This window comes from Amycolatopsis orientalis, from assembly GCF_000943515.2.
GTDB lineage: Bacteria > Actinomycetota > Actinomycetes > Mycobacteriales > Pseudonocardiaceae > Amycolatopsis > Amycolatopsis orientalis.
Genome location: NZ_CP016174.1, coordinates 2,451,639 through 2,681,825, shown reverse-complemented (window position 1 = coordinate 2,681,825; position 230,187 = coordinate 2,451,639). Strand labels below are relative to the sequence as shown.

The 230,187-nt window shown below is 68.6% G+C and carries 206 protein-coding genes, 1 tRNA gene and 3 pseudogenes (1 of these 210 cut by a window edge); 69 read left to right on the top strand and 141 right to left on the bottom strand.

The window, feature by feature from the left end; genetic code table 11:
- The first annotated feature begins 138 nt into the window (after positions 1 to 138).
- Complete coding sequence (locus tag SD37_RS11815) at positions 139 to 318, top strand: hypothetical protein (protein WP_044851545.1); 180 nt, start codon at positions 139 to 141, stop codon at positions 316 to 318.
- 72 nt (positions 319 to 390) lie between these two features.
- On the opposite strand, the gene SD37_RS11810 is transcribed toward SD37_RS11815, so the two are convergent.
- The 28 genes from SD37_RS11810 to SD37_RS11680 form a co-directional block, all read right to left on the bottom strand.
- Complete coding sequence (locus SD37_RS11810) at positions 391 to 621, bottom strand: hypothetical protein (RefSeq protein WP_044851546.1); 231 nt, start codon at positions 619 to 621, stop codon at positions 391 to 393.
- Positions 618 to 1,583 carry a glycoside hydrolase family 25 protein gene (locus SD37_RS11805; RefSeq protein WP_052674945.1) on the bottom strand — a complete coding sequence of 322 codons (966 nt, stop codon included), beginning with the start codon at positions 1,581 to 1,583 and terminating at the stop codon, positions 618 to 620. The genes SD37_RS11810 and SD37_RS11805 overlap by 4 nt, the downstream gene beginning before the upstream one ends.
- A complete protein-coding gene (locus SD37_RS11800) occupies positions 1,583 to 1,807 on the bottom strand; it encodes a hypothetical protein (protein ID WP_044851547.1) in 225 nt (74 codons plus the stop codon). Before SD37_RS11800 ends, SD37_RS11805 begins: the two co-directional genes overlap by 1 nt.
- Complete coding sequence (locus SD37_RS11795) at positions 1,804 to 2,445, bottom strand: hypothetical protein (protein WP_044851548.1); 642 nt, start codon at positions 2,443 to 2,445, stop codon at positions 1,804 to 1,806. The genes SD37_RS11800 and SD37_RS11795 overlap by 4 nt, the downstream gene beginning before the upstream one ends.
- On the bottom strand, positions 2,432 to 2,683 hold the full coding sequence (locus SD37_RS11790) for a hypothetical protein (protein ID WP_145926614.1): 252 nt from the start codon (positions 2,681 to 2,683) through the stop codon (positions 2,432 to 2,434). Before SD37_RS11790 ends, SD37_RS11795 begins: the two co-directional genes overlap by 14 nt.
- A 45-nt stretch (positions 2,684 to 2,728) precedes the next feature.
- Complete coding sequence (locus SD37_RS11785; protein ID WP_044851550.1) at positions 2,729 to 3,202, bottom strand: hypothetical protein; 474 nt, start codon at positions 3,200 to 3,202, stop codon at positions 2,729 to 2,731.
- Positions 3,203 to 3,210: 8 nt separating this feature from the next.
- Positions 3,211 to 6,003 (bottom strand): hypothetical protein, encoded by a 2,793-nt coding sequence (locus tag SD37_RS11780; RefSeq protein ID WP_044851551.1) that lies wholly within the window; start codon positions 6,001 to 6,003, stop codon positions 3,211 to 3,213.
- Positions 6,004 to 6,006: 3 nt separating this feature from the next.
- Complete coding sequence (locus SD37_RS11775) at positions 6,007 to 8,718, bottom strand: phage tail tape measure protein (protein WP_065912808.1); 2,712 nt, start codon at positions 8,716 to 8,718, stop codon at positions 6,007 to 6,009.
- 110 nt (positions 8,719 to 8,828) lie between these two features.
- The gene (locus tag SD37_RS11770; protein ID WP_044851552.1) at positions 8,829 to 9,140 is read right to left on the bottom strand and encodes a hypothetical protein; all 312 of its coding nucleotides are present in this window, start codon (positions 9,138 to 9,140) and stop codon (positions 8,829 to 8,831) included.
- Entirely contained in the window at positions 9,141 to 9,587 is a 447-nt protein-coding gene (locus SD37_RS11765; RefSeq protein ID WP_052674947.1) for a hypothetical protein, read from the bottom strand.
- A complete protein-coding gene (locus SD37_RS11760) occupies positions 9,584 to 9,985 on the bottom strand; it encodes a hypothetical protein (RefSeq protein WP_044851553.1) in 402 nt (133 codons plus the stop codon). The genes SD37_RS11765 and SD37_RS11760 overlap by 4 nt, the downstream gene beginning before the upstream one ends.
- An 11-nt stretch (positions 9,986 to 9,996) precedes the next feature.
- Positions 9,997 to 11,019 (bottom strand): glycosyltransferase family protein, encoded by a 1,023-nt coding sequence (locus SD37_RS11755; protein ID WP_044851554.1) that lies wholly within the window; start codon positions 11,017 to 11,019, stop codon positions 9,997 to 9,999.
- Positions 11,016 to 11,426 carry a hypothetical protein gene (locus SD37_RS11750; protein WP_052674948.1) on the bottom strand — a complete coding sequence of 137 codons (411 nt, stop codon included), beginning with the start codon at positions 11,424 to 11,426 and terminating at the stop codon, positions 11,016 to 11,018. The genes SD37_RS11755 and SD37_RS11750 overlap by 4 nt, the downstream gene beginning before the upstream one ends.
- Positions 11,426 to 12,028, bottom strand: coding sequence for a phage head-tail connector protein (locus SD37_RS11745; protein ID WP_044851555.1), 603 nt, complete (start codon positions 12,026 to 12,028; stop codon positions 11,426 to 11,428). Before SD37_RS11745 ends, SD37_RS11750 begins: the two co-directional genes overlap by 1 nt.
- A complete protein-coding gene (locus SD37_RS11740) occupies positions 12,015 to 12,533 on the bottom strand; it encodes a class I SAM-dependent methyltransferase (protein ID WP_052674949.1) in 519 nt (172 codons plus the stop codon). Before SD37_RS11740 ends, SD37_RS11745 begins: the two co-directional genes overlap by 14 nt.
- The gene (locus tag SD37_RS11735; protein WP_145926613.1) at positions 12,534 to 12,821 is read right to left on the bottom strand and encodes a hypothetical protein; all 288 of its coding nucleotides are present in this window, start codon (positions 12,819 to 12,821) and stop codon (positions 12,534 to 12,536) included.
- Positions 12,822 to 12,830: 9 nt separating this feature from the next.
- The gene (locus tag SD37_RS11730; protein WP_044851557.1) at positions 12,831 to 13,241 is read right to left on the bottom strand and encodes a hypothetical protein; all 411 of its coding nucleotides are present in this window, start codon (positions 13,239 to 13,241) and stop codon (positions 12,831 to 12,833) included.
- Positions 13,242 to 13,311: 70 nt separating this feature from the next.
- On the bottom strand, positions 13,312 to 14,538 hold the full coding sequence (locus SD37_RS11725) for a phage major capsid protein (RefSeq protein WP_044851558.1): 1,227 nt from the start codon (positions 14,536 to 14,538) through the stop codon (positions 13,312 to 13,314).
- A 1-nt stretch (position 14,539) separates the two neighbouring features.
- Positions 14,540 to 15,631 carry an HK97 family phage prohead protease gene (locus SD37_RS11720; RefSeq protein ID WP_052674950.1) on the bottom strand — a complete coding sequence of 364 codons (1,092 nt, stop codon included), beginning with the start codon at positions 15,629 to 15,631 and terminating at the stop codon, positions 14,540 to 14,542.
- Positions 15,624 to 17,009: a phage portal protein gene (locus SD37_RS11715; protein WP_044851559.1), complete on the bottom strand. Its 1,386-nt coding sequence runs from the start codon at positions 17,007 to 17,009 to the stop codon at positions 15,624 to 15,626. The genes SD37_RS11720 and SD37_RS11715 overlap by 8 nt, the downstream gene beginning before the upstream one ends.
- The gene (locus tag SD37_RS11710) at positions 17,009 to 17,239 is read right to left on the bottom strand and encodes a hypothetical protein (RefSeq protein WP_044851560.1); all 231 of its coding nucleotides are present in this window, start codon (positions 17,237 to 17,239) and stop codon (positions 17,009 to 17,011) included. Before SD37_RS11710 ends, SD37_RS11715 begins: the two co-directional genes overlap by 1 nt.
- Positions 17,240 to 17,247: 8 nt before the next feature.
- Positions 17,248 to 18,750 carry a hypothetical protein gene (locus tag SD37_RS11705; protein ID WP_044851561.1) on the bottom strand — a complete coding sequence of 501 codons (1,503 nt, stop codon included), beginning with the start codon at positions 18,748 to 18,750 and terminating at the stop codon, positions 17,248 to 17,250.
- Positions 18,747 to 19,160 (bottom strand): hypothetical protein, encoded by a 414-nt coding sequence (locus SD37_RS11700; RefSeq protein WP_052674951.1) that lies wholly within the window; start codon positions 19,158 to 19,160, stop codon positions 18,747 to 18,749. The genes SD37_RS11705 and SD37_RS11700 overlap by 4 nt, the downstream gene beginning before the upstream one ends.
- A 672-nt stretch (positions 19,161 to 19,832) precedes the next feature.
- On the bottom strand, positions 19,833 to 20,399 hold the full coding sequence (locus tag SD37_RS11695) for a hypothetical protein (RefSeq protein ID WP_145926611.1): 567 nt from the start codon (positions 20,397 to 20,399) through the stop codon (positions 19,833 to 19,835).
- Positions 20,400 to 20,665: 266 nt separating this feature from the next.
- A complete protein-coding gene (locus SD37_RS11690) occupies positions 20,666 to 20,899 on the bottom strand; it encodes a hypothetical protein (protein ID WP_044851564.1) in 234 nt (77 codons plus the stop codon).
- On the bottom strand, positions 20,896 to 21,102 hold the full coding sequence (locus tag SD37_RS11685) for a hypothetical protein (RefSeq protein ID WP_145926610.1): 207 nt from the start codon (positions 21,100 to 21,102) through the stop codon (positions 20,896 to 20,898). Before SD37_RS11685 ends, SD37_RS11690 begins: the two co-directional genes overlap by 4 nt.
- Positions 21,103 to 21,122: 20 nt before the next feature.
- A complete protein-coding gene (locus tag SD37_RS42635; RefSeq protein WP_145926609.1) occupies positions 21,123 to 21,725 on the bottom strand; it encodes a hypothetical protein in 603 nt (200 codons plus the stop codon).
- Between the two features lie 138 nt (positions 21,726 to 21,863).
- Positions 21,864 to 22,061 (bottom strand): hypothetical protein, encoded by a 198-nt coding sequence (locus tag SD37_RS11680; RefSeq protein ID WP_044851566.1) that lies wholly within the window; start codon positions 22,059 to 22,061, stop codon positions 21,864 to 21,866.
- Between the two features lie 126 nt (positions 22,062 to 22,187).
- On the opposite strand from SD37_RS11680, the gene SD37_RS11675 reads away from it, so the two are divergent.
- The 5 genes from SD37_RS11675 to SD37_RS42630 all read left to right on the top strand — a co-directional run bounded on the left by SD37_RS11675 (position 22,188) and on the right by SD37_RS42630 (position 24,831).
- Positions 22,188 to 22,367 (top strand): hypothetical protein, encoded by a 180-nt coding sequence (locus tag SD37_RS11675; protein WP_044851567.1) that lies wholly within the window; start codon positions 22,188 to 22,190, stop codon positions 22,365 to 22,367.
- Between the two features lie 128 nt (positions 22,368 to 22,495).
- Positions 22,496 to 22,837, top strand: coding sequence for a DUF6011 domain-containing protein (locus SD37_RS11670; protein WP_044851568.1), 342 nt, complete (start codon positions 22,496 to 22,498; stop codon positions 22,835 to 22,837).
- 89 nt (positions 22,838 to 22,926) lie between these two features.
- Complete coding sequence (locus SD37_RS11665) at positions 22,927 to 23,340, top strand: hypothetical protein (protein WP_044851569.1); 414 nt, start codon at positions 22,927 to 22,929, stop codon at positions 23,338 to 23,340.
- 47 nt (positions 23,341 to 23,387) lie between these two features.
- The gene (locus SD37_RS11660) at positions 23,388 to 24,182 is read left to right on the top strand and encodes a hypothetical protein (protein ID WP_044851570.1); all 795 of its coding nucleotides are present in this window, start codon (positions 23,388 to 23,390) and stop codon (positions 24,180 to 24,182) included.
- 121 nt (positions 24,183 to 24,303) lie between these two features.
- Positions 24,304 to 24,831: a hypothetical protein gene (locus SD37_RS42630; protein ID WP_145926608.1), complete on the top strand. Its 528-nt coding sequence runs from the start codon at positions 24,304 to 24,306 to the stop codon at positions 24,829 to 24,831.
- A 257-nt stretch (positions 24,832 to 25,088) separates the two neighbouring features.
- Here SD37_RS42630 and SD37_RS11645 read toward each other — a convergent pair whose 3' ends face one another.
- The 41 genes from SD37_RS11645 to SD37_RS11470 all read right to left on the bottom strand — a co-directional run bounded on the left by SD37_RS11645 (position 25,089) and on the right by SD37_RS11470 (position 43,888).
- Positions 25,089 to 25,283 (bottom strand): hypothetical protein, encoded by a 195-nt coding sequence (locus SD37_RS11645; protein WP_044851573.1) that lies wholly within the window; start codon positions 25,281 to 25,283, stop codon positions 25,089 to 25,091.
- A gap of 75 nt (positions 25,284 to 25,358) precedes the next feature.
- On the bottom strand, positions 25,359 to 26,033 hold the full coding sequence (locus SD37_RS11640; protein ID WP_145926607.1) for a hypothetical protein: 675 nt from the start codon (positions 26,031 to 26,033) through the stop codon (positions 25,359 to 25,361).
- On the bottom strand, positions 25,987 to 26,250 hold the full coding sequence (locus SD37_RS11635) for a hypothetical protein (protein WP_044851575.1): 264 nt from the start codon (positions 26,248 to 26,250) through the stop codon (positions 25,987 to 25,989). Before SD37_RS11635 ends, SD37_RS11640 begins: the two co-directional genes overlap by 47 nt.
- Positions 26,247 to 26,804 carry a hypothetical protein gene (locus tag SD37_RS11630; RefSeq protein ID WP_052674952.1) on the bottom strand — a complete coding sequence of 186 codons (558 nt, stop codon included), beginning with the start codon at positions 26,802 to 26,804 and terminating at the stop codon, positions 26,247 to 26,249. Before SD37_RS11630 ends, SD37_RS11635 begins: the two co-directional genes overlap by 4 nt.
- Positions 26,804 to 27,469, bottom strand: coding sequence for a hypothetical protein (locus SD37_RS11625; protein WP_044851576.1), 666 nt, complete (start codon positions 27,467 to 27,469; stop codon positions 26,804 to 26,806). Before SD37_RS11625 ends, SD37_RS11630 begins: the two co-directional genes overlap by 1 nt.
- A gap of 100 nt (positions 27,470 to 27,569) precedes the next feature.
- Complete coding sequence (locus tag SD37_RS11620) at positions 27,570 to 28,424, bottom strand: hypothetical protein (protein ID WP_044851577.1); 855 nt, start codon at positions 28,422 to 28,424, stop codon at positions 27,570 to 27,572.
- Entirely contained in the window at positions 28,421 to 28,666 is a 246-nt protein-coding gene (locus SD37_RS11615) for a hypothetical protein (protein WP_044851578.1), read from the bottom strand. The genes SD37_RS11620 and SD37_RS11615 overlap by 4 nt, the downstream gene beginning before the upstream one ends.
- An 85-nt stretch (positions 28,667 to 28,751) precedes the next feature.
- Positions 28,752 to 29,183 (bottom strand): hypothetical protein, encoded by a 432-nt coding sequence (locus tag SD37_RS11610; RefSeq protein ID WP_044851579.1) that lies wholly within the window; start codon positions 29,181 to 29,183, stop codon positions 28,752 to 28,754.
- Positions 29,180 to 29,743, bottom strand: a complete 564-nt coding sequence (locus SD37_RS11605; protein ID WP_052674953.1) for a RuvC family protein — start codon at positions 29,741 to 29,743, stop codon at positions 29,180 to 29,182. The genes SD37_RS11610 and SD37_RS11605 overlap by 4 nt, the downstream gene beginning before the upstream one ends.
- Complete coding sequence (locus SD37_RS11600; RefSeq protein ID WP_044851580.1) at positions 29,743 to 30,177, bottom strand: hypothetical protein; 435 nt, start codon at positions 30,175 to 30,177, stop codon at positions 29,743 to 29,745. The genes SD37_RS11605 and SD37_RS11600 overlap by 1 nt, the downstream gene beginning before the upstream one ends.
- On the bottom strand, positions 30,174 to 30,362 hold the full coding sequence (locus SD37_RS11595) for a hypothetical protein (RefSeq protein ID WP_044851581.1): 189 nt from the start codon (positions 30,360 to 30,362) through the stop codon (positions 30,174 to 30,176). Before SD37_RS11595 ends, SD37_RS11600 begins: the two co-directional genes overlap by 4 nt.
- Positions 30,359 to 30,607: a hypothetical protein gene (locus tag SD37_RS11590; protein ID WP_044851582.1), complete on the bottom strand. Its 249-nt coding sequence runs from the start codon at positions 30,605 to 30,607 to the stop codon at positions 30,359 to 30,361. The genes SD37_RS11595 and SD37_RS11590 overlap by 4 nt, the downstream gene beginning before the upstream one ends.
- Positions 30,600 to 31,754 (bottom strand): hypothetical protein, encoded by a 1,155-nt coding sequence (locus SD37_RS11585; RefSeq protein ID WP_044851583.1) that lies wholly within the window; start codon positions 31,752 to 31,754, stop codon positions 30,600 to 30,602. The genes SD37_RS11590 and SD37_RS11585 overlap by 8 nt, the downstream gene beginning before the upstream one ends.
- On the bottom strand, positions 31,751 to 32,041 hold the full coding sequence (locus SD37_RS42625; RefSeq protein ID WP_145926606.1) for a hypothetical protein: 291 nt from the start codon (positions 32,039 to 32,041) through the stop codon (positions 31,751 to 31,753). The genes SD37_RS11585 and SD37_RS42625 overlap by 4 nt, the downstream gene beginning before the upstream one ends.
- Before the next feature lie 4 nt (positions 32,042 to 32,045).
- Positions 32,046 to 32,228 carry a hypothetical protein gene (locus tag SD37_RS11580; RefSeq protein WP_044851584.1) on the bottom strand — a complete coding sequence of 61 codons (183 nt, stop codon included), beginning with the start codon at positions 32,226 to 32,228 and terminating at the stop codon, positions 32,046 to 32,048.
- Positions 32,221 to 33,309 (bottom strand): hypothetical protein, encoded by a 1,089-nt coding sequence (locus tag SD37_RS11575; protein ID WP_044851585.1) that lies wholly within the window; start codon positions 33,307 to 33,309, stop codon positions 32,221 to 32,223. The genes SD37_RS11580 and SD37_RS11575 overlap by 8 nt, the downstream gene beginning before the upstream one ends.
- Entirely contained in the window at positions 33,306 to 33,596 is a 291-nt protein-coding gene (locus tag SD37_RS42620) for a zinc finger domain-containing protein (protein ID WP_145926605.1), read from the bottom strand. Before SD37_RS42620 ends, SD37_RS11575 begins: the two co-directional genes overlap by 4 nt.
- On the bottom strand, positions 33,593 to 34,540 hold the full coding sequence (locus SD37_RS11570) for a hypothetical protein (protein WP_052674954.1): 948 nt from the start codon (positions 34,538 to 34,540) through the stop codon (positions 33,593 to 33,595). The genes SD37_RS42620 and SD37_RS11570 overlap by 4 nt, the downstream gene beginning before the upstream one ends.
- Complete coding sequence (locus tag SD37_RS11565; protein ID WP_052674955.1) at positions 34,540 to 35,124, bottom strand: HNH endonuclease; 585 nt, start codon at positions 35,122 to 35,124, stop codon at positions 34,540 to 34,542. The genes SD37_RS11570 and SD37_RS11565 overlap by 1 nt, the downstream gene beginning before the upstream one ends.
- Entirely contained in the window at positions 35,124 to 35,381 is a 258-nt protein-coding gene (locus SD37_RS11560; protein ID WP_145926604.1) for a hypothetical protein, read from the bottom strand. The genes SD37_RS11565 and SD37_RS11560 overlap by 1 nt, the downstream gene beginning before the upstream one ends.
- 82 nt (positions 35,382 to 35,463) lie before the next feature.
- On the bottom strand, positions 35,464 to 35,661 hold the full coding sequence (locus SD37_RS11555; RefSeq protein WP_044851587.1) for a hypothetical protein: 198 nt from the start codon (positions 35,659 to 35,661) through the stop codon (positions 35,464 to 35,466).
- Positions 35,658 to 36,758, bottom strand: a complete 1,101-nt coding sequence (locus SD37_RS11550; protein WP_044851588.1) for a hypothetical protein — start codon at positions 36,756 to 36,758, stop codon at positions 35,658 to 35,660. The genes SD37_RS11555 and SD37_RS11550 overlap by 4 nt, the downstream gene beginning before the upstream one ends.
- Positions 36,755 to 36,964 carry a DUF6011 domain-containing protein gene (locus SD37_RS44285; protein ID WP_418189808.1) on the bottom strand — a complete coding sequence of 70 codons (210 nt, stop codon included), beginning with the start codon at positions 36,962 to 36,964 and terminating at the stop codon, positions 36,755 to 36,757. The genes SD37_RS11550 and SD37_RS44285 overlap by 4 nt, the downstream gene beginning before the upstream one ends.
- Positions 36,961 to 37,365: a hypothetical protein gene (locus SD37_RS11545; RefSeq protein ID WP_044851589.1), complete on the bottom strand. Its 405-nt coding sequence runs from the start codon at positions 37,363 to 37,365 to the stop codon at positions 36,961 to 36,963. The genes SD37_RS44285 and SD37_RS11545 overlap by 4 nt, the downstream gene beginning before the upstream one ends.
- Positions 37,362 to 37,583, bottom strand: coding sequence for a hypothetical protein (locus tag SD37_RS11540; RefSeq protein WP_044851590.1), 222 nt, complete (start codon positions 37,581 to 37,583; stop codon positions 37,362 to 37,364). Before SD37_RS11540 ends, SD37_RS11545 begins: the two co-directional genes overlap by 4 nt.
- Positions 37,580 to 37,783, bottom strand: coding sequence for a hypothetical protein (locus tag SD37_RS11535; RefSeq protein WP_145926603.1), 204 nt, complete (start codon positions 37,781 to 37,783; stop codon positions 37,580 to 37,582). Before SD37_RS11535 ends, SD37_RS11540 begins: the two co-directional genes overlap by 4 nt.
- Positions 37,780 to 38,487, bottom strand: a complete 708-nt coding sequence (locus SD37_RS11530) for a hypothetical protein (protein ID WP_044851592.1) — start codon at positions 38,485 to 38,487, stop codon at positions 37,780 to 37,782. The genes SD37_RS11535 and SD37_RS11530 overlap by 4 nt, the downstream gene beginning before the upstream one ends.
- A complete protein-coding gene (locus tag SD37_RS11525) occupies positions 38,484 to 38,744 on the bottom strand; it encodes a hypothetical protein (RefSeq protein ID WP_044851593.1) in 261 nt (86 codons plus the stop codon). Before SD37_RS11525 ends, SD37_RS11530 begins: the two co-directional genes overlap by 4 nt.
- Complete coding sequence (locus SD37_RS11520) at positions 38,744 to 39,139, bottom strand: helix-turn-helix transcriptional regulator (RefSeq protein ID WP_052674956.1); 396 nt, start codon at positions 39,137 to 39,139, stop codon at positions 38,744 to 38,746. Before SD37_RS11520 ends, SD37_RS11525 begins: the two co-directional genes overlap by 1 nt.
- Before the next feature lie 151 nt (positions 39,140 to 39,290).
- Positions 39,291 to 39,659 carry a hypothetical protein gene (locus SD37_RS11515; protein WP_044851594.1) on the bottom strand — a complete coding sequence of 123 codons (369 nt, stop codon included), beginning with the start codon at positions 39,657 to 39,659 and terminating at the stop codon, positions 39,291 to 39,293.
- On the bottom strand, positions 39,656 to 40,006 hold the full coding sequence (locus SD37_RS11510) for a hypothetical protein (RefSeq protein ID WP_044851595.1): 351 nt from the start codon (positions 40,004 to 40,006) through the stop codon (positions 39,656 to 39,658). The genes SD37_RS11515 and SD37_RS11510 overlap by 4 nt, the downstream gene beginning before the upstream one ends.
- Complete coding sequence (locus SD37_RS43080; RefSeq protein ID WP_167369635.1) at positions 40,003 to 40,155, bottom strand: hypothetical protein; 153 nt, start codon at positions 40,153 to 40,155, stop codon at positions 40,003 to 40,005. Before SD37_RS43080 ends, SD37_RS11510 begins: the two co-directional genes overlap by 4 nt.
- A complete protein-coding gene (locus SD37_RS11505) occupies positions 40,152 to 40,409 on the bottom strand; it encodes a hypothetical protein (protein ID WP_044851596.1) in 258 nt (85 codons plus the stop codon). Before SD37_RS11505 ends, SD37_RS43080 begins: the two co-directional genes overlap by 4 nt.
- Complete coding sequence (locus SD37_RS11500; RefSeq protein ID WP_044851597.1) at positions 40,406 to 41,023, bottom strand: hypothetical protein; 618 nt, start codon at positions 41,021 to 41,023, stop codon at positions 40,406 to 40,408. The genes SD37_RS11505 and SD37_RS11500 overlap by 4 nt, the downstream gene beginning before the upstream one ends.
- Positions 41,023 to 41,700: a lambda exonuclease family protein gene (locus SD37_RS11495; RefSeq protein WP_044851598.1), complete on the bottom strand. Its 678-nt coding sequence runs from the start codon at positions 41,698 to 41,700 to the stop codon at positions 41,023 to 41,025. Before SD37_RS11495 ends, SD37_RS11500 begins: the two co-directional genes overlap by 1 nt.
- On the bottom strand, positions 41,697 to 42,347 hold the full coding sequence (locus SD37_RS11490) for a hypothetical protein (protein ID WP_065912805.1): 651 nt from the start codon (positions 42,345 to 42,347) through the stop codon (positions 41,697 to 41,699). The genes SD37_RS11495 and SD37_RS11490 overlap by 4 nt, the downstream gene beginning before the upstream one ends.
- Entirely contained in the window at positions 42,344 to 42,517 is a 174-nt protein-coding gene (locus SD37_RS43075; protein ID WP_167369634.1) for a hypothetical protein, read from the bottom strand. Before SD37_RS43075 ends, SD37_RS11490 begins: the two co-directional genes overlap by 4 nt.
- Entirely contained in the window at positions 42,517 to 42,873 is a 357-nt protein-coding gene (locus tag SD37_RS11485) for a hypothetical protein (RefSeq protein ID WP_044851600.1), read from the bottom strand. The genes SD37_RS43075 and SD37_RS11485 overlap by 1 nt, the downstream gene beginning before the upstream one ends.
- Positions 42,870 to 43,292 carry a hypothetical protein gene (locus SD37_RS11480; RefSeq protein WP_044851601.1) on the bottom strand — a complete coding sequence of 141 codons (423 nt, stop codon included), beginning with the start codon at positions 43,290 to 43,292 and terminating at the stop codon, positions 42,870 to 42,872. The genes SD37_RS11485 and SD37_RS11480 overlap by 4 nt, the downstream gene beginning before the upstream one ends.
- Positions 43,293 to 43,367: 75 nt before the next feature.
- The gene (locus SD37_RS11475) at positions 43,368 to 43,631 is read right to left on the bottom strand and encodes a hypothetical protein (protein ID WP_044851602.1); all 264 of its coding nucleotides are present in this window, start codon (positions 43,629 to 43,631) and stop codon (positions 43,368 to 43,370) included.
- Complete coding sequence (locus SD37_RS11470) at positions 43,631 to 43,888, bottom strand: helix-turn-helix domain-containing protein (RefSeq protein WP_044851603.1); 258 nt, start codon at positions 43,886 to 43,888, stop codon at positions 43,631 to 43,633. The genes SD37_RS11475 and SD37_RS11470 overlap by 1 nt, the downstream gene beginning before the upstream one ends.
- Positions 43,889 to 44,052: 164 nt before the next feature.
- Between SD37_RS11470 and SD37_RS11465 the strand changes: the two genes are divergently transcribed.
- Positions 44,053 to 44,505, top strand: a complete 453-nt coding sequence (locus SD37_RS11465) for a hypothetical protein (RefSeq protein ID WP_065912803.1) — start codon at positions 44,053 to 44,055, stop codon at positions 44,503 to 44,505.
- A 242-nt stretch (positions 44,506 to 44,747) separates the two neighbouring features.
- A complete protein-coding gene (locus tag SD37_RS11460) occupies positions 44,748 to 45,026 on the top strand; it encodes a hypothetical protein (protein WP_044851604.1) in 279 nt (92 codons plus the stop codon).
- Between the two features lie 161 nt (positions 45,027 to 45,187).
- Here the strand turns inward: SD37_RS11460 and SD37_RS11455 are convergent, their stop codons facing one another.
- Together SD37_RS11455 and SD37_RS11450 are read right to left on the bottom strand one after the other, a co-directional pair.
- The gene (locus tag SD37_RS11455) at positions 45,188 to 46,198 is read right to left on the bottom strand and encodes a tyrosine-type recombinase/integrase (protein WP_083254948.1); all 1,011 of its coding nucleotides are present in this window, start codon (positions 46,196 to 46,198) and stop codon (positions 45,188 to 45,190) included.
- 77 nt (positions 46,199 to 46,275) lie between these two features.
- Positions 46,276 to 46,349: transfer RNA gene (locus tag SD37_RS11450), tRNA-Ile, on the bottom strand.
- A gap of 208 nt (positions 46,350 to 46,557) precedes the next feature.
- On the opposite strand from SD37_RS11450, the gene SD37_RS11445 reads away from it, so the two are divergent.
- Positions 46,558 to 46,833 (top strand): hypothetical protein, encoded by a 276-nt coding sequence (locus SD37_RS11445; RefSeq protein WP_044851642.1) that lies wholly within the window; start codon positions 46,558 to 46,560, stop codon positions 46,831 to 46,833.
- A gap of 24 nt (positions 46,834 to 46,857) precedes the next feature.
- Here SD37_RS11445 and SD37_RS11440 read toward each other — a convergent pair whose 3' ends face one another.
- The 8 genes from SD37_RS11440 to SD37_RS11405 all read right to left on the bottom strand — a co-directional run bounded on the left by SD37_RS11440 (position 46,858) and on the right by SD37_RS11405 (position 53,319).
- Positions 46,858 to 47,373, bottom strand: coding sequence for a hypothetical protein (locus tag SD37_RS11440; protein WP_044851605.1), 516 nt, complete (start codon positions 47,371 to 47,373; stop codon positions 46,858 to 46,860).
- A 65-nt stretch (positions 47,374 to 47,438) separates the two neighbouring features.
- Positions 47,439 to 48,215, bottom strand: a complete 777-nt coding sequence (locus tag SD37_RS11435; RefSeq protein ID WP_044851606.1) for a polyphosphate polymerase domain-containing protein — start codon at positions 48,213 to 48,215, stop codon at positions 47,439 to 47,441.
- Positions 48,212 to 48,796, bottom strand: a complete 585-nt coding sequence (locus tag SD37_RS11430) for a DUF4956 domain-containing protein (RefSeq protein ID WP_044851607.1) — start codon at positions 48,794 to 48,796, stop codon at positions 48,212 to 48,214. Before SD37_RS11430 ends, SD37_RS11435 begins: the two co-directional genes overlap by 4 nt.
- A gap of 57 nt (positions 48,797 to 48,853) precedes the next feature.
- Positions 48,854 to 49,519, bottom strand: a complete 666-nt coding sequence (locus SD37_RS11425; protein WP_044851608.1) for a response regulator transcription factor — start codon at positions 49,517 to 49,519, stop codon at positions 48,854 to 48,856.
- Positions 49,516 to 50,907 carry a sensor histidine kinase gene (locus tag SD37_RS11420; protein ID WP_044851609.1) on the bottom strand — a complete coding sequence of 464 codons (1,392 nt, stop codon included), beginning with the start codon at positions 50,905 to 50,907 and terminating at the stop codon, positions 49,516 to 49,518. The genes SD37_RS11425 and SD37_RS11420 overlap by 4 nt, the downstream gene beginning before the upstream one ends.
- 15 nt (positions 50,908 to 50,922) lie before the next feature.
- A complete protein-coding gene (locus tag SD37_RS11415) occupies positions 50,923 to 51,189 on the bottom strand; it encodes a hypothetical protein (RefSeq protein ID WP_044851610.1) in 267 nt (88 codons plus the stop codon).
- 69 nt (positions 51,190 to 51,258) lie between these two features.
- A complete protein-coding gene (locus SD37_RS11410) occupies positions 51,259 to 52,407 on the bottom strand; it encodes a N(5)-(carboxyethyl)ornithine synthase (protein WP_044851611.1) in 1,149 nt (382 codons plus the stop codon).
- 84 nt (positions 52,408 to 52,491) lie between these two features.
- A complete protein-coding gene (locus tag SD37_RS11405; protein ID WP_044851612.1) occupies positions 52,492 to 53,319 on the bottom strand; it encodes an NAD(P)H-binding protein in 828 nt (275 codons plus the stop codon).
- A 148-nt stretch (positions 53,320 to 53,467) separates the two neighbouring features.
- Here SD37_RS11405 and SD37_RS11400 point away from each other — a divergent pair, with 148 nt between their 5' ends.
- From SD37_RS11400 to SD37_RS11375, 6 genes are all read left to right on the top strand, one after another.
- Positions 53,468 to 54,613 carry a CaiB/BaiF CoA transferase family protein gene (locus SD37_RS11400; RefSeq protein WP_044851643.1) on the top strand — a complete coding sequence of 382 codons (1,146 nt, stop codon included), beginning with the start codon at positions 53,468 to 53,470 and terminating at the stop codon, positions 54,611 to 54,613.
- Positions 54,614 to 54,672: 59 nt separating this feature from the next.
- On the top strand, positions 54,673 to 55,872 hold the full coding sequence (locus SD37_RS11395) for an FAD-dependent monooxygenase (protein WP_044851644.1): 1,200 nt from the start codon (positions 54,673 to 54,675) through the stop codon (positions 55,870 to 55,872).
- Positions 55,873 to 55,989: 117 nt separating this feature from the next.
- On the top strand, positions 55,990 to 56,577 hold the full coding sequence (locus tag SD37_RS11390; protein WP_044851645.1) for an RNA polymerase sigma factor: 588 nt from the start codon (positions 55,990 to 55,992) through the stop codon (positions 56,575 to 56,577).
- Positions 56,568 to 57,137 (top strand): hypothetical protein, encoded by a 570-nt coding sequence (locus SD37_RS11385; protein WP_044851613.1) that lies wholly within the window; start codon positions 56,568 to 56,570, stop codon positions 57,135 to 57,137. The genes SD37_RS11390 and SD37_RS11385 overlap by 10 nt, the downstream gene beginning before the upstream one ends.
- Positions 57,127 to 57,534, top strand: a complete 408-nt coding sequence (locus SD37_RS11380; RefSeq protein ID WP_044851614.1) for an Asp23/Gls24 family envelope stress response protein — start codon at positions 57,127 to 57,129, stop codon at positions 57,532 to 57,534. Before SD37_RS11385 ends, SD37_RS11380 begins: the two co-directional genes overlap by 11 nt.
- Positions 57,531 to 57,836 carry a hypothetical protein gene (locus tag SD37_RS11375; RefSeq protein WP_044851615.1) on the top strand — a complete coding sequence of 102 codons (306 nt, stop codon included), beginning with the start codon at positions 57,531 to 57,533 and terminating at the stop codon, positions 57,834 to 57,836. Before SD37_RS11380 ends, SD37_RS11375 begins: the two co-directional genes overlap by 4 nt.
- Before the next feature lie 77 nt (positions 57,837 to 57,913).
- Here the strand turns inward: SD37_RS11375 and SD37_RS11370 are convergent, their stop codons facing one another.
- The gene (locus SD37_RS11370; protein WP_044851616.1) at positions 57,914 to 58,591 is read right to left on the bottom strand and encodes a fasciclin domain-containing protein; all 678 of its coding nucleotides are present in this window, start codon (positions 58,589 to 58,591) and stop codon (positions 57,914 to 57,916) included.
- Between the two features lie 89 nt (positions 58,592 to 58,680).
- Positions 58,681 to 60,246, bottom strand: a complete 1,566-nt coding sequence (locus SD37_RS11365) for a molybdopterin-dependent oxidoreductase (protein ID WP_044851617.1) — start codon at positions 60,244 to 60,246, stop codon at positions 58,681 to 58,683.
- A 345-nt stretch (positions 60,247 to 60,591) separates the two neighbouring features.
- Here SD37_RS11365 and argG point away from each other — a divergent pair, with 345 nt between their 5' ends.
- Positions 60,592 to 62,040, top strand: a complete 1,449-nt coding sequence (gene argG, locus SD37_RS11360) for an argininosuccinate synthase (RefSeq protein ID WP_037320186.1) — start codon at positions 60,592 to 60,594, stop codon at positions 62,038 to 62,040.
- A 93-nt stretch (positions 62,041 to 62,133) separates the two neighbouring features.
- Here argG and SD37_RS11355 read toward each other — a convergent pair whose 3' ends face one another.
- The gene (locus SD37_RS11355; RefSeq protein WP_236725347.1) at positions 62,134 to 63,426 is read right to left on the bottom strand and encodes an SON protein; all 1,293 of its coding nucleotides are present in this window, start codon (positions 63,424 to 63,426) and stop codon (positions 62,134 to 62,136) included.
- A 117-nt stretch (positions 63,427 to 63,543) separates the two neighbouring features.
- Complete coding sequence (locus SD37_RS11350; protein WP_044851619.1) at positions 63,544 to 64,728, bottom strand: PQQ-dependent sugar dehydrogenase; 1,185 nt, start codon at positions 64,726 to 64,728, stop codon at positions 63,544 to 63,546.
- 349 nt (positions 64,729 to 65,077) lie between these two features.
- On the opposite strand from SD37_RS11350, the gene SD37_RS11345 reads away from it, so the two are divergent.
- The gene (locus SD37_RS11345; RefSeq protein WP_044851620.1) at positions 65,078 to 65,392 is read left to right on the top strand and encodes a helix-turn-helix domain-containing protein; all 315 of its coding nucleotides are present in this window, start codon (positions 65,078 to 65,080) and stop codon (positions 65,390 to 65,392) included.
- Between the two features lie 626 nt (positions 65,393 to 66,018).
- Here SD37_RS11345 and SD37_RS11340 read toward each other — a convergent pair.
- Positions 66,019 to 69,036, bottom strand: a complete 3,018-nt coding sequence (locus SD37_RS11340; RefSeq protein WP_044851621.1) for an AfsR/SARP family transcriptional regulator — start codon at positions 69,034 to 69,036, stop codon at positions 66,019 to 66,021.
- A 222-nt stretch (positions 69,037 to 69,258) separates the two neighbouring features.
- On the opposite strand from SD37_RS11340, the gene SD37_RS11335 reads away from it, so the two are divergent.
- Positions 69,259 to 70,470 (top strand): hypothetical protein, encoded by a 1,212-nt coding sequence (locus SD37_RS11335; RefSeq protein ID WP_044851622.1) that lies wholly within the window; start codon positions 69,259 to 69,261, stop codon positions 70,468 to 70,470.
- Between the two features lie 272 nt (positions 70,471 to 70,742).
- Here the strand turns inward: SD37_RS11335 and SD37_RS11330 are convergent, their stop codons facing one another.
- Complete coding sequence (locus SD37_RS11330) at positions 70,743 to 72,842, bottom strand: tetratricopeptide repeat protein (RefSeq protein ID WP_167369633.1); 2,100 nt, start codon at positions 72,840 to 72,842, stop codon at positions 70,743 to 70,745.
- An 836-nt stretch (positions 72,843 to 73,678) separates the two neighbouring features.
- Here SD37_RS11330 and SD37_RS11325 point away from each other — a divergent pair.
- Positions 73,679 to 74,830 carry a thioester domain-containing protein gene (locus tag SD37_RS11325; protein ID WP_044851623.1) on the top strand — a complete coding sequence of 384 codons (1,152 nt, stop codon included), beginning with the start codon at positions 73,679 to 73,681 and terminating at the stop codon, positions 74,828 to 74,830.
- 53 nt (positions 74,831 to 74,883) lie between these two features.
- Here the strand turns inward: SD37_RS11325 and SD37_RS11320 are convergent, their stop codons facing one another.
- On the bottom strand, positions 74,884 to 75,627 hold the full coding sequence (locus SD37_RS11320; protein ID WP_044851624.1) for an AraC family transcriptional regulator: 744 nt from the start codon (positions 75,625 to 75,627) through the stop codon (positions 74,884 to 74,886).
- Between the two features lie 54 nt (positions 75,628 to 75,681).
- Here SD37_RS11320 and SD37_RS11315 point away from each other — a divergent pair, with 54 nt between their 5' ends.
- From SD37_RS11315 to SD37_RS11300, 5 genes are all read left to right on the top strand, one after another.
- On the top strand, positions 75,682 to 76,866 hold the full coding sequence (locus SD37_RS11315; RefSeq protein ID WP_044851625.1) for an MFS transporter: 1,185 nt from the start codon (positions 75,682 to 75,684) through the stop codon (positions 76,864 to 76,866).
- An 89-nt stretch (positions 76,867 to 76,955) separates the two neighbouring features.
- Positions 76,956 to 78,266 carry a lipase family protein gene (locus SD37_RS11310; protein WP_044851626.1) on the top strand — a complete coding sequence of 437 codons (1,311 nt, stop codon included), beginning with the start codon at positions 76,956 to 76,958 and terminating at the stop codon, positions 78,264 to 78,266.
- A gap of 356 nt (positions 78,267 to 78,622) precedes the next feature.
- Positions 78,623 to 79,522, top strand: coding sequence for a transposase (locus SD37_RS43720; RefSeq protein WP_236725346.1), 900 nt, complete (start codon positions 78,623 to 78,625; stop codon positions 79,520 to 79,522).
- 2 nt (positions 79,523 to 79,524) lie between these two features.
- Positions 79,525 to 79,959, top strand: a complete 435-nt coding sequence (locus SD37_RS43715; protein WP_236725345.1) for a transposase — start codon at positions 79,525 to 79,527, stop codon at positions 79,957 to 79,959.
- Positions 79,960 to 80,206: 247 nt separating this feature from the next.
- A complete protein-coding gene (locus tag SD37_RS11300; RefSeq protein ID WP_236725344.1) occupies positions 80,207 to 80,851 on the top strand; it encodes a TetR/AcrR family transcriptional regulator in 645 nt (214 codons plus the stop codon).
- Here SD37_RS11300 and SD37_RS11295 read toward each other — a convergent pair.
- Genes SD37_RS11295 through SD37_RS11285 form a run of 3 tightly spaced genes read right to left on the bottom strand, consistent with a single transcriptional unit; the run spans position 80,848 to position 84,082 of the window.
- On the bottom strand, positions 80,848 to 81,696 hold the full coding sequence (locus SD37_RS11295) for an SDR family NAD(P)-dependent oxidoreductase (RefSeq protein WP_044851648.1): 849 nt from the start codon (positions 81,694 to 81,696) through the stop codon (positions 80,848 to 80,850). The two genes, SD37_RS11300 and SD37_RS11295, sit on opposite strands and share 4 nt — an antisense overlap.
- Positions 81,693 to 82,592, bottom strand: a complete 900-nt coding sequence (locus tag SD37_RS11290) for an alpha/beta fold hydrolase (protein WP_044851649.1) — start codon at positions 82,590 to 82,592, stop codon at positions 81,693 to 81,695. Before SD37_RS11290 ends, SD37_RS11295 begins: the two co-directional genes overlap by 4 nt.
- Positions 82,589 to 84,082 carry a flavin-containing monooxygenase gene (locus SD37_RS11285; RefSeq protein ID WP_044851650.1) on the bottom strand — a complete coding sequence of 498 codons (1,494 nt, stop codon included), beginning with the start codon at positions 84,080 to 84,082 and terminating at the stop codon, positions 82,589 to 82,591. The genes SD37_RS11290 and SD37_RS11285 overlap by 4 nt, the downstream gene beginning before the upstream one ends.
- Before the next feature lie 88 nt (positions 84,083 to 84,170).
- On the opposite strand from SD37_RS11285, the gene SD37_RS11280 reads away from it, so the two are divergent.
- The gene (locus SD37_RS11280) at positions 84,171 to 85,415 is read left to right on the top strand and encodes a PucR family transcriptional regulator (protein WP_044851651.1); all 1,245 of its coding nucleotides are present in this window, start codon (positions 84,171 to 84,173) and stop codon (positions 85,413 to 85,415) included.
- Between the two features lie 5 nt (positions 85,416 to 85,420).
- Here the strand turns inward: SD37_RS11280 and SD37_RS11275 are convergent, their stop codons facing one another.
- Complete coding sequence (locus SD37_RS11275) at positions 85,421 to 86,188, bottom strand: GH12 family glycosyl hydrolase domain-containing protein (RefSeq protein WP_145926601.1); 768 nt, start codon at positions 86,186 to 86,188, stop codon at positions 85,421 to 85,423.
- A 193-nt stretch (positions 86,189 to 86,381) separates the two neighbouring features.
- Positions 86,382 to 86,714, bottom strand: coding sequence for an effector-associated constant component EACC1 (locus SD37_RS11270; RefSeq protein WP_044851652.1), 333 nt, complete (start codon positions 86,712 to 86,714; stop codon positions 86,382 to 86,384).
- 126 nt (positions 86,715 to 86,840) lie between these two features.
- Between SD37_RS11270 and SD37_RS11265 the strand changes: the two genes are divergently transcribed.
- Positions 86,841 to 87,620: an isocitrate lyase/PEP mutase family protein gene (locus tag SD37_RS11265; RefSeq protein ID WP_037320156.1), complete on the top strand. Its 780-nt coding sequence runs from the start codon at positions 86,841 to 86,843 to the stop codon at positions 87,618 to 87,620.
- A gap of 44 nt (positions 87,621 to 87,664) precedes the next feature.
- On the opposite strand, the gene SD37_RS11260 is transcribed toward SD37_RS11265, so the two are convergent.
- A complete protein-coding gene (locus SD37_RS11260; protein WP_044851653.1) occupies positions 87,665 to 89,446 on the bottom strand; it encodes an AMP-dependent synthetase/ligase in 1,782 nt (593 codons plus the stop codon).
- A gap of 76 nt (positions 89,447 to 89,522) precedes the next feature.
- Here SD37_RS11260 and SD37_RS11255 point away from each other — a divergent pair, with 76 nt between their 5' ends.
- From SD37_RS11255 to SD37_RS11235, 5 genes are all read left to right on the top strand, one after another.
- Entirely contained in the window at positions 89,523 to 90,164 is a 642-nt protein-coding gene (locus SD37_RS11255; protein WP_044851654.1) for a TetR/AcrR family transcriptional regulator, read from the top strand.
- Between the two features lie 75 nt (positions 90,165 to 90,239).
- Entirely contained in the window at positions 90,240 to 91,169 is a 930-nt protein-coding gene (locus SD37_RS11250) for an SMP-30/gluconolactonase/LRE family protein (protein WP_044851655.1), read from the top strand.
- 79 nt (positions 91,170 to 91,248) lie between these two features.
- On the top strand, positions 91,249 to 91,416 hold the full coding sequence (locus SD37_RS11245; protein ID WP_037320149.1) for a hypothetical protein: 168 nt from the start codon (positions 91,249 to 91,251) through the stop codon (positions 91,414 to 91,416).
- Entirely contained in the window at positions 91,413 to 91,763 is a 351-nt protein-coding gene (locus tag SD37_RS11240) for a VOC family protein (RefSeq protein WP_044851656.1), read from the top strand. Before SD37_RS11245 ends, SD37_RS11240 begins: the two co-directional genes overlap by 4 nt.
- Positions 91,760 to 93,040 carry an MFS transporter gene (locus tag SD37_RS11235; protein ID WP_044851657.1) on the top strand — a complete coding sequence of 427 codons (1,281 nt, stop codon included), beginning with the start codon at positions 91,760 to 91,762 and terminating at the stop codon, positions 93,038 to 93,040. Before SD37_RS11240 ends, SD37_RS11235 begins: the two co-directional genes overlap by 4 nt.
- Before the next feature lie 69 nt (positions 93,041 to 93,109).
- Here SD37_RS11235 and SD37_RS11230 read toward each other — a convergent pair whose 3' ends face one another.
- Positions 93,110 to 93,529 carry a histone-like nucleoid-structuring protein Lsr2 gene (locus tag SD37_RS11230; RefSeq protein ID WP_044851658.1) on the bottom strand — a complete coding sequence of 140 codons (420 nt, stop codon included), beginning with the start codon at positions 93,527 to 93,529 and terminating at the stop codon, positions 93,110 to 93,112.
- A gap of 613 nt (positions 93,530 to 94,142) precedes the next feature.
- Here SD37_RS11230 and SD37_RS11225 point away from each other — a divergent pair.
- Positions 94,143 to 96,581, top strand: a complete 2,439-nt coding sequence (locus SD37_RS11225) for a helix-turn-helix domain-containing protein (RefSeq protein ID WP_044851659.1) — start codon at positions 94,143 to 94,145, stop codon at positions 96,579 to 96,581.
- 9 nt (positions 96,582 to 96,590) lie between these two features.
- Here SD37_RS11225 and SD37_RS11220 read toward each other — a convergent pair whose 3' ends face one another.
- The 13 genes from SD37_RS11220 to eccD form a co-directional block, all read right to left on the bottom strand.
- Complete coding sequence (locus SD37_RS11220) at positions 96,591 to 96,848, bottom strand: hypothetical protein (protein ID WP_236725343.1); 258 nt, start codon at positions 96,846 to 96,848, stop codon at positions 96,591 to 96,593.
- Positions 96,849 to 96,969: 121 nt separating this feature from the next.
- Positions 96,970 to 97,395, bottom strand: coding sequence for a hypothetical protein (locus tag SD37_RS11215; protein WP_044851661.1), 426 nt, complete (start codon positions 97,393 to 97,395; stop codon positions 96,970 to 96,972).
- A 139-nt stretch (positions 97,396 to 97,534) separates the two neighbouring features.
- Positions 97,535 to 119,620, bottom strand: a complete 22,086-nt coding sequence (locus SD37_RS11210; protein ID WP_236725342.1) for a WXG100-like domain-containing protein — start codon at positions 119,618 to 119,620, stop codon at positions 97,535 to 97,537.
- 281 nt (positions 119,621 to 119,901) lie between these two features.
- The gene (locus tag SD37_RS11205) at positions 119,902 to 121,002 is read right to left on the bottom strand and encodes a hypothetical protein (protein ID WP_052674962.1); all 1,101 of its coding nucleotides are present in this window, start codon (positions 121,000 to 121,002) and stop codon (positions 119,902 to 119,904) included.
- A gap of 65 nt (positions 121,003 to 121,067) precedes the next feature.
- A complete protein-coding gene (locus tag SD37_RS11200; RefSeq protein WP_037310376.1) occupies positions 121,068 to 121,385 on the bottom strand; it encodes a hypothetical protein in 318 nt (105 codons plus the stop codon).
- 10 nt (positions 121,386 to 121,395) lie between these two features.
- Complete coding sequence (locus SD37_RS11195; RefSeq protein ID WP_052674963.1) at positions 121,396 to 123,387, bottom strand: hypothetical protein; 1,992 nt, start codon at positions 123,385 to 123,387, stop codon at positions 121,396 to 121,398.
- Positions 123,388 to 123,393: 6 nt separating this feature from the next.
- Complete coding sequence (locus SD37_RS11190; RefSeq protein WP_235783583.1) at positions 123,394 to 123,804, bottom strand: YbaB/EbfC family nucleoid-associated protein; 411 nt, start codon at positions 123,802 to 123,804, stop codon at positions 123,394 to 123,396.
- Positions 123,743 to 125,866: a hypothetical protein gene (locus tag SD37_RS11185; RefSeq protein ID WP_044851662.1), complete on the bottom strand. Its 2,124-nt coding sequence runs from the start codon at positions 125,864 to 125,866 to the stop codon at positions 123,743 to 123,745. The genes SD37_RS11190 and SD37_RS11185 overlap by 62 nt, the downstream gene beginning before the upstream one ends.
- Before the next feature lie 6 nt (positions 125,867 to 125,872).
- A complete protein-coding gene (locus SD37_RS11180; RefSeq protein ID WP_044851663.1) occupies positions 125,873 to 126,301 on the bottom strand; it encodes a hypothetical protein in 429 nt (142 codons plus the stop codon).
- Between the two features lie 33 nt (positions 126,302 to 126,334).
- Positions 126,335 to 126,634 carry a WXG100 family type VII secretion target gene (locus SD37_RS11175; RefSeq protein ID WP_037310386.1) on the bottom strand — a complete coding sequence of 100 codons (300 nt, stop codon included), beginning with the start codon at positions 126,632 to 126,634 and terminating at the stop codon, positions 126,335 to 126,337.
- A 34-nt stretch (positions 126,635 to 126,668) separates the two neighbouring features.
- On the bottom strand, positions 126,669 to 127,007 hold the full coding sequence (locus SD37_RS11170; protein WP_044851686.1) for a WXG100 family type VII secretion target: 339 nt from the start codon (positions 127,005 to 127,007) through the stop codon (positions 126,669 to 126,671).
- Positions 127,008 to 127,140: 133 nt separating this feature from the next.
- The gene (gene eccB, locus SD37_RS11165) at positions 127,141 to 128,544 is read right to left on the bottom strand and encodes a type VII secretion protein EccB (protein WP_044851664.1); all 1,404 of its coding nucleotides are present in this window, start codon (positions 128,542 to 128,544) and stop codon (positions 127,141 to 127,143) included.
- Between the two features lie 3 nt (positions 128,545 to 128,547).
- The gene (eccD, locus tag SD37_RS11160; protein ID WP_044851665.1) at positions 128,548 to 129,921 is read right to left on the bottom strand and encodes a type VII secretion integral membrane protein EccD; all 1,374 of its coding nucleotides are present in this window, start codon (positions 129,919 to 129,921) and stop codon (positions 128,548 to 128,550) included.
- Positions 129,922 to 130,057: 136 nt separating this feature from the next.
- Between eccD and eccCa the strand changes: the two genes are divergently transcribed.
- On the top strand, positions 130,058 to 134,035 hold the full coding sequence (gene eccCa / locus SD37_RS11155) for a type VII secretion protein EccCa (protein ID WP_236725341.1): 3,978 nt from the start codon (positions 130,058 to 130,060) through the stop codon (positions 134,033 to 134,035).
- A gap of 144 nt (positions 134,036 to 134,179) precedes the next feature.
- Here eccCa and SD37_RS11150 read toward each other — a convergent pair whose 3' ends face one another.
- Positions 134,180 to 135,295, bottom strand: a complete 1,116-nt coding sequence (locus tag SD37_RS11150) for a S8 family serine peptidase (protein ID WP_044851667.1) — start codon at positions 135,293 to 135,295, stop codon at positions 134,180 to 134,182.
- A 145-nt stretch (positions 135,296 to 135,440) separates the two neighbouring features.
- Between SD37_RS11150 and SD37_RS11145 the strand changes: the two genes are divergently transcribed.
- Both SD37_RS11145 and SD37_RS11140 read left to right on the top strand, forming a co-directional pair.
- Entirely contained in the window at positions 135,441 to 138,737 is a 3,297-nt protein-coding gene (locus SD37_RS11145; protein WP_044851668.1) for a right-handed parallel beta-helix repeat-containing protein, read from the top strand.
- Positions 138,738 to 138,840: 103 nt separating this feature from the next.
- Positions 138,841 to 141,270 carry an ATP-binding protein gene (locus tag SD37_RS11140; RefSeq protein WP_044851669.1) on the top strand — a complete coding sequence of 810 codons (2,430 nt, stop codon included), beginning with the start codon at positions 138,841 to 138,843 and terminating at the stop codon, positions 141,268 to 141,270.
- 9 nt (positions 141,271 to 141,279) lie between these two features.
- Here SD37_RS11140 and SD37_RS11135 read toward each other — a convergent pair whose 3' ends face one another.
- Positions 141,280 to 141,852 (bottom strand): sigma-70 family RNA polymerase sigma factor, encoded by a 573-nt coding sequence (locus SD37_RS11135; protein WP_236725340.1) that lies wholly within the window; start codon positions 141,850 to 141,852, stop codon positions 141,280 to 141,282.
- Between the two features lie 233 nt (positions 141,853 to 142,085).
- Here SD37_RS11135 and SD37_RS11130 point away from each other — a divergent pair, with 233 nt between their 5' ends.
- Positions 142,086 to 142,499, top strand: a complete 414-nt coding sequence (locus SD37_RS11130; RefSeq protein WP_044851671.1) for a hypothetical protein — start codon at positions 142,086 to 142,088, stop codon at positions 142,497 to 142,499.
- 106 nt (positions 142,500 to 142,605) lie between these two features.
- Here the strand turns inward: SD37_RS11130 and SD37_RS11125 are convergent, their stop codons facing one another.
- The 4 genes from SD37_RS11125 to SD37_RS11110 all read right to left on the bottom strand — a co-directional run bounded on the left by SD37_RS11125 (position 142,606) and on the right by SD37_RS11110 (position 146,311).
- Positions 142,606 to 143,814: a C40 family peptidase gene (locus SD37_RS11125; RefSeq protein WP_044851672.1), complete on the bottom strand. Its 1,209-nt coding sequence runs from the start codon at positions 143,812 to 143,814 to the stop codon at positions 142,606 to 142,608.
- Positions 143,815 to 143,845: 31 nt separating this feature from the next.
- Positions 143,846 to 144,160 (bottom strand): hypothetical protein, encoded by a 315-nt coding sequence (locus SD37_RS11120; RefSeq protein WP_037310411.1) that lies wholly within the window; start codon positions 144,158 to 144,160, stop codon positions 143,846 to 143,848.
- Between the two features lie 326 nt (positions 144,161 to 144,486).
- Positions 144,487 to 145,014 (bottom strand): hypothetical protein, encoded by a 528-nt coding sequence (locus SD37_RS11115; protein WP_065912801.1) that lies wholly within the window; start codon positions 145,012 to 145,014, stop codon positions 144,487 to 144,489.
- A gap of 889 nt (positions 145,015 to 145,903) precedes the next feature.
- Entirely contained in the window at positions 145,904 to 146,311 is a 408-nt protein-coding gene (locus SD37_RS11110) for a hypothetical protein (RefSeq protein ID WP_044851674.1), read from the bottom strand.
- A gap of 457 nt (positions 146,312 to 146,768) precedes the next feature.
- On the opposite strand from SD37_RS11110, the gene SD37_RS11105 reads away from it, so the two are divergent.
- Positions 146,769 to 147,389, top strand: coding sequence for a hypothetical protein (locus tag SD37_RS11105; RefSeq protein WP_044851675.1), 621 nt, complete (start codon positions 146,769 to 146,771; stop codon positions 147,387 to 147,389).
- A 73-nt stretch (positions 147,390 to 147,462) separates the two neighbouring features.
- On the opposite strand, the gene SD37_RS11100 is transcribed toward SD37_RS11105, so the two are convergent.
- Positions 147,463 to 147,924 (bottom strand): hypothetical protein, encoded by a 462-nt coding sequence (locus SD37_RS11100; RefSeq protein ID WP_145926600.1) that lies wholly within the window; start codon positions 147,922 to 147,924, stop codon positions 147,463 to 147,465.
- A gap of 455 nt (positions 147,925 to 148,379) precedes the next feature.
- On the opposite strand from SD37_RS11100, the gene SD37_RS11095 reads away from it, so the two are divergent.
- Positions 148,380 to 149,624: an MFS transporter gene (locus tag SD37_RS11095; protein WP_052674964.1), complete on the top strand. Its 1,245-nt coding sequence runs from the start codon at positions 148,380 to 148,382 to the stop codon at positions 149,622 to 149,624.
- A gap of 60 nt (positions 149,625 to 149,684) precedes the next feature.
- On the opposite strand, the gene SD37_RS11090 is transcribed toward SD37_RS11095, so the two are convergent.
- Complete coding sequence (locus tag SD37_RS11090) at positions 149,685 to 151,184, bottom strand: acetylserotonin O-methyltransferase (RefSeq protein WP_236725339.1); 1,500 nt, start codon at positions 151,182 to 151,184, stop codon at positions 149,685 to 149,687.
- Between the two features lie 27 nt (positions 151,185 to 151,211).
- On the opposite strand from SD37_RS11090, the gene SD37_RS43710 reads away from it, so the two are divergent.
- A complete protein-coding gene (locus SD37_RS43710; RefSeq protein WP_236725338.1) occupies positions 151,212 to 151,373 on the top strand; it encodes a hypothetical protein in 162 nt (53 codons plus the stop codon).
- A gap of 7 nt (positions 151,374 to 151,380) precedes the next feature.
- Here SD37_RS43710 and SD37_RS11085 read toward each other — a convergent pair whose 3' ends face one another.
- Together SD37_RS11085 and SD37_RS11080 are read right to left on the bottom strand one after the other, a co-directional pair.
- Positions 151,381 to 152,754, bottom strand: a complete 1,374-nt coding sequence (locus SD37_RS11085) for an aldehyde dehydrogenase family protein (protein WP_044851677.1) — start codon at positions 152,752 to 152,754, stop codon at positions 151,381 to 151,383.
- Positions 152,754 to 153,854, bottom strand: coding sequence for an acyl-CoA synthetase family protein (locus tag SD37_RS11080; protein ID WP_044851678.1), 1,101 nt, complete (start codon positions 153,852 to 153,854; stop codon positions 152,754 to 152,756). Before SD37_RS11080 ends, SD37_RS11085 begins: the two co-directional genes overlap by 1 nt.
- Positions 153,855 to 154,335: 481 nt before the next feature.
- Between SD37_RS11080 and SD37_RS43070 the strand changes: the two genes are divergently transcribed.
- The 6 genes from SD37_RS43070 (at position 154,336) to SD37_RS11055 (ending at position 158,952) form a co-directional block, all read left to right on the top strand.
- On the top strand, positions 154,336 to 154,491 hold the full coding sequence (locus SD37_RS43070) for a hypothetical protein (RefSeq protein ID WP_167369632.1): 156 nt from the start codon (positions 154,336 to 154,338) through the stop codon (positions 154,489 to 154,491).
- A gap of 78 nt (positions 154,492 to 154,569) precedes the next feature.
- A complete protein-coding gene (locus SD37_RS11075; protein ID WP_083254945.1) occupies positions 154,570 to 155,205 on the top strand; it encodes an LOG family protein in 636 nt (211 codons plus the stop codon).
- Positions 155,206 to 155,258: 53 nt separating this feature from the next.
- Positions 155,259 to 155,579, top strand: coding sequence for a DMT family transporter (locus tag SD37_RS11070; protein WP_044851679.1), 321 nt, complete (start codon positions 155,259 to 155,261; stop codon positions 155,577 to 155,579).
- Positions 155,576 to 155,986 carry a DMT family transporter gene (locus SD37_RS11065; protein ID WP_044851680.1) on the top strand — a complete coding sequence of 137 codons (411 nt, stop codon included), beginning with the start codon at positions 155,576 to 155,578 and terminating at the stop codon, positions 155,984 to 155,986. Before SD37_RS11070 ends, SD37_RS11065 begins: the two co-directional genes overlap by 4 nt.
- Before the next feature lie 96 nt (positions 155,987 to 156,082).
- Positions 156,083 to 157,273, top strand: coding sequence for a phthiocerol/phthiodiolone dimycocerosyl transferase family protein (locus SD37_RS11060; RefSeq protein ID WP_044851681.1), 1,191 nt, complete (start codon positions 156,083 to 156,085; stop codon positions 157,271 to 157,273).
- A gap of 611 nt (positions 157,274 to 157,884) precedes the next feature.
- Positions 157,885 to 158,952, top strand: coding sequence for a 2-oxoacid:ferredoxin oxidoreductase subunit beta (locus SD37_RS11055; protein WP_065912799.1), 1,068 nt, complete (start codon positions 157,885 to 157,887; stop codon positions 158,950 to 158,952).
- 147 nt (positions 158,953 to 159,099) lie between these two features.
- On the opposite strand, the pseudogene SD37_RS44280 reads toward SD37_RS11055, so the two are convergent.
- A pseudogene (locus tag SD37_RS44280) lies at positions 159,100 to 159,192 on the bottom strand (LuxR C-terminal-related transcriptional regulator); the annotation flags it as partial.
- 437 nt (positions 159,193 to 159,629) lie between these two features.
- Here SD37_RS44280 and SD37_RS11050 point away from each other — a divergent pair.
- The 6 genes from SD37_RS11050 to SD37_RS11025 are packed head-to-tail and all read left to right on the top strand — an operon-like array spanning position 159,630 to position 165,623.
- Entirely contained in the window at positions 159,630 to 161,237 is a 1,608-nt protein-coding gene (locus SD37_RS11050; protein ID WP_044852065.1) for a fatty acyl-AMP ligase, read from the top strand.
- On the top strand, positions 161,234 to 162,112 hold the full coding sequence (locus SD37_RS11045; protein WP_044852064.1) for an acyl-CoA desaturase: 879 nt from the start codon (positions 161,234 to 161,236) through the stop codon (positions 162,110 to 162,112). The genes SD37_RS11050 and SD37_RS11045 overlap by 4 nt, the downstream gene beginning before the upstream one ends.
- Positions 162,109 to 163,050, top strand: a complete 942-nt coding sequence (locus SD37_RS11040; RefSeq protein WP_044852063.1) for an acyl-CoA desaturase — start codon at positions 162,109 to 162,111, stop codon at positions 163,048 to 163,050. Before SD37_RS11045 ends, SD37_RS11040 begins: the two co-directional genes overlap by 4 nt.
- Before the next feature lie 2 nt (positions 163,051 to 163,052).
- The gene (locus SD37_RS11035) at positions 163,053 to 163,337 is read left to right on the top strand and encodes an acyl carrier protein (RefSeq protein ID WP_044852062.1); all 285 of its coding nucleotides are present in this window, start codon (positions 163,053 to 163,055) and stop codon (positions 163,335 to 163,337) included.
- Positions 163,330 to 164,403 (top strand): fatty acid desaturase, encoded by a 1,074-nt coding sequence (locus SD37_RS11030; protein ID WP_044852061.1) that lies wholly within the window; start codon positions 163,330 to 163,332, stop codon positions 164,401 to 164,403. Before SD37_RS11035 ends, SD37_RS11030 begins: the two co-directional genes overlap by 8 nt.
- Positions 164,400 to 165,623, top strand: coding sequence for a cytochrome P450 (locus tag SD37_RS11025; protein ID WP_065912798.1), 1,224 nt, complete (start codon positions 164,400 to 164,402; stop codon positions 165,621 to 165,623). Before SD37_RS11030 ends, SD37_RS11025 begins: the two co-directional genes overlap by 4 nt.
- Positions 165,624 to 165,631: 8 nt before the next feature.
- Here the strand turns inward: SD37_RS11025 and asnB are convergent, their stop codons facing one another.
- On the bottom strand, positions 165,632 to 167,461 hold the full coding sequence (asnB, locus tag SD37_RS11020) for an asparagine synthase (glutamine-hydrolyzing) (protein WP_065913087.1): 1,830 nt from the start codon (positions 167,459 to 167,461) through the stop codon (positions 165,632 to 165,634).
- Positions 167,462 to 168,347: 886 nt separating this feature from the next.
- On the opposite strand from asnB, the gene SD37_RS11010 reads away from it, so the two are divergent.
- On the top strand, positions 168,348 to 169,022 hold the full coding sequence (locus SD37_RS11010; protein ID WP_052675174.1) for an FkbM family methyltransferase: 675 nt from the start codon (positions 168,348 to 168,350) through the stop codon (positions 169,020 to 169,022).
- Here the strand turns inward: SD37_RS11010 and SD37_RS11005 are convergent.
- From SD37_RS11005 to SD37_RS10980, 6 genes and pseudogenes are all read right to left on the bottom strand, one after another.
- Positions 168,960 to 169,805 (bottom strand): ROK family protein, encoded by an 846-nt coding sequence (locus SD37_RS11005; protein WP_044856708.1) that lies wholly within the window; start codon positions 169,803 to 169,805, stop codon positions 168,960 to 168,962. The genes SD37_RS11010 and SD37_RS11005 overlap by 63 nt on opposite strands.
- Positions 169,802 to 170,131 (bottom strand): hypothetical protein, encoded by a 330-nt coding sequence (locus SD37_RS11000; RefSeq protein WP_044856709.1) that lies wholly within the window; start codon positions 170,129 to 170,131, stop codon positions 169,802 to 169,804. Before SD37_RS11000 ends, SD37_RS11005 begins: the two co-directional genes overlap by 4 nt.
- Positions 170,132 to 170,142: 11 nt before the next feature.
- Positions 170,143 to 170,406 carry a DUF5132 domain-containing protein gene (locus SD37_RS10995; RefSeq protein WP_044856710.1) on the bottom strand — a complete coding sequence of 88 codons (264 nt, stop codon included), beginning with the start codon at positions 170,404 to 170,406 and terminating at the stop codon, positions 170,143 to 170,145.
- Positions 170,407 to 170,434: 28 nt separating this feature from the next.
- Complete coding sequence (locus SD37_RS10990; RefSeq protein ID WP_052675176.1) at positions 170,435 to 171,829, bottom strand: cation:proton antiporter domain-containing protein; 1,395 nt, start codon at positions 171,827 to 171,829, stop codon at positions 170,435 to 170,437.
- A gap of 6 nt (positions 171,830 to 171,835) precedes the next feature.
- A pseudogene (locus tag SD37_RS43470) lies at positions 171,836 to 179,992 on the bottom strand (SDR family NAD(P)-dependent oxidoreductase); the annotation flags it as partial.
- Positions 179,993 to 179,999: 7 nt separating this feature from the next.
- Positions 180,000 to 193,166: a type I polyketide synthase gene (locus tag SD37_RS10980; protein ID WP_145926599.1), complete on the bottom strand. Its 13,167-nt coding sequence runs from the start codon at positions 193,164 to 193,166 to the stop codon at positions 180,000 to 180,002.
- 124 nt (positions 193,167 to 193,290) lie between these two features.
- On the opposite strand from SD37_RS10980, the gene SD37_RS10975 reads away from it, so the two are divergent.
- A complete protein-coding gene (locus SD37_RS10975) occupies positions 193,291 to 194,289 on the top strand; it encodes a 3-dehydroquinate synthase family protein (RefSeq protein WP_044856711.1) in 999 nt (332 codons plus the stop codon).
- A 40-nt stretch (positions 194,290 to 194,329) separates the two neighbouring features.
- Here SD37_RS10975 and SD37_RS10970 read toward each other — a convergent pair whose 3' ends face one another.
- Genes SD37_RS10970 through SD37_RS42585 form a run of 4 tightly spaced genes read right to left on the bottom strand, consistent with a single transcriptional unit; the run spans position 194,330 to position 197,494 of the window.
- Entirely contained in the window at positions 194,330 to 195,109 is a 780-nt protein-coding gene (locus SD37_RS10970; protein ID WP_052675178.1) for an ESX secretion-associated protein EspG, read from the bottom strand.
- 33 nt (positions 195,110 to 195,142) lie between these two features.
- Positions 195,143 to 196,360: a WXG100 family type VII secretion target gene (locus tag SD37_RS42590; RefSeq protein WP_236725337.1), complete on the bottom strand. Its 1,218-nt coding sequence runs from the start codon at positions 196,358 to 196,360 to the stop codon at positions 195,143 to 195,145.
- Positions 196,361 to 196,403: 43 nt separating this feature from the next.
- Positions 196,404 to 196,997 carry a DUF3558 domain-containing protein gene (locus SD37_RS10965; RefSeq protein WP_167369631.1) on the bottom strand — a complete coding sequence of 198 codons (594 nt, stop codon included), beginning with the start codon at positions 196,995 to 196,997 and terminating at the stop codon, positions 196,404 to 196,406.
- A 32-nt stretch (positions 196,998 to 197,029) separates the two neighbouring features.
- Entirely contained in the window at positions 197,030 to 197,494 is a 465-nt protein-coding gene (locus SD37_RS42585) for a hypothetical protein (RefSeq protein WP_145926597.1), read from the bottom strand.
- A 342-nt stretch (positions 197,495 to 197,836) separates the two neighbouring features.
- On the opposite strand from SD37_RS42585, the gene SD37_RS41915 reads away from it, so the two are divergent.
- Both SD37_RS41915 and SD37_RS10960 read left to right on the top strand, forming a co-directional pair.
- Positions 197,837 to 198,124 (top strand): helix-turn-helix domain-containing protein, encoded by a 288-nt coding sequence (locus SD37_RS41915; RefSeq protein WP_083254941.1) that lies wholly within the window; start codon positions 197,837 to 197,839, stop codon positions 198,122 to 198,124.
- Between the two features lie 35 nt (positions 198,125 to 198,159).
- On the top strand, positions 198,160 to 199,650 hold the full coding sequence (locus SD37_RS10960; RefSeq protein WP_145926596.1) for a helix-turn-helix domain-containing protein: 1,491 nt from the start codon (positions 198,160 to 198,162) through the stop codon (positions 199,648 to 199,650).
- A 1-nt stretch (position 199,651) separates the two neighbouring features.
- On the opposite strand, the gene SD37_RS10955 is transcribed toward SD37_RS10960, so the two are convergent.
- The 4 genes from SD37_RS10955 to SD37_RS10940 are packed head-to-tail and all read right to left on the bottom strand — an operon-like array spanning position 199,652 to position 203,652.
- On the bottom strand, positions 199,652 to 200,770 hold the full coding sequence (locus SD37_RS10955; RefSeq protein ID WP_236725336.1) for a phthiocerol/phthiodiolone dimycocerosyl transferase family protein: 1,119 nt from the start codon (positions 200,768 to 200,770) through the stop codon (positions 199,652 to 199,654).
- A gap of 14 nt (positions 200,771 to 200,784) precedes the next feature.
- Positions 200,785 to 201,441, bottom strand: coding sequence for an HAD-IA family hydrolase (locus SD37_RS10950; protein WP_083254940.1), 657 nt, complete (start codon positions 201,439 to 201,441; stop codon positions 200,785 to 200,787).
- A gap of 31 nt (positions 201,442 to 201,472) precedes the next feature.
- Positions 201,473 to 202,516, bottom strand: coding sequence for a Gfo/Idh/MocA family protein (locus SD37_RS10945; protein ID WP_044856714.1), 1,044 nt, complete (start codon positions 202,514 to 202,516; stop codon positions 201,473 to 201,475).
- Complete coding sequence (locus SD37_RS10940) at positions 202,513 to 203,652, bottom strand: DegT/DnrJ/EryC1/StrS family aminotransferase (protein WP_236725335.1); 1,140 nt, start codon at positions 203,650 to 203,652, stop codon at positions 202,513 to 202,515. The genes SD37_RS10945 and SD37_RS10940 overlap by 4 nt, the downstream gene beginning before the upstream one ends.
- 139 nt (positions 203,653 to 203,791) lie before the next feature.
- Between SD37_RS10940 and SD37_RS10935 the strand changes: the two genes are divergently transcribed.
- Positions 203,792 to 204,235, top strand: coding sequence for a type II 3-dehydroquinate dehydratase (locus tag SD37_RS10935; protein ID WP_044856716.1), 444 nt, complete (start codon positions 203,792 to 203,794; stop codon positions 204,233 to 204,235).
- A gap of 66 nt (positions 204,236 to 204,301) precedes the next feature.
- Here SD37_RS10935 and SD37_RS10930 read toward each other — a convergent pair whose 3' ends face one another.
- The 5 genes from SD37_RS10930 to SD37_RS10910 all read right to left on the bottom strand — a co-directional run bounded on the left by SD37_RS10930 (position 204,302) and on the right by SD37_RS10910 (position 209,571).
- On the bottom strand, positions 204,302 to 205,525 hold the full coding sequence (locus SD37_RS10930; RefSeq protein WP_044856717.1) for an HNH endonuclease signature motif containing protein: 1,224 nt from the start codon (positions 205,523 to 205,525) through the stop codon (positions 204,302 to 204,304).
- Positions 205,526 to 205,676: 151 nt separating this feature from the next.
- Positions 205,677 to 206,333 carry a methyltransferase gene (locus tag SD37_RS10925; protein ID WP_044856718.1) on the bottom strand — a complete coding sequence of 219 codons (657 nt, stop codon included), beginning with the start codon at positions 206,331 to 206,333 and terminating at the stop codon, positions 205,677 to 205,679.
- A 25-nt stretch (positions 206,334 to 206,358) separates the two neighbouring features.
- Entirely contained in the window at positions 206,359 to 206,721 is a 363-nt protein-coding gene (locus SD37_RS10920) for a YciI family protein (RefSeq protein ID WP_044856719.1), read from the bottom strand.
- A gap of 16 nt (positions 206,722 to 206,737) precedes the next feature.
- On the bottom strand, positions 206,738 to 208,249 hold the full coding sequence (locus tag SD37_RS10915; RefSeq protein WP_065912794.1) for an FAD-dependent monooxygenase: 1,512 nt from the start codon (positions 208,247 to 208,249) through the stop codon (positions 206,738 to 206,740).
- Positions 208,246 to 209,571: an NAD(P)/FAD-dependent oxidoreductase gene (locus SD37_RS10910; protein ID WP_044856721.1), complete on the bottom strand. Its 1,326-nt coding sequence runs from the start codon at positions 209,569 to 209,571 to the stop codon at positions 208,246 to 208,248. The genes SD37_RS10915 and SD37_RS10910 overlap by 4 nt, the downstream gene beginning before the upstream one ends.
- Positions 209,572 to 209,767: 196 nt before the next feature.
- Here SD37_RS10910 and SD37_RS10905 point away from each other — a divergent pair, with 196 nt between their 5' ends.
- From SD37_RS10905 to SD37_RS10850, 13 genes and pseudogenes are all read left to right on the top strand, one after another.
- Positions 209,768 to 210,613: a 3-hydroxyacyl-CoA dehydrogenase family protein gene (locus SD37_RS10905; RefSeq protein WP_044856722.1), complete on the top strand. Its 846-nt coding sequence runs from the start codon at positions 209,768 to 209,770 to the stop codon at positions 210,611 to 210,613.
- Positions 210,610 to 210,861 carry an acyl carrier protein gene (locus tag SD37_RS10900; protein WP_044856723.1) on the top strand — a complete coding sequence of 84 codons (252 nt, stop codon included), beginning with the start codon at positions 210,610 to 210,612 and terminating at the stop codon, positions 210,859 to 210,861. The genes SD37_RS10905 and SD37_RS10900 overlap by 4 nt, the downstream gene beginning before the upstream one ends.
- A complete protein-coding gene (locus tag SD37_RS10895) occupies positions 210,851 to 211,960 on the top strand; it encodes an acyl-CoA dehydrogenase family protein (protein ID WP_044856724.1) in 1,110 nt (369 codons plus the stop codon). Before SD37_RS10900 ends, SD37_RS10895 begins: the two co-directional genes overlap by 11 nt.
- Entirely contained in the window at positions 211,957 to 213,036 is a 1,080-nt protein-coding gene (locus tag SD37_RS10890; RefSeq protein WP_174567831.1) for an HAD-IIIC family phosphatase, read from the top strand. Before SD37_RS10895 ends, SD37_RS10890 begins: the two co-directional genes overlap by 4 nt.
- Positions 213,029 to 213,691, top strand: coding sequence for an O-methyltransferase (locus tag SD37_RS10885; protein ID WP_044856725.1), 663 nt, complete (start codon positions 213,029 to 213,031; stop codon positions 213,689 to 213,691). The genes SD37_RS10890 and SD37_RS10885 overlap by 8 nt, the downstream gene beginning before the upstream one ends.
- 328 nt (positions 213,692 to 214,019) lie before the next feature.
- Positions 214,020 to 214,283, top strand: coding sequence for a DUF5132 domain-containing protein (locus SD37_RS10880; protein ID WP_236725334.1), 264 nt, complete (start codon positions 214,020 to 214,022; stop codon positions 214,281 to 214,283).
- Positions 214,284 to 214,345: 62 nt separating this feature from the next.
- Positions 214,346 to 216,583 (top strand): ABC transporter ATP-binding protein/permease, encoded by a 2,238-nt coding sequence (locus SD37_RS10875; protein ID WP_044856727.1) that lies wholly within the window; start codon positions 214,346 to 214,348, stop codon positions 216,581 to 216,583.
- Between the two features lie 51 nt (positions 216,584 to 216,634).
- Positions 216,635 to 219,268 (top strand): BTAD domain-containing putative transcriptional regulator, encoded by a 2,634-nt coding sequence (locus SD37_RS10870; RefSeq protein ID WP_065912793.1) that lies wholly within the window; start codon positions 216,635 to 216,637, stop codon positions 219,266 to 219,268.
- Between the two features lie 23 nt (positions 219,269 to 219,291).
- Positions 219,292 to 220,425, top strand: coding sequence for a glycosyltransferase (locus SD37_RS10865; protein ID WP_145926595.1), 1,134 nt, complete (start codon positions 219,292 to 219,294; stop codon positions 220,423 to 220,425).
- Between the two features lie 629 nt (positions 220,426 to 221,054).
- Positions 221,055 to 222,700 (top strand): annotated as a pseudogene (locus SD37_RS43700) (carbamoyltransferase family protein); the annotation flags it as partial.
- A 132-nt stretch (positions 222,701 to 222,832) separates the two neighbouring features.
- Positions 222,833 to 223,054: a hypothetical protein gene (locus SD37_RS43690; protein ID WP_236725505.1), complete on the top strand. Its 222-nt coding sequence runs from the start codon at positions 222,833 to 222,835 to the stop codon at positions 223,052 to 223,054.
- Positions 223,055 to 223,059: 5 nt separating this feature from the next.
- A complete protein-coding gene (locus SD37_RS10855; protein WP_065913086.1) occupies positions 223,060 to 225,045 on the top strand; it encodes a carbamoyltransferase family protein in 1,986 nt (661 codons plus the stop codon).
- Between the two features lie 5 nt (positions 225,046 to 225,050).
- On the top strand, positions 225,051 to 225,296 hold the full coding sequence (locus SD37_RS10850; RefSeq protein ID WP_052674983.1) for a hypothetical protein: 246 nt from the start codon (positions 225,051 to 225,053) through the stop codon (positions 225,294 to 225,296).
- On the opposite strand, the gene SD37_RS10845 is transcribed toward SD37_RS10850, so the two are convergent.
- The 4 genes in view from SD37_RS10845 to SD37_RS10830 are tightly spaced (at most 5 nt apart) and all read right to left on the bottom strand, a layout consistent with a single transcriptional unit that may run on beyond the window.
- Complete coding sequence (locus SD37_RS10845; RefSeq protein WP_044851944.1) at positions 225,264 to 226,019, bottom strand: ABC transporter ATP-binding protein; 756 nt, start codon at positions 226,017 to 226,019, stop codon at positions 225,264 to 225,266. The two genes, SD37_RS10850 and SD37_RS10845, sit on opposite strands and share 33 nt — an antisense overlap.
- The gene (locus SD37_RS10840) at positions 226,016 to 227,755 is read right to left on the bottom strand and encodes a dipeptide/oligopeptide/nickel ABC transporter permease/ATP-binding protein (RefSeq protein ID WP_044851943.1); all 1,740 of its coding nucleotides are present in this window, start codon (positions 227,753 to 227,755) and stop codon (positions 226,016 to 226,018) included. The genes SD37_RS10845 and SD37_RS10840 overlap by 4 nt, the downstream gene beginning before the upstream one ends.
- A gap of 4 nt (positions 227,756 to 227,759) precedes the next feature.
- Positions 227,760 to 228,719: an ABC transporter permease gene (locus SD37_RS10835; protein ID WP_044851942.1), complete on the bottom strand. Its 960-nt coding sequence runs from the start codon at positions 228,717 to 228,719 to the stop codon at positions 227,760 to 227,762.
- A gap of 5 nt (positions 228,720 to 228,724) precedes the next feature.
- A protein-coding gene (locus SD37_RS10830; RefSeq protein ID WP_052674982.1) for an ABC transporter substrate-binding protein crosses the window boundary here: on the bottom strand, positions 228,725 to 230,187 show its 3' portion. It continues 115 nt past the right edge of the window; the window shows 1,463 of its 1,578 coding nt (coding positions 116-1,578); the start codon falls outside the window, past its right edge; the stop codon is at positions 228,725 to 228,727.

Below are 230,187 nucleotides of genomic sequence, written 5' to 3'. Positions count from 1 at the left end.
TCCGTGTTGGGGTTGTAGCTTGGCGGCTGGGTCATCGGTCACAGTCCGATCACGTGCGCAACGGATTCGGTGATCAAGACGACATGGGTGAAGGCCCCGCCATCACCGACGCCCGGGGCGAACGAGAGGTGGGGGCACATGTTGACGCCGAAGCAGCGCGCCGCGGTGAGCATCGTCGGCAACGGGCTGTTCATCCTCGTTGTTGGTGGCGGGCTGGCCTACCTCTTTCTCGGCGTCGCCGGCGCCGTCCCGGTCTTGGTCATCATCGCGCTCCTGGTCGTCATCGTCGTCCTCCTGATGCGACGCAAGCAGGCATGACGAAAGGGCCCTCGTGGCCATCCAGTTCCGGATGACCACGAGGGCCCAGTTACTCGAAACAGACCGCGCGGCCTACTGGTCCCGGCCGGTAGCGACCGGGCTGACGCGGCGGCGAGCGAAGATCGTGGACACGATCGATCCGAGCAGCCCGACACCGGACACGATCACGGCGATCGTCGAGTCCGGGATGATGAGCCATCCGGCGGCGACGACCGCGACGAGGACGCCGCGGACTGCCTCCGCCACGACGACCGGCTCGGCCTGAACGAAGGTCGGCCCGGCGCCGTCGTCCTGGCCGGTCATGCGACACCGATCCCGAAGCTGTGGCGGGCGGTGTAGCGGATGGTCGCCATCGCGGCGCCGACCGGCACCCGCACCGGGCCGGGCTTGTTCGGCTGGAACGTCCAGCGCTCCGGAGGGTTCCGCAGGCCGCCGTCGTAGCCGCCGCCGACACCGGTCTCCTTGGCGCCGGGACCGGTGTCGCCGTAGAACAGGATCGAGTGCACGTCGACCGTCTGCCCCCACGAGCAAGCGAGGTACAGGCTGCCCTTGCCCTTGACGATCACGTTGATGTGGTCGTCCGTTCCGGCTGGTGCGGTGATCATGTCGTCGTCCTCCGTCGGGTTGGGGTTCGGAGTGGGGCCGCCGCCGGGCCCGGAGGCGGTGAGGTGGGCGAGGGTGTAGGCCTGGTTCCAGTCGACCCGCCCAGCCGAGCCGGGCAGGTTGCCGTCCTCGCGGAACTGATGCACGTCGTAGTGACCGCGGTACACGCCGCTGGCCTCCGGCGCGCGGCCGTACCGGGCGACCCAGATCACCGGGTCCTCCGGCCACTCGCCCGGGCGGCAGGCCTGCATCTTCGAGGCGTTCATGTAGACCGCCGGACGTCGACCTCGCCGCCGCACCTCGGCGCAGAACGCGCGGCCGTGGTCGACGGCGTCCCGTGTGGACCAGGTGTAGATGTTCGGGTTGTCCTCGATGTCGACGGCCGGGGCGACGCCGGTCCCGCCGAGCCGGTCACACTCGGCCAGCAGCACGCGCGCCTCGGCGGCGCCGTTGCCGGGTTGGGCGTAGCAGTAGCCGCCGAACGGGATCCCGGCCTCACGCAGACGGCGCGCGTGCTCGTCGGCGGTCCACACGCGACCGTCCCGCTTCATCGCGTAGACCGCGGCGCCGTCGGTCATCTTGATCCAGGCGTACTCGACGCCGGAGAACGTGGCGCCGCGCTGGTAATACGGGTGGACGTCCACCCCGAGTCCTGTGGGCATCAGACACGCTCCGGCCAGTGCCAGGTGCCGGGCTTTTGCTCGTCCTGGTCAGACATCGCGCCGCCCTCGGCGAGCGGCAGGAGGTGGATCGCCGACGGCCCGGTGACGAACAGCCCGACGAGGCTGCCCTGCTCCTCCACCTCGGTCACCGTCGCCGCGGTGCACGCGCCGCCTGCGCCGACGTAGTGGACGATCCGCCCGACGGACAGTTTCTGTTCGCTCATCTGCTTCCTCCAATCGACGGGGCGGCGTCGGCGACGCAGACCCACCAGGTTTCGGTTGCCTGCCGCCGCGACTGCGCGGTGTAGCCGTCCGGGCAGGTCGGTCCCGGCGGGCCCTCAGCGCCTGGCTTCCCGTCCTGGCCGTCCTTCCCGTCGACGCCCTTCTCCCCGTCCCGGCCGCGGCACGGTTCGGTGACCTGTCCGCAGTACGCGGCGACCTGCGCCGCCCAATCCGGGGTGGGCGCGTCCTTGCCGTCGCGGCCGTTCTTCGGCGACGGGATCCGCTCGAGCACGGTCGTGACGATCGCGTCGAAGTTCGGGGACGCGCCATCGACGCCGCGGCACGGACGCGACGGTGCCGCGCAGTACTCGGCCACCGCCGTACGAGCGGCTTGCCGGAGCACGGCCGGGTCGGGCTCGGCCGGTTGCGCGACCGACGTTTGGTCCTTCACCTCGGCGGCTTTCGCGCACGCGGCGCCGAGCTGGACGGCGCCGGGCCCGCCTTTCGCGCATGCCTCGGTGACCTGGTCGGCGAGCGACTTGGCTTCCTGCCGAAAGGTGTAGGGCTCCCAGACCGCGTAGGCGGCGGCGAGCAGCGCGACGAGCGCGATGCCGAGAGCCAGCCAGTTAACCCGCTTCATCTACATCACCGACCTTCCGACGAGCGCGGGCCGCGGTGTCCTCGGCCTTCCAGCGCCGTTTGCGTTCGGCGTCGACCAGCCCGGCGTACTCGGCGCGTTCCTCGTCGAGCTGGTCCTGAAGCCGCGTCGCGCGGCGTTCGGCGCGGAGCCAGAACCAGCCAACCACGATGATGACGACGAGCAGCGCCGCCGACGGCCCGGCGGACTGGAGAAGCTGGCCGATGTCAAGAGCACCCACCGTCACCCCTTTCGTGCTTCCAGTTCGTACACAGTGGACGGTCCCTCATAGCCTGGTGACGTCGAAGAGTTCCGTGGAGGTCTCGTTGTCCGCTGCGGCGATCGATTGCACGGTGCCCGAGCCGAGCAGGCGGATTACGGAGACACCGACGGAGTACGTGTCCGTTGTGGGAGCGGTGAAACGGCCCGTCACGAACTGTGGCTCGTGTCCGCCGGCCGCTTTGATCTCCCATGTCTTCCGCCGGACGATGGTGCTTCCGGCGACGGTGAGCGACGCGGCCGCGATGTAGCGGACGCGGAATGAGTACGTCGCGACGGCACCAGCACCGACCATGTCGCCCGACCACTCCAGGCGGTACGTGCGGCCCGCCGTCAGAACTGCGGTCACGAAGTCCAGCACGGTGTCGGTTGCTGCGATGCCGGATGCGCTGTTCGCCGTGCGGTACAGGTCTTCGACGAGACCGTCGTTGAGGGCGTTCAGGTCGCTGGCCCGGACTTTCTGGCCTGCCGCGAATGCCATGCATCCTCCTATTGGGCGAGCACCGGCAGGTGCCAGACGGAAACGGGTGTCCCGGCGGCGCGGGCTGCGGGCAGCGCGTCGACGGTGAACGTTTGCGGCGAACTGGTTCCAGTGCACCCAGTTGCTCGGACCTTGATGCCGCCGACGTCAAGATAGAGCGGGAAATCGTCGGCGATCGTGGTCCACAGTGGACCCGATGGTGTGGCCACCGACAGGCTGGTCGCCCCGGCGGCAGCGGTGGTGTTCACGGTCGACCCGTCGGTCTCGGCTCGGAAAACCCACGGGTTCGTGTCGCCGGTGGCCACGGCCGCTTCGGCGATCTCGTAGGGAACGCCGGGGATGCACACGAACTCGATGTTGTGCTGTTTGCTCGCCAGGTCCTCGATGTAGCCGGGAACGATCTGCGAGATCGTGCCGTTGATCACCAGCTCCTTGGGGTTGATGATCTCGATGCGGTCCTGGAGGTTCACCGAGAGCGAGTCGACGTAGAGCTGCTTCGAGATCAACGCCAGCTTCGCCAGGTTCACACGAACGCGCGGGTAGCGCGGCTCGTCTACCGTGCCAAGGTGGACTTTCCAGGTGGCGATGTCGGGCAGTTGGCTGTCGCTCTCGACGTTGTACTCCTGCTCGTCGACGTACCGTCCCGCGCCAGTCCCGCTCGTCGGTGAGGTGAGGGCGAGCGGGCCGGTTTCCTGGGTGGCGCGGTAGGTCGATCCGTTCGCGCGTTTCGCGGTGAAGTCGTTCACGAGAAGCAGATCATCGTCGACCTGACCGAATGGCGGCTGCACCTGACCGCCCGCGTAGTCGAGGGTGAGTACGGCGTCCTGGTTGTATAGCGAGCGGCCAAAGCGGTGCACGAGGCCCAGCACGTCCCGCGACTCGTTGAGGTAGCCGAGGTCGGCTTTCGACGCCTCGTCGAGCAGGTCCAGCAGCGCCTTTCGTTCCTGCACCCCAACCGGCGTACCGTCCAAAATAGACGAACGAATGAAGGTGTTGCTGATGCCGTCGTTTTCGAGACACAGTCGCGCAATGCGTTCTTGGGCGCCTTCGCCCGCGTAGCCGTTGAGCTGCGTGTTGACGGCGAAGATCGAGATGATGTCGTTGCGGAGGACTGCGTGGCCGATTGCCGAGTTGGCAACCTGTGTGTAGGGCGAGATCAGCAGTTGCCGGGGTGCGCCGATGGTTCGGCCCGCGACGGAGCCGCCGAGTCCTGGCCCTGACGCTGCGCCCTTCGGGAAGTAGAACAGGGCCCAGTCGACGTTGCCGCCGTTCTGAACCATTTGAAGGGAAACGATCATAGGACGACCGTCGACATTGGTGTCCATCGCACCCGAGCCGACAATGAGCGCGCGTCCCCGGTCGTAGAAATTGATCTCCAGGTCGCCGCCCGCATGGTAGAAGAGATCGACGAAACCGATCGTCCCGCTGCACCCGATTTGAGCGAAGGTCGCGAGATCATTTTCGCCAGTAGTTGGCACAGACAGCAGCATCAAGAGCTGAACCTCGCCGGTCGCCGCGGCGCTGATGACCGGAGACGTCCAGCGGGACCGGTTTGGCTTCCCGAACGGTGCGCTGCCCGGATAGCTGGAGTCGGTCGCCAACTGCGGCGTTCCTGCACCCGTGATGCTCATCGGTCCGCGGTTCGGCAGACCCGAGGCGATCACGGTGGATCCGTTCTCGTCCTCGATCGGGTAGTAGAGCAAGTGCGGCGGCGCGGAGGGATCGGAGTAGAAGGACGCCGTCGAATGTGCACGTCGTACCGGCGACATCAACGGCGCCTGTCCCTGGGAGAGCCGTCGACGGATCCCGGAGGCCTGGATGGGGACGTACACGTCGTTGCCGCTGGTGTCCCACTGCGACGGCCATGCCGACACTTCGCCATGGAATCGGTTCACCCGCACTTCGACGTCGTCGTAGGAAAAGACGACTGGGGTGTTGGTGTTGCCGCCGGACACTCCGGAGCGGATTCCGACCCAGCCCGCCGCGCGGTCGATGAACTCGTCGTAGTTGAAGCCGCCCTCGATGTCCCACGCGTACGGCTCCGGGCCCCCCGCGCGCCACACCTTCGCGCGGAGGGTCTGCCCCTCGCTCTGGAACGCGACACGCAGCGGCACGCCAGTATGGGGGAAGGCGAGCGTCCGCAATGGGGCGATTTCGAAGCCACTGACGTGAACCAGCCGCACGGTGATCGCCTCGGCTGTGGTGATCCGGAGTTCCAGCATGAAGTAGTCGGTCGCCCCGGCCCCGGCGCTGTTCTGCCCGCCGACGATCAGGTTCGCGGGTTCGACGCTGCCGCCGGTCACGTCGGTGAACGGCAGGCTCACCGTTGCGCGGATCTCGACGTCGCGGAACCTCGTGTCCTGCAACGTCGAGATCCGGTACTGAACGGTGCCGCCGATAGTGTGTGTGCCTTTTCCGCCGGTGACGTCGAAGTCGGCGACGCTGCCGGACAACCAGTAGAGGTAGTAGTCATCGCCCGTGTCGGCCTGCCCCCATTCGTTCACGACCGTGCGGTTGAAGGAGTCTCTCGTGACCACAGTGGACACACGCAACGGAGTGTTCTGGCCGAACTTCCCGTAGTAGGCGCCGAGCGGGTTCCGCGGGGAGTACCGGCCGGTGTGGTTCTTCAGCGTCAGCTGGCAACTCTGGGGTGAGGCTGCGCCGTCGGTGCGCTCCGAGGTGTACCCGCGGCTGATCTGGACACCGTCGCGGTTGTAGACGTCCCTGGTGACGTCGACCCAGCCGAGCGTCGCGAGGTACAGCTCGTACCGGGTGTCCTCCGGATCTTTCGGGAACGGCATCGGTCAGCTCCTCCCCAGAGCGGCCTGGACGCTGCCGCCGCCTTCAACCCGGATCCGATCGCGCAGCCAGTCCAGCAGCCTTCGGTCGCCGCCGGACAGGTCGATGCGGACGACCGGGGTACCGGCCGCGACCGACGCCGCGGAGGCACTCGCCGTCCTGGCCGCAGGGTCCAGCTGCCGCATCGGCGTGATCCCGTTGCCGTTGTTGATCGCGTGCAGCAGGTCGAGATTCTGCGCCGTGGAGCGGGCGTTGACGATGAACTCGCCGTTGGAGATCCGCGCGAGGATCGAGTCCGTACGCGGTCCACCCGGACCACGAATCCGGCCGCCTTGCGGAAATCCCGGCAGGCCACCGTCCGCGAACGCGTATGGCCGGCCGATCGGCCGGGGCGGGGCCGACACGTCCACGAAGGACGTCGTGATCGTGACGGTCTTGCCCTTGAGCAGGTTGATGGAGCGCTGGAGGTTGGCGACCTTGTCCGCTTCCTGGGCCGCGTTCGTGCGGATCGTGGCGTCGTAGGTCCCGGGGATCAGGCGCAGCGAGTCGGCCAGCCGGTTGGCGTCGCCCTTCGTCAAACCCATCTGCATCGCCACGCGGATGAACGCGTTCCGCGCTTCCTCGACCTTGGCCGCTACCTGACTCTGCGATGCGCCGTTCTGCACCATCGCCTGTGCCTGGTCCAATGCCGCCTTCGCCACCCCGTCCAGGGCGGCCTGGTTGTCGCGGCCCTTCTGGGTGTGGATGTCGAGGTTGCGGCCGTTCTCCTTCACCGCGGCGTCCGCTTCGGCGACGGCCTGCTGGAACCCGCGCTGCGCGTCGCGGTCACCGAGGAGCGCGCTCGCCGCCTTGTCCGCGGCCTCGACGAGCTTGTTCAGGCTGGCTACCTGCTCGGTGATCGCGGTCGTGTTGTCGCGCGCGGCGTCGGCCGATTTCCCTTGCGCGCCAGCGGCGCTGTTCGTGGACGACGCGGCGACTTCCTGCGCGGCGACGAATCCGGGGAGGGCCTTCTTCAGGTCTTCGATCGAGGCGACGCCGCGGTCGGCCAGAGCCTTGAAGATTTGCGCGGCCTGCTCGCCGCTGCCGGAGCGGACCATGTCAGCGAGCGCCTGGTCGAGGGCCTGGACCCGCTGAGTGCCCTTCGCGAAGGAGCTGTCGAGCGCCGTCGTGCCCGGGACAAGCTCGGCGATGCCGGCGAGGAACTTCGTGATGCCGTCGCTGTTCACCTGCGCGATGGCGGTCTTGAGCAGGTCCATGTCGCCACCGAGGACACGGGCGGCTTCGCCCGACGCCGCAGCACCATCGGCGTACTTCTTCAGCCCGACCTGGAGGGCGTCCACTTGCGGGTTGAGTTCCGACATCTTGGCGATCACGGCGCTCGCAGCGACGAGCAGGCCCGTGAAGCCCAGGGCGGCGACCGAGATCTTCCCGACCTTCGACATGTTCTGATAGGAGGTGACGACCGACGTGACGCCCTCCTTCAGCTTCCCGAACGCCGCGATCGCGAGCGGCACCCCCAGCGCGACCGCGGCGATCGCGGCGGCGGCGTTCTGCGTCGGCCCCGGCAGCAGAGAGAACCCGTCAGCGAGGAATCCGGCCGCGTCACCGACAGCGCTCAGCACGGGGATGACGACGTTGCCCAGAAAGCCGACGACGTTCTGTTCGAGTCCGCGAGCGAACGCGGTCAGCTTCGTCTGGGCGTTGTCGTTCAGCGTCTCGCCGAACTTGTCCGCCGCGCCGGCCACGTTGCCCAGCTCCCCCGCCGCTCCGGACAACTGTGCGATGAACTTCGGGATCTCGGTGACCGACAGGTCTTCCAGCGGGGTGCCGAACAACGCCAGCGCTGCTTGGGATTGCTGCGCCGGGTCCTTGATGTTCTTCAGCCCCGCGATGATCTCGGTGAAAGCCTGGTTCGCGGTGTCGCCTCCGGCCAGGAGACGGCGGGTCATGTCCTCGGTGGACATGCCGAGGATCTTGAACGCGTCGTCCGTGGTTTTCGACATGTCGGTGGCGCGGATCGTGAATTCCTTGATCGCGTCGCCGGTCTTGTCGATCCCGTACATGCCCTTTTCGGCGCCCTTGACGAGCAGCTCCATGGCCTGCTGGCCGGACAGCCCGAGGGCCTGCATGAAGGGCCCGTACTCGTCGGCGGCGTCGAGCAGGTCCTCCCGCACGGCGGCGGGCACCTTCTGCATCGACGCGGTGAGCAGGTCCATGGCCTGCGTACCGTCCTTGGCCAGCCCGGTGGTGATCATCTGTCCGGCGACCTGCGCAGCCCTGGCGGTGTCCACACCGAACGCCGTCGCGAGGTTGAGGACCTTCGCCGTCATCGACTCCACCGCGGACTCGCTGGCGCCCCGCATCCCGTCGATGGACGACACCACCGCGTCGACGGCGGTGGTGACGTCCTCGATGTTCGCGCCGTAGGCGTCGGCGTACAGCTTCCCGGCCGCGCCACCGATGCGCTGCGACTCGGCCTCGGTCAGGCCGAGCGACGCCGACAGCTTCGCCTTCGCCGCGTCCACCGAGAGCGCCTGGACGAACGCGGCGGCGAACGCGGCCCCGGCGGCGAGCCCCGCCCCGGCGGCCAGGGCCTTGGCGTTGTCGCCGAACGCCGACACCTTGTTGCCAGCCTTGTCCGCAGCGTCTCCGACCTGATCGAACGTCTTGGAGGCGTTGCGGTCGCGGGCGAAGATGTCAAAGGAAAGGCTGGCCATCGTCACTCCTCACCTTTTCCGTGCGCGTGCTTCGAGCACGTCCTGATAGGTCAAGATGGTCCGTTCGTCCATTTCGAGGAAATCGGAGAACGGGATCCCGGTGACGATGCTCAGCTCGACGAGGTTCCGGGTCGTCGAGCCGCTTTCGTAGGGCCCGGCTCCTCGCCGGACTCCTCCTCCGCGTCGGCATCCACGACCTCGTCGATCTGGCCGAGGAACGTGTCGAAGTCGGCCGCTTCCCGGCCAGCGTGGTGGAGCCCAGCCCACGCAAGGTAGTAGTAATACTGCTGGTGCATGTCCCGCCCGGCCTTGATGACCGACGTGCCGAAATGCCGCTCGAAGTCCACTTCGGCCTTCGGGCTCACGATCGACTCGACGACCCTGCCGTCGGAATACGTGACCTTCAGTTTCACTCGTGCCATTCAGTTCTCCTCAATTTTCCGGGCGATTCTGTCCATCGCCTGGATCAGTTCCTGTTGCACCGCCGGTGCGCCTTCGCGCATGGGCTCGGTGAACCAGCCCTTGCGCACGTCTTGCAACACCCACGGCCGGTGTCCGAATGTCGGGTGCCGGACCCGGCCACGGTCGATCCGCAGCGGGTCCTTGACGGCGTTGGTCTGCGCCTCGATCCGGATGCCGGCGCCGCGGCCGCTCATCTTGCGTTTGTGCCGAAGCGTCGTTTTCGCGACTCGCTTGCCGAGTCCGCCGGAGCGGGGAAGCTTTTCGATAGCGGACTTCTTCGCCGCCGCCTTCAGCGGCCGCAGGGCCTGGGTGATGGCCTTGGTGAGTTCGCCGCGGAGTTCCTTCGGCGCGCCCTTGAGGCGTTTGGCGAGGGCGACGAGCTTCTCGCCGCCCTCCGCCTCGATCATCCGACCTTGGCGATGGTCGAGTTCGCCGCCCAGGACGCCGACACCTCGACAGCGCCGCTCACCTCGGCGTTGACCTGGAAGTCCGGCAGGATCGTGCCGAACCAGTACTGCCCGGCGTTCGTCGTGTTCGGGTAGAGGTAGAACTTGCGCGGCAGGCCGTCGACGGCCGCGGTGTAGGTCTGGTTCGTGGCGTCGTCGTAGAAGCCGCTGAACTCGCCCGACGCGTCCGGCAACCCCGCCAGATAGGTCTTGTTGGGGTCGCCCATCGCAGTGACGTCGATCTTCTCCGTCTCGAAGTTGATCGACCAGGACGCGAAGAACGGCAACGGTTCTGCGGCGGCGGTGTCGCTCGCGATGCCCATGTAGATGCGGCCGCGGCGCCCGGCAATGCGTGCCATGGTGGTGTCTCCTATTCGGTGAGCAGCCGCATGAGGTCGGCTGCGCGATGGGTGAAGGTGCGGTCGGCGATGGCCGCGCGGGCTTGCGCCGCCAGCTCCCGCCGCTCGGCCGCCCGGCCGAGCCAGTACCGGAGCTGCTCCGACGCTTCCCCCGCTGTGGCGAAGATGGGAAGCATCGAGAGAACGTCGTCCCCCTCGGGTCGGGGATCGCGGAGGAAGAACATGCCGCAGGCAGCCATCTCGACCTCGCGGGGGCCCATCGCCCAGCCGTCCGCGAGGTGCTCAGCCTCGGCTTCCCGCCGGTAGAGGTTCAGCCCGATGCTCCCGGACCGGTACACATCGGCGGTCTGCTCGTTGTCGAGGCATTCCTCGGGGTCGTGAGCGACGAAGGGACGCAGCGGCGAGCCGTCGTCGAGCTGCTGCCAGTTACCGGCGAGCAGGACGTCCAACCCGGACAGGTCCATCTGTTCCAGGAACTCGATACGGCTGGCGTACCCCGTGCCGACGAACGCCAGATCCGCGGCGAGGTCTGGGTTTCCCGGGCCGGGGCGGTGGATCGCCGGCCGGTAGCTGTGCGGCATGTACACCGTCGGCGCGACGGCCTCGAACTGCGCGAGGTTCGTCGGGTCGTTGATCAGGTTCAGGTCGGCGTGCGCGGCGATCGCGAGCTGCCTGCCGTCCTCGTATGGCGATTCGGTGTGCAGCAGCACCACCTTGGTCCCGTACGACCGTGCCAGGTCGAGCAGCTCGGGCGTGTAGAAGAACGCGGACACCGCGAACAGCACGTCCGGCCGCGTCTTGTACAGGGCGGCGTAGAGGCCGTTCACGGCGAGCTTCTGCGCCTGCTCGGCGCTGACCGCCTTGCGGACCTCCCGGTCCGGGGTCTCCAGCAGCGCGGCGTCGTAGAAGGTGAGCCGCTCGGCGAGGTTGAAGTCGAGGACCTGCTGCCCGAGTCCGCGCAACGCTTCGACCCAGCCGACGTAGACATCGTGCACCGAGAACTGCGGTCCCGGGTGGGCGGCGAGGAACCTCATCCGGCCACGCTCACGAAAATCCGGAACTGCACGTTGTAGTACTCGATCTCGCCGAAGCTGGCGATCCGCGGCGCCCCGGCGTCGGTGACCTCGGCGAACATCGCCACGCCGCCGAGGAGCGGATCGGCCTCGACGGCGGCTTTCACCGAGTTCGGGCCCTCGCCGTCGATAAACGAGAAGAGCAGCTCTTGGCCGGAGCGATCGGACGCCATCGACGTGAACACGTCCGCGCTGAAGACGAGGTCGTCCGAGCCGCGCGACATCGACGAGTCGTAGGTGACGGTCTCCAGCGACAGCACTGCGGCGGGCGGGTCGATCGCGCCGGGGATGGTCTCGTGGACGCGGAGCCCGTCGATCGTCTCCAGGCGCGTCTTCAGGCCGCGGAGGACGGGGAGGAGCGCGGCCATCAGGACATCAGCACCGGGTAGCGGAGGTACGGGCTCAGCATCCGCATGGCGAACGGGTTGTTACGCACTTTGATCACTCCGAAGTCGCTGTATCCGCCGGATCCGAACGGGTTGTCCGGCAGCTTGAAGATTTCCTCGGCGACGATGAGGCACGACTCCTTGACGGCGGTGGGGATCGCCGCCCAGCCCCAGCGCGCGGTCACCTGCACGGTTGCCCGGCGGTTGCACGGGAACCGTTGCGTGATGGCGCGGATCGTCCACCAGGGCCAGCCGGGGACACCGCCGACGATCCCGTCGAGCGGCTCGAGTTCGTATTCGCCTGGCGACCACGTGCCGGTGAACGTCCCATCGGCCTGTGCCGTCTTGATGACGAGTCCGGTGGTGGTGTGGAAGTCGTCGACGCGCACCAGGTGCCTGTGCTCGGGGCGGTAGGTTCGCGCCGAGGCGGCGCCGGCGTCGTTGAACTGCCGCTCGCAGACGGTCTCGATCCCCTGGGACGCTGCCGTGATCGCCTCGGCGAGCCGCGTATCGTCCTTGGTGTCGTTGATGCGCAGCCGCGCCTTCAGCTGGGCCACCGTTGCGTAGGGGTCACCGATCGGCATGGCGGGCCTCCGGTTTCGTTGCCACGCAACGGACGTCGGCGGGCCGCTCCTGGCGGTCGATCACCATGTCGACGAACCCGCACTCGGCGAGCACGGCCCGGAGGTCGTCCGGTTCGACGTTGCCGTAGTGCTCGCCGGGGTACAGAGTCGGCCCGCCGTCCACAGCGGAGTGGGCCGGGCGGCCCGGTCCGGCCATCGTGGCGATGAACCGGCCGCCCGGCTTCGTCGCCGTGAACGCGGTGGCGCAGATCTCCGGCCACACCGCGGTGTGTTCGAAGGTCTCCGCGGTCACGACGACGTCGTACTGCCGATCCGGGGTCCACGTGGCGGCGTCAGCGACGATGTCGACGCCTTGGCCGTCGGCGATGTCCAGCACGATGTAGACGGTGGCGCCGGGGAACAGGTCCCGGACGCTGCCGTTGATGTTCCGGCCACCAATGTCGAGAACGGTCACCGGCTCCGTGGTGGCGTGGCGCGCTACCCATTCGTGGGCCTCGGCATGCATCTACTTGTCCGACGGCTTCGGGACGGCCTTGTTGGCGGGCGCTCGTGTCTTGGCCCGCTGTGTGTCCGGCTGCTCGTCCGCGGCCGCGTCGGACTTCTCCGGCTCGGCCTCCTTCTCCGGCTCCGGGTCCGGCTCGGACTTGCCGATGTCGGCGAGCCTGAGCCGCTTCGCGTCCGCGTCGGGAACGTCGGTTCCCGCCGGGTACTGGAGGAAAGCGGCGTCGGGGTGACCGTGCTCGACGAGTTTCCCGTCGGCGGTCCGCCAGATGTGCTTGTCCACTGTGTACACGTTGCGCTCCTACCGGTAGAAGACGACGACGCGGAACTTGCCCGCGGTGAGGGCGGCGACGGCGGGCGTGACGGTGATGCTGCGCGCCGCGGTGGTCTTCACGCTGCTGGCGCCGGTGAAGGCCGGGGTGAGCGACTTGCGGCCGGTGGTCGACCAGGGCGCGCCGCTCACCACCGTTCCGGCGACGAGGTCGCCCGCGCCCTCGGAGTTGACGGCGAGCGTCGCCGCGCCGCCGGAGGCGACGGCGGTGTCGACTTCGAGATAGCCGCCGACGATGACCGAACCGGCCGGGATGACGTTGCCCAGCGACGCACCGCCCGCCGAGCGCAGGGTGATGGTGGAGACCGCGCCGCCGTCGACCGCGAAGTCGTACTCGCCGGACGCTTCCTTGATCCGTGTGGTGCCCTCGATGACAGGCATGGACCGTTCCTTTCTGAACGTACGAAAAGCCGGGACCGGCCCGCCGAGGGGGCGGGCCGGTCCGGGTCGATCAGAGACCGGTGACGGTGCAGAACGCGGCCGGCCTGTACACCACCAGCGCCGCGCGGATGTCCGCGCGGATCGCCTGCTTGCCCTCGACGAAGTAGGTCGAGTGCGAGTTGCTGACCTGAACGTCGATGCCGCGGCGGACCGCCAGCTCGATGAAGTTCTGGTAGTCACCCACGACGGCGGCTCCGGCGGGGTTCGCCTGGGCCCGAACGACCTGGAGACCCCAGATCCGCTCAGGACCGGCGTCGGACGGGTTGCCCCAGATGTAGAGCCCGTCGGCGGTACGCAGCAGCCGCACGGACTGCCAGTCGGTCGGGTTGAAGACGACGGCGTTGGCCATGGCCTGGCCGATCGTCTCCACCTTCACGATGCCCTTGTAGACGGCGTCCGGAACCGGGTCGGCGCCCTTGGCCTGGGTCTGGATGCCGGCGATGTTCAGAAGGCCGCGCAGGTTGGGCGCGGTGCCGTTCCCTACGAGGATCTGCGAGTCGAGCCGCTGCCGGATCATGAACGGCAGGCGGTTCTCGACGTAACCGCGGGCCTGCGGCTCGTCCTCCAGCTGCTCGTCGGTGACCGGGAGGAACACCGCGATCTTCCGGACGAGGGAACTCTGCTCGGTCAGCGCGAGCGCCGCCTCCTGGTAGGTACCACCCTCCGCGGTCTCCTGCGCCGCGTTGTTGAAGGTGGTCTCTTCCATGTACTGCACGGCGGACTGCGAGGTCTCCGTCTGCGGGATCAGGTCCGCGACCTGGATCGGGCGGGTCGCGTACGGCACCACCGTGCCGGTGCGGGTCACCTCGGGCGTCCAGCCCGCCGAGGTCGACATCAGGGTCTTGAGGTGCACGTCGAGCGTGGCCTCCGGACCGATGCGGCCCTGCTTGAGCTTGTAGGCGTCGGAGGCGGTGAACAGCTCGCCGATGCTCTTCTCGCGCCGCGGCGAGGGGATGTCGCCGTTCTCGGCGCCCGGCTCCGCGCCGCCGGAGCCTGGAGCCTGCTTGGCGCGGTCCGCGGCCTTCTGCACGACAACGAGGTTGTCGCGCTCCTTGCCGAGATCCTCCATCTCGCTGTTCAGCTCGCGGATCGCGGCCGCGATGTCGTGCGTGGTGCCCTTGACGGCCTTCACCTTGGTGAGGTCGATCTCGGGACCGGCCTCGTCGAAGATGGTGGCCAGCTTCTTACGGCGGTCGGCGAGCTTGCCCTCGACCTCCGCCAGTGCGGGGAAACTCATGTCACTCTCCAGTGGTCAGGTTGGCCGCGATGAACCGCGCGAATTCGCGGTGCGCGTCCTCTTGTGGGGTGTCGAGCAGGGACCGCAGGGTCCGCGTGTCCTCGTAGATCCACTCCAGGAGGTCGATCGAGGGTGCGGCGAGGGCCTTGCCCTTGCTACGGCGGAGAGCCATGACTTCCGACGTGCGCTCGATGAGGCTGTCCAGACGCGCCATGACGTCCGCCGCCTCTTCGTGGTACTTCAGTGCTCCACCCAGCTCGGCCTTGAGTTCCGGGACATCACGGTCCGCGTCGATCAGGTGCTGTGCCAGGTGGTCGTAGACGGCCTTCCGCTCAGGATCGGAGAGGCCGTGGTCGCCCTTCGCGCCGTTCAGCACGGCGATGCCGATGAGGCACGCCCGGAGGTTCGCCTCACCACCGACGCCGTGGTGGTGCGGGAAGCGATAGGCGGTTTTCTGGGTCGGATCCTTGGACGGATCCACATAGGCGTGGACCGCCCGCAGATCGTCGATCGTCGCGTCGCCGGGGAGTTCAGCGACGACCTCCGCGCCGTTCCACCGCTTGGTGGTGACGCGAGTCTCGTGGGGACGGATCGCTGCGTTGTATGCGGTCGCAGGGTTCACGCGCGCCGCCTCCTTCTGGGATTTCACTGCCAGGGTTCGGGTGTTCACGCCGGCGCCGACCAGGACCGGCGAAACCTCGTGCGTCTTCAGCTTTTTCAGGAGCATCACGTCTTGGCCGTCGAACATGCCGGACTCGGCGTCGATGACGTCGAATCCGTACGACCACTCCTGACGGGCACCGATTTGCTTGACCACCTCGAAGGTGTCGCGCCCGGCGGTGGTGTCCATGAAGAACTGGCCTTCGAGGATGGCTTCCTTGTCCGTGGTGCGGATGACGCCCTTCCCGACCGGGAGCGCGCCCTGCCACGACGTGTGCTGGTACGAGGAGATCAGGACTTCGGCGCCGTCCTCGAACGCACCGGGCAGCGTGACGTCGCCGTCCTTGTCGACCACGTTGAACGTGGCGAACACGGCCGAGACCTGCCCTTTGTCCGCCGACTTGATCTGGACCCGGGACAGGTTCTTATGCATCGCTCACCCTTCCGTTCGATGCCGCAGGCAACGTCGGCATTCCTTGACCAGGCGCCTGAAGCTGGACGCTGAACAAACCGCTGTGCCGTCCGGTAAGGACGTTCAGATCGCCGGTGATCAGGTACTGGATCGCCGCGTCGGGCTCGTATCCCGCGTCCAGCAGCGTCCGCAGGGCGAGCGCGTCCTGCGCGCGGATCTCGGCGTCGTCTTTCGCGTCCTCGCGCAGGAACGGGATGTCCCGCGCGTCGTACCAGAGGCCCGCGCCCTGCGGCGGAGTCACCAGGGTCTGGAGGGACGGCGCCGCCTTCGACCACAGGTCCCGCATCGTCGAGTCGACGAACAGGCGCCGCGCCGCCCCGAAGTTGCCCGCGTTCAGGCTGGAACCCTGCAACCCCTCGGAGATCCCGAGGATGCTCGCCGGGATGCCCGCCGCAGTCGCCAACCGGGTTTCACCGGCGCCCTGCGTGACTTTGAAGTCCAACTGGCGCAGGTCGGAACCGAGGGCCTTCGCGTCCGCACCCGCCGTCAGGTACAGCGTCTTGTAGGCGTTCCCGGCACCGCGGTGCCGCGCCTCCATCATGTCGACGATCTCGTCGAACTGGGTCTTGCTCACCGCAGGGATGCCGGACACCACCATGCCCGGCGTGGCGCCGTTCTCGAAGTACTTCAGCTTGTGCTTGGTGGCCGCGTTGTCGGCCATGATCTCCCGGATCACCGGGGTCAGCCACGACATGCCACGGAACCGGGCGACCGGGTCCGGCGTCGGCGAGTAGTGGCACACCTCGCCCGGCAACAGCAGCAACGGGTCCGAGTACCCGCCGCCGGAAACCCGCGGCTCATAAAGAAACCCCACGACGCGAGCGTCCACGTTGTACGGGTTCCCGGACGGAGCGTCGATGACCAGCGTCACCCAATCCGGCCGCATCCGGGAAATCCGGCGCCCTGGACCGGTGGCGTTCCGGCCGATGTGCCCCGCATCGTCCACAGTGGTCGCGTAGAACTGCCCGGCGAGCGACGCGTCCTGCTCCATGTGCGCCAGCAGTTCCCCGGTCGTCCCGTTCGGCCACGGATTCTCCAGAAGGCCGAGTTCCGGCGACCCGAACAGATCACCCGGGCGGCCGTTCACCTTCCGGCGCCACGCGAACGACGCCTGCGAAAACACCTGCTGGCGGCGATCGATCGCGGCGAACACCACACCATTGCCCTTGTAGGCGCCCGAAACGTAAGACTCGTAGTCGTTCTCGATCCGCTCGCGGGTCGGCGACGTCGAGCCGTACAGCCCGTAGCGGGCGGCGTCCAGCTCCCAAAAGGGCGGCTCACCCGCCCAGTCCTTGCGCCGCGCGCCGCGCGCGTCGTCGATCTTGTCGAGCAGCCCCATCAGGCACTGCCGCCAGACCGGCGCGAGCCCTGCGCCTCACGCCAACCGACCTTCACCGCGGTCGCAGACCATGCGAACGCCCGCCACAGCACCACGAACGTCTTCCCGACGACCCAGCCCAGTCCGAACAGGACTGCGGCGACGCCGAGCAGCACCGTCTTGCCGAACTGGATCTGCCGCGCCTCCGCGGTGATCTCGTCGACGGGCACCCGGTCGAGGATGGCTGTCATCTCGTCTCCTATCGCCAGGCTCCGAAGAACTCCTGTGTGGCCGGCGGCGGCCCGTAGGTCAGAAACCCGTGCAGCGCCAACGTCACCGAGATCAACGGCGCCGGATTCGTCAGCGCGTTCTTGCGGGACCAGGCCCGCGCGTCCCCCAGCGGTCGCCACGCCGCGCCCTTCACCGAGTCGTTCAGCTCCGGCTGGTTCAGGTGCCGCGCGGTCTTCGTGTCCGTCACGGCGTCGTAGAGCGATCCGCACGCCCTGGCGAGGTCGCTCGCCCAGGTCGTGACGATGAGTTCGTCCGGCTCGGGCTCTTTCTCCGGATCCCGATCGCGGACCTTGAAGCCCAGCTCCTTGAGGTCCGGCAGCAGCGACGCTGCCTCGCTGCGGTCGTCGATCACGAACACGCAGGGGTTCCACTTTTCCTTCAACGTGACCACGTCGCCAGGGACCCACGACACGCCCGGCGCCGACTTGATGACCTCCAGATGAAGGAGCCCGTCGTCGCGGCGCCCGACCACGCTGATCGCCGAGCTGGAGCGATCGTTGTTGACCTCGATCCCAATCGCCACCGGGTCGACCGGGCTCGACTTGATGTCGATCAGGTCCGTCCACTGCTTGTCGCTGATCGGCTTCGTGCCGCCGACGAGCGACTCGTGCCACCCCAACCGCTCCCGACCGAACTCCCTCGGCGGGAGAGCCCGCCGCTCGGCCCTCACGTAGTCGTGGGTGATCCGCTTGCCGAGCGTGTGGTTCGCCTGCGCCCAGAACTCTTCGTTGTCCAGCGCACAATCGAGGGTGCCGACGGTGTGCGGGCACTTCTTCCCCAATGCACACGGAGGGTCCTCCCAGCCGTGCGGCGCGCAGAACTCCACCCACACCAGCGACGGATCGCCGCCGGCGCGCCCGCGGACCTTCAGGTTGTGCAGGTGCGTCGAGGTTTCCTTGCCCGCGCTCGACCCGTAGCTGATCTGAGCGTCCGACCGGGTCGACAGCGTCGGCATCAGGGTGCCCATCGAGTCGGCGCTCAGGATCAGCGCCTCGTCCATGACGACCCGTTTCCCCTTCAGGCCGCGGCCGCCGCCCTGGCTCCGTGCCAGGAACTCCAGCAGCGCCCCGTTGTGCAGCTCGATCGCCTCTTCGCCGTGTGAGTAGGAGATCTTCTTGACCCGGCTCGACAGGATCGACGTCGTCTCGATGCAGGTGCAGATCGCGTCGAACGAATCCCGCGCAGTCCGGAACCTGTGCGCCGTCCAGACGATCCGGTCCGGCCGCATCAGGAACAGGTCGAACAGCACCACCGGTAACAGCACGCCGTCGGTCTTGCCGTTCTGGCGGGCCTCGACGATCGCCGACTCCAGCGCCGCCCAGTTCCCGCCCGGCCCGAAGGACAACATCGCGTCAACCGCGCGCTCCTGCTCCGGATCCAGCTCCCGCCCAGCCTCGGCAGCAAGGTCGATCGCCTCGTCACCGTACGAACCGAGCCTCGGCGGCACCCAGAAGTACGCCGGGTCGATCACGCGCCCGATGCCTTCTGCACCCGCCGCGCCGCCAGCTCGTCGAGCCGGTCAGCCTGCTTCGGCGCGCCCTTCACCGCCTCCTCCATCGCCGCCCGCAACTCCTTCGACAGCGACGCCGCACCGGCCGCCGTGTGGTTCCCGGAGACGAAAAGCTCGGCCAGATGCATCACGTGCGCGCCTTCCGGCGTGTCCAGACGCTCCACGGTCTCCAACTGGCGCCGGTAGGACGCCACCAGGCCACTCACGGGCCGCCGCGGCGCCTCCGGAGCCTCCGGCGACGCCTTCAGGTCGATCACCCGAGGGTTCGGACGGTTCCTCGGCGGCCGGCACGTCGTGCAGAACTTCCGCGGCCGCGCCGACCCCTGCTGCGGCGGGATCGTCTCGCCGCACTGCTCGCAGGTGCGCTCCATGACCGCACCTCCCCGCTGGCCTCCTGGCTTGCTGGCTTAAGACTTTTGCCGGGAGAAAAAAGTCGACTAAGGGCTCGGGGTCTCTGGGGGGCCGCGCGCCCGTGGTGCCCCCTCCCCCCGGGCCCTGGCGGGGTGAGTGGATCGTGTTTGTGCTGGTCACCGCGTCGTGTTGTGATCTTCGCGGTGTGTTGGTTGAGGTGACCGATGGCCTCGGGTGCCTGCCGTGCTGGCTACCTGGTGTGGGGGTGGTGGGTGGGGTGGGGCGTCGGGGGTGGGGCTGCCCGGTGTGCCCCGTGCCGGGTGCCGCGCTGCCTTGGTCGCTGTCGAGGTCTGGTGTGCCTGGCCCGGGTGGGGCCGGGGTGTGGTGCTGTCCCCCGGGTTTCCCCGTTAGCTCAGCCAGTCGCGCGAGTTCTGTGTACGGGCGCGGGCGCGGTTGCCTCGGATCGCTGCTGATCCTCGGTTGCAGCCTTGGTGCTCTGGTCCTCGGTAGATGCTGCGATCGTCGTCGTCGTGGCCCAGGTCCCAGGGGGTACCGGGGTGGATGGGTTGGCGGCACCTCCAGCAGTTGACTCCCCCGGCGTCGATGAGCTGCTGGAGTTCGGCGCGGAGGCGTCGGTGTCGGTAGCCGTAGCCGCGGTCGGTGCTGCTGCCGCTGCCTGCCATCGGGCGGTCCTACTCGACGATGACGATCTGCGGGTTCGGTCGCGACGCCGTCGCCGGCGCGAGGTCTTGCTCCCGCCGTCGGAAGTCCGGGTCGTCGATGATCAGGAGGTCGGCGCGGCAGCCACGCCCGGCACCGCGGTAGCGGCGGCTGATGAACCGGATCCGTGTGCCGGTGTCGAGGCGTTCGAGCTGCTCTTCGCCGTTGGTCCGCCGGGCCTTGATCCTGATGTTGTGGCCGAGGTCGAACTCGCTCGGCCCGTTGGCCGTGCCCAACCTGTTGATGCAGTTCACCAGGCGGTGGAAGGCGTCGAGGAGCGTGGCCCGGTGCTGTGCGGACCACATGACGTTCTCGTCGAGGATCAGGAAGCCGAGGAGCACGCGCGTGGCGACGAGGTCGTCTGTCTGGCCCGGGGTCGGCGGTGTCCACGTGGGGCACTGCCATTTACCCGTCTCGGGGTCGATGCGCAGCGCTTCCCGGAGTACCGCGGCCTGCTGTTCGTCCAGGTGCAGCCCGGCCAGGCGGGCGAACTCGTCGATGTCCTCGATCACGGGGCTGTTGCTCGTGGGCATGGGCATGGCGGCTCGCACCTCGCTCGGTCGATGTCGAAGGTGTGCCGCCCGCGTCCTGCCTGTGAACGGGCCTGGACCGACGGCGCTACCCGGCTCCGTCGGGCAGTCCCGGGAATGAGGCGACCCCGCCGGGCAGGTGGCCTGGCGGGGTCGCGGTCCCGGAGCCGATCCCGGGTTACGGCGCTATTTGTTGGTGATCGTGGGGCGGGCATAGCTCACGCCTGGGAATAGCGTTGCACAGCTGTTGATCAGGGGCAATCACCAGGTGCCTGTCACGGGCCCGCGTCGCCTGGCAGGGGCGTGCAGGTGTTCTCGATGACGCCGTGTTCGAGGACTCCTTGATGGCCGTCCTCATAGGTCACCGTGTAGAACAGCAGCCCCTTCGCGTCGGCCTGGACCTTCTCCTCCACGGTGGGCGGATAGTGCCAGTCGGCCGTGATGGTGAGGATCCCGCCGAAGACGCTGCGGAAGCGCTGGCCGGTCTCGAAGCGCTCTCGTCGCGTCATGGCCGGTCGTGGGCGACGCGGTTGATCGCTTCGAGCAGGGGCCGGAACTGCGTGGTCTGCTCGGCGTTCTTCAGCGCGCCGTCGCGCTCGGGGATGTACTGGGTACAGCTGAAGTCGAGCCCGGGTGGCGGGTGGTCGGCGTCGACACTGGTGTTGGTGATCAGGCCGCCGAGGGCGAACGGCCGGTTCGTCGGCTGGTTCATGTGGACAGTGTGCGCCATCGTCACGCGGACTTGTGCACGAACGGCGGCTGATCCCCGATACGTCGCCAGACGGTGCCGTTGAGATCTTCGAACTCGATCTCAGCCTGAGGCGCCAGCGAGGTCAGCCGACTCACCTCATCGAGGACTGGGAGGTCCAACCTCGGGGAATTCAACAAGCAATTCCATTTTTCCTCGGGCAGCAGCACGAGTCGAATTACTTCATTCGGCACCCATTCTTCGAGTACGGTCTGCGTGTTGGTACGGAGATGAAACGTAATGATCGAAACATTTACGACCGGCTCAGTTGAGGCATTTCGAATTACTACCTTCACTCCCTCGTAGGTACCTCCAGTGACGATACTGGTGACGTAGAAGGCTTGCACTTTAAGCCGCTCAATCTCCTGGCTTCGTTCGCGTCGCCGCTCATCACTGGCAATTCGAAGTGCCACCCACGCAGCAACCAGTGCGCCGAGCCCACCGAACCATTGTCCCAACCCAGCCCAGTCGTTGACGTTGAGCCATCGATGCAGGAGCCAGATCACTCCCAGCACGAAGGCGACGGTGACCAAGATCGCCCACGTCGACTTCCTGACATTCTTGAAGCTGCGACGTTCCGGCCTCACGTTTCCATCCCCTTACCCGCGGCGCTGAAGTCGAGTGCCACGTGCGGGTCGTCGAGGTCGGGCATGGTCGGTCTCCTGTCGTTCAAGATCATCCGTTCAAGATCGATTAGGTGTCGTTCAAGATCGACACCCACAAGATCAATCGGCGCCGCCGTCCTCCACGGGCGGCGCCGGCGGGCGTTCGGGAAACTCGGCGCCGGGTTCGCGGTTGTGCCAGGCGATGAAGTTGTTGATCACCGCGGAGCGGTTGCGGGCACCGGCGGTTTCCTCGAAGCGTTTCCAGCGTTCGGGCGGGATCCGGATGGGGATCGCGCGGGTGTGGGTGTCCTTGGTCATGGCTCCTCCTGTGTACGCACACGGAGGCTAGCAGGGGTTTTGCCGTGTATCTACATTCCCTCTTGCGTGTATCTACACTGCGATGCTACTGTGTATCTACACGGAGCACAGAGTGAGGGAGACGAAATGACCGAGCAGACCACCACCCCCGAGATCACCACCGCCGCACTGGACGACATGCGGGACGTCCTGGTCCGGGACATGGGAATCGTCGGCGCCGCCCACGCCCCAAGGGACAAGGTGGTCGCCCGGATCGCCAAGGAGTTCGGCTCCATGGAGCACTTCCTCGGCCACTACGGCCACTGATCACCTCGCCCCCGGCTTCGGCCGGGGGCATCACCCAGGCCGTAACCATGTAGATACATTCACGCCTCTTGCGTGTATCTACACATCCTTGCTATCGTGTATCTACACACCGAAAGACGGAGGCCCCGATGACCAGCACCACCACCACCCGGTGCACCCGCTGCGGTCGGACCCTCCGCTCCGCCGCCTCCATCGCCCGCGGCTACGGCCGCACCTGCGGCGCCCGGATCGCCGCCGCCGCGAAGGTCGCCGCCCACAAGCCCGCCCAGGTCGAGAAGGCGGTCGAGCTGATCGCCGACGGCGGCCTGGTCCTCCGGCGCAACGGCCGGAACCGTGTGTTCGAGGTCGTGGCCTCCAACGGCACCGACCGGTACCTGACCGCCGCGCAGGCCTGCACCTGCAAGGCCGGGCTGCGGGGCGTCAGCACCTGCTACCACCGCATCGCCGCCCAGCTCGTGACCGCCGCCTGAGTTGTCGATCTTGGTCGGTGTCGATCTTGGTCGACACCGACCCGACCGGAAGTACCTTCCGCGCAAGATATTTCGATTGGAGATCCACTATGTCCACACTCGACCTCTACGTCCTCACTCACCGTGCCGCCGCGCTGGTCGGCGAGATCGCCATGGCCCAGCGCGAAGGCTGGTCCGCTCACCGAATCCACGAACTGGAGGACATCCGCGCCACCGCCTTGGAGGAGCTGCACGGCCACGCGATCGCCGAGGACGTCGAGCGTGGCATCGAGGGCGACGACGCGCTGATGCTCGGCCGTCTTCTGGAGTTCGCGTTGCTGCTGGACGTTGAGGCGCCGCGCACGGCGATCGCGGTTCGGGTGTTGCGGGACCGGCTGCACGGCCAGGCACTGGACCAGTGGTCGCGGTATCTCGGGTTGCTCAGGGAGAAGTCGGGTCGTGCTGGCGCGGCGCACGGGAAGGGTTGTCGGTGTTGTGGTGCGGGTGTCGCCCAGTGGCGTTGATCTTGAACGGCCCTCACCCACCATCCACACCAGACAGGGGAAGTACTTTGTCCGACGCCACGATCGACATCCGCTACCTGCTCGACTCGGCCCAGAGCCGGGTCACCGTGCTCGGCCCCAGCGGAGGCGAGGGCTACACCCGCGTCGAGTTCGAGGACGGCACCATCGACGCCTTCCCCGACCACGCGATCATCCGGGACGCTCAGTACGCCCTGGAGTTCGTGCAGAAGGTCCCGACCGAGTTCGACGAGTGGGACGAACCGCGCGTGTTCACCCGGTACTTCGACGACGAGGCCGCCGCCGAGGCGTGGTTGCAGTCCGAGGCGGGGCAGCTGTACACCAGCCTCCGCTCGTACACGGCCAGGACGCAGGTGCCCGCCACGGGCAGCGATGCGGTGCGCAGCCTCGAACCCGCTCCCCTGGCCGACCGGCTCGGCGAGGCGCTGCTCGCACTCGACGCGCCCGAGGAGACTCCCACCGCCGCCGAGGATGACGACCCGCTCGACGCGGTCCGCGAGCTGGTCACCGAGGCCCACGATCGCCTCCCGGCCGACGAGTTCGGCGGCCCGCTGTGCAAGACGTGCGCGGCGGCCGAGGCGCTGGTCGTGTTCCGCGAGGTGTTCGCGGACGGCTACCTCGCCGAAGGCATCGTCAGCGGACTCGGCTGCCGAGAGGTGGAAGCGCTGATCGGTGTGCTCAACGCAGAGGACCGGGAGACCTGGTTGCGGTACCACTGCACCGGAGACTGTGACGACCTCGACGTGCACGGTGCGTCCGAAGAGGACGTCGCACTCTGGCGCGTGATGAACGAACCGCCCGACGAGGCGACCCCCAACCGCTGAGCCGAAACACCGCGCGCCCCTCCCCCGCGCGGTGTCCGGGGAATCGAGACCCCGCTGACGATGGCTCCGATCCCGTCAGGATCATTCGCGGCGTTCGCCGACTCTCCACATTGGATGCACCATGCCTTCACGCGACCCCGATGATGGGGAGATCGACGACGTCGACCAGTTCCTGAACACGCTCGGTGAGGTCGAGTACGACGACGTTTTGCTGTCCCTTCTTGGCGACGGCGGCAACCTCGACGTCCCCGGCGACGCCGTAGAGCAGCTGCTGACAAACGCGCTCAGCAGCTGGCGGGACGACGGAGACCGCGAACCCGCACGGGACGAAGCCATCGGCCAGAAACACCCGGCAGGCGACGAATGGCCGCCCGCAACAACAGGAGGAACAGTGTCCATCCAGGAGAAGGCCGCGGAACTGCGCAACCTCGCCAGCTTGGAACATGCGAGAAGCATGCTGGCGGAGCTTAAGGCCGACGTGGAGGGGAAAGTTCAGATGGCCGCAATGTTGCTCGGCAACCACGCCGGGCTGTCGGAGATTCAGGGGGCGGCTGGTCAGGTCGAGTCTCTGGCGGATCAGGTCATGCAAGCGATCGGCGCGCTCGGCGAGGCGATCACCGGTGTCGCGGACCGTATCCAGCAAGGTTGAAGCACTGAGCTGTTCCCGTTCTCTCGGAATCCTGAGTATGGGAAACCGGCCGCCCAGTTGGATCGTGAGCTGGACGAGGTGGTCGAGGAGACCATCGAGAGGCGGGCGTACGGCTCGGACACCGAGGACCAGGAAGCGCGTGAGGCCAACATTTTGGAGGCACGCGGCCGTATGAACTAGGCTCGAACCGTCTGCAACACCCGGGCTCTGCCCCGGCAGAAGGCCCCGGCATCACGCCGGGGCCTTCGTCATGCGGGCTACACCGCGTGCCAGGCACCAGCGACGAACCGGGCGTACACGACGCCGGCGTCACGGAACCGTTCGCCGTGGCCGAGCGCATCGCTGACCGCGATCGGGTCGGTACGGTCGACGCCTTCGAGGTCGCGATCCGTGTCGGCCTGGGTGATCCGTTCGATGGTGGCGATCAGTTCGAGTTCGTGTTCGAGCTGCATGGCGTGTCCTTCCGTAGGGTGTCTCCCCTCACCTATTCCGAAGGGTCCAGACGGCAGGACGGCAGGACGGCGTCGTCATGCCTGCTCGAACAGCGGGTCCGCGGCGAGCGCCTCAGGTGCCCACGTGAGACCGACGGTCTTGCCGTCGCCCCGGCGCTCGACGCGGAAAAATCCGCCAGGATTGCCGTACACCTCTTCCTGTCCGTCGCCGGGGATCTCGCGACCGTTCAGGATGACGACGAAGTTTCCGGCCTCATCCCGGCCGACGAAGTTGAGCGAGAACCGGATCGAGTCGTAGGACTCGCCGAAGAAGGCGCGGACCTCCTGCGGTGTCGTCGAGGGGGTCAGATGCAGTTCGTCGAACGTGGTCGACTTGCGTACGTAGCCGGTCATGGGGTTGGTCGTCTCCTCGGTGAGCGTGTACTCGAATGGGCCGTCCGTCGGGAGTTCCTGAAATTGGTTCTGCACGTCGGCTGCGGTCTGGGCGTTCGCGCGGTTGGGGATCAGCCAGGCGCCGGCGGCGAGATTTGTGCCGTTGCAGATCGGGCCGGAGGTGGTGATAGTGCCATCGCCGTTGTCGACGGCGGTGAAGCCCCAGTAGCTCGCGAAAGCTGCTACTTCGGGGAAGTTGCTGCCGGTCCATTCGAGCCCTTGGATGATCGGCGGTCGCTCGGTGAAGTAACGGATGGGCATGGCTTTCCTTTCAGGATTCGGCTGGCCATGTCTGGCCGGGTTCGGGAGGTGCGGCACGGTCGCGCTCCGCGGACACGGTGTCCGCGCGCCGGTCCCGCTGTTCCAGGTAGCGGAGGATCTCCGCGAGGTCGTAGCCGCCACTCCCTCGGGTGATGTGTCGCCGGTGGACCCACGAACGCAACGTCGCGGACTTCAGACGGAGCCGGTCATCGCCGCGCTTGTCGGCCTCCTGGTTGAGCAGGTGGAGGACGAGCTTGGCGGGGACGCGGTTCACAGCACCGCCGTCACGCGGGAAAGGCGCGCCCGCTGGTAGTGCTTGTTGCAAAGGCCGCGCGCCTTCGCCGGATCAGTGCAGGCGTCCTTCGAGCACTCCGGCGTCTTCGCGGCATCGAGGTTGCGGTGGCAATTCCGGCACCGGGGTTCGTACTGCTGGATGTCGAGGCTGTAGGGCCTGCCGTCGGGCGCGTACAGCTCGTTCGGGTCACGGTGGGTGTAGGACCACTCGGCCGCCGGGCTTCCGCAGTCGAGGCACGCATGCGCGTCGGCGCGGCCGCGCGCGGCGATCACGCGGAGATGCGCAGCCGAGTAGGTGATGTCTGTGCGCTGGGTCGGCTGCCAGTTGGCGTCGCCGAGGCGCTTCCAGCGGTAGTAGTGCAGGGCGCACCAGCCGCGCGCGCGGTGCGGACGCTTGCATCCATCGATCGAGCAGCCGTCCTTCGGCGACGGCGGGTCCGCGACGCTGCCGGTCTTGCGCACCCGCTCGTAGTGGACCGCGCAGTAGCCCTTGCACCGGTGCTTCTGGGCGCAACCGTCCACGCTGCAGCTCATCACGCGACCTCCAAGTTGTTCGCGACGGCCAACCTCACCCAATCCAGGCCGTCGTACGTCCTGCGGCACACCCCACACTGCGCCGGTTTCCCGGGCCCGCCCCACCGGACGGTGCCGTCGCAGGTGACGTTCAGGCACTCCCCCAACGGCTTCTGGGGTCGGTCGCCGGACAGTTCGCGGGCCTGCCGGTGGAGCTCGGCGACGTCGTCGAACAGCTCGTCGAAATCCGAGCGTCCGGCTAACCACCACAGGAGGTTGCGGATGTAGTCCAACGCCCCGCCAAACGATCTTGGTCGGAGTTCGTCCCGCTCCTCCGCGATCCACTTCGCGATCGTCACCGCCGACGACGTCAACGACCGCGGCCACGACCCCGCATCATCCGGCGAACGGAGAATCGCCTCGCCGTCCTCGTCAACATCACCCGGCCGGGACCGCGGATCCAGCGCGGTCAGGACGTCGTCGCGCGCCGGCGAGCGGGAGCCGTAGCCCGGGGACATGCGTCCGGTCTGGCCGCGGGCGGGCTGGGTCATCAGCGGCAGGAACTCCGTGGTGTACAGCTCGAGGTCTCGTAGCATCTGGCCGACGCGGTTCCGGCAGTCCGAACAGCCGTAGCGGGTTGACGGCTTCTCGCACACCAGGCAGTGATCGAATCGGTCGTCCGTCATTTGGCACGCTCCCGGTAGATGAAGGCGATCAGCGCAAGGAGCGTCAGCGCGACGAGCACGGCGGTAACGACGGCGCCGCTGGTGAGTTCCGGCGTCGTGGTCATCGGCCCCACCGCCTGAGGACGTGCCAGATCCGCCCGACGATCGACGGTCGTTTTTCGACGATCGTCCGTCGACTTATGACGGGCGGGTCGACCACCACTCGCAGGCGGGTGTCCGTGCACGCCTCCTCGAACCGGCGGCGCAGCTCGGCGAGTTCGTCGTCGGACAGGTCGCGGTCGAACCTGAGCGGGCCCGGCTGGGCGTGCTGCCACTGGTAGGGCGTGGATTCTTCGACGGTCTCGACCAGCTCGACCGGCACGTCGAACAGGTTGACGATCATGCCGTTGGTGTACCGAGGCGGCCACGCTTTCGGCAGCGCGTCCATCTGCTCGCGGGTGAGCTTGATCCGCTCCGTCATCGGGCAGGTGTCGAGGCTGATCCGGTTCATCATCTCGACGATGTCGTCGAGCGTGACCGGCTCGGCGCGCGGGGGCGCTGTGGTGGCTATGACCTCGATGGCGCTTTCCTCGGCGGCGGCCCGGATCGCGGCCGCGAGTTCTGGCCGGACGCTGTCGGCGGCCGCGGTGAAGTCGGCGTCGTCGAGCCGGGCGCCGAGCCGGGCCAGCTGGTCGGCCAGCACGACGGCGGGCGGTGGCTCGATCCCCCAGCTTCGAGCTTCCTCAATGCTGACGAGCCCGAACCCTGGCTTGCTGAAATCGACGACCGGCTCCGGTGGACGATTGCGCACCAGCGGGTTGGGCTCAACTCCCAGTTGCTCCAAGTTTCTCCCAGGCTGGGAGTTCGTCTCGTCGGCGTAGGGGCGGGCGGGGATCGACGCCGGCGGTTCCTCGGCGGGGCCGAGCGTCCAGCCGCCGGGCGGGGTGAGGTAGCGGCCGTGGTACTCGTTGCTCACTGTCCACCCTCCTTGATCAGCCACGCGTCCTGAACGTTCGCGAGGGCTTCCTTGAGCAGGGTCTCCATGAGCCGGAGTTCGCGGCGGCCGGTGCGGGCGAGGGACTCGGGGGCGACGCGGTCAAGGTGGGTGACCTCGCCGCGTTCGCCATCGACGTACTGCACGGTGTAGCCGGAGGTCGGCATGAGGATGGCCAGGTCGTCAGGCCGGTCGTGCGGGTGGATCACGGTCGGGTTGCTCATTTGCTGCCTCCGGTCGTGGTCGTGGTGGTCTTGGCGCAGATGCAGCTGACTCGTTGGCAGCGCGGGCAGGCGACGGTCGGCGCGGTCACGAGTCCTCCAGCGCGGTCGTGATGGCGGTGACGGTCTTGCACGGCCACGGGATCGGCTCCTCGTGGGCGTCGACCCCGCACTCGCGGCAGTCGCCCGCGTCGTCGGCGTGCAAGTCGAGGACGGCGCGGAGCGCGGTGAACACTTCGGGGAAGTACGTGCCTGCCGTGTCGTCGACGCCGGTGTCGGTGTGGCTCGGCATGGACTTGGCGGCGTAGGCGTCGAGCTGTTCGCGGGCGGTCAGCGGCTTCGGCTCGACGGCCACGGAGCCGTGGCCCTCGCAGTCCGGGCAGTCGATCGGGCGGACGAATCCCATCCGGACGGCGAGGTCGGAGCCGGGCGGCAGGGTCGCCCAGGCGGACCAGGGTTCGCCGTCGTCGGTGTTCGCGATCTTGCCTTCGCCGAGGCATCGGCTGCAGGTCTTCCTCATGCTGCTTCCCTTTCGGTGTCCCAGGCGACGCCGCCGAGCGCGGCGGTGTGGTGGGCGCGCGACGGGACGCCGGGGATGCCGAGCCGTTGCCCGGCCATCGTGGCGAGGGTGAGGGCGTCCCATTCGTTGTCGTTGGCGCACTGGCATTCCTCGCCCCACAGCCGGGCCATGCCGACGGCGACGAGGTCCTTGCCCGCGTTGCCTTTGTTCGCGGCGAACTTCTTCACGACGTTCGGTGGTGCCATCGCGACGTGGTGGTGGTCGAGGAGCAGGGTGTCCACGATGGACCACCACAGCCCTGCGCGGTCCCATGTTCCGGCGGCGTTCTTCGAGAACGCGGGTGCCTCGATGATCACGAGGTCGGCGTTCAACGCGAGCTGGGTGACGCGGTCGACGATGCGGCGGAGCCGGTCGTTGCGGGCGCGGAGGCTGTCACCCTTGTGCCCCACGGACTTGATGGTCTGGACGCGGTAGAGCGGGTTGCCGTTGTCGAGGTAGCTGGTGTCGAGCGCGGCCACACCGGTGCCGGTGAGCGACGGATCGATGCCGAGCGCGCGCATCAGCCCTCCACATCCCAGATCACGACCGGGAAGTAGCCCGGCTTTCCCTTGTGTGCTTTGCCGTCCTCGCCGCCACCGGACCAGTCGAGCCACCAGCCTCCGGCCTCCAGAGAGCGAACGGTGAGGCAGGCGCCGCATTCGTCGTCGTGGGTGGTGTGGTCGGGGCAGGCGTCGAAGTGCCGGGCGTAGGTGTAGTCGAGGTCGCTCCGGTCCGGGATGTCGTCGGCGTCCCAGCCGAGACCGTCTTCGCGGGCGATGGTTTCGATCGCGGCGAGCACGTCGCGGTGGTAGGGGTGGCCGAGGAACACCCACGTTTCGGCGTCCTCGCCGAGCTGAACGTGCCGGAGGCCGCCGCGCAGCTGGGTGTCCTTGATCAGCTGGTCGGGGAACTCGGGATGCGGGCCGAGCCCGGCGAAGGGGATGGCTTCGGTCATTGCGGTGGCTCCAGGTCGTTGGGGCAGGCGAGGCAGAGGGCGGCCATGGCGAGCGCGAGCGCGCTCGTCCAGCCGAGGGCGATCAGCGTGAGGCCGAGGGCGAGAACCGCGGCACCGGCGAGGAAGAACTCGTCGACGTGCGCGAGGTCGACTTCGCGGGTGGGCTGGCCGGGGTCGAGGGTCACTTCGGCACCTCCCGAATCAGGCCGCGCTCGATCCCCAACCGGAAGCACGGGTCGCAGATGAGATGCCCGCCGCACTCGTCCGGGCAGTACCTGGAGCAGACGAGGTGGACCGGGGTGTCGTCGCAGATCTCCAGGAATTCCGGGGCGGCGGGCTCGCGGGGGTCCTTTGTGATGCAGTGCAGCTGCCCGTTGCCGGTCGGAACATCGCGAGTTTCCTGTGGCCTGGCAAGGCGTGTGTCAGCCATCGATCACCTCGGGGAAGGCGTCGGCGGCGGGCACGAACGGCGCGGGCGGCGGGAGCCTGAACGCGACGGTGTCGTCGCGCCGTCCGCCGGGCGGGAAGATCTGGCCGCCACTGCGAAACGGCTGGCTCGCCACTTCTTCGCCACTGTCCACAACGGACGGCGGGGTGGGCTGGCCGCACGCGCAGCCGTCGGCGCAGCACATCGGCTTCGGGTCTTCGGGGTCGCCAGAGACGTCGTGGATCATCGCGGGGTGCTCGCACGGCGGAGTGTTCGGGCAACGGCCGTCCGGCGTCGGCTCGGCGGGCTGGTCGATCTGGAGTGCGCGGCCGAAGTCCTGGATCGCGGCCTTCCCGGTCTCCCACCGAGCCGGGTTCTCGGCCGCGCCCACGTCGGCGATCGCGGCGGCTGCAGCCCATGTCAGCTTGGCCGCGTCGATGCGGGCCTGCAGCTGGTCCCGCTCGGCGGTGAGTTCGGCAACCTGCAGGCTGAGGACGTCGCCCTCGCGCGCCTTCTCACCCGCGTACTCGGCCTTCTCGGCCAGCTGCGCGACTGCGGTGTCGCGTTCGTCGCGAAGGTCGGCAGCTTCGCGGGCAGCGGCGTTTCGAATACGGTCGGACTCACGACGCGCATTCGCCTGCTCACCAGCGAAGTCGGTCAGCTCCTCGACCCTGGTGCGCAGCTCGTCCCGTTCGGCGATGAGGTTCCGGACTCGCGCGGGCAGACCCTCGCCGTAGATGGCCCCGGCTTCGCGGAGGATCCGGACCGTCTCGGCGACCATGGCGGTCACCTGCTCGTGCTTGGCGGCCGGAACCACGGGGCCCTTGTACGCGGGTGCGGGCGGCCACTCGGCGGGCGGCAGCGTCGCGCACGCGGTCAGCCACAGCGAGGTGCGCGTCTTCCCGGATCGTGCGGCGAGTGCGGCGGCGTGCCGCAACAGCGGTGTCGCCTCGCGTGCCCGGTCGTCCCAGAGCTCGACCGGCACGAGCAGGCCACGACGCGCGAGCTCCCGGGCGGCGACGACGTCGGTGACCGCGGGCTCGTAGCCGCGCGTGAGGCCGAGTTCTTTCGACACCACTTCGTGCACGACGCGGGCGGCGAGGTCGATCACGGCGTCGCGGGCGCCGGCGGTTTCGATCTGGTCGGTCACGGGTTCGCTCCTTCCGTGCGCTCAGGAAAGAGTTCCTTCAGCAGCGCCTCATCCCGCTTGGTTGGATCGGTTCTCGGCAGCGGCTTCTGTCGCCCTGTAGGCACCGTTTCGAACCCGGCAAGGGAGGTGTGCCCCTGCATCGCCATCCACGCGAGTCGCCCGTCATATCCGGGGAAAGGGCCCATCACGTGCGGGCGTTCGGGTTCAAGGCGTCCAGCCCAGACACGGAGGCGCCACGCGAGCCATGCGCGGAAGTCTCCGACCGGTTGGCGGTTGGGGATCTTCACGGACTCACTCCTCTCCGCAGTAGCACTGGTCGAGGTCGACTCGGCAGTCACGGCAGATCCCGGCGGTGACGTGGTACGGCTCCCGCTCGGACCAGTTCCCGAGCGGGCACGGGATCGCGATGGACGCTTTGCAGCCGCCGTCGGGGTCGGTGTCGACGCAGCCGCGCGGGCACTTCCGGTCAGCCACGGCCGGCCTCCAGGTCTTTGATCGGCTGGCCGTTGCGGAACGCGGTGTTCCCGATGACCCTGTCGGCGGCGCACGGGACGATGCCGGGGCCGTCGCAGCCCTGGCAGTCGTCGGCGTGCTCCGGCTCCACTGTGGACTGGTCGCGTTCGGCGCGGGCCCGCTCGACGGCGGCCTGCCACTCGGCTTCGGTCAGCGACCGGATCTCGACCGCTGGCCGATCCCAACCAGCTGCCTCGTCCAGGGGCCAGCTGGCGGTCGAGCGGTGCACGTCTCCCGCGTCCCCCTGGACGGCCATCCCGGCGGGCACGGTGTCGCCGGGGAAGAACACCCGGGGCACCGGCGGCTCGTCGAGGAACGGCATCACGGCGGCGAGGGCGACGTCGGTGATGTCCGAGAGCGACGCGTTGGTCCAGTCGCAGCCGGGCCACTGGTGCCAGTCGAGCTTGTTCCGGATCTCGCGGGCGACCTGCTCGGCGAGGTCCTGCCCGCCGTCCGGCAGCGGCGGGCGCCAGCCCGTGGCGAGCAGGCCGCGCGCCAGGACGCGCAGCAGCGTGTGCGTCGAGCAGTCCACGGTGAACTCGTCCACGAACCACTGGTCGCCGGTCGTCTCGCCGATGCTCTCCGGCTTGACGTTCAGCGCCCGCTCGAGGTCGCCGACGAGCCGCGCGAAATCCTCTGACGAAAACCGTGACGAAACTGCCGGTCGATCCAGAGACTCCGGAACCCTCCGGTTCGTGACTCCTGGGGCAAATGAGGCGGGTGTTTCGTGGGTCTGAGCATGATCGTCCCGGCCCGAAGTCGCGCCACCGTGGTCACGACCGACGAAAGCCGTGTCGGCGACGGCCTCGGCGAAAGCCCTGGCGTGGAAGTCCGGGAGTTCGTTCGAGAGCTTCCGGGCGGCCGCGAGGATCGCGTCACCTGCACCCGGCTCCGGCAGGGCGAGCGCGTCGAGGTGGGCGAGGACGGCGTGCGCGGTCGCGATCGTGGCGAACGCGGCGGCGTGGTGCGGTGCGCTGGCGCTGGCGTCTTCGGCGCGGCTGAGCGCCATCTCGGCACGGTCGCGGTGGGTCTGGTCGGTCACGAGTTCTCCTGGTCGGGTGCTGGGTCGGCGTGGTGCGGCGTGGTCTCGGCGTTGAGGCGGGCTTGGTGGTAGCCGCTGATGGGGCGTCGGCCGCCGGGCCGTCGGCTGGGGCTGGTGCAGGGTTCGCCGATGGCGGCGCCGCATCCGCCGTCTGCGCGGAGGCAGGGGTGGCGGCGTGGGCTGGTTTCGGTTTCGGGGGCGAGGCGTTCGGCGGGGACGAAGCCTTCGCCGGGGAGGTCTTGCCAGAGTCCGGTGCGGAGGTTCGCTCGGCCGCGTCGGCGGGTCATGGCGGGCCGTCCTGGGTGCGTGCGGCGAGGGCGGCTTGGACGGCGGCGCGGCCGCGGGCTGCGCGGTTGGCTGCGTCGGGGTCGTGGTCGCAGAGCTGGCGGCCGATCTGGCCGTCGTCGTCGCAGAGGTCGCAGGCGGCGATGGCGCGGGCTCGGTCGGTGGCGCGTTGCCGGGCGTCTGCGGTTCGGCGTTCGGCGGCGGCGCGACCTTGGTCGGCGTCCCACCGTTCGCGGGCTTGGCGTGCCGTGGCGCATTTGCCGCATGGCGGTGGCTTCTCGGTGTTGCGGTGTTCGGGGCAGCGGGAGGGCGGGGATTGCCAGGAGTCGGGGCGGTCGTCGGCTACTTGGCGTCGCTCGCGCACGTCCTCTTTAAAATCTCCACCTACAAAAGATTCCCCTTCCCCTTCCCCTTCCCCTTCCCCCTGGGGTTCCGGTATCTCGTCGCGAACCTTTAAAGGTTCACTATTGGTTCCGGATAGGTTCGAGATAGGTTCCGGAACACGTTCGAGTTCCTTGGGGGACAGTTCGTCCGCGACGGCGATCGCGTCCTTCCGACGCGTGCGGCGAAGCTCCTCGGCGAGGACCTCCCGCAGCAGCGGCGACTCGACCGTCGTCGCCGCGCGCAGCGCCGCCTTGAACACGTTCGGGATCTTCATCACGCCGTCGTTGCGGATGAACGACCGGATCAACACTTCCTCGGTGTCGGCGTCGACGAACACGAACCGGGCAGCCTCCAAGCGCTTCAGCGTCGCGACGACGTCGTCCTCAGTGGTCTCGGCGGATCCCTTCGCCAGCTTCCGGATCTGCAAGGGCAACACGCCAGCCTGGGACAGGTTCTTCTGGGACAACAGCTGGAAGTAGAGGCGCTGGTCGGCGATCGGAAGCGCGCAGAAGTCGGCGTCCGACCAGATCCGGGTGAGGATGCGGGCATGTTCGCGGGCCATCAGAGGTGTCCGTCCTGTGCCGCGATCGCCGCGTGGGCGATCTCCTGGAGCTCGGTGACCCGACGCCAGCAGACGCCGCAGAAGTACCGCCACGTCGCGTCTGGGGCGATGCGGCTGTTCTGCATTGCGACCTTCAGCGACTGCTCCACGACGTCGAACGTGAGGCCTGCCGCGATGAACCGGAGGACCGACTGCTCCCAGTCGGCCGGGCGTGGGAGAACGTCGCCCTGGCCGCCGCCGGTTCGCCAGTCCGTCCACTTCTCGTCGAACCAGTCCGTGATGCGCTGGTCGGCCAGAAGTTCACCGAGCTGCACTTTGGCGGCGTAGGCCAAGGCCGCGCCCCATCGGAGAGCGTCCGCTGCGATGTCGGCCACGACCGGCGCGTCCGGCGACGACGCGGACTTTCCTGCGTTGCAGGCCTTGCAGGCGGCGACGAGGTTGGTCGGGGCGTCGCTGCCGCCGAGCGCGGTCGGGACGACGTGGTCGACCGTGAGCTCTACGTCGGGGGCCGTGGCACCGCAGTATCGGCAGGCGTGATTGTCGCGGCGAAGGATCTCGTACCGCAGTCGTTTGGTGACAGCCATCAGGCAGCCCCTCTCGTGCTCGTGGGGTGCGCCGCGAGTCCGAGTCGTGCTCGGATGCGACCAGTCGTGTAGGTGCTCATGTAGGTGTGTGTGGCGATCTCGACGTCGGACCAGCCCGCGGCCCAGAGGTCGTAGACGAGGTGGTCACGGTCGGCCGGGGCGAGGGCTTCGGCGGGGATGTCGCCGCGGCGGCAGGCGGCCAGGAGACGGCCGCGAGCCATCGGTGCGGTGTCGGGTCGTCCTATCTGGACGGTCACGGTCACCTCCTCCTCGTTGGTGGGGTGGCCTGGCCGGACCGCGGGGAAGCAGGTCCGGCCAGCGCCACGACTGGGGTGGGCGTCAGCCCTGCCGTTCGACGTCGCGGGCGAGGAGTCCGAGGTCGCCGGGGTCGGGCCACATCGAGTCCTCTCCCGCTTCCTCGATGAGGTCGTCGAGGGTGTTGAGGACGCTCACGACGACGCCGCGGATGGCGGCTTCAGTCATGCCGGGTGCGGCGTCGCGGGCCCCGTTGAGGAGGCGGGTGATGTCGTCACTCATTCGTCGTCACCGTCCAGCTCGTCGCCTTCGGGTTCCTCGGTCTTCAGCTCGGCGATGACCTTGAGGACGTCGTCGAGCCCTTCCGGTGCGACGAGGACTTCGCGGGCGCGGCCGCCGAAGTAGGGACCGACGATGCCGAGCCGGAACAGGTCTTCGAGGAGCCCGTCCGCGCGCTTGGCGGTGGTGCGCAGGCCTCGGGTCAGCAGCGACGGGAGCGCGTACTGGGAGGTGATGACGAGGTCGGCGGCTTTGCCGAGTTCGCGGGTGTCGCGCGGGAGGGCGGGGAATCCGGTGATGACGCCGGACGACTCCCGCACCCCGGACGGGGTGAACGTCTTGGGCGGCGGCGGGGTGTCCCGCTTCGGGATGGGCGGCAGGTCCGGGGTGTGGACGTCGCCGGACGGCTCGTGTCCGTTCGACGGGGATTCCTCGAGATCCCAGCGGATCGGGGCGAGGGCGCCGCGGTAGTGCTCGCCGATCTGGACGAGGAGGTAGCGGTTCTGGTGGGTGCGGAACAGCTGCACCGGTTCGCCGAGCTTGGATGCGACCTTGGTGAACGGGGCGAGGCGGGCGGCGCCGATGTCGGTGCGGTTCGCGACGGGGACGAGGCCGCCTTCGCTGGAGACGTAGGCGTCGACGCCGATGTGTTCAAGGACGTGCCAGAGGCGGCGGGGGAAGTCGTCGACGACCTGCTCGTGGAACGACAGCTGCACGCCGTCCTCGAACAGGTTGGGGTCCTCGGACACGGTGACGTGGCCGAGGTCGACGGAGATGTGGACCTGGTGGCCTTCGCCGTCTTTGTCCTTGCTGGCCTTGGACTTGAAGGTCGCGATCACGGCCTTGACGTCCTCGATGCCCCACAGCGAGGGGCGGGCGAGCTGGCCGTAGGCGACGACGTTGGTGTGCCCGACGGCGAACCGGTCCGTCGAGGTGCCGACGAGGAGGTCCTGCTTGCCGGGTTCGGTGCCGCGTTCACCGCGGGTGGTGTGGAGCAGGACGCCGGCGGTGACGCCGTCGTTGCGGTCGCTGCTGGCGGTGTGCTGGAGGAGCTTGAGGAGGTCGATGAGGTCGGAGGTTTCGACTTTGATGCTGCTCAACGGCGGTGTCCTTTCTGGACTTTCTGGAGGGGCGGGAACCCGGTGAGGGGTTCGTCTTCGGGGAGTCGCCGTCGTCGTGCGGGTCGGCGGGGCTTCGGGCTGGTGTGCGTGTCGCCTTCGAACTTCACGGTGCAGACCGGGCCACGACGGCGGGCGACGCTCACGGGGTCGGTGAGCGGGCGGTGGCAGTCGCAGCACACGGTCATGGCGCGGCGACCTCCAGTTCCCGGACCGGGTCCGGCAGGACGTACATCCGGACCTGCCGGGCAGGGCGCGGGAACAGACCGTCCATGTCCGGCGGTTCCGGGCGCGGCCGCGGTTCTCCCCCGCCGTCGCCCGGCGCGCGGAACTCGATGCAGTGGTACTGGTCGGCCATCGAGTAGCGGCCGTGCTCGTCGCGCGGCCCGTCGAGCCACTCGGCCGGGGTGCGCTGCATCAGCGAGATGAGGACCAGCGGGCATCCGGTCTTGACCATCCCGTTCCGGAACGGTGCGTCGCGCAGACAGCGGCCGCACCAGTTCGCCATCCACGTTTCGCCCTCGGTGCCGTTGGAGAAGGCGGGAACGTCGCGGGAGCGGGCGAACGCTTCGTCGTAGTCGATGCTCACGAGATCACCGCCCGCCAGCTGTCGACGGCGGTGCAGACGAGCGCGAGGCGGCGCGGCCCCATGCCCGGCAGCTGCGCGAGCGTCGAACGGGCCACGGTTGCCCGGTGCGCGTCGACCAGGTCCGCGACCGCTTCGGCGGTGTCGTGGCCCGCGCTCCGGAGCGGGCCGGTCTGGTGGTGGGTGAGTCCGTGCTCGTGCAGCACCACGAGGTCGGTCATTTTCGGGCCTGCCTTTCCCGGGATGCGGCCATCCATCGCGGCTGCTTCACCGGCGGCAGCGGGCGAACGAACCCGCATGCCCAGACGGCGACGTTCTCGAACACGTCCAGCTGCTCGCCCGTGTGCCCGATCGGGCACGGCACCGCGCACGACGGGATGTTGTTGAGGTGCTTGCCATGCGGCGTCTCGACGGTGCTCACGCGGACCACCGCCCGTCGACCTCGCCGCGGATCCGGCCGAACAGGTCGGCCCACGGGTCGACGTCCGGCACGACCTCCTCGACCTCGACCTCGACCTCGGCCGTGAGCGGCCACGGCTTGCCGCACTCGCACGGCGACGGCTCGGCACCGGGCTCGGCGACCGGCCACTGGCAGACGTGCACCGCCGCCGGCCGGGCTGCTTCTTCGTCGGCGATCTCGTCGAGCGTCCGGTTCGCCGCGTCCCGGTCTCGTTGCGCGGCGGCGAGTTCGTTGGCGAGCCGGGCCAGGTCGGACTGCATCAGCTCGACGCCGCCGTGCGGCTGGGCTTCGGCGTCACGGAGCTTGCCGCGGGCGGTGTCCCGCTCGGCCCGCACCTCGTCCAGCTCCTTCCTCAGCTGGACGAGTTCGATCTTGAGTTCCTCAGTCGCGGACTTCTGCTTGTCGAGCGCGCCGTCGCGGGTGGCGACCATGTTGCGCAGCTCGGTAACCCGGGCATCGAGGCGCCGGTTGTCGGCCTGGAGCTTCTGCACCTGCTCGTCGTCGACACCGGGCAGCGCGGGCGCGGGCTTGCCGTTGGCGACGAGCGGGCGGACGGCGTCGGCGAGAACCTTGAGATAGTCGGGGCTGGCCGGGTCGTCGGCGGACTTCTTCACGAACCGGCCGTCGGCGCGCTTGAGGACGTCGAACACGTCGATGGTGGTCACGACTCCCCCAGCTTCTGGAGAAGGTCCGGGCCGCCGTGCTGCGCGAGGAGTTTCAGCGCGGCGCGGCCGGCGTTGTGCCGGGCGACCTGCGCGGCGAGGCGCTCGCCGATCTCCAGCTGCTCGATGACCGGCTGCCCGCCGTTGAGGAGGTTCACGAGCCTGGACACGTCGTGTGTGCCGGTGACGACGAGCACGACGACCGGGTCCGGGCCGAAACCTTCGACGGCGGGCTTGTCGTAGGCGCGGGACTCGTACATCACGCACCACCACCGAGAATGCCGAGACGGAACCCGGCGGCGACCGCAGTCTCACGGCCGGTGGCGCCGAGGCGCGCGAACAGGCGCTTCAGGTGGGTCTTCACCGTCCCTTCGGCCAGATAGAGACGCGCGCCGATCTCGCGGTTCGTCAGTCCTTCCGCGATCAGCTCCAGCACGTCGAGCTGCCGTTCCGTCAAGTCCAGGTCGGCGATCGCGTTCATCGACTGGGCCGACCGTTTTCCGGGCGCGACGAAGATCCGGAGGCGTTCGACTCCGACGGAGGGCTGCTCCTGCATCGGGATCCCGGCCTGGAACAGATCTGCGAGCGCACGCTCGACTGCGACCGGGTCGGCGACGATGACCGTCGCGGCCGAGATGGGGGCTCTTACACCCATGGTGTTCTCCTTCTGGCCGCTTCCCCAGCAGCGGCGATATCGGCGAGGAGCCACATGGGCGCCTCGATAGTCGCTTGTGGACGGTCGCGCCGGACCGCGATGTTGGTGCGCTGCACGAGCCGCCGAAGCGACTCGCGCAGCTGGCGGCGGTTCACGACGCCACCTCGAAAAGGCCGGCGGGCTCGGTGACCGGCGGCCGCCACCGCTTGGGTGGCGGCTTCACGCCGGTCAGCTCGGCCACCTCTTCGCGTAGGTGCATTTCGGCGAACGTGAACGCACCGCACCGGGCGAGCTGCTCAGCGAACTTCGCGGCCGAGATCCGGTTCTTGGCGTTGTAGGCGCCCCGCTTGAGCCGGTCCGCCTGCACAGCCAACTCGTCCGCGGTCGCCGCGAGGTACTGCCCGGCGAGCCGCCGCGCCTCCTCCGGCACGGACAGCTCGATTCCCTTGCCCTTGTGGTGAACCGGGCAGTCCTCGATGTTCTCGCCGTTCTCTCCGCAGGTTCCGCAGGGTTCGCTCATACCGCCACCGCCTTGCGTGCGGCCTGCTCGACCTCGCCGAGGGACAGGTTCCCGACGAGGCCGAGCCGACGCATCTCGTCGCCGTCACACAGAACCGTGATCTCGACCCGATGACCGGACAGGATTTGGCCGGTCACGCGGAGACGCCCGACCGCTCCGGTCGCGAGACCGGTGATCCACCGGTCGTCGAGATTCTTGGCCCACCGCGCGAACAGGCTGATGCTGGTGTCCGGCAGGAGGAACACGAGCTTGCCGGGGCTACCGGTGACCTGCTTGATCTCGTGGTCCGGGATTCCCCACCGGTCGGCGTGCTCGACGACATGCTTGAGGGCGTGCAGGGTGGTCATCGGATCCACCGCCCCACCATGTCGATGAGGCTGAGCAGGAAGATCGGGCCGAGCGCGGCGATCGCCAGGCACACCCCGACGACGACGGCCCACGCCTTGACGACCTCCATGCGGTCGCCGCCGTTGGTGAGCCTCGGGTGCTTGCTCACGACGTCACCGCCGGGCGGTACTGGTCGATCAGGTCCTGCATCTCCCCGACCTCTTCGGCGAGATCCAGGTAGCGCAGGGCTTTCGTCGCCTCGTCCCGAGTCAGGTCCTTCGTGGACTTCAGGTCCGGGCGGCCGACGATGCCGGCGACGAGCGCGAGCCGGTGATCGCGCGTCTTGGCGCCGTGCTCGGTCAGCCCCGCGTTCAGCACGGTCAGCTGTCCCTGGTGCGCCATCTCCACGGTGTCCGTGCTCATCGCTCCGCGCCTTCACCCTCGTGCGCGGTCAGGTCCGGGTCGTCCGGCAGGTAGCCGTTCGGCTCTCCGTCGACGACGTCCTCGACCTCCGATCCCATCTCGTGCGCGGGCGAAGTCGACGGAGTCCCGGGGTTCATCAAGGCCGCGACCTCGCGCTCAATAACCTTGCGCCGCTCAGAGGTAGCCGTCTTCCACTCGCGCTTGAACTCGGCGACGCGGTCCTCGGTCGTCTCGACGAGCGGCCGCACGACGAAGATCGCGGACTTGCCGCGCGTCACGAGCAGCGGAATCTGGCGGGGCTTGTCGAGGTGGCTGATGTGGCTGATGCGGGTGCCGCCGACCGCTTGCCCGCCGAACCGGACGTCGGGGTCGCAGTACAGGGTGACGCGACGGCCGACGTACTGGGACGCGTCGGTACCCCAGCAGGCCACGAGCACGCGCCGCATCGACTTGCCGGGACGCCAGACTCGCGGGAATTCGGCGAGCTTGATGTTGACGGGCTGCTCGACGTTGCCCTTGCTGACCTTCTCGATGGTGAACGTGCGCGGTCCGGCGATGAGGTCGACCGCGTCGAGCTGGTCGCTCGTGGGGGCGATGGTGTCGGTGAGGTCCATCAGATCGTCATCTCCATGAGGGTGATCCGCTCGGTGGCGGGAAGGCCTTCGGTTTTCGCCAGGTAGTCCGCCGTCATCTCGGCGGCCGCGCGCTCGAACTGCTCGGCGGCGGCGACGATCGCGTCCTGCCACTTCGGGTCCGGGAGCATCCGCGTGTGCCACATCGGCATCCCGCCGGAGAACGAAATGAAGTCGATCCACTGGCGGCCGGACACCAGCAGCCCGGCCTGGCATTGCGCCACGTACTCCGCGGGCACCTCGCCGGAGAGGATCGTGCGCAGATGCCCCTTGGCGCGTGGTGCCTTCACCTCGATCAGCCCGTCGTCGCCGACGAGACCGTCGGGCGAGTAGCCGAGCTTCCAGGTGTCCTCCGTGCGGAGAAGGAAACCGACCTCGCGGACGGGACGGTCGTACACCTCGGCGTACAGGTCGCGCGCCCGCGGCTCGTCCTCAATGCCGCGGAGCATGTCGTCGCCGATGTACGTGGGGTCGGTGTAGCCGGTGATCCGCTCGGCGACGAGCTGCATCACGATCGCGCGACTCTTGTCGTTGGCCGCGAGCTTCAGCGTTTTCGGCGTGATGAGCTGCCCGACGACGGACGCAGTGATGATTCCGCGGCGCTGGTCGTGCCATTCGTCGGAGCCCTGGATCACGTCCGGGAATTCGATGACGGTCACGACGTCACCGCCGGGGCATCCTCGTCCGGCAGCGGCGTCTTGGACCAGTGCTCGACCTCGGCCAGCTGCTCGTCGGTGACAACCGACGCCTGCCGCTGGCAACGCGCGAGCTCCTCAACCGGAACATCGGTCTTCTCTTTGACGTCACCGAACGCGGCGTCCAGCGTGGCAGCCTCGTCGCCTTCCGAGATCACGACGACCTCGATCGGCAGTCCCCCGGTGACGCGTCCCTTTCCTTTGATGTGCCATGCCTTCTCGTGGCGGCGGGCCGTGGCGGTGGCCGCACCGATGCTTTTGAGCCAGGCCAGCAACAGGCCGATCGCACTGTGTCCGTCGGGCTCGTAGACCTGCAGGCTCAGACGGCCGAAACGGGCCGTGACGCCGCCGATGTGCTCGTTGAGTTCGCCGAACTTGTCGAGGTGCTCGGCCAGCTGACCAAAGAGCATCGCCTGTGTCGGCTCGGCGAGGCGCGCAGTGTTGCCGTCGATCACGTGCCGGACCCCGAACTCAGTCTCGACAAGAAGCGCGGTCGAGCCCTTCTTTCCGAACAGGCGAACGAAGACTCCTGTGACCTCGCTCGGGTTCGGGCCATCGCCCATGAGGCTTTCGCCGGTGATCTTCGCGCCGGGCTTGAAGTTCTTCATCATCGCTGGCTGCCTTTCCCGCCGGTGTCCGGCTTCTTGCCCAGCTCCTGGTCGAGGATCTGGTCGACCGTCCGCGAGGCGGCCTTCACGTTCACGTGCTTCGCCACCGTCTTCGCCACGAACTTCACCGTGTCCGTCACGGCCTTGGCGGCAGGCTTTTCCTTGCGGGCCATCAAATCCACCGCCCGTCCGGCTGACGCAGCTCGACGCCGACCTCGCCGGAGGTGCGGCACTGGCCGCGCATCTCCTCGTAGAGGTGACCGGCCTCGTACGCGCAGCACCAGCACACGGTCTGCTGTTCGGTGTTCGCGGTGCCCGCGTGCACCAAGTCCGGGTCGGGGTCCGGAGTGAGCCGGATCGTCGCCGGGTGCGGCTCGTCGTGGTGGCGGTAGGTGCAGACGTCGGCGCCGTCCTCGCCCTGGTGCGCGACCTCGTCCCAGAGCCTGCGAGTGGCTTTCGACGTCTCCAACTTCGGCCACGCGCCGGGCTTCACCTCGACCGGCATCCGGACCTCGATGCGGGCGGTCACGACAGCCACCACGCAATCCCGGACCCGGCCAGCAGCAGCGCCGAGATAGTCGCGACGATGATCCGCGCCACCGTGCGGTCGTGGTCCAGCTCCCAGCGCGCCGACAGCCGCACCGTGGTCGCGACCTCGTCCACGATCCGGCCGAAGATCGCCAGCACCCGGAACCACACCAGCGCGAAGAACGCCGTGACCCGCGTGCCCTTCCCGGCCGCGAGCGCCTCCAGCTCCGCGGTGTGCTCGGCGGCGGCGTCCTCGAACCCGTCGAGGAACTCGGTCGGCTGGTCGTCCGGGTCGACCGCGAACCGGCGGCCGCCGCTGTTCGGCTTCACGACCGTGATGCCCGGCAGGGTCGGGCCGTCCACGTCGTTGGCCGCGTGACGCCCGACGGCGTCCTCGGCCTTAGACTTCTCTTCGATCATCAGAGGTGTCCTCTCTGTTGGTTAGCCCGCTCCGGAGCCCTGCACGGCGAAGGGGCGGGCGTCTTACTTCTGGGGTCAGGCAGACTTCTTGCGGGCCCGGGACTTCGCCGAGGCGAGCGCGAGCCGCTGGAAGTACGCCGTCTTGAGGGAGTCCGCTCGGCGGGCGGCCTCCGCGGGCGACAGGGTCCCGTCCGGGTCGGCCTCGCGGAGCCACCGGTCGGCGGCCGCCTTCCGTGCCGGGGCGGTGGCCGCTTTCCGATCTGGCTCCTTCGCCCATCGGGTGTTGGCGGCGATCTGCCCGGCGAGCCTCCGCTGCGACGGTGTCGACGACCCGGCCATCAGGACGCCTCCGCGAGTGAGTCGTCCTTTTCCTTGAGGTCGTCGGGTTCGCACCCGAGGGCCGCGGCCAGCGCCTTCAAAGCACGCGGCCGAGGGTTGGTCTTGCCGAGTTCGTAGGTGGAGATCTGGGAGGCGTCGACGGGCTGCCCTGTCGCGCGGCACTTGTCGGCCAGTTCACGCAACGACCAGCCCGCGTTCTCCCGGCGTCGTCGCAGCTCGGCGCTGTCGATCGTGTAGCTCGGTGATCCGTGGGGCATGACGCCAAGTTAGGCCAACTCACTACAGATCACAACAGATTTGGCCAGATCTGGTGTCACAGGATGGTCACGTGCCCGTCCGTGATCGTCAGGTCACAGATCTGTTGTGATCTGTAGTGATCTGGGGTACTTTGAAACCTCCGGCCAGGGGGAGAGGAAAGAAAATGGCGATCGACCCGATCGATCCCGCTGCACGCGCCGAGCTCAACCGGCGCATGGAAGAACGACGAGAAGAGCTAGGGCTACGGTGGCGCGAGGTCGCCGAGATCGCCGGCGGCATCACCGTCGAGGGAATCCGGGGCGTTCGAGTCGGACCCACCAAGATCCCAGCCGTCCCCCGCCGCAAGCTCGAACGAGCGCTTCAATGGCCCAGCGGGGAGATAGATCGAATCCTCGACTCCTCAGCCGAATCCTCATCAGGCACACGGCCGGAGTGGTCGGCCGCGCAACGTGCAAAGTGGCGGACGATGACACCGGCCGAGATCGTCGCGGAAGGTAAGCGGATCGAAACGCAGTTCGGGATCGAGGGGCGTGTCGCCTATCTTGAGGCCGCACACCATGAGCGCGCAAAGCGCACGACCAGTGACACCGCGTCCTCTAAGGACAGTGCAACCTAAGTCTGACCTGCGCAAAGGTGTTGTGGAATGCGGCACCGTAGTGGCGCGGAAGATCATCCGAAACCGCGTGACCGAGTCTCGTTACCTCTGCAACCCGGACGTTACCTAATCGTAGGCCGTTAGACTGAACGTGAAAGTTGCTCCTAAAAACCGTCCGAAACCGGTCACAGAAAACGGTTACAGGCCGATAGTCCTCCTGCAATCGGGTCAACACCCGTTACAACGGAGGAGGGAGTGAAGGAGTGACCACCCCGAAGGTAACTCTGCCGAGAAAAAACAAGGTCTCACACGGGACTCTCTACACAATCGCGGGCACCGACGCGTTTTTCTGCGTCATTCACGCGGTCATCGCCGCCGTTCTGGAGTGGCAGCCGCATCTGCTCAACGTGCACATCGCCGCCGTGATGGTTCTGGGGCTGCTCGCGTGGCGAGCCGAGAGCAACCAGCGGCGGAACGAGGCCATCGCCGCACAGAAGATGATCGACGACATCGAGGACTGGCTCGACGGCGACCCACGATAGAAAGGGGGATCGTCGGGCGAACGGGGTGGTCCCGCCCGACGATGATCAATTAATTTCAGGCGTGCCGCTTCCCCCGGCAACGCCTGAGACGAAACCGTAAAACTGCGGGGGGGGGGGTCTTCCAAAGCCTCTTTCCCCCCGTCCTCCGCGTTACGGAACCATTACAGCCGGTCAGTCAAATTCGCGCGACGGTGCGCCTCGCGCGCCCGCTCACTACCGGCAGACGCGCCATACCTTTGCAGCATCTGCCGCGACTTCCAGCCCGCGAGCCGCATCAGGTCCGTCTCCTGGCCACCGTTCAGCAGCCACCGATGCGAGAAGGTGTGCCGGAACAGGTGCGGATGGACACGCACGCCGGCCTCGTCCGCGCGGCGGTAGATGATCTGCCGGACACCCCACGACGAGAGCGCGCCTTTCCGGCCGAGCCAGAACGCGGTCGTCTTGCGCGCGTACGGGTGCCGTCTGCGCGCGCGAATGTATCGCCGCAACGCCTCGCCGGTTGTCGGGCCGAACGGGACATCCCGCGGCTTGCGCCCCTTGCCCATGACGTGGGCGACGTCGACCTCGAAGTCGAACGAGCCCTCCTCCCCGGTTTCGGGGTCGTCGGCCTGAAGGGTGGCGAGTTCGTCGAGTCTGGAGGGCGTGTCGATGAAGAGGTACAGCAGCGCACGGTCGCGCAGGTTCTCGAACGACTTGCCTTTGGTGGTGTCCAGCAGCTTCCGCATCTGCGTCTCGGTTAGAACTTCGGGCAGTTCCTCCGGAACGTCAGGCGGGGTGAGCTTGTCGAACGGGTTCCGGTCGACGACCTCTTCGGTGGTGTAGAGCCACTTCGCGAACTGCTGGAGCGATCGGAAGTGCTTCGCGCGGTAGGCGGCCGACAGCGGCTTACCGGTTCGCATGTTCGGCCGGTCGACCATCATGGCGAAGTAGTGCTCGAAGTGTCGGTAGGTCAGACCTTGCGCGACGCGCGACATCCCTTCGAGGTCAAGGAAATCGACGAACGCCGTCGCGATGGAGACGTAGGAGTCGATCGTGTTGGGCGCCTTGTTCTTGGACTTCAGGTGGCGCTTGAAGTCGACGAGAAGGTCCCTCAGATCGTCTCCGTCAAGCTCGTCCAGTTCGTCGGTGTCTTCCCCTTCGGGGGCTTCTCTCGGGGGCTCAGCGGCGGTCATGCCGCATCACGTTACGGGCAACGTCCCTTGCTGTTCAAGCGCTGTGCGGTTTAGGATCCAAGGGAAAGCCCTGGTAGTGGGCCGGGTCGGGCTCGAACCGACGGCCAAGGGATTATGAGTCCCCTGCTCTAACCAACTGAGCTACCGGCCCCAAACGGTGTACCGGAACCTCCACGGGAGCCGTCACCGGCCCGCCAGCAGGTTTGCTAACGCACAGAAGTCCCAGTTCGCTCCAAGTTATCACAGCGCTCACCTGCCCCGATCGTCTAGGCCAAACAGCTGGTTTCGGCCGCGGGCCGACACCGGCTCGTCTAGGTTGCAAGGACCAACGCCGAGTGCGGGCGGGGACGGTGATATCCATGCCTGCCTTTCCAGTCGCACCACGAGTGCACCGAACCTGGTGGCTCGCGCTCGGGGACACGCTGACCATCGGGATGGGCCTGGGGTATCTCGCCCGTCAGTACAGGGAGGCGCTCGTGGCGAATTTCGTCGCCATCGGGCTCGGTGTCGTGGTCGCCGTCGGCGCCGCGTTGTTGCTGAGGGCAAGCGTCCGGGTACTGCGGCGGGCCGGTCTGCGGATCGACGCGATCCTTGCCGACGAACTGCACGACCGGCCTTCGCCGCGACCCCGGTGACGGATCACCGTCCTCTTTGGACGATCAGCTCCCCTGGCCCGAACTGCCGCCCGGCGGAGTCTCCCCAGTGGGCGTGGGTGTCATCGTCGGCGTCGTAGTCGGTGTCGGCGCTACCGTGGTGGGCGGAGGAATAGTCGGTGTCGGCGTTTTCGTCGGAGTGGGAGTCGGGGTCACCGGCGCACCGCCATAGGCCGCATAGCTGAACCAGATCGACCCGCCCGCCTTCGGCGTGGTCTGGTTGAACATCGCCCGCACCTGGAACGTCGTCGCCGTGTACGACCCCTGCACGGTGTTCAGCATGTACGCGTTGAACTGTCCCGGCGTGTTCGCCGAGACGACGACCACCGCGGGGACGACGCCGAGCCCGTGCTGCACCGTGCACATCCCCGCCCCGTCGGTCACGCACGACGTCTCCGCCGCCTGCACGAGCGGTGCCGGAGACGGCCCGACGGCACCGGACGTCCCGGCGAACACCGTGCCCCCGGCCGCGGCGATGGCCAGCCCCGCCACGGCGAGTACGGCTTTCTCCCTGGTCTTCATTCTCGTCCTCCCTCGGTTCGGGCCGGACGGCCCGAAAGCAGGGGTCGGTCTCCCCTCCCCCGGCGTTACGCCACCCCGAGCCGCCGCAGCGCCGGACGCCACCGGTTGCCGCCGCTCGCCAGCCCCAGCGCCACCAGGCCCGCGCAGTACTTGCTCACCGACTGCTCCCGGATCCGCAGTTTCGCCAGTGCCTCGGTGACGGCGTTGCGCTCGGTCGCCGACTTCACCTCCACCAGGACCAGATCGCTCCCGGCGGCGAGGCCGCGGGCGCCGGAACGCCAGACCAGCGACGTGTCGCAGGTGATCCGCGTGCGGCGGTCGGCGGTGACCAGGGTGGTCCGCCGGTAGTCCGTGATCAGGGCCGCGGTCAGCGGCCGGGGCGCGGGGCGGCCGTAGGCGGCGGTGAGCGCGTCGTCGAGGAACGTCAGCGCGGGCGCCGTCAGGCCGTGCGCCGCCTCGGCCGGATGCGGGCGGCGGACCTTCACCGTTTCGTCGCGGCGGCCGCTGACCTTGAGTTCGCAGTAGGTGTCGGCCGAGTCGGTGTAGGTGCGTGTGCGGATCTTGAACCGGCGCCGACGGTCCTGCCGGTGTGCGCGGTAGATCGCCAGGTCCGGCGTGTCGAAATAGGTCGACGAGTAGCCGAACGCCCGTCGCCCGTCGATCTCCAGGCAGTGCAGCGCCGGGCCGATGGTGTCGGCGACGGTCAGGAAATCGTTCAGCCGCAGCACGTACTTGCGGTCCGTCCGGCTCATCAACCCGCTCGTGGCGACGACCTCGGTGAGCGAAAGCGCGGGCAGTCCCTTGGCCACGGCGGTGACGGTGGCCGTTCCGCGGGCGCTCATCGGTGTGCCGCCGGCGCGCCGTGGACGACCGGGGCGGGGTCCGGCCGGAACCGGACGTCGACGACGGTGACCTCGCGGACATAGTCCACTTCGGACACAGTGTGCCGCACGACGGTTCCGCCGAGGCGTGCCCGCAGTTCCATCAGCATGGTCTGCTCGTCGGGGTACACGGTGTCGAGCACGACCGTCCGCCGCTGCGGCCCGCGCGTGCGCGACGGATGGTCCGCGACGTACATGACCGCGAGCAAAAGGACGTTGAAGACGGCGACGATCCGCCAGTCCGCGGACGGCAGCCCGTTCACCAGTCCCAGTACCAGCGCGACGAAGTAGTACGCGACCTCCTGCTGGCTGATCGAGTCGGACCGCAGCCGGATGATCGACAGCACCCCGAACAGACCCAGCCCGAGCGCGCTCGCGGTCGACGCCGAGAGCAGGACGGCGACCGAAACACAGACCCCCACGTTCAGCGCGAGATAGGCGCAGGCGAGGTCACCGCGGTGATGACGGCGGGCGTAGATCCCGTAGGCGAGGATGACGGCGACGACGAGGTCGACGGCGAGATGAAGCAGTGTCGTGGTCATGGAAACCACTGTGGTGCCCGGAGAAGAGACCGTCGTGAGAGCCGGATGAGAACCGTCTCATCCGGACTCGCCGAGCCGGTATCCCATCCCCCGCACGGTTTCGATCCGTTCGGCGCCGATCTTCCCGCGCAGGTACCGGATGTAGACGTCCACCACGTTCGAGCCGGGATCGAAGTCGAATCCCCAGACACCGCCGAGCAGCTGTTCCCGCGAGAGGACCTGGCCGCGGTGGCGCAGCAGCGTCTCCAGCAGCGCGAACTCGCGAGCGGTGAGGTCCTTCTCCTCCCCCGCCACCGACGCCTTCCGCGTGCGGAGGTCCAGTGAGAGGTCTCCGGCACGCAGCACCGCCGCTTCCGTCTCCGGATTTCCCCTGAGCCGCAACCGGATGCGGGCCAGCAGCTCCTCGAACGCGAACGGTTTGGCCAGGTAGTCGTCGGCGCCGCCGGACAGCCCGGCGACCCGGTCGACGACGCTGTCCCGCGCGGTCAGGATGATCACCGGCACGGTCCGGCCCGCCGCCCGCAAGGCGCGCAACAGATCCGCGCCGTCGAGGTCCGGGAGCCCGAGGTCGAGGACGACCAGATCGTGCGCGCCGGTCAGCGCCTCGGTCAGGCCCTCGGTACCGGTCCGGACCCAGCGAGTCGCGAATCCCTGCGCCCGCAGGCCTTTCTCGACGAACGCGCCGATCCGCGCGGAATCCTCCACCACCAGCACACTGGTCACCGGTCCATACCTCCTGCGACGGGGATCTCGATGGTGAACCGCGCGCCCTCACCGGGCTCGGTGTCGAGCAGGACGCGGCCGCCGTGCGCTTCGGCGATCGCGGCGACGATGGGCAGGCCGAGTCCGGCGCCGTCGTCGCCGCTCGCATTACTGCCGCGTTTGAACCGTTCGAAGATCCGGCTCCGCGAGTCGGGCGGGACACCTTCGCCGGTGTCGCGGACCCAGAGCCGGGCGGTCGAGGCGGTGACCTCCGAACCGAGGGCGATCTCCTGCCCCGGCCCGGTGTGCCGGACGGCGTTGGAGACCAGCTGCAGCAAGGCCTGCGTGAGCCGTTGCCCGTCCGCACGGACGACGACCTCCGCGACCGCGTCGAGCCGCCAGGCGCGTTCGGCCAGCGGACGGGATTTGGCGAGTGTCTCGACGATGAGGTCGGCGAGGTCGACGTCGCCGGGCGTGACGAAGTCGGGGCTGCCGGATTTCGCGAGGATCAGCAGGTCGTCCACGATCCGTTGCATCCGGCCGAGTTCGTCGAGGACAAGGTGCCGGGTGGCCGCGTTCTCCTCGGGATCGTCACCCATCAGTTCGAGATGACCGCGGACGATGGTGATCGGCGTGCGCAGTTCGTGCCCGGCGTCGTCGATGAAGTCCCGCTGCCCGGCGAAGGCGTGTTCGAGCCGGTCCAGCATGGTGTTGAAGGTGCGCCCGAGCGCGGCGACGTCGTCGGAGCCGCGGACCTCGATACGGCGGGACAGATCGGTCTCGCCGATCTGCTCGGCGGCCAGCCGGACCTCCCGCACCGGGGCGAGGATGCGGCCGGCCACCAGCCAGCCAATCAACCCGGCCAGTACCAGCGCCGCGCCCGACATCGCGGCCATGACGCCGATGACGTCGTTGATCTCGCCCGCGGCGTGGTCGACGAACTCGACGATCACGAAGGCACCGCGTCCTGGCGAGCCTTCGATGGTCACGGGGATCACGCCGTAGCGGGCGGAGCCGACGGCGGTGGTGACCGTGCCGTACGCGGGGCTCGTGGCGCGGGCCAGTTCGGCGACGAACTTCGGATCGGTGTCGAGCCGGACCGGGGGTTCGATGGCGCTCCGCCTCGACGCGGCGCCGTCGATGATCGAGAAGAAGGTCTCGTACTTCTCCGGCAGATTCCGTTCCAGGTGACGACCGAGGACGGCCTCGACGGTCACCGGGCCGCCCGCCGGACGGGCGTCCGGGGTGGCCAGAAAAGCACGGAGCTTGCCTGCCTCGTGCGCGATCTCGTTGTCGAGCCGCTGGTCGAGCTGGTTGTGCAGCACCGTGCGGGTCGCCAGCAGCGACCCGGCTAGCGCCAGCAGCACGACCAGCAGGACCCACGCGAGGATCCGGGCGCGGGCACTCATCGGCGGCGGCCCCGCTCAGTCGTCGAGGTCGAAGTCGAAGTGGTCGTCCCCGTCATCCGGGTCATCATCGGGGTCGTCGTCGTGCCCGGCCAGCCGGGGCGGCACCACCGCCGGCGGGGCACCGCCCTCGCCGGGCCCGCTGGCGGCCTGCCCCGCGGGGGCGACGACCGGCGGGCCGAGGTCGGGCGGCGCGGCCGCGGTGGCCGTGACCACGGCGAACGTCCCGGCGGCCACCACCACGACGGTGGCGGCCCCGGCCAGCAGGAGGATTCGGGCTCGCATGCCTTCAGCGTGCCCGGCGAGGGTGAGCCGCCGATGAGGGTCCGATGAGAACTTTCTCATCGGACCGGCTCACCGCCGGGGGTGCGGATACTCCGGCTCACGGTTCTGGAAAGACAGGATGTCCGGGTTCCGGATCGTGCCCTCGCTGATCTCGACGGCCCGGTCGAGCGTCGGATCGGTGGCCCAGGCGGACGGGCCGCCGAGCACCTTCTCGAGATGCGGCAGCAGGGCGCCGCTGATCTCCCACGTGGCCGAATCCCAGAGGTAGGAGGGGCTGTGGTCGACGGCGTAATAGGTGAGGCCGCCGACGTCGAAGGTCGGCTCCGTGAACGTCGTCGGTTTCGCCCAGCTGAAACCCATCGCCTCGTCACAGGAAACGTCGACGACGAGACTGCCGGGCTTGAACGCCGCGAGGTCCTCTTCGCTGAGGAAGGTCAACGGTGCCTTCGGATCCTGCAGGACACAGTTGACGACGATGTCGTGTCCGGCGAGGAAGTCCGCCAGCGGCACCTTGCCCTCCTCGGTGATCGCGTGACTCCGGCGAAGATCGGCCGGGCCCTTCAGATCGTGGTCGAGATGCACGATGTTCGCCGAATGGATCGGCGAGCCGACCGCGGTGACGCCTCGATGCGTGAGCACGTGCACGTCGTGGATCCCGTGCGCGTTCAAGGCCGTCACCGACCCCCGCGCTGTCGCCCCGAAACCGATCACGACGGCACGGAGACGGCGGCCGTAGTCACCGGTCGAGCCGATCAGCTGCAGCGCGTGCAGTACCGAGCAATAACCGGCCAGCTCGTTGTTCTTGTGGAACACGTGCAGGCCGAAGGACCCGTCGCTCCGCCAGTGGTTCATCGCTTCGAAAGCGATCAACGTCAGCTTCTTGTCGAGAGCGAGCTGAGTGAGCTTGTCGTCCTGGACGCAATGCGGCCAGCCCCACAGGATCTGCCCGGGCCTCAGCTCGGCCAGGTCGTCCGCCACTGGTTTGGCCAGGAGGATGACGTCACAGTCGGCGATCAGTCGTTCACGGGAGCGCAGACCGGCGACGAGCGGTATCAACTCCTCGTCGGAGATGCCGAACCGCTCTCCATAGCCGTTTTCGAGGTAGATATTTCGCCGCAGAGCGGGGTCGATCCGCTCGAGGTGCCGCGGATGGATCGGAAGCCGTCGCTCGTTTTCTTTGCGCGAGCGGGAAATGACGCCGAGAGTGAGCTGGTCCACGTGGGGCCCCTTAACTAGACCTCAGTCTAAGCACAACCGGTTCGGACGGCGTCAGGTCGGCGGCCCCGGGGGGTGGTGTCCGGCTCAGGTGAACGCCGCCGCGTTCCGCGCCGCCCATTCGCCGAAGGTCCGCCCCGGACGGCCCAGTACCCGTTCGACGTCGGGGCTGACCCGCTGCTCGTCCGCCGTGGGCGAGCCGAGAATCGCGAGCGTGGCCTCCACGACCACCGGCGGCATGAACCGCGACATCTCCGTCCTCGCTTCGTCTTCGGCCAGCTCGGCGAACCGCACCGGCTCCCCCAGCGCCGCGCCGAGGGCCGCCGCCTGCTGCCTCGGCGAGATCGGCTCGGGCCCGGTCAGCACGTAGGTCTGTCCATTGTGGCCGGTTTCCCGCAGTACGACGGCCGCGACGTCGGCGATGTCGAGCGGGTCGATCACCGGCAGCGCGGTGTCCGCGAACGGCGCGGCGACGACACGGTCGGCGCGAATCGACGGCGCCCACTGGAAAGCGTTGGAAGCGAAGCCGCCGGGACGCAGCACCGTCCACTCCAGACCCGAGTCCTTGACGGCCGTCTCGAACCCTGGCGCGTGCCGCCCGCTGCCGACGCCTTGGGACGACAGCAGCACGATCCGCCGCACCCCGGATTCGCGTGCCGCCGAGACGACGTCCGCGACGTTCCCGCCCGCGGCCATGAAATCCCCTGACGTCAGCAGGAAAACGCGGTCCGCGCCGTCGAACACCGTCTTCAGCCCGGCCGGTTCCGCGAGATCCGCCTGGACGGGCCGCACGCCGTCGGGCACGTCCGCCGCCGAAATCCGGCGCGACACCGCGGCCACTTCCTCTCCTGCCGAGGCGAGGGTTGCCACCAACCGCCGTCCCACGTTCCCGGTCGCTCCGGTCACCACGATCATCGGTCTCTCCTTGGTCCGTTCTCCTTGACGGGACCGAAGCTACCTTCCTGGGGATAGTAGGTACCTAGAGGAAAGTAATGGGAAATCAGGCCTTTCGTGACCGCGATCACAACTCGAAAGCCCTCGACGGCCACCTATGGTCGGGCTCATGTCCGACACCGCACTCGGCCCGCTGCGCGTACTCGACTTCTCCCGCGTGCTGGCCGGCCCGTTCGCCACCATGCTCCTGGCCGACTTCGGCGCGAACGTGCTCAAGGTCGAGCGCCCGGGCACCGGCGACGACACCCGCAGCTGGGGCCCGCCCTACGACGCGTCCGGCCAGGCGACCTACTTCCAGTCGGTGAACCGCAACAAGACAAGCGTGGCGCTGGACCTCGGCGATCCCGACGACCTCGCCCAGGCCCGCGCGCTGGCGCTGGCGGCCGACGTCGTGGTCGAGAACTTCCGGCCCGGCGTGATGGACCGCCTCGGGCTCGGACCGGACACGCTGCGCGCGGCCAACCCCCGGCTGGTCTATTGCTCCATCACCGGTTTCGGTTCGGGCGGCGGCGCGGCGCTGCCCGGGTACGACCTGCTGATCCAGGCCGTCGGCGGCCTGATGAGCATCACCGGGGAGCCGGACGGCGAGCCGCAGAAGGCCGGGGTCGCCCTGGTCGACGTGCTGGCCGGGCTGTTCGCGAGTGTCGGGATCCTCGCCGCCCTCCGCCACCGCGACCGGACCGGCGAAGGCCAGCGCGTCGAGATCGATCTGCTGTCCAGCCTGCTCGCCGCACTGGTCAACCAGGGCAGCGCCTACACCTCGGGCGGCACGGTCCCGGCGCGGATGGGCAACCGGCATCCGAGCATCGCGCCGTACGAACTCGTTCCCTGCGCCGATCACGAGATCGCCCTCGCCGTCGGCAACGACCGCCAGTTCGCCGCGCTGTGCGAGGTCATCGGCCTGCCGGAACTGGCGGGGCAGGACCGTTTCGCGACCAATCCGGCCCGCGTCGAGCACCGCGCCGAACTCCGCGTGCTGCTGGAAGAGCAGCTGAGCCGCCGCCCGGCCGCCGACTGGGCCGCGGAACTGAGCGCGGCCGGGGTGCCCGCCGGGGAGGTCAACGACATCGCGGGCGCGTTCGCGCTCGCGGAGCGGCTCGGCCTGAACCCGACGGTCGAACTCCCCCGGCCCGACGGCACGCCGGTCCGGCTGACCCGTAACCCGATCGGGTTGTCCGCGACCCCGGCCCGGTACGAGACCGCGCCCCCGGCCGACCCCGGGCAGCTCGTCCTGCCCCTGCCCGGCTGGGACTGACGAGCGACGGTCAGCGGCTCGTCAGCCCTTCGTCAACGGTGGCCGCGAAGCTCCCGGTCATGACGAACAAGACAGTCCTCATCTCCGGCGCCGGCATCGCCGGACCCGCCCTCGCCTTCTGGCTCGCCCGGCAGGGCTACGCGGTCACCGTCGTCGAACGGTCCGCGGGGTTGCGCACCGGCGGCCAGGCGGTCGACTTCAAAGGGGCCACCCACCGCACCGTGCTGGAACGGATGGGGATCCTCGACGAGATCCGCCGCCACCAGACCGGTGGCCACGACCAGACCATCATCGACGCCGAGGAACGGCCACGCGCCGTGCTGCCCGGCGAGTTCACCGGCGGCGACGTCGAGATCCGGCGCGGCGACCTGACCGCGATCCTCTGCGAACGGGCGGCTCAGGACTGCGAGTACGTCTTCGGCGACTCCATCACCTCACTGACCGAGACCGCCGACGGGGTCGACGTCACGTTCGAACGCGGCGCCCCGAGGCGGTTCGACCTCGTCTTCGGCGCGGACGGCATCCACTCCACCGTGCGGCGCCTGGCGTTCGGTCCCGAAGCCGACTACGTGCGGCACCTCGGGCACTACTACGCCCTGGTCGAAACCGGCGAACACGACGACTTCCGCGGCGCGGGCGGCCTTTCCCTGATGTACAACGAGCCCGGCCGCATGGCCGCCACCGGCGGGCCCAAGGCGCCTGCCTTCTTCGTCTTCGCCTCCCCCGAACTGACCTACGACCGGTACGACATGGAGCAGCAGAAGGAGATCCTCACCGCCGCCTTCGAAGGCGGCGGCTGGCGGCTGCCCGAACTGATGGAGGCGGTGAAGCGGTCGGACGACGTCTACCTCGACTCCCTCAGCCGGGTCGAGATGGACGGCTACCACACCGGCCGGGTCGCGCTCCTCGGCGACGCGGCCTACGGCAACACGCTGGGCGGCTTCGGCACCGGCCTCGCCATCGTGGCCGCGTACGTCATCGCGGGTGAACTCGCCGCGGCGAACGGCGACCACGAGGTGGCGTTCCGGCGGTACGAGGAGAAGTTCCGCGGGTACGCCAAGATCGCCCGAGGCGCCAACGCGGGCCCGTTCCTCGCGCCGCCGACGAAGCTGCGGATCGCCCTGCGCAACCAGATGTTCCGCCGCCGTCTGATGCTCCGCGGGATGCTGTGGATGACCGACAAGCTCGCCACCGACATCGTCCTCGACGACTACCCGGCGCTCACCCGGCTTCCGGGTGCGCGATCCGGCCGGCCGTGATCGGCTGGTCCAGGTTTCCCGCGTGACGTTTCCGGGGAAGCCGTGTCTTACAGATGCCACCGGACGGGGGTGGCGTGAAGGGAGCTTCGCCATGGCGCCACTGCACAGGTGCGCTGGATGACGACGTCGGCGAGAGAAACCGCGACCGCACCCGCGGCCGGCGAGACGGCGCTGGACGACGCCACGCTGGTGGCGCGGGCCCGTGACGGCGAGATCCGCGCGTACGAGCAGCTCGTCCTGCGCTTCCAGGGGAACATGTACCGGCTGGCGCTGCGGATGCTCGGGAACAAGGGGGACGCCGAGGACGTCGTCCAGGAGGTGTTCCTCACCGCCTGGCGACGGCTCGACCAGCTCCACGAGGACGCCGCGTTCGTCGGCTGGCTCTACCGGATGACGACCAACCGGTGCCTGAACGTCATCCGCGCCAGGAAACCGGTGGCCGACGTCGAGCTGGACCAGCAGGAGTCCGCCGGTTCCGCCGGGCGGCCGGACCGCACCGCGGAGACGAACGCGCAGCTCACGGCGTTGACCGGGGCGCTGGACGAGCTGACCGCCGAGCAACGGGCCTGCTGGCTGTTGCGCGAGGTCCACGGCCGTTCCTACGAGGAGATCGCGAAGGCGATCGGGGCGACCACCACGGCGGTGCGCGGACGCATCGCACGAGCACGAGCACAGTTGGCGGAGGTGATGGCGCCATGGCGATGAACCACGCGACTCAGGACTACCTACTGCCGTGCGGCCGGGATGTGGAACAGGTCTGGGAACGACTCGACGAGGTCGACGCCGGACGGGCGGACGCGCACGAACTCGACTGCCCGCACTGCCGGGCGACCCGGGAGAGCCTGCGGGTGCTCCGCGGCTTGACCAGGGAACTCGCCGAGGACGACGACGAACCGTCGCCGGATCTCGTCGGCCGGATCATGTCGGCGGTCCGCGCCGAGGTGCGGCGCCGCGACCTGGTGCCGCTGGCCAGCCCCGAACCGGGCGAGGTCCAGGTGAGCGATCAGGCCGTCGCCGCGGTGCTGCGGTTCGCCGCGGACACCGTCGACGGCGTCCGCGCCCGGCACTGCCGGGTCCGCCGGTCGGCGGAAGACCCCTCGGACGCGCCGGGCGTGGACGTGGAATTGAGCCTCGCGATCGCGCACGATTTCGACGGCGACTCGCTGAGCGTCGTCCGCGAGCGGGTCACCGCGGCCGCGGGCGCACGCGTCGGCGTCCGGCTCGCCCGGCTGGACCTGGTGGTGGAGGACATCTATGACGCGTGAGCAGCCATCGGCCCCGGCCGGGCAGCTGGTCGAGACGGTGATCACCCCGCCGGTGGTCGCCGCCGTCGCCGCGCACGCCGCGGCGAAGGTCCCCGGCGTGGCCCGCCTGGAACCCGGTCTGCGCGGACTGGCCGGTTCGCTGACCAGGATCGCGCGGCAGCGCATCAAGGGCCTCGAACCGGCGCCGACCGAAGGGGTCCGCGCGTTCGTCGACCACGATCCGCCGGACGTGCGGGTGGAGATCGATCTCTCGGTCTCCGGGCTCGACCAGGCCGCCGCGACCGCGCAGGCGGTCCAGCGCGCGGTCAGCCGTGCCGTCACCGAGGCGACGGGGCTCGTCCCCTCCGCCGTCTCGGTGTCTATTTTGGACATCGAAATCCGTGGAGGCCTGTTGTGACCGCCCGTTCCGAACTGACCGCGTCGCTGCTCAGCGCGCTCCGCGACGTGCCGGGGCTGCGTCCGGCGACGCCGTCCACCACGGCAGCCGCGGCGAACCTCCCCTGGGACCTCGACGTGATGGCCGTCGACATCTCCGAGGACGTCGTCGAGATCCGCGTCGTCGCGCTGAGCGTGCCGATCCCGCCGCTGACGGAGACCGCGGGCGCCGTCCTGCGGGCCGTCCTGGCCGGAACCGCTTGGGAGAACGCGAGTCTGCGGTTCGTCGTGACCGATGTGGACGCCGCCGCGCTGGTCCCCTGACAGCCGTTCCCCTGGCAAAGGGAAGATCGCGGTGGCCGCACCCGAGGGCGTGGCCACCGCGATCATGGGGGTGGGGACTAGTTCTTGTTGGTGCCGGGGGTGAGCACCTTGTCGATGACGAAGACGGTGGCGTTCTTGGTGGGGATGTTGCCGCAGAGGATCTTGGCGCCGTTGACGGTCATGTTCTCGCCGGAGCCTTCGATCTTGACCGGGCCGCCGGCGGTGTTCAGGCTCTCCACCGACTTGGCCGACTCCAGGCCCTTGGCGTCGTAACGCTTGCCGACGACGTGGTACTGCAGGATCGGGGCCAGCTGGTCCGGCTTGCCGGCGAGCTCGTTGAACTTCGCGTCACCGAGGGCGGCGAAGGCGGGGTCGGCCGGGGCGAACACGGTGATGGCCTGCTGGCTGTTGAGCGTGTCGACCAGGTTGGTGGCCTTGACCGCGGCGACCAGCTTGGTCAGCAGCGGGTTGGTCGAGGCGGCGCTGGCCACCGGCTGCGGGCCCATCGAGTCCAGCGAACCGGGCTCGCTGCCCTGCGGCAGCTTCGAACAGGCCGGGCCGAACACGTCGGCGTTGGTGGTGACGCCGTCACCCGAAGCGGCGCTGGACATCGGGGCCGACATCGAGGAGGACGGGGCGGGCGCGGGGGCACTGCCGGAGCTGCCGGACGAAGCGCTGTCGTTGCTGCTGCAGGCGGCCAACGCCAGCGCGGCGACCGCGGTGAAACCGATTCCTGCGACGCGAAGCTTGCTCACGGAAAATCACTCCATTTGTTTTTTCGGGTTCTTACCAGGTATTCGGAACTGCTGCGGAATCGGATTGCCACACTTTCGAGTGACGCCGATCACCGGGTGGTGAAAGTGATGGTGTGCCAGCCCGTCGCCCCGTCCGGAACGGTTCCGGCGCGGGCGTCGGTCTGCGTGTAACCGGATTTGTCGACCGCGCGGACGACGGCCTGGTGGCTACCCGCCGGGAGGTCGAATTCGGCCCACCACATCCGCCAGGTGTTGACCCCCACCTCACGGGAAAGCGTTGCGGACACCCAGTTCCCGGTACCGATCCGGACCTCGACCCGGTCGATGCCGGTGTGCTGGGCCCACGCGACACCCGAAATACGGACCTTGCCGGCCGATACCGTTTCGAATCCTTTCGGACTGTCGATCCTGGACTGCGTTTTGATCGGGGCCTGTTCACCCCAGCCGCGGTCGAGCCAGTACGCCCGGCGCGCTTTCCAGGTCGTGATCTCCAGGTCTTTGACCCATTTGGTCGCCGACACGTAACCGTAGAGACCGGGAATGACCAGCCGGGCGGGGAAACCGTGTTCGACCGGCAGCGGTTCCCCGTTCATCCCGATCGCCAGCATCGCGCCCCGCTCCGGATCGAGCGCGGCGGCGACCGGACTGCCGGAGGTCCAGCCGTCGACACTGGTTGAGAAGATCTGCTCGGCGCCCGGGAGGACCTCCGCCTCCCGCAACAGATCCCCGAGATCGATGCCGATGAAGTTCGCCGTGGACACGTAGGTTCCGCCGACCTCGTTCGAGACGCACGTCATGGTGATCGTGCGCTCGATCAGCGGCCGGTCCCGGATGTCCGAGTAGCTGTACCGCGTCTCGTTGCGCACCATGCCGTGCAGACGGAGACTCCAGTCCTCGGTCCGGACCTGCGGCACGGACAAGGCCGTGTCCACGCGGTAGAAGTCGCGGTTCGAGGTGAGGAAGGTCGGCGTGCCCAGTTTGGCGAAATCCGCGTCGGCCGGGATCGGCGGCGCCGGGCGGACCGGCACGAGCCGCCCGACGGCCGCCCGCGAGGACTCGGCGTCGCGGCTCCCGGCGAGAAGCTGTCCTCCCGCCCCGGCCGCGCCGGCGGCGACGACGGCACCGGCCCCGGCCAGCAGCACCGACCGGCGCGACGGGGACGCCTCACCGTCGGGTGCCTCGTCCACCGCGAGCACCCTGGCCGTGGCCAGGCGGTGCAGCCAGAAGAACACGGCGACCCCGGCGATCAGGCTGGCCAGCGGCGCCAGCAGCGCGGTTGTGGAGAGGTCCGGGCGCTGGGAGACGGCGAAGCCGCCCAGAAGGCCGAAGGCGGCGATCAGCACGAGCCCCGGAACGGGTGACCGGCGCGAGGCGATCCCCGCCGCCGCGGCGGCGAGCACCATCACCACGGCCATCCCGCCGAGCAGGACGAGCTTGTCGTAGACACCGAACGTGCGGACCGCGAAATCCTTCAGTTCCACCGGCGTCAGATCGATCGCCCCGTTGCCGACCGCCAGGTACGGCGAGGCGTTGGCGCCGATGAACCCGGCGACCAGATGCCCGGCCGCCAGCGCCGCGGCGAGGGCCACGACGCCGAGAACCGCCGCCCCGAACAGCGGGAGGCGTCGATCCTGGCTGGCTCGCGAAGTCTTCATGTGAGGTATTCGCGGCCGACGGCCTCACGGACTGGTTTTTTCTTTTCTCGCAAGGGAAAACGCGTAGCCGCAGAACACCTCGTGGAGTATTCGAGGCGGGCACGCCCGCGGACAGGTCACGAAAGGGACACGGCCGACAGCGGCCGAGCCCGAGCCGGTCGCGAGGCTGGGGGGCCGAAGGGCCCCTTCCCCTCATCTCACGCGGTGAAGGGCGCTTTCCTCGCATCGCATGCGAGGAAAGGCCCCTTCAGCACCGTCGATCTGTCGGCACCACAGCCACCCACCCGAGTTGCGCCGCTCACCCCGACTTGCATGGTCATACACACCTATGCATATACTTCCATCATGTCCAAGGTACTCACCTCTCTGCCTGTCGGCGAACGCGTCGGGATCGCCTTCTCCGGCGGCCTCGACACCTCGGTAGCGGTCGCGTGGATGCGCGAGAAGGGTGCAGTGCCGTGCACCTACACCGCTGACATCGGCCAGTACGACGAGCCCGACATCGCCTCGGTCCCCGGCCGGGCGAAGGCCTACGGCGCCGAGATCGCGCGCGCCGTCGACTGCAAGGCCGCGCTGGTCGAGGAAGGGCTCGCGGCGCTGGCCTGCGGCGCCTTCCACATCCGCAACGGCGGCCGCACCTACTTCAACACCACGCCGCTCGGCCGCGCGGTCACCGGCACACTGCTGGTGCGCGCGATGCTCGAGGACGACGTCCAGATCTGGGGCGACGGCTCCACCTTCAAGGGCAACGACATCGAGCGGTTCTACCGCTACGGCCTGCTCGCGAACCCGTCCCTGCGGATCTACAAGCCGTGGCTGGACGCGGCGTTCGTCAGCGAACTCGGCGGCCGCAAGGAGATGTCCGAGTGGCTGCAGGGCCACGGGCTGCCGTACCGGGACAGCACCGAGAAGGCCTACTCGACGGACGCGAACATCTGGGGCGCGACCCACGAGGCCAAGTCGCTGGAGCACCTCGACACCGGTATCGAGATCGTGAACCCGATCATGGGCGTCCGGTTCTGGGACCCCGAAGTCGAGATCGCGCCCGAAGACGTCACGATCGGCTTCGAGCAGGGCCGCCCCGTGACGATCAACGGCAAGGAGTTCGCCACCGCGGTCGACCTGGTCCTGGAGGCCAACGCCATCGGCGGACGGCACGGGCTCGGCATGTCCGACCAGATCGAGAACCGGATCATCGAGGCCAAGAGCCGCGGGATCTACGAGGCGCCGGGCATGGCGCTGCTGCACGCGGCGTACGAGCGGCTCGTCAACGCGATCCACAACGAGGACACCCTCGCCAGCTACCACAACGAGGGCCGCCGTCTCGGCAGGCTCATGTACGAAGGCCGCTGGCTGGACCCGCAGGCGATGATGCTGCGCGAGTCGCTGCAGCGCTGGGTCGGCGCGGCCGTCACCGGCGAGGTCACCCTGCGGCTGCGGCGCGGCGAGGACTACTCGATCCTCGACACCACCGGCCCGTTCTTCAGTTACCACCCGGACAAGCTGTCGATGGAGCGCACCGAGGACTCGGCGTTCGGCCCGGTGGACCGGATCGGCCAGCTCACCATGCGCAACCTCGACATCGCCGACTCCCGCGCCAAGCTCGAGCAGTACGCCGGGCTCGGCATGGTGGGCGGCAGCCACCCGACGCTGATCGGGGCCGCGCAGGCGGCGTCGACCGGGCTGATCGGGGCGATGGACGCGGGCGGCGCCCAGGCGATCGCCTCACGCGGCAAGGCTTCGGGCGACGACGAACTGCTCGACCACGCCGCCATCGAATCCGGCACGGACTGACCCGAACCACCGGGACGCGGAAGCGCCGGGCGCGCGGCATCGAAGCCGTTCGCCCGGCGCTGTTTCTTTCTCCGGTCTCCCCTGGCCGGACGGCTACTTGCCGCCGACCTTCGACCGCCGCTCCGCCAGTTCGTCGACCAGCCGGGTGATCTCCACCTGGCCGATCGCCTCGGCCAGCACGGAAACCGCCGCGATGCTCTCGATCTGATACTGGACCGGCACCCCGCCCGAGGCCCGCGACCGCGCTTCGGCGTCCGCCTTCTTCTCCGCTTCGACGGCCGTGAAGACGCCGCCCGCGCCGGCGTTGACGCAGCTGATCGAACCCGAGCCGTTCAGTGGCAGCGTCGCCGTGTTTCGGCAGCTGCCCGCCGAGCGGCCGCCGATGGTCACGTTCGCGGTCATCGTGGCGTTGACCTGGCCGGTGACCTTCCCGCCGCTGTTCGCCGACGCGGAGCTGGACACGTTCGCGGTCACCGTGCAGCCCGCCGCACCGCACGCGACCGTGGCCGCGCCGTCCATGTCGAACCGCACGCCGGTGTCGACCGCGCCGGACAACTTCCTGGTGTTCGACATCAGGTCCTCGTAGACCGCGTCGGTCTCCTGAGGTGACAGAGCGTCCACATCGGACTCTCCGAGACCCGCGCCCGAGGGCAGCTGGGGCCGGGATTCCGGCCCTGGCATGGTCGGCAGCCTCGGAACGGACGGCATCCCGCCGGGCACGTTCACCGAATACCGCAGGAGCCGGTGCGGCGCCTCCTTCGAGACGTACAGGTCACCGGCGGGCGTGCTCGCCTTGATCGCCGGGACGTCGCGGACGGTCTCGTTCTGGTCGGAGGGGATCTCGCCCGCCCGCTTCAGTGCCTCGCCGAGGCGCGCGGCGAGTTTCTCCGGCGTCTCGAACTGCTGCAGGACCGGGCCGAACAGCGCCTCCTCGCCGGTGATCCACCGGTCCTTGAGGTCTTCCGCCGCCGAAGAGTCCACTCGTGACCCGGGCAGCATGCCGTCGGGCGCCTTGAAATAGACCTTGCCGCCGACGACCAGGATCTCGATGTCCCGGCCCTGGAACGACATCGTGCCGGACGTCTCGCCGTACGCCGTGGTCTTGACGTCCGTCTTGATCATCCCGCCGACCGCGGAGGTGCTGTTCCGCACCGCCGGCGCCGAGGAGAGCCCGGCCAGCGCCTGTTCGAAGGGCTCGCGGCCCGCCTTCGACGGCCACAGGAGCCAGGTCGTCAACCCGGCGAGAAGCACCACCACGAGTCCGGCGATACCGCCGAACAGCAACCACCGCCGGGTTTTCCGGGCGGGCGGCGCCGGATCCGGTTGAGGGACCCAGCCCTGCGGCGGCGGCCACTGCGCGCCTTCGGGTGGGAATGCCTGCTCCACGTCGCCTCCATCACTGAATTCACCAGACGGCCTCACGCTAGGGACGGATGATGAAAACTTGATGAAACGCCGGGCGGGTCCCCGGCCGCGCCGGGCGGACGCGGCCGGGGACCGGGCTCACCCCTTGCGAGCGAACGAGATCCGGTGCAGCCTGCCGGGCGTCTCGTCGGCCAGGTACAGCTCGCCGTTCTGGTCGGTGCCGAACGTGGTGGCGTCGAGCGGGAACTCGCCGATCCGGGCGCTTTCGTAGGTCCCGTCGGCCTTCTTGCGCACGGCCCAGGCGGTGCCCTGGCAGAAGTCGGTGGCGAGATAGGTCCCGCCCGCCAGCGCGGCGTACTTCTGGCCGCGATAGACATGCCCGCCGATCACCGCGCAGCCTTCGGCGCCGGAGATGTAGTGGAAGACCGGATCGGTGTAGGTCACGCCGTCCTTGCACCGCTCCTGGTTGAACACGACCGGCCCCTCCTTGCAGGACCAGCCCAGGTTCGCGCCGCCCTTGCCCGCGGCGAGACGGTCGACCTCCTCGAACCGGCCCTGGCCGACGTCACCGATCCACAGCGAGCCGTCGGCCGGGTCGAAGGAGAACCGCCACGGGTTGCGCAGGCCGTACGACCAGATCTCCGCACGCGCCCCCGCGACGCCGACGAACGGGTTGCCCGCCGGGACGCAGTACCGCAGCGGACGGCACGCGCGGCTGACGTCGATGCGCAGGATCTTGCCCAGCAGCGTGTCCAGCCGCTGTCCGCTGGCCAGCGGATCGGCCGCGCCGCCGCCGTCGCCGATCCCCCAGTACAAGTACCCGTCCGGCCCGAACGCCAGCTGCCCGCCGTTGTGGTTGGGATACTCGGAATGCGGCTGGGTCAGCAGTTCGGTGAGTTCACCGGTGTCCAGCCGGACCCGCGCCAGCGTCACCGCGCTGTCGGACTTGCGGGTGTAGGCGACGTAGGCCCGCCGGTCCCTGGCGATCGCCAGCCCGAGCAGCCCGCGTTCGACGTCCGCGCCGTTCACCTTGTCGCTGATGTCCAGGACCGGTTTGGCGGCGAGCCCGGTCCGCGGATGGTAGGCCCGGACGACGCCTCTCTTCTCCACAACGAGGATCCGGCCGCTTCCGTCGTTGAGCGCCGTGATCGCGGTCGGGTTCACCAGCCCGGTCGCGACCTGGGTCGCCGTGGCGGTCAGTTCACTGAGCGGAACACCCCGCGCCGCCTGGGGTTCCGCACTGCTCGCGGTCGGGAGGAGGGCCCCAGCCAAGGCGAGCCCGGCCACCAGGGACAAGCCCCGGCGAAGGTGCCGTCGCGTCATGTGGACTCCAATCACCGTTGAATGGTCTGGTCCAATTCAACAGCGGCCGGAGCAGTGGTGGTACCTCCAGATGCGAGCTTCTTGTCGGTTTGTTTCCCCCGAAAGCCGACCTTCGGACGCTTGTGATGCAACGAGGCAACCGCGGAATGAACACCATGAGTCGTCGTCGTCCCGGGCTGCCCCGCAGGCGACACGCCGGTGAGGGCCACCACATTCGAGTGAACTTACCCGCTCGGCGGTGTGAGACTGGCCGTTCGTGCCCTTCCCTGGAGGATCGGGATGGAACCTGAGTGGCCGGGTTCCTCATGTCGGGCAACGATCGATCAGCTGTCGGGGCGGCGATGATCCGGTGACCGAGGACGACGAAAGTACGGGCGAACCCGCCGAACTCGTCCGCCTCTACAACGACGGCGCGACGATCGAGAGCCTGGCGGAGCGCTTCGCGCTGAGCTATCGGAAGGTCCGGACCACCCTGCTGGCGGCCGGTGTCACCTTGCGACCGGCGAAGATCCAGCTGCCGCCCACGCCGCCGGGACTCGTGAACGCCTACCTATCCGGCCGGAGCATCCGCCAGCTGGCGGACATCCACGGTATGAGCTACAACCAGACCCGCCGGATCCTGCTCGCGGAAGGTGTCGTGCTTCGCCCCCGCGGAGGGCAGTAACCAAGCTTTCCTGATTCTGCCCGAGCCGGTCCTCCGGGCGGACGTGGCCACCACCCGCCCGGAGAATCCAAAGCTTCCCCCACTGCGCTTGACCTGCGTCATCACGCAGCGAAGATGATCCAAATGTCGTGCACGGACGAGCACTCCTTTCCTCTCGAATACCGCATGGCAGCCACTCCGCGCCGGGCGGATACGGTCGAATCTCCAAGTTCACGAAGCGCTCGTCCATGGTTCGAGCAGGCTTTGACCGAGGCGACCCTTCCGAGCGGCTGAGCGAAGAGTACAGACCCACTCAAGTGACCCCTAAAAGGGGTGCGTCACCCTTCCGCACAATCGCCGTAGCGACACACCACACGAAGGCTTGAACTGCGGCTTCCCTCTGCGGTCAAGCAACTCTCCGGCCTTCCGGCGCGTCGGCCCGGGCCTCGAGCGACCGGCCATCGCCCCAGCGGCACGTCTCTAGTCAATGCGCGGACGAGCAATCGCAAAAGCGGCCGTATTCGCGAAAATTATTCAACACTAAGGAGTTAACCAAGTGGCTCCAAACTGCCCTGAGTAGCATTTGCGCGGGTCTATGTCACTCTTTTCAGTGGCTACCCACTGGTACGGTCTTCGCGACGGAAGTGTCAGGCACGGTTACCGCGGAGGATCCGCAGATGCGGCGAGGGCATCGCCATGGTGTCCCCCTCCCCTTCACGGGTCGCTGGGACAAGGGGCCCGCGCGCGTCGAGTTCGGCCAGTAGCGCCTCGATCGCGTCGGCCTTGGCCGTCCGCGCCCGGCCGCGGAAAAGCTCCGCGGCGTCCCGCCACAGCTTCCGCGCGGCATCGGGGTTGCCGTGATCGCAGACGATCGTGGCCAGGACCGAAAGGGCCCGCGCCTGTCCGGTCGCGTGCTGGGACCGATTCGCCAGGTCGACCGCCCGATGCGCATGCCGCAGCGCCGCCCGGTCGTCACCCTCGGCATGCCGCAGCTGCGCGAGTACCGTGTTGAGCTTCATGACCGTCGGGAGGTCTTGGCTGGCCTCGACCAACGCCGACCCGGCAGCGCATTCCGCCGAGGCTTCGGAGAGTCTGCCCAGCCGGACCAAGAGTTCCCCAAGCGCGATGTGGGTCCACAGCAGTTCGGTGGCGTCGCCGACCACGCGCCGTCGTCGTAGGGCCTCCCGATACAGACCGAGCGCCTCCTCGTCGTGGCCACCCATCTCGACCAGCGCGTCGGCCAGCCGGTGTTCCGCGCTGGCGCATACCAGCGGCACGCCCAGTGCCCGTGCGGACGGCAAGGTCTTCCGGTACATCGCGGCCGCTTCGGCCGCGCGACCGGCGTGGAGATGCACGCGGGCCAAATTCAGCCTGACGGTGACACCGCCGATCGCGATCCCGTGGGCGTCGACCAGTTCGAGTGCGCGCAGCAGGCACCGCTCGGCCGCGTCCTCAGCGCCGATGAGCATGTGCACGACCGCCAGATCGTTCAGGCACGAGGCGAGTGAACCCACGTCACCCTGTGCCGTCGCCGCGCGGACGGCGATGGTCAGCCCCTCGATCGCGTCGGGGAACCGGCCCTGCAGCTGGAAGAATTCCGTTGTCATCGCGGGGATGGCGTACGCGATGGTGTTCAAAACGCCTTCCGAAGCGGCGATGACCCCCATGAGGGTGGTTCTTTCTCTCAACACCCATTGCCGCGCTTCGGCGACGGTGCGGAGCCTGGGCGTCCACTCCGTCGGGACCATCGGCGGCAAGTCCAGCAGGCTCTTGTGCGGGACCTGAAGCCGGTACGCGTCGATGACCATCCTCAGGTAGAACTCGAACATCTTCCTTCGCGCGAGGTCCACATCAGGCAGCTGAGCGGCCAGTGTCGCGGCGTACAGGTGCAACAGATCGTGCACGCGATAGCGGTCGAGATCGGCGGGATGCTCGATCAGGTGGGCGGCGACCAGCACGTCGAGCGACCGGCGCACCTCCGGCGCCGGGCGCCCGTCCGCGGCGGCGATCGCGTCACCGGTCACTTCGGCGCTCGGATGCAGGCCGATGAGCGCGAACACGCGCCGCTCGGCGGGCCGCAACACCTGATAGGAGAGGGTGAAGGCGGAGCGCAGGCTCGTACCCGGCCAGTCTCCCTCGTCGCCGAGGTCCAGCAGCATGTCGGCCGTGCGCAACTGATTCGCCAAGGTCCCGATCCGCGTTCCCGCCCGTGAGCTGGCGCGCTCGGCGACGAGGGTCAGTGCCAACGGGTTGCCCCGGCACAACCGCACCAGTTCTTCCACGCCCGCCGCCTCGTTTCGCGCGCGGGGGCCGATCCGCCGGGTCAGCAGGGAGGAGGAGTACCTGTCCTCGAGTGGGCCGACCTCGATCACGGGCGGGGTCAGCTTCGCCGACAAGGATTTCAGCCGCCAGCGGGAAACGATCAGCACGGTGCACGAAGACAGGACACCCAGCAGCGGCGCGACCTGATCGGTGCTGCGCACGTTGTCGAGGATCACGAGCATCGAGCGCCGGGCGAGCAGCGCGCTCAGTTTCGCCGCGCGCGCAATCGGGTTGACCACTTGGTCGACCGGAAAATCGAGCAAGGACAAGAGGGTGTCGATGATTTCGCCCGCGTCGGCGCGCGCAGCCTGGCTGTCACCGCGAAGGTCCAGCATGACCGCGCCGTGCCGATAGCGTCGTTCGGCGCGATGGGCCCACTTCGCGACCAGCGTCGTCTTCCCGACTCCAGGACCTCCGTTCACCACCACGACCGCACGCCGCGGCGCCCCCGCCGTATCGGTCGTGCAGGCGTCGAGCATGGCGAGCAGATCGGCCCTTCCCGCGACGTCTTCGATATCCGGGGGCAGATGCCGGATCACGTGCTCGCCGGAATCCGGCGCGGCCGGCTTTCGCCGCGGAATCATCCGGTCGGGCCGGATGAGCACTTCCTCATTGACGGCCCGCAGTTGTTCCGCCGCCCTTGTCTCCCCCGCTTCCCGATATCGGGCATACGCCGCGCGGAAGAAGTCCGCGGCTTCCGCGGGCTGGTCGGCCTCGGCCAGTGCTCGAATTCGCAATTTCGCGAAGCTCAGTTCCATCGGATGCGCCTGTTCGAGCTCCGCGAGTCTCCGCACGGCCACCTCGGCTTGGCCGATCGCCAATTGTTCGGTGACGACGAATGCGTTCGCCGGAATCCACTCACTGCGGATCCACCTGGTACGCCATCCCTCGGCTCGTTCGGTACGCAGATCGGACAAGGCGTCGTCTCGCCACAACCGGATGGCCGCGAGTGCCTCGATCAGCGCGCGATCGTGCTCCCTCGCCTCACGGAATCGGCCGGCCTTGTCCATCATGGTCCGGAATCCGACATGGTCGATCAGCGCTGGTTCGACCTCCAGAAGACAGCCGCCTTTGGCGACACTCACCTGTGCGGGCACGGATTTTTCGTGGAACGCCTGGCGTAGCCTGGCCGCGTATTGGTGCAGCGTGGAGTGCGCGTTCAGCGGGGGACTTTCGTGTTCTTCCCACACCCAGTCCACGACGACGTCCAGTGGCATCCGCCGGTTCGGCGCGGTCAAGAGCGCGGTCAGCACCTGCCTCGGCCGGGGGCCCGCCCAGTTCACGTCCACATTCCCGTGCATAAGCATGGCCGTTTGCCCGAGAATTCCGAATGCGATTTCCACGAGTACTCCCCTTCCCCATGGCGAACCGGGTTCGCCACCCCTGTCCCGCCGGATCATTTTTCCACTCGGCGGCACATAAGGCCAGGTCATCGAGGTATTTGTCAAACATCGGCGATCACCGTTGATCACTTGTCAATGATCTGGCAACCGGCCGAAGCCGTTTTCTTCACGTGCACTCCCATGCTGGCTACGGATACCGAAGATCCGGCGAGGGGAAATGTCATGACCGAGTTATCGTGGGTCCGTAGTCCGGCGGGAAGTCGTGATCAGCATTGGGCGACACGCAAAGGCGTCAAATCCGTACTGGTGATGATCCCGTACATCGTCGCCGGAAACCGGCTCCTCGATCTGCTTCCGCTCCTGGAGGCGGACCACCGGCTCCAGGTGATCTTCACGATCCCGGAGCCCTGGGAGTCCTGGTGCGCCACGGACGATTTCGTGGCCGCCCAAGGCGGCGTCGTCCTGCCATGGGCCCAGGCACGGCGCGGCGAGTACGACCTCGTTCTGGCCGCCAGCCAGCGTGGCATCGACGAGGTCACCGGACCGGTGCTGCTGATCCCGCACGGCGGAGGGTTCGCACAGTACCGGCCATGGCGGCCGCCGGACGCGGGCCATGGCTGGAGTCCCCAGGTCGGGCTCGGCGCGGGCCAGCTGATGCGGGAGGGCCGGGTGCGCGCCGATTCGATCGTGCTCGTTCACGACCGCGAGATGGACGTCCTCGCCGATGCCTGTCCGCAGGCGGTCCCCGCCGCGATCGTCGCGGGTGACATCGCGCTGGACCGGCTCACCGCCAGCCTTCCCTTCCGCGAGCACTACCGGCGGGGACTGGGGGTTCCCGCCGACCGGCGCCTGGTGATGGTGACCTCGACCTGGTCCGATCGCTCGGCCTACGGTCGGCATCCCGATCTGTTCGAGCAGGTTCTCGACGAACTCCCGCCCGAGCGGTTTCAGGTCGTCGGTGTCCTTCACCCGCAGATCTGGTCACACCACAGCCTTTGGCAGATTCGCTCGTGGCTGGCCGACAGCCTGCGGGCCGGGCTCACCCTCCTCCGCCCCGAAGGAAGCTGGCGGGCCGCCTTGATCGCCGCCGACCACGTCATCGGCGACTACGGCTCCGTGACCGGCTACGCGGCCGGTATCGGCAAACCCGTTCTCCTGGCCGTGAACGGTACGCAGCCGCTGTTGCCCGGCACGCCCAGCGCGGTCGTCGCCGAACACGCGCCGCGATGGGACCCGGGCAGTCCCCTGGTGCCCCAGCTGTTCTGCGGGGACACGGCGGACGTCGCCACGCGGGTCCGGGCTCTGCTGTCGTCGCGTCCGGGCGAGGCCGCGGCGATCCTGCGCACCGAGATGTACCGGCTCCTCGGCCTGACCGAACCCGCCAGGGCGATCCCGGTGTCGCCGGTGCGGATGGCGGAGGTGCTGCCGTGCTGACCCGCGTCGGCGCCGGTGAGATCTCGTTCCTCATCGCCACGGCCGGTGACGGTGTCCGCGCATCCCTCGCCGACGTGCTGGTCCATTCCGGACCGCATCGCGCCGCGGACGCCCGTGCCGTGATCGCGAGCGCGTTCGACCGGCTGCCCGGTCTCACGATCGCCGCCGTCCCGTGCCCGCCCGGGTACTGCCTTCTCGGCGACCGCACGGGAGACCTGGCCCTCATCCCTTGCGAGTCCGCCACGCTGGCGGGCGCGGGCGCGTATCTATGGTCACTGGGCCGTCGCCGACTCCGGCGGCTGAGGTCGATCAGGTCGTGCGGGCAAGGCCTCCAGCCGGGCCTGGACCCGCTCCACCAGTGGCCCGCCGACCGGACCGCACAGCTCGAGCGCTTGGGTCAGCCGGAGGCGAACGGCATCGAAATCGCCTTCGAACTCGGCGACCTCGGCGAAGGCGACCTGCACCTCGGCCTGATAGACGGGCGAGCCTGACTCGGCGAACACCGCGGCGGCGCGCTCCAGTTCGCGCTTCGCCGCGGTGATCTCGCCGGCGCGCGCCCCGATCAGGGCCAGCGCCACGCAGACCCGCACCTCGGCCTTCACGTCACCGATCTCGAGGAACATCTCTTGCGCGAGCCTCAAATGCCGTACGGCGTCGGCGGTCCGGCCCGCCTGGAGCAGGGCCTCACCGATCCGGCGATGCCTCAGCGCCACGCCACGGTCGATCCCGAGTTCCCCTTCGATCACCAGGCTTTCGCTGAAGAATTCGACCGCCCGCTCGAAGTCGCCGAGTCCCTGGGCCGCCATGCCCAGCTGGTCCAGTGCCACGGACTCGTTGTGCCGGCTTCCCGCCCCTCGCGCGAGTTCCGCCGCTTTCGAGCATTCGTGTTCAGCGGCTTCGAACCGTTCCAGATCCAGATAGGCGCGGGCCAGCTGGCAGCGCAACCGCGCCTCGGCCACCGCGTGGGAGCACCGGTGTGCGGCGGCGATCCCGATCTCGTGCGTCCGGATCCACCGCTGATAGTGCTTGCGGTACATGAAAAGTTCCCAGAGGGCTTCACACAGTTGCCAGGTCAGTTCGTCGTCGCCGAGCGCGAACGTCTCTTCGAGCACCTCGACGATGTCCGGAAGCCGTTCGTCCAGCCAGCGCAGGGCTTCCGCACCCGTATCGAACAGTGGCGTCGAATCCTCGTACCGGGCGCGCACGGTGCTGACCCGCCATCTCATCGGGATCACCACCATGTTCGCCCGGGTCATCCGGTGCAGATACCAGTCCGCGATCCGGGGGACGACGTCGAAGCGTTCTTCGTCGGGCAGCGACTTGGCGTGCAACCGCACCAGATCGTGGAAGCGGTAGCTGCCCTCGCCGACCTCTTCGAGGAGGCTCGCGTCAGCCAGCACCTGCAGCCCGTCCGCGGCCTCGTCTTCGGGGACCCGGACGGCCGCGACCGCGACCCCCACTTCGATGGCCTGGCCCGGATGTTCGCTGATCAGCCGATAGAGCCGGGCCGCGTGCGGGGGCAGGGCGGCGTACGAGGAGTCGAAGGTCGCCGTCAACGACGCCTCACCCACCGGCGAGAGCTTCGCCAGTCGCCCCCGTTCGTCTCGAAGCTCCGCCACCATCCGGGCCACCGGCCACTTCGGCCGCGACGCCAATCTCGCGCCCGCGACCCGCAGGGCGATCGGCAGCCGGCCGCACAGGGTCGCCAGCGCCGTCACATCGGACAGTTCGGCGGCCACCCGCGACTTCCCCACCGAGCGCTCCAGCAGCTCGACGGCGTGTTCCTGCGGCAGGGGCGCCATGTCGACGAACCGCGCGCCCTCCGCGTGCAGGCCGTCCAGTCTCAGCCTGCTGGTGACCACCACGACGCACCCCGACGACGCCGGGATCAGCGGCCGCACCTGGGCGGCGGAGATCGCGTTGTCCACCACCAGCAGCAGCCGCAACCCCGCCGTGATGGTCCGGAACAACGCCGTCTGCTCGGCCAGGCCGATCGGTACCCGTTCCGGCGGGACGCCGAGCGCGCGCAGGAACGCCCCGAGGGCGTCCTCGGGCGGGAGCGCCGTCTCCGGCGAGAACCCTCGCAAATCCGCGTACAGCTGGCCCGCCGGGAAGCGCCCGGCGTTGCGGACCGCCCAGGTGATGGCTAGCGCGGTCTTGCCGACCCCGCCGGGGCCGACCACGACGGTCACCGCGGGCGACCGGTCGACCGGATCGCCCTCTTGGCGGGCGGCGGCCGAGTCGAGTGCCTCGAGTTCGGCGATCCGGCTGGTGAAATGCGCGGGTACCGGAGGCAACTGCCGGGGAATGGGAGGACTCGACGGCGTTCGCACGGCGGTAACCGGCGGCGCCGTACCGAAGTCATCCCCCATGACCGCACCCCGAACGATCGCCGGACGAATCCGATTTGCGTGGCCGCGATTCTTCTCGAATGAACACCGCATTCAGCGATGTCCCGAATCGCGGTTTTCCCCCTGGCGCCCGCACTGAAGAACGCATGCTCGTGATCCCCCCACACGACCGTATTCTCTTGTCCGCACACCATCCGGACACGGACTCACATCGTGCCGTACCGCCACGTCTCATCCGAGAACTCCCGACAAATCCCCGAACCTCCCTGTCTACCTCGCCGAACAGGACAAACTCCGGCGAGCCCGGCACATCCACCCGAAAGAAGCAAGGCTATTGCGCGATCGGAAGGCACGGATACCCCTGAATGCAGGAGGGCCGAGTGGCATCACTACGTACTGTGATCTCCCGCACTTCTTCCGTCATCCACGCTTCCGCGGCCACCAATACCCTCAATCCATACCTGCGGCACGCCGGATATGGACCGGAAAAAGAGACACTACCGGAACCTTTTCACAAAGCACTTTCGGACAGGCCGAATGATTTCCTTTCCCGGCGGGAATCCCGCCCGAACACCCGGCCCCGGGATTCGGGACGACCACGCGCCCAGCGCAGGCGGACACGGTAGGCGGTGACGCAAGGTCATCTACTCGCCCAAGATCGTTCTTGTGGCGTTCACTCTTCTTTCGGGGCAATTCGGACATCGCCCCTACCCCGGAGTAGTCGGTTGTGTGACGTCGGTATGCTCCGCTCTCGCTCGATGGGATTACTTATCCCCCATGTGGGCGAGCCGTTGCGGTCGGGGCCTGTGGTCGCACACGGCACTGGCATTCGTGGTCCGTATTCGGATGGGAGACACATGCACGGCAGGTCAGTTCTGGTTCGCGGCGGGATCGCGGTCGCCACCGCGGCCGTCGCGCTGACGATGGCCGCTCCGGCCGCCCTCGCCGACGATGGCGCGGCGCGGGGCCGGGTCGTCGAAGGCACCGGTACCGAGGGTTTCAGCGTCAACTTCACAAGCGGGCAGCACTACGTCACGAAGCTGTTCGGCCTGAAGCTCTCCGATGGCAGCAAGCTCAAGATGTACTGCGTTCAGGTCGAGGTCGGGATGCGCACCGACCAGGACATGATCGAGCGCCCCTGGAACAAGTACCCGGACGCCGCCTCGCCGTTCAACAAGAACAACGAGAAGATCAACTGGGTGCTGCACCACGGCTATCCGGCCGTCGCCGTGAAGGCGATCGAAAGCGCCCTCGGCAAGAAGGACGTCAAGCTGACCGACGGCCTGTCCGTCGAGGAGGCCGTCACCGCGACGCAGGCCGCGGTCTGGCACTTCAGTGACGGCAAGGACCTCGACCGCAAGAAGCCGCTGCCCTACGAGAGCGCCGAAGAGTCCGCCGACGTGCTGGCCCTCTACGACTACCTCACCGGCAAGGACAACACCGGTATCGGGCAGCAGCCGAAGCCGACCCTGGACATCGGGCCCGCCAAGGCCGAAGGCGCCACCGGCACCCGGCTCGGGCCGTTCAGCATCGCCACCACCGGTGACATCACCGAGCTGACGAGCAAGCTGCCCGAAGGCGTCAAGGTCACCGACGCCGACGGCAAGGAGATCAAGGCCGCCAACATCAAGGACGGCACGAAGGTCTTCATCGACGTCCCCAAGGACGCCAAGGACGGCTCCGGCTCGTTCGCGCTGAAGGTCAGCGGCCACCTCGACACCGGCCGTCTGTTCGTGGGCGAGAACTACGCCAAGGTCCCCGCCCAGTCGCTGATCGTCGCGGAGTCCGAGAAGACCTCGGTCGTCGCGAACGCGACCGCGAGCTGGAAGCAGGGCGGCGCGCCTGTCACCCCGGCCCCCACCACCCCCGGTGGCGCCGAGTCGGGTGGCGGCAACGAGCTGGCGAACACCGGTGCCTCCGCGACCATGCCGCTGGTCATCGGTGGCGCGCTCCTCGGCGCGGGTGTGCTGATGGTGCTGCTGGTGCGCCGTCGCCGCAGCGAGGCGTAAGCAATCGGACGAAGAACGGGGCCGGTCCATTGTGGACCGGCCCCGTTTTCTTTTCACCGGCGGTAATGCGCGCCCGGCGTATGCCCGAAGGCGCGGCGGAAGACGTCGATGAACGCGCTGGTGGACGACCAGCCACAGGCATGCGCCACCGCGGTGACCGGCGCGTTCTCGGCGAGGAGCACCAGCGCGCGGTAGAGCCGCAATTGGGTACGCCATTGCGGGAACGTCATGCCGAGGTCGGCCTTGAAGAGCCGCGCCAGGGTGCGGTCACTGGCCCCGACCCGGGCACCGAGGGCGGCCAGCGTCCGGTTGTCGGCCGGATCGGCGCTCAGGATCTCGCACAGCGCGCGCAGCCGCGGATCCTGCGGCGTCGGCAGGTGCAGAGGCCGCTGCGGTGAGGCGCGAAGCTGATCGAGCAGCACCGCGCGCAGCCGCCGCCGTTCCGGGCTGTCCTCGCGCGGCGAGCCGGTGTAGGCACGGATCAGCTCACGCAGGAGCGGGCCGACGGCCAGCACGCTCGGTCCGTCCAGCCCCAGCGGGTTCTCGGTGGCGGGCAGGCCGACCAGGTGGAGTTCGAGATCGCCGTGCGCCTGATGGGCGTGCACGGTCCCGGCGGGTACCCAGACGGCCCGGGTGGCCGGAGCGACCCACGAGCCCCTGTCGGTGGTGATGGCCAGTACGCCACGCGCGGCGTAGACGACCTGGTGATCGTCGTGGCGGTGCGCGTCGACCGTCGTGCCGGAGGCCAGGGACCGGACCTGCGTCGGTGCCGCGGGCAAGTGGCGGATTTCCGTCATCGTTTGTCATTTTATCGGAAGCGCGACACGGGCGTCCCCGACGAGCATGGCCGGATGCCGAAGAACAAAGCGATCATCCTGCTGGCGGCGGGCCATGCCTGCGTCGACGTCTACCAGGGTTCGGTGGCCGCGCTGGTGCCGTTCTTCGCCGCCGAGCGGGCCTACGGGTACGCGGCGGTGTCGGGCATCGTGCTGGCCGCGTCCCTGCTGTCCTCGGTGGCGCAACCGCTGTTCGGCGCGCTGACCGATCGATGGGCGATGCCGTGGCTGCTGCCGGCGAGCACGGTCCTCGGCGGCGCCGGCATCGGGCTCGGCGGGTTCGTCGATTCCTACCCGCTGACGCTGGTTTTCGTGGCGGTGTCCGGGATCGGGGTGGCCGCCTACCATCCCGAGGCGGCCAGGGTCGCGAGGAGCGCCAGCGGTGGGGGCCATACCGCGATGGGCTGGTTCTCCCTCGGCGGGAACATCGGGTTCGCGGCCGCTCCCGTGCTCGTCGCCGCGGCCATGACCCTCGGTGGCCTGCCCGCCTCCCCCTTGCTCGTCGTCCCGGCCCTTGCCGGCGCGGTGCTCTGCCTGCCCGTGCTGCGCCTGCTCGCCAAGGCCACCGGCACAGGCGGGCGCACCGCGGGCGGCGCGGGGACCGACGACTGGAAGTCGTTCGGGAAGCTGTCGCTGGCCGTCGTCTTCCGCTCGATCGTCTTCGTCGGACTGAGCACCTTCGTCTCGCTTTACGCGCAGGAGCGGACCGGCGGTGGCACGACGACGGGCAGTGCCGCGCTGTTCCTGTTGTATCTCGGCGGGGCCGGGGGCACGCTCCTGGGCAGCAGGCTGGCGGGACGCTGGGGCCGGGTCACGCTCGTGCGCTGGTCGTATCTGGGCACCGTCGCCGCCGTCGCGGGTGTCGTGTTCGTTCCCGGGCCGGCGTTCTTCCCGTTCGTCCTGCTGGCCGCGGTGGGCCTGTACATCCCGTTCTCGCTGCAGATCACGCTCTCCCAGGACTACCTCCCCCGCCGGGTCGGGACCGCCAGCGGGGTCACGCTCGGCCTGACCGTCAGCATCGGCGGACTCGCGAGTCCCGTCATCGGCACGATCGCCGACCACACCTCCCTGCGGACGGCACTGATTCCCTTGATCGTCCTGCCGCTTTTGTGCTGGATCACAACCCGGACCCTGCCGGAGCCGTGCTCCGTCCAAAGCGGAACGCCGCGCGAAGGAAAACTGTCAAATTCGCGTGGATAAATGATGTACGCCCCTGTACATCGTCAGTTACCGGCTGGTAGGTTCCGGATCATCCCACTGTGATCCACTTCATGATTCAAAGGGGAGTCATGACCCGAAAGCCCGCTCGCCTGCTGGCCGTCGCGATCGCGCTCGTCCTCACTTTCGCCGCCGCGCCCGCCGCTTCCGCCGCCACCACGACCGATCCGTTCTACAGCTACGACGGCAGCGAACCGTTGTCGTCGTACAGCCCGGGAACCGTGTTGAAAACCCGGACGCTGAATTATCACGTCCTCGGAATTTCCACGCCGCTCAAAGTGACCCAGTTGCTCTACCGGACCACCGACGCGCTGGGAAAACCGTCGGCCAACGTCACTTCGGTGCTCCGCAGTCTCACCGGTGACAGCACCAAAGCCGTTTCGTACCAGTCGTTCTACGATTCGCTCAATCCTGAGCACGGGCCGTCGAGGGCGATCGCCGGTGACGTCTCGTTCGGCGGCCTGATCGCGAACGCGGAGTCCCTCTTCATCGCGCCCGCGCTGCTGCTGGGCTACAACGTCGTCATTCCCGACACTGAAGGCCAGGACGCGAACTTCGCGGCCGGGCCGGAATACGGCACCAACACCCTGGACTCGGTCCGCGCCGCGATCCGGGCCCCGGAAACGGGAATGAACGACGAGACGCGGTTCGGTCTCATCGGTTATTCGGGAGGTGCCATCGCGACCGGCTGGGCGGCGGCACTCGCGCCCGAGTACGCGCCCGACGTCAACAAGAATCTCGTCGGTTTCACCGAAGGCGGGGTGCTCGTCAAACCCTCGCACAATCTCAAGTACGTCAACGGGAGTATCGCGTGGACCGGCGTCATCCCGATGGCGCTCATCGGCGTCTCCCGGTCCTTCGACATCGATCTCAAGCCGTACGCGAACTCCTATGGCCTGCAGGTGCTCAAGGATCTCGACAAGGCGTCGATCGCCGACGCGCTCGGCCGCTATCCCGGGCTGACGTGGGAGAAGTTCGTCAAACCCGAGTACGCCAACCCGAACAAGGTGCTCCCCTACGTCGAGGCCGTGAACAAGGTCAATCTCGGTTCCGCGCCGACGCCCACCGTGCCCGGCTTCATCGCGCAGGGCAACAACGGTGTCGTGGAAGGCACTTTCGGCAATCCGCCGGGGATCGGGACCGGCGACGGGGTGATGGTCGCGGGTGACGTGCGCGCCCTCGCCCGGCAGTACTGCGCCACCGGCAACAAGTCGATCAGGTACGACCAGTACAACACGCTGAGCCACGTCGGGGCGGCCGTCGCCTGGGCGCCGCTGGCGATCGGCTGGCTCAACGACCGGTTCGCCGGCAAGCAGGCGCCGTCCAGCTGCGGGAAGATCGCGCCCGGCAACTCGCTGGCGCCGGAGGTCCCGGTCGGCTGACCGCACAGGTCCGTGAAGGCCTCCTTCCCTACTCTCAAGGTAGGGAAGGAGGCCTTCACGGATTTCCGGAGGTCAGATGGGCCGGGAACCAGGCGCCCGTTTGGGTAATGCGCATGGTGATGCGCTGTGGCTGCGGCGCGTAAGTGTTACCGCCAGTGAGAGACTCCTTGCCTACCCTGAGTGTGGAGGATTTGGGACATTCAACCTGGATCCACCGGTGTTGTTGGCGGGGTTGACGTGTCGTGGGCGCGCAAATGCCCTCTGGCTTGGGATGATTGTTCTTGCGACGAAACAAATCCACCTAGCGAGAGGGCATCTGCTGGATGCGATCTTCTCATACCGCCGGATCGGTGTCGGTGAGGTTCGATGATGCGGGTCTCGTGTCGTGCGCGGGGCTGGTCCCGGTGCTGCGGCTGGCCGAGGACATCGGCCTGGGCGGCCTGATCGAACAGCGGGTTGACCTGGGGATCCCGGTCGGTGCGAACACGGACGCGAAAGCACTCTCGGTCGTGGCGGGCATGGTCGCCGGCGCGGACTCAATCGAGGACCTGGACGTGATCCGGCATGGCGGGATGCGCCGGTTGTTCACCGGTCTCCGCGCGCCCTCGACGTGTGGGTCGTGGCTGCGCGGGTTCACCCACGGCCACGTCCGTCAGCTCACCTCGGCCGCCTCCGAGGCTCTGATCCGGCTGGCCGGGCGGGTGCCGTCGCTGCTGGCCGGCGTCGAGCAGCTGGCGTTCATCGATATCGATTCCAAGATCAAGGAAACCTACGGTCACGGCAAACAGGGCAGCGGGTTCGCCTATAACGGGATCCGCGGCCTGAACCACCTGATCGCCACCCTGTCGTCCCCGGTCTGCGCGCCGGTGATCCTGACCGCCCGGCTGCGCGGCGGGAACGCTGATTCCCGCCGCGGAGCGGCGTCGATGATCACCGAGGCGATCGGTCTCGCCCGCCGGTCCGGCGCGACCGGGACGCTCGTGGTCCGCGCGGATTCAGCGTTCTGCACCGGCCCGATCATCACCGCGATCCGCCGGACGGGCGCCTCATTCTCGGTCACCGCCCAGAAAAACGCGGCGGTGATGGCCACGATCAACGCTATCGGCGACGACGACTGGGGCCAGGTCGCTTACCGGCACCCGATCCCCGACCCGAGACCGGTGAGTGGATCACGCACGCGGAGATCGCCGAAACAGTCCACACCGCGTTCACCAATGCCACCACCAACCCGGGCCAGATCACCACCGCGCGGCTGATCGTGCGCCGCACCCCGAGATTCACCACCACCGAGCAAGGCGAGCTGTTCCGCACCTGGAACTACCACGCCGTGTTCACCGACACCGGCTTCGACCTGCACACCGCCGACGAGTACCACCGCAAACACGCGATCATCGAACAGGTCTTCGCCGACCTCAACGACGCCGCCCTCGCCCACTTCCCCTCCGGCCGCTTCGCCGCCAACCAGGCCTGGCTCACCCTGGCCTGCCTCACCCACAACCTGCTCCGCGCCACCGGCAGCCTCACCAGCATGTTTCACGCCAAAGCCCGCACCGCAACCCTCCGCCGACATCTCATCACCATCCCCGCCCGCATCACCCGCACCGCCCGCCGCATCACCCTGCGACTACCAGCCAACTGGCCCTGGCAACACCACTACCAAGCACTCTTCACCGCAACACACCAAAGACTCTGACCCCCACCCCAACAACCAGGACCACAGTGGACACACCGGATGAGACGTCCGGCACCCCACCCTGCCACCAGCGAAAACACAAGATCGACAACATTGGCGAGATCAACACCCGCATCCACCGGTGGATCCAGGTTCAACGTCCCAAATCCTCCACACTCGAGGTGCGCGGGGTTCCGGGCGTGTCCCCGACCTGCACGATTCCGACTTTGCCTCCTTCACGGATTTCCGGACCGGTACGGTGCCGCACGTGACCGAGCACCGCAAGCTGCCGAAGGGGCCGCACAAGCTCAGCCGCGACGAGGTCGCCGGAACCCAGCGTGCCCGGCTGATCGACGCGGTGCTGGAGAACACCGGCAGACGCGGCTATGTCGCCACCACCGTCGGCCACATCACCGCCACCGCGGGGGTTTCACGGACCTCGTTCTACGAACAGTTCACCGGCAAACAGGACGCCTTCCTCGCCGCCTATCGCGAGCTCACCACCGAGTTCATCGCGCAGGGCGTGGCCGCGGGTGCCGAGGCCGCGACGCCCTTGGAGGCTGTCACCGCCTGCTGCGATTTCCTCGTCGACTACGTGCATCGCCGTCCCACGGCCGTCCGCGCCGTCCTGCTGGAGATCTACGCTCTCGGCGACGCGGGGCTCGAAGTACGCGAGAAGACCTTGCGCGCCGGGGAAGCCGTCTTCGACCGGACGGCGAAATGGCTGCGTGCCACCGATCCCACCCTGCCTGCCCCGCCGCCGTTCACCGCGCGGACGGTCGTCGCCGCGACGATCGAGTTGATCACGCAGGCCATCTGGATCGGCACCGAAGACGCGTACAGCCAGGCGCGCGAAGCCGTCCGCTACACCTGGCTGCTCGGGTTGTCCGGACACCGGGGCATCGAGGTCTAGCGGGCGAGACGCCGCCGCTCGAAGCCGACGATCAGTTTCGGGTACCGGCGCGGGAGCAGCCGGACGAGCTTGTCGACCAGTTTCGCGTCGTTCCCGACGAGCACCCGGGGCTTCCCGGCCTCGACGCCGTCGAGGATGACGCGGGCGGCCTGATCGGCCGGCATCTTCAGCAGCTTTTCGTTGTACACCCGGACGCGCTCCCGCTGTTCGGCGGTGGGCTCGATACCGCGGGCCTCGGCTTCCTTCAGCGCCGCCGAGGCGATGCCGGTCTTGACGCCGCCCGGGTGGACGACCGTGACCCGCACCGGATGCCCGCCCGCGATCATCTCGGTGCGCAGCGCTTCGGTGAATCCCCGGACGCCGAACTTACTGGCGCAGTAGGCGCTCAGCGTCGGCTGGGCCATGAAACCGTTGAGGCTGGAGATGTTCACGACCTGGCCGTCGCCGGAGTCGATCAAATGCGGCAGGAAGGCCTTGGTGCCGTTGATGACGCCGAAGAGGTTGACCGCGAGCGTGCGATCGTACAGCTCCCATTCGGCGTCGAGCACGGTCTGCCCGCCGCCGGCGATCCCGGCGTTGTTGTAGATCTGGTGGACCACGCCGAACTGTCCGGCGACGGTGGCCGCGTACTCCTGGACCGCCGCCCGGTCGCTGACGTCCAGCGCGGCGCCCTGCACCTCCGCGCCCAGGGCCTTGACCTCGGCGACGGTCTCGGCCAGCCCGGTTTCGTCCACATCGGACACCGCGAGCCGCGCTCCGCGCCGCGCGAGTTCGAGGGCCAGCTGACGGCCGATGCCGGAACCGGCGCCGGTGACGACGGCGACCTTGCCGCGAAGACCGCTCATCGGGTTTCTCCTGCCGGATCGAGGGCCACTTCGGCGGTGAGCCCGACAAGCCTGTCGACGAGGTCCGGGGCGATGTGATGCCCCATCCCGGGGATTTCGACGTAGCGGGCCCCGTTCACGGCTTCCGCGGTCGCGCGTCCGCCGCTGTGGTGGACCATGCGGTCGGTGTCCCCGTGGACCACGACCGTCGGGCAGGTGATGCGGGCGAGTTCGGCGGTGCGGTCTCCGCTGGCCTGGATCGCGCCGATCTGGCGGGCGATGCCGCTGCGGGCGCGCCGTCCCCCGGCCCGCTCCCACAAACCCTCGGCCCAGGCCGTTTCGACGTCCTTGTCCAGGGGGAAGGTGGCCGATCCGAGGTGGCCCATCAGCGACAGGTGCCCGGCCACCGATTCCTCGACCGTCCGGGCGGGCCGCCTCGCCATGCGCAGCAACGTCGACCGCGCCGGCTGACCGACCCGGCGATGGCCGGTGGTGGAGAAGATCGACGTCAGCGACAGGACGCGACCGGGGTTCCGGGCGGCGACGGTCTGGGCGATCATGCCGCCCATCGACATGCCGACCAGATGTGTCTTCTCGACGCCCAGGTGGTCCAGCAGGCCGACGGTGTCGGCGGCCATGTCGCCCAGGTCGTAGGCACCGGGGAGCGGTTTCGCCAAGAGCTGCCGGAGCTTGCCCGGATTCGGCGCCTTGATGCGGTCCGAGCGGCCCGCGTCGCGGTTGTCGAGCCGGGTCACGCGGAAACCGCGGCCGGTGAAACCCTCGATCAGCTGCCGCGGCCACGACGTGAGATCCAGGCCGAGTCCGGCGATCAGCAGCAGGGGCACCCCGTCGGCGGGGCCGTCCTGGCGGTAGCAGATCCGCGGGCCGCCGGGCAGGTCGGCGAACTGGTCGGTCACGAGCTCACCGCTTCCCGGACCTCGGCGCGGGAGAAATGCAGCTCGGGATCGGTGATGTCGTCCGCGCGCAGCAACTTCATGTCCGAGTGGTAGCTCATCGAGGTCAGCCACGGCATGCGGTCGCCCTGACGCGGAAGCTGGTCGAGGGCGCGCTGGACGTATCCGGCAGCGAAGTCCAGGAAGGGCCGCGTCGGCATGTCCGGGTCGGCGGGGACGGGACGGCAGACGTCCTGGCCATGGGCGTCCATATGCGCGAGCAGACGGCAGAAGTGCTCGCACAGCAGGCCGATCTTGAGCGTCCACGACGAGTTCGTGTAGCCGATCGCGAACGCCGCGTTCGGCACGCCGGAAAGCATCATCCCCTTGTAGGCGACGGTTTCCGGCAGCACGACGGGTTCGCCGTCGACGCTGAGCGTCGCCCCGCCGAACACCTGGAGGTTCAGTCCGGTGGCGGTGACGATGATGTCCGCCGCCAACTCCCGCCCGGATTCCAGCAGGACACCCTGTTCGGTGAAGGTCGCGATCTTGTCGGTGACGACGTCGGCCCGCCCCTTGCGGATGGCGGCGAACAGATCGCCGCCGGGCACCGCGCACAACCGCTGGTCCCACGGGTCGTACGGCGGGTTGAAATGCTCGTCGACCGGATAGCCCTTGGGAAGCTGCTTCTTGTTGACGTAGCGGATGAGCGAGCGCGCGGTCTTGGGGAACTTCTGGCAGAACTGCCAGACCGCGAGGCCCTTGCGGATGTTCTTGCGGCGGGTGAGCGCGTAGGCCCGTTCCTCGCCGAGGATTTTGCGGAGGCCGTTGGCGATCTTGTCCTCACGCGGCACCGGCATGACGTACGTGGGGGTGCGCTGCAGCATCGTCACGTGCGCCGCCGTCCCCGCCATCGCCGGGATCAGGGTGACCGCGGTGGCGCCGCTGCCGATCACCACCACGCGCTTGCCCGCGTAGTCGAGGTCTTCCGGCCAGTGCTGCGGATGCACGATCGTGCCCTGGAAGCGGTCCCGGCCCGCGAAGTCCGGCGTGAAGCCCTCGTCGTAGCGGTAGTACCCGCCCGCGTTGAACATCCAGCCCGCGCTCAGCCGGGTGCGTTCACCGGTGTCGGTGCGTTCGATCTCGAGCAGCCAGCGGGCCTCGTCACTCGACCAGGCGGCCGAGAGCAGCTTGTGGTGGTACCGGATGCTGGGTTCGAGGCCGTTCTCGGCGACCGTTTCCCGCAGGTACGACAGGATCCGCGGCGCGTCGGCGATGGACTGCTTGTCCCGCCACGGCTTGAACTCGTAGCCGAAGGTGTGGAGGTCGGAGTCCGAGCGGATGCCGGGGTAGCGGAACAGGTCCCAGGTGCCGCCGGACGCGCCGCGTGCCTCCAGGATGGCGAACTTCTTGTGCGGGAGCTCGGTCTTCAGGTAGCGCGCGGCCCCGATCCCGGAAATCCCGGCGCCGATGATGACCACGTCGAGGTGCTCGACGGGGGTGCTCGTCGTCATGCGGTACTCCAGCTCGTCTCGGTTCCCCCCACGATGCGGGTCCGCCGGGGGATTGCGCTAGCACTATCTGCACCATCATCATGGGCCGATGGTGCAAAGTGCCGCAGCGCGGTGGCCGACCCTGTCCCCCGAGGCACGGGATCTCTTCCGGCGCGGCGCGGAGATCGTCCTGCATCCGCGCGCGGAATGGATCGAGGAGCTGCACGAAGCGTCGCTGGGCGGGGACAGTATGCGCGCGGTCGCCGAGGACCCCGTGCTCACCGAGGGGACCAAGCGCGCGAACCTGGCGAACTTGCTGCACTGGGCGGCCGCCAACGTGCAGCATCCGGGCAAGCGAGTCCCGGCCAATCTGAACCAGGAGGTGCTCGACGGCGCCCGCGACATGGTGCGCCGCGGCTTCGACTCCGGTGGCCTCGACGCCTACCGGCGGGCACAAGGGGTGGCCTGGCGCCGGTGGATCGAGATCTGCTTCGACCTCACCGCCGATCCCGTCCTGCTCCGCGAACTGCTGGGCGTCTCGTCGTTGTCGATCACCACGTTCATCGAGGACACGGTGGCGGCGGTGTCCCAGCGGATGGCCGCCGAACGCAGCGAACTGACCAGGGGTGCCCATGCCGAACGGCGCGCCGCGGTCACCCTGCTGCTGGAAGGCGCGCCGATCAGCCGGTCGCGGGCCGAAGCCCAGCTGGGTTACCCGCTCGCCGGGCTCCATACGGCCGCGATCGTCTGGAGTGGCTCGGCCACGCCGTCGTCGCAGGAGCTCGAAACCGCCGCGGAGACACTCATGCGCGCCAGTGGCGCTTCGCACCGGCTGACCGTCGTCGCCAGCGCCGCCGCCCTGTGGGTCTGGCTGCCCGGCCGGACCCCACCCCGGGCGGACCGGCTCGCCGAAGAACTCGCTCCGCATCCCGACGTCCGCGTCGCGCTGGGACGGCCCGGCAGCGGGATCGACGGTTTCCGCCGCAGCCACCTCGACGCCGCGGCCACCCAGCGGATGCTCGCGCGGCTCACCTCACCGCAGCAGATCGCGCGGTACCAGGACATCCAGCTGCTCGCCCTGCTCACCGGGGATCCGGCGCAGGCGGGCGAATTCGTCACCGACACCCTCGGGGACCTCCGGCACGCCGACGCCGAGACGCGGGAGACCGTCCGGACCTATGTGCGCGAACTGGGCAACACGACCCGGACCGCCGAACGGCTCTACACCCACCGCAACACCGTCGTGCGGCGGCTGGCGCGCGCGGACGAGCTGCTCCCCCGGCCGCTGGCGGAGAACGCGGTGAACGTGGCCGTCGCGCTGGAAACGTTGCGGTGGCTGGGCAGCGGTGCGTGAGCCGCTCAGCCGGCGGAACGGCCGGTGATGTCGGCCGAGAACCGGTTCACCGCGAGGCCTTCCCCGCCCTGCCACGGCTCGAATCCGGCCTGGATGCTCGTCAGGTACCACGAACCGTCCACGCGGGTCCGGGCGTCGACGTCGCGGACGAAGTCCATCACGTCGAACGACCACGACGACATCGCGGACGGGGCCACATAGGACACGACGTCGTTGCCGCCGTTGTTGCCCTGCCACACCTGCCAGGACCGGCCGCCGATGGTCGTGTAGCCGACCGGGCCGCCCACCGGCTGGACCCCGCCCTGGCGGTGGAACCAGATCATGATCTCCATCTGGTTGACGCCGGTCCTCTTCGGAGTCGGATCCATCCAGATGTCGTAGGCGGCGTCGAAGATGCCCCCGGCGAAGCCGTATTCGATGGACGACGACGCGCGGCCGATCTGGCCGAGCTGCTTCGGCAGGTTCGTCCCGGGCGAGCAGCTGTCGTAGTGGCAGCCGACGTAGACCGCCGGATACGACAGCGGCGCGCCGTTGGTGGCGGTGGATCCCTTCTGCGACGCGATCCGGAAACCGGAGTCGCGCACCGAGATGCACTGCTCGGCGTTGCTGCCCCAGCGGTTGTTCATCACCCGGTACTTGCCCTGGATCGTCGTCGCGCCGTACTGATCGCAGATCAGGGTGTCGGCGTGGGCGGGCGTGGCGCCGGTGAGGGGGACGGTGAGGGTCGCGGCGGCCGCGAGCATCAAGGCGGCCAGTGACCGGGTCAGCTTCATTGCTTCCTCCGCCTCGGTCCGGCACCCCCACCTTCTGGGAGCGCTCCCAAAGAGACCCACCGAGGAAACCACGACGTGACCCGTTCGCAAAGAGCCCAAAGAATGAGGGGACATCTATCGTTACCGGTTCGTTATTGACCATCTCGGCACACTCTACCGACGGTGAGTCCATTGTGGACGACAACGAACCGTCTCATCCGGCGTCCTCCGGCCTGCCCAGCGGGAGGTCCAGATTGCGGAGCATGGCGTCCTGTTCGGCCGTCGGTTCGCCGTCGATCGTGATGGTGAACGGCGGCGTTTCTTCGCGGGAGCGCAGGAAATTCCCCCACGCGATGCCCAGATTGGCCAAACCGGTCAGGGAACCGATCGACATGCGGATGACCTCGAAGGCGCCCCGGTCCCCCGGATCCCAAGGCCCCGCCGTGGTGATCGTCGCGGAGCGGGCCACGTCGACGTCGTCGCGGAGCCAGTCGCAGAATTCTTTCAGCGCTTGTTCGTCGCCACCGGCGTTGATCGTCAGCTCCACGAGGCCCCTCCAGTCGGTCGTGACCCCCTACAGATCGTGGCCTGGACTCAGGGCGTAACAAGAATTCCGTCTTGTGATCTGACCGGTGCCCGCGCTGAGGCGGCTTCCGTCGTTCTAGGGTGAAGCATGGTTTCCACCGCCGAGAAGGCCACCAGGCTGCAGGAGCTGCACGCCGCCCCCGATCTGCTGCTCGTCGTCAACGTCTGGGACGCGATCACCGCGAAGGTCGTCGCCGAGACCCCCGGCACGCAGGCGCTCGCCACGCCGAGTCACGGGATCGCCGCCTCACGCGGCTACCCCGACGGCGAGAAGATCCCCCGCGACGAGATGATCGCCGAGGTCGCCCTCATCGTCCGGACGGCGGGCGATCTCCCGGTCACCGCCGATCTGGAAGCGGGCTACGGCGATCCGGGTGGGACGGTCGCCAGGGCGATCGAGGCCGGCGCGGTCGGCTGCAACCTCGAAGACCAGATGAAGCCGCTGGCCGAGTCGGTCAAGGCCGTCGAGGCGGCCGTCGCCGCGGCGCAGTCCGCGGGCGTGGACTTCGTGCTCAACGCGCGCACGGACGCCTTCCTCAAGGCGGGCGACCGCGACCCCGAAGAGGTGCTGGCCGAGGCGATCACCCGCGGCCGCGCTTACCTGGACGCGGGCGCGTCGAACGTCTTCGTGCCGGGCAGGCTCGACGAGACGCAGGTCGGCAGGCTGGTCGAGGCGCTGGGCGAGCGCAAGGTGAACCTGATCGGCATCCCCGGCTCGATCCCGCTGGCGACCGCGCGGGAACTCGGCGTCTCCCGGGTCTCCTACGGCCCGTGGAGCCAGAACGTCGCCCTCACCGCCCTGGCGAAGCTCGCCGAGGACGTCTACGCGGGCGGCGGCCTGCCCGCCGACACCCGCAAACTGAACTGACCGGCGTCGTGAGTGGTGATGACGGTTCTAACCGTCATCACCACTCACGACGGGGTCCGGTACAGCGCGTCGATCTCGGCGGCGTAGGTCTCCGCGATCGACGCGCGCTTGAGTTTCATGGTCGGCGTCAGTTCGGTGCCACCCGGCTCCCAGTGCACCGGCAGCACGGTGAACTCCTTGACCTGTTCGACGCGGGACAGCCGGGCGTTGGCCCGCTCGACGACGTCGGCGATCTCCCCGCGGAGCACCGGGTTCCCGGCCAGTACGGCGGGATCGGCCGGCAGTCCATGTCGTTCGGCGAAGGCCGCCGCCGCGTCCGGGTCGAGGGTGATCAGGGCGACCACGCAGGGCCGCCGGTCACCGATCGCGACGGCCGAGCCGATCAGCGCACTCGCCGACTTGAGGGTGTTCTCGATGTTCGACGGCGACATGTTCTTGCCGGCCGCGTTGATGATCAGTTCCTTCTTACGGTCCACAATGGACACGTAACCGTCCGCGTCGATGGTGGCGATGTCCCCGGTGTGCAGCCAGCCGTCTTCGTCGATCGCCTCGGCCGTCCGCCCGGGATCGTGCCGGTAACCGCGCATCAGCGCGGGACTGCGCATCAGCAGCTCCCCGTCGTCGGCGAGCCGGAGTTCCGCGCCGTACTGGGCTTTCCCGACCGTGCCCGGCCGGATGGCGTGCCGGGGGTTGATCGTGCCGTGGACCGAGGTCTCCGACATCGCCCATCCCTCGCAGATCGGCAGGCCGGTGGCCATCAGGAAGTTCAGCGCGTCCACCGCGATCGGCGCGGCGCCGCTGATCGGCAGTACGCAGGCGTCCAGCCCCATCCTGACGAGCAGCCTGTCGAGGACCAGCCGCCGGGCGACCCGGTGCCGCAGCCGCGACCATCGTGAGAGCGGCGCCCCGGCCGCTTGAGCGTGCACTGTGGACAGTCCGGTGCCGAGCGCCCATTCCGCGATCGCCCGCCGCACCCCGGGTTGCGCCGCGACGGCCTGCTCGATCCCCGCCTTGATCTTGTACCAGAGCATGGGCACGCCGAGGAACACCGTCGGCCGGACGGCGGGAAGGGCCGCCACCACGGCCTTCGGGTCCGCCACGCAGGTGATCGTCGCCGCCGAGACGATCGGGAAGTAGTGCGCGAAGTACCGGTTGGCCAGGTGCGCGTCCGGCAGGAACGAGAGCACGCGCCCGCCTTCGACCGCGGCGGCGATGTCCGGCGATTCCAGCGCGGCACCCATGCTGTAGGTGAGGTTGCGGTGCGTGAGTTCGACGCCTTTCGGCGGTCCCGTGGTGCCGGAGGTGTAGATCAGCGTCAGCACGTCGCCGGGACCGACGGCTTGCCACGCACTGTCGAAGTCGAATCCGGGCGTCTCGGTGTTTTCCAGCTCCGCGAGGGAGATCGTGCCCTCCGGAGCGCCGTCCACGCAGACGACGCGGTCCACCTTCCCCACCAGCGGGAGGAATCGCTCCTCGCAGACCACGATCCGGTTGCCCGCGTTCGCGAAGAGGTACTCGATCTGTTCCGCGGAACTGGTGTTGTAGATGGAGAACGGGATCGCGCCCAGGTGGAACGCCGCCACGTCGAGCAGGTGGAATTCCGGCCGGTTGGCGAGCATGAGCGCCACGGTGTCCCCGCGGCGGACGCCGAGAGCGTGCAGCCCGGCGGCCAGCCGCCGCACTCGTTCGCCGTACCGCCGCCAGGTCAGGGACACCGCGTCATCCGGGGTCCGCAGCGCGACGGCGTCGCCGGACTCCGCGACCGTGCGCTGGAAAACGTGGCACAGGCTGGGAATCTCCCGTAGTTCGGCCGCGCCGAAGCCCATCCGCCCTCCCAGTATTAATACAAAAGTATCAATCAAGAGTGAGACGTTAGTATCGGTTCGACCGAAGGGGAAGTCAATGACCGGTAGTCGCGGCAAGCAGCAGGCGCGGAGCCGGGAGCGGCGGGAACTGCTGCTCCGGGCGGCGATGCGGCTGATCTGCGACAGCGGCGTCAAGGCGGTGACCCACCGCGCGGTCTCCGCGCACGCCGGGCTACCGCCCGCCGCGGCCGGGTACTACTTCGCGACCAGCCAGGAACTCATCGAGGAGGCCCTGCGGTTCCACATCCACGAGCGGATCGAGATCGTGCGCGCACTGCTCGCCGACGTGGTGCGTGACGCGGAATCCGTGCTGGAGGTCGGCGAACGGCTCACCCGGGCACTGGTGGCAGGCAAGTTCGGCGTGACCGTCGCGCAGTACGAGCTGTACATGGAAGCCGCCAGGAACCCGGCGATGCGCGCCGTCGTCGACGAGGCGATGAGCGCCTTCGAAGCGTCGGCCGCGCCCCTGCTCGCCTCACTCGGCATCGCCGATTCCCGGCGCGCGGCCAAGGCGTTCATGGCACTGCTGGACGGTTTGGCCCTGCACCGGCTGGCCAATCCGCAACCGGTCGAAGCGGACGTCGAACTCACGAAACGCTCACTGCAAGGGCTTTTTCTCGCCTTCTCCCTGGATTCCGACGACCTGCGGCGGCAGACCAGTCTCCCGCTCGCCGATTGACACGCTCCGGACGTCTGATCAATACTCCCGTATCAGAAAAATTGATACACATGTACTAGTTCGGTGGAGGCTCGTATGGCCGGGCGTATCCGCGGCGTCGTCGCCGCGACGATCGTGATGGCGGCGGCCCTCACCGCACCGGGCACGACGGCGACGGCCGCACCGGGCTGCGAGCCGTGGCAGGTGCGCACCGTCGCGACGGGACTCGGCCTGCCACTGGAGAACCTCGCCTTCGACGGGCGAGGCGGCCTCCTGGTCTCCAGAACCCTGTTCGCCGGCAACGGATCCGTCGAGCGCGTGACCCCGGACGGCGCCGTGAACACCCTGCTGCCGGTCTACGGGCCGGGCGCGCTTTCGGTGCGCGGCAGCGAGTTGTACGTCAACACCGGGCACATCACGACCGACGGGCTGCTCGGCCTGAAGACCGGCACCATCGACATCCACGACTTCGACACCGGGAAACGGCGGACCTGGGCCACCGGTCTCACCATGCCCGACGGCGGCACCGTACTGCCGAACGGCGACGCGGTGATCAGCACCCTGATCGGCCCGAAGCGCGGACTCTGGCTGGTACGCAAGGAGAATCCGGCCGCACCCGAACGGTTCGGCCCCGACCTGTTCGGTCCCAACGGCATGGTCGTCGGCCACGACGGCGGCACCCTGTACGTGGCCAACACCGGCGACCCGGACTTCCAGATCGCCGCGATCGACCTCGCGAATCCGGCCGCGCCCCCGAAGAAGATCCGGCTTCAGGCGCCGTGGCCGCTGAACATCATCGACGACCTGACCATCGGAACCGACGGACGGCTCTACACGGCCGGTGAACACGGCATCGTCTATCGCGTCGACCCGGGCTCCGGCGCGACCTGCGCGATCGCCACCGGTGTGCACCTTGGCTCGTCCGTGCGGTTCGGCGCCGGCCCCGGGTGGGACCCGGAAAGCCTGTACAGCACCGGCTTCGACGGTGCCGTGCGGCGGCTCGTCCCGCCCGGCGCGACCGACTGACGCAACAGCGTTCCGAGGTGCAGTGGGCCTCTCGCGGCAGCGCTAGTATGCCAGCATGCTCATTTGCTAGCATGCTGGCATGACTCAGGTCGCCAAACGGCAATTCAGCGTGTATCTGCCGGCCGACCTCATCAGGCGGGTGAAGCACGCGTCCGTGGACGCCGACGAATCACTCTCGGCGTTCGTCGAGCGGGTACTCGAGGACCACCTGCGACGAAGCCACTCCCCCAGCGAGGAACGATCATGATGCGAGTGATGCCGATCCGCTACAGCTCGGATGTCGCGGCCATGACCCGGTTCTATCAAGTGCTCGGCCTGCGGGTCGGGTCGGCGTCCCGTCCCGGCGGTTGGATCGAGATGCCCGCCGAGGGCGGCATGCTGGCCATCCACCGCTCGTCCGGCCAAGACGCCGGCCGGTGCGAGCTGGCCTTCGAAGTCGGCGAACCGCTGGAGGACGTCGCGGAACGCTTGCGGGCGGCCGGATTCGAACCCGAGCCGCCGGTCGACGAAGGCTTCGGCTTCTCCATGCGCGTTCAGGATCCCGACGGCGTGTGGGTGCAGCTCAACCTGTACGACCGAGAGCTCTACACATGACCGGAGGCCGTCTCGCCCGGCGGACGGGGCCGCTGTTCCTCGCGGCCGGCGTCGTCACGCTCGAGTTCGCGGCCGCGGTGACCGGCTTCGTCGCTTCCAGCCTGCTTCCCGTCGTCACCGCCGATCTGGACGCGCGGGACGACCTCGGGCTCCTGATCGCCGGCTCGACGCTGGGGTTGTTCGTCGCGCTTCCGGTGGCGAGCCGGGTGCTGCGGCGGCTGGGCACGCGCGGCACGCTGGCCGCCGGGATGGTCGCCTACCTCGGCGGGCTCGCGCTGGCCGCTTCCGCCCGGTCGGCGTGGATGTTCGCACTGGGGCAGTTCTCGGCCGGGCTCGCCAGCGGGCTCCTCGCCGTTTTCGGTGTCAGCGCGGCGATCCGGCATCTCGACGAGCGGCTGCGGATCCAGGTGATCGCGGTGTCGTCGGCGATGTGGATCCTCCCGGCCCTGGTGGGCCCGGCCGCGACGCTCGGCCTGGAACGGCTGGTGGGGTGGCGCTGGACGTTGCTGCTGCCGGTGCCGTTCGTCCTTTTCGGACGGTTGATGGTGGTCCGCGCCGCCAAGGGCGAGCCGCCGGAAGAAGGCCCGCCACGGCCGCTGGCGAGGACTTTGCTGGTGCCGTTGGGTGCGGCGGGTGTCGTGCTCGGCGGGGGCTGGTGGCCGCTCACGATCGCCGGTGCGCTCGTCACCGTCGCCGGGATGATCGCGATCCTGCCCGAGGGGACCGCGCGCCTGCGGCCGGGGACGCCCGCCGCCCTCGGCGCGATGGTGTTGTTCGCCGCCGGGTATTTCGGCGCGGACAGCCTGATCACCGTGCTGCTGACGAGCGGATTCCAGGTGAGCCTCGGGCGGGCGGCGATCGTCCTCGGTGCCGCCCCGCTCTGCTGGGCGGTGACGAGCCTGGTGGCCACCCGGTTCACCGCGGCACGGAGATTCCCGGCGGCCGGACTGGGACTGACCGCCCTCGGCACGGCCGTCCTGGCGATCGCACTCGCCGTCGGCGGCTCGTTCGCCGTGGTACTCGTCGCGTGGGCCGTGGGCGGAATCGGGGTGGGGCTCGCTTATCCCGGCCTGTACATCCGGGCGACCACCGCGGGCCCGGACGGTTTCACGGCCGCGGAACTGGCCACCGCGGTCATCACGGCGGAATGCCTCGGACAGCTCCTGGGCCGCGCCATCGGCGGGACCTTGAGTTCGTCGGGCGGGCTTTTCGCCTCTTATGTGGTGTTCGCGGTCGCTCTGCTCGTCTCCGCGTACGCGGCGAGACGGGCAGGCTGAGCACCGCTTTCAGGTCCCCGTGGTGGTCGCGTCGTGCGACCGCCACAGGGACCTTCGGCTGCCGTCCGCCTACTTCTTCCGGGTCGAACGCTTACGCGCCGGAGCCTCGGCGACGGGCTTCGACTTGGCGGCCAGTTCGGCGCTGTCGAAGGCTTCGTAGATCTCGTTCGGGATCCGGCCACGTTCGGCGATCGAGTACCCGTTCTCGCTCGCCCAAGCGCGCACCCGCTGGTTGCGCTCGCGGTCGGTCGGCTTTTTCGTACCGTCGGCCACGGCGGCCGTCGCCTGCCCGGCCGCCACCTTGACGCGACGTCCACCGACACGCTTGCCCGCGCCGACGTACCGCGCGAGCTCCTCACGCAACGCCTCGGCGTTATCGTCCGAGAGGTCGATCTCGTACGAGACACCGTCGAGCGCGAAAGGAACCGTCTGAGTCGCGGTCCCGCCGTCGAGGTCGTCCACGATCTGGACGACGACTTTCTGAGCCATGAAGAGCCTTTCACCAGGTCATGCGGCAATGCCTCCGCATCAGCTATCACGGTGAGCGTAGCGCGGGTTCACCGGATCGGCGGTATGACACCCGACGTCGTCACGAGGCGTGGCCCACAGGCCGGGCCTTGGCGTCCGGTTCGGACAGAGCGCCGAGGTGACCGCCGCGGGCGCGGGTCGGATGGTTTCCGGTGGCGGTAAAGGGGATTCATTGGTGACGCCGGGTGACTATGCGGGGGCGCGGGCGGCGGGGCCGGTCGCCGGTCGAGGTCCATAAAGGACACAATTGTCGTGAGGATGTCCACCCGCCTCCGCGGTGATCGTATCCTCGAGTACGTGATGGGGGCCTTCACGTACGGTCGCCGGGTGCCTGCCCGGGACGGCGTGACGGCCGTGCGCTGAACGAGCGATGTAATGAACGGGACTTTCATTGCAAATTTTGTAATGAAAGTCCCGTTCATTACATCGCTTTCCTTCCGAGGCGAAGCGGCGGTGCGAGGCGGGCGAGGCGACCCGAGGAGGCGCGAAGGGCCACAACGTACTAACCGCCCCCGTGCCCGGCGCACCAAGGTCTCGTTGAGCGGGCAGGGGGCCGGTATGGATAATTCGGCCCATGACGAACGCCGCCCGAGGCGAGAACGCCCCCACTTTCAAGGCGTTGTTGAAGGGGCATCGCGTTCGCGCCGGCCTCACGCAGGAGGAACTCGCCGAGGGGTCCGGGGTCAGCGTCCGGGCCATCAGCGACATGGAACGCGGGATCGCCAAAGGTCCCCAGCGCCGGACGATCGAATCGCTCGCCGGGCCGCTGTCCTTGACCGACGAAGAACTGATCACCCTGCAGAAGGTCGCCAAACAGAGCCGCGCCCAGCCGGCCGCCGCCCCCGCGCCCGCGCCGGCCGGGATCTACGGATCGCCCCTGATCGGCGTCCTGCCCGCGGACGTCGACGACCTCACCGGCCGGGAGCACGATCTCGGCGCGTTGCGCACACTCGTCGCCGATCTGGGCGACGGACGGCGACGGGCGGGCCGGGTCGCGGTGCTGAGCGGGCCTCCCGGGACCGGCAAGACGACGCTCGCGGTGCGGACGGCCCACGACCTCGCGGCGGACTTCCCCGACGGGAGGCTCTTCCTGAAACTGCGCGGGATGTCGTCCGAACCGAACGAACCGGCGGACGTGCTGCACGTGATCCTGCGCTCGCTGGGGGTCGACGCCGTCCGCATCCCGGCGGATCTGGAGGACCGGGTGAGCCTGTGCCGGTCGCTGCTGCAGGACCGCGCCACCCTGATCGTCCTCGACGACGCGGCCGACGAAGCGCAGGTCCGCCCGCTCCTGGTGGGCGGGCCGCGGTGTCTCACCCTGATCTCCAGCCGCCAGATGCTGGTGGGACTCGAAGGGGCGAGCCGGCACAGTCTCGACGTGCTCGGCGAGGACGAGGCCGTCGCACTGCTTTCGGCCATCATCGGCTCCGGGCGGGTCGGCCGGGAGCGGTCCGCGGCGCTCGAACTGGTCCACTTGTGCGGGCGGCTGCCGCTCGCGTTGCGCATCGCGGGCAACCGGCTGGCGAGCCGTCCCACGTGGCCGCTGTCGCGGCTCGTCGAACAGCTCCGTGACCGCAGCAGGCGGCTGACGACGCTCACCGCCGGTGATCTCACCGTCCGCGGCGTGTTCGAGTTGTCCTACCGTCAGCTCACCCCGGCCGCCGCGATGGTGTTCCGGCGGCTCGCGGTCGTCCCGGCGGCCGACTTCTCCGTGGGTGCCGCGATGACGCTCATCGAGGCACAGGAAGAGGACGACGCCGCTCTCTTCCTGGAGGAACTGGCCGACGCGAGCCTGCTCCAGACGTCGCAGGAGAACGGCCGGTACCAGTTCCACGACCTCCTGCGGGTGTTCGCGATGGAGCGGCTCACTCAGGAGGAGACCCCGGACGCCGTCGAAGCGGCGGAGAACCGGCTCGCCGACTGGCTGGTGCGCACGGCGACGGCGGCGGGTCACTACTTCCAGCCGTCCGACGGGATGAGCCCTCCCCCGGTGCCGACCCCTTCGTTCGACGATCACGCCGGCGCGGGCCGCTGGCTGGAGGTGGAGCGGGCGAACTGGCTGGCCGCGGTCAAGAGCGTCGCCGCCCGCGGTGACCATCGCCCGGTCCTCGACCTGTCCGATTCCATGCACTGGTACTCGGAGATCGGCGGCACCGCGAGCACCTGGTACGACGTGTTCGCGCTCGCCGCCGACGCGGCCGTCGCGATCGGCGGCAAACGCGAGGAGGCCGTCCACCGGAACTATCTGGCCTGGGTGCTGACCACACTGTGCGATCAGCCCGACGAGGCCGCCAAGATGGCCCGGCGGGCCTGGGACGCGGCGGTGGAGGCGGGCGATCGCCGCGAGCAGGCCTGGGCGCGGGTGTACCTGTCGAGCGCCCACCTCCGCGGGGGTGAACTGAAGGAGTCGGCCGCGCTCTTCGACGACGCGGTGCGCTTGTTCGAGGAGGCGGGCTATCCGCTCGGACTCCATGTGGCGCGGGCGATGCGGGGCACGTACCTGTACCGCAACGGGCAGTTCGACGACGCCGCCGTGGAGTTCGAGGCCTGTGTCCGCTACTTCGAGCAGGGGCACGACGGCACGAGCACCCCGGTGGACGAAACGACCTACGCCTACCTGCTGCTGCGCTCGGCGCAGAACCTGACCGCCCTCGGCTCGGCCGACCTCGCGCTCGCCCAGTACGAGACGGCGCTCGCGCTGTTCTACCGCCACGGCGCGGCCATGGGGCAGGGCCGTGCCCTCCAGGAGACCGGGAAGCTCCTGCGCGGCCAGGGGGATCCCGCCGGTGCGCGCGACCGGCTGACCAGGGCCCTGGCGGTGTTCGAACGTATCGGGCTGACGCAGTCCCAGGTCGACACCCTCTGCGACAGGGCCGCCCTGTCCGACGAGCAGGGTGACCCGGCGTCGGCGCGGGGCGACCGGGAGCGCGCGTTGTCCCTTTGCGACCGGCTCGGCCGGTCCGAAGGCGCGAAGTTCCGGGAGCGGCTGACAGGGCACCTCAACGCCTCGTGAGGCCCGCGCTCAGGCGGAGACGCGGGTCAGTTCTTCCCAGGTGATGTGCCCGAGCAGGACGTCCTGGATGGTGTAGCGGGGCGCGGGCTCGAATTCGGCGATCGCGGGCTGCCGTTCGGTCCGCGACATCCCGGCGGCTTCGGCGATCCGGCCGCCGAGTTCCCCGGCGTCCAGTTCGCGGATGTCGTCACGGGAGACGTAGACGGCCACCATGTCCTCGTCGGACCGGGCGGGGCGACCGGGGAAACCCTGGATTCGTAGCGACACGTCAACTCCTTGGTGTTGAGCGGGTTCTGCGACTCTTCGTCCAGTCAACGCGATCCGCGTCCCGGTCACCATGAACAACCACCAGCAGAAGGACCGGAAGGAAAGTCCCGCCGGGACGCGGTCAGCCCGCGCTCCACACCGGCCGCCGCCCGGCGCCCGGCGGCTCCAGCACGAACCCGGCCGCGCGCCGGACGACGTCCGCCGCCACCGGGCCCGCCGTGGCGCCCCGCCCCCGGATGTGCGCGAGCAGCCCCGGTTCCGGCGCCAGCCCGTGGCGCTCCAGGTAGTAGGTGACGGTGTCGGTCCAGATCCACGCCCCGTCGGTGAGGAAGTTCGACGGCACGACGGCGGTCCGGTCCGGGTCGACGACGTCGTCCAGCAAAGACGGCGTCACCAGGACCGGGGTACCACTGGCCAGGTACGCGACGAGCGCCCGCAGTTCCCCCGGGTCCTCGATCCGCGGACGGCCGGGCGCGAACCCCGGGCCGGTCTCGGGGTCGACGACGTCGAACACCCTGGCCAGGGTGAACTCTCCCGCTGTGGTCACCGGGCACCTCCTGCTGAAGGACATGGGTTGGCGACCCCAGCACACCGGACCCGCCCGCCACGCACCAGGCAGGACAGGCGGCAGAAACGTCGTTCCGTGAAGGCCTCCTTGAGGGACTCTGGGTCCCTCAAGGAGGCCTTCACGGAACGACGATCGACGGCACCAGGATCTCGAAGATGCCGGCCTGCACGTCCGGGTCGACCGGTACGTCGGCGGGCGCCTGATCGAACACCTCGACCAGGGCCTGGTACTTCTCTTCGTACGTCGGCTTCCCGCCGCCACGCTTCTCGGTGGAATAGAGGAACCGGTGCTCATTGCCCACCAGCAGATGCTCGCCTTTCACCACGGCCACCCCGGTCAGCTTGTCGTAGCCTTCCTGCACCTCCTTGGTGGTGTCGTTGACGAACTTCGCCTGCGCGCTGTAGGAGGAGAAATCCGCCTGGTAGTACTGGTGGAACTCGCGGAACAGGTTCCGCACGTCGGCGGCGGTCGGTGTCCCGCCGCCCGGCCGTCCCACGCGTACGGCGAGCCCGCGCACGAAGTCGTAAACGCCCTGCGCGGTCATCCCGCCCATGTCGCGGAAGTAGTAGCCGAACGGATCGGAGTCGACGAAGGCACGCACCAGCTCGAAGTCGCGCCTGCAGGCCCACAGTCCCTCATGGCGGTTCATGTACTGGATCGCGCCGCGGTGCTCGGGCTCCCGATCGTGACTGACCTGCGCGTCGCCGTACTGGTTCTTGGAATTCACCTTGTCCATGTCGTGGAACAGGATCGCCTTGACGACCGCCTCCCTGGTGACGAACCGGTCGGCGTCCTCCTGGCCGGAAGTGAGCGTCAGGTACCGGTTGAGCACCATCTGGGCGTGCTCGCCGAAGGTGTTCGGTTTCGTCTGCCCTTCGGCCCGATCAGGCCTCCCCGGCTGGGGTTTGACCGTCTCGGCGAATTTGCGTCCCAGCTTGGCGTGCTCGTCGGTAACGCCCTTGTCCAGCTTCGAAAGCAGCTCGTCGAGAATCACCTTGCCGGACAACGGGCCCGGGTTGTCGAGCTGCTCCGTGATCGTCTTCGCCAGTTCGCCGCCGATGCGCCGGTGCTCGTCGAACACGGACGGATCGTGCTTCTGTGTGTAGCCGAGGATGTGTTCGTCGCGCCAGCTGGCGTATTCGTTCTCGTAGGGCGTGCCCTCGATCGCCCCGTCGGCGAGTTCGCTCTGCCGGGTGTCGAAGTCGAGCTTGATCCTTCGCTCGTCGGTGGCGATGGCGGACCCGATCTCCGCCTGCGTGGCGTAGTCCGGCAACTGCCTCATGAACTTGTCGGCGTCGTCACGGCTGACCGCGGTGAACTGCACCTTGTCCAGGAGCTTCGGCGTCTGGAGCAGGCTCTTGGCCTTCTCCGCCAGCGTCCGGCGGAACTCCGGGCTCCCGAACCTGGCCGAGTTCTTGTGATTCAGCTCCTTGGCCAGCGCGTCGGCCACGGCCGCCAGCTTGGTGTCGAAATGGGCGCCGAGTTGCTCTTTCCCGATGCCGTAGAGCTCACTCTTGAGGACAGGCTCGGTGGCCTTGGCCAGGATCCGTGCCTTGAACTGCGCGGCGAAGGCATCCGGCCCGATCATCACGGTCGTTTTGCGCAACAGCTCCTTGAACACCGGGTCCTTGACCAGGTCCTCGGCGATGACCTGAGTGAACTCCTCGGCCCGGAATCCGGTGAGGAAAGCCTTCGGGCGCTTCTCTCTGCCCTCTTCCTTCTGAACCTTCCTCGGCCCGTTCTTCTCTTCGTCTTTCTTTCTCCTCGCCTCTTCCTTCGCTTGTGCCTTCTGCTCGATCTCGGCGGCCCACGGGCCCGCGAGTTCCTGGAACCGGCGCTGGACGACGCGGAATACGACGCCCCCGACTCCTCGTCCGAACTCGCCGTGCCGGGCATCCTGCCCGTATCCCGCGGCCAGTGCCGCCAGTACGGCGTCGGCGACGGCGTCCGCCGCCCTCGCCGGGATCTCCGGATCGGCCTTGATGGCCGCCTTGATCTGCTCAGGGGTATCGGTGCGGGGTACGGCTTCCTGCCCCTCCGCTTCTTGCCCCTCCGTTACCTGCGCGGCCGGCTTCTTCAACGCCTCGGCGAGAACCGGCTGCGGGATGTTCAAAGACCTGTTGAGCTGGCTCGTCACAGTGGACCGGAGATCCTCCGCAGTGATCGGGACCCCGTCGCCGACCTCCTCGCGGATGACCGGGTCGAGCTTCGCCCACAGTCTCTCCCTGAACTGATCGACGAGGTCCTTACCCGGACCATGCGTGTTGAGGAAGGCGTTCATCTCGGCGGTCCGGCTCTCCAAGGTGTTCGGTTTCGCGCCCTTGGCGGCTTCCTTGCCGGAATCGGGAATGACGTCGGCGGGCGGGCTGAAGAAGGCTTCGGGGGATTTGTTCCAGGTGTGGTAATGGTTGCTCAGCGTCCTCGCCATGCCTCGCAAGACCTTCGCGTCATTGCGGAAGGACTTCTGCCCCTCGGCGTCCCAGGTGAACCACGGATCGTTCTCCCGGCCGAGCGCGGCGGAATCGAAGTCCGGGCGGAGACCCAGCCGGACGTAGAGGTCGGCGATATCCTCCTGACGGCCCGCGACTTCCGGCATGACGGTCACCTTCCCGCCGACGGTGTAGGTGACGAGTGAACCGTCGAGCACCTTCTGCTGCAGCTTTTCGAACTGCGTGCCCCGCAGGCCGAACTGATTCGTGTCGCCGTTCTGGTCGACGTTCATCGACAGTTCGTTGTCCTTTGACGACGCCTCGACCACGGCCTGCTTCGTGACTTTCGAGAACTCGTCGAGCGGCACGAGGAACGTCCTCAGCATCGGCTGCATATGGTCTTTGCGGTTGCTGTCGGTCTCGTACTTCGAAGTCCATTGCACGGCCCGCAGCGGCCGTCCGCCGCCGACCCAGAACACCTTCGGCCCGGTTTCCCCCTTGCGCCTGCCACTGAACGGCGTGACCACACCATTCTCGTCCTGGTGGACGTCCTTGTTCTCCGAGTCACGGCCCGCCGGAGTGAGAATCGCGGTGTAGAGACGGACGTAGTGTTGTCCCTTGATCGTCTCGATCTCGAACTCACCGCGGTGCAGCACCTTGCGTTCCTGCTTCCCGATCACGAGCACCGTCGAGCCGGGATAGCCCACCTTCGGCCGTCCGATGTGGACATTTTCCCTGGTCCCCAGGTAGGTGTCGGCGCCGTCGGCGTCCGCCCGCAGGAGATGCACCGGCTTGCCCGTCTTGTCGCCGTGGCTGGTCCAGGTGCCGTCCTGGTTGATCACATGGACCAGTACGCCGGCGAATCTCGCGATCGCGCCGAGGTCGGTGCTGTCCGGGTGCAGCCTGGCGAAGTCGCCGAGGAGGCCGATGATGCGGGTGTGCTCGCGCAGTGGCTGGTCCGACAGGCTGGCCACCAGGGCCTCGCGGAAGGCATCGTGGGGCGTGTCCCCCTCCACCAGTACCGGTTCCAGGCCGTGCACGCGCAGCACGTCGCGCTGGGCGGAGTACACGGCACCCCGGTTCAGCACCTTGCCGGGATACGGATAGCTGACCACGACGGAGTTGATGCTGATCGACGATTTCGACGACAACTGGGACGAGTTCCGGTTGACCAGGGGTGGCCTCAACAGCGTAGTGGCCACTGGGCCACCGGAAGTGTCCGAAGTGGACTTCGGCGCCGCTTCCGGCTCTTCGTCCATAGAGGACACGTCGAACGTGATGACGGCTCGGCGGCGAGCTGTTTCCAGGGTCTGTCCGGCGGAGAGGGGGCCGACGTCACTCCCGCCCGACCGGCTCGTGATGGCGATGCCGTCCTCTTCGAGCGGCGGATCGTCACCGCGCAGCCTGTCCAGCTGCCCGTCGATGGCCCCGCGCAACGCCACTTCGGTGGCGTCGGCCCGCGCCTGACCGGTTCTGACCGCCTGCTTGATGCCGAACGGTGAACCGTTGCCATAGCCGGTGACGGTGACGGCGACGAGTGGCATCGGCAGATCCCGCCCGGACCGCCGGATCGCGGTCTCGGCGATCCGGGTGGCGACCGAGTCGAGTTTGGGCAACTCGCTTGCCGGAACCACCTTGGACCCGGCGGGGAAGGCGACTTCCGCGGTCCCCCGCTCGACACCGGCGGGCGGGTCGTCCGCCGCGAGCCGGACCGCTCCGTCCAGATCGGACACTGGTTCCCCGGCGGCGTAGCCGGGAGGAAGTTCTTCCGTAGTCCGGTTTTCGCTGTCTTCCGGCCCGATATGCGCGCCGATCCGGTGCGCGTCGGGCGGGGAACCGGTGAGCTGGACCCAGTTCCCGTCCGGCGCCACGACCGGGCGTCCCGCCGCGTCGACCCCGGCCCGCCCGGTCACCACGAGATGTCCCGGACCGGCCGCACCGGGCACGAAGTACACCGGACCGTCCGGGGCGACGGCGTCCACGTCGACCCCGTGTGCCCGGAGCTCGTCCAGCACCCGGGCGGCGAACGACCGGCCGCCACCGGTTCCGGCACCACAGGACGCGAACATCAGCGGCTTCACGCCGTCCCAGTGCCCTTCGTCCTTGGCACGCACCAACATCGTGGCCACCTCGGACGGGCTCAGCGGCAGGCTGCCCGCCCCGGAGGCCCGCACCGGGGCGCCGTTCGCGTCGCCATGCGCGAGGAAGGTGAAGAACCTGTCGTCCGCCGGATAACCACCGGCGACTCCGGCCAGCCGCGGATCGTCCAGCCTGATCCCCCGGTTCCCGTCGAGCGGGACGGTGGCGACGTCGGCCGGGTCCGTCACCGGCACCAGCGCGTCGAAAACGGAGTCCGTGACCGTCGCTTTCACTGTGGCTTCCACCGCGGGCTCGACCGGTTCTCCGGCCGGGTCCGGGATGACCGTGGACACGAGGACGTCGGACTCCGCGCCGGTGGCGATCACCCGCAGCCGGACGTCGTCGCTCACGCCGTGGCGGGAGAAGGACGACCGCAGCTCCGCCGCGATCGCGGCCAGGCGTGCGTCACCCCGGGCGCCGCGGACTTCGACCGGCGGCGGTGTCGGTTGCGCGGCGACCAGCCCGGCGAATTCGTCGAGATTCGCCTGGACGGTTTCCGGCAGTCCGATGCCGTTGTCCTGCTTGGTGCCGAACGGCATCGAGCCGGGGATGGACCGTTCGACCAGCTGTCCCTCCGCCGTCGGCACGACGTCGAAACCGCCGGGTGCCTGCCGGAAGAGCGGTGGGTCGTCGTCGCCGGGCACGAGGTAGGAGCCGTGCTCGGTCACCTCGATCTCGGTGCGCCCACCCGCGGCGAACCGGAAGCTCAGCCATCGGCCATCGTCGGTGACGGCGGGCCTGCCGTCCTCCTGGAAACCGATCCGGCCGGCGACGACCAGCTCGTTCCGCCCGGGCTCGTCTTCCCCGCCGGGAGTGGACCAGACCGCCGTGTCCCCGGCGTACGCGCTCGCGACGATGTCCTGGTCCGCGAGGCTGTGCAGCACCGTGGACACATAGCCCTCGACGTCCGGCGAGCCCAGTCCGCAGGCGACGAACCGCAACGGCTTGCCGTCCGGCCAGGCACCCTCGCGGGAGAGGCGGGCCAGCAGCTCGACCATCACCTCCGGCGTGATCGGCCGTCCCTGGAATTCCGGCATCCCACTGGGACCGGTGTGGGCGACCACGGTGTAGAACCGCCGATCCTCGCGGAGGCCTTCGACGGCACGCCGCTGCCGTTCCCGCGCGTCCGGATCGTTCGCCGGGTCGTCGAGCCAGATCCCGGCGTCGTCCCCGAACCGCGTCGCGCCGTCCAGGACGGCGTCGGCCTGCGCGGCGACCGGCTCGGCGACGATCTCGTCCGGTCCGGGCTCGGTTTCGACGACCTCGTGCGCGGGAGCGCGAGCCGACGGCACCACGACGGCACGGTCCTCCAGCACGTGCTTCCCGGCCATGATGCCGTCGCGCTCCACGAACCGCACGAACTGCTCGATCGTCAGGTAATCGAACTGGGCCTTCTTCGGATCGCTGACCACGAACATCCGCTCGCCGCCGTGTTCGGCCGCTTTGAGGACCATTTCGTGACCGGTCGTGAAGATCCGGATGCCGGTGCCCGACCGGACCCGGTCCCAGAATTCCCCGGCGGACGTGGCGAGGTAAGGCGACAGCGGCCTGTCGGGCTCCGACCAGTGCTGGCCGCGATAGGACTCTCGTGGCGTGGGCCCGACGGGCTGGTACGCGGCGTCGCGGAACCGGACGTCGTCCGTCCCTGTGGTACGCCTGCCCGGCCGGTCCAGGGCGACCGGCAGCAGCAGGGGAACGCTCAGTTCCCAGGCGCCGGAGACCACCTTCCTGGTCAGGACCGGTACGGCCGAGCCGTCGCCCCGGTTCAGCCAGATCACCGCGGCGAGCTTCTGCATGGTGCGGCTCCACCGGGTGGTGAGGTCCGCCCAGTCCGCGCGGTGACCGGGGCCGGTGCTCCCCGCCGCGGCGAGCCGGGTCGCGCGCTTCTCGATCTTCGCGAACCGTTCGCGGGCCTCGGCGACGCGTTTGGCCGCCAGGTCGCCGATCGACCTGCCCAGCGGGCGATCGCGGCGGTCCAGCCGGGCCCGCGGCGTCTTGGCCAGCTGGTCCTCCACCCGCGCGACCACGCCGCGCCCGGCGAGGAGCAGCCCCGCGATGGTCGGGACCACAGCACGCAGGTCGGTGTTCGTGGCCGCGGCACCGCAGGTGTTCATGAAGTGCTGTTCGTCGTGTCCGGTGGCCGCGAACAGGCTTTCCGTCAGCGCGGCGGGATTTCCGAGCAGGGCCTGGAACAACGGATCCTCTCGGAGGGTGGCGCGTCCCGCGTGGCTGAGGTTCGTCAGCCCCAGCCGCGCCAGGCGCGTCGGCAGCTCCTCCTCGGGCCGGTAGCCGATCCCCCGCACGGTCGAGTGTTCGGCGGTGAACGGGTCGCGGCCCGCCTCGACGTTCACCGCGAGATCGCCGAGCACCTGCTGGAGCCGATCGATCGACAGCGGCTGCAGGACACGACGGTCGCGCACGGTCTTCAGGCGGAACCGGGAATTGTCCGGCACGTCCCGCTCCCGCGTCGGCACCAGCGACGTCACCAGTACGGCGTCGTTGACCAGCGACCGCACGCTCGCCCGGACATCCGGGTCCGCGAGCTCGCCCAGGTTCCGGTCGATCCGGCTCAACGCGGCCGAGATCGCGGGCGAACCGAACACGGTGCCGGTGTGGTTCTCCAGACGGCCGCCCTCGGCCAGCCGCGACAGCTGATCCAGCCGCGCACCGAGATCCTCGGTCGCCAGATTCGGCAACCCGTCGAAGGCGACGTCGTACCGGTCCGCGAAGTCGTTCGCCTCCGGCGGCCGGACGTCTTCCTCGTCGAGTTCGATCGTCCCCGCCTGGCCACCGCCGTCGGTGTCGCCGAGCCCGTGGTTCTCGGGCCCGGAGAGCGGGAACCCGGCGCCGCCGGGCAGCCGGGGCCGCTCCTTCGCCGAAGTTTCGCGCCACTTCTCGAAGAGCGGGTCCAGCTCGACCGGATCGTTGCCCCAGGCGAGGACGTCGGCCGTCGCCCTGGCGACCCGGTCCCGCGCCGCCTCGAGCGCGGTTTCGGAGTCCGCATGTCGCTCCGCGTCCCGGGAACTTCCGGCGCCGCCCGGCGCGAGCCGGGCGGTCAGCTCCGCGTGCGCCGCTTCGGCCCGGCTCAGGTGTCGGCGCGCGCCGAGGAGGTCCGCCCAGGCGTCGCTCCTCGTCGCCGGGAATCCTTCCGTGTTCAGCAGTTCCGGTGCGGGGCCCGCCGTTCCGGCCGCGTTCTGGTCGAGGAGTCCGGCCCAGCTCGTGGCGTCCCGCCGCCAGGCCTCGGCGAGCACCGAACCCGGCGACGGGGGCGGCGCGATCTCGACCGGTTCGGTGATCTCGCCCGCCGACTGCTCCAGCGAACCCCCTGGCACGGTCAGCAGTTTCCAGACCGAATCCGGCAGGGTGACCGATCGGACGTCGCCGCCTTCCCGGCGCTGGTAGGTGATCGTCCGTACCTTCGACGCGAGAACCGGATCGTCGACGACGGCCTTCACCGCCGCGTGCCAGACGAGGGGGGCGTCGGGATGCCGGTCGACGAGGGCCTCGACGGCGGTCAGATGCAGGTCACCGTCCCGTTCCCGCAGCCCGCGGGCGAGGACGTCGACGACCTTTTCGGCCTGCTCGGCCACGGTCCTGACCCTCAGACCCGGTCCTGGCCGGTCGGCGGCCTCAGGCGGATCCGCCTGTCGCAGGTGGATCACCGTCGGCTCATGCCATTGGGCGGCCCTGGCGACCTCGACGACTTCGAACGTCGACCCCGGCGGCAGGATCCGAAGGTCCCCTTCCGTCACGGCGAGGGCGTCGTCGATGACGAACGCGACGTTGCCCTTCCCGCCTCCGGCGACCAGCACGGCCGGTTCCGTGACGAACCCGCCCTTCCGGAACTCGTCCAGTTCGGCGGCCGAACGCCAGGTGTTCACCGTGATCCGGCTCCGCGTCGTGGCCTCCCGTAAGGCTCGCCTCCGGGCACGCACGACCAGCTCGTGGTGTGCGCGTGTATCGCGGCTCGCCAGATCCGGTGCCAGTTCCGCCGCCTCCCGGATCACCTTGCTCAAGGTGACCTTGTCTTCAAGGAAACTCGGGGGCGGCCCGTCTCCCGGCGAACCGGTGAACGGCGTGCCGATCCGGGTGGGCGTGGCACCGATCTGCCGCAGGCTCACGCGCAACGCGTCGCCCGCCTCTTCGACCGAGAGCACCTCGAACTCGGTCCCCGGCGGAAGCAGTACCTCGCGTTCGCTGGGGCGATTGGACGCCGAGGCGATGAAGGCGCCGTCATGGACTTCGGCGCTGACGATCACCTTCTTGCCTTTGTACAGCTGGTCGCCGCCCTGCATGCCGCGGAAGAAACCGCTGTCGGTGTACCGCTCCCCCTTCACGAACAGTTCCTTGGCGGCGGGCACCGGCAACCCCATGACCCGGGTCACCGGCCCGGAATGGCGGGCGGGGAACCGGGTGACGGCCGAAGCCAGCAGCCGGGTCAGCGGCGCCGCGTAAGCAGGGCTTTCCTTGCCCGCCAGGTAATTGTCGATGGCCGTGGACCGCGTATGCGAGTAGGCGCGGAGGGCGGCCAGCTCGGCCTTGCCCGTCGACGCCAGATGCGGGTGGTCCTGGAGGACCCGCGCGACCTGCTCCAGATAGCCGGTCATCTCCTGCTGGGCAAGGAATTCCCGCACGTCCGCTTCGGTGGCGACGTAGCCCGGCTCCCGTTCGGTGCCGCGAGGAGGCTGCCGCACGGGCTGGGGATCGTCTCCGGCGAGCGCGTGCGCGCGGTCCGAGAGCAGCAGGAGATTACGTGGTTCGAGGACGACGTCGCCGGTGATCGCGGCCGCGGTCATCAGCCCCGGCCCGGTCGCGACCCGGCCGGCGCCGTCGGCGTGCTGGAAGACGGGTGCGCCCTCCGCGTCGACGAAGTATTCGTCGTACAGGCCCAGGAAATGACCGAGTTCGTGGGCGAACTGGACACCGGTCCCGTCCGAAGGCCAGTGCCGCTGGTCGGCCGGGGTGCCGGGGCCGGTCACGAAGACCGTGCCGTGCGCGTCTTCGCGGTCGGTGAACTCGACCTCGACCAGCAGCTGCTCACCACCGGGCAGCCGGTAACCCTGGTTGTAGTGGTCGTTCACCGCGGCTTCGACGCGGCTCCGGAATTCCGATGAGTCCACTGTGTCCACTATGTCCACTTCGGACCGACCGGGATCGTCCAGCCGCAGCCGGACGGTGTGCAGGCGCACCCGCACGGGGTCGTGGCCGTCGCGGTCGACCGTGAACCGGCGCAGGTCGTACCCGATCGTCGCCTGCCACGGCCGTCCCGAGCGGGTCAGCCCGCCGTCCTCGGAACGGACGGTCACCGCGGGGGTATCGCGGTGCGCGGCCCCGAGGTCCTGCCGGGTCACCGGATTCGCGACGCGGTGATCGACGGCCACCGCCGGATCGGCGGCCCGCCACCACTCCCGCGTCGCGTCGTCCCGGGTCCACGGCCTGCCCGCCGGACGGGTCACCGAAAGCGGCGTCCCGCCGACGGCGAGGCGTACCTCCGGATCGGCGGGTACCGGCGCGGCCAGCAGCAGCGCCACGGCCGGACCGGCGAGCGCGGGCGGCTCCTCGGCCGGGGCGAGCCGCCGGGCGATCTCATCGCGCACCCTGGCCAAGGTGGCCGCGGGCGGAATCCCGGCCTCGTCCGCCGCGGCCGCGGCGAAGGCCCGTTCGAACCCGCCGGAGGCGGTGAACAGCGCGTCGCCCAACGCCTCCGGGTGACGCGTCAGCTCCCGGAACAGCGGATCTTCACGCACGGTTCCGGCCACGACCGGCGGCGTGTCCATCAGCGTGAGTTCGACCAGCCTGCGTGGCAGCGGGGCGTTCCGGTCGTAGTCGAGTCCGCGCCACGGCGAACCTTCGGCGGCGAACGGATCTTGTCCACTGTGGAGGATCGTCGCGACTTCGGACAGCATGCTCCGCAGCCGTTGCGGTGTAAGGGGTGCCAAGACCGTGTCGCGCGCCGGGGCCAGGGCGGACACCAGCAGGGCGTCGTTGGCCAGTGCCCGCACCTGCCGCGAAAGCAGCCGGAGCCGTGACCGCTCTTCGGCGGTCTCCGTGGCCTCTGCCCGCTCTTCCAGCTCGCCGAGCGCGGTGTCCAGCTGCTCGACGGGCAGCGTGAGATCCGGTTCCCGCCGGAGTTCGCCGGTACCCGCGAGCCGGGAGAACTCGGCGAGAGCGATGTCGAAGTCGTTGTCGGACAGGCGGAAATGCGGGAGGTCCGCGGTGGCCTCGCGATAGCGCGCCACGAGGTCCGCGGCCGGGACCGGGTCTTCGCGCCGCGGCGGAGCGTCCGGGACCAGGCCCGTCGGGAAGGCCGGATCGACCGGCCGGACCGTGATGTGCGAAGCCCCGGTGCGGAGCGTGCGTTCGAGGTCGGTGGGGCCCTGGACCCAGCGGCCAGCCTGGGGCGCGGGCGCCCCGAAGACCGCCGAATACACGTCCTGCACGAAAGTCGTGCAGTTGTGGCTCGTCAACCGGTACTGCCGCCCGGAAAGCGCCAGCACCCGGTCCAGCCCCCGGATGACGTCGTTCGCGCTCGCCAGGTATTCCGCGCTGTAGGTCGTGGGCTTGTCCCGCGCCGGTGCCACGGTGACCGTTCCCGGCACCGTCGCCCACGGCGGCGACGGAGGATCTTGCGGCGCGAAGTCGATGAGGGTTTCCCCGCCGAAGGGATCGTGGATCTCGATCCAGGCGTGGCCGGTGTACTGCGCGGCGACATCCCGGTGCCTGGTCTTCACCTGGAACCGGAACACCGGGCGGTCCGCGTTCAGCAGCCGCGTCCGGTCGAGCGCGTCCGGGAGACCGGACCGCAGGAGATACTGGGCGACGGTACGCTGCCGGACCTGTGTTTCCGGGTCCTGCGTCAGTGAAACCCTTTCGTTCAGCCAGTTCTGCACCGACTGTCCGATCGGGACACCGGCGTCCGCCGGTTCCGTCCGCACGTACCCGATCGTCGCCGACTCCGCCTTCAGATCGTCCTGCTGATAGGTGAGCCGGATCGGCAGGGGCTCGAGAACGAGGCCGTGGGAGCCGGTCGCGGTCGCCAGGGCGGTGCGCAGCCCGGCCTCCAGGTTCGCCCCTCGCCGGTCCGCGAGGGCGGCGTCCTGCCCGCGTTTGACGACGATCTCGATCCGCCGCCGGGCGGGCGGCCGGGTCAGCAGTTCCTCGGCCAGTGACCGGACGAACCCCTGGAGGGAGCCGGGATCCACGGTGTCCGAGTCACCGCGGAACCTGACTTCCGCCGACGGGTCCAGCGGGGCGATGTCGCCCGCTTCCTCGCTGCCGCCGATCGCCTCGCGCAGCCGTTTGCCGAGGTCGCCGGGACCGGTCGCCAGCCAGCCCGCCGACGGGGCAGGCGTACCGGTGGCGCGTTCGAACAACCCGGCGGCGAAGTGCAGGGAGTTGAACGACAGGGTCTGGTACGGGGTGCGCAGATGCCGCAGCGCGTGATCCAGGGCCCGCACCGCGTCCTCCGGGGAGATCCACACCTCGTAGCTCGCGGTCGGGGTGTGCCCGGTGTCGCCGAGCCGCACCGCCGGGCTGCCGTCGGTGGACGGGCGGAATTCGATCGACTCCTTGGCGCCGCTCGGCAGGACGAACTCGGCCCAGGTGTGACCACGGGTGCCGACCAGCGGAGCGAGCCGGGGCGCGGGAGAACCGGGATCGACCGACAGCCGCAGCACGATCGTCTTGACGTCCGAGGTGCCCGGCGACAGATGCCGGTCGAGATACGCGACCAGCGGTGACGACGCCCAGAGTCCCGGGTCCTCGCCGAGCCGTGACGCCGTCCGGGACAACCACGACGTCACCGTCTCCTCGGGCAGGAGACCGAGTTCCGCGCGGCTGTCGCCGTCGGCGCGGACGAGCGCCAGCGTCACCGAACGCCGCCGCTGGGCGGGATCGGCCGAGACCAGCGGCGGGAAACCGTCCCGCGGTGCGGCCACCGGCTTGACCACCAGGGGCGCCTGGCCCTCCGACGGCGGGGGCAGCAGCGGGCGCAGTGCGGCGGCCACCGCGTTCGCCCTGGCCAATGCGGTGTCCGGACGGCCCGAAACCGCGTTGCCGTACCCGGTGACCTGGATCCAAGGTGACGGCAGCGAAGGGTCGCGTGCCGTCATCGCGTCGGCCGCCGCCGGTGCCCAGGCGGCGAACCGCACGACCGACGCGCGGGCGTCGTCGTCCAGGACGCGTGACCGCTTGGCGAAGGTGACGACGGTGTCGGCCTGCTCCGTGACCGGTTCGCCTTCCTCACCGGGATGTCCGGCGATCTCGACGAACTCGCCTTCCTTGTCCACGTTGACGGCGGCGAGCAGCTGGACGAGGTTGATCGTCTCGGTCGGGGCGTAGACCGTGCGGTCGTGGCCCCGGTTCTTCAGTTCCCGGCGGAAGTCGTAACCGCCGCCGCCCGGCCGGTTGAGCTTGCCGGATTCGCAGGCCAGCAACACGATCGGCGCTTCCGGCCGGGTTTCGAGCGCCTGCCGGAACCCCTCGTCGCCGAGGGCCAGCGCGGCGAATTCGGTGCCGGTGACCCGCTTCGGCATGAAACGCCCGGCCACCTTGATCCGGAACATCTCGGGACCGGAATGGAGGAAGAGGAAGATCGGCTGTTTCGCGGCGACCGGGGAGGCCCAGGGCGCGGGACGGCTCACCGACCCGGCCGCCGTCGGCTGGGTCGAAGCCGCCTCGTCCGCCTTTTTCGGGAGCAGGACGTGGTATTCGACGACCGGCCGCGTGGCGGTGGTCCTCGCCCATCCGGTGGCGGTCCTGGCGTCACCGGGTTTGCTCGGGAACGCGGTTCCGACGATCCGGTCTTCGGCACCGAGCATCGCCGACGTGACGGGCGCGCCCGTCTCCGGTGCCCCGGCGACGGTGGTCTCGGCCGCCGGACGGTTCGGGGTGGGCCTCGACGCCGTCCTCGGGTCGAGGTCGCGGGTCGCCAGGTAGCCGCCGTCCCGCGTCCGGACGATCCGGACCGGCCGCCGTCCGGCAGGGCCGTGGGCGACGTCCTCCCCGTTCTCGGTCACGACGTGCAGCCGGACCCCGAAGGCTTCGGCGATCTTCGCCGCGGTCGCGGTCCGCAGTGTCGCGCCCAGCTCCCGCAGTCGCGCCTGCCGGGACGGCGAATCCGGCTCGACGGCGGCGGCGATCGCGGCGATCAGGTTCCCGGTCACCGGCTCCCCGCCGACCGCCACCTCGGCCTTGCCCAGCCGCGTCAGGGTGTCCTGCTGGGCCGCCGTGAGCCCCGGGCGTACCGGAACGGGCGCCGTGGCAAGGAAATCCGCCGACGGCGACAGGACGACCAGCACCGTTTCGCCGTGCTCGGGGCCGAGGGTGACGGTCGTCCCGTCTTCGGTCAGCAGCCGCACCCGGACGCCGAGCGCGACCGCGACCTCCTCCGGCGTGGCGTGCCGCAGGGCCGCGGCCCGTTCCCGCAGTTCCCCTTGGCGTGCCTGGGAATCGAGGGCCAGCGTCCGGGTGATCGCCTCGACCAGGTTCGCTCCGACGGTGTCGCCGCCGACCTGGACGACCTCGCTGCGCTCCCGGCTCAACGCGGTCCACTGCGCGTCCGTCAGCCCGGCGCTCGCGGCGGGATTCACCGATGGCGTCCCCGGCAACGGGTCCTGGCCGGGGTCGGTGAGGCGGTAGCCAGGGCCGAGCTGGCTCTCCAGGACGTGCTGGATCATCCAGGCGTGGCGCGGCAGCAGTTTCGGCGTCACCCCGGGCTCGGCGACACCCTTGCCCATGATGCTGCCGTCCCCGGTGACGACACCGGTCGTGCCGTCGTCCTCCCGGCTGAGGAGCACCCGGTCCTCGTCGTGCTCCTCGTCGCCCGCGCCGAGGTAGTGCAGCACCTCGTGGGCCAGTTCCTCCGGGGTGGCCTCCGAACGCCAGTTCGTCTGGGTGGTGCGTTCGTCGTCCCCGGCGACGACGTCGTACGCGCGGTAGCGGGGGTTGCCCGCGGCGTCGGTCAGCCGGTCGCCGGTGAACTCGATCCGGACGTGCAGCTGGTCGCCGTTCGGCAGGCCGTGGCGCCGGTTGAGCAGCTTTTCGACCCCGGCCGCGGCGCGGTCCCGCAGCCGCGCGACCTGTTCGTCGGAGACACCGCGGCCGGGGACGAGGTTGATCGGCACGGTGAACTCGGTGACGCCGCGCCCGTCGACCTCGAACCGGCTGACGCCGTACCGGATCACGCCGTCGTAGCGTTTGTCCTTTCCGGACAGCAGCGTGGTCAGCACGTCGGCGGTCTCGGTGGCCACCGCCCGTCTCGGCGTGGTCGCCCGCAGCGGCTCCCACCGCGCCGGGTCGAGCGGATCCGCCACCGAGAACCACCGCGCGTCGGTGGCCCGGCTGTGCCGCCACTTCTCGTCGCCGGGAGAACCCGGCGGCGCGGTGAGCCTGGCGAATTCGGCGTCCAGCGCGCCTTTCGCCAGCCACCAGGCGTCTTGTTTGCCGTCCACGAAATCCAGCCACGCGGCCTGGAGCGCGGCTTGGGTGCGGATCAGCTGGTCGGTCGCGGCGACCCGCTGCTCCCGCGTCTCGGCCGCCTCGGCGCGGGCGTCGGTCAGCGCGTCCCGCCGCTCTCGCAGGACCTCACGGAACAGGTCGCGGCGGAGCTTCGCGTCGGCCCGTTCCCCGGTCAGTCTGCTGACGTCGTCCAGCGCGGCCGCGAGGTCCTGGTTCGCTTCGGCGAGTTCCACCCGCCGATGGGCCGCCGCCAGCGCGGAGGAAACCTCCTGGAAGGTCCTGGCCGCGCCATCGGCGCCCTGGGCGAGATCGTCGAGGTCGCTCTCCGCGGCCTCCAGCAAGGCCAACCGCGTCTCGGCGGCATCGGCGTGCGCGGTGACCCGGTCGAACCGGAGCTGGGCGGCGTCGGCGACGGTTTCGGCGTCCCGCAAGGCTTTCTCGGTCTCGCGGGCGTACTTGTGGTGCCGCTGCGCCAGCGGTTCGGGATGCCACACCCGGGCCGCGTCGACCGTGGCACGCCAGTCGACGCCGACCCCGAGCCGCTCCACCAGCTGCTCGGCCCGCCTGCGCTGGCCCAGCGCCCCGGTTTCGGCGTCGCGCCACGCCTTCGCGGTGCGGGCGACCCGGCTCTGGCGTGCCTTCAGCACCCGCGGCACCTTCTGGCCGGTGATGTCGGCCAGCTTGCCGATCGGCATCCGGACGTCCGCCGAAGCGGGCAGCGGAACGTCGACGACCCGGGTGCGGCCGTCGACCTTGACCACCACGCGGTAGTCCACGTCGAACCGCACCAGCGCGGTCCGCCCGACCGGTTTGAGGTTCGCGACGGCCGACACCGTCGTGCCGTCGACCGTGGCGTCGGCGGGCTCGCTGGTCCAGCGCGCGTCGGCGCCGGTGACCAGGCCGCCGATGTTGCCCGGTTCGTCGACCGGCGTGACCGTCGGTCCGGTGACGCCCATTTCGCCGACCTCGACGACCTTCCGCTCCGCCGACCGGGCCGCCGTCACGTTCGTCGGGTTCTCCAGGTTGACACCGTCGCTCAGCGCGACCAGCTTCGGACGGCCGAGCCGGGCGTGCACCTCGACGTCCGCCCGCTTGCCGCGCAGGACGGCCGCCTCCCGCAGCGCGGGCACGGGCAGGCTTCCCCTCGTCATGGCGGGCAGGAAAGCTTGCAGCAGCTGAGGACTCAGGCTCGACCAGAGGGCGTTGACGGTGCTCGTGCCGTAGCCGGTGATCCCGCTGTCCGCGCCGGCCTCGGTGAGTGTGGACCGCACGACCGTCCGCAGCCGCTCGGCGGCGCGCACGGCTTCGACCGACGCCATTTCCGGCAGCTCGGTGACGGTGCCCTGCCGCCACCGCGTCAACGCGGCCGGAGTGGCGTCCTCGGGCGACAGCGGGAGCGGTCCGGCTTCTTCGGCGGGGCCTGATTCCTTGCCGGTGCCCGCTTCCGGGGTCAGGTTGTCGGCCAGCAGCCGGATACCGAGAGTGCGCTCGCCGGTGGTGGCGGACACGACGGGCCTGCCCTCACGGTGTACTTCGAGGGTGAACTCGACCGGGACGTCGAAGAGCGCGGCCGGTCCGGTCCCGGTCCGCAGCTGCGTGATCTGCTCGGTGAGGACCTCGGTGGTGCCGGTGGTCTTGATCGCGCCGATCCCCTTGGTGACCGCGCCACCGACCGACGTCGTCGTCTCGCCGCCCTGGTATTTCTCCTGTCCGCCCGCACGCAACGCGGCCGACCACGACGTCGCCGTGCCCTCGGCGCGGATCTTCCGGACCGCGCGGACGGTGCTGTGCTCGACGGTCCGGCCGTCGTTGACGACCTCGCGGAAGGCCGGTTCGCGAAGGGTCTTCGCGGTCAGCAGGATCTGATAACCGCTGTCGGTGAACAGTTTCGGCAGATGCGTGTGCAGCGGGATACCGCCGTCCAGCGCGCTGTCCAGCAGCCCTCGCACGCCGTCCGGCGAGACGAGGTCGGTCAGCCGCGCCCAGTTGTTCATCGCGTCGTTCAAGGACACGCCCGGCAGCAGCGGCACCTTGGCCTTGACCAGCTCCGCGGTCAGTTTCGGCACGAGATCGGACAGGTCGGGAAGCCGCTCGACGGCGCCCAGCCCCAGCGAGCCCGACTTCCCGCGTGGGAGGGTCACGGGGGCGGCGAGCTTTTCGTCCCGTTCCCGGTGGCCCGCGGGGCCGGCGGGCAGGAGCCCGTATCCGCGAGCCTGGTCCTCGGTGAGCCACACCAGTGCCGCGCCGGGAAGGTCGACGAAGCGGGCGGCGCCCCGCGCGTCCGGGCGCAGCAGGGCGGTCTGCTGCCGCGCCTCGGCGAGCACGGTGAACGCGATGTCGAACCGGGCCAGCACCCTCGGCGTACCGGCCGCCGTGGTGACGTTGCGGTCGACGGTCGCGGAGATGTCGAGGCCGTCCGCCTCGGTGGTCGTCTTCGCCCAGGGCTTGACGGCCAGGCCGCCGGTGGCGGAACCGGTGGGATCCCCGTTGACCGAGCCGCTCCCCGCCACGCCCACGGTGACCGTGGGCCCCTTGCTCTTGTTCTCGCCCCCGTCGAACCGGAAGCCGCCCGACGCGGACCGTTCCGCGCCCGCGTCGTCGGCCGCGCGGACGAAGGTGGGGTTGGACAACCGGGCGACGACGCCGATCCTGCCCACCCGGTCGGCGAGACGGCGGCTGTGGACGAGGTCGGCGCTGACCACACCGTGCGTGAACGACCGCAGCGCCGCCTTGATGGCGTCGGTGCTCAGCATCGCCTGGACGCTGGTCCACGCGTCACCACCGGGCAGGGCGAGCGCGCGGTCGCCGTCGGAGGCCTCCACCAGCGCGTCCAACGCCGCCGAGCCGACGTGCCCGGTGTGGGCGATGCTCTCGACACCGAGCCAGTCGCCGACGGCGGGCGGCGCGAGGGCCTCGATATGGCCGGTGATCGACCGCGGCGGGTCGAGGTGGCGCACCCGCGGGGCGCCCGGCGCGAACTTCCCCGGATCGGCGGGCAGGGTCAGGCTGTCCGACATCCACACCGTGAAGTTCGCCGGGAGGCTGAACGGACCCTCGTCCTGTTCCTCGGGGGTCGACCAGATCCGCGACACCGTCGGCACCTGCGTCCCCGGCAGGCCGGGCAGCGTCTGCCGGACCATCGCGTGCGCACGGGAGAAACCGGTGATGGAGACGACGAACCGGCCCTGGTGCGCGAACCCCTCCGAGTCGGCGCTGCCGATGGTGAGATCGGTCGAGTCGACGACCGGACCCGCGCCGGTCCGGGTGCCGCGGCCGCGGCCGTACTTCGCCGAGGCCGTCACCGTGGCCCCGAACGTCACCTTGCCCTCGGGCCCGGCCGTCCAGCCCTTGGTCGTCGCGGAGGACGCGCCCAGCGCCGGACCGGTCGCGGTGGCGTTGCGGACCACCCGGCCCGCCGCCCGCCCGAGATGCTCGACGCGCTTCGACTCCAGCCGCACCGTGACGGTGACGTGGTCCTGCTGGAAAGTGCCCTGGCGTTTGAGCGTGACCGAGACTCCGGTGGCCAGCAACGCGTCCAGGCGGTTGCGCAGGGCCGCCGGTGAAAGCGCCGCCTGGAGCCGGTGTTCGTTGGCCAGCATCTCCAGCGTCCGCGCCGCGCCCGCCCGTTTCCCCGCGCCGCCGTCGGCTTTCCCGCCCCAGCCGGGCAGCAGACCCGCGTACCGGCCGATCGCCTGGAGTCTCCCCCGGATCTCGGTCAGCACGGCTTCGGCGCCGTCGAACTCCCCGACCCGCACGTTGCCCGCCGCGAGTCCCGCGGCCAGATGCGCGGGCGGGAACTTCTTCTCCACCGGCGGCGTGATCCCGTCGCCGGTGCCGTCCGGGACCGGCAATCCCTGTGCGGAGGCTTCGGCCATCCCCACGCGGGCGTACACGGTCGCCGTGGTGAAGGTGCTCCCGCCGTCGAGTGCCTGTACCTGGATCGTGGTCTCGAACCGGTAGAGGCCGATGTCGCCCTTGAGCTGAACACCCGACTTCGCGGTCGAGGTCCGGCCGGACACGGCGGTGTCCACCGTCCGAGCGGAGTAGGCGACGCCCATCCCGGCGGCGACGCGGGCTCCCTTGACCCCGCCTCCACCGCCGAGGGCGAGGGAGGCGTCGAAGCCGCGTTTGGTGAAGGCCGAAACGGTGGAGCTGGTGGTCGCGGACTCGTGCAACCGCAACTGCGTCTCGGTCGTGGGGCCGACGAGTTCGGCCTTGGTCAGCACCGCCTTCATCCGCACCGCGGCCACCTCGCCGCCGTCCGCGCTGAGCAGGGCGGTCGAGCTGACCCAGCCCTCCAGCATCGCGCCGAAGTTCTCCCGGATCCCGGCGTTCCCGAGGAACGCGCGCAACGCGTCGCGGCCGGGTGCGCCGAACGCGGTGACCGACCGGGGCAGCAGCGCGGCGGTGCCGGTGAACACCTCGCCGAGGTCGGTCACCGCCTCGGGGACCGGATTCTGCAGTCCGCGCCCGACGTCGGCGGCCAGGTCCTTCGCGACCAGCCCTTCAGGCGGGGTGAGGCCGACGAGGTCGTCCGGAAGGCGCACGGTGACCTTGCCGGGAACCGGCCTCGGCACTTCCTCGCCGGTTTCGGCGCCGTTCTCGTCATGGACGCTGACGGTGAACTCGACACTCAGGCCCACCCGCCGGGATCCCTCACCGGAGCGAATCGCCCGCTGGTCCGAAGTGGACACCGCGACGGTCTGTGACGAGCCGGGCGCCGCCAGCGCGGCCTTGCCGCCGACGGTGAGGTACGGACCGGCACCGGTCGTCTGCACGGTGACGGCCGTCCCGAGGTCACCGGCTTCGAGGACGGCGAGGTTCTCCGAGTTCGCGGTACCGCCCTGGACCGTGAGATCCGCCTTGGTCTTCTCTCGCGGTTCACTGACCACCTCACCACCGAGGGTGGCGCGGATCCGGACCTCCCGCCTGCCGTTCGCGGTGCGGACGGGGAAATGCAGACCGCTCAGCGCCGATTCGAAATCGGCGTGGACGGCGTCGCCGATCGCGTCGACCTGATCCCGCCCGGTGCCGGGCAGCAGCCGGGTCAGCTCGGCGCGGAGGTCGTCGATCCCGTCGACCGCGAGCACCGGCGCCGAGCCGAGGGCCTGCCCGGCGGCCAGGAACGGCGGCAGGTCCGCGAGGGTCAGGTCCCGCTCGGCCTTGCCCGCGGTTTCGGTCGTGGTGGTCTCAGTGCTTTCGGTGGTTTCGGCGGTTTCGTTGTTCTCGGTCTCGACGGGTTCGGTGGTGGCGGGCCCGTCCAGCTCCAGTTCGCTGAAGAGGTCTTCCACGAAGGGCTCGCCGAGATCCAGGTCGACGGCGGGTGCGGATTCGGTGGCGACGGTCGCGTTCGCGGCGGTCTCGGTCTGGACCGAGCTGGTCGTCTCCGGCACGGTCACGACATCTTCCGACGTGGTGCGCAGCGGCGCGGGACGAGTACGGGGCCGCTCTTCGTCTTCCTGTTCCCCGGCCGTCCCCGCTTCGGACGACGTCCGGACGGCGGTGGGCGCGGAGTCCTTCGCCACCTTGGTGTCCGAAGTGGACTTGGGTGCGGGCTTCCCGTCGGTGGCGGTCTTGGTGTCCGATGTGGACTTCGTGGCGGGCGGGGTCTTGGCATCCGACGGTTGTTTGACGTCGGTGGCCGCCTTGGTCTCCGTGGTCGTCTTGGCGTCGGACGGGGAGGCCGTTGTGGTCGCGGAAGTCGTGGTCGGCGCGACGGAACCGGTGCCCGTGGTGGTCGCAGATTCCGTCCCGCTCTTGACGCCTCCGGCCGGATCCGACGTGACCCCGCCGAAGCTCTCCTTGACCGAGGTGACCGCCGAGTCGAGGGCCCGCTCCCCGATCCCTTCGAGTTTGTGGCTGACGGCGCCGCCGACCACGCCGCCGACGAACCCCATCCCGTACTCCATCGCGGACACCGATTCGCCGTTGATGGCGGCCATCGCGGCCTGGCCCATCACGCCCGAAACGCCCTCGAAGAGGAAGGTGGTGCTGAATTCGAGCGCCCTGGCGGCGAAGTTGCCGCCGAGCCGGTCGCCCACGTTCCGGGTCAGCACGTCCGGCACCTGGTCGGTGAGCAGGCCGACGGCGTCCTTGCCCAGTTTGTCGCTGTGCGGCGCGAGTACGTCGCGCAGGCTGTCGTTGAACGCCCCACTGCCGTCGAGACCGTGCTTGCCCCAATTGTCCACAAAGGTGCGCGCGTAGTCCCGGCCGAGTTTCCGCGCCGCGTCGTCGCCGAGGGTCTTGCCGAAAGCGGCGGCGAACCGGTCGGCCACCTCGTCGCTGAAGCCCTCGACCGCCCGTTTGGTGAACGCCGTCGCCGGGTCGGAGAGCTGCCTGCCCGCCCTGTCGGTCAGCGTCCGGCCCATGTCGCGTACCCAGTCTTCGGCGAGTTCGTCGCCGCCCGGCAGCTTGAGATCCTTGACCAGCTTGAGCAGATCGTCGGTGGCGATCTTGCCGAAGTCCTTGCCCAGCAGGCCACCGATCTTGCGGCCCAGCTTCTCCCCCAGTTCGCCGACGACGCCGCCGAGCAGCCCTCCGACCGCGCCCGAGATCGCCGTCTGCGAGGTGGCGTCGCTGTCCCACTCGTTCCGCTCGTGCTGCAGCCGTTGTACGGCGACGTCGATCAGCAGCCCGCCGGTGACACCGATGAACACCTCGAACACGATCGCGCGGACGAGCATCTTGAACAGGGTGAGCAGGTAGCCGCGGGTGAGGGCGTAATGCCAGGTGATGTTCGCGACCGACGCGCCGGCGGTCACCGCGGAGAGGGCGTACTCCATCGCGATCTCGTAGGCCAGCAGGAAAAGCTGGCCGATCGCGGAGAACTTCGTGTACTCGACGTCCAAGGCGATCTTGCGGCAGCCGTCGGCGATCCCCTTCGTGCCGTCGGCCAGTTCTTCGAGGACGTTCGGCGTGCCGTGGGTGAGCGGCGCCATGCTCTTGTCGAAGGCCTCGCCCGCCTCGGGCATCGACAGCTTCTCGTCGATCGCCCGCTTGACCCTGGCGATGTCGTCCGGAAGCTCTTTCAGCAGATCCGTGACGGTGTCGTACTCCTGCGCCGCCCGCCGGAACTTGTGCTGATTCGCGGCGGGCCAGGAGACCCCGAGGATTTCGAGAAGCGTTCGCGCCCACTCCGGCACGTCGCCGAAGTCACTGCGATCGACCCTGATGGGCACGAACACCTCCTGACCGGTTCACCTCCGACAACGCGCCACACCCCCCGAACGGTTCACCCCCCTTCCCCCTCCCGCGTTTAGCCGACTAAACGCGCGGAAGGGAGACGTGCGGTAGGTGGCCGGTACAGGGGGTCGTGAGTGGTAAGTGTCGTTAGAACGGCACTTACCACTCACGACCACCCCAGCCCACCGCCCATCTCGCGTTTAGTCGGCTAAAGGCGGGCGCCTCGGTGCGACTGGGCGCGGTTAGTCGGCTGAACGCGGGGCGTGCGAGGGCGGGGTCAGGCTTGGCATTTGGCCTTGACCATCGCGGCGGCGTGGTGCGCGTAGGTCTTGGTCGAACCCGACCAGTCACGGCCCCGCGTCAGCAGCTGGACGGCCAGTTTCGCGCCGTTGATGCGGAAAGTGCCGACGTTGACCCATCGGCCGCGGTTCCCGACCTGGTCGATCTGGAACGACCCGACCGGCGTGCCCTTGTCGACCGCGAACCGGTCGAACACGCGGTACACCGACGGGCTGCCACCCACCGCGGTCAGATCACCGGTCGGGACGAACACCGAGACGGCGCACGAACCGGTGGTCACCGGACCGGTGTTGAAAGTCCACAGCCCGTACGCGCTGGAGTCGTCCTTGTTCGCGTCGCCGGACATCGGGATCGAGACGAACGACGTGCCGCACCCGCCGTTCCCGTGATTCACCCAGCCCGCCTTGCCGTCGCTGTAGGCGCCGACGCCGGTGAATCCGGTGCCGCCACCGCAGCCCCGTCCCGCCATGCCGTCGTAGGTGACCGCCTTGGCCGCCGGTACGGCCGGCCCCTGCGGCTGCGCCGGGGGCGGCGGGGCCTGGTGCTGCTGCGGTCCCGGCGCCGGGCCACCGCCCGCGGCGGGCGGCGGTCCGCCGGGCAGGCCGGCGGTTCCGGGGTCCGCGGCCGCCTGGCCCACCGGAACCCCCTCGGCCGCCTGGGCGGGCAACTGGGCGCCGGGCGGGCCGGCGGGCATGCCGCCGAGATCGGTCGGCGGAGCGGCCAGCCCCGGCACGAAACCGCCGTCCTGCGGAAGGTCTTTCGCGTAGCCCGCCGCGTTGGGCCCTTCACCGGGCTGGTCGCCGCCGAGCAGGCCGGTCAGCGCCATCGGGAGGGCGACCAGGGCCACCCCGGCGACCGCCGCCGCCACGATCACCGGTTTGGACATCCGGCCCGGCGGCGGCGACGCGGTGCCGGTGTCCGCGTCCACGACCGGCGGCACGGTGCCGGCCGCGACCGTCGTGCTTTCCGAAGTCGACGTGCTGGTTTCGTTGTCCGCCTTCGGTTCCGTGGCGGCGGGCGCCGCCGTTTCCGCCGTGGCGACCGCGACGCCGGTGGACTGCTCTGCGTCCGAGGGCATGGTGCTCCCGCTTCCTTTGCTGGCTCAGGTTGGCCGGCGGCACGCACGGGACCGCCGGGAGATCACTAGCGTTTGAGTCCTTTGTGGATATTCGCGATGTTGTCGTTCTCCGTGATGGCGAGTTTCGCCGCCATCCCCTTGGTGACGATGGTCTGGTTCTCGACGACATCGCCGATCGCGACGAAGGCGCCCTCGATCTTCGTCACCGGGTCGCCGAGATTGGACTTGATCTCCTTGCCCATCTCGTCGTCGCCGCTCGCTTCGAAGATCAGGTCCCTGCGGTCGACGCCGAGTTCGCTGATCTTGCGCATCTTGGCCGCGATGCCTTGATATGCCTCGGAAAGTGTCTTCATGGCCTTGGGGTCCGCCCGGAAATCGTTCATCGTCGGTTCCTCATCCCGTCCCGCTGCCGGTGCCCTGCCCGGCGGCGGAACCGCCGTCGCCGAGCCCGAAGGTGTAGTCGCGCTGGGTGTTCACGCTCAGTTCGGTGCTGCCGGGGCCACGCGCCCGGCGCTTACGCCTGCCGAGTACGGCGGGCGCGACCGTCGGGTCGGTGCCCCAGGTTTCCTCGTCTTCGGCGATCCAGGTCGTCCGGTCGCGTTCGCCCTTACCCTGTCCGGCCCCGGCGCCGGCGCCACCGGCCGAGGGCGGATAGAACGGCACCCCGCTCCCGGTTCCGGTTCCCGCGGTCGTCTTGGGTCCGCCGAGCGACGGCCCCGTGGGGGCGGTGGCACCCACCGTCTTCCCGCCCGGTGCCGGGGAGAGCGACGACGACAGCTCCGACGACACCCCGATCCGGCCGCCGCCGAGTGAACCCGGTCCACTGTGGAAGTTCGCCCGCGGATCGAATTTCGACATGGTCATGGGCATCGTGTCGGGGGCACGCAGCGGCGGCGACGGCGGCGGGGTCCGCCGCAACGACTTGAGATACCGCTCCATGGCCGACTCGCCCGCGTTGCCGGACGTGCTGGTACCCGGTGGCGGATAAGCCTTGCGCAGCCTGTCCTTCTGCTCCAGGTTGCCGGTGTTCCTCGGCCCGATGATCTCCCCGTTCCCGTTCACCCGTGACCCCGGCGGCACGATGATCGGCCTGCCGTCGGCGCCCAGCACGGGTTTGCCGTCGGGGCCGATCACGGTGCCGTCCGGGCTGACGTGGGAACCGGTGGGCACCTTCAGGAAGTTGTTCGGACCGCCGACCCGCGTGATCGGCGGGGGAAACGCCCCGCCGTGCGCTCCGTCGCCGCCGATGTTCGTGACCGGCGGCGGGGGTGGTGGCGGCGGCGAATTCGTGGTCGTGGTGCTCGGTCCGTTGTCCCCGGTCGATCCGTCGCCCCCGCCGTCGCCTCCGGGACCGGCCCCGCCGTCCTCGGGGGCGTTCGAGCCACCGGAAAGGCCGAGATGAACCGGAGTCCGGATCGTCGGCAGATACGGGAGGGTCTGCCGGTAGGTCAGATCGAGCAACCAGGCCACACTGGCCCCGTGGGTGTCCACGACCCCCAGGTGATCCGTCCAGACCTTCTGCGCGGCGGATTCCAGTTTCTGGCGCGGGGCACCGTTGATCTGGTCCAGTACCCCGCCGAGGTAGGTGCTCTTCGGCCAGCCGTCCTCCTCCCTGGTGTACTTGGGCGGGAAGTGACTCGCGAAATCCGCGACCAGTTCCGGTGCCTGCCAGATCGCGCGCACCACGCCGCCCGGGCTGGCCAGCTCCGATCCCGGCGCGGTGACCGAGAACCCGAGTCCGGTGTCGTAGGTGAAGCTTTCGCCGCCCCGCCACCGCGCGCGTCCCTCGTCGAGGACTTCACCCGCGCGCTTCAGCAGACCGCCCGCCAGGTGGAGCGTCTCCCAGGTCGTGCGGTCCTTGGTCAGCTGGGCGACGAGGTCCTGGCATTTGTGGGCGAGTTCGTCCAGCACGTTCCAGAACGCCCCCGCGCCGGTGCCCTGGAAGGCGTCGCCGCGGTGGCCGGTCTTGTTCCGCCAGGTCTCCAGCGGGGCGACCTGCGCGGTCAGCCAGTTCGCCACCCCGCCCAAGGTGGTCGACGCCAGCTCGAAGGTGGACTGCTTGGCGACGTCGTTCGTGTCCTCCCGCAGGGAGTCGACGACCTTGTCGCCATTGGTGAAGAAGGTCGCCGAAGCGCCCTCCAACTCCTTGCTCACGTCGGCGACGGCGTACCAGGACGTGAAGAACGTCATGCCTTCCGCGTGGATCATGTTCGTCGGAACCTTGTTGCTGGGACCGCGAAGGTGGGTGTAGACGCGCCACGTCAACCAGGGCACGCCGGTGACGGTCGTCCGCGACGGCACCATCGGGAAGCCGGGATCGAGCGTGAAGATGTTCAGAGCCTCTTCCCACACCCAGGTCGTCGGGTCCGGTCCGCCCAGCGCCACGGAGGATCAGTCCCTTCCCCGGCCGAAGGCGTCCGCGGGCGCCTCTTTCCACAGTGCCGAGAACACCTTGTCGACCTCGGTGTTGCCCGTCATCGCCGCCCGGAGGTCGTCGCGCTGGTCCATCAGCGGGCCGAAGACCTCGACCACGGTGTCCGCCATGTCCAGCCGGGCGCGTTCGAGTACTTCCAGGAGCGTTCGCGCCAGTTGCTCGGGCGGCATGGTGCGGTACTTCGTGGTGTTGAACTTGATGCCCACCACGGAATTGCGCGAGTCCATGGTCACCGTGACCAGGCGGTCCGCCGAGGTCGCCGAGGACCTCCGCGAGGCGAGATCGGCCTTCGCCGACTCGATCCGGTCATGCTGATCCCTCAGCGTGACCATGGCCTGGTGAAGTTGTTCCTCCAGCCAGTCGGCCATCGTTTCCTCCCTGTCCGTAGTTGCGGGGGCCGCCGGCCCCTCGTCCCGCGACCCGGCCGCCGCGCCTGCGGGCGCCCAGTACCGAGGGCGGGAGTTTCGGGTCGGTGCCCCAGGTCTCCTCGTCCTCGGTCAGCCAGGTGGTCCGGTCGCGCTCACCCTTGTTCTGGTCTCCGCCCGCGCCGACGCCCTGACCGCCCGCGGTCGGCGGATAGAACGGGACACCGCCCATCCCGTTCTGCTGGGTCCCGTTCCCCTGCCGCTCCTTGATCAGCGAGGGACCGCCCTCGGTCGTCACCGGTTTCCCCGGCGGCGCGGGCGGTTCGTGCCCGCTCACCGACCCCGCGGGCGCCGGCGCGCCGATCGACCCCACCGCCGGCTTCCCGGACGACAGTCCATTGTGGAGATTCGACGAGCCGCCGGAAGACAGCGAGACCGACGGCGCGTGCGACCCGGCGAGCAGGGTCGGCATCGACGGGGTGCTGTCCCCGCGCAAGGACTTCAGGTACCTGTCCAGCTCCGTCTGCCGCGACTCGTCCTTCTTGACCGGCTCCGGCCGGGCCAGCCGGTCCTTCTCGGCGAGCTTGTCGCCCTTCGGGCCGATGATGTTCCCGTCGGGACCGATCCGCGATCCGGGCGGCACGATGATCTGCCGTCCGAGCGGGTCGAGCAAGGGCTTCTTGTCCGGTCCCAGCACCACACCGTCCGGGCCGATGGTCGAACCGGTCGGCACCTTCAACCGGTCGTCCGGCTTCGGCGGAGCGGGCGGCGGTTTGCTCCCGTTCTTCGGCGGTCCCGGCGGAGGCGGCGGCGGAGGCGGTCCGCCACCGGACCCCTTCTTGTCCTTGGTGTCCTTGGTGTCCTTGCTATCCGGGATCTTCGGTGGTGGTTTGCCGGAACCGGGCGGCGGTTTGGGCCCGCCCTTCTGCGGTCCCGGTGGAGGAGGCGGGGGCGGGGGTGGCCCCTGCGAACCCGGAGGCGGGGGCGGAGGCGCCTTGTGGAGGTTGAGCCGGCGCGGCTCCCTGATCGTCGGCAAGAGCGCCCTGGCGGCGTCATAGCTCTTGGGGAGCTGCGTCAGGACGGCCGTGGCCGCGACATCGAGGGTCGCCTCGATGTGGTCGGTCCACAGATCCCGCGCCGCGGTCATGATCCCGTTCCAGAAGGCGGGGCTCCGGGCGTCCGCGCCCATCAGCGCGCTTTTCGGGTAATGCTCGCCACCGCTCCATTCCGACGCGGTGCTCTTGTGCGACTCCAGATCGGGCTTGAGTCCCGAAGAATTCCAGATCGCGTTCAGCGCGCCACCCGGCCAGGCCAGCTGATTGTTCGGCACGTTCACGGTGCCGAACAGCGCGGTCTTGTAGCCGGGATTCGTCCCGTGCATCCAGTTGTCGTAGCCCTCTTGAAGCTTGTTGAAGGCCCAGCGGAGACCGGACTCGGCTTCGTTGATCTCCTTGGTCGCCGGATCGTCCTTGTCCAGGGTCCGCGCGCTGTTCAACCCGGCGGACCGCGTGCCCAGCTGCGTGACGAGGTCGGTGCACCGGAACGCGAGGTCGTCCAGATAGTCCCGGAAGGCCCCGGCGCCCGTGCCCTGGAAGTCGTCACCCTTCTTGCCGACCTTGTCCCGCCAGACCTTCAGCTCCGCGGCCTGCTTGTCGAGCAGGGACTTGGTCCCGTTCAGCGCGCCGAAGGCCCGCCCGAACGTCCACGGCTGGCCGAGGGGGTTGTAGTTGGGGTCGCCTTTCAGCGATGCGAGCGTCTCGTCCATGTTGCCGTAGAACGCCTTCATCACGGGATCGAACGCCTCGTAATTGGCGCTGGCGACGCCCCAGTACTGCATCCACAACGTCGAACTGCGGGCGACGTAATCCCAGCCCTTGGGGTCTTTGGAGCCGTGCGTGGAAGCCCACACGTCCCATTTGAGCCATACGACGTCCAGGATGGTCTGCCTGCTGGGCACCTTCTGGGAACTCGACGAATCCCTGGTGCAGTCGAAGATGTTGAGGGCGTCTTCCCACGGCGTCAGCGAACTGTTCTTGCCGATGGACCCTTCCGGCGGGGAGGTCATCGCGGATCAGGATCCCGTGCCGGTGGAGGGCGGGGGTTTGAGCGCGAGGATCTCGCCGATCTGGCTCATGTCGAGTTCGGTGGACAGCTTGATGTTCTCGTCCTCGCCGCTCAACGCGATCCGCACGACCTCCGTGATGCTGGAGTTCAGCTCGATGAGCCGCTTCTTGATCACGTCGACCTGCGTCCACAACGAGGGCGCCGTCCCGGCGCCCTTCCCCTCGTACCTCTCCATCAGCAGCTTGGCGGGCTCCCACGTCTCCGAGCCCGCCAGCAGCCGCCGCTTCCCGGTGGGGTTGTTCGCGGTCAGTTCGAGTTCCGAGACGTCCTTGTTCCCCTCCAGCTCGGTGACCATCTTCTGCAGCACGGTGGTCTGGAAATCCCTGAGAAAACTGACCGTGATCTTGATGTCGCCGCTGTCCGGCTTGTCCGCCACGTCCCTGCTCCCTTCTCCGCGAGCGGCCCGGAATCAGATCTGGAACTTCGCCCCGATGTTCCGGTCGGTGCGCTGGTAGTTGTCGAAGGACAGGGCGAGCGTCTGGTGGCCCTTGGCGAACCGGCCTTCCATGGCCTGCGTCGTGGCGTGCCAGCGGCGCTGCAGATCCGTGTAGGCCGTGGCACCCTGACCGATCCAGCTGTCGGTCATCGGCTTGATGGACTGCTCCAGGTCGACCAGCGCGGCGTCGATCTGCTTGCTCAGCGCGACCATCCGCTCGGCGAGGTGCGGGACGTTGCCGCTGACCGCGAAACCGTCATAGGGAGTGCTCATGATCGTTTCCTCTCGTGATCGGGAAAGGGGATGCTCAGGCCAGCTCTTTGAAGATGCGGTTGCCTTCGTTGCCACCGAACGCCGTCACCGCGGTCAGGTTGATGTCGTCTTCGGTGACGTTCATGGTCTTGTCGCTCTCGTTGACCAGATCCTTGATCTCCGTGAGCATCTTGAGCACCTGGAGGTAGTCCGCCTCCCACAGCTCCAGCTGGTTGAGGAAGGTCTGCGACGCCGCGCCCTGCCAGTCCGCCCGCAGGTCGCTGCGGACCGCGGTCACGCCGGAGTGGATGGTCTTGCACGCCGACTCGCACTCTTCGATGGCCGCGAGGCCACCTTTCATCCCGGTGTCGGTCTTCTGGAAATTCGTGCTCATTCCTCGCTCGTCCTTCCTCGCGGTGTCGCGGACTTCACCATCCGCCATGACGGTCCACCGCAAGGACACCAAGTCCGGGCGCGGGGGACCATGCGGAACCACCGGCAGAAGTCGCCGGTGGTGATTCCTCCGGTCAGTGCCCGCAGCCGTCGGCCGCGGGCAGTACCGCTCCCCCGTCGCGCAGGGTCGCCGGATCCAGCGGGGCCCCGGTGGGCATCAGGTTCAGCAAGGTCGTGGGCAACCCGTTCGACGCGGCCGGGTCGAACCCGAGCGCTTTCGCCCCCGCGGGAGGAACCGGGTATTTCACCCCGGTTTCGGTCACCAGGAAGAGGGCGTCGCCCGCCCGTCCCGACGCGGCCGAAGCCCGGACCAGGGCTCCCGTACCCGGCAGTACCGCGATCCGGTCGACCCGGGAACAGGGTGCCGCGATGCCCGGCCTGCTCGCCGGCACCTGCCCGGCCTGGACGAACCGCTCGGTCACCGCCACCTGGGTGCGGGGCGCGTCGCCATCCGGGGTGACGAGGGCGCACAGCCCCTGTCCACTGTGGAGTGTGGTCGCCTTCGGCGGTTTCACCGGCGGTGGCTGCTCGACCGAGGCGAGGTGCTCGCTGACCACTCGTCCCGGTAGCTGAGCCACCGTGACGTCCCCGCCGCCGTACGCCGCCTTTCGGACCTCGGGATCGGCGGCCAGCAGCCTGCTGTCCACTTCGGACAGTGGGGTGAGGCCCGCCTTCGTGAGCACGTAGCGCTGCTCGGGTTCGCCCGAAACGGTGTACAGCCTGCCGATCCGCGATTCCGTCCCGCCGAGGTCGGCGGTGGTGCCGAGGCCGTCGATCGCGGGCGGCCCGAAGTCGGGCCCGGCGGGCAGCGCGTCCAGCAACGCCGACGGCACCTTGGCGGGCTGGAGCACCCCGTCGACCGCGTCGAGCGCGCCCCGGTCGGTCGCCACCCGATGCCGTTTCCCCTTCCAGAGCAGGAAGGTCGCTCCGTCCGGGGTGACCGCGACGACCGCGGCGCCGTCCTCCAGGGGGTTCGCGGTCGCGCCGCCGACACGCAGGGCGGTCGGCCCGGCCTGATCGCGATCCACGGCGGTGCACACCTCCCACGGATCGGCGGCGAGCGCGGGGAGCGAGTCGGGCGCGCCGATGATCCCCAGCGGTTCGCCGCGCGGCACGTCCTTCAGCGAGGCCTCGGAGACGTGCTTCACCGCGAGCTGGTTCCCGGCGACCAGTTTGGCCGAGGTGAAGTTCAGTACCGGCAACAGCTTCCCGCCCGCGTAGAGGAACCGCGCGCCCGAGGAGTCGGCCACGACCAGCGCGCCCTCCACCCGCCACGACTTGTTCCCGCCCGGGGAGACGAGCCCGAACACCAGCAGGCCGAGGCACGCCAGGACGGCGACCAGCACGCCGATGACGCTGCCGCGGTAGGTCCGGTGCAGCGGGCTTTCCGGCGCGTCGGGGTCCACCCGCAGCAACGCCGAGGTCAGCCGGCCCAGCATGAACCGGTGTGCCTGCACCTGATCGGTCTTGGAGTTCATCGCTCAGCCCCCGAGCCCGCGCACGAAGGCGAACACGCCGATCAGCCACAACGCGAGCGGCAGCAACGACACCGCGGCGAGGGTCTCGGCGAGATCCGCGAGCCTGCCCCACTGCGGCAGCAGGCGGCGGCCGGGCACCGTCCAGCGCGCCACCAGCACCGCCGCGGCCAGCACGAACGCGCCCGCCACCATCGGCAACGGCGTCGCCGAATCCAGCTGCGAGGCCAGCATCAGCCGCAGCACGCCGTACACCCCCGGCACGATCACCGAGAGCCGCTGCCACACGCTGCCCAGCGCGCGGCCGTGCACCAGCAGCAGCGTGCTCAGCACGGCGGCGAACGTGACGGCCTGCCAGGAGCGGTCCCGGACGACGAACTCGAGCGCGACGAGGCACGACAGGCCGATCGCGGCGAACAGCGCGGTCACGAAGGCGTCCGCGACCCGGCCCTTGCCGACGACCTCGCCGCCGGGATGCGGATCGAGTTCCTCCTGCAGTTCCCGCGCGCTGGTGGGCAGGCCGGGAAGCCGCAGCCCGGACAACCGGAAGGCGATCCTCGGCACGAAGGCGCCGAGCAGCACGGCGATCACCGCGATGAGCGTCGCCGACGCGGGCGCGGACTCCCCGCCGAGCATCAGCACCAGCCCGCCGGTGGCGCACAGCAGTCCGAACGTCGCGACCGAGATGAACACCGGCGCGAACCCGGCCACCGCGGCCATCCCGAGCGCGGCACCTCCGGCGCCCGCGACGCAGGCGGCGAGCAGCCGCGCCCCGGTCAGTACCGGCCCTTCCGGTCCGTCGGGGATGAGCGACCCCGCCAGCCCGACGAACGGGATCGCGGCCAAGGCCAGCGACAGCGCGGCGGGGCCGTCACCCAGCGCGCGGGCGGCGGTGGCGGAGCACACCAGCAGGAAGAACGCCGCGACCCCGGCGGAGATCAGCGTCGGCGCGGTGGTGGGCGCCGTCACCAGCAGCCCGAAGCCGAGCAGGACGACGGCCAGCACGCAGCCGAGCATGGTCCACCGGGTCGCCCCCGGGGTCCACGAGTCCGGCCGGGCACGGGCCTCTGTGGACAGTCCGTCGATGATGTCGTCGAAATGCACCGCGGGCAGCTGTTCGCGGCGCGGTCGCAGGTACAGGGTCTCGCCGTCGCGCAGGTCGAGGACGTCGACCGTGGACTCCTGGTCCAGCGGCGGATCACCGAGCCGCTGGAGGATCCAGCCGTCGTGGTCCACCCCCTCCTCCGCCAGGTCCTGGCCGGCGTGGCCCAGGATCGTCGGCATCAAGTCGATCAACGGGATGTCCACCGGCACGGCCAGCGCGAAACTGGTCGCGGGGGCACGGACACGGAGCTTGCACAGCCCTGAAGTGGTCGCCATGGCACACGCCTTCGATTCGGCGACCAGCGCGCGGATCCGGCGGTGGTCGCCACCGAGTGAACCGTCGCGTGGTCGGATTTCGTCACCTCTTGTGGAGCCGCCACCACAGCGCGTCCGAGAGGGAAGGAATCCGGGCTTGAGTGTAATCACATTCCGCAAGGGGCCGCGACGGCCAGGACCGGAAATGCCCGAGGGCGAGCTGAGTATCCAGGAACCGCCCACGCTGCCCGAAGTCCAGCGCAGCGCGGGCGCGGTCATGATGTACCTGCCGATGGCGCTGTCGTCGACGGCGACGGTGCTGTTGTTCGTCCGTCCCGGCGAGAACGGCGCGTTCAGCTATCTGGCCGCCGGGCTGATGACGGTGTCGTCGATGGCCATGCTGGTCGGCCAGCTCGGCCGCAGCGCGGGTGAACGCAAACAGAAACTCAACGACGCCCGGCGCGACTACCTCCGCTATCTGGCGCAGTCGCGGCGCAAGGTCCGGGAAGTGGTGACCCGCCAGCGGGAAGCACTGGCCTGGCGGCATCCCGACCCGACCTCGCTGTGGTCGTTGCCCGGCACGACCCGGATGTGGGAACGGGACGCCGCCGACGACGACTTCGGGGAGATCCGCGTCGCACGCGGTCCCCAGCGGCTCGCGTGGCGGCTGAACCCGTTGTCCACCAAGCCCGTCGACGATCTGGAGCCGCTGTCCGCGCACGCGCTCCGCCGGTTCATCCACGCCTACGGCACCGTGACCGATCAGCCGGTGGCGGTGTTCCTGCCGTCGTTCGCCCGGATCCTGGTGCAGGCCGCCGGTGACGAGGGCGAGCGGATCCGGGCACTCGCCCGGTCGATGATGGCGCATCTCGCGGTCTTCCACTCCCCCGCGGAACTGCGGATCGTCGTCCTCACCGCACCGGAACGGCGGGGCGACTGGGAATGGGCGAAATGGCTGCCGCACAACCTCCACCCCAGCGAAACCGACGGCGCCGGGGAAGCCCGGCTGGTGGTGGAGTCCATCGCGGAGCTGGAAACCGCGCTGGGCGGCGAATTCGCCACCAGGCCCGGCTTCGACCCGGACGCCCTGCCCGACAGCCACGAACCGTGCGTGATGCTGTTCGTGGACGGTGTCACCGTGCCGCCCACGTCCCGGCTCTCCGGTGACGGCTACCGCAACACGACGGTCGTCGACCTCTCGTCGGCACTGTCCGTTCAGGACGATCCGCTGACCCTGCGGCTCCGGCTCGAAGACGGGAAGCTGAAGCTGATCACGGTCGACCAGCACAACAAGGAGGTCGCGGGCGACCTCGGCCGTCCGGACGGGATCGGTCTCAACACCGCGGCCGCGCTGGCGATGCGGCTGGCGCCCTACCGGGTCGGCGCGCGGCGGAAGTCGGCCGAGCCGATGGCCGCCGACTTCGACCTGACCGCCATGCTGGGTATCACCGACATCCAGACCTACGACGTCGCGGCGGGCTGGGCGGCGAAACGCGCGGGCGGCAGGCTCCGGGTGCCGCTCGGCGTCGGTCCGACCGGCGCCCCGGTCGATCTCGACATCAAGGAATCCGCCCAGTCGGGCATGGGCCCGCACGGCATGCTGATCGGCGCGACCGGGTCCGGGAAGTCGGAGCTGCTGCGCACCCTCGTGCTGGCGCTCGCCCTCACGCATTCGTCGGAGATCCTGAACTTCGTCCTGGTGGACTTCAAGGGTGGCGCGACCTTCCTCGGGCTGGACGGGCTGCCGCACACGTCGGCGGTGATCACGAACCTCGCCGACGAGGCCGCGCTGGTCGGCCGGATGCGCGAGGCGCTCAACGGGGAACTGGTGCGGCGTCAGGAACTTCTGCGCAAGGCGGGTAACTACAGCTCCGCGCTGGACTACGAGCGGGCGCGGGCGAACGGGACCCCGCTCGCTCCGCTGCCCACCCTTTTCCTGGTGGTGGACGAATTCAGCGAGCTGTTGTCGGCGCACCGCGACTTCATGGACCTGTTCATCATGATCGGCAGGCTCGGCCGTTCGCTCGGCGTCCATCTGCTGCTCGCTTCGCAGCGGCTCGACGAAAGCCGGATCCACCAGCTGGAATCGCATCTGTCGTACCGGATCGGCCTGCGCACCTTCTCGGCGATGGAAAGCCGTGGCGTACTCGGGGTGCCGGACGCCTACCAGCTGCCGTCGGATCCGGGGAACGGCTTCCTCAAGAGCGGTACCGCGGCGCTGGACCGGTTCAAGGCGGCCTACGTCTCCGGGCCGCACCGCGTGGTGCGGCGGAACGTCGAACAGGCGGTGGTGGCCCAGCAGATCGTGCCGTTCACCTCGAAGTTCGCCGCCCGCACCGAACCGGTGCCCGAACCCGAGCCGGTCCCGGTGGCCGAAGCCGAACCCGAAGGTTCGGTGCCGAGCCTGCTGGAGCTGGCCGTGGACCGGCTCCGGGACGCCGGCCCGCCCGCACACCAGGTCTGGCTCCCGCCGCTGGACGCGCCCAGCTCGCTCGACGAACTGCTGCCGCCGCTGGTGGAAACCCGTGAACACGGGCTCACCGCCCTGGAGTGGCCGGGCCGCGGCGCGCTGACCGTCCCCATCGGACTGATCGACCGGCCCTTCGAGCAGACCAGGGATCCGCTGCTCGTCGACCTCGCGGGCAGCGACGGCCACGTCGCGATCGTCGGCGGGCCGCAGAGCGGCAAGAGCACGGCGCTGCGCACCCTGGTCACCGCGCTGGCGCTCACCCACACCCCGGCCGAAGTCCAGTTCTACTGCCTCGACTTCGGCGGCGGAACGCTGACCAGCCTGCGGAAACTCCCGCATGTCGGCGGGGTGACCGGCAGGCTGGACATCGAACGCATCCACCGCACCATCGGCGAGATCACCGCGCTGCTGACCCGCCGGGAACGGTTCTTCACCGACAACGACATCGACTCCATGGCCACCTACCGGCGCAAGCGGGCGGCGGGGGACTTCGCCGATCAGCGCCACGGTGACGTCTTCCTCGTGGTGGACGGCTGGTCCACGATCCGGCAGGATTTCATGGACCTGCTGCCGACGTTCGTCGAACTGGCCTCACGCGGCCTCAACTACGGCATCCATCTGATGATGGCGTCGAGCCGGTGGAGCGAGATCGTCAGCGCCGTCCGCGACCTCGTCGGCACGCAACTCGAACTCCGGCTCGGCGACCCGGTCGATTCGGTGATCAACATGCGCGCGGCGGCGACCGTGCCGAAGATCCCCGGCCGCGGCCTCACCGACAAGGAACTGCACTTCCTCACCGCGCTGCCGTCCATCGACGGCGTGGAACGCGACGTCGCCGAGCACGTCGAGGCGCTGGTGGACCGGATCGCCTCGGCGTGGCCCGGCCCGTCCGCTCCCGGCGTCCGGATGCTGCCCGCGGTACTGGACCGGGCCGAGCTGCCGCCGCCGGACGCGGACATGCGGGTCGCGCTGGGCCTGGACGATCAGCGTCTCGAACCGTTGTGGCACGACTTCGAGGACCACCCGCACCTGATGGTCGTCGGCGACGTGGAATCCGGGAAGACGAACCTGCTGCGGCTGGTGATCGACGGCATCACCCGGCGCTACTCCCCGCAGGAGGCGCGGATCATCACGGTCGACTACCGCCGCGGCCTGTACGACGCCGTCCCCAAGGACTATCAGCTGGGCTACGCGGTGTCCGGGGACACGGTGCACGACATGATCGACGGTGTCGCGAGGGCGGTCCAGACCCGGATCCCGGGCCCCGACATCACCCCGGCGCGCCTGCGGTTGCGCGACTGGTGGACCGGACCCCAGGTGTTCGTGGTGATCGACGACTACGACATGGTGGCGTCGTCGTCGAACGCCCTCTTCCAGCAGCTGTTCGACCCGCTGGCGCAGGGCAACGCGCTGGGCCTGCACCTCGTCGTCGCCCGTGGCGCCAACGGGATCGGGCGCGGCGCCAACGATCCGTTGCTGCGGCGGCTCGTCGAGGTCAACACCCCGATGATGCTGCTCTCGTGCCCGCTGTCGGAAGGCATCGTGTTCGGCGAAGTGCGGCCGCGCGTCCTGACCCCGGGACGGGCGCAGTACGCGACACGGCGCGGGACGACCGTGGTACAGACTGCGCTCTCGGCGCACGAAGCGGCGCTCGTCGCGAAGTGACCCGCCCTGGGGCCGCGGGACACCCCCGGCCGCGTCCCCAGGGCTTCCGGCGGCTCGCCCGGCCGCCCAGGTCGTGAGTGGTAAGTGTCGTTCTAACGGCACTTACCACTCACGACCACCCCGGCCACCTGCGGTCCGCGGCGCTCACTCACCGCCGGCCCGCCACCGCCGCCGCCTGCCCCGCGGGACGACGACGGCGGCCGCGCCCAGCAAAGCGACGGCGGCGGCGACTCCGGCCACCACCGCCCACGCGCCCTGCCGGGCGGGGGCGAGGTCCGGCGCGGGCGTCACCATCAGGGGTTCGCGGCGCACCGCCGCGGCACCGTCCGCCGTCGCGACCGACGTCATGGCGGCGAGCGGATCGAGCACGGTGACGCCGCCCTGCGCGTAGGCGGTGTCCCGCAACCGCCGGGCGAGGTCGCCCGCCGTCGTCTCGGGCCGGTACGACCGGATCAACGCCGCCGCGGCCGCCACGTGCGCGGCGGCGAACGCGGGCCCGGCGCCGACGGCCGCGCCCCCGCCGGGGCCCTTGCCCACCACGAGATTTCCCGGCGCGGCAAGGACTCCGGGCGCGGCGGCGGCCTTGCCGTCCGGTCCGATGGCGGTCACCGCGAGTACGCCGGGGAACGCCGCCGGGTAGTACGGGCCCGGCGGGACGTCGCGCGCCGTGGTCAGGTCCCGGCCCGCGGCCGCCACGATCAGCGCGCCCGCCGCGACGGCCCGGTCGACGGCCTGCCGCAACGCGGGATCCGCTTCGGTGACGGCCGTCGCGACGCAGATGATCCGCGCCCCCGCCGCGACCGCGCCGTCGAGTCCGCCCGCGATACTCGCCGCGGTCGCCGCGCCGGAGCGGTCCGTACCGCGCACCGCGAGCACCTTCGCGCCGGGCGCCAGTCCGGAAACCTTGGCGGTGCCCGAAGGAGGCGCCGCGATCAGGCTCGCGACGACGGTGCCGTGCCCGACGCAGTCCGTTCCGCCGTCGCCGACCGGCCGCACCGGCAGGACCGAGCCGTCGACCCCGGTGTCCACGACCGCGACGGTCACGCCCTCCCCGGTCGCCAGGGCCCACAGGCGGTCCGCGCCGAGATAGGGCAACTGCCAGGGCACCGCGGGTGCTTGCTTGCCCGAAGACGCGGTGCACGCCTGACCGGCCTTCAGCGCCTGCGGGATCTGAGGGAGCTCAGTGTCCTGCGCCGCCGCGAGGCCGCCGTTCGCCAGCAAGGTGAGCGTCGCGCACGCGACCGTCAGATGTCGCCTCATCGTCCCAGTCCAGCACGCGCCATCGGACCCGCCCAGGAAGAAGTACCGGCAGGTTCGCCGGACGGGTGAACCCGATCGGACCCCTGCCGCGTTGTCCGGAGTGGAGCCAACGGGCACCGCCCGCAGAACGACGAGGGGAGCGCTCGTGTCACGGCACGTGCTCACGGTGGACCGCGATCAGGGGTATCGCACCATTTCGGCCGCGTTGGAGGACGCGCGCAACGGCACGGTGATCTCCGTGCTTCCCGGCCGCTACGACGAATCGCTGGTGGTGACGAAGGTGGTCACCATCGCGGCCAGCGAGGCCCGCGGGACCGTGGAAGTCGTGGCACGGCAGGGAAGCGCGGTCCAGCTCGCGGCCGAGGCGGTCAAGCTCACCGGCCTGGTCCTGCGCGGGCAGCACGAGACCCTGCCCGCGGTCGACGTCGCACGCGGACAGGCCGCGGTCGAGGACTGCGAGATCATCGGTGCCGCCTGGACAGCGGTGCTCGCCCGCAATTCGGGTTCGCTGGCGATGCGCGGCTGCCGGGTGACCAACCCCGGCGGCGCGGGGATCGTGGTCACCTCCCCCGCCCCCAGCACGATCGAGGACTGCGTCGTCGAACACGTGGGGACCTCCGCCGTGGTGATCGCCGAACGCGGCAACCCGATGGTCCGCGACTGCACCTTGCGGCACGCCAAGGGAAACGGCGTCTGCGCGAACGGTCAGGCCCAGGGCACCATCCAGCATTGCGACATCTCCTCCACCGGACGGCCGGGGATCGCGCTCGAAGAGGACAGCGCGACGAAGGTCATCGACACCACCGTGCGAGACACGGCGAGCGGCGTCTTCATCAGCACCCATTCCTCGCCCGTGCTCGAAGAGTGCCGGACCACCAACACCACCGGTGACGGGATCACCGTGGCCGACGGCGCCGACCCCGTGCTGCGCCGCTGCCGCACGGCCAAGTCCGGTGGCGCCGGCGTCCGCGTCACCGGACGATCCCGCGGCACGTTCGAGGACTGCGAGGTCTCCGACGCGACCGGCGCGGGCATCCACGTCGACGAGGCGAGCGGCCCGACCTTCAGCCGGACGACCGTCCGCGGTGGCGCGTCGGAAGGACTGGTGGTCACCGACGGCGCGACGGCCGAGTTCGACCGGCTGGAGATCCGGGACGTCACGGGCCACGGGGTGCTGGTGCGGGCGGCCGCCAACCCGCTGCTCCGCCGGATGACGCTCAACGGCTGCCGGGGCAACGGCATCGAGGTCACCGGCAACGGCCGCGGCCGGGTCGAAGACTGTGAGGTGCGGGACGCCGGAAAGGCCGGGCTCAGCGTCTCCGAAGGCGGAAGTCCTTACGTCAGCACGCTTCGGGTGTTTCAGCCGGGCCGCTCCGGGGTCCTGATCGGGCCCGGCGGCGTCGGTTCCCTGCGTGACTGCGAAATCGGCGACGCCGGGGAGGACGGCGTACTCGTGCAGGACGGCGGGGAGCTGATGCTCTCCCGGTCCACGGTCCGGCGTTCCCGCGGCCACGGCATCCTCGTCGAGGCCGGTGCGCGGGCCAAGCTGACGGCCGACGACGTGAGCGGCAACCGCCGCGACGGCGTGCGGATCGAGTCGGCCGAGGCGGTGACCCTGGTGGACTGCACCGCCTCCGACAACACCGGGAGCGGTCTCCGGGCCACCGTGCCCGGCAGCCGGCTGTCGGTGGAGAATCTGACCAGCAAGGCCAACGGCGCCGCCGACACCGACGGTACGACGGCCACCACCGCCGAACCGGGGGTGGTCGCCGAACCGGGCGAACCGGCCCGGCAGGCCGAAGACGACGGCGGGCCGCTCGCCAAATTGGAGGAGCTTGTCGGCCTCAGCGGCGTCAAACATCAGGTGAAGACCCTGGTGAACCTGAACAAGATGGCCCGACGGCGGGAGCAGGCCGGCCTGATCGCGCCGCCGACCAGCAGGCATCTGATCTTCGCCGGACCGCCCGGCACCGGCAAGACGACCGTCGCCCGCCTCTACGGCAGCATCCTCGCCGAACTGGGTGTGCTGCGCGAAGGTCATCTCGTCGAGGTGGCCAGGGCCGATCTGGTCGCCCAGATCGTCGGCGGCACGGCGATCAAGACCACCGAGACGTTCACCAAGGCACTCGGTGGCGTGCTGTTCATCGACGAGGCGTACACCCTGAGCGCGCAGAGCAAGGGCAGCGGCCCGGACTTCGGCCGCGAGGCCGTCGACACCCTGGTCAAGCTGATGGAAGACCATCGTGACGAGCTCGTGGTGGTCGCCGCGGGCTATTCGCAGGAGATGTCCGCGTTCCTGCAGTCCAATCCCGGCCTGGCGTCCCGGTTCACCAGGACCATCGAGTTCGAGAACTACGGCACCGACGAACTGGTGACCATCGTCCAGCGCATGTGCGCCGCCCATCAGTACCAGGTGCCCGAGGACACCAGGAACGCGCTGTCCGTCCACTTCGGACAGATGGAACGCGGCGACGACTTCGGCAACGGCCGGACCGCGCGCAAGGTGTTCGAGGAGATGGTGGACCGGCAGGCGTTCCGGCTGGCGAGCGACGGGGACGCCGACGACCAGAGCCTGTCGCTCCTGCTCGCCGCCGACGTCCCCGGTGACGCCGGGAGCGCGGCGCGGGAGGGCGACGAGGACACCTTGGCCGCGTTGCGGACCAATCTGGATTCGATGATCGGCCTCGCCGGGGTGAAGGACGCGATCAACGATCTGGTGAACCTGATCTCCACCGCCCGGCAGCGGCGGAAGGCCGGGCTCCCGGTCCCGGCGATCAGCAACCATCTGGTCTTCGCCGGCGCGCCCGGTACCGGCAAGACCACGGTGGCGCGGCTCTACGGCGAACTGCTCGCCGCGCTGGGCGTGCTGCGCAAGGGACATCTGGTCGAGGTCGCGCGCGCCGACCTCGTCGGCCGCTACGTGGGGCACACCGCGCATCTGACCAGGGAGGCGTTCGAGTCCGCGCGCGGTGGCGTGCTGTTCATCGACGAGGCGTACGCGCTGACCCCGGCCGGGGCCACGGGCGGTGATTTCGGCCAGGAAGCCGTCGACACCCTGGTGAAGCTGATGGAGGACCACCGCGACGACACGGTGGTGATCGTGGCCGGCTACTCCGCGGAGATGCGGGCGTTCCTCGCGTCCAACGCCGGTCTCGCCTCGCGGTTCTCCCGGCACATCGAGTTCGAGAACTACTCCACCGACGACCTCGTCACCATCGTGCACCGGATGGCCACGTCGAACGGCTACGAATGCGCGCCGGAGACGGTCATCGCGCTGCGCCGCCACTTCGCCGCCGTCGAACGCGACGAAACCTTCGGCAACGCCCGCTACGCCCGCCAAGTGATGGAGAACATGATGACCCGCCAGGCGGGGCGGCTCAGCACCGCGGGGGCACCGACGGTCGCGGATCTGCGCCTGCTCTCACCAGCCGATCTTCCCTGAACGCCGTCCTGAAACCGCCCTGACCGATTCCTCCGCGTCGGGGCGGTTTCGTTTGCGCGCAAGCGAGTCGGTGACGTTCCGCCATCGGGAGTTCACCCTCTCCATGGCAGGATTGCGCATCGTGGACAAGACCGCGTTCGGGGACTTCCTCCGCTTCTACCGGCTGCGCATCCCGATGACGCAGGAGGAACTGGCCGAACGGACCGGGATCAGCGTCCGCAGCATCAGCGACATGGAACGCGGCCGGGTACGGACCCCGCAGCGGCGCACCGCGGAGCTGCTGACCGAAGGACTGGGCCTGACCGGCAAGGAGGCGGGCGACTTCACCGACCTCGCCCGCTCCGGCCGACGGCCGGTCGCCGCCAAGGAAGAAGAAGCCGTCCCCGCGGAAGCGCCGCGGCCGGTCCTCGTCACCGGTCTGCCGCCCCACCTCACCGAACTCACCGGCCGGAAGGCCGAACAACGCCTCCTCGACGAGGTCGCCGAGTCCTCCGCCTCGTCGTCCCGGCTTCAGGTCGCGGTGGTGCACGGACTACCGGGGGCGGGCAAGACCGCGCTGGCCGTGGACGCCGGGCACCGGCACGCCCACCGGTTCGCCCAGGGCTGCCTGTTCCTCGACCTGCGCGGGATGGATCCCGAGCCACTCAGCCCGGACAGGGCCGTGCACCGGCTGCTGCGCGGCTTCGGGCTCGACGAACGTCAGTTCCCCACCGATCCCGAAGACCGGCTCGCGCTCTACCACTCGCTCGTCCACGACCGTGAAGTGCTGCTGATCCTCGACAACGCCGCCAACGAGGCCCAGGTGCGCCCGCTGCTCACCACCAGCCCCGGCTCGATGGTGCTGGTGACCAGCCGGAGCACGTTGGCGGGGCTGAACGCGAGGCACCGGCTCGCCCTCGACGTCCTCTCCGGCGACGAGGCGGTGGACCTGCTCGGCGTCATCGCCGGGAAACGGCGGCCGCAGGCGGAACCGGACGCGGCGCGCCGGGTGGCGCAGCTCTGCGGCGGCGTACCGCTCGCCCTGCTCATCGCCGGGAACCGGCTGGCCAGCCGTCCACAGTGGACGATTGCGCATCTCGCCGACCAGCTTGAGAACGAGCGGCGGCGGCTGTCCGTGCTCACCGCGGGCGACCTGCAGATCCGCACCGCCTTCGCCCTCTCCTACCAGCACCTGGCCCCCGAAACGGCCCGCGTGTTCCGGCGGCTGGCCCTGCTCGACGGCCCGGACGTCTCCGTCGAACTCGCCGCGGTCGCGGCAGGCAGGCCGGAGGACGAAGTCGAGGCGTCGCTGGAAAAACTGGCCGACGCCAGTCTGCTGGGCTGCGGCGGCACACCGGGGCGGTACACCACGCTCGACCTGCTGCGCGTTTTCGCCAAGGAACGACTCACGACCACCGAGCGGGCCGAAGAGATCGAGGCGGCGGGCGACCGGGTCCGGAACTGGCTGCTCACTGTGGCGACCAAGGCGGCGCAGTTCTTCGATCACGACCGGGCCGAGGTGACGATCACGGTCGACGGGCCCGATCCGGTGCACGACAGGGAATCCGCGGCGCTGTGGCTGGCGCGGGAGCAGCATCATTGGCGCGGGGCACTGCGGTCGGCCGCCGCGCGCGGCGCGCACGAACAGGTACTCGAACTGGCCACGGCCATGCACTGGTACTCCGACCTGCGCGGCACCGGCCCGCTCTGGCGCGAGGTGTTCGGCGCGGGCGCGGCGGCGGCCGAAGCGCTGGGCGACGTCCGGTCGGCCGGGGAACAGCTGAACTACGTGTCGTGGGCGCATTACGCGCTCTGCGGGGATCCGCACGCCGGACTCGAAGCACACCGGCGCGCGGTGGCGGCCGCGACGGAGGCGGGCGACCTCGTGGCGCAGGCCTGGGCCTGGTACTACGGATCCGCCATCTCCCGGCGGCTCGGCGACCCGCGGGAAGCCGCGGAGCTGAGCAGGCGGTCGGTGGAGCTGTTCGAGCAGGCGGACTATCAGAACGGCCGCCATCTCGCGCTGTCCTTGCTGGGCAGCATGCTGCACACCCTGGGCGACTTCGACGGCGCCGTGGCCGTGCAACGGCGGAGCGAGGCCTACTACCGGGGCTGGGTCGGCGGGCCCGGCAACGACGAACTGCTGTCGATGGTGCTGACCAGGCTCGCCGACAGCCTGGCGGCGACCGGCGAGGTCACCACCGCGCTGGAGCTGCTGAACGAGGCCGAATCGCTGTTCCGCAAGCACGGCGCGACGTTCGCGGTGGCGAAGGCCCAGCACCTGCGCGGCCGGATCCTGGTCAAGGCGAACCGGCTGGACGAAGCCGAGGAACAACTGCTGTCCGCCCTGGCCGAAGCGCGCTGGTCCGAGACCAAGATCGAGATCATGGTCGAGCTGGCGGCGCTGACCGAGGCCGCGGGGAAACCGGCCGAGGCCAAGGCGCACCGGGTCCACGCCCTCGCCGAATGCGCCCGGTACGAGACACCGCTCGCCCGGAAGCTGGGGCACGCGCTGGCCACCGAACTCGGGGTCGCGGTGCCCGAGTCGGCTTGAACCCGCCGGTCACCACCCCGCCGCGGTGACCCCGTGGCAGGCCAGCACGTCGGTCATGGCGATGGTCGCGTGATGCACCCGCGACTTGACCGTCCCCACCGGCACGCCGATGGTCACGGCGGCCCGCTGCCGGGTGCGGTCGAGCCGGTAGACCTGGTCGAGCGCCTCCCGCTGGATCGGCGTCAGCTGGGCCAGCCCCTGCTCGACGACGCACCGTTCGACGACCTCGTCGGCGAAGTCCGTCTCACCCGGCAGCAGATCGAAGTCGTCGTCCCCGAACAGCACCGGGCGGGCGTTGTCCCGGCGGGCCCAGTCGACGATGAGGTTGCGGGCCACCCGGAACAGCCACGGCCGCGGCGGAATACCCTTCTCGGTCAGCGTTTCGCTGTTGCGCCAGGCCCGGAACAGGCACTCCTGCACGACATCCTCGGCCCGGTGCGGATCACCCGGGAGCAGCCGCCGGGTGAAGCGCAGCAACTGATCCCGGTGCTCGGCGTGCAGCGTCGCCAGAAAAGCGTTTCCGGCGGCCGACGGTGCCCTGTCCGCCAGCGAAGTCACCTGAGTGCCGCGTTGGCCTGCCACGCCGACCTCCCTGCCTAGTTGGCGTCCTTGGCCCCAATTCCACCGGCCGGCGTGCGTCCCGGCCATGAGGAAGGACCGGCAGAACTCGGCACGGGAGTGTTCTTCCGGTCCCGCGTGGCGCACCTTCCCGAAGCCAGGACGAGGCTCATCCGAGGCTGTAGCATCACCGGGGCCAGCTGATGCGGCCGTTTTTCCGTCGGTCGGATCGCTGCCCGCTATTGGGAGGTAGCTCGATGTACAACCCGTCCGCACGGTCCGCCCCGGCGTCGCCGATCTCCGACCACTCGGTCCGGGAAGCGGTGCTCCAGGCCGCCACGGCACGGCTCGGTGCGGCCTTCGGCGATCGGGTCCGGCTGGAGGTGGAACACCTCAACCGCATCGGCCCGTGGGCGTTCGTGCAGGGACAGATGCGCGGGACCGACAGCTACGGTCGCCCGTACTACGCCGGCACCGGCTACGAGGCTCGCCGGGCCGACGGCGTCATGTCCGACGTCTACGTCGCCCTGCTCAAGAAGACCGACGAGACGGGCGCCGACAACGACGTGCGGTCCTGGCGCCTGGCCAACCACTCCATCGGCCCCACCGACGTGGCTTGGCTGACTTGGCCGGACGAGCACGACGCACCGCCCGCGGTGTTCGGATTCTGACTCACTTCCCCAGGCGCCTCAGGCAAGTACGTGAAGGCCCCCTTCACTGCGCTAGACGCAGTGAAGGGGGCCTTCACGTACTTCAAGTCGGCACGAACCGCCGTCCTCAGCCCGGCGGGGTGAGCACCTTCACGAGGCCGCTGCCCCCGCCCATGCTGATCTTCTGCGAACCGTCGGGGTTGATGTTGTTCGACCCGATGAACTGGCCGTCGCCCGCGTACAGCACGACGTGCCCGCCGCCGTTCGAGATCACCACGTCGCCGGGTTTCGCCTCGGAGAGCGGGATCGACCGCCAGCCGTCCGCTTCGAGGTTGGCCGTCAGGCCCGCGACGGAGGCGCTGGCCTGGCCCTTGTCGATCAGGCCCGCCGCCTCCAGGCAGCCGGAAACGAAGTTCGCGCAGTTGACGTTGTTGGGCACCCAGGACTGCATCGCGGGCAGCTCACCGCTGCGCTTGAGGTCACCGGCGTTGCGGCCGAGGAACTGCTCGGCGATCTTGGCCGGGTTGTCACCGCGGGCGTCGATCGGCTTGGCCGGCCTGCCGTCGCCGGGAACCCCGGCGACCCCGCCACCCCCGCCGCCGCTGTGGCCGCCTCCGCCGCCGTCCCCGCCACCGACGTAGGGCGCGTGCCCGACGTTGGAATTGATGGGCTTGGCAGAACTCGCCGTCGTGCTTTCACCGGTGTCGGCGGGTATCAGCTCCAGGAAACCGCCCTCGATCTCCATGCCGAGCGGTTTGAGGAGATCGTCGATCTGTTTCTCGGCGTTGTCCAGCGCCCGCTCGATCTCCTCCTTCTTCCCGTTGGAGTCCTTCTCGTTGAGCCGCCGGAGCCGTTCGATGTCCGACGCGGCCGCGGCGATCTCGTTCTCGTCGTCGGAACTGTTCTTCCGCTGCCGGGCCGCGCCGATCAGCGCGCGATTGTCCGCGTCCTTGTCATTGGCTTCCTGGGCGAGCTGCGCGACCTTCTTCTTGACGTCCTCGAGGATCTCGGACACGCGCTGGAGGATGTTCTTGGCGGCCTCGGCCTTGTCGCTGACCTTGTAGCTGGCCTTGCACAGCTTTTCGAGATGGTCGGCGACGGCGTCGGCGTCCTTGCCGTCCCATTCCCGCAGCACGTCGTCGCGGAAGACCTTGAGATCGTCCCCGAGATCATTGGCGCTGGTGGCGGCTCCGCCGACCTTCGCGGCCTGGTCGTTGACCGCTCTCGCGTTGAGCTTCTCCGCCTGTCGCGCGTGTTTGTCGATCGCGTCCAGCGATTTCGGACGGTCGTGCGACGGGTCGTCAAGCGCGCCCGGATTCCGTTCCGCGGTGGTCATCGGTAAATCCCCTGGTCCCGTCCTCGTCCGATCAATCCCGCTCACGGTTGCCGCCGCCGAGGACGTGCACGCCCTCGGCCTCGTCGTTCCGCATGCGCTCCGCAGCGTGCGCCAGCGCCTGGGACGCGGCGTCGACGAGCTTCGCGGCGGCACTCAGCTCGGCGTTCACGTTGCCGTAGAACCCCTTCACCGTCTTGCCCGCGCTGGCCGCGTTGCTCAGCTCTCCGAACGCGCCGCCGGGATCGCCCTCGCCCAAGTCCGTGCCCGTCTTGCCGAAGCCGTGCTTGAGCCCGCCGACCTTCTTGGCCAGGGAGGCGATCTGTTCGGGGTCGAATCGGCGAGTCATGAGTGGTTCCCTCCAGTCTCGGCGGCTGCGCCCGTTCTCGCGTGACCCACGCTGCTCTACGCACAGCCTATGAGCTTCCACTCGACCGTGCGCGCGTTTCCCGAAACGCGACGACGCCGTTCGTGTACACCGACGCATCCGGCCGCGTCTCGGTTCCCCGACGTCGACCAGCGGATCTCCCGTGAACCCCGAAACTTTACCGCGCCGCCCTCCCCCGCAGGCCACGAACCGTCGGACTCCGGCACCGTCTGTGACCGGATACGGTGAAGGCCTCCTTGAGGGACCCAGAGTCCCTCAAGGAGGCATTCACGGACCAGCCGAAGCGCTCAGCAGGCGATGTTGGCGGCCGGGCCGAGGAACGTCCTGTCGATGGTCTTCGGCTCGCCGGTCTTGAAGTTGACGACCACGCGCATCTTGCCGTAGAGGACACCGGCGGCGCACGGCCGCTTGATCTGCTCCCCGCCACCGAGCAGCCCGAAGTCGAACCGGTCGACGGTGCCGCCCAGCGGCACGGCCTCGTTCCCGCGGAAGATCGCGATGAACCCCGCGATCCCCAGGACCTCCTGGTCACACCGGACCGAATAGTCGACGGCCACCTCGGCGGCACCCGCCCGGACCGGGGCGCTCAGGCCCACGGTGCAGGTGGTGGCCGCCACGCCCGCGACACCGCGGTCACCGTTCGGGGCTTGGGAGATCGAGTACGTCGCGGCCCCCTGCCCGGTCGACGCCGAGGCCGGGGCCGCCGAGAGCCCGGCCATCGCGAGCAGCGCCCCCAGCAGGATCGCGAGCTGCCGGAACACCTTGGCCGCCCGGCCCATTTTCCTGTCCGTGCCTTCACCCTTCGCAGACCACATGACGCCATCCTTTGTCTTCGGAATGTGCGGCGAACCTGTCCGCAACCAGGAAATATCCTGGCGTCACGGGAAGGGCCGTGTCGTCGTCACACCTCACGAATCACGGCCCACCGGAGTGCGGCGATTTGTCACTGGTCACCAACACCGGGCGCAGGAACACCACGGCTTACCCCCGGACACAAAGAAGCCCAGGCCAATGGCCTGGGCTTCGTGAAGGAACTCAATGCTCCCCCGCTTGGACTCGAACCAAGAACCCTCCGGTTAATCGGCAGGTCTTGTCCTTGGTCGTTCTCGGTCGCGCTCAGCTGAGATGTTTGCGTTTGTTCACGCTCTTAGTCGATGTCGGGTGCTCCCGATCGATCCGGTTTATCCTCGGTAAATCATCAGTCACCGATCGCGGACGCAGTCGGACCGCCGTCCGGAGAGACAAGCGGGCGGGGTTGTCGCGACGTGCCCCTGGTCTACGGCGAAGCCGTGGACCAGGGGTCGATCGCCGTCGGTACCGCCGACGACGATCGACACCGAAGACCGTCTGCGCGTCACCGTCCACGTGCTCAACGCGCCTGACACGAACTGGCCAACGATGAGAAATGGAGCACGGAGGAGAAGGTCCTCGGCGACGTGCGGGCCAGGGAAACTCGGTACCGCCGGCTCGGCAGCACGCACGCTCGCGGCGCTCAACGAACACGACGTCGAAGCGATCGGCCTGATGGACGCGATCGAGGTCGCCGACGGTCATCGAGACGTCTGGGAGCCGCGGTTGCACCCCTGGCGAGCGGCAGTCTGCGTCACTGCCGGTGAACCAGCCCGCCGAGCGGTCACGGCGCTCGCCGACATTCCCGGCGCCATTGTCGTCGCGGGTTCAGCGAAGGCCGGGCGTCTTCTCCCCTCAGGGCTCGCGACCGCCCCGAACCAGGCGCTGGATTTCCTCGCTGAACTCGCCACACGGACACGGCCCACCGAGTTCGACGAGGTCACCGGCATCGTCGACGCCGCGCTCGGCGCGACCATCATCGCCGGCTTTCCCGAGCCGACCACCGGCCGGGCCCACATCATCGAGTCCCTGCGGGGGCGGCTCTCCCAAGCGGAGAAAGTCCAAGAACAAGCACATAAGGAAGCAGACATCGCCAAGCAGCAGGAGGACGAGGCCGAGACGGCTCTCACCGCCGCTCAGGCAGCGGCTGAGCGGCGGCGCCTCGCTTCCACCCTGTGGACCATCGAGACGACGGACCTGCCTGCGGTACGCCAGCATGTCGAGGAGAGACTGGCTGTCAGGGACACCAGCCTGCAGGCTCACACCAGCGCCCAAGCACACCTCAAGAGCGCGCAGGCGGCTCTAGAGCAGGCCGAGACGGCCAGGGGTCAGAGCGAGAAGCTCATCGCCGAGTCCAAGTCGGCAAGACGGCAGTTGCAGCAAAGGCTGGACGCGCTGGATCTGCAGTATTGGCGCACCGAGTTCGCTGGCGACGACGCGGCCGCGCGCACCTTGCTGAACTGGACCGACGCCGCGCTCGAATACGATGAACGAGCCAATGCCTGCATCGCACTCGATCCGAGGAACCCTTCAGATCCAGCAGAACGACGCACGCAGGACACGCTGAGCCAGAACGCGAACGACTACCTCGTCGAGATCTTCAGCCGGCATCGCGACCGCCCTGCACGACTGGCTCACCCAGCTGGTAGAGCGGGACGAGCTCGCGACGGAGCAGATCACCTCCGCGCGTGCCCAGCGAGACCGGGAAGCGAACTACGCCATGTCCACCCTCGCCGCGCTGGAAGAAAGCCTCGACAACGTCCAAGGCAGCCTGGAACGCCGCATCGAGGCGAACATGGACGCGATCAGCAAGGCCATGGACAACCTCAACCGATCGACTCCCGACGGCTACGGCGCGGAGTTGCAGTACACCGTCGAGCGTCCGGTCCACCCCGACGACCCATGGACCTGGTCGGTCGTCCCCCTGTGGCGCCGATCGCCGGGCGGCAGGATGCTCCCCTACAACAACGCCACCAACTCGGCTCAAGAGAAGCTCTTCAGCATCCATCTCGTACTGGCAGCGCTACTCGCGAGCCCGAACCCACGTGGCCGGGTGCTGATCCTCGACGAACTCGGCGATTCCCTCGGCGAGGAGCACCGCCGCGACGTGCTGTCGGCCGTGGCACGGGTCGCCGAGGAGCACGACCTCACCGTGCTCGGCACCTGCCAGGACGCCGTCATGCCCGACGCCGCGTCGTTCTGCCGCGAGATCCTGTACTTCTGCTACCCGTCCAAAGCGGAAGCACTGAACCTGCCGACGCGCATGTTCGGCTTCGACGACAACGGTGAACGGGTTGAACTCACCAGCGGGGCCGTCCTCACTGGGCGGCCGCTTCCGTGAGGCGTCGCGGAGAATCACTCCTGAGCGATGGACGGCAGTCCAAAGGAAGCCAGGGCGGAACTCACCGCGCACACTAATCACCCCCGAGCCTCCCTCGCGGCAGCTGGCGGGCAACTGGTTCATTGACCGGGGACACACCCTCCGGGGACCGGGCCGATCGCCACTTCACCGAGCGGAGCGCGAAGACGACCGCCGCGGCGACCACGACATGCATGAGCATAAGCCCGATGACATTTGCTGCTGTCGCTCCGGATTGGAACAAGAGCATATCCGGAACCCAGCTGACCACGAGCGAAAACGGGACTACCACTCGTGATATTCGCACCGTGAATCGTGCCACCAGGGACCAGCCAACGGTTCCGATCACGATCCCGAGCAGCGTGAGCGGGAGATACTCGCCGGAAGCGAGTCCGACTCCGATGCCCCGCTCGTCGAATCTCTTCGCCACCAACGCGATAACCGCGTTGAGCACCAGCGCTGTCAGCGTGGCCAGGCCGAGCGACATCACGATTGTGCGGACTGGAGTCACAGACACGGATGTCAAGATCGCTTCCTTTGCTGACATGTATCACCAGGACAGGAATACAACTCGAATTTCGCCATTCGCAGCAGCGGCCCGACCGACTGCAGGGCAACCTGCACCTTTGCCTCGTCGCGGACATCGCCATCGTCCATACTGTGCCCCATCGCGGCCGGCAGCGGTGAAAAGCTGCACCTCGGGGCACTATCCAGCCAACAACAGGCAAACCGGCCCAACTCCCACGAATGTGCGTCCAGACTGAAGACCGGCGCTTCTCTTGCGGGCCTACGTCACCTGCGACCTGACCCGGCTCATGGGCCGCGCTTTACGCCACACCATGTTCCAGCCGGCGAATCGAATCCTGTTCGACACGTGCTCGCGCGGAGAAGCATCGTGCTGTCGACGGGTTCACTGCCGTCCACTTTGTTCTTCCGTCTGGCGACCGAATACTTCGAGCCTGGAGGTCCCGATTGTTCACCGCCTACCGAAGCGCTTTCGTTCAGCGCGGGGCCATGGCTTTCTGCGCAGCGGGCTTGGTCTCCCGGTTCTATATCGGGATCTATCCACTCGGACTGCTGCTACTGCTGGCGATCCCCTCCGGCCAGTACGGAAAGGCCGCACTGGTAAGTGGCTGCTGGACGATCGGCAACGCGGTCGCGAGTCCGGCGTCAGGGATGTTCGCTGACCGTTTCGGCCAATACAAGACCTTGCTCATATCCATGGTGGCCCACGTCGCGCTCGCCGTGATGACGATCAGCTCGGTCGCTCTGGACGCGCCGATTCTCGTGACTCTGCTACTGGCGTTGCTTCTCGGTGCCTCCATTGTCAACACCGGATCGATGGTGCGCGTCCGGTGGGCCTCGATGTGGCCCGGCCACACCGCCGAACGATCCGCCGCCTACTCGGTCGAGTCTGTCCTGGACGAGGTCGTGTTCGCGACCGGTCCTTTGATCACGGCGGTCGTCGCGGTCCAAGTGTCACCGTATCTGGCCGTTGCCTGTGCCCTCCTGCTCACCGTCTCCGGCGTGACCTGGCTGCTCTTTCAGCGTCGCACAGAGCCGCCTATCCGGGAAGCAGTCGTTCGGAAGCACCGTCGTCTTGCAGTACGGTGTCCCGGGATGCCGCTTCTGCTCGTCGCCCAGGTCGCGATGGGAGCCACCTGCGGTGCCGCGGAAGTCCTGCTCGTAGCGCGCTCCAACGAGCTGGGCCATCCTGAAGGCGCCGGCATCGTTCTCGCCTGCTTCGCGATCGGAAGCGGTGTCTCGGGCATCCTGTACGGCTCCCGGCACTGGACTGCGCCGACTTCGCTCCGGTTCGCTCTGAGCGCCTCGGCGTTCGGCCTACTCCCGGCTCTGTACTTGGCCGCGAACAGTTTGACCGCGCTTATGACCTGTTCCCTGATCAACGGTCTCACCATGGCTCCGACCATCATCAACGCGTACCAGCTGGTCGACGAATTCGTTCCGGCCCCGATGCAGACCGAGGGGTTCAACTGGTTCGGGGCGAGCCTGTCGCTCGGCTTCGGCGGTGGCACCGCGGCAGTCGGCAAGATCGCCGATGCGATAGGTGCCCGGCCCACCTTCGTCGTTCCCGTTGTCTGCGCCTTTCTGGCCTCCACGGTCGCGTGTTTATTGCATATGCGAGTAGCGGCGAGCTCCACGCGATCGGTGGCAAGCTCGAGAGCGGCTCGAAGGGTGACGGCCCAGTCCTCCTGAGTGCCTTGAAGGTCAACCGAGACGCGCGTTGCCGAGGCGGTATCCCGGACGCCTCGGCGATCAGATCGCCGTGGCGACCAGAAGATTCAGCTCCACCGGCATCGCGATGACCTGATCGACCCGGAAACCTGAGCCGTGCAGAAGCTTTTCATACTCTGTCCGGTCGCGCTCCCGGCCACCGGTGACCGCGAGCATCTGCAGATCCCACGGCTCGGCGAGATCGCCTTCCGACCGGCTCGACGAGTCGCCGGGAAGCAGGCGTTCCACCACCAGGAGCCTCGCGCCGGCCTCGCAAGCACGGCGGCAGTTGCGCAGGATGCGGTCGCAGTCCTCGTCGTCCCAGTCGTGCAGCACTCGCGACAGCAGATAGGTTCGTGCACCCGCGGGCACTTCCTCGAAGAAGTCACCAGCCGCGAATCCCAGTCTGCCGCTGAACCCGGCGGCATCGTCGGCCGGAACCGAGCCGATGACGTGCGCGCGGTCGAACACCACTCCCGAGACCTCGGGATGATCTTTCACGATCGTTCGCAGCAGTGTGCCATTGCCACCCCCGACGTCGACCACGGTGTCCCCGGCGGCGAAAGAACCGGAGCGACTGAGTTCCTTGGCGACCAGGTGAGTGACGGCCTGCATGGCGCGGTCGAAAGTCCGGGACGATCCCGGGGAGGTGGCGAAGTAGTCGAAATGTTCCAACCCGTACCGATGGCTGAAAGCCGTACGACCCGTTCGCAAGGCCGCATCGAGGTCGTTCCATGCGTCGTAGAACTCGCCACCATAGAGCCTGGTCAAGTCACTGAAGGGGTTGTCCGCACGAAGCAGCTTGCCCCGCTCTGTCGTCTCGTAACGACCGTTCGCTTGCTGCCGGACCAGCCCGACCCTCTTGAGGAATCGCAGGAAACGTGCGGTGGCGCGGGCATCGCAGCCGATGCGATGAGCCACTTCTTCGGGCTCCAGTGCGTCGTCTCCGAGCGCGTCGGGGATCCTCAACTCGGTCGCCACATGGACCGCACGGGCCGACCAGTGGCCGGCAAGGAGCGACAACAGCGCGGTGTGCTCGTCGGCTTCCGACACCGGTTCCCCCAGATGCGCGGCGAGAACTTCCGGGTGGCGCCCTCGAGCGGTCAGTTCGAACCGGGGAATCCGCTCCTTGTTGCCTGCCGGAGCCTTGAAATACATCACCGATCTGCCACCCGTGCCGGGATCGTCATGGGGATTGTGGCCACCGCCGTCGGGTTCCATCCCGAGAAGGTTTCGACAGGTCAAGCGAGTTCGCTCAAGTTGCCCCTCCGCGACCAGCCAGCCGGTGTGGGCCTCCTCCTCCCTCGCGCGCTCACGCTCGATGAGGCCCGGCGCGCCTCTCTCGGCCGCGCCGCACGGAAGGATGAAGATCTCAAGGTTGCCGCCTGTGCCCGCGATCGGCGACGCGTGGACGATGGTGACGGACAGTTCGTCCTCGGGGACACTGTGTCGCGCTGCGAGCCTTGACCGGACCACCCGGCTAGGTACACAAGGCCCCGCCTCGAAGCCTGACTCGGCGAGAAAACCATGGACATCCGTCACGGAGTCAGGAAAGACGAGGACCGCGACATGAGCGAACTCGACTCGATCCTCGAGGTCAGCGGCGGCGGGATCCTCGAGAAGGCGGGTGAGGGCACCCGGGGCAGCCAACCGGGCGGCCAGCGCGGCCGCTCTGTACAACCGAAGTTCGTCTTGACTGCTCAACACTTTGAGTCCTCCAGACTCGGCTAACGCTGTCTCAGTGGTGGGCCAGGTCGCCGCGGATCACGGTCTTGCTTCGCATCAGGAACTCCGCCAGATGCCCGTCGTGTGGCAGGCCCGGCCGCATCTCGTGCGTCGGCCGGTGTCCGATATGGACGTTCCCGATGGTGGTTTCCTCCATCAACGACGCCAGCAGCGCGTCGTCTTCGGTGATGGCGGTGACGGTCAGACTGTGGCGCAGTGGCGCGATCCCGTCCGCGGGCGACCACGGGGCGACCCATACGCACGGGAACGGAAGCTCGATACCGAGCTGCGGTGCGTCCGGGCGGTCGAGCAGGACGACCGCCGGCCGCAGGACCGCACCTCCGCCGGCCAACGGTTCGAGGAGCGCACCACCAGGCAACAGCTCGCCACCGGTCAGCTCACTTCGCAGGTAGGACTCGATCGCCCATGCGCGTTCGAGCGGGAAGGCAGGCAGAACCGCGGCGTCGCTCGCCGGTGGCAGCACGGCGAATCCGGCCAACCGGCGAGCGAGCTCCTTCGCGAAACCGGTCGCATCGCCGTCGACCAGGACCACGGAGGCGTTCACGCAAGCGGTGCCGCCGAAGCCTGCCACGGAGGAGACCACGGTGTCGACATGCTCGGCCCAGTCGCCGTGTGCGATCAGGACCTTGGAGCGGCCCGGCCCCTGCACGAGAACATCCCGCCGGTCCCGGTACCTGGCCACGACGTCACTTCCGCCGTAGACCAGGGCCAGATCAGCGGTATCGACGAACTCGCGGGCCACGGCGTGGTCCGTGGGCAGGAAGGTCACCTGATCAGCGCCGAATCCACACTTTCGGAGAGCCTGGACCAGCCGGTACGGGGTGAACGGCTCTCTTCGCGACGGACGCACGGCGACCCGGTATCCCAGCGCGAGTGCCTCGAGCCAAGCGGCATGGGTCGCGGGATGATTTCCCGGTGCTTGCACCGCGAGCACCTCACCCCGTCGAGCCCAGACCGCGCCCGTCGAAGAGACCTCGTGCCAGTCTTCTCCGGTTCCGAGCGGGCGGGCGCGCCGCACCGTCTCCCCCACAGCCGCGGCACTCCGCACGATGGCCCGTGATGCCTCTCGGACCACTGACAACGCCACTCCGGACGCCTGCGAAACCCGTCGCTCGTGTTCGTCCAGCGGGACGCCGCCGACCTTTCGCAAGAACTGGGCACCTGCGGCCGCGATACGATCAATCCGAACCGATGACGGCATCGGAGGTGCCAAACGCATCTTCGCGATACAGCGCTTCACGTAAAGACCGGGTACCAGGCTCAGCTCCGCGACCGTGCTCCCGTCCACACCGGTCACCGCGTCGACGCGATGCGACCGGAAGGTGTCCGAGGCTCCGAGTGCGTCCAGGCGTTGGATCACGGACATCAGTACACGCCTTCGATGACCTGAGCGTCCTCGAACACGGCGACGGGTGCGACGTCGGCGACCGAAACACCCAGGGCGCCGGCCGGTGCGGCAACCCTCGTGGCGAGGTCTCGCTCCAGGTTGTTGGGCAGCAGCAGGGATTTGCTCACATGGTGCATCACGACCTGGCCGCGCTCGCCCTCGGCGACCTCGGCCAGCGAGCCGGGGTCAACGACCGAAAACGTCGTATAGGGCGAAAAAGAGTCGAAGACGCAGTGTCCGTTCGGCCACCCGGCGCCGGCGCGCTCGATGCTCCCGCCCAGGATCATGGTGCTCCCGTACTGTCCGCACAGTGGTATCTCCGGGAAAACCTGGCCTTGGAGGACCTTGCGGGTGTCGGCGTCCAGATGCGCCCCACCCCACATGATCACCGACACCTTCTCGTTGATCAGATCCACCAGAGCGTCCGACTCGGCCATCCGGACGAGCAACGGCGGTGTCACCACGAGAACGCCGATGTCCTGCTCTTCGAGGATCGAGTGCGCCTGTGCCACCACATGCCCGGCATATTCGCTCGCCTCTTCGGTCCTTCCGAGAGCCAACGATCTCCGCACCCATCGCGGGTCGAGGTCGACGGTGAAACAGATGCCACCTCGCATCCGAGTCAACTCCGCCATCAATCGGCCGAAGATATGCGGTCCACTCGGCGCGATCGTCAGCCAGTTGGCCTCGATCGGGAAGCCGAGGTCGTCCAAACGCAACGACTTCCACGTCAAGGAATGCCGCAGCCAATCCGACATCAGCGGCACTCTCTTCGGCGCACCTGTCGTACCACCGCTGTCGAAGGCACCGATCACGTCAGGCCGGTCACCGTATCCACGTGGCACCAGAGCTTCGATCGGGACGTTCCTCAGTTCGCCGACCACGTTCGGAAATCGGCGAAGATCGGCGTGTGTGCGCACGTCGCGGCGCGGATCGAACCCGAGAGTGTCGGCCTTCTCCAGCCAGAACCGCGAACCCGTCTCCGGACTGAAATGCCATTCCATTGCCGCCGAATAGAACTCGCCTTCGGCGGCCGCCAATTCATGGTCCCACTCAAGAAACGAAAGACTGACGGACATCGACTTTTACCTGCCGATCCAGAAATCGCCTCAGCCGGGAAGGCTCCCAGTGGCCGAGGTCACTTTCGAACATCACCCGAAAGATATACCCATGTACATACTGTCACGGCAAGTGCACCCTTCTTGATGCACTCCAAAAGCCCATCGTGTGAGGACTTTCGGGCAATATGACTGGCTGTGAGGTCGCGCGCTCGGAGCGATGGCGATCGGCCGAACGCGAACAAGACCCTGCCCGCTTGTTCCACGACGATTCCCGGATGGACACGTTCACACCCGGCAAGGGGTTTCGGTCGCGGAATCGCTCGTACAGTCCCGTACTGAAAAGCCGATCACCCGACTCGGCAGCGCCGTCGCCATCTCAAGGCCGCGCACTGTCACGACCGAGGGCTTGCCAATGGCGAAGAAAGCACATCGAACCCAGTCAAGCGCGGCTCCCCGGACTCCGGTCTACCGGCTGCCCGGCACCAGCGGCGAAGTGTCCATGGACGCCCCAAGCGACGAGATCCGCGCACGCGCCGCCCGGATGGTCTACCGGCTAGCCCGCGACGAGGAAGAACGTTCCAGCTTGCTCGCGATGCTCGGCCTGGACACGGTCGAACGCACGGCAGTGTCCGGACGGCTACCAACAGTGCAATAACGTGCAAGATTTTCCGGCTTCCACACCGCTTCGGCGTACTGTTTCGTCTTGAAATCCCGACCTTCCATTGACGGCTGTATGGCTCAGGGGGCGTTGCTCGTGAAAAAGCGCATCACTGTCTTTTGTGGTTCTTCGACGGGCAAGGACCCACGGTACCTGAGTCAGGCAGCAGCTCTCGGCACCCTTCTCGCCGAACGCGGTTTCGGTCTCGTTTACGGCGGTGCGAGGTACGGCACGATGGGCGCGGTGGCCGACGCGGCGCTCGCGGCGGGTGGCGAGGTCATCGGTGTGATCCCCCGGCATTTCATCGGCGGCGAGGCACCACACCGCGGTATCACCCAGCTTCAGGTGGTCGCCGACATGCACGTGCGCAAGGCCAGGATGACCCAGCTTTCCCAGGGATTCATCGCCCTTCCCGGAGGAGCCGGAACATTGGAGGAGCTCTTCGAGGTCTGGACCTGGGCGCATCTGGGGATGCACAGCAAACCGATCGGCCTGCTGGACGCGAACGGGTACTACCGGCTGCTGTTGCGGTTCGCCGACCATATGGTGACCGAAGGTTTCCTGCATCAGCAAAGCCGGGACCGGGTGCACGTCGACGCCGACCCCGTCGCCCTGCTGGACAAGATCCTGGCGGAGATCGAGCCGGGAGTCCACCACCCGATCCCCGCCGCCCGATCGCTGAGTTCCCCCGCGGTGTCCGGGGTCGCCTGATCCGGAACCGACGCCTGCGGTGGCCTGCCCGACCGCGGAAAGCAGAGGGTCTCATGCATTGGCTGTACCTGGGAATCGCCATCGTGTTCGAAGTCGCCTTCATTTTCGGCGCCCGCGCGGCCAAGGGTTTCACGAAATTGTGGCCGTCCGTGTTCTCCATTGCCTGCTCGGCGATCGTGATCTACCTGCTGAGCCTGGTGATGCTCGATATCGACGTCGCCGTCGCGTACACGATCCTCATCGGCGGGGGCACGATCGGCGCGATCGTGTTCGGCCGGCTTTTTCTGCGGGAGCGGGTCACTCCCGTCCGGATGACGTGTTTTGTCTTCATCGTCCTGGGGATCGCCGGGTTGCACATGACGGTCGGCGCATGAGCCGTCACAGCGCGCCTGATCACGATCAGCGCCGGGCCGGCTTGCGCGCGTGGTCCGCGTTGCTGCTCGCGGCGGTCTTCGAGATCGTGTTCACCTTGAGCACAGGACAAAGCAAGGGTTTCACCCTCCTGCTGCCCTCGCTGATCACGATCGCCTCGGCGGCGTGTGCCACCATTTTCCTCAGCGTGGCGCTGAAGAGCCTCGACGTCGGCATCGGATACGTCGTCTGGACGGGCATCGGTTCCGTCGGCACGGTGGTCTTCGGAGCCGTGTTCTTCGGGGAGACGCTGACCTTCTTCAAATGCGTCTGCTTCGCGGCGATCATCGGCGGGGTCATCGGCTTGAAACTGACCTCCGGAGAGTCGCCGGCACCGGACGCGATGTCCGACCGGCTAACCCTGCGGTAAAACCGGGCAGGGTTCGCGCGTCCGGCGTTGACCTTCGTTCCGACGGCGAGAGAGGTTCCACCGGCAACCACCGCCTTGAAAGCAAGACAGGAACCGATGACTACCACCGAACGGGCGCTGACGGTCAGCGAGACGGCTTTCCTCCTGGCGGGCTTCGGGCCCGTCGTGGTCCGCACCACGTTCGCCGGGAGCTTCGAGCCCAAGGTGCTCGAAGCCGCGTGGCAGCGGCTCGGCCTGGAGTACCCGTTGCTGCGCTGCGGGATCCTCGGCGGTCTGGACGGCTTCCGCCTGAGCTTGCGAAACGAGCTACCGGAGGTGGCCGACGGCGCCGCCGGCTTCGGCGACGACATCACCAGGCGGCTCGCGGACGGAGCGATCAGCAGGCTGTCGCTGCACGAGACGTCTGACGCGACCGCACTGACACTCGCCGTCGACCACGCCGTTTCCGACGGGCGCCTGGTGCGGAACCTGCTGCACGATCTGCTCCGTATCTACACCGCCCTCTCGCGCGACGAAACCCTGCCGGCAGCACCGCGACCGGTGTTCGAGCCGAGTCTGGAGGAACTCTTCGAAGGGCAGTACGAGCAAGGGTGGCCTGAGCCGCCCAGCGTGCTAGGAGACCCACTGACGCTTTCGGGGGGTCCTGGCAAGCCTCCGTCCGGTTTCGGAGTGCACCACCTCGAATTCGAACCCGGCCCCACCGCCGAGATCGTCGCGATCGCGCGCAAGAACGGGATTTCGATCACGGGCCTGTTGTGTGGAGCGGTATCCAGTGCCATACGGGCAAGACTCCCTGAGAGCGACGGCTCGCTCCCGGTCACCTTGCGCGTTCCGATCGACTTCCGCGAACGGCTCGTCCCCCCACTCGACGCGCTCGCCCAGTTGTGCGGTGCCCTTCCGTGCACGGTCACCGTCTCGGTCGCGGCCGACGACGAACCGCTCAAAGTCGGTCTCCACGCCACCTCGGAACTTCGTGCGGTCCTCGAACGCGACGAACCTCAGCGAGCCTTGCTGGCCCAGCGCCACTCGCCGGCCCCTCCGCCACCCACGACGATCGTGGTGTCGAACATCGGTGAGGCGGGCGACCCTGTGCTGCCTGACGGTCTGCGTGTCACCGGTAGCCGCTTCGCCACGACGCTGAACGGGCCGGTGCCAGGGATGTTCGTGTCGACGACGAGTGGACGGCTCACCCTCGACGTGGTGTTCGACCGTGCTTTCCACAACGCCGAGGAGATCGCTGAAGTCATGGCTTCGGTCGAAGCCACCCTGCGCGCGATGACTCCCTGATCCGAAGCGCCTGGCGAGCAGCGCGGCAGGGTCCGTCTCGCCGAACCGCAGTGGAATCACTCGAAACCATGATCCAGTGAAGGATCACGGATCGCTCCAGCGCGATATCGAGCCGCGTGAACTCGGCACGGATTCCAATCAAGAATCCGGGTTCGAACTTCAATTACGCCGCCCAGTCCGACAGTTCATCGCACTCTCATCAACTGACCGCGCTCCGCGTCGCGGGAAGCACTGGGAGCGCCACCGAGTGACCGCACCGAAGACACGCGCCTGGTCTTCAAGGCGGTGGACCGAGCGATGCGCTCGCTCGGACTGACCGGCAACGTCCGGGGTAAGAGCACCGGACGACAATCCCGGCCCCGAGGGCCACCGACTTGCTCGAGCGCGAAACGCGCTGAGACATCCTTGCGGCGAATGTCGCCCATCCCATCTCTTACGTCAGCGAACGACAGAGCAGAGGGAGCAGCATCGCTTCGATGTCGATCCATCGAGAGTCGGTGCACCTTTGTGCAGGGTCTCTGGCCGGGGCTGCGGCTGTATAGCAGGATCGTCCGACGGTCGGCCTGCCAAGGCCGGGCCGCGCCAACCCTGGAAGAGCCGAGGAGCGGCGCATGCATGCTGCGATCGACCTGGGGATTCCCACCCTCGGCGGCTTGGACCTTGTGCCGACCGAAACCGAGCCGCAGAAGGCGAAGGACTACAAGTCGGACCAGGAGGTCCGCTGGTGTCCCGGCTGCGGCGACTACGTCGTGCTCAACGCCGTGCAGTCGTTCCTGCCGACGCTCGGCCTCAAACGCGAGAACATCGTGTTCATCTCGGGGATCGGCTGCTCTTCCCGGTTCCCGTACTACCTGAACACCTACGGCATGCACTCGATCCACGGCCGCGCGCCGTCGATCGCGACCGGGCTCGCGACCGCCCGGCCGGATCTGTCGGTGTGGGTCGTCACCGGTGACGGCGACGCGCTGTCCATCGGCGGCAACCACCTGATCCACGCGTTGCGGCGCAACGTGAACATCAAGATCCTGCTGTTCAACAACCGGATCTACGGCCTCACCAAGGGCCAGTACTCGCCGACGTCCGGGCCGGGCATGGTCACCAAGTCCACCCCGATGGGCTCGGTCGACACCCCGTTCAACCCGCTCTCGCTGGCGATCGGCGCCGAGGCGTCGTTCGTGGGCCGCGCGCTCGACTCGGACCGCAAGGGCCTGACCGAGGTGCTGGAGGCCGCCGCGAAGCACCGCGGGTCGGCGCTGGTGGAGATCTACCAGAACTGCCCGATTTTCAACGACGGCGCGTTCGACGTCCTCAAGGACAAGGACGAGGCCGCCTCCCGGCTGATCCCGCTGCGCGGCGGCGAGCCGATCAGGTTCGGGCCGCAGGGCGAGTACGGCGTCACGCGTGGCGGCTGGGGCGGGCTCGAGGTCGGGAAGGTCGCGAACATCGGCGAGGAGAACCTCGTCGTGCACGACCCCACGATCGAGGACACCGCGTACGCGTTCGCGCTGTCGCGGATCGGCGACCAGAACCTGAACCACGTGCCGACCGGCATCCTGCGGCAGGTCGAGCGGCCCACCTACGACGACACCGTCCGCGAGCAGGCTGCCAAGGCCAAGGCTGCAAATCCCCCGGACCTCCGAAACCTTCTCCGCGGCCGGGAAACCTGGACGATGCCATGACGAACAGGCTGCTGTCCGTGCCGGCCCAGCTTGAAAGCGATACGAAGGAACACAAGACGCGAATCCTATTCCGGGCGACGCGGCGGCGGAATTGCCGATGCTTCCAATCTGTGGCGCGAATAGCCCTGATTCATTCGCAATAATGGCGGCTTGTACCCGATTATTGCATCCTAGCTTTGTCAGCACGTGGCTGATATGCGCTTTGACCGCCCCTTCACTCACATAGACTGGTCGAGCAATCTCCGCATTGCCCGAGCACCTAGTGCTCCCTGCACGTCAGCGTGCCGATCCGCGGAGGTCCCATGGTTCGCCCCGAGCTCGCGGGCGACCTCGACCGCGTCCTTGCGGAACTGCTCCGGCTCCTTCGACGAACAAGGTCGTCACCGACCTGCGCAACCGTGGCGTGAAGAGATCCTGGTCTTCGATCCCCCGGTATTTCCCTATCTTCGTCGCCGCCCAGATGATCGGCCGGACCGCGCGCATCATCGAGGAGCTCACGGGCAACGGCGGCCTGGACCTTTCCGCGGGCCGGTGGAGACGGCGACGTTCCGGCTCGTATGCCCGCGGTGGAGCAGGGGCATGTCAAGGCAAGCTCTCTGGTCAAATGACTCTTCATTTAGCCATGCGAGCGTCTCTACTATCGGTCGATCACCATACTCGTGGGAGCGGGTGGCTCGATGATCTACGTCCACGGATCCGAACTCGAGTCGGACGCAGTACGAACGGGTCCGCGCACCGTGCTCGACTTGGTTCGCGACGAGGCACTCACGCACCCTGACCGGACGGCATACCGCCATCTCGTCGACGGCACGTCAGCGAGTACCGCTTCCCTTTCCTGGCATTCGCTGTGGCATCGGATCCTGGCTGTCGCCGACCAGGTTCGCGCCGCGTGCCCAGCCGGGTCACGGGTCGCGCTCGCGGTGCGGCCGGGACTCGATTACGTGGCAGGACTGTTCGGGACCATGTATGCGGGATCAACCGTCGTGCCCACCTTTCCGCCGTCGGGTAGGCGGGCGACGGATCGCCTGGCGTCCATCATCGGCGACTGTTCCCCTCAGGCGATTCTGGTCGACAGAGGCCAGGACCGCTCTCGCGTTCCAGCGGATCTCATCGTCCTGGAGATCAGCGATGCCGAAACCGGCGATGATCCTGGTTACACCCCGGCTGAGATCGCCCTGCTGCAGTACACCTCCGGTTCCACCGCGGCCCCCAAGGGGGTCGTGCTGACCCATGCCAACCTGATGAGCAACTGTGCCGCTCTCACCTCGCACATCGGGGAAGAGCCTGATCGCGTCGGCCTGACCTGGCTCCCGCCCTATCACGACATGGGGCTGATCGGCACATTGCTTTTCGCGGCATACGGTGGCTGGCCGCTGGTGATGATGGATCCCGAACACTTCGTGCAGTCTCCGGGACGATGGCTGCGGGCGATCGGCGAGTTCGGCGTGACGATCACCGTGGCACCGGCGTTCGCACTGGAGTTGTGCACGGAAACCATCTCCGACGAGGACGTGGCCGACCTCGGACTGCACACCCTCAGGCAGTTGTTCTGCGGATCCGAGCCCATCCATCCGAAAGTTCTGAAAGGGTTCTTGAACCGTTTTGGACCACGGGGACTGACGCCGACAGCGCTTATCCCTTGCTACGGTCTCGCCGAAGCGACCCTCTTCGTCAGCGGCAAGCGCGAAGGCGAGGAGGTCGAGGTGGACGGTGACGTCGTCTGTTGTGGTATCCCGGCGGCAGGCCACGAGCTGCTCATCGTCGATCCAGTCACCGGTCGGCTCAGCCAGGAAGGGGAGATCGGAGAGATCCAGGTCCGTGGGCCGAGTGTCGCCGCCGGGTACTTCGGTGATCCTTCCGCCTCGGAACAGACCTTCGGCGCGGGGCCGGATTCGGACGCACTGTCCACCGGAGATGTCGGATATCTCCGCCACGGCCGCTTGTTCGTCACCGGGCGGATCAGCGACCTGATCATCGTCGCCGGACGCAACGTCCATCCCCAAGACGTCGAGGTGACCGTGAACACCTGCCATCCGGCGGTGTTCCGGTCGGTGGTGTTCGGCATCCCGGGTGCGACCGGTGAAGACCTCGTGATCGTTGTCGAACGCCGTGCCACCAAAGGACTGGACGAAGCCCGGAACACGATCACCAAAGCCGTCGTGTCGGCACACGGGGTGAGACCGAAAGCGGTCGAGTTCGTTCCGGTCGGCGGCATCCCACGTACGACGAGCGGGAAACCGCGCCGATTCGCGGCACGGAGCAGGCACTTGGACGGGGTTCGATGAGGGCACTGCACGTCGTCGCTGGTGCGACCGTCGGCGTATCGACACTCGGCACGGTCGCCGCAGTGGTGCACTCGGCACACTACGGACCGACCTTCACCGACATTTCGCTGTTCATCGTGATGTACCTGGTGACCTCGTTCGGCGTGGAAGGCGGGCTGCACCGGCTCTTCACCCACAAGTCCTACTCCACCGGACCTGTGCTCACCACCCTCATCGGGATCGCGGGCGGTATGGCCGCGCAGGGGCCCATCCTGTTCTGGGTCTCCGTGCACCGCCGCCATCATGCCTTCGCCGACCGTGACGGCGACCCGCACTCGCCCCGTCCGATCGGCAGTGGCCCGCTCTCCCGGTTGAAGGGCCTCTGGCACGGGCACATGGGGTGGCTGTTCACCGTGGACCCGAACGCCTGGCGCTGGCACCGGCTCGTCCCGGATCTCCTGCGAGACCGGACCGTGGTCCGGCTCGATCGGCTCTATCCACTGTGGATCCTGCTCGGACTAGCGCTGCCCGCGGGGGTGGGGCTGGTGCTCGAAGGCGGTGTCCGCGGAGCGGCAGGTGGCCTGTTGTGGGGCGGGTTCGCGCGGATGTTCGCCCTCCACCATGTCACCTGGTCGGTCAACTCCTTCGGGCACCTCTTCGGCAACCGTCCGCACCGGACCCGCGACGACAGTCACAACATCGCGCCGCTGGCAACGATCACGGTCGGCGGTGCCTGGCACAACAATCACCATGCCCAGCCCGCGCTGGCACACAATCGGCAGAGCTTCTGGCAGATCGACCCCACAGGCATGGTCATCGGTCTGCTCGACCGTGTCGGTCTCGTCCACGGCGTGCGCTACCCCAGGCGCCACACGGCGAAAGGAGCGGCATCATGACGACCCTCGATCGCGGCGTCGTCCGGCTGGACCCGCACAGCCTGCGGATCAAGCGGTTCTCGGCCCTGACGACCATGATCCTGCCGTCACTGGGCACCATCTTGGCGGTGTACCTGCTGGCCACGGGTCGTTTCACAGCGCTGGACATCTGGCTTTTCGCGGGTATGTACTGCGTTCACATCGTCGGGGTCACCATCGGGTTACATCGCCACGTCACCCATCGTTCGTTCAAGACGTCCCGCTGGCTGCAGGACGTGCTCATGGCGGCCGGCGGCATGGCGGCACAGGGCCCGCTACTGTTCTGGGTGGCCACCCACCGGCGTCATCACCGGTTCGCGGACCACGAAGGCGATCCACACTCGCCGAATCTGCACGGCGCCGGGTGGCGCATGCGTTTACGCGGGCTCTGGTACGCCCACATGCCCTGGATGCTGAGCGAGGAGTCGACCCGGTGGTCGGTCTTCGCTCCGGACGTCCTGCGCGACCGCCGCCTGGTGGCGCACCACCGCTTGTATCCCTGCTGGGTCTTGCTCGGCCTTCTGCTGCCGACCCTGCTCGGATTCGCCCTGGGCGGAAATCTGTGGACGGCGTTCACAGGCCTCGTTTTCGGTGGCTTCGCCCGGGTCTTCGCGGCGAATCAGGCGTCGTGGGCCGTCGGCTCCATCTGTCACGCTTTCGGCCGGAGACCGTTCGGCAACGACGACCACAGCACGAACTCCTGGTGGGTAGCGATCCTGACCTTCGGTGAAGGGCTGCAGAACAACCATCACGCCTTCCCTCGGTCATACCGGCACGCGGTGCGCTGGTGGGAGCCCGATCTCAGCGGCTGGATCATCGCCGTGCTGGGAAAGGCGGGCCTGGTCTGGGATCTACGCGTGCCAAGCCCGGCGTTGATCGCGAAACGTTCGGCGAAGAACAAGGAACCCGAGAGGAAATAGACATGTTTCGACGCCGCACGAAATCCGTCGACGGGCCGGTGACCGAGGAGTACCTCCGCGACTGGCTGACCGATCAGCTCGCCGCACGCCTCGACCTGCCGGTGCCGGAGATCGATCCGGACAAGGACTTCGAGTCCTACGGCATGGACTCCCGGGCGGGGATGCAGATCTCCGGAAAGCTCGAGAAGCTGCTCGAACGCAGGCTATCCCCGGCCATCCTCTACGAACACCACTCGATCAACGAACTCGTCGACCACCTGATGAACGGTGGTGACGATAATGGCTGAGGCCGGCCCGGTCGATCCGGGGCTGGAGGAGTTCCTGGAGAAGTCGCGCAGCCTGGAAGGAAAGCGACTCACCGATTCGATTCCCAAGGAGTACTTCGAGCCGCAGGTCGGCCGCGGCCTGCTGGGTTTTCTGCTCAGCGCCGGCGTGTACGCCGGATCGGTGGCGGGCATCCTGCTCGTTCCACAGTGGCCGCTGTGGATTCCCTTGTGGATCACGGCCGGCCTCGGCGGCTGGGGGCTGCACTGCATCGCGCACGACTGCGGCCACGGCTCCTTCTCCCGCTCACGCCGGTTCAACGTGCTCATCGGCGGGATCGCCTTGATCCCGCTGCTCTATCCGTTCCATTCGTGGCGCCATGTGCACAACATGCACCATGCGCACACCAACAACATCGAGCTCGACACCGACTGGCGCCCCTTGCCGCCGCATTTGTACGACAAGCTTTCACCGTTGGGCAAGATCGTCTATGCCGGCACACGCACGTGGGCGTTCTGGGGAGGGACGATTCGCTACTGGCTCCTCTCCGGTTTCCGGCCGGGCTTCTTCCCGAAGGCTTCGATGCGCCGTGAAGTCCGGTTCTCGATCGCGTTCACGCTCGTCGTCGGCACGGCGTACCTGAGCGCATTGGTCCTGCTCGGCGGGCCCTGGGCGTTGCTCACCGCGTTCCTGGCTCCCTGGCTGGCCACCCATTTGTGGTTCAGCGCCACCACGCTCATGCATCACAGCGCGAACGACCTGCCCTTCCTCGATTCACGGCATTGGACGCGGAACGCGGGCAAGCTCCTGATGACCACCGACTGCACCTACCCCAGACCACTGCGCGTGCTCACCCACAACATCTCGATCCACAGTCCGCACCATGTCGCGCCGGCGATTCCCTTCTACCGTCTTCCCCAAGCACAGGAAGCTCTGAAACAGGCGCATCCCGGCATGGTCCGTGAGCGCAGGTTCACCCCCGCCGCCTTCTGGCGCATCCTGAAGGACCTGCACCTGCACGACGCCGAACAAGGCGGGTTCTACCAGGATTTCCAACGCAGGCCGATATCGCCAGGGCAGGACTCGTGACTACCGCGGACAAGGGAATCGGCCCAAGTGAGGCATTGGCGAAACTGTTCACGCCGGAGGGCAAACGCGAGCCATACGGTCTCTACGAGGCGCTCAAGGAACTCGGCCCGGTCGTCCGACTCGGCCCCAAACTGGTCTTCGTGCTGGGATATGACGCGTGCGCCGGCGCTCTACGTGAGCCCGGCCTGCTCGTCACCGATGCCGCCGCGCATCGCAAGACCGGGATGATCGAGCACTCCTCCTGGCAGTGTTTCACCAAGATCATGATGTTCAGCAACGACCACCACCACGAGCGGCTGAAGGGATTCTCCCGCTGGGCATACCATCCGCGGACCATAAGCGGGCTCGAACCCATGATCAGTGCGAAGGCGAACGCGCTCGCGGAACGGCTGGCCACGCTCGACGGTGACTCCGTCGATCTGGTCGAGGGGTACAGCTCACGTCTCACGCTCGCCGTGACCGGTGAGCTGTACGGCATCCCGGCCTCGGACCAGATCGCGCTCCGCTCCGTGATCACGGACACGACCCCCGCCTTCGAGCCGATCTTCGATCTCCGGGAGCTGGCGGCAGGGGACTCGGGTATGGACGTGCTCGTGGACTACATGGCCACCCTTGCGGCAGACCGGCGCAAGAATCCGCGTGACGATCTGACCACCAGGATGGTGCGGGAGGCGGACGCGACCGGGGCGATCTCCACCGAGGAGCTGGTGGCTGGTCTCGTCATGTTCTTGATCGCGGGTGTGCAGAGCCCCAGTGACCTGATCGCGGGTGCCGTCAGGATGGCGCTGACCGAGCCGGACCAATTCCAGACCGGCGAAATTGAGTCCTTCCTGACCGAGGTCTTGCGATTTGACCCGCCCAGCCAGGTCCTCACGCGGATCGCCGGCACCGATCTCACTCTCGACGGCGTGCCGGTACAGGCCGGTGCCCGTGTGCTGGTGATGCTGGCGGCGGCGAACCGGGATCCGGCTCGCTTCACCGAACCGGAGGTCTTCAAGCCGCGGAGGGCGCCGAACCGGCCGCTATCCTTCGGAGTGGGCTTGCACTACTGCCTGGGTGCACAGCTCGCGCGAATCCAAGCCACGGTGGGTCTGACGACTCTTACCGGGACTTATCCACGCATGTCCCTCGCGAGCGAGCCGCGATATCGTGATCAACTGGTCCAGCGTGGTCTCGCGCGGCTGGAGGTCGACCTGAAAAGGTCACAACGGCACCGGTGAGGAGCCGTTCACTCCAGTCGCAACTCGGGCGAGTACAGCTCGAACCAGTGGTAGAGGTCCAGCATCCTGTCCAGCCCGATGCGCTGGACCAGGGTCACCTCGGCCGGGGCCAATTCCGCGAGGCGCCGCATCGCACTGTGTTCCATCAAAGCGAACACTGGGTGGTTCCTTTGCGACAGAACCTCGTTGGCCTGTTCTTGCAGCGCCGCCGCGTAGCCTGGGTCCTGTGTGGACGGATAGGGGCTCTTGACCCGCTCGCGCACCGAAGCGGGGAGCACGTGCTTCGTGGCGTGCCGCAGCAGGCTCTTTTCCCTGCCGTCGAACGTCTTCAGCGACCAGGGTGTGTTGTAGACGTATTCGACGAGGCGGTGGTCGCAGAACGGCACCCGCACCTCGAGCCCGACGGCCATTGAGGCCCGGTCCTTGCGGTCCAGCAAGATCCGCACGAACCGGGTCAAGTGCAGGTGGCAGACCGTTCTCATCCTGCGCTCGTGCGAGGTTTCCGAGTCGAGGTGCGTGACCTGCGCGACGGCTGTGCTGTACTGATCGGACACGAAACCCGGTATGTCGAGGATTCGGCGGAACTCTTCGGTGAGATGAGGCGACCAAGCGCTGGTGAGGTTCATCCGTTCAAGCCAGGGGAAGGTGCCCGAAGAAGCTGCGGCCTCGGCCTGGAACCAGCGGTACCCGCCGAAGACCTCGTCGGCGGATTCACCGGACAACGCCACCGTGGATTCCGCCCGGATCGCCTTGAACAGCAGGTACAGCGATGTGTCGAAATCGCCGAGCCCTACCGGAATGTCCCGCGCGATCAGTACTTTCCTTCTGACTTCCGGATTGCTCAGTTCGGCGGGGTTCAGCACGACGTCCTTGTGGTCGGAGCCGACCAGCTGCGCGACGTCGCGGATGAAGGGCGAGTCCGGGGTGTCGCGCACCTCGTCCGGCTTGAAGTTCTCCTCCTGGCCGAGGAAATCGACCGAGAACGTGCGCAGCTGTTCACCCTGTTCCGCCAGCCGGGCCGCGGCGAGGCCGGTGACGGCGCTGGAGTCGAGCCCGCCCGACAGCAGGACGCAGCGGGGCACGTCGGCGATCAGCTGGCGGTGCACGATGTCGGTCATCAGCTCACGGACCCGTTCGACCGTGGTCTCCTGGTCGTCGGTGTGCTGCTTCGCGTCGAGCTTCCAGTAGGTCCGCGTGCGGATCCCGGAGCGGTCAACGGTGACGATGGTGCCCGGCCCGACCTCGTGCATGCCCTTCCACAGCGACCAGCCGGGGGCCTTGGTCATGGCCATCAGCTCACGCAGGCCGTCGGTGTCGACCACCTTGCGCGCCAAGGGGTTCGCGAGGATCGCCTTCGGCTCGGAACCGAAGAGCACGCCGTCCGGGGTCGGGTAGTAGTAGAACGGCTTGATACCCATGCGGTCGCGGATCATCACGAGCTTCTCGTCGCGCTCGTCCCAGATCGCGAAGGCGTACATCCCGTTGAGGTGATCGACGACCTCGTCGCCCCACTCCAGGTAGCCGTGCAGCACGACCTCGGTGTCGCTGTCGGTCTCGAATTTGTGGCCCCGCCGGGAAAGCTCCGCGCGCAACTCGGTGAAGTTGTACGCCTCGCCGCTGTAGACCATGGCCGCCAGCCCGGCTTCGGCCATCGGCTGCCTGCCGCCCGGCAGGTCGATGATCGCCAGCCGCCGGTGGCCCAGCGCCACGTTCGGCCGGACCCAGGTGCCCGAGTCGTCAGGACCCCGGCAGGCCATGGTCCCGGTCATCGCGTCGACGACCTCGCGGCGCTGCGTCAGATCCGCGCCGAAGGAGACCCACCCCGCGATTCCGCACATCGCCACCTCCATGCCGCTGGGGCGACCCTCGCAACAGGCGTAGTCGATCGTCAATCCGCCCGGCGTCGACGTGCCCGAACATCCATCTCGCCGAAAAGATCGGGCATCCGTGACCACCGCGAGTGGCGGTGGCCACGATCCCATCAGGGCTCCACCCTCCTCCACCGCCGCTGACGGATCGAAGGACCCTTCCATGCCGTAACCGCTCCGGGACGCACCATGTCCAGCGAAGTAGGCCTTCGGAGCGCGGCTGGTGCTGTCGCCAGATTCGGGGTTCGTGCCAGACCCCGGGTCCGGGCAGCGGCGGCGCCGGGGTACCAGGGATTCACTCTCGGCATCGTCCGGAGATGGACGGCCGTCCGATCCGGGCTGACCGCTGTTCAAGATCGGTTTGATCGGGATATCCGGCCACTACCGGGTAACGAGGAGGGCCAAAGGTGGCGGGATCCCAATCGCACTCAACCGAACCGACCACGGCCGGGTACCCAGCCCCTCCCATGGTGGGTATGTGGAGGAAAATCGGCTTCGCGTTTCTTCGCCGGCCCTGCGACTGCGCGTGGGATCGGTCTCGGCCTGGCGTGATCGCGCCGACTTGTCGTCCGGCGAAGGGACCGATGGCCGGAAAATGAACACGCGGTGGAACAACTCCCTCTCCGCGATGATTCCACCGGTTACGATGAATCGGTTCGACATGTTTCGACACCAGTTTCTTCGACTTCTCGACAGGAGTGCAGCATCGACATGTTTTCCGACCACGTCATCGGAAACGATCTGGTCGTCCTGGCTTCGAAGACCGACCACCCCGAATCCGTCTGGAACGAGGTCATCCACAGCAGTGCGTACGAGAGGGGTGTTTCGAATCTTCCGCCAGGCAGCGTGATGGTCGATGTGGGAGCCCATATCGGGCTCGCGGCCCTGCATTTCGCGAGGACGGGTACCGGCCGCCCGGATCTACGCCTTCGAACCCACGTCGGCTTCCTACCGTTGTCTCGCGGAGAATTGCGCACGGCACGCGCCGGGCGCGCACACGGCCAACTACGCCATCGGTTCGTCGAACCGTGAGGCGCGGCTCACCTACTACCCGCATCGCTCGACCATGTCGACGTTGTACGTCGACGACGAGGAAGACCGCCACAACGTGCGGGTCCTCTTCGAACAGTTCGACCCGTCCGCCGAGTTCCGGGCGAATTTCTGGGCCGACTTCGACCGCGGTACCCTGCAGGAAACGGTACCCATGACCACGCTCGCAGATGCGCTTTCCGGCACCGGAATCGACGAGATCTCGTTTTTGAAGATCGACGTCGAACGAGCGGAACTGGAAGTGCTGAACGGGCTCGCGGACGACCAGTGGCCGAAGGTGCGCAGGCTGGCCATCGAAGTACACGACAGGAACGGCAGGCTCGCCGAAATCGGCGAACTGCTCGACCGGCGCGGCTATCGCGTCGAGTGTCTCCGTGAGGAGTACTTCTCAGGCACCCGACATCCATATGGTCTACGCTCATCGCGACTGACGAAGGCCCGTTCCTCCTGTCCTGGCCAGCACCATCGCTCCAGCCAGTGAAGCGTGCGCGCCGAACACCGCCGTCGCGACGACGGGCAGCCGATGTCCCAGCCTGCCCCAGGCGCGCGATCGCTCTTCGACAAGCGCGGGCAGGCCGGGCAAAGCCACGCCGAATCCACCTCCGAGATGGATCCGGCTCGGCTGGATCAATTCGGCCAGAAGCACGACGACGCGAGCGAGGACCTCGGCCACGAAGACGGAGACTTCCCCGGAGGTGGCGAGTTTCTCCTGCAGGAGTCCGGTCCGACGGGAAAGGGCTTCGGGCGAGAGCAAGGCTTGTAAACAACCGTTGCGCCCACATCGGCAGGGCGGGCCGGCCGGATCCATCGGCAGGTGCCCGAGTTCGCCCGCGGTGCCCCCTGCGCCGCGGATCAAGCGCCCGTCGCTGACCACGCCGCCGCCGACGCCGGTCCCGAGCCCGAGGTAGACCAGGTCGGCACAATCGCTCGCCTCGGCCTCCGCGACCGCGGCCAGCGTGCCGTCGTCGCCGAAGAGCACCGGCGCGCCGATGGCCTCCTCGATGGTCCGCCGCAGGTCGACCCCGTACCACGACGGCCTGTTCGGCCAGGCCGTCACCGTGCCGTCGCGGGCGACAGTCGGCGCGGCGGACACACCCGCCCGCACGACGCCTGACGGCACCGCGGCCAGCACGTCACGCAGCAAAGCGAGGTCGGACTCCACCCCGGCTCGTGGCCAAGGCTCGATCCGCTCCCAGGTCTGGCCGGCCCGCTCGGCCCGGACCGCGAGTTTGGTACCGCCGATGTCCAGCGCCAGGAAGGTCATCGACCCGGACCGGGCGGGAACCCCCCTCGCCTCGCCCGCGCGCGGGCCTCGCCGACAGCCGTGGTCACGGTCCGCCGCACCACCCGGCCGAGCCTCACCTCGTCGAGTGACACGGTGTGGTGGACGAGCATCGTCCCGGTGACCGCGCTGGCCTGGGCCGCGATGACACCGGAGGCGTTCTCCAGCCGGATCGCCAGCAGTTTCGCGACTTCCGGACGGCCGCGCATCAGCGGGATGTCCCAGCGTTGCCGCCCGGGCAGAACGGATCTGGGCCGGACCTCGGCCCTCACGAGCACATGGAAGATCAGCCTGGCTGTCTTGCCCATCACCGAGGCGATCAGCGTGCCGTGCTGGTCTGCTTGGCCTTCACCGGCGGTTTCGCCGGCGCGGCCTTCTCCGTCTGGGCGACGGCCATCTCGGCGGTCACTTCCGCCGCCAGATCCTGCAATTCCTCACCGGCCTGCGCGGCGACCTTCTTCACCTCCATCGCGATCGCCACGGAAGTGCGGACGACGACGCGCACCACCGGTTTCACCAGCTTGAGCGTCACCGGCCCGGCGACGAATCCGATCACGAACGGGGCCACAACAGGCGCTACCATCGTCACTCCATTTCGATTGTACCCTGAATTATCGGCGGGTTTGACTGATCAGCTGCGTTCGCACCGCCTCCTTGTCGATCCGGTACGGTCCGGCATATCCGGCGGCGAGAACCGATCCCCCGACGGTGGTCACCAAGGTCATCAAGACGAACAGCGAGAAGACGGCGTCGGGCAAGATTCCCATCCTCCTTCCGACATCGAGCACGACGAGCTCGGTCAACCCGCGGCAGTTGAGCAACGTCGCCAGCAGATTCGACTGTTGCCAGGAATATCCGGAAAAGCGGGCGGTCAACCCGGCACCCAACCATTTTCCCAGCACCGCGAAGAAAACCACAAGCAGCAGAACGGCGGCCAGCATCGGCGTTCGGACGACCACGTCGAGGTGGACGTTGAGACCGATGACACAGAAGAAGAGCGGAAGCAGCAACCACGAGACGAAGGGCTGGAGCTTTTCGTCGAGCCGGAGCTTCGAGGCGAGATCTTTCGGAACCGCCGCACCGAAAAGAAAAGCGCCGAGGACACTGTGCATGCCGATCAGGCCGGTGAACGCGGCCGTCAGCAGCATTCCCCCGAGCAGACCGACCGGCACTCCGGACGGGATACGGTCCGCCTGCCGATCGCCGAGCCTGCCCAGTCCGCGGCGCACGACGCCGAGCAGCAACACGGCGACGGCCGCGGTCAGCACCAGCGACCCGGCCACGCCCAGCGGGGAACGGTGCCCCGCCAGGGCTGCGGCCACTCCCAGCAGGCACCAGCACACCAGATCGGTCACGGCGGCGCAGCGCAAAGCCAGTGCGCCCAGCGCGGTCCCGCGCATCCCGAGGTCCGACACGAGTCTGGCGAGTACCGGCAGCGCGATGACGCTCAGGCTCACCCCGATGAACAGCGCGAACGCGGCGTTTCCGCCCTCCGGCAGTCCCAGCAGGGATACCTCGGGCAGGATCGCCGCCAGCAACACGCCGAGCGCGAACGGCACGGCCAGCCCGCAGAAACTGATCGCCGCGACCGGCCGGAGCGGCACGGCCCGCGACGACACGGCGGATTCCGTCCCCACCAGGAACACGAAGACCAGCACACCCAACTGTGCCAACGTTTCCATGGTGGCGCCGACGCCGGGGGCGAACAGCCATTGCTGGGCGGAAGGCCACAGGATCCCGAGCAAGGACGGGCCAAGTAACACTCCGGCGACCACCTCCCCGAGCACTCTCGCCTGGCCGAACCGGGCGGCCAGGGTGCCACCGAGCCGGGCGACGACCACGATCAGCGTGACGGCGAGCAACGCGCGCCACTGAGGGATCGACTCCGGCCCGGCGGGAGGTTCGGCGACCGGACGGCCGGAGAACCGAGCCACGCCGAACGCCGCCGCGACCGCCAGGGCGGCGCAGGTAGTTAGCCACGGCCACAGCTTTCTGCGCTTCTCCACATCGCCTCATTTCGCGGCCCGGCCGAGTTCGTTGTCGATGAAGTCGAGGACTTCGGCCGTCGAGGCCGTCCGGAGCCTGTCCCCCAGGTCGGTGTCCGCCTCCGGCTCCGGGGCCCAGCCCGCGGTGATCCGCTCGAACCGGGCGAGTACGGCGGCGCGGAATCCGTCGTCCAGGGTGTCGGCCGGAACGGCGACGAGCCGGTCCAGGTCGTGAAGCAGCGAGAGGGATCCGCTGGAGGAACCGGAGAACATCTCGGTCCACAGCACCCCGGCGACGGCGGCGGGCGTCGGGTGGTCGAAGAGGAGGGTGGCTGGGAGGCGCAGGCCGGTGGCCAAGGCGATCCGGTCACGGAGTTCCACCGCGGTCACCGAGTCGTATCCCAGTTCCTGGAACGCTTCCCGCGGGCCGGTGCGCACACCTGCCTCGTGGCCGAGCACGTTCGCGGCCTGTTCGCGGACGAGGTCCAGCAGTTCGCGTTCCTGGTCGGCAGGAGACAGGCCCTCGAGCCTCCCGGCCATGGTCGCCTCGTCGATGACGGGCGGAGCGGCCGCTGGCGTCGGCGTGTACTCCGGATTCGCGGGTTCGAGCCAGAAACGCTGCCGCTGGAAGGGGTACGTCGGCAGCCCGACCAGCCGTCCGGCGCCGCCGAGTGCGGCCTGCCAGCCCACCGCGACTCCCCCGGCGAACAACTCGCCCAGCCCGGAGAGAAACCCTGCCGTTTCACGTCGTTCGCGCAGACCCGCGACGACCAGGGTGCCGGGCTCGCCCTCCCAGCAATCACGGACCATCCCGGCCAGCGCCCGGCCCGGCCCGACTTCGAGCACCGTGCCGACGCCCAAGGCGCGCAGGCGGGCCACGCCCTCGGCGAACCGGACCGTCGATCGCAGGTGAGTACTCCAGTAGCCGGGTTCGCTGAGCACTTCGACGCCTACGACGTCACCGGTCACGTTCGAAACCACTGGCAGCCGGGGCTCGGCGAACGTGAGCCCGCGGACCACTTCTTCCAGCCCCGCGGCCGCTTCGTCCACACAGGGCGAGTGGAACGCATGGCTGACACGCAGCCGCCGGGTCCGCCATCCGTGTCCGCCGCAGCGGTCCGTCAGCCAGGTGACGGCGTCCTCGTCACCGGACACCACGACCGCCCGCGGCGCGTTCACCGCCGCGAGCGCGATCCGGCCGTCGCATTCCTCCAGCATCGCGGCGACTTCCCGTTCGGAAGCGGCCACCGCCGCCATCGCTCCGCCCGGTGGCAGTTCGCCCATCACCCTGCCGCGCGCCGCGACCAGCGCACACGCGTCGCGCAGGGACAGCGCGCCCGCCACGTGGACCGCGGTCACCTCACCCACGGAATGCCCGGCCACCACGGCCGGCCGCACACCGAAGGATTCCAGCAGCCGGACCAGCGCGGTCTCCACGGCGAACAACGCGGCTTGCGCGTGCTGGGTGGCGTCCAGCTGATCGGATGCGAAGATCAAGTCCCGCAAAGGGAAGTCGAAGTGCCCGCAGATTTCGTCGAAGGTTTCCCTGAAGACCGGGAAGGTGTCGTACAGCTCCATGCCCATTCCGGCTCGCTGGCTGCCCTGCCCGCTGAACACGAAGGCCAGCTTGCCCTCGGCCGGAGGGACCTCGACTGCATTCCGGCTCAAGGCTTCGAGTTCGGCCAGGAGTTCGTCACGGTCGTCCGCCACCACCACGGCACGCCGCGCCAGCATCGCGCGTGAGGACACCAGCGACCTCGCGACGTCCTCCACAGCGACGTCCTGGTTCGCCAGTACGAAGTCCGCCATCGTCCGCGCCTGCGCCCGGACAGCTTCCGCCGCCACTCCGGACAGGACCACCGGCCAAGGCCCGCGGTGGTCACCGGCCGCGGCTACAGGTTCAGCGGGATCGTCGACGGATTCGAGAATCAGGTGCGCGTTGGTGCCGGAGACACCGAAGGACGAAACCCCGGCGCGGCGCGGTCCTGGCCACTCACGGGCCTCGGTGAGCAACTCCACGGATCCGGCCGACCAGTCGACCTCCGGGGTGGGCGAGTCGACATGCAATGTCTTGGGGAGGACGCCGTGTCGCATCGCGAGCACCATCTTGATCACCCCGGCGATTCCCGCGGCGCCCTGGGCGTGACCGAGGTTCGACTTCAACGAGCCGAGCCACACCGGCCGGTCACGGTTCCGGCCGTAGGTCGCCAAGACCGCTTGTGCCTCGATCGGATCGCCGAGCCGGGTGCCTGTGCCGTGTGCCTCCACCGCGTCGATGTCCGAAGTGGACAGACCGGCGTCGGCCAGCGCGGACAGGATCACCCGCTGCTGCGCCGGACCGTTCGGGGCGGTCAAGCCGTTCGACGCACCGTCGGAGTTCATCGCCGAGCCGCGCACGACCGCCAGCACACGGTGGCCGAGCCGCTTGGCGTCGGAAAGCCGCTCCAACAGCACCACACCGGCGCCTTCGGACCAGGCCGTTCCGTCGGCGGCCGCCGCGAACGACTTGCACCGGCCGTCCGGCGCCAAACCGCGCTGCCGCGAGAATTCCACGAAACCGCGAGGTGTCGCCATCACCGTCACGCCACCCGCGAGCGCCATCGAGCATTCGCCGCGGCGCAGCGACTGCACGGCGAGATGCATCGCCACCAGGGAGGACGAGCACGCCGTGTCGATCGAGATCGCCGGCCCCTCCAGGCCGAAGGTGTACGCGACCCGCCCCGACACGACGCTGCCGGACACCCCGGTGATCCGGTAGGCATCCAGGTCGCCGACGCCGGGATTTCGGTAGTGGTCGTAGTCGTGGTTCGTCACGCCGGTGAACACCCCGGTGTCGCTGCCTCGCAACGACGTGGGATCGATACCCGCACGCTCGAACACCTCCCACGACGTCTCCAGCAACAGCCTCTGCTGCGGATCCATAGCCAGCGCCTCGCGCGGGCCGACGGAGAAGAAACGCGCGTCGAAACCCGCCACATCGTCTATGAACGCGCCTTGCCGGACATACGACTTCCCGACGGCATCCGGATCGGGGTCGTACAACGCGTCCAGGTTCCAGCCGCGGTCCGCAGGGAAGTCCGTCACGGCATCGACCCCGCCCGCCACCAGATCCCACAGATCCTCGGGCGACACCACGCCACCCGGCAACCGGCACGCCATGGACACGATCGCGATCGGCTCGTCCACGACCGCGGTGGTACGGGAGGTGGGGAGCCTGCGCTCCTTACCCGACAGCCGCTCGCAGAGGTGGTCGGCCAGCCCGCCGGGCGTCGGATAGTCGAAGACCAGGGTCGCGGGCAGCCGCAATCCGGTCGCGGCGGCCAGCCGGTTGCGCAGTTCGACGCCGGTCAGCGAATCGAGCCCCAGTTCCTTGAACGCCTTGACCTGGTCGACGGCGTCCGTGCCGGACAGCGCGAGCACGGCGACCACTTCCCTGCGCACCAGTTCGTTCACCGCCTGACGGCGCTCTTCCGGGGAAAGCCGCGCGAGCGACTCCGGGGATCCGGCCGGAACCGTCCGGCGGCGCGGCACCAGGGAACGGAAGAGCGGCGGCACCTCACCGAACCCGATCGCGGCGAGGTCGAACCGCGCCGGGACGACCGACGGCAGCCCGGACGCCATCGCCTTGTCGAACAGCGCCATACCGTCCACTGCGGACAGTGGCCGCATACCGGTGTTCGACAGACGGCGGCGATCGGCGTCGGAGAGGCGCGCGGTGAGACCGGTCGGTTCCCAGAGCCCCCAGGCGAGCGAGGTCGCGGGGAGTCCCTTGTCGTGCCGGTGGCGGGCGAGCCCGTCGAGAAATCCGTTGGCCGCGGCGTAGTTACCCTGCGCGGCACTGCCCAGCACACCGGCGACCGACGAGAACAGGACGAACATTCTGAGGTCGAGGTGGCGGGTGAGGTGGTGGAGGTTCAGCGCCCCGTCGATCTTGGGGTCGAACACGGTGTCGAGGCGTTCCGGGTTCAGTGTGCTGATGACTCCGTCGTCGAGGACACCGGCCGTGTGGATGACGCCGGTCAGCGGGTGCTCGGGCGGAATGTCGGCCAGGACGGCGGCGAGCGCGTCCCGATCCGCGACGTCGCAGGCGACGACTCTCGCGCCCGGGATGTCGACAGTGCCACCGCCGCGGCTGAGCAGCAGCAGGTGCCGGATGCCGTACGTCTCGACCAGGTGCTGAGCGGTGATCCGGCCGAGGGTGCCGGTGCCTCCGGTGATCAGGACCGTCCCGTCCGGGTCCAGCACCGGCGGCTTGCCGGCGGGTTCCGTCCGAGCCAGGCGAGGGACCTTGATCTGCTCAGCTTGGATCGCCGCCTGCGGCTCCCCGCCCGCCGCGACCCGCGGCAAAAGCGCACGTGACCTCGGGTCGTCGTCGAGGTCGACCAGCACGATCCGGCCTGGCTCCTCGGCCTGCGCGGAGCGCACCAAACCCCACACTGCCGAGGCCACCGGTGTCGACGCACCCCGCGTCACCACGACCAGACGCGACGAGCCCTCCTCTCGCACGAACTCCTGCACCCGCGCGAGAACCCCGGCGACCACCTCCCGTACTTCGCCATCGCCCACCTCGTACACCACGAGATCGACATCGTCAGCAGCCCCGGCCTCCGCCGGGATCCATTCCACCCCGAACAACGAACCACCGGTCGTGGCTCGCAGCCCCGCGGCGGAAACCGGACGGAACACCAGTGATTCGACAGTGGCGACCGGAGCTCCGGATTCGTCGGCCAGGTGCAGCGAAACCTCGCCTTCTCCGTTGGTGACGGCGCGCACGCGTACCAGCGTCGCGCCCGAGGCGTGGAGCGACACCCCGGTCCAGGAGAACGGCAGCCGGACGTCGCCATCGGGCGTCGCGACCTCCTGCCCGGTGAACGTGCTCGCGTGCAGCGCGCACTCGAGCAGGGCCGGATGAAGCCCGAACCTGCCCGCTTCGAGGGCCTGCTCCTCGGACAGGGCGACCTCGCCGAAGATCTCGTCGCCCCGTCGCCATACCGCGCGCAACCGTTGAAAGCCCGGCCCGTACGCGAGCCCCGCGGCGGCGAATCCGGCGTAGGTGTTCTCCATGTCGACGGGCGTCGCCCCGGCCGGTGGCCATTCGGCGTACTCGAACCCGGCCGCCGCGCCAGCCGTGACCAGGAAACCGCTCGCGTGCCGGGTCCACTCGGCGTCCGGTTCGGCCTTGTCAGGGCGAGAGTGGATGGCCAGCGCGCGGCGCCCGTGGGCGTCGGGCGGCCGTACTCGGACACGGAGCTGGCGCCCTTCCCTGTCCGGCAGTACCAGCGGCGACTCGATGACCAGCTCGTCAAGGACCGAGTGACCGACCTCGTCACCCGCGCGAATCGCCAGCTCCACCAGTGCGACTCCGGGGACGACGGTCTTGTCGAACACCACGTGATCCGCGAGCCATGGATGCGTGGCGAGCGAAAGCCGCGCGGTCAGTGCCACCCCGTCGTCTTCAGGCAGCCGGACGACCGCGCCGAGCAGAGGATGGTCGGCCGCGGCGAGGCCCGCCGCCGTGACGTCCCCGGTTCCGGTGCCCGCGTCCAGCCAGAACCGCTGATGTTGGAAGGGATACGTCGGCAGATCCACCCGTGTGCGCGGTCCGTCGAAGGCCGGTTCCCAGTCCACCGGCACGCCTCGTCGGTGGAGTTCCGCCGCCGAGGCCAGGAACCGGCCCCAGCCACCGTCGTCGCGGCGCAGCGTCCCGGTCACCACGGTGGGTTCCTCGACGACGTCGGCGATGCTCGTGGTCAGCACCGGATGCGCGCTTACCTCCAGGAACGTCTGGTGGCCGTCTTCGGCCAGTCCACGTATGGCGGCCTCGAAACCCACGGGCAGGCGCAGATTCCGGTACCAGTACGCGGCGTCCATCTCCGTGCCGTCGAGCCAGCGATCGTCCACAGTGGAATAGACCGGCACTGTGCCCGATGCCGGGCGCACCTCGGCCAACGTCTCCAGTAGCTTCTCCCGGACGGCTTCCACGTGACCGGAATGGCCGGCGAAATCGACTCCGGGCAGCGCCCAGCGCAACACGCGCCTGGCGGACAGCATCCGGCCGAACTCCTCGATCGCGTCCGCGTCACCCGAGACGGTCACCGAGGCGGGACCGTTCACCGCCGCCACCCAGAGCCGGTCCTGGAAACCGGGCAGGAGCGCGCGGACTTGCTCTTCCGGTGCGACGACAGACAGCATCGCGCCGCGTCCTGACAGTTCCCGGGCGATGACCGCGGACCGCAGCACCACCACGCGGACGGCGTCCTCCAGCGAAAGGGCCCCGGCGACATACGCCGCCGCGATCTCGCCTTGACTGTGGCCGACGACCGCGTCCGGTTCGACGCCCAGCGAACGCCAGACCGCGGCCAAGGACACCATCACCGCGAACGACACCGGTTGCACGACGTCCACCCGGGTGAGCGCCGCCTCGTCGCCGAGCGAGTCCCACAGCTTCCAGCCGACCATGTCTTCGAGCACCTCGGCGCACGCGAGCATCGAGTCGCGGAACTCCGCGCACGACTCCCACAGCTCCCGGCCCATTCCCGCCCATTGAGTGCCCTGGCCAGGGAAGACGAACACGAGCCGCCCGGTGACGTCCGCGATCCCTGGTTCCGCACTGGCCAGTTTCGCCACCAGATCGTCGCGGTCGTCCGCCACCACGATGGCCCGGTGCGCCAGTGCCGCTCTCGACGACAGCAGCGACCACGCGACCGGTCCTGCCTCGACGTCGGGATGCGTCCGCACGAACTCGGCGATCCTCTCGGCCTGCGCCCGCACCGCCGCCGCGGTGGCACCCGAGACCATCACCGGCCACGGGCCGTCTTCGCCGTGGCTCTCGACGTCGTTTCGCGGCACCGACTCCAAGATGAGGTGGGCGTTGGTGCCGCTGGCGCCGAAGGCCGAAAGCGCGGCACGGCGCGGCCGGTCGACCTCCGGCCATGGGCAGGCCTCGGTGAGGATCTCCACCGCACCGGACGACCAGTCGACCCGCGAAGTCGGCGTGTCGACGTGCAACGTCCTGGGAAGCGCGCCGTGCCGCATGGCCAGCACCATTTTGATCACTCCGGCGACTCCGGCGGCGCCTTGGGTGTGGCCGATATTCGACTTCACCGAACCCAGTAGCACCGGGCGTTCGCGGTCCTGGCCGTAGGTCGCCAGCAGAGCTTGCGCCTCGATCGGGTCGCCCAGCCGGGTGCCTGTCCCGTGTGCTTCGACCGCGTCGACGTCCACAGTGGATAGACCGGCGTCCTGGAGCGCGGCCCGGATCACCCGCTGCTGCGACGGGCCGTTCGGCGCGGTCAACCCGTTGGACGCGCCGTCGGAGTTCACCGCGGAGCCGCGAACGAGCGCCAGCACCGGATGCCCGCGTTCCTCGGCCACCGAAAGCCGCTCCAAGAGCACCAGCCCCGCACCCTCCGACCACGCGGTGCCGTCGGCGGCGTCGTCGAACGACTTGCATCGGCTGTCCGGAGCGAGCGCGCGCTGCCGGGAGAATTCCACGAACGTGTCCGGCGTCGACATCACGGTCACCCCGCCCGCCAGCGCCATCGTGCATTCCCCGCGACGCAGCGCCTGCACCGCCAGATGTATCGCCACCAGCGACGACGAACACGCCGTGTCGACGGTGATCGCCGGGCCCTCCAGCCCGAACGTGTAGGCCACCCGCCCGATCGCGGCACTGCCCGAACTGCCGGTCCCGACGTAGCCTTCGACCTCTTCGGGCACCGGGCGCAGCCGAGTCCCGTGATCGTGGTTGATGATGCCGCCGAAGACCCCGATCTTCTCGCCCCGCACCGAACCGGGGTCGATGCCCGCGCGCTCGAACGTCTCCCACGCCGTCTCCAGCAGCAGCCGCTGCTGCGGATCCATCGCGAGTGCCTCACGCGGACTGATCCCGAAGAGTCCCGGGTCGAACATGGCCATGTCGTAGAGAAAGCCGCCCTCGCGGGCATACGACTTCCCGAAGGCGTCCGGGTCGGTGTCGAACAGGTTGTCGAGATCCCAGCCGCGGTCGTCCGGGAACTGCGCGATCGCGTCCACGCCGCCGTCGAGGAGGTCCCACAGCTCCTCGGGCGTCCGCACGCCCCCGGGGAACCGGCAGGCCATGGCCACGACGGCGATGGGATCGGTGGAGCCCAGCTTTCGCAGGCGCTCGTTCTCCTTGAGTGTCGAACGAAGCGCTTCGACGAGCTGTTCTTCAGAGGTTGCCATCGGAAGTCCTCGCCTGCCGCACCAATTCGGCCGCGTCCATCGAGTCGAAGTCGGGCTCTCTGCTCACCGGAATTTCGGCGGCCACTGCCTCGGGGAACAGCTCCGCATGGACGCGAAGCGCGAGTGCCTGTGGCGTCGGATGGTCGAAGACGACTGTGGCGGGCAGCCTCGCGCCGGTGACCGCCACCAGGCGATTGCGCAGTTCGACCGCGGTGAGCGAATCGAACCCGACCTCCCGGAACGCCTGGTCCGCTTTCAAGGTGTCCTTTCCGGAGCGCACGACGGAGACCGCCTCGGCGAGCACGAGTTCGAGCACCTTGCGGCGTGGATCGCCATCAAGGACGAGGCGAGACTTCGCCCGGCGGGGTTTCGACGGCGTTCCCTGCTCCAGCCGGGCCGGGATCAGCATCGGTTGCCCCGATCCGATGGCGAGGTCGAACAAGGCCAGCGCCTCGGCGGTGGCCAAAGGCTTCAGCTCGCCACGGGACGGCTGTCCCGCGGCCATGCCGATGTCCCAGGGTCCCCAAGCCAGCGAAGTCGCCGGGAGCCCTTCGGCGTGCCGCTGCCGGGCGAGGCCGTCGAGGAAACCGTTCGCCGCCGCGTAACTGCCTTGCCCGGCGTTGCCCAAGGTCCCGGCGATCGAGGAGAACAGGATAAAAAAGGACAGGTCGCGGGTGAGCTCGTGCAGGTTGATCGCCCCGTCGACCTTGGGCGCGAACACGGTCTCCAGCCGGTCTTCCCGCAGCGACCCGATCACGCCGTCGTCGAGCAGTCCGGCGGCATGCACCACTCCGGTCAGCGGTTGTCCGGCGGGGATCTCGTCGAGGACGGCGGCCAGCGCATCCCGGTCCGCGACATCGCAGGCCACCACGCGCGCGCCCCGCAGGTCGGTCGTGCCACCGGAACGGCTGAGCAGCAGGAGATTGCGTACCCCTTGCACCTCGCTCAGATGCCGGGCGACGGCCTGGCCGAGCGCACCGGTGCCGCCGGTGACCAGGACCGTGCCGTCCGGCTCCAAGACAGTCCGCCGTCCGGTCACCTGCCGGAGCTTCGGCACGAAGACCTCGCCATCGCGGATCACGACCTCCGGCTCGTTCGCGGGCACGAGTCCGAGTGCGGCGTCCAAGTCCAGGTCCGCGAGCACGATCCGCCCCGGATCCTCTCTCTGCGCGGCGCGCACCAGCCCCCAGACGGCGTGTCCCACCGGATCGCCGCCGTCCGGTCCGACCTGGCCTCGGGTCACCACCAGGAGCTTCCGCGCGTCGGCGGTCCGCAAGAATTCGAGCACCCGGGAGACCGCTTCGCGCGCCTCTCCCTCGCCGGCTTCGCAGACAACGAATCCGGGATCTCCGTGACCGCGCTCCGCTCGCACCCATTCGACCTCGAACAGCCGACCGCCCGTGCCCCATTGCGCGTCGGGCACCGGACGCGACTGCAAGGACTCGATTTCCGCGACCAGTGTCCCGGTCTCGTCGGCGAGTCCGACGGACACCCCGCCGTTTCCGTCCGCCGTCAGGCGCGCGCGCAACCTGGTCGCGCCGGTGGACCAGACCTGGATCCCCCGCCAGGCGAACGGCACCCGGAGCTGGTCTTCCGCCTTGTCTTCGAAGCCGCCGAGGCTGATGGCCTGCAATACGGCGTCCAGCAGGGCCGGATGCACCGCGAACCGATCCTCGTCCTCGTCGGGCAAGGCGACCTCGACGAAGATCTCGCCCTCTCGCCGCCAGGCGGCCCGCAGACACCGGAAGGCGGGACCGTAGCCGTAGCCCTTGTCGCACAGGTTGTCGTAGAACCCGCTGACGTCTAGGGAAACCGCTCCGTCCGGCGGCCATTCGGCGAACCCGGCAGTGGGCGGCATCGCGTCCGGGGCGAGCATTCCCTCGACATGCCGGGTCCAGTCGGCCTGCCCGGCTTCCGGACGTGAGTGGACGGCCACCGCGCGCCTGCCGTTCTCGTCGGCCCTGCCGACGGTGACCTGTACCTGGACACCGCCGTCCGACAGCGACAACGGGGCCTCGTTGGTCAGCTCGTCGACACGTTCGCAGCCGGCGCTCTCCGCCGCTCGCATCACCAGCTCCAGCAACGCGGTACCCGGGACGACCACCAGGTCTCGCAGGACGTGGTCGGCCAGCCACGGCTGTCTGTCCCGCGAGAGGGAACCGATGAACACCAGTTCCTCGGTGCCGGGCAAGTCCAGCATCGCGCCCAGCAGCGGGTGCCCCAGCCCGATCGATCCCGCGGGCGCCGCGGCCGCCGGCCAGTAGCGTTCGTGCTGGAAGGCGTACGTGGGCAGATCGACGATTCCGGCCTTACCGTCGAAGGTCCGATCCCACCGCACGGGGAGGCCGGTGGCCGCCAAGGCCTCCAGCATCGCCCGCTTTTCGGTCCGGTCGCGGCGCAGCACGGGCACGGCCCCGTCGACCATGGTGCTGAGGGCGGCGTCGGGGCCGATCTCCAGCACCGTCGTGACCCCGAGCTCACGCAACGCCGTGACCGCGTCGTGGAATCGCACCGGCCGCCGGATCTGCCCGGCCCAGTACTCGGCGCCGTGCTCGGTCAGGAGTTCGCCGGTCACCGTGGAGATCAGCGGGATTTCCGGCTGTGTGAAACGGAGGTCTTTCAGCGCGGTGGCGAATTCGTCGAGAATGGGATCCATCAAGGATGAATGGAAGGCATGGCTCACCCGCAATCGCCGGGTCCGGTGGCCGCGCTCGGCGAACTGGCCCGCGACGGCCAGGACGGCCTTCTCCTCGCCGGAGATCACGACCGAGGTAGGTCCGTTGACCGCCGCGAGGCTCACCTTGTCGTCGAGTGCCGCTGCGATTTCGTGCTCCGCCACGGCGATGGCGACCATCGCCCCGCCTTCAGGAAGGGCCTGCATGAGTGTGCCTCGTGCGGCGACGAGAGCACAAGCGTCCTCTAAGGACAGTGCACCGGCGATATGTGCCGCGGTGATCTCGCCGATGGAGTGCCCGGCGACGAAGTCGGGACGGAGGCCGAAGGATTCGAGTAGGCGGAAGAGAGCCGTCTCAAGGGCGAACAGTCCGGCCTGCGCATACTGGGTTTCGTCGAGCTGATCGGACCCGATGTCCCGCAAGGGGAGATCGAAGTGTTCGCAGATTTCGTCGAATGTGTCGCGGAAGACCGGATAGGTCTCGTGGAGTTCGCGACCCATGCCGGTCCGCTGAGTGCCCTGCCCGCTGAACACGAACGCGGTCTTGCCACCGGCGGCGACCGGGGCCAGGTTCTCCAGGGCGGCGATGAGTTCGCCGCGATCCGCGGCGACCGTGACGGCGCGATGCGCGAATCGGGCGCGGCTCAGCAGGGTTCGTGCGACCGAGGCGACCTCGATTTCGGGATGTGCCCGCAGATGCCTGGCCAGTTGGGTTGCTTGGTCGTGGAATGCGGTTTCGGTGCGTGCACTCACGACCACTGGCCACGTGCCCGGAGCGTTGTCCACTGTGGACTTCTGGGAGTGGTGTTCGAGGATGAGGTGGGCGTTGGTGCCGGAGATCCCGAACGAGGAGACGCCTGCTCGGCGGGGTTCGGGCCAGTCCTGGTGTTCGGTGAGCAAGGCAGTCTTGCCAGCGGTCCAGTCGACCTCGGGGGTGGGGGTGTCGATGTGCAGGGTTTTCGGGAGGACACCGTGGCGCATGGCGAGGACGGTTTTGATGACTCCGGCGATCCCGGCGGCGCCCTGGGTGTGGCCGATGTTGGATTTCACCGAGCCCAGCCAGACCGGGTTCTCCCGGTCCTGGCCATAGGTCGCGAGGATCGCTTGGGCCTCGATCGGGTCACCCAGCCGGGTCCCCGTGCCGTGTGCTTCGACCAGGTCGATATCGGCGGGAGCCAGTCCGGCGTCGGCGAGGGCGGCGTGGATGACGCGTTGCTGGGCGGGTCCGTTGGGTGCGGTCAGGCCGTTGGAGGCGCCGTCGGAGTTCACCGCGGAGCCGCGCACCACCGCCAAGATCGGATGCCCGTGGCGTTGGGCGTCCGACAGCCGTTCCAGCAGGACCAGACCTACGCCTTCGCTGAACCCGGTCCCGTCCGCCGCACCCGCGAACGCCTTACACCGGCCATCGGATGCGAGCCCGCCCTGGCGGCTGAAGTCCACCAGCAGCCTGGGTGTCGCCATCACCGTCACCCCACCGGCGAGTGCCAGCGAGCATTCACCCCGCCGCAACGACTGAGCCGCGAGATGCATCGCCACCAACGACGACGAACACGCCGTATCCACCGTCAACGCCGGCCCCTCGAAACCGAACGTATAAGCCACCCGGCCCGAAACGACTCCTGCGGAGACGCCGGTCGTGAGATAGCCCTCGGAGTCATCGGTGGCTTCACGCAAGAGCGTCGCGTAGTCATGGGTGATCACGCCGGTGAAGACCCCGGTATCGCTGCCGCGCAACGACTCCGGATCGATCCCCGCCCGCTCGAACACCTCCCACGAGGTTTCCAGCAACAGCCGCTGCTGCGGATCCATCGCCACCGCCTCACGCGGACTGATCCCGAAGAACGCGGCATCGAACCCCGCCACATCCTCCAAGAACGCACCCTCACGCGCCGAACACCGGCCCACCGCCTCAGGGTCCCAGCCGCGATCCGATGGGAAACCTCCGACCGCGTCACCACCCCGGAAGACCAGCTCCCACAAATCCTCCGGACCACCCACCCCACCCGGAAAACGACAACCCATCGCCACGATCGCCACCGGCTCCTCGGAGACCGAGGCACTGACGGGAGGCTTCGGGACCACGGATTCACCGGTCAGTTCCCGGCGCAGCAGTTCGGCCAGCGCGACCGGGTTCGGATGGTCGAAGACCACGGTCGCCGACAGTTTCAGGCCGGTTTCGGCGTTCAGCCGGTTCCGCAGTTCGACGGCCGTCAACGAGTCGAATCCGGCTTCCTTGAACGGCCGCCGCTGATCGACCGCCTCGGCGGCGACGTGTCCCAGCACGGTCGCCGCATGCGTCCGCACGAGTTCCAGCAGCAGCGCCTCTTGCTCCACTGTGGACATACCGGCGAGCCGGGACACGATCCCGGTCGCCTGCGGCCGGTCCGCCGAGGCTCGCCGGGTACGACCGGGCCGGAGGTCGAGTTTGGCGGGCAGCAGCACGGGTTCGACGGAGCGCAGCGCGGCGTCGAAAAGGCGCAGGCCCTCTTCGTCGGACAGGGCGCCCATCCCACCACGTCTGGTGCGTTCGAGATCGCCCTTGCCGAGCCGTCCCGTCAACCCGCTGGGCGTCGCCCACAGGCCCCAGGCCAGCGACACCGCGGGCAAGCCGAGCGAGTGCCGGTACCTCGCCAAGCCGTCGAGGTACGCGTTCGCCGCCGCGTAGTTGCCCTGTCCCGGATTCCCCAGCACCCCCGCGGCCGACGAGAACAGGACGAACGCGGCGAGGTCCAGTTCCTTGGTCAGCTCGTGCAGGTTCCACGCGGCGTCGACCTTCGGCCGGAAGACGGTGTCGAACCGGTCCGGGGTCAGCGCGGAGATCACTCCGTCGTCGAGCACCCCCGCGGTGTGCACCACGGCGGTGAGATCGGGAATGGTCGCAAGAACGGCAGCGAGCGCGTCGCGATCGGCGGCGTCGCAAGCGACGACACGGACCTCGGCGCCCCTCTCGGCAAGCTCCGCGACCAGCTCGTCCGGTCCGCGCCTGCTGGTGAGGACGAGGCGCCGGATTCCGTGTTCGGCCACCAGGTGCCGCGCGATGAGTGCGCCCAAGGTGCCCGCGCCGGTGATCAGCACCGTGCCGGAGCCGAGGTCACCCGGCATGGTCAGGACGACCTTGCCGACGTGCCGGGCCTGGGCGAGGTGCCGGAACGCCGCCGGCGCCTGCCGGGCGGGCATGCTCGTCACCGGTAGCGGAGAGAGCTCGCCGCGCTCGAACATGTCGGTCAGTTCGGCCAGCAGTTCCTGCGCGCGATCCGGTCCGGGCTCGCGCAGATCGTAGGCACGGTAACCCGGTATCCCTTCCCTGAGATCGGTCTTCCCCAGTTCGAGGAATCGGCCGCCGGGCGCGAGCATCTGCAGCGAAGCCGTCACGAAGTCACCGGTGAGCGAGTTCAGCACGATGTCGACCGGCGGGAACCGGTCCGCGAACTCCAGGGTCCGCGACGACGCGAGATGCTCGTCGTCGAGACCGAGTTCCCGCAGCACGTCCCATTTCTTCGGACTCGCGGTGCCGAACACTTCGAGACCGAACCCACGGGCCAGCTTGACCGCGGCCATCCCGACGCCACCGGCGGCCGCGTGGATCAGCACGCGCTCCCCCGGTTCGGCGCGGGCCAGGTCCCGTAGCCCGTACCAGGCGGTGAGGAACGCGACCGGGATCGACGCGGCCCGCTCGAACGTCCAGCCGTCCGGCACCTTGACCAGCAGACGCCGGTCGGTGACCGCCACCGGCCCGAAAGCGCCGAAGGACCGGTCGAAGGTGCCCATCACCCGGTCACCCGCCGCCAATCCCACCACGTCGGGCGCGACCTCCAGCACGACTCCGGCGCCTTCGCCGCCGATCCCCGACTGGCCCGGCACCATGTCGAGCGCCACCATGACGTCACGGAAGTTCAGCCCGGCCGCCCGCACACCAACCCGCACCTGCCCGGCGGACAACGGTTCCAGCGCCTCCGGCGACGGCACGACGGCGAGTCCGGTGTCCGCCACCTCCCAGCGCCAGGCGCGCTCGGCCGCGCGAGCGAGCCGGTGCACCGACACCACGCCGCCCCGCACCATGGTCTGCGGTTCGCCGGACGCGACCACGGTCGGCACCATCGCCAAGGACGCCGGATCCTCGTCGAGGTCGATGAGGAAGTGGCGGCCCGGGTTTTCCGACTGTGCCGAACGAACCAGTCCCCATGCCGCGGCCTGCGCGGGTTCGGCGTCGACACCGCCACGGGTGAGCACCGCCAGCGGGCCTTCGTCGTCTTGCAGCGCCGCCAGGACCCGGGCGGTGATCCCACGAGCGTCATCGGGTTCGCCGGTGAGGTCGAGGGTCACGAAGTCCGCGACCGTGCTCGGCAGCGAAAGAGGTGTCCACTCCGAGCGGAACAATCCCGCCCCCGTCGCCACGCGCAGCTGTCCGTCGGTGACCGGCCTGAGCCGGAGCGACTCGACCACGGCGACGATCTGTCCACTGTGGTCGGTCATCAGCAGCGAGACCTCCGCTTGCCCGACCGGGACGGCCCGCACCCGCAGCGCGGACGCACCCGTGGCGTGCAGGGAGACCCCTGTCCAGGCGAACGGCAGCAGGACTCCGTGCGAGCGTTGCCCCGCGCAGAGAACGGACGCGTGCAGAGCGGCGTCGAACAGCGCGGGATGCAGACCGAATCCGGACGCCTGACCGGTCAGCTCGACCTCGGCGAAGATCTCCTCGCCCCGCTTCCAGACCGTTCGCAGCCCTTGGAACGCGGGACCGTACTCGTAACCCGCGTCCGCCTGGCGTTCGTAGAAGTCCTGTACGTCAAGGGGAACGGCTCCGGCGGGGGGCCACTGTTCGAGTCCTTCGGTGGAACGAGCGTCGGCGGACAAGGATCCCGTCGCGTGGCGGCCCCAGGATCCGCCCGCGACCCTCGCGTACGCGGTGAACGAGCCGTCTGTGCCGACCCGCACCTGCAGCTCGACCTCGTCGTTGTCCGGCACCACGAGCGGGGCCTCGATGACGAGGTCGTCGATCACCGGCCGCCCGGCCTCGTCGCCCGCCCGGATGACCAGATCGACCCAGGCGGTGCCGGGAAAGACGACTACGCCAGCCACTATGTGGTCGGCCAGCCACGGATGACCGGACAACGAGACGGAACCAGTGACGACCACGTCCTCGCCGTCACCGGCCAAGCCGACCACGGAGTCGGCGAACGGATGCCCGGTCGCGGTCCGGCCGGTGAGCTCCAGCCAATAGCGCCGGCGCTGGAAGGGGTAAGTCGGCAGGTCGATTCGAGGTCCATTGCCGAGTTTCCAGCGGACGGGGACGCCACGGACGTGGAGCCGGGCGGCGGAGGTCAGCACCCTCGCCCAGTCGCCGTCGTCGCGTCGCAGCGTTCCGGTGACGACCGTGGCGTCGCCGACGATGTCCTCGATGGCGGTAGTGAGGACGGGATGCGGGCTGACTTCCACGAAAGTGTCGTAGCCCTCGTCCGCGAGGGCCCGGATGGCCGACGCGAAACCGACCGGCTGCCGCAGATTGCGATACCAGTACCCGGCGTCCATTCCCGCGCCGTCGGCCCATCGTCCGTCCACTGTGGAGTAGAGCGGCACCGTTCCCGCCGTGGGGCGGACGTCGGCCAGCGCCTGGAGAAGTTCGTCGTGGACGGCGTCGACATGCGGGCTGTGGGAAGCGTAGTCGACCGGAATCGCACGGGTGCGTATCCCGAGCGCCGCACAGTTTTCCGCAAGAGTTGCCAGCGCCTCCGGTTCTCCGGACACGACAACGGATTCGGGGCCGTTCACCGCGGCGAGGGAGACGGTGTCCGCGAGCAGCTCACGCACCCGGGTCTCCGAGGCGGACACCGACATCATCCCGCCGTGTCCCGCCAGTTCACGGGCGATGATCGCGGAACGGCGCACCACGATCCGCAGCGCGTCGTCGAGCGTGAGGATCCCGGCGACGTGGGCGGCGGCGATCTCACCCTGGCTGTGTCCGGCCACGGCACCGGGCTCGACGCCGAGCGAGCGCCATACCGCGGCCAGGGACACCATCACCGCGAACGACGCCGGCTGCACCACGTCGACGCGCGCGAGCATCACCTCGTCCGCGAGCACCTCCCGCAGATCCCAGTCGACGAGTCGTTCGAGCGCCCGGGAGCATTCGAGCATCGAGTCCCGGAACACGGGACTGGAGTCGAGGAGTGCCCGGCCCATTCCCGCCCATTGCGCCCCCTGACCAGGGAATACACACACCACTCGGCCCACCACATCTGCAGAACCCACATCACAGGCCTCCAGCTTCTCCGTCAGTTCCCCGATCGATCCGGCCACGCACACGGCCCGGCTCGGCAGCAGCGCCCGGGTTTCGACCAGCGAGCGGGCGAGGTCCGCGACCTTCACCTCCGGACGCGTCTCGACGAACTCCTTCAGTCGCCGCGCTTGCGCTCGCACCGCCTCGGCGCTCGCCCCCGACAGCATCACCGGCCAAGGCCCTGCGGAATCGTCTTCCCCGCTGGATCGCTCGGCTTCGTCGGCCGACTCCAGGATGAGATGGGCGTTGGTACCGGACACACCGAAGGAGGACACGCCCGCGCGGCGCGGTCCTGGCCACTCACGCGACTCTGTCAACAGTTCCACGCCGCCGGACGACCAGTCGACCTCCGCGGTGGGGGTATCGACGTGCAAGGTCTTCGGGAGAACGCCGTGGCGCATCGACTGCACCATCTTGATCACGCCGGCGATCCCTGCGGCGGCCTGCGTGTGGCCGATGTTGGACTTCACCGAGCCAAGCCACAGTGGACGGTCGCGATCGTGGCCGTAGGTCGACTGCAAGGCCTGCGCCTCGATCGGATCGCCGAGCCGGGTGCCGGTGCCATGCGCGTCGACGGCGTCGATGTCCGAAAGCGTCAGCCCGGCGTCGGCGAGCGCGGACAGGATGACCCGTTGCTGCGCGGGCCCGCTGGGCGCGGTCAGACCGTTCGAAGCGCCGTCCTGGTTGACCGCCGAGCCTCGCACCACCGCCAGCACCGGATGTCCGAGTTCCCTCGCGACGGAGAGTTTTTCGAGCAGCACCACACCGACGCCCTCGGACCAGGCCGTGCCGTCGGCCGCGGCGGCGAAGGATTTACACCGGCCGTCCGGCGCGAGCGCGCCCTGGCGCGCGAACTCCACGAAACTCTCCGGGGTCGACATGACCGTCACGCCGCCGGCCAGCGCCAGCGAGCACTCGCCACGGCGCAGCGACTGCACCGCGAGGTGCATCGCCACCAGCGACGACGAACACGCCGTGTCCACGGTGATGGCCGGCCCTTCCAAGCCGAACGTGTAGGCCACCCGGCCCGACGCGACGCTCCCGGCGTTGCCCGTGCTGAGGTAGCCCTCGACGTCCTCGGGCGGCGACCCGGGCCTGCTGAGGTAGTCCCGGTGCATCACCCCGGTGAAGACGCCGGTGTCGCTGCCACGCAACGACAAGGGATCGAGTCCCGCGCGTTCGAGGAGCTCCCACGACGTCTCGAGCAGCAGCCGCTGCTGCGGGTCCATCGCCAGCGCCTCACGCGGGCTGACTCCGAACAATTCGGCGTCGAAATCGGCCGCGTCGGGAAGAAACCCGCCTTCGCGAGCGTAACTTCCAGCTTCCCAGCCGCGATCGGCCGGAAAAGCAGAGATCGCGTCGACACCGTCGGCCACCAGACGCCACAGATCTTCAGGCGACGCCACACCGCCCGGGAACCGGCAGGCGAGCGACACGATCGCGATCGGCTCGTTCGTCGAGGGCACCGGTCGCGCCACGGCAGGCTCGGCCCGCTCACCAGTGAGGTCGGAGTGGAGCCGTCTGGCGAGAGCGGACGGTGTCGGGTGGTCGAAGGCGATCGTCGCCGGCAGATCCAGTCCGGTGGCCGCGGCGAGCCGGTTGCGCAAGGCGACGGCGGAAGCCGAGGTGAATCCGAGACTCGTGAACGTGGGCTCGCGACCGGGCGTGGCGAGCCCGGCGCGATTGCGCACCTTCGCGGCTTCGGTACGCACAAGTTCGAGCAGCAGACGATGCTGCTCCTCCACGCCGAGGCCGGTCAACCGCACCTGTTCCGTCGCGGGCGCGACCGTGTCGACGAGGCCCCTGAACAGCGGCGGAACCTCATCGAGAGCCGAGGTGTCGAGATCGGTGATCACGGCGGAGACCTGATCCGTCGCGCGTGCGCCGTCGAACATCGCCATGAGCCGTTGCGCCGGAAGCCGCGGGGTACCCGACGCCAGCACCATCCCCCGCCCGCCCCGCGCGTGGATGACCGCTTCCAGGAACGCCGACTCGCCTGGAACGCCGTCGAGCGAGGAAAAGACGACCAGCTCGGCCGTTCCGGTCAGCGCGTCGAGCTCGAGCACTTCGTCCACAGTGGATTCGAGATCGCCGGAAGGCAGGTGGAGCACGGCGGACACTCCGGACAGCGCCGCCCGGTCCGCCGACCAGGAGACAGCGGCCCCCAGATCGGCCAGCCTGGTCCGGGACGCGGCCAGCCCCGGGCCGATCAGCCGCAGGTCACGAAGCCCATGCCCGGTCACCAGATGTCGGGCCAGGACGGTGGCCAATTCGTCGTCGGCGCCAGTGATCGCCACCGCGCGCCAAGGTGCGGGCTCCTCCCCCACCGAAACCCGCACCAGCCGCGGCGCCAGCAGCACGCCCGACCGCACCGCTAGTTCCGGCTCGCCACGAACGAGCGGCGGTAGTGTCTCGGTCCCGGGTTCGAGGTCGACCAGCACGAACCGATCCGCCTGTGCGCTGCGGACGAGACCCCGCAGCGCGGCGTGCTCCGGACCCCGCGTGACCACGGTCAGCCGTCCGTCCGCCCTCTCCATCCGCGCCCGCAGCTCGTCGACGCTCCGCGCGATCGCGGCGCCGGACAGCTCCGGTACCGGCGGGCACCACACCACTTCACCGGGATCGACGGCCGCCGACCCGGCGGTCACCGGCACCCAGTCGACCCGGAACAGGGACTCGTAGTGGTCACCACCGCAAGCGCGCAGCCTGGCGGGCTTGTCCAGCAGCGCGTGCCGGGTCGTTTTACCGGACGCCGTGCGCGGGACGCGGTCGATCTCGTACAGCTCCTCGGGCACTTTGAAGGACGACAACCGCTCGCGACAGACTGCCAGGAGCTCGTCCGGGTCGAACCCGCCCTCGCCGGGCACCACGAACGCGACCGGAACCTCGCCGAGGACGCCGTGCGGTTTGCCGACGACGGCGGCGTCCGCGACCCCGGGCACGGTCCGGATGACGTTCTCCACCTCGGTCGGGTGGATGTTCTCCCCGGCCCGGATGATCAGCTCTTTGATGCGGCCGGTGACGGTGAAGTAGCCGTCCTCGTCGCGGCGGGCCAGATCGCCGGTGTGGTACCAGCCCCCGCTCAGCACGGCCGCGGTCTCCTCCGGCTGATTGTGGTAGCCGGCCATGACGTTCGGCCCCCGCACCCACACTTCGCCTTCCGCGCCCGCGTCGACGTCGGTCCCGGTTTCGACGTCGACCAGCCGGACACCGAGCCCGGGCACCGGCAGCCCGCACGAGCCCTCGACGCGGGCACCGGTCGGCCAGTTGATCGTGATGGATCCGCAGGTTTCCGTGCTGCCGTAAGCGTCGAGCAGCGGGACGCCGAAGGTTTCCTCGAACGCGTTGCGCAGCGCGGCGGTGGTGACCGCGCCGCCGACCAGGCCCATCCGCAGCTCCGGCGCACGGAAGCCCTTGTCCCGCGCCGCACGCACGAGGTGGTGGTACAGGGCGGGGACCCCGGCGAGGTAGGTCGACCGGTCCGAGCTCACCGCGTCGAGTACGTCGGCCGCCGAATATCCGTCGACTATTCGGGCACTCGCGCCGACCGCGGTGACGGCCAGCACGCAAGCGATATGGGACAAGCTGTGGAACAGCGGCAGCGGCCACAGGACACGATCGGCGCCGGTCAGCCCCGGCACGGGCACGTAGCAGGCAGCCACTGACCAGAGGCAGTTGCGCTGAGTGGACAGCACCCCTTTGGGCGCGCCGGTGGTCCCGGAGGTGTAGAGCATCCAAGCGATGTCGTCGAGACCGAGGTCGTCAAGCGCCGGGACACCAGGATCGGTACCGGTGAGGGTGGTGTAGTCCTCGTCGACGACAACGACGTCCAGTCCGGGTCGCCGCAGTCGCGCGGCACGCTCGGCGCTGGTGATCACCATCCGCGCGCCGCTGTCGTCCAGCAGATACGCCAGCTCGGCGTCGGTGGACCGCGGGTTGATCGGCACGCCGACCGCGGCCGCCCTGACGATCGCGAGGTAGCTTTCCACCGTCTCCACGCGATTGCCGAGCACGATGGCCACGCGGTCCCCTGGCTGCACCCGCCGCCGGGACAGGTGACCGGCCAGCCATCGCGTCCGCCGCTCCAGTTCCGCGTAAGTGACCGCATGGCGGGCATCCCGGAAGGCGACCTTGCCACCCGAAACCGAGGCGTGCGCCGTGAGCAACTCGGGCAGAGGCCGGATCAAGTCGGTACGTAGCACCGTCCCAGCCTCACCCGGAAACGAGAGAACTCACCCCCCTAACCATCCCCTCACACCATCCGGTTACCGGGCAGTGGAACTTCCCCTCGGGATGGCTCCTCGGCGGGCACGAGAATGGACTTCCATGAACGAGGTCGAAGTGGCGCTCGGCGAACGGTCATACTCCGTCCACATCGGCCCCGGAGCCCGTTCCCTCCTGCCGGGGATCGTCGCCGGACTCGGCGCCCGCCGAGCGGCCGTAGTCTCCGCACGGCCCACCGAATGGCTTCCCGATCTCGGTGTGCCGAGCCTCGAACTGCCCTTTCGCGACGGCGAGTCGGACAAACGCCTCACCCAAGTCGAACGGCTGTGCCGCCGGTTCGCCCGCTTCGGGCTGACCAGATCCGACGTCGTGGTGTCGTGCGGTGGCGGCACCACCACCGATGTGGCCGGGCTCGCCGCCGCGCTGTACCACCGAGGCGTGCCCGTGGTGCACCTGCCGACTTCCCTGCTGGCGCAGGTGGATGCCAGCGTCGGCGGCAAGACGGCGGTGAATCTGCCGGAAGGCAAGAACCTCGTCGGCGCCTTCTGGCAACCCAATGCGGTGCTCTGCGACACCGACTTTCTCGACACGCTCCCGCGCCGCGAATGGCTCAACGGCTACGGCGAGATCGCCCGATGCCATTTCATCGGTGCCGGCGACCTGCGGAGCCTGCCGGTGCTCGATCAGATCGTCGCGAGCGTCAGGCTCAAGGCGTCCCTCGTCTCCGCCGACGAGCACGACCGAGGTTTGCGGCATCTACTGAACTACGGCCACACGCTCGGGCACGCGCTGGAACGCGCCACGGACTTCTCGTTACGGCACGGCGAAGCGGTCGGCATCGGCACGGTCTTCGCCGGTCGGTTGGCGGGCGCGCTCGGCCGGATCGGTCAGGCCCGGGTCAACGAACACCACGAGGTCGTCGCAGGTTACGACCTGGCCACGGCCATTCCGGCCGGGCTGGATCCGGCGCGGCTGATCGAGCTGATGCGGTCCGACAAGAAGGCCTTGCACGGCTTGGCCTTCGTCCTCGACGGGCCGGGAGGCCCGGAACTCGTCGAGGTCCCCGAATCCGTCGTCCTCGACACCCTGGCACAGACCTGACCTGCCGTTTGGTGCTCACGCAGGTCACAAGAGTTCGGCGTCAGAGTGCGCGGTTGGTGTTTTCCAAAAGCCGCACCAACCCGCCGCCGCTCGCCGCGTGGATGTACTCGGTGCCGTCGTCGTCGGTGTTGGTGAAGGTGACCACCCGCCCATGCCCGGTGAGGTCCACGGCGGTGATCGGGACGCTCCTGGAACGTCCGCGCGCGTCGGTGACCGCCGTATACATCTGATGGGTCGCGTCGCGGGGGGCGTGCATGAGATCGGCGATCAGGTCCCGGTCCGGGTCGCCCGCCTCTGGTTCGGGATGAGCGAGCGGGCTGCGGCCCGCCACTACCGGCCGCGCGGGTGGTGTGCGCGGCACCGACAGGTTCCGGATCTCCGCGGAGTCGGCTGGGGGCAGCACCTCCACCAGATCCGCCGCTAAAGAGCGGTGATCCGGCAGCGGTTGGAGGATCACCGCGTCGTCGTCGACCAACACCCGCACCGCATCACGGTCACGGACGCCGGTGAAAAACCCGCCCCCGTCACGTTTGCTCGCCGATGGGTAGGCGGTCCACCCGTAAAACTCCCGATCCGCCCCGGCCACCACGCGCAAAGTGTCGAGGAGGAGCGGGTTCACCCGCCGGCCACGCGCTAACCGCTGCTCGGACAGGAGTTCCCAGGTGCCCGCGTCGATCCGCTCCGCCGTCCCCTCGGGCATGTAGTACGCGCCGTTCGTACCGAAGACCGGGTGCAGGGCTCCAAGCGCGTCCGCGTGCCACTGCCACACCGTCAAGAGGGCGAGTTTCGGCAGCACGAGCGGCGCGTCGATCAGTGCCATGGCTTCGATGTTTCCTTGCCGTGTCAAGGGAATCTAGTTGGTACCGATGGTCGGCGGGACGACCGTGTACCCGGTTTCGGGGTCGATATCGGTGACCTCCACCGGGGCTTCGTCGAGCCCGTATTTACGGGCATACTCGGTGTCCTCGCTCTTACCGCCTCGCGCGCCGGGTGCCATCGCGCCACCAGGCGCGCCCGGGGCCCCGGTCAACCGGGAACCAGCCCGCCCGGACTCAGCTCCGCCTGCACCACCCAGGACGCCCGCGCCGCTACCGCGACCCGCACCCGGAATACCACCCACTCCACCGGCGCGCCCACCAGGCCCGCCCGTGGAGCCCGGCGCGCCCGGCAGGACACCGGCACCGATCCCTGTCCCGGTCTCGCCTCGCCCGATGCTCGGACCGTTCGGGCCTGACAGGCCATCGCGTGCCCCGGGTTGGTAACCAGACGTGCTGGTGTGCTCACCGCCCAGATCAGCCCCGACCTGGGGACCGCTGCCGGGGATGACCTGTCCGGATGTGTGACCGGGAGGCGGGGACGGAGTGAACCCGGAATTACCCGCATTGCCGCCGTGTTCGACGTCACCGCGACCACTCACACCCGGCGCTGAAGGGCGCGCTGGGGGTGGGGTAACACGGTCCTTGGGTGGCGGCTCCAGCGTGATATCCGCGCCGTCATAAAATCCAAGCTGCCCATAATCGCCTTGCAAACCGCGCTGGGTTTGCTTGAGCTGGCTTTCATACCCCTTATAGACCGCAAGGTTGAAATCCGCTTTCTCGTTGTACTTCTTGATTGCTTTCTCAGTGTCAGTGTCCCACGGCGAAATCACATCTCCGAAACTCTTGTCCGGGCGCGGAGGCATCTTCTGCAAGGTGGCTTGGGTGTGCTCGAAACCCGACGCCGCCGTAAGTACCGACTGCTGGTTCCGTGCCATCGACCGGTCCGCTGAATCCGCGACCGCGTAGAGCTTGTGGATACGTTCCCGCGCGGCGTCCGCACCCCTGCCAGACCAGGAAGACTCCAAGCCGGTGATAATCGCTTGCAGTGAAGCGGCGTGCTCACCCTGCCCCTTGGCCGCCCGTTCGGCTTGCCCTGCGGCTTCGTGCCAGGGACTGGAACTGCCCGCGTGCACCTTCGCGACGAACTCAGGAACCGGCACCGGCTGGGCACCCACATCACCGGTCAGCAGTTTCCCGGCCCACCCCACCACACCCCCCAACACGCCACCCATGGACTTACCCAAGCCGGACAAGGCTCTCCCGGCGCCCTCGATACGATCAGAAAGCCAACTCACTTCAGACCCCCGCCTTCGCCCGAAGGCTCGTCATGACCAAATCCGCGACGATATTGGCCGAATCGCATGGATTCTTCTTGCCTTGCGAGGTGAGGCCCAGGAAATTGGATATTTCAACGGTGGTGTTATCGGTCACCCCAATACTGATCTGACAAAATTTGTCGGGCGAGCCGCCGGAAGGGGACACGTAGGCGACGGCGGGGAAACCCTGCAAGGAAGCGATGGGCTTCCACACCTCAGCCTTCGGCTTGACATTCTCATATATCGCGCTCAACCCGCCAGGCAACTTCAGCGCATATCGCATGATCACCTGCCCGGTGGTGACCGTATTGAACCACTCACAACCTGGTCCAATCGAATCCGCATCCTTGCGTTCAGTTTCCGAAGGCTTTCCCACGGCCTTGAGGATTTGGTCCGCGTTAAGGGTGTCCGCGCACGGGTCACCCGCGAAAATGGACTCCGGCAGCGGCGTCGACACTTTCGGCGCACCCCCATACGGCAAAGTTTGCTCTGGCGCGACACTTGACTTCATTGAGGAAACAGGAGGCGTGACACCACCGCCCGAGCAGGCGGCGACCGCAACCGCCGTCGCCATGCCGAGTGCGATAGCCAGACAGTGCCGCCGCATTAGTTCGCTCCTTCTTCAACGCCCTGCAGGGCATTCCGGGCATCCTGTTCATTTCCCGCCGTGCGCCCCAGTGCCGTATTCAGTCGCCTTACGAGTTCTTCGAGATAAAGTATCTCGAGGCGAACATGGCCGGCCCCGTAGGCAAACGCTCCAGGCTGCCCACCACTCCAAGTCGCCGCTTTCGTAAAACCGACACTCACCGGGTCATCCGCGGCGGACTTCATCCGCTCCAGCGACTCGGTAATACTCTGATCGTTCCGCAATCGCCGCAAAACCTCTGTCGCGTCTTTGACCATTTTTTCGGCGTGGTCGCGGTCAAGCTGGAACCCGGGGCCGTGTGCGGCTTGCTGAACTTGGGCGTTCGCCCAGCTTTCCCTGCCTCGCGCCCGGTTGACGTTAACGTCGACCAAGTCGTCGGTAACCCAGAAATTCATCCCGGCTAGCCATGCACTTGTTTCGGTCACGCGCCCACCCCTCGAACCCCTCGCCCTGGTGCGTTGCGGTGCTGATCGGTGCGGCCTATATGGTCGCGCCGATCAGAGTAGCGGATCGCTCACCCCGCGTGAACGACCAAGGGGGCTGCAGTCCACTACCGACGAGTACCTTTTTGCCAGGGACAACACAGCGTGACACCAGCCTGGCAGGGTTTAGCACGAGCGTTCGTTTCGCTCACCATGACAGGCGAACAACGGTGCCGTTCCGCTCACCGGTGGTCATGGTCGCGTTTGCGGGAACGGAAAAGCGCCCTCGCTTCTCTGCGGCGGCGTGCGGCAGGAGAGCACGCCACAGCTTATAAGGTGTAAGCCATGCCGCCGGAACCGATCTTCGAAGCCGCCTCGATACTGGGCGCACGCATTCGCGCACGCCGGGGCGAACTGGGGATCAGCCAAGAAAATTTGGATGCCCGCACCGGGGTGCACTGGAGCTACCTCGGGCAAGTGGAACGTGGCCAACGAAACCCGAGCTTGCGAAATATCTTGCGGATAGCGGCGGGGCTGGAGATGGACCCGGGCGACCTGATGCGTGGCATGCCCGCCCCACCCTCGGAAGACGACGGGAACGAGCCGCCTGCGCGGCGTCCGCGCCAGAGCTGATCGGCCCATCCGATCCACCCACCCGGCCTAACCCGGTGATCGGCTCCACCGATCGGCTTGACCGATCACCACTCGCCCGGATGCTCTACACAGCGTCTTATCGCGGCTACGCTGGGGAGCATGTCCAGGCTTATAAGCCGCAAAGCGCTACGCCGGTGAACACCAGCGGGTCGGGTGATCGCCTGATCGACCCGGCGCTCTGGGATGACCCGGTGATGCGCCACGCCCTGCGCGTCCGCGATATCGGCGCCGTGTTCGCCCTGCTCAAACGGCACGGAGTGAGCCAGCGGAGGATTTCGTCTCTCACGGGTCAGTCTCAGTCTGAGGTCTCGGAGATCGTCAACGGCCGCCAGGTCATGGCCTATGACGTACTGCACCGCATCGCGGCGGGACTGGGTGTGCCGCGTGGGTTGATGGGACTCGCCTACACCCCCGACACTGAGGTGAGCGTGGCTCTGTCCGCCTCTCCTCGGGCCACGCAGGAGGTGACCCCTGTGCCCGACCGTAGGGAATTTTTGGGCGTACTCGCCAAGGTGGCAGTGGGTGCCGCGCTCACCACGGCTGACCTGGCGTTCCTGTCCACCCCCGCCCAAGCGACCCCGGCACCTGCGCGGGTGGGGGAAACCGAGCTGCGGCAAGTGCACGAGCTGGCCAGGATGCTCTGGGTCCAGGAAAAAGCGCTCGGGGGTGGCGCGGTACGGGAAGCGGCGCTGTCCCAAGTGGCGTGGGTGCGGGCGCTGCTACGGGCAAGCCATCCGGACAAGATCACCCAGCAGCTGTACACCGTGCTGGCTGACTTGTCCTCGCTCGCCGGGTGGGCGTCGCACGACATGGGGATGCCCGGCGACGCTTTGCGCCATCTGCTGCATTCGATGGCGGCGGCGTCGGAGGCTGGGGACCCGATGCGCGCGGCGCTGGCGATGGAGCAGGTAGCGCGCGTGCATCTTCAGCTGAAACAGCCCGGTGAAGCCCTCAAAACCTTGCAGCTGGCGGCGTTGTCGGCAGACCGCTCCGGTAACCCGCAAGCGCGGGCGCTGACATTGGCGACCACGGCCCGCGCCTACGCCGACCTGGGACAACTCCCGCATGCGCTCGACACCCTCACCAAGGCCGAAGACGCGCTGGTGTCCGATTCGCCGGCTGACCTGGTGTTACCAGACCCGCGGGGCTTCGACCGCGCCGCTTTGGAGTCCGACACCGGCCGCGTGCTCGCCATCGCCGCCCGAGTCGATCGTGTCCACGCGCCCCGCGCGGTGGAAGCGCTCGCGGCCTACACCGCCACCGCTGACGCAGTGCGGCTCAAGCGGCGTGCTGTGTCGAATGCGCAGCTTTCGGCGGTGCTGTTTCACACCGGGCAGACCGCCGACGCTGTCACGGCGGGCCACGACGCGCTCGTGCTCGCGTCCTCGATCCGATCGGCGCGGGTACTCGATCACCTCGACACGGTACGAGGCGAGGCGCTCCGCCTGCCTCGCGACCGTGACGCGGCCGAGCTCGCTCGGAATATCACCGCCGCACACGGCTGAATTACTCACGAGCGGCCTGGAGAAGGCGCCGGAACCGAGTGGTCCAGCTGACGACGTCAACCTCGGAGACCTGGGCGCGATCATAGGTGACGTCGATGGTGAGGCGACCGTCCACAGTGGTCACGAAGACCAGCGGTGTCGGGCCGGGAGCCGTGGTGAAGAACCGGATCGAGGTGACACCGAGGCCCTCGGGCGGGTCGAGCCGCCCGAGGTTGGAGATCGCGAGCGACGCGGGCGTGAACGCGCCTTGGGCACCTGGCCCGCAGAAGACCATGGCGAACCGCCGCTGGGGAACCTCGCCGGCGAGCGCCGAACGCACCTGCGACAGGAGTTGCCTGCCGAAGCCGACCGGATCGGCGGGGCCGGTCAGCACGGCGGGAAGATCACCGATGCAGTTCAGCCCGGCATCCGGTCGCACTGGCCGCGCCAGCCGGCGCCGCAGGTCGACCGACGACGTCACGAGCAGCGGGAGCGGGCCCAGTTCGAGCTCGGCGTACAGTGCCGCGGTCAGGATCCCACCCAGCAGAGCGTGTACCGACAACCCCGTGCGCCGGGCCGCAGTGATCAAGCCGGTGGTGGTCGTCCATCCGAACAGGACAGTGCGCACGCCGTACCCCGTCGCGTCCGTCCGACCTGCAGGGAGCCTGGCCACCAGCGGCGGCGGTTCGGGCAAGTCGTCGAAACGGTGATAACGGCCCCGCAATCGGACGTCCAGCGGCTGTTCGAGCGGACGGGCCGGGCCTGGACCCACCGATCGGCCGGCGGCCAGCTCCCGATAGTGGCTCAACAGCCGATCGAGCATCGTGACACAGAACCGGCCGTCCGCGAAGGCGTGATCGACGCCCAGCACCACCTCGGCCCCGGACAGCAGCGCCCGCGCGACTCCGGGCCGAAGGGCGGTGATCTCGCTGAGCAGGTCACCGCCCACGACGAGTTCGGGTCCGTGGTTCCCGACGTGGAGCCGATCGCCGACCACTTTCCCGCGCAGCAAAGGATTTTCCGTCGCGAGGATCTCCAGTGCGTCGGCGAGGATCCGCGCGTCGACCGTCCCGCTGACGCGCGCGATCGCGAACACCGGGCCGACTCCCGACCCGGCCAAACCCTTCTCGCTGGCGGACAATGCGCGTTCCATGATCAGCGGCGGACGACCTCCGGGCACAGGGCGAGCAGATCGGCGGGCTCGCGCAAGACCGCGTCCGGGCCTGCCTGAAGGAGTTCGGCCTCGTCCGTCTCGCCCCACAACGCGGCCACCGCGAAGGTCTCGGCCGCTTTCGCGCTGGCCAGATCGGTCACCGCGTCGCCGACCATCATCGCGTCTTCCGGGCCGAGATCGAGCCGGTCGAGTGCGTGCCGGACGATGTCCGGCGCCGGTTTGGGGTTGGCGACCTCGTCGGAGCCGATGACGTACTCGAACTCCGGGAGCAACCCCACCACGTCCAGCAGCGACCGCGCGCGGGGGCCGCTCTTGCCGGTCGCGACCGCGAGACGCAGACCGCGTTCCCGCAACGTCCGCAGGAGGCCGGGTACACCGTCGAAGACCGGCACCTGGTCCGCGAGCCGGTAGCTCTCGCGGACGAACGGCTCCTCCATCTCCAGCGGCAGGCCCATGATCCGCATGATGTCGGGGAAATAGCGGCCCAGATGGCGGTTGTACTCGGCGAAAGGTGCCTCACCCGGGCCGACCACCTCACGGTAAGCGGTCGAGAAGGCCTGCCGCATGACGTCGAAGCTGTTCACCAGCACCCCGTCGAGGTCGAAGATCACCCCGAGCGGGGGAAGCCGATCGGTCACTGCCGCCACCGCGTCCAACGACTTGCTCCTCTCACACATAGACGGCTGCCGACGCGTAACAGCGCTCGATGGCATCGACGGTCCAGGCGGCATCCTGGATCGCCTGGCCACGGCAGGTGGGATCGGCGAGCCGATCCGGAATCAGGTCGAGCTGCCTGCGGTACTCCGCCCCGATCGGCTCGGCCGCCACCGGGACTCGCTCGCTCTTGCCGCCCCGGAGATGAGTCAGCACAGGGCCGCCCACGCGGTCGGTACTGAAACCGAAGGTGCACGAAAGTGTTGCTGTGCCTTCACTCCCCTCGACCCGGATGGTCGTCGTGTCGACCGGTTCGTGCGACGCCCAGCCGGCGCGCAGCGACACCGACACGCCATCCTCGGTGACCAGGAATCCGCGCGCGGTGTCCTCGACGTCGCCAAGCGTTCCTCCACCGAGGTCCGCCCGCCAGGTGACCCGGTGACGCTCGTCGTGGAGGAAGTCCGCGGACAACGTCCCCGCCGCTTGAGCGACGGCGCTCCCGCCCAGCAGCGGCGAGACGGTATCCAGCAGATGCCAGCCGAGGTCGATCAGCGCGCCGCCACCGGAGAGTCCTCGCTGGGTGAACCAACCACCCGGCACACCGCCCGCCCGCACCCAGCCGAGATCGACGTGCCTGATCCGGCCGAGGCGACCGGCGACCTCGTACAGAGCGCGGATGTCCGCCCGGTACCGCGCGGCACTCCCGCCGAGCAACACGGTGCCGCCATCGCGCTCCGCCTGCCTCAGCCTGTCCGCTTCCGCCGTACTCAGGCAGATGGGCTTCTCCACGAACGTCGGGATTCCCTTGGCCAGCAAAGCACAAGCGAGCTCGCAGTGCAGGTGATTCGGCGCGGCCACGACGGCCAAGTCCACTTCGGATGGTGTGAGCACGGCAATGCCGGAACTCACCCCCAGGCGGCCGGAATCCAGGCCGTCCCTGGCGGCGTGGTCGGGATCGACCACCGCGGTCAGTTCGAACGCCGGATGATCAGCGAGCTGGGGCAGCCAGATCGACTTGGCCGCCACGCCGAGCCCCACCAACGCGACGCGGATCGTCACAGCAGCCCGGCCAGAATCGACGCGATGTCCCGCATTTGCTGCTCGGTGCCCAGAAGGACCCGATGGTGCAACCAGACGCAGTCCGTGCTCAAGGCCTCGGAATTCGGGCAGGCACGGGCGATCTGCTCGGGCGTCGTTTCGGGCGCGCCGGTCTCCCAGAATGCCCTCGTCCGGTAGATCGCACGAAAGGCGACGAACGCGGGTATGCCGTGTTCGACCAGTGCGGCGACGACCTCCGCGCGGCGCTGTTCGGTGATCCCGGGAATCCGGAACATCGCCATGTAGTGCGGGTTCCGGTCACAACGGCCGTCTCGCGACTGCGGCACCACGCCGGGGACCTCGGCGAGGGCGGCGGACAGGACCGGCCAGCGCCGTTCACGAAGGTCGATCTGCTCCCCCAGCCTGGTCAGCTGGGCACGAAGCATCGCCGCGGTGAACTCGGTGACCCGGAAGTTCGATCCGGACGTCGCGTGGAAATACCCTCGATCGTCGCGCGGACGGCCACAGCTGTGCCGCAGGAATGCCTCCTCGTACTGTTCGCGGTCTTCGAACAGCACCGCGCCGCCCTCGCCCGCGGTCATCAGCTTGCCGTTCTGGAAGCTGAACGCCGCCATCGAACCCAGCTCTCCGACGCGTTTCCCCTGCCACCGCCCGCCATGCGCGTGCGCGGCGTCCTGGAGCAACGGGACACCGGAGTCGGCGGACAGTTTCGCCAACGCGTCCATGTCCGCGAACTGGCCGCCCATGTGCACCGGCATGATCACGCGAGTCTTCGGGCCGATCGCGGCCTCGACCGCGGCGGGGTCGAGACAGTAGGTGTCCGGGTCGACGTCGACCGGGATCACGGTCGCCCCCAGCCGCTGCGCGGCCTGCGACGAGGAGATGAAGGTGAACGCGGGGACGATGACCTCGGTGCCGCAGCGGGCTCCGAGCACTTCAAGGCCCAACTCCAGCGCGTGGGTACCGGTCGTCACCGCCAACGCGTGCGCCGCTCCGTGGTACTCGGCGAACTCGGCCTCGAAGGCGTCGACTTCACTACCCGCGATCCGCCACCATTGGCCTTGTTCCAACGCTCGGATCAGCCCGGTACGTTCTTCGTCGCCGTACCTGGGCCATGCCGGGAATTCCAATTCCATGGTCTCGATCCTCATTCCGCCCGACCTGATCGACTCGTCCGAAGCTACCGATACCGGCACCCCCACCCAACCCCCTAGTAATCCCCTTAAACCCCCTTACCGGCCGCTGTGGGCCCAAGTCGCCGCCATAATCGTCTTCGTGACCGGAATACTGCTGATCAATGGCCCCAATCTCGGCATACTCGGCCGGCGCGAACCAAGTGTCTACGGCACGGACACCCTCACGGACATCGAAACCGCCGTCAGCGAGGAGGTGGCCGAGTCCGGCTGGAAAGTCCTTTCCTATCAACATGACTGCGAAGGCGAGCTGGTCCGCGCGGTCCAGGACAATTACGACACCGCGGGCGCGATCATCAATCCCGGCGCGCTGATGATCCACGGCTGGAGCCTGCGTGACGCGCTCGCGAACTATCCGCGACCTTGGATCGAAGTGCATCTGTCGAATATTTGGGCACGGGAGTCGTTTCGGCACGAATCGGTGCTCGCTCCGCTCGCCTGCGGCATGATCGCCGGCTTGGGATCGTTCGGCTACCGGCTGGCGGCCAAGGCATTGCTGGAGAAGGCGGATCCGGACGGGAGATGACGGAAGACCAGGTCGTGCGTGCCGCCCTTGGGCACGGGACGTCCGTTGCCGCTTTTCGGCGACGGCTCAGAACGGTGGCGGTTCGTCGGCTGCCGGGCGGGGTTCGTGGAGGGACGGCGGTGTGCTGTCGTAGCGCTGCCCGGTGGGGGTGGTGATCGTGAGAGTGCCTTCAGTGGCGAGGTGGTAGGTCCAGCCGGGTTCGTCTTTCAGCCGGTGGTCGCGGCGGCAGAGGTCGATGAGGTCGGTGTCGGTGGTGTGCCCGCCGTGCTGCCACGGCACCGCATGATCGAGATCGCACGCCTGCGCCGGACGATGACAGCCGGGTCTTCGGCACTCACGATCCCGCACCCGCACGAACTCCGCCAAACCCGCGCTCGGCCGGTACCGGTCCCGGCCCAGATCCAGAACCTGCCCGGACAACGGATCAGTGACGATCCGCCGCAGCACACTGTTCTCACCGGCGGCGATATGCCGAGCCAGCGCGGCGGGGATCGTGCCGTGCCCGGCCAGTTCCGCCGGATCATTATTCAGCCCAAGGTACGTGTACAGATCCATGTAAAGGAACACTTCGCTGCGTTCGCTCGTGCCCCCTTGGCCGCCGAGCAGCAGATCGAGGGCTACATCCGCCCGCAACTGGTCGAGAGCGGGGGGTTCCTCCTTGGTCTTGAGAGCCCGCGCTTCACGATCGATCCGCTGATAAGCAGCGGCGACCTTCTCCACCGGCCCATCCTCGACCTCGATGGAGGCGACCCCGGTCTCACCATGCCGCAACGTGAGACGACGCCCCTCCCGATGCCGCTCGGCCCGTTTACCGGCACCGTCGGGGTCGATGGTGTTCGCCGCATGGTTGGCCGCCTTCCGGACTTGATCCGGGTTCTTCTCCGCGATCCGCTCTTCCAGCAACGCGTCGACCGCACGAGCGTCCCCGTCGGAGAGCCACGCGGTAGCCGTCGCGACCTTCATCGCGCTGAACCCGGCGAGTTTCCCTTCATCCATCAGATTCAACGTGCGGGGCAGGCACGTGGTCAGCGCGTCCGCGGCGGCGACCATTGCACCCGCGTGATTGTCCGTGACAGACAACGCGAACGCGACCTCCTGCACCACACTCCGCACGCCCTCACGATGACGGTTCAACTGCGCCAACACCCGGAACCGGACCGCCTCCAGGCGCGCGATCCCGGCCGACGCGGCCTGCGCCAACGCGACGGAATCCTTGTCGTCCAACACAATCGCGGCATCGTTCACCGCGGCCAGCACCTCGGGATCGGTGAGGCCTTCCAAGAGCGCCACAGGCGCGGAATGAGTATCCACCCCACGAACCTACGACCCACCACCGACAATTCCCGGCCCCACGAACGGCAGACGCATTGCCAATTTTCGGCAACGCACACCTTGCCACCGGCAAGACTCGACCTCACAAGCAACCGGCTCCCCGCGAGCATCAAGCCGCAGCACGCACCCACAGGAAGTAGAAGAGCTCATGCGGCGCCTCGCACGGGAACACGCCGGCGATCTCCAGCCCGGAGGCCGCGATCATCGGCCGGAACACCTCGGGATCCGAAGCCGCCCAGCATTCTTGAAGCAGGACGCTGCCGCCGGGCGCGAGACGGACGCCCACCTGGTCATAGAAGCGCTCATGGATTTCCCAGTCCTTGTCCGCGTAGACCAGCTCGGGCTTGATCCGCCGGAACGTCTCGACGTCTTCGGCGGGCGCGGTGGTCACGTTCATATGCGGCGGATTGCCAACGATCAGGTCCCACTCACTGTCGGCAGGCACCTTGTCGAAGCAATCGCTGTGGAACACAGACACGCGGTCGTCGAGACCGTTGGCCGCCACGGTCGCCCTGGCGGCGAGCACCGCTTCCTCGTTCACGTCGCTCAGCTCGAGCTTCTCGCACAATCCCGCACCCAGCAGGGAAAAGCCGATGAACGCCGGTCCGCAGCACCATTCCAGCAGTCGCGGCACCTTGCCGAACCGCGACGCGACGAAGGGCACGTAGGCCCGGCCGAAGTCGCTGCCGCCGCCGTCGAGGTGATCCGCGTAGCGGACATCCACGCCTTCGCAGTCGACGGTCTCGTACGTGCCGTTAATCGTCATGGACCCAGCCCTCCGGTATGCGAATTCAAGCCTCCAGGCCGCCCATCGGCGCCAGCGGCCGCACTTCGACGACGTTCAGCTTCGCGTCGGGGATCTCCGCCGCGATTTCGATCGCGCGATCCGGACCGGTGCACTCGACGACGTAGTAGCCGCCGAGGTACTCGTCCGAGTCGGTCAGCGGACCGGCGGTGACTTCCCTCCTACCCTCGCGCACTCGGACCGCGTGCGCTTGCGTCCGGTCGGCGAGCGGACCGCCGTAGCAGTGTTCGCCGGAGGTCTTGATCTTCTCGGTGAAGGCCAGATACTCCGCGAGGAATTCCTCCTTGTCCGCCTGTGCCAACGTCTTCCAGCGATCGGCGCTGGTGTGGATCAGCAGCATGAACCTCATGCCGTGGTGGCTCCTTTCAACCGAGCACGCCGGCAAGCCAGCGGGAAAGCTCACCCGGCGCCGGACGCCCGCGCCAGGCGAGATGCGCGTCCGGACGGATCAACAGGACATCGCGCAAAATCCCGTTCGCCGGTGTCAGCGACACAACGTCCTTGTCCCCCAAAACAACTGCCGCAGCGGCAAAGCTCTCGGCGGCGTCCGGCCCGCCGAGCACCGCCCATCTCCCTTGAAGCGCCTCGTGCAACCGAACGGTCATCCCGTCGTCGTCGCGACACAGGATGTCCGGCACACGTTCGCCAGGCTTCAGCCCGGGTCCGAAGCGGCGCTGTGGAGGTGCGGCGAGCGGGCCGCCGCGGTAATGCACACCGAGCTGGGACGCGTTCCGCCACAGGAGGTTCTGCACTCCTCGGGTGTTCATCAACGGCATCACGACACGATCGCGCAGCTGAGCGGTGAACTTGTTCTCGGCCAGCACCAGCCTCGTCACGAAATCGGTGCCCGCGAGGACGCCCCGGGCGACCGGGCGGCGTTCGGCCTCATAGCTGTCGAGAAGTCGTACACCGGCGCGACCCGCGATCACCGACGCGAGCTTCCAGGCCAGGTTCTCGGCGTCGCCGAGCCCGGTGTTCATCCCCTGCCCGCCGAACGGGTGGTGGATGGCGACGGCGTCCCCGGCGAGCAGTCCCCGGCCCTTGCGGTAGGTGTCCGCGAGCCTGCGGTGGATGCGGAAGGTCGAGAGCCACTCGACCTCCCGGATCCCCGTTTCCCGGTACGGGGTGCAGCTGCCTAGCTGCCGCTTGACGAGCGAAAGGATGTCGTCCTGGCTCAGCTCGCCCTCGGTGTCTGATGGGGACGGTCCCATCAGCCGCCAGCGGTCTTCACCCGGGAGCGGGCAGACGCTGATCATGTCCCCGCCGTGCGACCAGCTGCCCATCACCTGCCGATCCAGCCGCCAATCGGCCCGGACGTCGGCGATCAGGAAATGATCCGCGACCGGCACACCGGGGAAGCCGATTCCGGACAGCTTGCGGACCCGGCTGTGCGCGCCGTCGCAGCCGACCAGCCAGCCGGCCCGCACGGATTCCAGCCCGTCCGGGCCGCGCAACGTCACCGTGACCCCGGCGGAATCCGCCGCGTAGTCGACCAGCTCCTGTCCCCAGCCCGGCCGCACCCCAAGGCCGGCCAACCGCTCGCGTAACGCGCCTTCGACCTCGACCTGGGACACGAGCAGCGGCGAGCGTCCGGACGCGGCACCCATGCGGTCCATCGGCATGGTCGAGATCAGTTTCCCCCCGACGTACATCCTGACCTCGCGCAACGGGATCACCTGGTCGGGCAGGTCGGCGAGCGCGCCGAGCCGGATCAGGACCTCGACCCCGCGCGGTTGCACACCGAGCGCCCGGGAGGTACCGATCGGGCCGTCCGCGCGGTCCACCACCCGCACGGGAATCCCCTTGGCCCGCAACCCGCACGCCAGTGCGAGACCGGTGGGCCCGGCACCCGCGATCAGCACGGCGGGCTCGGTCATGCGCGCGCCGCCGCGACCTCGGCCCGGTCAGCCGCGTCCAGCTCCGGATAGACCGGGCAGCCGAACACCGGCTGAAACGGCGCGAAGGTGCGCCAAGCCGGGTTGGCCCGCAGAGCCTGCGCGATCGGATTGTGTTCGCTCCAGAAGTCGCCGCCGAGCAGGCGCACCATGTACATCTCGAGCTTTTCGCGCTCCGCCACCGTGCTCGCCTCGGCGACCGCGCTGATCAGCTCGCTCTGATAGAAGGCGAAGATGAGCCGGACGTAGGTGTCGTACCCGGTCTTGAAGAAGTTCGCGTAGTCGTCGGTGAGCGCCCGCTCCGCGCGGGGATCGGCCAGCACACGGGTGATCGTGTCGGCGGCCCGCGCCGCGGTCACCATCGCGACGAGGGTCCCGCCCGAGAACATGGGATCGCCGAAGCAGCCGGCGTCCCCGGCCATGAGCCAGCCTGGACCTGCCACCTCGTCGGTGTGGTAGCTGTAGTCGGTCTCCACCCGCAACTCCGTCGACGGCCTGGTCCCGGTCAGCCGTTCGACGATCCGGGGAACCCGGGCGACGTGCTCGGCGAAGACGTCTTCCTTCGCGCCTTCGCGGAACACCGCCCGCGGCATCACCGTGCCGACACTGACCTTGTCCCCGGACAACGGGATGGCCCACACCCAGCCGTCGGCGTGACTGCCGATCTGGATGTCGCCCTCGTGTCCGGGGTTGTACCGCTCGTCCAATCCCTCGTAATGCCGGAAGATCGCGACCATCCGCAGGCCGTCCGTCGTCTTCCGGAGCCCGAACCGGTTCGCGATCGTGCCCGCCCGCCCGCTCGCGTCGACCACGAACGAGGCGCTGATCTCGTGCTCGCCGCCCCCGTGGCGGTAGCGGACGCCGGTGATCCGGTCGCCCGTCATGACCAGTTCCCGCACCGACGCGCCGGTGATCACCTCGGCGCCGTTCGCCCGTGCCTTCTCCAGCAGCACCTGGTCGAAATGCGCGCGCTCGACCTGAAAGGTCTCGCTGTGCCTGCCCTCGCCCTGTTTGGAGAAATCGGCGCGGTAGACACCCGGGGTGATGAACTTCGTCCCGGTGGGATCGATGAACTCACCGCCACGTTTGACCACGTATCCCTGTTTCCCGACCGCGTCGAGGAGATCGAGCCGCTCCAGCAGGCCGATCATGTACGGCAGCATCGATTCCCCGATGTGGAACCGCGGGAATTCCTGCCGCTCCAGCACCGCGACGGAATGGCCGTGGTCGGCGAGCGCGGCCGCGCAGACCGATCCCGCCGGTCCGCCGCCGATCACGATGACGTCGAATGCCTTGTCCGCCATGGATTTCCTTCCTGGAGCCGGATTGTTCCCGAATCTAGGCCTGGCAGGCGGGGGCGACAACGTGATCACGACGGGGATGGTTCCACCGGGATGTAACCCGAAACCCATTTCCGGGCCGATGGGCGGAGAGTGGAAGGTCTTCCCTGCCTCGGCGAACAAGACCGCACCTACCGTGACGTCCGTGACTGGTGATCGGGTGACGGACCGGCTGACGGTGCTTGGCGCGGGCGTGATGGGCGCCGGTATCGCGACTTTGGTGCTGGGAAAAGGTTTTCCGGTGCGGCTGATCGACATCGACCGAGCCGCGCTGGACAGGGCACGACGGGATATCGAGGCCCAACTGCGGATGGCGCGGCTGATGGGCGTGAGCGACGGTGACACCGGCCGACTGTCGATGAGCACCGTCACCGCCGACGCCGCGGGGTCGACCGCCGTCATCGAAGCGATCACCGAACGCGCGGACCTCAAAGCCGAAGCGCTGCGCGAAGCAACCCGCATAGTGCGCCCAGGCACGCCGCTGGTGTCCAACACGTCGTCGATCCCGATCGCCGAGCTGGCCGCCGTCCTCGACCGCCCGGAAGACCTCGCCGGTACGCATTTCATGAATCCGGCGTACCTCATCGGCACTGTGGAAGTGGTCCGGGCGGCCGGAACCGCGCAAGTGACGATGGACGCGGTGACCGGGCTGCTTACCGCGCTCGGCCGGGTACCGGTGGTCGTCGGCGACGCGCCCGGGTTCGTGACCAGCCGCATCCTGCATCCGATGCTCAATGCCGCAGCCCGCGTCGTGCAGGCGGGCACGGCCACCGCGGAAGCGGTCGACACGCTGATGCGCGACTGCCTCGGGCATCGCACCGGCCCGCTGCGCACCGCGGATCTGATCGGCCTGGACAACCTGGTCGACTCGCTCACGGTGCTGCACGCCCGGACCGGAGACGAAGACTGCCTGCCCTGCGACCTGCTGCTGTCCAAGGTCCGCGAAGGCAGCCTCGGACGGAAAAGCGGCCGTGGATTCTTCGACTACCAGGAGGCGATGCCATGACCGTGTCCACTGTCGAGCAGGATTTGTTGAGCTATCTGGAATCCCGCACCAAGTCCAGCTGGGAGCCCGACCGCGATCTGTTCACCGCGGGCGGGCTGTCCTCGCTGTTCGCCATGGAACTGGTGGTGCATATCGAGCAGGTCTTCGACGTGGTGATCGCCGGTGCCGACCTGCGGCTGGACAACTTCCGCACGGTGCACGCGATGACGGCCCTGGTGAACCGGCTACGGGAAAACCATGCCGGCTGACCCGCTCGCACGAGCCACGGCACTGATCACCGAACTGGTCGAAGGCCGCGCCGAGGAGTGGGACCAGGCCGGGCTTCTGCCCTCGGACCTGCTCGGCAAACTCGGTCCGGTGCTGTGCGCGCAGGTCGCCACCGAACACGGTGGACTTGGGCTGAGCAGCCGTGACAACGGCGAACTCACCGCGCACACCGGCAGCCTCTGCGGTTCGGTCCGCAGTGTCATGACGTCTCAGGGGATGGCGGCGTGGACGATCCAGCGGCTGGGCGACCCGGCGCAGCGCGCTCGCCTGCTGCCGAGGCTCACCGGCGGGGAACTCGCCGCCGTGGCGTTCAGTGAACCCGGCGCGGGCAGTGATCTCTCGGCGATGACGACTCGGATCCACGACGACGGCGGCAGCGTGGTACTCGCCGGCCGCAAGGTGTGGGTGACCGGCGGGCACTACGCCGACCTCATCGTGGTGTTCGGCCGGTACGGCGACGGAGGCGCCGCCGTGGTCGTCCCCGCGAACGCGCCGGGGGTGCGGGTGCGCCGCATCCCCGATCCGCTCGGCTGCCGGGCCGCCGGGCACGCGGAGGTGGAACTCGATTCGGTGCGGCTGCCCGCGGACAGTCTGCTCGGCGGTGCCGGGCAATCACTCTCACTCCTGGTCACGTCGGCCTTGACGTACGGCAGGCTGTCCGTCGCGTGGGGTTGTGCCGGAATGCTCCGGGGCTGCCTCGCGGCCGCGACGAGCCACGCGCGATCACGCTCCCAGTTCGGCAAACCCCTCGCCGACCATCAGCTGGTTTCCGGGCATCTCGGCAGGCTGCTGATCGCCGAACAGGTCAGCGCGCGGGTCTGTGAGCACGCCAGCGATCACTGGGATTCCGGATCACCGGATGTGGTGATGACGACGGTCCTGGCCAAGCACGTCAGCGCGGTCAACGCGGCCGCCGGCGCGTCGACGGCGGCGCAGGTACTGGCCTCGGCCGGTGCGCACGCCGGAAGTCCGGTGGCGCGGGCCTACCGGGACGCGAAGCTCATGGAAATCATCGAAGGCACCAACGAGTTGTGCCTGGTCATGCTCGCCGGGCACGCGCTGAGCGGGGCCAGTCGGTGACCGGCGACGTGAAGTGTCTCGTCTGGGACCTGGACGACACACTGTGGCAAGGAACCCTGAGCGAAGGTGACCACGTCACGCTGCCGGATCAGGTCCGCGCGACGGTCGTGGAACTGGACGCGCGCGGCATCCTGCAGTCGGTCGCCAGCAAGAACGATCACGATCGGGCGTGGGAACGCCTGGTGGAGCTCGACATCGCCGGGTACTTCGTGCTCCCCCAGATCGGCTGGGGCGCCAAGTCCGGCGCGCTGCGCAGGATCGCGGACAGGCTGGGTTTCGCAGATCACACGATCGCCTTTATCGACGACCAGCCCGCCGAGCGCGCCGAGGTCGCCTTCCACCTACCCGACATCCGGTGTTACCCCGCGGACCAGGCCACCGCGCTGGTCCGGCTGCCCGAATTCAGCCCGTCGGTGATCACCGTCGACTCCAGGCGGCGCAGACTGCTGTACCAGGCCGGGTTCCAGCGTGAAGCCGAGCGCGCCGACTTCCCCGGACCGGACGCCGATTTCCTGAAGTCGCTGTCCCTGGTGATGCGAATCGGCCCGGCCACCGAAGAGGATCTGTCCCGGGTGTCCGAACTGACCGCCCGGACCAGCCAGATGAACGCGACCGGTGTCGTCTATTCCCAGCGGACGCTGCGCGAACTGCTCGCGGCTCCCGATCACGACGTGCTGGTGGTCAGCATGTCCGACCGGTTCGGCCCGCACGGCGCGATCGGCATCGTCCTGCTTCAACGGCATCCGCTGTCGTGGCACCTCAAGCTGCTCGCCACCTCGTGCCGGGTGGTCTCGTTCGGGGCGGGCAGCGCGCTGCTGTCGTGGCTGGCCTGCCGCGCCGCGGCGGCGGACGTCCATCTGGTGGCCGACTTCCGGCGGACCGGGCGCAACCGGATGATGGAGATCGCCTACCGGTTCGCCGGGTTCGACGATCTCCCTCGCCACGGCTGTTCCTGCGCCGGCTCGTTCGACGAGCCTTCCGATGTGCGGCGGATGCACTTGAAACCGGTTGCCCGACCGCAAACCGAGACCATCCAGATCTTGTCGGCGGCACTGGAACGGAATGGACATGGGTGAGCAGATCGGCACCACCGATCGCCTGATCGAATATGTCAGACGGGTCTCCTTGCGCGAGGACGAGATTCTCCGCGATCTGCGCGCGGAGACGGCGCGGCTTCCGGCAGGCCGTCATCTTCAGGTGATGCCCGAGGAGGGACAGTTTCTGGGGATGCTCGTCGGCCTCCTCGCGGCGAAACGAGTCTTGGAGATCGGCACCTTCACCGGCTACAGCACCTTGAGCATGGCCCGCGCGCTCCCCCCTGGCGGCCGGGTCGTCACCTGCGACGTCAGTGCGAAATGGCCGGCGATCGCCGAACCCTTCTGGCAGCGCGCGGGGGTGGCCGACCGCATCGAGGTCCGCGTCGGCGACGCCATCGAGACCTTGGCCGGGCTTCGCACCGAACAGGGCGGCGGCCGGTTCGATCTGGTTTTCATAGACGCCGATAAGGTGAATTATCCTTGGTATTACGAGGAAGCAATGCTTCTCACCCGTCCGGATGGCTTGATCGTCATCGACAACACGCTGTTCCTCGGCAAGGTCGCCGATCCGGACTCGAACGACGAGGACACGCTCGCGATTCGCAAGCTCAACAGCATGCTCCGTGACGACGACCGGGTCGAACTCTCCCTGATCGTGATGGCCGACGGAATCACGCTGGCCAGGAAAAAGTGATGTCCGGCGGAAAAGGAATATCCGACTGCCGGACAACCGGCGACCGAGCGCGACTGATCACGCGGAAGAGCCGCTCCAACGGAGCAACTACGGACACGACCGCGTGTCGGCTGCCGGGCCGAAGCAACTGTGAACATTCCCGTACAGTGGAAAAACAGTGACAAACTCCGCCGGTTTCCGACCGGAGCCGACACCCCCGGACCGGTGACGCGCATGGATTACCTTGACCGGTCCCGACCCCGGCGATAACTTGGGAATCCGGAAGATCGGCGAGCCCACCCAGCGGAGTTCTTGCCATTCAATAAAGACAAGTCCGGCTGAGGCAAGAGTGGTTCTCATCAATCAGGAAAACACAGAACACGAGGACGGATGCGAGATGCTACCACCACTGCCGGCTTTCTTGATCGGACTCGTGATCGCCCCGCTCGCAGGCAAGATGGTGAAGCCACTGGCCCGCGGCGCCGTCCGGGCGTCGGTCGGAGTCGCGCTGGAAGTGCGCAAGATCGCCGCACAGGCAGGCGAGGAGTTGCAGGATCTCGCGGCGGAGGTCAGAGACGCCGAGCAAGCCGAAAAGAAGAGAACAGCACCCTGACCGCCAGTGCACGCGAACTTCTCCGAACACGAAATCGGTGACAGCGAAACATGCCATTAACAATGGGGCGGCGGCACGAAAAGCTGAGCGTGCGGCCGAGGTCGGTCATTCCCGGGCGCCAGCGGTGGGACATCGGGGTGGTGAGCGGACGGCCCCGGCTGGCCGTCGCGCTCGAGACGAACCTGTGCCACGCGCCGGGTGTCCTGGCGGCACGCGCGAACCCGGTCACCGGCAGGCTGCTCGTACGCCACGACTCCCGGCTCACCGGGGAGCAGGTCGGCAAGCTCGTGCTGCAAGCCGTCGCCGCGGTGGTCCGCAAGATCACCGGCTCCCGCCAGGTCGCGCCGACCGGCCAGGGCGAGACCGATAACGGCCTCGCCCTGGTCGCCGTCGGTGCCACGGCGGCGATCGTCGCGGTATCGGTTCCGGCACCTCTCGTCGGGCTCGGCGCCGTGCTCGGCACCACCGCGGTCATCATCCGCACCGCCTGGCGGAAGTCCGAACGCGCGGCCCGGCAGGAGCCGTCGCCACCGAAGTGGGCGAAACAGCCACCGCTGCTGACGATCGTCGGCAGGTACCGCAAACGGTTCTATCTCGCGTCGGCCCTGTCGGTGCTCGGACAGCTCATGGACATGGTCCTGGTGCTGGTCATCGGCTGGATCGTGCTCGTGCTCATCCGCGGGGAGAGCGCCGCGCTGATCGGCATCGGCCTCACCGGTGCCACCACCCAGATCTGGGTACTCGCCGCGGCGGCCGCGCTGGTCTGCCTCGGCCTCGCCGCCCTGTCCTACACGGCGGGGATCCAGTGGCGTGCCCTCGCGCACGACGTCCGGCACGAGTGGCGGGACCGGCTGTACCCCCGCGTGCAGCGCCTCGAACTCCGGCATCTCGAGGACGAACGCACCACCCGGATGGCCAGGCTGCTGACCGACGACATCAATCAGCTGGGCACGTTCCTCGCCTCCTCGGCACACGAGGTCCTGACGCTGACCACCAGCTTTGTCGTTCTCGTACCGGTTTTCCTCGTCTTCGCGCCGCAGATCGCGTGGGTCGCGTTCCTCCCGGTGCCGATCGTCGCCTGGCTCTCGTTCCGTCACCACGACAAGATCGGCCCGGACTACCTGCGCGTCGCCGAGAACGAGTCCGCGTTGAACAGCAGGCTCACGGACAACCTGGCGGCGGCCGCGACGGTGAAGAGTTTCAGCGCCGAGACCCACGAGATCGAACGGGTCAGCGCGCTCAGCGAGCGGTACCGGGACAGCGGCAAGCTGCTCGACCGCGGCGCCGTCTCGTACACCGAGACCGTGCGGGTGTCCGCCACCGTGTCACTCGCCGGGATCCTGCTGCTCGGTGGGCGCGCGGTGCTCGCCGAGACCCTCCGGTTCGAGATCTTCAACCCTCTCGTCGGCCTGCCGCAGCAGGTGCTGTGGAAGCTGCCGAACCTCGGGAACGTCGTCGACGGGTACCAGCAGACCGCGGCCGCGCTGCATCGGCTCCGCTATCTCGAAGAGCTCCCGGTCGAGTCCGCCACGCGCGGCCACCGGCTGGACGTGGCCCGGGTCAAGGGCGAAATGGTGCTGGAAAACGTCACTTTCGGCTATCCGGGCCGCCCCCCGGTCCTGCGCGGGCTGACCATGCGCATCGCGCCCGAGAAGGTCACCGGAATCGTCGGGGTGACCGGTGCGGGCAAGACGACGATCGCCAAGCTCATGATGCGGTTCCAGCGGCCGGATTCAGGACGGGTGTTCCTCGACGGCCAGGACATCGCCGAGATCCGGCTGCGCGATCTGCGCCGGGCGATCGGTTTCGTGGCGCAGGACGCATTCCTGTTCGACGGGACGATCGAGGACAACATCCGCTACGGAAGTTTCCAGGCGGGCCACCGGCGGGTGGTGGACGCCGCCCGGATGGCGGCCGTGGACGAGTTCGTCGAGACGCTCCCGTCGAAGTACGCCACGACGATCGGCGAACGTGGCGTTTCCCTGTCCGGCGGCCAGAAACAACGCGTCTCGCTGGCACGCGCGTTCGTCAAGGACGCGCCGATCGTCGTCCTGGACGAGGCGACGTCCGCGGTGGACAACGAGACCGAGGCAGCGATCCAGCACGCGCTGAAGGATTTCGCGCGGGACAGGACGCTCGTCGTCATCGCGCACCGGCTCTCGACCATCCGGCACGCCGACCACATCTATGTCATGGGCACGGACGGAGTGCCTGCGGAGGAGGGCACCCACGACGAGCTCCTGCGGCTCGACGGCGTCTACGCCTCACTCTGGCGACTGCAGGTCGGCGAGGCCGGTTGATCGGTGACCGAAACGTCCAAACACCACCGCAACCTCACGCCAGGGGGAGACATGCGATTTCAGTTGTTAGGCCCGCTGGAGGTCGTCGACGAAGACAGACCGCTGCCGGTGAACGGCAGCAAGCAACGTGCCGCGCTCGGTTTTCTGCTCCTGCACGTCAACAGCGTGGTCGCCACCAGCACCCTGCTCAAGGCGCTCTGGCCGGTCGAGATGCCGACCACGGGGCGGAAGATGCTGCAGAACGCCGTTTCCGGGCTGCGTCAGTTGCTGTCTCCCAGCGGGTACGACTCGGATTCCACCGTTCTGCTGACGCACGCTCCCGGCTATCTGCTCCGCGCTCCGTCGGACAGCGTCGACCTGAACCGCTTCCACGACAAGGTGAGCGACGGCCGGAAGAAGCTCGCGGACGGCGACTGGCTCCAGGCCGCGAGCACCCTGCGTGAGGGGTTGGCGTTGTGGCGCGGCCCTGTCCTCGCCGATCTCGTCGAACTCGGCATCGACTGGCCGGTGCTGACGACCGTCCGCAACGCGCGGCTGGCCGCGATCGAGGACTACGTCGAAGCCGAATTCGCGTGTGGCCACTATGGCGAAGTCATGCACGAGCTGGAGACGTGGGTCGAGGCGGAGCCACTGCGGGAACGCCTGTGCGGTCAGTTGATGCGCGCGCTCTACCAGAACGGACGTCAAGCCGACGCGCTCGGCGTCTACCGCCGCCTCCGGACCAGGATGGTCGACGGCCTCGGGCTCGACCCCGGTCGCGAGCTGCAGGAACTGGAGCAGGCGATCCTCAATCAGGAACTGGCGATCGAGCCCTCCCGGCCGGTCCCCGCCGAGTCCCCGCGTCCGGTGGAGGTGACCGCGCTATCCCCGAAACCGCGGCGGGAGCCATCCGGGCAGATCGCGGAGCTCAAATGGGTCAGTGTCGTCGTCGTGATGACCCGGTTCGGCCACGACGTCCGCGACGCGGGCCCCGAACACGTCGACGCCGAGTTGCAGCACGTCGCGGCGACGATCCGGGAAGAGACCGAACAGCTCGGCGGCATCATCGGTGGTACCATCGGGCCGCTTTGGCTCGCCCTGTTCGGCCCGGTGCGCTGCCGGGAAGACGACGCCACGCGGGCGGTGCGGGCGGCGCTGGCCATCAGGGACCGGCTGCTCCACCCCACCGGCCGCACCAGCACACTGACCACCGCGGTCGCCGTCGCGACGGGCGACGCGCTCGTCCGCCGACACCAGGGCGACGCCGGCGAACCGCCGATGGTCACCGGCGCGGTGCTCGACCGCTGCCTGCGGCTGCTCACCCGGATCCCGGACAACGAGGTGCGGGTCTGCGCGGAGACCAGATCCGCCAGCGACACCGAGATCGCCTACGCCAACGCCGAAAGCCACGACGAGGGGTCACCGGCCGTGACCGTGCTGCCGCGGCAGTCGCAGGTCCCGTCGACGGCGCCATTCGTCGGCCGGGATCGCGAGCTCGGGATGCTGCTCGGCGCGCTGAACCAGGTCGACACCCGGAGCAGGCCGCATCTGGTCACCGTTCTCGGCGAACCCGGGATCGGCAAGAGCAGGGTGATCGCCGAGTTCCACCACGCGACGTCGGCTCGTGCCAGGTTCGTCACCGGCCGGTGCTCGCGGTTCGGAACGCCGGGCACGCTGGCCGCACTGGCCGATTGTGTGCGGTCCTATTCGGGGATAAGCGAAGTCGACTCCGCGGAGCGCGCGAATCGCAAACTGACCGAAACGGTGACCGGACTGACCGGAGACGAGGCCAGGTCGGAATGGCTGCTCTCCCACTTGCGCGGCCTGCTCGGACTCGGCACGGACACGGAGATCTCGCGCGATTCCTTCCCTGCCTGGCGCCAGTTCCTCGACGCGGCGAGCGCCGAGGAACCGCTCGTGCTCGTCATCGAAGACCTCCATCTCGGCGACGATCTGTTGCTGGACTTCATCGACCATCTCACCGGCAACGCCGGGCTGTTCCCGATACTGGTGGTGGTCACCGCGCGGACCGAGTTGCTGGACCGCCGGCCCACTTGGGCGGGCGGCAAGGCCGGTGCCACCACGATCACCCTCGACCCGCTGTCCGATGAGGACATAACCAGGCTGCTGGCCATCCTGCACGACGGCAGGAGCACCGGTCGGGCACTTCGTTCCTTTCTCTCGCATATCGGCGGGAATCCGCTCTTCGCCGGAGCGTTCGCACGGATGCTGCCCGAGAACGCCGCCGGGGACGGTCCACCCGTGCCGCAACTGGTGCACCGCACTGTCGCGTCCCGTTTGGACAGTCTGCCCGTCGCCGCCAAAACTGTCCTTGTCGACGCCGCGGTCATCCGCTCCGGGATCCGCGCGGACGGGGTGAGCGCGGTGGGCGGCCAAGCGGAGGACGAGGTGTCGGGCGCGCTGGAACATCTCGAACGACACGGCCTGCTCGCCCGCGTCCGCACCAGGGAACCAGGTGTGACCACCTACGAGTTCCGGCACAAGCTGATCCGCGACATCGCCTACCGGACGATTCCTCAGGCCGTCCGCGCGGACAAGCACCAGCGGGCCGCGACCTGGGTCGAGCTCCAGCCCGGGCGGGACGCACTCCTGCTGGAGTACCACCGTTCGAAATCCCTCACCGCGGCCCTCGTGCCTGTGCAGCGCGACGCCGAGATGATCCCTAGTGCGAGGGTCGGTTCGTGAGCGGACTGCGCATACTGTGCACGGTGACCGGTGCTCCCTCACACGCGCGGGAGATGATCCCGGCGGCGTCCGCGCTGGCCCGGGCGGGGCACGAGGTGCTGGTCGCGTGCGTACCCCGGCTCGTCGAGGAGTTCACTTCGGCGGGGCTCGAAGCCGTCGCCGCGCTGCCGGATCAGGCCGAATGCTGGTCGGAGAGCATCGATACCGGCCATGACCAGGTGATCAAGGTCATCGCCGGGCGACCGCTACTCTCGCGCGGCTATCCGGACTTGCTCAGGATAGCCACCGGGTACGGGCCGGACCTCGTACTCCGCGACGGTATGGAGCTGTGTGGCTGCCTTGTCGCGGAGCATCTCGGTGTACCGCATGTGGCGACGCCGTCCGGCGCGGTCAACACTCTGGACCCCGCCTTGATCGCGCCGTTGTTGAACGAGCGCCGTGCCGAATTCGGGCTGACCGTCCAGGACGACCCGCTCGCGATCTACCGCTACGGCCGCATCGATTCACTTCCCCCGCGATACTCGTTCGCCGCAGACGGGATTCCGCCGGCATTGGCCTACCGGCAGCCGGCGGCTGGGAACGGATGCGCGCTTCCTGCCTGGATCACCGAACTCGACCCTGGCAAGCCCCTGGTGTACGGCGCCATCGGCGTCGCATTGCCGATGGCCGCGAAGTCACTGGACAACGGGATCGCGTCGACCATGCCCGCCGATCCGGTGCGGGCGCTGACCGCGCTGGTCGACGCACTGTCCGAAGTGGACTGCGAGACGATCGTGTCGACCGGCGGGGTGCGGTTTCCGCGGTCGGGCACTCCCCCGAATGTCCGGCTGGTCGATCACGTACCACAACCGCTGCTCCTGGAGACCGTCCAGCTGTTCGTGACCCACGGCGGCTACAACAGTGTCCGCGAGGCCCTTCGCGCGGGCGTGCCCATGGTGGTCGCTCCCCTGTTCGGCGATCAGCTCGACAACGCGCGGAAGGTGGCGGAACTCGGGCTGGGCGAGCAGGCCGGTTCTTCCGAAATCGCGGACGTGTGCCGGAAAGTCCTCGACAGTGCGGAGATCACCGCACGTGCGCGTCACGCCCAGCGCGAGTTGCTTGCCCTGCCCCATGTCGACGAGATCGCCGAGAGACTGGTGGCACTCGCCAGGTCGTGACTTTCGCGACGTCAGCGGAGAGCAGGCCCCGGCTAGGAGGCCTTCACGGACTGGGTACACAGGGCTCGGCGTGAGCGGAGGCGTGACTCGCGTGGGTCGTGAGCGGCGATTCGGGTTATTGAGGGGTAAGCCAAATGTGGCGCGTCCCGGTGCGGGTCCGGACTGGCTGACGGAAGCCGGGCCGTGACCACGGGTGCCCACAAGGGACGCCTTCCCGGCGATCAATGTCCGACTTGAGCAGTTTGCCCGGCCTCGCGACCCCGCGCAGGACCGCACAGATCGACATCAATCGGACACCGAGTCGCTAAAACTGTCCTTTATGGACAGTCAGGAGGCGCGCCCCGCCTCCTCGGGGAACCCCTCGCCGGGCACACGGTAGTGAAGGCCTCCTTCACTACCGTGAGGGCAGACAAGGGGGACCTTCACGGCAGCGAGCCGATCACGCCACGTTTGCCTTACCCCGCTATAGAACCCGAAAAACCACTCACGACCACCCGCGCCAACACGCTCTTTGCCTTACCTCTCGAGGGAATGGGCGGGCAGTGGAACCACGGAACTCCCGGACCCGGCCGCCCGCCGGCTAGGCTGGCTCCGGCGGTTCCATCGACACCGATTGGTCCGGTGAAGCAATGCTCGTACTCGGTTTGAACGGGAACTTCTCCGCCGGGAACACCGATCTGGTGGACGGGATGCTGGAGTTCTTCTGCCACGATTCCTCGGCCAGTCTGGTCCGTGACGGTGTCCTGATCGCGGCGGTGGAAGAGGAACGGCTGAACCGGATCAAGAAGACCACCAAGTTCCCGGTCAACGCCATCCGCGCGTGCCTCGACCGGGCGAACGTCCGGCCCGACGAGATCGACGCCGTCGGATACTACTTTCCCGAAGACCACATGGATATGGTCCTCAACCAGCTGTACACCGAGCACCGCGAAACACCGACGCGGTACACCCGGCAGCTGATCAAGGATTGGCTCAAGAAAGAGCTGGACTGGGACCTGCCCGATGACAAGCTCTTCTACAGCCCGCACCATACAGCGCACGCGCTGTCCACCTATCTCCACTCGGGAATGGTCGAGGCACTGGTGGTCATCATGGACGGCATGGGGGAAGAGAGTTCGGGAACGGTCTATCATGCCGAAGGCGGAGATCTGCGCGCCCTCACTTCGTATCCGATCCCGAAGTCCCTCGGATCACTCTATCTCGACGCGACCCGGCAGCTGGGGTACAAGTTCGGCGACGAGTACAAGGTGATGGGCCTGGCACCATACGGCGACCCCAACACCTACCGAGAGCTCTTCGAATCGTTGTATTCCTTGAAGGAAAAGGGAAACTACGAACTCACACCGGGCGCACTCGGGCTCAACAATCTGGGGTCGGCCTTGTTCGGTCACGGAATCTTGCCGAGACGCAAGGGCGAGGAGTTCACCCAGCAGCACATGGACATCGCCGCCGCCATCCAACAGACAGTCGAAACGATCGTCTTGCACGTCCTGTCCTACTGGGCCGAGCTCACCGGTCTACGGAAGCTGGCCTTCGGCGGCGGCGTCGCCCACAACTCCAGCCTCAACGGTGTCATCCTCCGCTCCGGTCTCTTCGAGGAAGTCTTCATCCACCCCGCGTCGCACGACTCCGGAGCCGGGGAAGGCGCGGCGTTGGCGGCCCAGCGACAACTCGGCACCACACACGCCACGCCGCGACGGCTACGCAACGCCGACCTCGGGCCCACGCTCGGTACACCACAAGACATCGAATCCACTCTCCAGGCTTGGAGCCGGTGGGTGGACATCGAAAAGCCCGACGACATCGTCGATCGGGCGGCACAGCTCCTGGCCGACGGGGCCGTGCTCGGCTGGGCACAAGGCGGATCCGAATTCGGACCACGCGCCCTCGGCAACCGCAGCATCATCGCCGACCCACGCCCCAAAACCAACCAGACCCGCATCAACGCCATGGTCAAAAAACGCGAAAGCTACCGCCCCTTCGCCCCGTCACCACCCTCGACGCCGCCGACACCTACTTCGAAATCCCCACCACACAAGGCAACCACGACTTCATGTCCTTCGTCCTCAACGTCCGCCCCGAACACCGCGAACACCTCGGCGCCGTCACCCACATCGACGGAACCGCCCGCCTCCAAATCATCCACCCCGAAACAAACCCCACATTCCACCGACTCGTCACCCAATTCGGCAACCTCACCGGAACCCCGGTACTCCTCAACACCTCGTTCAACAACAACGCCGAACCCATCGTCCAAACCCTCCAGGACGCCCTCACCTGCTACCTCACCACAGAACTCGACCACCTCATCATCGAAAACCACCTCATCACCCGCAAACCCCATTGGACCCACAACCTCGCCCACGCCACCGTCGGCTTCCGGCCGACCACCCGGCTGGCCCGGATCGTGAAGTCCGGTCCGCAGGGGGAACCCGTTGAAGGATGGGAGATCCGGCTCGACTATTCGACCGGTCCGCGGGCCGATGTCTCACCACAGCTGTACGCGGTGCTCAAGCAGGCCGACGGACGAACGCCGCTGAGCGAACTCGGACTCACCCGGGATCTGCACGCGGAGCTCTACAACCTCTGGCAGGAACGCTTCTTCACCCTCACCCCGATTGGCCGGTGAACGAGATGCTGGTGCTCGGACTGAACGGCAACTTCTCCGGCGCGGACACCGATCTGGTGGACGGCATGATGGAGTACTTCTTCCACGACGCCGCAGCTTGCCTGATCCGCGACGGCGAGCTGATCGCGGCGGTGGAAGAGGAACGGCTCAACCGGATCAAGAAGACCACCAAGTTCCCGATCAACGCCATCCGCGCCTGCCTCGAACGCGCGAACGTCACACCCGCCGACATCGACGCAGTTGGCTACTATTTTCCCGAAGAAACCATCGATCAGTCATTGAACTTCCTGTACACCGTGAACAGCTCGGCACCCACCCGGTACAGCCGACAGCTGATCAAGGATTGGCTCAAGCGCGAACTGGACTGGGACCTGCCCGACGACAAGCTCTTCTACAGTCCGCATCACCTGGCGCACGCGCAGTCCACCTTCACCCGCTCGGGCATGAGCGAAGCGCTCGTGGTGGTGATGGACGCCGCCGGCGAGGACAGCTCCGGCACCGTGTACCGCGGCGACGACCGGCGACTGGAAAGCCTCGCGTCGTACTCGATCCCGAACTCACTGGGCAGGCTCTACCTGACCGCGACCCAGCAACTCGGCTACGGATTCGGCGACGAGTACAAGGTGATGGGCCTGGCGCCGTACGGCGACCCCAGCGCCTACCGGGAGATCTTCAAGTCCATCTACACGTTGCAGGAAAAGGGAAACTACGAGATCGCGGCGAGCAATCTCGGCTTGAACGTCGTCGGCCCGACGTTGTTCGATCACGGGATCCTGCCGAGACGCAAGGGCGAGGAGTTCACCCAGCAGCACATGGACATCGCCGCCGGCATTCAGGAAGCGGTCGAAACGATCGTCCTGCACGTCCTGTCCTATTGGGCCGAGCTCACCGGTCTGCGGAAGCTGGCCTTCGGTGGCGGTGTGGCGCACAACTCGAGCCTGAACGGTGTCGTCCTCCGTTCCGGCCTCTTCGACGAGGTCTTTGTGCATCCCGCGTCGCACGACTCCGGCGCGGGCGAGGGCGCGGCACTGCTGGCCGCGCAGCGGCTCGGGGCCGCTCACACCCCGTCCCGGCTGCGCGCCGCAGACTTCGGTCCCACGCTGGGCACCGAAAAGCACATCGAATCCACTCTCCAGGCTTGGAGCCGGTGGGTGGACATCGAAAAGCCCGACGACATCGTCGATCGGGCGGCACAGCTCCTGGCCGACGGGGCCGTGCTCGGCTGGGCACAAGGCGGATCCGAATTCGGACCACGCGCCCTCGGCAACCGCAGCATCATCGCCGACCCACGCCCCAAAACCAACCAGACCCGCATCAACGCCATGGTCAAAAAACGCGAAAGCTACCGCCCCTTCGCCCCCGTCACCACCCTCGACGCCGCCGACACCTACTTCGAAATCCCCACCACACAAGGCAACCACGACTTCATGTCCTTCGTCCTCAACGTCCGCCCCGAACACCGCGAACACCTCGGCGCCGTCACCCACATCGACGGAACCGCCCGCCTCCAAATCATCCACCCCGAAACAAACCCCACATTCCACCGACTCGTCACCCAATTCGGCAACCTCACCGGAACCCCGGTACTCCTCAACACCTCGTTCAACAACAACGCCGAACCCATCGTCCAAACCCTCCAGGACGCCCTCACCTGCTACCTCACCACAGAACTCGACCACCTCATCATCGAAAACCACCTCATCACCCGCAAACCCCATTGGACCCACAACCTCGCCCACGCCACCGTCGGCTTCCGGCCCACCACCCGGCTGGCCGAGCACCTGCGAATCGCCGAGGGCCCAAGCATGACAAGGGAAATCTTCCTCGACTACGCGACCGGCCCCCGCGCCTCGGTATCTCCGGAACTGTTCGCCGTGCTGGAAAAGGCCGATGGGAAGACCACACTGGGCGAACTCGGGCTCACCCAGGATCTGCACGCGGAGCTGTACGCCCTTTGGCAGGAACGCTTCTTCACCCTCACCCCGGCCTGACCTCCATGTCGGTCGCCGGAGAGCTGCACACCGAAATCCGCCGGTTGAGCCTCCGCCTCGCGGACGCTCGCACCGACCCGCTGGTCGAGGCCGGCCTCGCCTGTCTCGAGGCGGCCGAGCGCATCTGTGCCGCGCTCGGCGAACGCTCGGCCGCCACCGATACCTGTCAGGAAGCGCTCAACGCGACCAGGGCCGCGACCTCGGCGATCAGATTCGCTCTAGCGGCCGATCCGGGGGACGGAATCCAGTAAGGCGCGGGTGTACGGATGCCGGGGCTCGGCGAACAACCTGTCGGTGGGGGCCACCTCGACGAGTTCGCCTTGACGCAGCACGGCGATGACGTCGGCGACGTAGCGGACAGCGGCCAGATTGTGCCCGATGAACAGGATTGTCAGCTCCAGTTTGTCCCGCAGCTCGCGGATCAGGTTCAGGATCGCGGACTGCACCGAAGCGTCCAGCGCCGACGTGATCTCGTCCGCGATCAGCACCTCCGGCTCCACCGCGAGCGCCCTGGCCAAGGCCACCCGCTGCCGCTGGCCGCCCGAAAGCGCGCCAGGCAAGACCGACGCCAACGTCGGGTCCAGTTCCAGCAGGTCGAGCAGCCGGGCGACCTCGGAACGCCGTTCACTCCTGCGTAGCCCACGGTGCACGGTCAGGGCCTCCGAGACCGTCTCTCCGACCGTCATCCGGGGGTCGAGCGCACTGTGCGGGTTCTGGAACACCAGGTGGATCCGGCCGCCGAGCCGTCGTCGCCGTGCTCCTTTCGCCTGCGTGATGTCCTCCCCGTCGAGCAGTACCCTCCCGGCCCGCACCGGTGCGAGGCCGACGGCGGCGCGGCCGAGCGTGGACTTGCCCGAGCCGGATTCGCCCACCAGGCCGACGATCCGGCCGTGCGGGACCTCGAGACTGACGTCGTCCACGGCGGTGACTCCTGGATACCGGACGGTGAGCCGGTCGAAGCTCAGGCCGCTCACCGCGGATACCAGCAAGCGACTCGGTGCGACGGTGCGCGTTCGCGCAAAGGCGGTGTTTCGGTGGTGCACCGGTGCGTGCCCCAGCGACAGCGCGGGGCGAACGGACAGCCGTCCGGCACTTCGGCGGGCGGGCGGCCGGGGATGGTGGCGAGCGGCAGGTCCCGGTCGGTGTCCAGGTCGACGCTGGTCGCCAGAAGAGCCGCCGTATAGGGGTGCGCGGGTGTTCTGGCATGCAAGGCAATCACTGGGAGCTCCTCGACGATCAGGCCGGCGTACATGACCAGCACCCGGCCGCTGATCTCGGCGACCACCGCCAGGTCATGGCTGATCAGCAGTACCGAGGCACCGGTGTCGGCATTGATCGAGGCGAGCAATCCCAGTATCCGGCGCTGCACGGTCACGTCCAGCGCGGTGGTCGGCTCGTCCGCGATGACGAGGTCCGGAGTCCCCATCAGGCCCATCCCGATCACCGCCCGCTGCTGCATCCCGCCGGACAGCTCGTGCGCGTACTGACGGGCCCGCCTCGGCGGGTCCTGGATCGCCACGACGTCCAGCTTCGAAACCGCCTTGCTCATCGCGTCCTTTTTGGACAGACCTTGGTGCACTTCGGCGACCTCTGCCAGCTGCCTGCCGATCCGCATAGTCGGATGCAGCGCCGCCCCGGGGTTCTGGAACACCATCGCGAGCGCACCGCGGTCGAGCTCGAGCTCGCGCGCGGACACCCTTCCGGGGTGCGGGACGAGACCGGCCACCGCGAGCGCGGTGAGCGTCTTGCCCGAACCGGACTCCCCCACCACCCCCACGACCTCCCCCTTGCCGATCGTGAGATCCACTCCCCGGACCGGCTGCGCACCAGGGAACTCGACAGTCAGCGACCGTGCTCGCAACACGCTGCCTGGCGAGGCCGGGGCTTGGCCGCCGCCGAACCGGGCTTCTCGTCGCCGGCCGCCCGCGGCCCGCGCGAGGGCTTCGCCGTACAGCTGGAAACCCAGCCCCGCCAGTACGATCGCCACTCCCGGCCCCAGCGCCGCGGCGGGCGAGGAGTAGATCCGGTCCAGGCCCTGGCCGAGCAGCAGCCCCCAGTCGTAGGACGGCGAGCCGACCCCGAGTCCGAGGAAGCTCAGCCCGCTGATGGCCACCAGCGCGAACGCGAGCGACGAAGTGACCGTGATCGCCAGCGGCTCGACGATGTTGGGCAGCACGTGGCGGTACAGGAGCCGGTGCCGCCGTACGCCGAGCACACGGGCGGCGGCCATGAAGTCCGCGTCGGACACCGAGGCGGCCAGAGTCTGTGCCAGCCGGGCGAAGCCGGGCATCGAAGCGATCGCGAAGGCGACCAGCACCCCTGTCGTCCCGGCGCCGAAGACGATGGCCAGGAACATGACCATCAGCAACGCGGGGAACATCAGCAGGATGTCGATCACCGTGCCGATCACCCGCCCGGCGACCGGCCCGAGCACCGACGGCAGCACACCCAGCAGCACCCCGGCCATCGCCCCGAGCAGCGTCGCGGAAACCGCGAGCACTATCGACAGCCTGGTCGCGACGAGAACCCTGGCCAGCAGGTCGCGGCCGAGGCCGTCCGTGCCGAGAAGGTGCTCGGCCGAAGGTGCCTGCCAGATCGCGCCGGTGTCGACGGTCTCGGCCGCCGCTCCCCACATGACCGGACCGATCAGCGCGAACAGCAGGACCACGCCGCACAAGAGGGTCGCGACCGGCGCACGGAATCCCTTCACCGGCTCACCCGTTCCTGATCGTGGAGCGCGGATCGAGCACGGCGAGCGCGAGGTCGACCAGGACGTTGGTGACCAGCACCAGGACACCGAGCAGGAGCACCACCGCCTGGGCCACCGGGTAGTCTTTCACCAGCACCGCTCCGGTGATCTGACTGCCCAGCCCAGGCCAGGCGAAGACGTTCTCGACGAGCACGGTCCCGGCGACCATCCCGGGCAGGAGCATGCCGCCGACGGTGAGGGTCGCGGTGAGCATGCCGGGCAGCGCGTGCCGGAGGTAGATCAGCCGCGCTGGCAGCCGCTTCGCCCGTGCGGTGCGGATGTAGTCCTCGCCGAGTACTTTGCGGCCTTCCACCCGGACGATCCTCGCCAGCAGCGCCGCCGGTCCCAGCGCGAGCGAAAGCACCGGCAGCACGTACGACGCCGGTTCTGCCATTCCCGCGACCGGAACCGCGCGCAATGCCACCGCGAAGACGGCGACGAGAAGGGTGGCCAGCACGAAGTTGGGAATCAGGCCAAGCGTCGCGGACAGCCCGGTGAAGCCGGATTCGACGCCGGGATGCCGGTCGTCTCGCGTGTACACGGCCATGCCAAGGCCAGCGGGGATCGCGATCAGGACCACCAGCGCGAAGGCGAGCCCGGCCAGCGCGAGCGTGTTCGGCAGCCGGGTGGACATGATCGTCCGAACCTCCTCACGGGACACCAGCGACGTGCCGAGGTCACCGCGCATCAGGCCACCGACGTAATCGAAGAACTGCTGCGGGAGCGGCCGGTCCAGGCCGAGTTCCGCGGTCCGCGCCGCGATCACCTCCGGCGGTGCCTGCGCGCCGAGGGCGGCGCGGACCGGATCGCCGGGGACGAGGTGGATCAGCACGAAGGACGCGATCACCACCACCAGCAACGCCACGGTCAGGCGCCCCAGTCTTCTCGCCGTGAACACCACGAGCGGATGCCGGTCCCTCGTCATCCGCGCTACCTGGTCAGCCGGATGCTCGTGGGGGCGATGGTGGTGTCGGCGGCCACCCGGAACCGCGCCTTGCCGGTGAACCAGATCGCCGTGGTCTCGGCGATCGCGAACACGTCGGCCCGCTTCACCAGCGCCGCCTCGGCCTGCTGCCAGACCGGGCAGCTCGCCTCGTCCTGCATCGCGGACGCCTGCGCGACCAGGCGCCGGTACTCGGGATTGTCGACCGCGCCGGCGTTACGTCCTTGCGGCGGGATCGGCCCGGAGAAGAACGGCGCGGCGTCCGAAGGCAGCGAACCGGTGACACCGGCACCGAGCGCGAGCTCCCACTCACCGCCCTGCTGGGTCACGGTGATGAACGCCATGACGGTGACCTCGTCGACGACCGCCTCGGCGCCCAGTTTCTTCCATTCGCCCGCGAGGAACTCCGCGGTCGCGCGCAGCTGCGCGCTCGTGGCGAAGGTGACCACTTTCAGCCGAAGCCGTTTGCCGTCACGCACGCGCACGCCGTCCGTGCCCGGTACCCAGCCCGCTTGGTCCAGCAGACGGGCAGCCGCGGCGAGGTCATAGCCGGGCCGGTTCGTGGAAACCGTGTCGCCGGAACAGAACGCCGCCGGGGGCATCAGCGTCCGTGCTGGCCTGCCTTTGCCCCCGGTGGCCACCGCGGCCGCCTGACCGGGGTCGATGGCGGCGAGTAATGCTTCGCGTACATGCGGATCCGCGGTCGCCCGCCCCGGGCGTTGGTTGAACGAGGCCATACCCGTCACGGCGGGTACTTCCAGTCTCGTCACGTCGGGTCCCGGTGCGCGCACCGAGTCCGGATCCGGAGTGTAGAAGGCATCGACGTCCCCGGCGATCAGCTGGTTGGCCGCGGTCGCCGGGGAAGGGACCACGCTCAGCACGATCGCGGCGGGCACACCGGGCTCGTCGGTCCGGGCTCCGTCCGGCCCCCAGCGGTACCCCGTGCGCACCTCGAGCCGGTACGGCCCGCCAGACGTGTATTGGCTCAGCACATAGGGACCGGTGCCCGCCGACGCCTTCTCGAAACTCGCGGGATCGGCGATCCCCTTCGGACAGACGATCGGCCTGGTGCCCAGCAACCGGACGATGAAGCTGTACGGTGCCGCCATCCGGATCGTCACGGTTCTCGTCGTATCGTCGGCGTTCGCGGTGAAGGCCGGCACGGTGGCCAGCGCGGCGGCGGCCGCCGGGGCGAGCACCGGATCGCGCTGATGGTTCAGCGCGTTCGCGACGTCGGCAGGGCGCAGCGGGGTACCGTCGGAACAGGTGACGTCGTCGCGCAGGGTGAACTCCGCCGATGTCGTCGTCGCGCTCCATTTCGCCGCCAGCCCGGAAACCACCTTGTTCTCGGAAGTCACGTTCACCAGCGAGTCGTACAGCAGCGTCGAGTAGACGGCGGCGACCTGATCGCGATACGGATGGAAGCTCGGTATTTCCAAGCCGAGCACCT

Excerpts from the sequence above, each read along its gene's own strand:
- SD37_RS11670 (WP_044851568.1), top strand. The coding sequence starts at position 22,496 with ATGACCAGCACCACCACCACCCGGTGCACCCGCTGCGGTCGGACCCTC.
- SD37_RS11740 (WP_052674949.1), bottom strand. The coding sequence starts at position 12,533 with ATGCATGCCGAGGCCCACGAATGGGTAGCGCGCCACGCCACCACGGAG.
- SD37_RS11085 (WP_044851677.1), bottom strand. The coding sequence starts at position 152,754 with ATGTCCGTGATCCAACGCCTGGACGCACTCGGAGCCTCGGACACCTTC.
- SD37_RS11710 (WP_044851560.1), bottom strand. The coding sequence starts at position 17,239 with ATGACAGCCATCCTCGACCGGGTGCCCGTCGACGAGATCACCGCGGAG.
- SD37_RS11065 (WP_044851680.1), top strand. The coding sequence starts at position 155,576 with ATGAGCCGTCACAGCGCGCCTGATCACGATCAGCGCCGGGCCGGCTTG.
- SD37_RS11320 (WP_044851624.1), bottom strand. The coding sequence starts at position 75,627 with ATGACGGAAATCCGCCACTTGCCCGCGGCACCGACGCAGGTCCGGTCC.
- SD37_RS10915 (WP_065912794.1), bottom strand. The coding sequence starts at position 208,249 with ATGACCGAGCCCGCCGTGCTGATCGCGGGTGCCGGGCCCACCGGTCTC.
- SD37_RS11505 (WP_044851596.1), bottom strand. The coding sequence starts at position 40,409 with ATGAGCACGGACACCGTGGAGATGGCGCACCAGGGACAGCTGACCGTG.
- SD37_RS11200 (WP_037310376.1), bottom strand. The coding sequence starts at position 121,385 with ATGAACGATTTCCGGGCGGACCCCAAGGCCATGAAGACACTTTCCGAG.
- SD37_RS11250 (WP_044851655.1), top strand. The coding sequence starts at position 90,240 with ATGGCCGGGCGTATCCGCGGCGTCGTCGCCGCGACGATCGTGATGGCG.
- SD37_RS11400 (WP_044851643.1), top strand. The coding sequence starts at position 53,468 with ATGTCCGACACCGCACTCGGCCCGCTGCGCGTACTCGACTTCTCCCGC.
- SD37_RS10885 (WP_044856725.1), top strand. The coding sequence starts at position 213,029 with ATGGGTGAGCAGATCGGCACCACCGATCGCCTGATCGAATATGTCAGA.
- SD37_RS43710 (WP_236725338.1), top strand. The coding sequence starts at position 151,212 with ATGAGCGAACTCGACTCGATCCTCGAGGTCAGCGGCGGCGGGATCCTC.
- SD37_RS11070 (WP_044851679.1), top strand. The coding sequence starts at position 155,259 with ATGCATTGGCTGTACCTGGGAATCGCCATCGTGTTCGAAGTCGCCTTC.
- SD37_RS11330 (WP_167369633.1), bottom strand. The coding sequence starts at position 72,842 with ATGGGGGATGACTTCGGTACGGCGCCGCCGGTTACCGCCGTGCGAACG.
- SD37_RS11405 (WP_044851612.1), bottom strand. The coding sequence starts at position 53,319 with ATGATCGTGGTGACCGGAGCGACCGGGAACGTGGGACGGCGGTTGGTG.
- SD37_RS11615 (WP_044851578.1), bottom strand. The coding sequence starts at position 28,666 with ATGAGCAACCCGACCGTGATCCACCCGCACGACCGGCCTGACGACCTG.
- SD37_RS11115 (WP_065912801.1), bottom strand. The coding sequence starts at position 145,014 with ATGTGGTCTGCGAAGGGTGAAGGCACGGACAGGAAAATGGGCCGGGCG.
- SD37_RS11000 (WP_044856709.1), bottom strand. The coding sequence starts at position 170,131 with ATGGGCAAGACAGCCAGGCTGATCTTCCATGTGCTCGTGAGGGCCGAG.
- SD37_RS11675 (WP_044851567.1), top strand. The coding sequence starts at position 22,188 with ATGACCGAGCAGACCACCACCCCCGAGATCACCACCGCCGCACTGGAC.
- SD37_RS11105 (WP_044851675.1), top strand. The coding sequence starts at position 146,769 with ATGTCCACCCTCGCCGCGCTGGAAGAAAGCCTCGACAACGTCCAAGGC.
- SD37_RS11745 (WP_044851555.1), bottom strand. The coding sequence starts at position 12,028 with ATGCCGATCGGTGACCCCTACGCAACGGTGGCCCAGCTGAAGGCGCGG.
- SD37_RS11515 (WP_044851594.1), bottom strand. The coding sequence starts at position 39,659 with ATGAGCGAACCCTGCGGAACCTGCGGAGAGAACGGCGAGAACATCGAG.
- SD37_RS10855 (WP_065913086.1), top strand. The coding sequence starts at position 223,060 with ATGCTGGTGCTCGGACTGAACGGCAACTTCTCCGGCGCGGACACCGAT.
- SD37_RS11775 (WP_065912808.1), bottom strand. The coding sequence starts at position 8,718 with ATGGCCAGCCTTTCCTTTGACATCTTCGCCCGCGACCGCAACGCCTCC.
- asnB (WP_065913087.1), bottom strand. The coding sequence starts at position 167,461 with ATGTGCGGAATCGCGGGGTGGGTCTCCTTCGGCGCGGATCTGACGCAG.
- SD37_RS11175 (WP_037310386.1), bottom strand. The coding sequence starts at position 126,634 with ATGAGCACTCCCTATGACGGTTTCGCGGTCAGCGGCAACGTCCCGCAC.
- SD37_RS11045 (WP_044852064.1), top strand. The coding sequence starts at position 161,234 with ATGAGGGCACTGCACGTCGTCGCTGGTGCGACCGTCGGCGTATCGACA.
- SD37_RS11780 (WP_044851551.1), bottom strand. The coding sequence starts at position 6,003 with ATGCCGTTCCCGAAAGATCCGGAGGACACCCGGTACGAGCTGTACCTC.
- SD37_RS11625 (WP_044851576.1), bottom strand. The coding sequence starts at position 27,469 with ATGACGGACGACCGATTCGATCACTGCCTGGTGTGCGAGAAGCCGTCA.
- SD37_RS10975 (WP_044856711.1), top strand. The coding sequence starts at position 193,291 with ATGAACGAGGTCGAAGTGGCGCTCGGCGAACGGTCATACTCCGTCCAC.
- SD37_RS11610 (WP_044851579.1), bottom strand. The coding sequence starts at position 29,183 with ATGAGGAAGACCTGCAGCCGATGCCTCGGCGAAGGCAAGATCGCGAAC.
- SD37_RS11785 (WP_044851550.1), bottom strand. The coding sequence starts at position 3,202 with ATGGCATTCGCGGCAGGCCAGAAAGTCCGGGCCAGCGACCTGAACGCC.
- SD37_RS11590 (WP_044851582.1), bottom strand. The coding sequence starts at position 30,607 with ATGGCTGACACACGCCTTGCCAGGCCACAGGAAACTCGCGATGTTCCG.
- SD37_RS11665 (WP_044851569.1), top strand. The coding sequence starts at position 22,927 with ATGTCCACACTCGACCTCTACGTCCTCACTCACCGTGCCGCCGCGCTG.
- SD37_RS11415 (WP_044851610.1), bottom strand. The coding sequence starts at position 51,189 with ATGCGAGCCCGAATCCTCCTGCTGGCCGGGGCCGCCACCGTCGTGGTG.
- SD37_RS11685 (WP_145926610.1), bottom strand. The coding sequence starts at position 21,102 with ATGAACCAGCCGACGAACCGGCCGTTCGCCCTCGGCGGCCTGATCACC.
- SD37_RS11240 (WP_044851656.1), top strand. The coding sequence starts at position 91,413 with ATGATGCGAGTGATGCCGATCCGCTACAGCTCGGATGTCGCGGCCATG.
- SD37_RS11035 (WP_044852062.1), top strand. The coding sequence starts at position 163,053 with ATGTTTCGACGCCGCACGAAATCCGTCGACGGGCCGGTGACCGAGGAG.
- SD37_RS11480 (WP_044851601.1), bottom strand. The coding sequence starts at position 43,292 with ATGATCGAAGAGAAGTCTAAGGCCGAGGACGCCGTCGGGCGTCACGCG.
- SD37_RS11725 (WP_044851558.1), bottom strand. The coding sequence starts at position 14,538 with ATGAGTTTCCCCGCACTGGCGGAGGTCGAGGGCAAGCTCGCCGACCGC.
- SD37_RS10870 (WP_065912793.1), top strand. The coding sequence starts at position 216,635 with ATGCGATTTCAGTTGTTAGGCCCGCTGGAGGTCGTCGACGAAGACAGA.
- SD37_RS11475 (WP_044851602.1), bottom strand. The coding sequence starts at position 43,631 with ATGGCCGGGTCGTCGACACCGTCGCAGCGGAGGCTCGCCGGGCAGATC.
- argG (WP_037320186.1), top strand. The coding sequence starts at position 60,592 with ATGTCCAAGGTACTCACCTCTCTGCCTGTCGGCGAACGCGTCGGGATC.
- SD37_RS44285 (WP_418189808.1), bottom strand. The coding sequence starts at position 36,964 with ATGACCGTGTGCTGCGACTGCCACCGCCCGCTCACCGACCCCGTGAGC.
- SD37_RS11075 (WP_083254945.1), top strand. The coding sequence starts at position 154,570 with ATGGCTCAGGGGGCGTTGCTCGTGAAAAAGCGCATCACTGTCTTTTGT.
- SD37_RS10875 (WP_044856727.1), top strand. The coding sequence starts at position 214,346 with ATGGGGCGGCGGCACGAAAAGCTGAGCGTGCGGCCGAGGTCGGTCATT.
- SD37_RS42620 (WP_145926605.1), bottom strand. The coding sequence starts at position 33,596 with ATGACCCGCCGACGCGGCCGAGCGAACCTCCGCACCGGACTCTGGCAA.
- SD37_RS10940 (WP_236725335.1), bottom strand. The coding sequence starts at position 203,652 with ATGGAATTGGAATTCCCGGCATGGCCCAGGTACGGCGACGAAGAACGT.
- SD37_RS11570 (WP_052674954.1), bottom strand. The coding sequence starts at position 34,540 with ATGGCCCGCGAACATGCCCGCATCCTCACCCGGATCTGGTCGGACGCC.
- SD37_RS11225 (WP_044851659.1), top strand. The coding sequence starts at position 94,143 with ATGACGAACGCCGCCCGAGGCGAGAACGCCCCCACTTTCAAGGCGTTG.
- SD37_RS11690 (WP_044851564.1), bottom strand. The coding sequence starts at position 20,899 with ATGACGCGACGAGAGCGCTTCGAGACCGGCCAGCGCTTCCGCAGCGTC.
- SD37_RS11680 (WP_044851566.1), bottom strand. The coding sequence starts at position 22,061 with ATGACCAAGGACACCCACACCCGCGCGATCCCCATCCGGATCCCGCCC.
- SD37_RS10835 (WP_044851942.1), bottom strand. The coding sequence starts at position 228,719 with ATGACGAGGGACCGGCATCCGCTCGTGGTGTTCACGGCGAGAAGACTG.
- SD37_RS11430 (WP_044851607.1), bottom strand. The coding sequence starts at position 48,796 with ATGACCACGACACTGCTTCATCTCGCCGTCGACCTCGTCGTCGCCGTC.
- SD37_RS11510 (WP_044851595.1), bottom strand. The coding sequence starts at position 40,006 with ATGACCACCCTGCACGCCCTCAAGCATGTCGTCGAGCACGCCGACCGG.
- SD37_RS11810 (WP_044851546.1), bottom strand. The coding sequence starts at position 621 with ATGACCGGCCAGGACGACGGCGCCGGGCCGACCTTCGTTCAGGCCGAG.
- SD37_RS11390 (WP_044851645.1), top strand. The coding sequence starts at position 55,990 with ATGACGACGTCGGCGAGAGAAACCGCGACCGCACCCGCGGCCGGCGAG.
- SD37_RS11540 (WP_044851590.1), bottom strand. The coding sequence starts at position 37,583 with ATGACCGACCTCGTGGTGCTGCACGAGCACGGACTCACCCACCACCAG.
- SD37_RS10850 (WP_052674983.1), top strand. The coding sequence starts at position 225,051 with ATGTCGGTCGCCGGAGAGCTGCACACCGAAATCCGCCGGTTGAGCCTC.
- SD37_RS11795 (WP_044851548.1), bottom strand. The coding sequence starts at position 2,445 with ATGAAGCGGGTTAACTGGCTGGCTCTCGGCATCGCGCTCGTCGCGCTG.
- SD37_RS11325 (WP_044851623.1), top strand. The coding sequence starts at position 73,679 with ATGCACGGCAGGTCAGTTCTGGTTCGCGGCGGGATCGCGGTCGCCACC.
- SD37_RS10965 (WP_167369631.1), bottom strand. The coding sequence starts at position 196,997 with ATGGCGACGGCGGTTGCGGTCGCCGCCTGCTCGGGCGGTGGTGTCACG.
- SD37_RS11770 (WP_044851552.1), bottom strand. The coding sequence starts at position 9,140 with ATGGCACGAGTGAAACTGAAGGTCACGTATTCCGACGGCAGGGTCGTC.
- SD37_RS43075 (WP_167369634.1), bottom strand. The coding sequence starts at position 42,517 with ATGGCCCGCAAGGAAAAGCCTGCCGCCAAGGCCGTGACGGACACGGTG.
- SD37_RS11765 (WP_052674947.1), bottom strand. The coding sequence starts at position 9,587 with ATGATCGAGGCGGAGGGCGGCGAGAAGCTCGTCGCCCTCGCCAAACGC.
- SD37_RS11435 (WP_044851606.1), bottom strand. The coding sequence starts at position 48,215 with ATGAGCGCCCGCGGAACGGCCACCGTCACCGCCGTGGCCAAGGGACTG.
- SD37_RS11565 (WP_052674955.1), bottom strand. The coding sequence starts at position 35,124 with ATGGCTGTCACCAAACGACTGCGGTACGAGATCCTTCGCCGCGACAAT.
- SD37_RS11805 (WP_052674945.1), bottom strand. The coding sequence starts at position 1,583 with ATGCCCACAGGACTCGGGGTGGACGTCCACCCGTATTACCAGCGCGGC.
- SD37_RS11800 (WP_044851547.1), bottom strand. The coding sequence starts at position 1,807 with ATGAGCGAACAGAAACTGTCCGTCGGGCGGATCGTCCACTACGTCGGC.
- SD37_RS10900 (WP_044856723.1), top strand. The coding sequence starts at position 210,610 with ATGACCGTGTCCACTGTCGAGCAGGATTTGTTGAGCTATCTGGAATCC.
- SD37_RS11600 (WP_044851580.1), bottom strand. The coding sequence starts at position 30,177 with ATGACCGAAGCCATCCCCTTCGCCGGGCTCGGCCCGCATCCCGAGTTC.
- SD37_RS11385 (WP_044851613.1), top strand. The coding sequence starts at position 56,568 with ATGGCGATGAACCACGCGACTCAGGACTACCTACTGCCGTGCGGCCGG.
- SD37_RS11720 (WP_052674950.1), bottom strand. The coding sequence starts at position 15,631 with ATGCATAAGAACCTGTCCCGGGTCCAGATCAAGTCGGCGGACAAAGGG.
- SD37_RS11280 (WP_044851651.1), top strand. The coding sequence starts at position 84,171 with ATGGTGCAAAGTGCCGCAGCGCGGTGGCCGACCCTGTCCCCCGAGGCA.
- SD37_RS10895 (WP_044856724.1), top strand. The coding sequence starts at position 210,851 with ATGCCGGCTGACCCGCTCGCACGAGCCACGGCACTGATCACCGAACTG.
- SD37_RS11235 (WP_044851657.1), top strand. The coding sequence starts at position 91,760 with ATGACCGGAGGCCGTCTCGCCCGGCGGACGGGGCCGCTGTTCCTCGCG.
- SD37_RS11010 (WP_052675174.1), top strand. The coding sequence starts at position 168,348 with ATGTGGGAGCCCATATCGGGCTCGCGGCCCTGCATTTCGCGAGGACGG.
- eccB (WP_044851664.1), bottom strand. The coding sequence starts at position 128,544 with ATGAACTCCAAGACCGATCAGGTGCAGGCACACCGGTTCATGCTGGGC.
- SD37_RS11230 (WP_044851658.1), bottom strand. The coding sequence starts at position 93,529 with ATGGCTCAGAAAGTCGTCGTCCAGATCGTGGACGACCTCGACGGCGGG.
- SD37_RS11440 (WP_044851605.1), bottom strand. The coding sequence starts at position 47,373 with ATGAAGACCAGGGAGAAAGCCGTACTCGCCGTGGCGGGGCTGGCCATC.
- SD37_RS11395 (WP_044851644.1), top strand. The coding sequence starts at position 54,673 with ATGACGAACAAGACAGTCCTCATCTCCGGCGCCGGCATCGCCGGACCC.
- SD37_RS11120 (WP_037310411.1), bottom strand. The coding sequence starts at position 144,160 with ATGACTCGCCGATTCGACCCCGAACAGATCGCCTCCCTGGCCAAGAAG.
- SD37_RS11040 (WP_044852063.1), top strand. The coding sequence starts at position 162,109 with ATGACGACCCTCGATCGCGGCGTCGTCCGGCTGGACCCGCACAGCCTG.
- SD37_RS11455 (WP_083254948.1), bottom strand. The coding sequence starts at position 46,198 with ATGACCGCCGCTGAGCCCCCGAGAGAAGCCCCCGAAGGGGAAGACACC.
- SD37_RS11700 (WP_052674951.1), bottom strand. The coding sequence starts at position 19,160 with ATGGAGCGCACCTGCGAGCAGTGCGGCGAGACGATCCCGCCGCAGCAG.
- SD37_RS10970 (WP_052675178.1), bottom strand. The coding sequence starts at position 195,109 with ATGGCACTGATCGACGCGCCGCTCGTGCTGCCGAAACTCGCCCTCTTG.
- SD37_RS10910 (WP_044856721.1), bottom strand. The coding sequence starts at position 209,571 with ATGGCGGACAAGGCATTCGACGTCATCGTGATCGGCGGCGGACCGGCG.
- SD37_RS11630 (WP_052674952.1), bottom strand. The coding sequence starts at position 26,804 with ATGAGCTGCAGCGTGGACGGTTGCGCCCAGAAGCACCGGTGCAAGGGC.
- SD37_RS11170 (WP_044851686.1), bottom strand. The coding sequence starts at position 127,007 with ATGAGCACGAATTTCCAGAAGACCGACACCGGGATGAAAGGTGGCCTC.
- eccD (WP_044851665.1), bottom strand. The coding sequence starts at position 129,921 with ATGGCGACCACTTCAGGGCTGTGCAAGCTCCGTGTCCGTGCCCCCGCG.
- SD37_RS11150 (WP_044851667.1), bottom strand. The coding sequence starts at position 135,295 with ATGAGGCGACATCTGACGGTCGCGTGCGCGACGCTCACCTTGCTGGCG.
- SD37_RS11205 (WP_052674962.1), bottom strand. The coding sequence starts at position 121,002 with ATGCCCTCGGACGCAGAGCAGTCCACCGGCGTCGCGGTCGCCACGGCG.
- SD37_RS10925 (WP_044856718.1), bottom strand. The coding sequence starts at position 206,333 with ATGACGATTAACGGCACGTACGAGACCGTCGACTGCGAAGGCGTGGAT.
- SD37_RS11715 (WP_044851559.1), bottom strand. The coding sequence starts at position 17,009 with ATGGGGCTGCTCGACAAGATCGACGACGCGCGCGGCGCGCGGCGCAAG.
- SD37_RS11470 (WP_044851603.1), bottom strand. The coding sequence starts at position 43,888 with ATGCCCCACGGATCACCGAGCTACACGATCGACAGCGCCGAGCTGCGA.
- SD37_RS10920 (WP_044856719.1), bottom strand. The coding sequence starts at position 206,721 with ATGAGGTTCATGCTGCTGATCCACACCAGCGCCGATCGCTGGAAGACG.
- SD37_RS11275 (WP_145926601.1), bottom strand. The coding sequence starts at position 86,188 with ATGAAGCTGACCCGGTCACTGGCCGCCTTGATGCTCGCGGCCGCCGCG.
- SD37_RS11265 (WP_037320156.1), top strand. The coding sequence starts at position 86,841 with ATGGTTTCCACCGCCGAGAAGGCCACCAGGCTGCAGGAGCTGCACGCC.
- SD37_RS11760 (WP_044851553.1), bottom strand. The coding sequence starts at position 9,985 with ATGGCACGCATTGCCGGGCGCCGCGGCCGCATCTACATGGGCATCGCG.
- SD37_RS11255 (WP_044851654.1), top strand. The coding sequence starts at position 89,523 with ATGACCGGTAGTCGCGGCAAGCAGCAGGCGCGGAGCCGGGAGCGGCGG.
- SD37_RS42630 (WP_145926608.1), top strand. The coding sequence starts at position 24,304 with ATGCCTTCACGCGACCCCGATGATGGGGAGATCGACGACGTCGACCAG.
- SD37_RS11245 (WP_037320149.1), top strand. The coding sequence starts at position 91,249 with ATGACTCAGGTCGCCAAACGGCAATTCAGCGTGTATCTGCCGGCCGAC.
- SD37_RS11645 (WP_044851573.1), bottom strand. The coding sequence starts at position 25,283 with ATGCAGCTCGAACACGAACTCGAACTGATCGCCACCATCGAACGGATC.
- SD37_RS11815 (WP_044851545.1), top strand. The coding sequence starts at position 139 with ATGTTGACGCCGAAGCAGCGCGCCGCGGTGAGCATCGTCGGCAACGGG.
- SD37_RS41915 (WP_083254941.1), top strand. The coding sequence starts at position 197,837 with ATGCCGCCGGAACCGATCTTCGAAGCCGCCTCGATACTGGGCGCACGC.
- SD37_RS11315 (WP_044851625.1), top strand. The coding sequence starts at position 75,682 with ATGCCGAAGAACAAAGCGATCATCCTGCTGGCGGCGGGCCATGCCTGC.
- SD37_RS11500 (WP_044851597.1), bottom strand. The coding sequence starts at position 41,023 with ATGGACCTCACCGACACCATCGCCCCCACGAGCGACCAGCTCGACGCG.
- SD37_RS11465 (WP_065912803.1), top strand. The coding sequence starts at position 44,053 with ATGGCGATCGACCCGATCGATCCCGCTGCACGCGCCGAGCTCAACCGG.
- SD37_RS11555 (WP_044851587.1), bottom strand. The coding sequence starts at position 35,661 with ATGAGTGACGACATCACCCGCCTCCTCAACGGGGCCCGCGACGCCGCA.
- SD37_RS11125 (WP_044851672.1), bottom strand. The coding sequence starts at position 143,814 with ATGACCACCGCGGAACGGAATCCGGGCGCGCTTGACGACCCGTCGCAC.
- SD37_RS11080 (WP_044851678.1), bottom strand. The coding sequence starts at position 153,854 with ATGTCCGTCAGTCTTTCGTTTCTTGAGTGGGACCATGAATTGGCGGCC.
- SD37_RS11750 (WP_052674948.1), bottom strand. The coding sequence starts at position 11,426 with ATGGCCGCGCTCCTCCCCGTCCTCCGCGGCCTGAAGACGCGCCTGGAG.
- SD37_RS11380 (WP_044851614.1), top strand. The coding sequence starts at position 57,127 with ATGACGCGTGAGCAGCCATCGGCCCCGGCCGGGCAGCTGGTCGAGACG.
- SD37_RS11295 (WP_044851648.1), bottom strand. The coding sequence starts at position 81,696 with ATGAGCGGTCTTCGCGGCAAGGTCGCCGTCGTCACCGGCGCCGGTTCC.
- SD37_RS11490 (WP_065912805.1), bottom strand. The coding sequence starts at position 42,347 with ATGATGAAGAACTTCAAGCCCGGCGCGAAGATCACCGGCGAAAGCCTC.
- SD37_RS11130 (WP_044851671.1), top strand. The coding sequence starts at position 142,086 with ATGTACAACCCGTCCGCACGGTCCGCCCCGGCGTCGCCGATCTCCGAC.
- SD37_RS11030 (WP_044852061.1), top strand. The coding sequence starts at position 163,330 with ATGGCTGAGGCCGGCCCGGTCGATCCGGGGCTGGAGGAGTTCCTGGAG.
- SD37_RS11005 (WP_044856708.1), bottom strand. The coding sequence starts at position 169,805 with ATGACCTTCCTGGCGCTGGACATCGGCGGTACCAAACTCGCGGTCCGG.
- SD37_RS11755 (WP_044851554.1), bottom strand. The coding sequence starts at position 11,019 with ATGAGGTTCCTCGCCGCCCACCCGGGACCGCAGTTCTCGGTGCACGAT.
- SD37_RS11060 (WP_044851681.1), top strand. The coding sequence starts at position 156,083 with ATGACTACCACCGAACGGGCGCTGACGGTCAGCGAGACGGCTTTCCTC.
- SD37_RS11695 (WP_145926611.1), bottom strand. The coding sequence starts at position 20,399 with ATGCCCATGCCCACGAGCAACAGCCCCGTGATCGAGGACATCGACGAG.
- SD37_RS43070 (WP_167369632.1), top strand. The coding sequence starts at position 154,336 with ATGGACGCCCCAAGCGACGAGATCCGCGCACGCGCCGCCCGGATGGTC.
- SD37_RS11190 (WP_235783583.1), bottom strand. The coding sequence starts at position 123,804 with ATGGCCGACTGGCTGGAGGAACAACTTCACCAGGCCATGGTCACGCTG.
- SD37_RS11365 (WP_044851617.1), bottom strand. The coding sequence starts at position 60,246 with ATGAAGACTTCGCGAGCCAGCCAGGATCGACGCCTCCCGCTGTTCGGG.
- SD37_RS11445 (WP_044851642.1), top strand. The coding sequence starts at position 46,558 with ATGCCTGCCTTTCCAGTCGCACCACGAGTGCACCGAACCTGGTGGCTC.
- SD37_RS11335 (WP_044851622.1), top strand. The coding sequence starts at position 69,259 with ATGACCGAGTTATCGTGGGTCCGTAGTCCGGCGGGAAGTCGTGATCAG.
- SD37_RS11055 (WP_065912799.1), top strand. The coding sequence starts at position 157,885 with ATGCATGCTGCGATCGACCTGGGGATTCCCACCCTCGGCGGCTTGGAC.
- SD37_RS11605 (WP_052674953.1), bottom strand. The coding sequence starts at position 29,743 with ATGCGCGCGCTCGGCATCGATCCGTCGCTCACCGGCACCGGTGTGGCC.
- SD37_RS11185 (WP_044851662.1), bottom strand. The coding sequence starts at position 125,866 with ATGACCTCCCCGCCGGAAGGGTCCATCGGCAAGAACAGTTCGCTGACG.
- SD37_RS11520 (WP_052674956.1), bottom strand. The coding sequence starts at position 39,139 with ATGGGTGTAAGAGCCCCCATCTCGGCCGCGACGGTCATCGTCGCCGAC.
- SD37_RS11285 (WP_044851650.1), bottom strand. The coding sequence starts at position 84,082 with ATGACGACGAGCACCCCCGTCGAGCACCTCGACGTGGTCATCATCGGC.
- SD37_RS11310 (WP_044851626.1), top strand. The coding sequence starts at position 76,956 with ATGACCCGAAAGCCCGCTCGCCTGCTGGCCGTCGCGATCGCGCTCGTC.
- SD37_RS10995 (WP_044856710.1), bottom strand. The coding sequence starts at position 170,406 with ATGGTAGCGCCTGTTGTGGCCCCGTTCGTGATCGGATTCGTCGCCGGG.
- SD37_RS11420 (WP_044851609.1), bottom strand. The coding sequence starts at position 50,907 with ATGAGTGCCCGCGCCCGGATCCTCGCGTGGGTCCTGCTGGTCGTGCTG.
- SD37_RS11140 (WP_044851669.1), top strand. The coding sequence starts at position 138,841 with ATGGCAGGATTGCGCATCGTGGACAAGACCGCGTTCGGGGACTTCCTC.
- SD37_RS11730 (WP_044851557.1), bottom strand. The coding sequence starts at position 13,241 with ATGCCTGTCATCGAGGGCACCACACGGATCAAGGAAGCGTCCGGCGAG.
- SD37_RS11050 (WP_044852065.1), top strand. The coding sequence starts at position 159,630 with ATGATCTACGTCCACGGATCCGAACTCGAGTCGGACGCAGTACGAACG.
- SD37_RS11525 (WP_044851593.1), bottom strand. The coding sequence starts at position 38,744 with ATGTACGAGTCCCGCGCCTACGACAAGCCCGCCGTCGAAGGTTTCGGC.
- SD37_RS11260 (WP_044851653.1), bottom strand. The coding sequence starts at position 89,446 with ATGGGCTTCGGCGCGGCCGAACTACGGGAGATTCCCAGCCTGTGCCAC.
- SD37_RS11350 (WP_044851619.1), bottom strand. The coding sequence starts at position 64,728 with ATGACGCGACGGCACCTTCGCCGGGGCTTGTCCCTGGTGGCCGGGCTC.